Source organism: Arthrobacter sp. K4-10C, assembly GCF_059090085.1.
Window position 1 is genome coordinate 57089 of record NZ_JBNHFI010000003.1, and the last position, 227202, is coordinate 284290.

The window sequence follows — 227202 nt, forward strand, 5'->3', positions numbered from 1 at the left end:
TCTCGGTTGAGCTGCCGGAACCCGAACTCCCTGACGGGCTGCCACAGGCCGTGGTTGTCAACAGCGTGCATGCCATCGCAGCGCCGATAAGGCTGGCCATCTTCGGCCGACGGGATAGGGTGCGGAACATGGACTCTACTCGTTTTCTTAGATAGGAATCTGAACCTCAGAAGATGGACGGGCGGGTGCCCGCCCATCTTCTGTTTACTCACCGAGGACCGGGGTCCTCCACGGAGCAAGTTTGCGCTCCAGTACCTTGATGAGTGCCATGATGACCACGGATACAACCACCATGATCAGAACACCGGCAAGGTACCGGGGCGTGTTGAAGACTTCCGCGTCAGCCCTGATCCGGTAGCCGATGCCTTCTGTGGCGGCGATGTACTCACCGACGACAACGGCGATCATGCCCTTACCGATGGCAAGGCGGAGCCCGGTGACGAAGAACGGAACCACGGATGGGAAGATAACGTCCTTTTGGATGGCCCATCCGTTCGCGCCGAAGGACCTTGCAGCTCTCATCAGGGAGCTATCGGTGTTGCGGACGCCTTCCATCATGTTGATCAGCACAGGGAAGACCGCCAGGATAGCGACGTTTGCGATCTTGGAACCGATACCGAGTCCGAACCAGATGACCATCAGTGGGGTGAGGACGAGGATGGGCGTGGAGTACAGTGCGGTCACCACCGGGTCGAAGGCCCAGTAGAGGCGCTTGGACGTTCCCAGCAGGATTCCGAGGGGTACGCCGATGCCGAGGGCAATCATCATGCCCAAGAGGAATTCGAGCCCGGTTACCCTCAGGTCCGAAAGTAACGGACCTGTGGTCAGCGAAAGGAACCCGTCCCAAATCACCGAGGGGTGACTGAAGAACAGCGGATCCCAGAGATTCATGTTGCCGGCGATTTCCCAGACCGTGAAGATTCCAATCACGGTGACGACGGGTAACCAGCGCTTTTCGTTTTTCTTCAGCCAGCTCGGTTCGGGCCGACGGGTGGGACCGCCCGGAGAAACCGGAGCAGGTTTGGTCATGATGCTCATGGCTTCTGCCCTTCTTCACGTGCCTGAACTGTCAGGACTTCGCTCTTGAGGTGATCCCAGAGGAGGTCTCGTTGAGAGTCGTAGCGTTCCCGGTACTCGGCGGACGACTTGGGGCCAAAGTCCGGGCGGACTTCGTCGCGGATGGTGCCCGGTCGGGCGGTCATCAGCAGGACGCGGTCCGACATCTGGAGTGCTTCATCCAGGTTGTGGGTGACAAACACGACTGTGCGGCGTTCTTCAGCGACGAGTTTGAGGAGATCTTCACGGAGGAGCTCGGCGTTTTGGGCATCAAGTGCACCGAACGGCTCGTCCATCAGCAGCAGCCGTGGCTGGACCGCGAAAGCGCGGGCAATGCCGACCCTTTGCTGCATACCGCCCGAGATCTGATGAGGGTAAAGGTCCAATGCGTGGGTCAGGCCTACGCGATTGATGTACTCCTTGGCCAGATCCAGACGTTCCTTCTTGGATATATCAGTGCGGCGGTAGTTCAATCCCAAGAGCACATTTTCCCGGACGGTTTTCCAGGGCATCAGCGCAAAGTTTTGAAAAACCATCGCACGTTGCTTGAGCGTGTCTTGGACCGTGGATCCGAAGATCCGCACGTTGCCGACGTCGGGGCGGACGACGCCGTCGAACATCGAGAGCAGGGTGCTCTTTCCGCAGCCGCTCGGTCCGATAAGGGAGACAAATTCCCCTTCCGTGACGTCGATGCTGATGTCTTTAAGGATGATCTCCTTGCCGTACCCGAACGTAACGTTCCGTACGGAGATCGCGATGTTCTCGGTGCCTGGCATCGCTGCTGCTGGCTCCAGTGCTTGGTGGGATGATGTGGTCATGATCATCTCACTTCCCGGGGAGGTACTGGGCGTCATAGATGTCACTGATCGCCGGAATTTTCGGCAGCGAGGCGTACTTCTCTGAGAGTTCCAGCCACTTGGCCAGGCCCTCATCGCTGATGGCGCCGTTCACGGAGTAAGCATCCTTGGCCCGGTCGAAGGACGCCTTAGCCTCTTCGGGGCTGATTTGGGCGTCCGTGGCCAGGATGGTGGCCGCGTCTTCCGGGTGGTCAACCACCCACTGGGCTGACTCCGTGGCGGCAGTCATGAATTTCTTCACGATCTCTGCATTGGCGCTCAAGGCACGGTCGCTGGATGCGAAGACCTGGGCCGGAATGTCCGGGAAGTCTTCGCGGAGGATGCTCAGCGCGTGCATGCCGGCGTTCTCGGCTTTGAGGTCGTATGGAGGCACGAGCATCGCGCCTTCGATTTGTCCTGTGGTTAGGGCGGCCAGCTGGGCAGGCTGAGGGCCCGTTGCCACAAACGTAACCTGCGAGGGGTCCACGCCGTTCTCAGCCAAATAGGCTTTGGCGAGGATTTCGGAACCGTTGCCGGGCCCGACGACGCCGACCTTTTTACCTGCGAGGTCCTGCGCGGATTTGATGGATTCAGGCACTTCCAGACGGTGCTGGACCTGGTCCAGGAGGTTTCCGACCATCTTCATCTTGCTTCCCGCGGCCACGACTGCGACGACCCCTTCGGGCACCATGGCTGCGATATCGGCCTGCCCGCTGGCGATAGCTGCGGCAGCCTCGGCACTGGACTTTACCTTGATGAGCTCAATCTCCACGCCGTGCTTTTCGAAGATTTTCTGGTCCAGGCCAGCTGTCACCGCCAGGAAGGAACTGCCGGTGATCGAGGATACCAACGTGATTTTAGTGCTTCCTTCGGTGGACCCCGGCTGTGCGGCCGGCGCAGTGCCGCCGCAGCCAGTGGCGGCAAGGGCAAGCGCGGCCATGGCGCCGATAAGGCCCGCCGTGCGGCGGGTCATAACGACCGATTTCAGGTGATTTTTCATACCAAGTGCTCCTTTGCGCATGGTGAAGGTCTGCATGATGAGTTATTTCGCCGCTGCTGGGGAGGTTTCCATGTCACTGAACAACACGCCTCCACGGGCAAGGTCGGTCCGCTCAATTTCAAAGAAAGTGATCCGGACACCTTCAGGCTTGATCCCCAGTGCCGAGACAGCTGCTTCGGTGATTCCGCTAACGAGCTCGCGGCGCTGGTCGAGGGTACGGCCTTTGAAGATTTCAATCGAGATGTTAGGCATGTCAGTTCTTTCTGTTCTTAGGTGTTCGTGTTCGGCCGGCTGGTCGTTTACACGTTGGCCGGTGTCCGGCCGGCTAGTTTTGATGATTCGCTGAAGAGGCTTCGGATCCGTGGCGTCTGATCAAGCGACCACAAGTGGCGGCTGAGGGCCTCGGGATCCCAGGGTGTTGCCGAGTAGCCAAGGCAGTCGTTGAACTTTTCCTGGATTTCCTGATCGGTGAGAGGGTCCAGAGTGAAGCCGTGAGGCATATCGGCCCTGGTGCTGGTGCGGTGACCGTCGCTGAATTCGACGTCGACCGTGGCGTACCAACGCGTGAACCCCGGGGGCCCGATCGGCGGGACTGCATTCTCATGGGTTTTGACCTTTCGCAACAGTTTCTGCAGGTCAGGGCGCTGAACAGTGGCATCCGTGAACGTATTAAGAGACGGAGCGCCATCGCTCAGGGCCGCAGCCACTGTGTACTCCAGGCTGAACTTCGCCTGCAGCCCCGTCTCGGGCAGGTGGTGAATAGGTCCGACGAGACCCGTGGGCTGAACGGTGACATCCACCGAAACGATGGATTCCGGGACGAGTCCTTTACCCCGCAGTTCGGAAGCGGCCTGTGCCGCCGGGTGAACTGCGTAGCAGGCGGGAAACGTCTTGACGTTCAGTCCCCTGGTGAGCACGGTCCAGCGTTCTTTCAGTACCGGCTCGACCTTAGTCAGGTCCGGGTTGACGCCAAAGACGTGGAAGAACCCGAGCGGTGCCTCCAGCTGGTCCGGGTCGGCGTCATAGCCCCGTACTGCGAGGTCGACGGCCAGCACGGCGTTCGAGGCTGCCAGGCCGGCGTGCAGCGGCTTGGTGATAAAGCCACAGTTCTGGCGGCTTCCCCCAGCCATGGACGCTGCGATACCGAGGGCGTGGCGGGTCTGCAGGAGCGTGAGCTGGCGAAGACGTGCCACCGCTGCTGTCGCCCCGATAACTCCGACGGTGCTGGTCGCGTGCCAGCCGTTTGCCCAGTGGGCGCGGACGGGCAAACCGGCAGAGATGGCACACATGACCTGGTGGCCGACGACGTAGGCGTCTAGAATGTCGCGGCCTGACGCGTCCGCTGCCTCACCGGCTGCCAGGAGAGCGGGGATTAGAACGACGCTGGGGTGGCCGTTGGTGTCCACCAAATGGTCATCGTAATCGTCGGCATGACCCGCCGTGGCATTGAGCAAAGCGGCGGTGTGTGCCGGCGCCATTTCTCCGGTCGCCAGGACGGTGGCGCCGTGGCCACCGCTTACAGGAGTCATGACGGCTTCCATTAAGGCCGTGGAGGCGATGTCATGGGTTCCGAGTACGGCGACGGCCACAGTATCGACTAGTGCACGGGTTGCCATGTGGCGTGCTGCGTCTGTGATGTCGGCTGATTCGGTGCAGATCGCGAACTCGGCGATGGACCTGGTGATCTTCGGTGTTTCGCTCATCGTCAGCTCACTGCTCCTGTCGTTGTGCGTACCGAGCGAAGCCCGCTCACCGCGGTGGACATGAGCCGTGACTGGGCCGAGAGGAGAAGGCTGGCACCGCGTTCGATTGCAGCGGCGGTTTGTTCCGGGCTGCTGGCCGACATGCCAACGACTTTTCCGGCTGCCAGGGAACGGGCCAGGATGTCCTTGATGACATCCTGGACGCGGTCATCGAGGACTTCACCGGGAATGCCGAGACTCGCTGACAGGTCAAACGCGCCGACGAAGACGGCGTCGACAGCCTCGGCTGCGAGGATGTCATCGAGCACGGCGACCGCCTCGATACTTTCGATGTGGACGATCAGGGCCACGCTTTCCCGGGTGTCCTTGGTGAGCTGCTGGTAGCCGCCCGGATAGTGGCCGAAGTTGCTGTTGCGGCAGCGGCCCAGCCCCCGTAGCCCCTCCGGCGCAAAACCGCAGGCCTTCACGACGTTGTCGACGTCCTGACGGGAACGGACGTGGGCTATCTGCAAGACTGCCACTCCGGCGTCGAGGTATCGGCCGATGCTTTCGGGGTCCACTGATGTCTTGACGACAAGGGCACCGCCGCCGGCCTTGCAGGCCCGGGCAAGGTCGACGATTTGCGGGCCGGTCACGGACACGTGTTCGGTGTCCACGGCGACTCCATCGACGCCAAGCTCCGAAAGGAACTCTGCCGCCGAGGGCTCAGGAAAGTCCAGCGTGGTAACGAAGACGGGAGTGCCCGACAGGAGTCGGGACCGGAATGCGTTGGGGCTCATGACTGGGCGGAGTCACGGAAAGGGTGCAGCGGAAGGCCGGCGGCGGGCCAGTCTGCTTCGAGGACCTGGCCGTTGTCGGAATCAGTCACAGCCAGCTTTCCGGAGGACGAGATGGCGACGTTGGTGTACTTCTGGCCGTTTGCGATTTTGATGACCTCCAGGAGGGTGCCTTCAGGACTGTAGACCTGCAGGTCGCCGGGAGCCGTTCCGGTGATGGCCCCGATCACAAGGTTTCCGTCGACGTCCCAGGCAAATCCATCTGGGCGTCCGTGATCAAGCTGGACATGCACTTCGGGCTCGCCGAGACGCTCGCCGGGAGCGAACGGGAAGCGCAGGATGCGTCCCTCCCCGCCCTGGGCGACAAAGATGCTGTCGTTGTCGGCGCTGAAGCCAATCCCGTTGGGGAACCAGTCGACGCTGAGCAGCAGTTGCGCTTCGCCGGTCGTTATGTCGACGCGCCACAGCCGTCCGTCGTCGCGGCGGGGGCCGCGGGTGGGGTCGGTTACGTAGAGGTAGCCGTCAGGGCCGAAGCAAAGGTCGTTGGGGTAGATCGGGTCAGTGGTGAGCGTAACGACGGTACCGTCGGGGTGGATGGCCTGGACGCCTCCGGACACGCCTTCGGTCCGGTGGGCCGGCCACTGTCCGCCATTCTGGGCCACGTAGATGATGCCGTCCGGACCCTCGGCGGCACCGTTCGGTCCTGCTCCGGTTCGTCCCAGCACGTTCGTTGTGCCGTTCGAAGTTTCGTAGACGACGCCCTGGTCGATTGAGACGAAGGCCAAAGTTCCGCGCTGAGTGTAGACGGGGCCTTCGGTAAATCCGACGCCTGTGGCAACGGTCTGAAAATCCATGAGTAATCCTCGGGGGTAATTTTGGGGGCTGGCCAGGAGGGGTATTCCCTGTGACGAAGCTGACAAAACAACCGTAAGTCCGAGTGATACATCGAAACAACCGATTGGAACCGATCAATCGATCGACTGATTCGAATGATCTATTTTGAGATTTGCCCGCTTTTAAACTGCCGGGCCACAGCAATGGCAGCCTTCACGGCTGGCGAATCACTTTCCGGCGACCAGGCCATGTGGAGGGCGATTTTCGGTAAAGGACCCCTCAGAGGAACAAATACCACGTCCCGACGAGGGGCATAGCGGAAGGAGTCTGGCTGGACAGAGACGCCAAGTCCCGAGGCGATGAGTGCGAGCTGGGTAGCCATATCGTGGCTCTCGATGATGCGGCGTGGGCTGCACCCGTGCCGGTAGCAGGTGGCGATGAGAACGTCATAGAGGTCGGGATTGGAGATACGCGGCCAGTAGACGAAGTCCTCCCCGTCAAGATCCTGGATCTCCAGAAATTCCGCAGCTGCATGCCTGTGCGTAGTCGGCAACAGAGCCGTCAGTGGCTCCTCAAGCACCTTCTCCAATCGGACCCCACGTACGTGCTGAACGCTGCGCACAAAGCCCAAATCGATCTGGCCCTGCGATAGCTGGCGCAACTGGACTGCGGTGCTAAGTGAGGCAATAGTGATCTCAAGGTCCGGGCTCTGACGCCGAAGCTCCTTCAGGAGGTGCGGCACCAAGTAGTTCATCGCAGGACCTACAGCACCGATCCGTAAAGTCCCCTGTCGGCCAGCAGCTACGGCAGAAACCTGGCTCTGAACCCTATCCAGTTCATCCAGAAGCCGCTTAGAGCCTTCAAGGAGGGCTTCTCCCGCGGCCGTAAGCTGCACGGATCTGCTGGTCCTGGATAGCAGTTCGGTCCCGAAGTGAGTTTCAAGGGCACGGACCTGATCACTCACCGTTGACTGGGAAACCCCCAAATGCCGCGCGGCCTTACCAAAATGCAGATCCTCGGCCACAGCCGAAAAGACCCGTAACTGCTTGAATTCCATAGTCTTGAGCCTAACCAACCTCTACCGTAATGAGGCCGCGATGTATGGCTAGGCATTTGCAGCTCGGTCACGCCCGCACTGGGAAGCTATTCAAACTTTCCCCTACGTGTACGCAGTGCACGTCCCTATTTCGAACCCGTCGAGGCTGCAGAGCAACGTGCGCGGTCAAGGCCTGTTGAAGTCGGCTACGGTGCGGCCGTTCATAGGCCCTCCACTCCGTGAGCCCGTCTCGTTGGGGCACACCCCAACCTGACGTCCGGCAGCGCGGAAAAGACCGTCAGAGTAGGGCCTGATCTCTACCATGCTGACAGTCGCTCAGGGAACTCATTGAGCTCAACCTGACAACTTCACCCTCGAGGCAGGAACCCTCGGGCCTTCCTTGAGCGACAGGGGGTTTGTCCACATCAGGGCACGCAAATGCCACGCCTCGAGAATGTCCCACCCCGCACCTAAACTTCTTCCCATGGACAACAACGGAGAAGAAACCATCGGCAGCCCCACTCCTGAGCCGGATGCAGGCCTCAACCGCGATCCCGAAGACTGGGTGACCGGGGATGAGCCCATGACGGCGGCACAGCGCAGCTACCTGGATACGCTGGCGCGGGAAGCGGGAGAAGAACTGCCCGCGGACCTCAGCAAGGCGGAAGCGTCCAAGCACATTGACCGGCTGCAGCAGCGCAGCGGGCGGGTGTCAGGCGAAGGGAACGGCTCCGGCAGCTAGTGCAACCGGAGAAAAGGCCTACCAGGCCTGTTGTTCCCGCGTGAGGCCGAAGGGAACGGCCTCGCTCAGGGAAACCGTGAACTTGTTGGCCGCGTGCCGCGTGACCAGGATGCCATGGCGCCTCTCTGCAAGTGCGTGGGTCCTGGCCGCGGAAACGGCTGCGTCCAGTTCGCTGTCCATGCTTTGGCGGTCGGCGACGGTCAGGGTCAGTGGGAAGTTCATCGGTAGAGCCTTTGTTGGATAGGGGGATAGGGGTGGGGCAACCGGCTGCGCTCCCCCAGGCTGCAGACGACAAGTAGGCACCTTAGTGCCTCGAACATGGTGCACCAGCAACGCCGCGCCAGCAACTTTAGAAAAATAACCGCAGGTCAGGCGGAGCACCGCTATTCGGCGCGGCGGCAATTACGGTGCCAACGCGCGGTCATTTAGAGTTGAACGCGGGGCGGAGGCTGTTTTTCAGCCGGCTCCGAAGCCACCGAACACCGCCACGGGGCAGAACCAAGCACCCGCGCAGCACGATATATGTGCCACAACTGACAAGGATCCCGCCATTTCCACGGAAGCTATCTTCGGCAATCTCACCAGGATCCGCAATGTGATCCTCCCCGTGCCGGCGAGGGCCAGGCTGAATACGGGGCGCGGTCTGCTGGGCGGCTTCATCGTGGTCCACCTTGTCTTCCTCATCTTCGCCGCCTCGCTGTCCCTGCGCGGCGAAGCGTTCAGCGACACCTTCATCTATCGCGACTGGGCCATGGCAGGGTTCGACGACGCCAACCTCTCCGGCGGCCCCAGCCCCTGGGTCTACCCCATCCTGGCGCTGATCCCCATGGCCATGGCAGGCATCGCGGGACCGGGACCGTTCTTCTTCCTCTGGGTCCTGATGACCACCCTCCTCAACGGCTGGGCACTCCTCAAACTCACCGGACGCGGCCGCCACACGGAAGCCATCCCCGCAGGCTGGTGGTGGCTGGTGTTCACCTTCCTCATGGGCTGGCTCGGGTTCGCCCGCGTGGACGGCCTTACCGCACCCCTGGTCCTGGTGGCCCTCGCCTATGGCGTCAACCGCCCTTTCATTGCCTCCGTCCTCCTCGCCGTCGGCACCTGGGTGAAAGTCTGGCCGGCCGCCGTCATGCTGGCGCTCTTCGCCGTCGTCCGGAACCGGATCCTGGTGGTCCTGGCAGGAATTACGACGACGGCGGCCGTCGTCGCACTGGCAGCGGCAGTGGGCAGCGTCCCCAAGCTGCTGAACTTCCTCACCCAGCAAGGCGACCGCGGCATGCAGCTCGAGGCCACCTTCACCACACCCTGGCTGTGGCTGTCCGTCCTGAACATCGGCGATTCCCGCATGTACATGAACACTGACATCAACTCCATGCAGGTGGACGGGCCCGGCACCGCCGTCATGTCCGTGCTCATGCAGCCCCTCCTGATCCTGGCCGCGCTGCTCGTCGCGGGCATGACCTTCTGGGCCCTGCATAACGGCAAGCTCAGTGGCGGTGCGGACCGCACCGAACTGCTCCTGGCCGGCGCCCTCACCCTTGCCACCGCGTTCGTCGTCTTCAACAAGGTGGGCTCGCCGCAGTTCATGGTCTGGCTCGCCCCCGCCGTCGCCGTCGGCCTGGCCCATAGCTGGCGGGACTGGCGCGTCCCGGCCGCCATGCTGATCGTCATCGCCGTGGCCACGTACTTCATCTACCCGCTGTTCTACGATGCCCTCAGCCACAACAACCCGTGGATGGCCCTGGTGCTCACCATCCGCAACGTCCTCCTGGTGGTCCTGTTCCTGTGGAGCGTCCGGCGCCTGTACCTGCTGGGCAAGAAGGCCCCGGCCGCCGCCCCCGCGTTCAAGGAGTCCTGAGATTTCCACGAGGTTCTTTGACCGTCTGGTGACCGTCCGCAGCAAAGTCCTGCCCGCCAAGGTTGTGGACTGGTTCGCCCGCCCGTCCAGCGTGTGGTGGGGCTTCGCCGTCGTCCACCTCTACTTCCTGGGCTGGATGGCGTCCTTCTTCCTGCACGGCGACACCTTCAGCGACACCGAGCAGTACCGCCAGTGGGCGCTGGACGGGTACAACCCCGCGGACCTCGACGGCAAAATCAGCCCCTGGGTCTATCCGGTACTGGCGCAGATCCCCATCTTCCTGGCGAACATCGCCGGGCCAAGCCTCTACCTGCTGGCGTGGTTCCTGATCATCACGGCGCTCAACGCCGTCGGGCTCCTCTACCTCACCCGTGGCCCCCGGAAGGTGACGGGCATTGCGCCCGCCTGGTGGTGGCTCTTCTTCACCGTGTTCATGGGCTACCTCAGTTTCGCCCGAGTGGAGGGCATCACCGCCCCCATCGTGCTGATCGCGCTGCTCTATGCAGCGGAGCGGCCCGTGGTGGCGGGCGTCCTGCTCAGCATCGCCACCTGGATCAAGGTGTGGCCGGCGGCCGTACTGGCGCCCATCGTGATCGCCAGCCGGAAGCGGATCCAGGTTGTCCTGTCGGGCGTCGCCGTGACTGCCGTCGTCACCGCGGGCACATGGCTGTCCGGCGGTCTGCCGCACATCCTGGATTTCCTCCTGAACCAGGGCGAGCGCGGCATGCAGCTTGAGGCCACCTTCTCCACGCCGTGGGTTTGGCTAAGCGTCTTCAACATCGCCGGCTCGAAAATGGCGGACAACACAGCCATAAACTCCACCGAGGTTTACGGCCCCGGGGCCAGCACCGCCGCGTTCCTGATGCAGCCGCTGCTCATTCTCGCGGCCGTGGGGGCCGCCGTCCTGCTCATCCGCGCCCTGAAGCGCGGCGCCGAGCGCGAGGAGCTGTTCCTCGAAGGCTCACTCATGATGGTCACCGCGTTCATCGTGTTCAACAAGGTGGGCTCCCCGCAGTTCATCATCTGGCTGGCGCCGGTGATCATCGCCGGCCTGGCCCACGACTGGGAACGCTGGAAAGTCCCGGCCGCCCTGCTGATGGGCATCGCCATGACCACCTTCGTGATCTACCCGCTGTTCTACACCCCGCTGATCCACGCCCACCCCGTGATGGCGGCGATCCTCACCACGCGCAACGTACTGCTCGTGGTGCTCCTCTGGTGGTCCGTGAAGCGGACGGCGGAGCTGGGCCGGAAAACGACGGCGCCGGTTCCCGCCGGCAACGCGTAGGGGTCAGCTGCTGACGGCCCTTTCCCGCCGGGCCAGCAGCCACTTCCAGCCCCGCCGTGCAAGGTCCCACGGCCTGCCCTGGATGAGCAGCTTGCGGGTGTGCACATCCAGGAACAGCAGGTAGAACGTGAACGCGAGCGCGGTGAAGAACGCCAGCGTGGACGCATCAATGGGAAGCTCCACGAAGGACCACACGGAGAGCTGGTCCTGCGCGCCGAACACCACAAAGAACGTGACGCCCACGTACAGGGACCGGATCTGCCAGTCGTCGCGGATCCCGGTGACGGCCAGGAAAGGCAGGAACCACAGGATGTACCAGGGCTGGATGATGGGTGAGAGCATCACGACGGCGGTGAACGCCAGCGCCATCCGGCGCACCGCCCGCGGGTAGTCACCACGGAACATCAGCAGCAGGACGACCGCGATGGCGGCCCATTTCATGCCGGTCCGCAGCCACGTGGCGAGCGTCCCGCCCGGGAGCCCCAGCACATTGGCAAGGAATTCAACCTGCTGCCCCAGGAAGCCTGACGGCGAATAACCCGTGTAGCCGGGAGTAGGATCCATGATGGCCCAGGTCCAGCCGATGCCCAGGTTGTAGGGGATGCCGCTCAAGAGCAGCACGCCGAAGCTGATGCCCGCCGTCGCGCCCCACATCAGGAACCTGCGCGGCCACGACGCGGAGGGGCCCGCCCACATCACACCGAGGAACGGGAGCAGGAGGACGGTGATCGGCTTGATCCCGATCGACGCAGTGACGAGGAAGATCCCCAGGATGTAGCGTCGGGTGGCCGCAAAGTAGACGCCGGCCACGGCCAGGCCCACCATCAGGGCATCGTTGTGGGCGCTGGCAATGAAGCTGATGAGGAACAGCGGATTGGCCACGGCGATCCAGAGTGCCCGCGCGCCATTGATGCCGTGCAGCTCCGCCAGCTTGGGCACGTAGATGACGCAGAGCAGGACCCCGACGCCGGCCAGCAGGCGGAAGAGGAGGACGGAGACGTCCGGCTGCGCCCCGGTCAGTCCCACCACCCCGCGCGCCAGCCACAGGAAATACGGCCCGTAGGGGGTCCGGTTTTCCGCCCAGGCGGGGTCGGCGCCGAGGGCAAACCAGTTGCTGAGCGTGGAGATTCCCACTTCGTAGGGGTTCTGGCCCTCCTGCACCAGCCGCCCCTGGCCTGTGTAGGCATAGACGTCCCGGGAGAAGACCGGCACGCAGAACAGCAGGGGCAGGGACCAGGCGGAAATGGCGATCACCACCGAACGCAGGGAAGACTTCCCCCATTCCGCCAGGCGCTGGCCCAGCCGCAGCCACGACCGCATCAGCACCATGGCGCCCACGGTCAGCAGGACGGTGGACACGGTGACGCCCCAGCCTTCGGTGCGGAGCGCGATGACCACGGGCTGGCGGATCATGGGCGAACCGTTGGCGATCCAGCCGGTTCCGATGGAACCCACGAACATCATGAGGGCGCCCACAAATCCTTCAATGATGGCCAGGTAGGCGCGGCCTGTCGCCGGCGCGGAGGACTCAACCGGCGCGGCCGGCTGGCTCTCCGAAGTCCCGACGTGTGACCCGCCTGCCGTCATGATTTGTCTGGTCCCCTACTTCGTTACGGCGCTGGTTGGACCAGCTGGAAGGCCGCCCTGCAACCCGGCTATTTTATCAGCCGCCTTTCCCGGCTCCCCCGGCAGCGGACCGCCGGCAAAGCACAGTTTGGCAACAGCGCAGGCGCTGGCCGGCCGCACCTTCCGCGTAAAGTTGAAGTGGCTTGTCCTGCAGCGCCCCTGCGCCGGCCAGCCCCACCAGCTTCGGCGCACTGCAGCGCCCCATTCTCCACCACGCGAAGGCGTCCGCCTGCCTTCCCGACCTGAACGGAGCCATTCCATGGCCGTATCCACCGCTTCTTCGGTTGCAGCGCCGTCGCCCCAGCACCTGCAGTCGGTCCGGGCCACGCTCCGTTCCCCGCGCAGGCTGAAGACTGAAGCCCTGGCCGGCCTGGTGGTTGCCCTTGCGCTGATCCCGGAGGCCATCGCCTTCTCCGTGATTGCCGGCGTGGACCCGCGGATCGGCCTGTTCGCTTCCTTCACCATGGCCGTGACCATCGCATTCGTAGGCGGACGGCCGGCCATGATTTCCGCCGCCACCGGTGCTGTTGCGCTGGTTATCGCGCCCCTGATGCGCAGCCACGGGCTGGACTACCTCATTGCCGGGGTGATCCTGGCCGGGGTCTTCCAGATCCTCCTTGCCGTCGCCGGGGTCACCCGCCTGATGCGCTTCATTCCCCGGTCCGTCATGGTCGGGTTCGTCAACGCGCTGGCCATCCTGGTGTTCATGGCCCAGCTCCCCGAACTGATTGGCGTCCCCTGGATGGTCTACCCCCTCGTCGCCGCGGGCCTGGTGATCGTGGTGGGCCTGGCAAGGATTACGACGGCGGTGCCCTCGCCTTTGGTGGCGATCGTCCTGCTCACCGTGTTTGCCGTGCTGGCCGGCGTGGACGTGCCCACCGTCTCGGACAAGGGCCAGCTTCCGGAGAGCATGCCGTCATTTTTCCTGCCGAACGTCCCGATGACATTGGAGACGTTCCAAATCCTGGCGCCGTTCTCGCTGTCCATGGCACTGGTGGGGCTGCTGGAATCCCTGATGACAGCCAAGCTGGTGGACGACATCACGGACACCCGTTCCAACAAGACCCGGGAGTCGTGGGGCCAGGGGGTGGCAAACATTGTCACCGGTTTCCTCGGCGGCATGGGCGGCTGCGCGGTGATCGGCCAAACCATGATCAACGTCAAGGGCTCTGGCGCGCGCAGCCGGGTGTCCACCTTCCTGGCCGGTGTCTTCCTGCTGGTGCTCGTGGTGGTGCTGGGCGACGTTGTGGGCCTCATCCCCATGGCCGCACTGGTGGCTGTGATGATCTTCGTCTCGGCCATCACCTTCGAGTGGCACTCCATCGCCCCGCGCACCCTGCGCCGGATGCCCAAGTCTGAAACCGCCGTCATGCTCATCACCGTGGGCGTGGTGGTGGCGACGCACAACCTGGCCATCGGCGTCGGCGTCGGCGTTCTTGCCGCCATGGCCATGTTCGCCCGGCGCGTGGCCCACTTCGTCACCGTGGAGCGCACCGTACTAAAGGTTAACGGCGAGAACGTGGCCACCTATACCGTTGACGGAGAGCTCTTCTTCGCGTCCTCCAACGACCTCTACACCCAGTTCGAGTACGCCCTGGATGCCGCGCCGGACATCGCCCGCGTGGTGGTGGACCTGCACGCCTCGCACCTCTGGGACGCCTCCACCATCGCTGTGCTGGACGCCGTCACCGAGAAGTACAAGCGCCACGGCCGCGAGGTGGAACTGGTTGGCCTGAACGCCGCCAGCGTCTCCATGCGCGAGCGGCTAGCAGGGAAACTGAACTAGGAAAGACCGGACTCGCATAGATTGATAGAAATGCAGTCCACGTCACAGCGGCCGTCAACAGCCCCATCGAAAGGTGAAGATGAACGGTGAAGGAGCACGGCGGCGGGATGTAACCGTTGCCGACGTCGCGAAAGCAGCCCAGGTGTCCAAGGCACAGGCCGCTCGGGCGCTGGGAAATTACGGCGCCGTCAGCGACGATGTGCGCGAACGCGTCCTCGCCGCAGCGGAGGCACTTTCCTACCGTCCCAATGAACTGGCCCGCAGCATGAACACGGGAAAATCGAACACCATCGGCGTGGTGGTGGGCGACATCGAAAACCCGCACTTCGGACTCGCCACCCGGGGCATCACTGACATCGCCAAAAAAGCCGGCTTCAACGTCATCCTGGTCAACACCGACGAGGACAAGGCGGCGGAGGTGGATGCCGTCCGGGTGCTGCTGGACAAGCGCGTGGACGGCCTCATCGTCGCTCCCGCGTCATCAGCAGACACCAGCCACCTTCAGCAGGTTCAGCAGGCGGGGCGCCCGCTGGTGTTCATCGACCGGACCGCCGAGGGCCTGGACGTCCACACCGTAGCGGTGGACATGGAGAAGATTTCGCTGGAAGCAACGCAGTACTTGATCCAGGCCGGCCACCGGAGGATCGCCTTTGTGTCAACGCTGAAGACCGACACCCCGTACCGGCCTGGAATGACGTTGAATTCGTCGCAGATCGCAGACCGCCTCGAAGGCATGCGGCAGGCCTTCCTGGAGTCCGGACTGCCCTTCCCGGAAGACCTCGTCCGGTTGAACGCCGGCGACGCCGAATCCATCCGCGGTGTTACCCGCGAGGTTCTCCGCGGGCCGGACCGGGCCACGGCGGTGGTCGCCTCGGATGGCCTGATTGCACTGGGAGTTGTGGAGGCCATCCAGGAACTGGGCCTGGCCATTCCAGCAGACGTGTCATTCCTGATGTACGACGATTTCGCCTGGACCAGGCTGACCACCCCGCCCCTGACCGTGATTGCCCAACCGGTGTACAACATGGGCGTGGCTGCCGCGAAGGCACTGATCAGGCAAATCCACGGACTGCCCCCCGCCGCTCCGGAGGAGTTCACCGCAACACTGGTGCGGCGCGGATCGGTGGGGCCGTGCCCCGCCGGGCTACAGAATCCCGTCGCTGCGGGCCGTGCGGTTCCTGCCCTTTGACTTGGCCACGTACAAAGCCGCGTCCGCGGCGGCGATGACGTCGTCCACCCCGGAAGTCCCGCCGTCGTACATGGAAATGCCGTAGCTGACGGTAGGCATCTCCATCCCGTCCATTGTTGGCCCTGCGGCGAGGCGGCGGCTGATCTCCTCGGCAATCAGTTCCGCGCGCTCTGCACTGGCGCCGGGCATAAGCAGGACGAACTCTTCGCCGCCGTACCGGCCCACCAGGTCCGTTGACCGCACGGTCTCCGTGCAGGTTTCCGCGAAACGCTGCAGGACGGTGTCCCCTGCGGCGTGGCCGTATGTGTCATTCACCGCCTTGAAGTGGTCAAGGTCGGCCAGGATCAGCGCGCCGGAGCCGCGGGTGACGGTGCGGTCCGACAGCAGTTCGGCGGCGAGGTCAACGAAGGCCTTGCGGTTGAGCAATCCGGTCAGGTCGTCCCGGGAGGCCACCACCCGGAGGGCACGGGTCTGCTGTTCGCTGCTCAACGCGGCCATGCTGAAGGAAACCACCACCAGCAGCACCATGGTCACCAAGGTCGTCACCGCCGAGCCGAAAACGGTGGTAAAGGTGGGCCCGTGCTGCCCCTCCAGCAGGAACGCCACCCAGCGGAGGAAGTAGAAGACGGCCAGGCCGCCGGCGGACACTGCCATGGGGATCCGGACCCGTGAATAGCCCGGCTCCAGGCGCCACAACTCCCGCGACGCCAATCCAATACTGACGCTCATCGCGGGAAGGAACACGGCCCCGCCGGACCAGGTGTTCGTGGCGGGGTTGTCCAGCACGGAGGCGATCAGGGTGGCCAGCGGGATCCCGGTGAAGGCCCACCTCGGCGGCGGCACCGTCCGGAGGGACCGCGCACCTGCCCAGACCGCCACCCCGCCATGCACCAGCAGCACGTTCCCCAGCGGGTTGGCCCATACCTGGTGGACGGTCCCATCCAGCAGGAAGCAGGCGGACCCCGCAAGGAAGAACACCAGGGCAAGGCACCACCAGCCGCTGTACGGCGAGCGCGTGATCCGGTAGGCGGAGAAGTAAAAAAGAACCACCAGCACCAGCGCCATCAGGCCGAAGGCGATCCGGAGCGTCGCGGTGTCCAGAACCATGTCCCCCCAGTCCCCCCAACGCTGTGCTGACCCTTAGTATGTCACCGCCCCGGCCGGCACCGCAGCAGCACCGGCCGTGAGCGCGGAACAGGAAAAGCGCCTATGGTTGTCCGATAACACCGGACAACCGGAACAGGACCACCGAAAGGCCCGCCATGCTCCTTCTCTTCGGTTTCAAGACGGTACTCAAGGCGCTTCCCGGCAAGCCAGCAACCTGCCAGTACTGCCGCTCCTTCGTCCATCACCACCTGGAAGAGCGCGCCACCAAATTCACTCTGTTCTTCATTCCGGTGTTCACCACATCCCGGAAATACAACATCACGTGCTCCAACTGCGGCTACGTCTCGTCCATCTCCGCCAGGCAGAAACGCGCTCTGGAACTGCAGCGATAACCGGTCTAAAGTGGGACACGGTCCGTCCTGCCGTCCCCGGCAGGACGGAGACGACCCGGAGGGAATGGAGGTGGTTTTGATGACTGCTGTTGCCGCGCGCCCAGAGCGCCCCGCACCCATCAACCAGACCACTTCCCTCTGCGGCACCGTTCGAGCCTGACTGTCCCGGGTCCCCCGGGCTGGAACGCAACGGTGGCCGGGGACTGACCCGAGGCAACCGACGTGAACAATCCTTCAGGTATTCCCCTGACCGGCACTACAACAAACCATTCGAACAGCCCTGACGGGCCCGTCGCCTATGGCTACACGCCCGCGGTGGCCCGGCACTTCGAATCCAACCCGCTACCGGCAGCAACTGGCCGCGGCCGGGTGGTCCGCGTGGACCGCAACCGGCTGCTCGTGGCGGTGGACAACGTACTCCTGCACCTGCCGTATCCCCTTGCCGGTGACGTTCCCGTGACCGGCGACTGGGTCTGGACCGGACCAAACCGTGCCGGCGGACGCCAGATCCTGGGCGTCCTCCCGCGCCTGTCCGAACTCAGCCGCAAGCGCGCGTTTGAGGATTCGTCCGCGGCACAGGTCCTGGCCGCGAACATGGACATGGTGGGTGTGGTGGTGCCGGTGGACCGGCCCCTGACGCACAACCGGCTGGAGCGGACCCTTGTGGCCGCGTGGGACTCCGGGGCCACTCCCCTGGTGATCATCACGAAAGCCGACCTCGCCGCGGTGGCGGACGACGTCGTCGGGAAGGTCATCCTGCAGGCCGCCGGCGTGGACGTGGTGACCACGTCCGCGGAAACCGGTGACGGCATCGACGGACTGCTGCAGCACATCCCGCCGGGCGGCACGATTGTGCTTCTGGGGCCCTCCGGCGCGGGCAAGTCGACGCTCATCAACGCGCTGGCAGGACGCGACGTCCAGCACACCGGCGAGGTGCGCTCCGGCGACTTCAAGGGCAGGCACACCACCACGTCCCGGGAACTGGTGCCGCTTCCCAACGGGGCGGTGCTCATGGACACTCCCGGGGTGCGGGGCTTCGGGCTGTTCGACGCCGAGGACGGCATGGGTGAGATGTTCGGCGATGTGGAGGAGCTGGCCGCGGAGTGCCGGTTCTCTGACTGCTCCCACCAGCGCGAACCCGGTTGTGCGGTGCAACTGGCCCTCGCCGACGGCACCCTCGCGGAGCGGCGCTGGCACAGCTACCTTAAGCTGCAGCGCGAGCTGGCTGCGCTGGCCCGGCGGAGCGATGTGGCCGCGCAGCGCGCCTACCAGCGGGAGTGGCACCAGAAGGTGGTGTCGGCAGGCAAGTCCCAGCGCTGGGCGGAGCGGGACGTGGCCGAACGGCAGGACCGCGCCGGAGGAAAGGACCGGAAGCGGAGAAGGTAGCGGGCTGGCCGTCGAATGGCCCGAAGGACGCGTTCAACGTTGTAAAATCAGCGTGACCGGCCTGCGGGCTTGAGACGATTCCACGGGGGAACCACCATGGCGGCTACGCTCCACGACGTTGCCCGGGTGGCAGGCGTGTCCTTCAAAACGGTGTCGAACGTCATCAACAACCACCCGCATGTCCGGGACTCCACGCGTGCCAAGGTGGAGCAGGCAATCCATGAGCTGGGCTACCGTCCCAACCTCACCGCCCGCAGCCTGCGCTCCGGACACACCGGGGCGATCACCCTGGCACTGCCCCAGCTGAGCCTTCCCTACTTCGCCGAGCTGGCCGATGCCGTGATTGAAGCTGCGGCGAAGCGCGGGCTGGTGGTGCTGGTTGAGCAGACCGGCGCGGACCGTGGCCGGGAACTTGAGGTGATGGCGAGCCCGCGGTTGAAGATGTCCGACGGCCTGATTTTCAGCCCGCTGGCGCTTGGGCAGGAGGATGCGGACCTGATCAAGGCCGACGTGCCGATCGTGCTCCTTGGCGAGCGCATCTTCGACAGTACGTCAGACCACGTCACCATGCAGAACGTGCCGGCTGCGCGCGCAGCCACCGAGCATCTGCTGGACCTGGGCCGGAAGCGGATCGCCGTGGTGGGGGCCCACGAGGGTGAGATCATCGGCTCCGCAGGCCTGCGCCTCCGCGGCTACCGCGAGGCACTTGAGGCCAGGGGCATCCCGTACGACGACGGCCTCGTGGCCTACGTGGTGGACTGGCACCGTTCCAACGGTGCGGCCGCCATGCATGACCTGCTTGATCGCGGCGCCATGTTCGACGCCGTCTTTGGGCTGAACGACACGCTGGCCCAGGGTGCAGTGCGCGTGCTCCAGGAGGCCGGCTTCCGTGTACCGGACGACGTGGCCGTCATCGGTTTCGACGACCTGGACGAAACCCGGTACACCCTTCCCACGCTCAGCACCGTGGACCCCGGCCGCATCGAGATCGCCGAAACCGCCATCCGGATGCTGATGGAACGGATCAAGGATCCGGACGGAATGCCGCCCCGCGAAGTCGAGACGGCATTCCAGGTGGTGGCCCGGGAGTCCACGGCGGGCACTGCCCCCGCATAGGCCCGGCACCGCAGGCCTGGCCGGATCAGCCCAGGGCGACGGCGGACCAGGACACCGGGGGAAGCGTCACTGTCAGGATTCCCTCCTCGAGGACGGCGCCCTCAAGTTGCTTGAGGCCCACCCGGTCCTGGTCCTGCAGGGTGTTCTTGGCGTAGACGTCCGCATCGTGCAGGGTCACGGCCTCGGTGATGACGGTGGCATTGAGTTCCGCCACGTTGACGGTCACGTCGATGGCCTCCGTCTGGCTGCGGTTGACCAGGAAGATGGCGGATTCTCCGGTAGCGGCCTCGGTGGTTGCAACCGAGTCCACCAGCGGGGCTTCGCCGTACACCGCCGTCGTGTATGTGCCGGCCTCGATCCGGGGCTTGAGGACCTCGCCCTTCGCCAGGCGGGACGTGACGGAGAACGGGAAGAACGTGGTCTGCCGCCAGGTGGCACCGCCTGGTTCGGTCATGATCGGCGCGATCACGTTGACCAGCTGGGCGAGGGATGCGGCGGCGACCCGGTCGTGGTTCTTGAGGAGCGTCATCAGCAGGTTGCCGAACACCACGGCGTCGGCCACGGAGTAGGTGTCCTCGAGCTGGCGCGGGGCGTGCGTCCATTCCTCGTTGACCTCGTCGGAAGCCTGGTGCTCGTCCAGGTACCAGATGTTCCACTCGTCAAAGGAGAGCTGGATGGTCTTCTTGCTCTTGAGCTTGTGCTTGACGTGGTCGGCAGTGGCCACCACGGTCTCGATGAAGTACTGCATGTCGAGGGAAGACGCGAGGTAGGAACCCAGGTCCCCGTTGCGTTCCTGGTAGTAGGCGTGGCAGGAGATGTAGTCCACGTAGTTGTAGCTGTGCTCGAGGACCACGCGCTCCCATTCGCCAAATGTGGGCATGGAGGATCCGGACGAGCCGCAGACGACGAGTTCCAGGTTCTTGTCCGCCGTCTTCATCGCGGACGCGGTGCGGGCCGCGAGCTTTCCGTAGTCTTCGGCGGACATGTGGCCGATCTGCCACGGTCCGTCCATCTCGTTGCCCAGGCACCACATACGGATGTTGTACGGATCCTTCGCCCCGTTGGCGATGCGCTGCTCGCTGAGCGCCGTGCCGGACGGGTGGTTCGTGTACTCCAGCAGGTCAAGGGCGGCCTCGATCCCGCGCGTTCCCAGATTGACGGCCATCATGAGCTCCGAGCCGGTGAGCTTGCACCAGCGGGCAAATTCATCCAGGCCAACCTGGTTGGACTCCAGCGAGTGCCAGGCCAGGTCACGGCGGACCGGGCGCTGGTCCCGGGGGCCAACGCCGTCCTCCCAGCGGTAGCCGGAGACGAAGTTGCCGCCGGGGTAGCGGATGGTGCTGGAGCCGAGCTCCTTGACGAGTTCGATGACGTCCAGGCGGAAGCCGTCCTCGTTGGCGGTGGGGTGGCCGGGCTCGTAGATGCCGTCATAGACGCAGCGGCCCAGGTGCTCTACGAAGGAACCGAAGATGCGGCGGTTGACCGGGGCTACCACAGCCGAACGGTCGACGGTGATGACAGTAGGTGCCTCGATGGCGATTGTGGCGTCTTCTGCGGACGGAGAGGTGATGGTCACGGGTGTTCTTCCTGTTCTTGTATAACGTTGTAGAAGTAGGGTTGGGTTTGAGGGATCTACAGGACTGGTCATGGGATCTAGGCGGAGAGGTGCCCCGCGTCCCCGGCGGCCGCAGAGCGCGGACCAGTAGTCTGCAGCGCGTCCAGCCCGCGCCCGACGACGGCCCCGCAGAGCAGCAGCGGGACGGAAGCGCCAGCCAGCGGGACAAGCACCGGCACGGCGATGAAAATTACTGCGAGGGCAGCCATGCCTCCCAGCAATGGCAGACCCGTGCCGGGCGAGGCCAGCGGGAGGATGAAGGCCGCTTTCCAGGTGTTCCGGACGGTGTCCCGGAACCGGCTGCAGAGTGTCACGGCCGTTGCCGCCGCGGCGAGGGTGACTGCTCCAGCCCCGCAGGACAGAATCAGCAGCACGGCGTGGACAGAGGAGACCCCGGCCGGCACGGCGGCAAGGTTGAGGAACAGCACCAGGGCCGCCGCCCAAAAAAGGCTGCCCACCCGGTTGGCGTGCAGGAACCGGGCGCGGTAGGCGGTGGCAAAGTCCCGGACCAAGTGGTTGCTCTCACCTGCGCGCAGCCTCGCCAGGACGGTGGTGGCAGCAACAGCTGCCGGAAACACGCCCAGGAGCACCAGGCCGGCAAGTGATCCGGCCACAAAGAGCACATTGACCAGGACCAGCCGGGTGGCGAAATCCAGCCACTCCATGAGCCGTCCCGACCATCCCACCGGAGCGTCGTTCACGGCCACTCCTCCCGGGTGCCGCTCCACACCACGCCGTCCGAGTCGATGCCACTGAACGACAGGGCTGTCCTGTTGCGGACCCAGTCCCACGATCCAAAGACAACGGCGTCCAGCTCCACGGCGGTTCCGCCCGGATGGTGTCCGGTAAGGGTGTGCACCGTCAGGCGGAACCGCCCGGCTGGTCCTGCAGCCACCGGAACAGACGGGCCCTCATCCGCACAGGCGATCCGGACGGTTACGCCCTGCACAGTTTCGGTGGATTGCGGATCGAACCTGAGCACCTGCCAGCAGCCGCCGACGGGAACCGGCGCGGGCAGGATTTCAAGCCTGTGCCCGGCGTAGGGCTGCGGGGACACCACCGGCCATCCGGCAGCGTTGAAAAACAGGCGCCGCACCTGGACCAGGTGCTGGGTGGGATCATCGGCAAATCGCACATGGTGCGCCAGAAAGTGCTCGGGGGTGCCGTCAGCCCCGTCCTGCGTCAGGACAGAGTTGTGCCCCGGGGCCAGCCAGCCTGTGCCGCCGCTGAACCGGTAGCTGCCCAGCACCTTGGTGCCGGCCAGCGCCGGTGGAGCGCCTGCATCCATCAAGGACAGTCCTTGATGATCAACGTAGGGGCCGGTGATGTGGTCCGCCACCGCCACACGGATGTTGTAGGAGCTGAAAAGGGAATCGTAGGAGCAGAACAGGACGTAGCGGTCCTCCTCGGGGCGGTAGAGGATAAAGGCGCCTTCTATGGCCCGCTCCACCGAGGCGCCCCGGCGCGCAATGCACGTTCCCAGGTCACCGGCAAGCAGGGGCGTTCCGGACGCGGGATCGAGCGGAAGCGTGTAGATGCCCGAAAAGAAGGAGCCGTACGTCAGCCAGGGCTGGCCGTCCCGGTCGAACGTGACAGCCGCATCGATGGCATTTTGGGTCTGTTCACCGGCCCGGGTTGCCACCACGAGGCCGCGGTCCTCCCAGGGACCGGCAGGGGAAGGTGCCACTGCGAGCCCGATGGCTGAGGTGTTGGAGCCGAACGTGGAGGCGGAGTAGTACATGTGCCAGCCGCCTCCCGGCCAGCGGACCACTTCCGGGGCCCACAGTCCTTGCGCCCCGGACCACGCGGCGGCGGCGGGTGGAACGCCGTCGTCGAACGCTGTTCCCGTGTAGGCCCACTGCACCAGGTCGGTGGACGTCCGAATATGTACCCCTGCAGGAATATTTTCCGAGTTGGCCACCGCGTCTGTGGAGAACAGGTAATAGGTGCCGTCGTCGTCGCGCACTATTGTGGGGTCGTGGGCGTGGCGGGCACCCCACGCTGCGGGATCGGAAGTGGTCTCCGCCGGGGCCAGTTCGGGCAATACAGCGGACGTTAGATTGGTGTGGTGCATGGGTCAGCCCTTGGATCCGGAGAGAGCAATGGATTCGATGATCTGGCGCTGGAAGACGATGAAGACGACCAGGACCGGCAGCAGTGCGATGAACGATGCCGCCATGATCAACGGGTAATCGGTCTGGATGGCGTACTGGGCGTTGAAGTTGGCGATCACCAGCTGGAGCGTCTGGGTACCCGGTGAGTTCAGGTAGATGATCGGTGCCAGGTAGTCGTTCCACACCGCCATGAACCAGAGGATGAACTGGGCTGCGAGCGCCGGGCGGATGGCGGGCATGATGAGCGTCCAGAAGATCTGGAGGTACGACGCGCCATCAATCCGCGCCGCCTCCACGATCGAATCCGGGACGCTGTTCAGGAACTGGCGCAGGAAGAAGATCATGATGATATTCCCAAACAGTCCCGGCACGATCAGCGGAAGCAGGGTATCCACCCAGCCGACCCCGGCGAACATGGTGAACTGCGGAATCATCAGGGTGGGGAATGGAATCATGAGCCCGGACAGCAGCCCCAGGAACAGTACGTTCTTGAACGGCATGCGCATCTTGGCGAAGGCGAAGGCCGCGAGGGCTGAGGTCAGGGAGCCAACGACAGTCACGGAGCAGGCCACGATCAGGCTGTTCTGGATGCCGCTGAGCAGCGGACCGGCAGTCCATATCCGGGCGTAGTTCTCCCAGACAAACGGGTCCGGAATCCACTGCGGCGGCAGCTCGAAAACTCCGTCCTTGGTTTTTAGCGAAGTGGAGAAGGTCCAAGCCAACGGGGCAATCATGATCACGGCACCCAGGGAGAGGATAAGCGTGGTGATGATGTTGCCCAGCCGGGCCCGTTCCTTGACGGTCCGCTCCGCCGGAAGCCTGCCGGTGCTGGCACCTCTGCGGGCGCTTCCGTCAGCGATGGTGTCCTGCGGCTCCAACGGAGGGGTGGTGATCACGTTCTGTGCGGACATGGCTGCCTGCCTCAATCGATCGAGAACTGGTTGCGGCGGTTAAGCCGGAACTGGATGAAGGTAATGATGAACACCAGCAGCCCCAGCACAACGGACATGGCGGAGGCGTAGCCCATTTGCAGGTTGTCGAACGCTTTTTGCCAGATGTACCAAACAATGGTGGCCGACTCGAATTCCGGGCCGCCGGTGGGGGTCATGATGTTGATCTCCACGAAGATCTGCGAACCACCGATGATGCTGGTGACGATCAGGAAGAAGGTAACCGGCCGGACCATCGGGATGGTGATGTGACGGAACTGCTGCCACGCTGTGGCGCCGTCGAGCGCTGCTGCCTCGTAGAGGTAGCGGGGCACCGACTGCAGTGCCGCAAGGTAGAGCAGCATGGAGTAGCCCAGGCCCTTCCAGATAGCCATGATGATCAGTGCCGGCTTGACGGTGGCGGTGTCCTGCAGCCAGTTGGGGCCGTCGATCCCCACCAGAGCCAGGCCCTGGTTGATGAGTCCGAAGTCTCCGTTGAAGGCCCACTGCCACAAGATGGCGACGGCGGCAATGGAGGAGATGACGGGGACGTAGTACACGGTGCGGAAGAAGGTTGTCCCGCGCATCTTGCGGTTCATGGCCAGTGCCAGTGCCAGGGAGATGACCAGCCCGATCGGAATGCCGATCATCATGTACAGCGTGTTCCACAGGGATTGCAGGAAGTAGCGGTCACCGAACATTTTCGTGTAGTTGTCCAGCCCCTTCCACACCGGCGCGGCGATGCCGTTCCAGTTGGTGAAGGACGCATACACGGAGAACAGCAGCGGGAACAGGGTGAAGAGGATGAACCCCAGCACCGGAATGGCTACGAACGCCAGCGCGGCCTGATGTTCCTTCCGGTGCAGCCGTGAGCGGCGCTGCCGCGTGAGGGTTGACGACATGGTCAGTTGCCGGCCTGCTGGTTGGCGGAGTCCAGGAACTCTTGCATCCTGGGCTGGGCTTCCTTGAGGTAATCCGCCGCGGTCTGCTTGCCGTCCAGGACAGGCTGGATGTTGGTGAACAGCTCGTCGTACCACTCGGCGTTATAGGTGTTGCCGCCCGGAAGTGCGCGCCCGTAGTCCTTGACGATTTCAAGGAACTCCGCCTTGTTGGCCGGCTTGGTGCTGGTGTCCGCAGCCCAGGCCTCGGCCATGTCCTTGAGGTTCGGAATCTGGATGCCCGCGTCTACCAGGCTCTGCTGGGCCTCCTTGTTGGCTGTCAGGTACTCAACAAGCTTGACGGCATCCTCCGGGTACTTGGTGCTTTCGGAGACGGCGATGCCCAGCGTGCCGATCCAGCTGGCCGTTTCCCCGCTGTCACCGGCCGGATAGGGGATGACGTCCCACTCGAAGCCAAGCTTCTGGTAGGTGGACAGGTCCCACGGCGCGACGGGGAAGAACCCGATTTCGCCCTTCATCCAGCGCTGGTAGGTATCCAGGGTCTGCGCTTCCGCCACCGAGGGCGTGACTCCGTGGACATTCTGGAGATCCGCGAACCACTGCAGGGATTCCGCGAACTCGGGCGTATCCACAGTTACCTTCGTCCGGTCCTCATTGAGCCAGTCGCCGCCGTTGGACCAAACGAAGGGCTGCAGGTTCCACTGGACGTTCAGACCGGTGCCCCACTGGTCAAGGGTGCCGTCTCCATTGGTGTCCTGGGTGAGCTTCTTCGCGGCCGCCACGAACTCGTCGAAGGTGTACGGCTTGTCCTTGTCTGGAAGAGGAATGCCGGCCTTCTCGAGCATGGTCTTGTTGTAGCCGAAAGAGAACGGGCCAACGTCCTTGGGCAGGGCATAGATGGCGCCTTCGCCCACGCGCTTGCCGTCGTACCGGTAGCTGTCCACGCCGTATTCCCAGATGTTGTCCAGGTCGATCGTGTCCGAGCCCTCAACGTACTCGGTGATGTCCTTGACGATGCCGTTCTGCACATAGGCCTGGACGTCACCGGGGCCAATGTAGAAGACGTCCGGAACCTGCTTACCGGCGATGGCCGCCTTCAGCTTTGTTGCATACTGGTCCGCGGTGGTGACGATGATTTCCACGTCCACCCCGTTGTCCGCTTCGAACTGGGAGACCGCCTTTTCGTAGGCCTTTTTCTCGTCTTCACCTCCGCGGAACATGAAGGTGAGCTTCTTTTCACCGCTGTCGGAGTTGGGGGCGGAACATCCGCCGAGCATCAGGCCGGCGGCGGTAAAAAGTGCCAGTGCAGCGGCCATGCGACGTGACTTCATCATCACGCAGTCCTTCCGGTTTGGACAAAAACTTGTCACTTGAATGGGTGCCGGGCGCCCCACGTGTCCGCGGTCGCGGACCTGCATCCAGGGCGTCTCGTTTGCAACGTTGTAAGAACCATCACATGACGATTGAGGTGGCGTCAAGGCCCATTGGGAAGATAGTTCAAGTCGCCAACCGGTCCTTGACCCCCGCCCCGCTCCATGCCATATTTTGCGTTACAACGTTGCAACAAACGACCGGCCGGACGCATCCCCGGGCTGCCGACACCATTTCCGCATCCACTTTCTGGAAGGACCACGTGATGACGACGTCACGTTCCTGGGCGCTTCGCGCCGCAGGATTGGCAGCAGCGCTTGGCGTTGCCCTGACCGCGATAGCCCTCCCGACGACCGCCAGCCCGCAAAGCAACACCGGCACCTCAGCCGCCATCCGCGGCAAGGCCCCGGCGGCTGAACAGAAGTTCCAAGCCGACCTTACCGGCGGCAAGACGGTGGTGGGACAGACCTCCCCCATCCACGACCCGGCCCTGATCGTGGCCGAGGACGGCACCTGGTACGTGTATTCAACCGGCCTCGTGAACAGGGAGAACGGCGGCACAATCCAGGTCTGGTCCTCGCGCGACCAAGGCACCACCTGGGCCTACACCGGAACCGTCTGGGACCGGATTCCCTCCTGGATAGACGAGCATTTCTCCGACGGCGAGCTGCCCGGCAACCTCTGGGCGCCGGAAATCACCGAACACAACGGCACGTACTACCTCTATTACTCGGCCTCCCGCTTCGGCGGCAACAAGTCCCTGACGGCAGTGGCCACCAACACCACGCTGGACCCCGCCGACCCAGACTATGAATGGGTGGACCAGGGCATGGTGGTTTCCTCCCCCGCCACCGGCCTTGACCCAAACAATCCTGCCAAGACCTTCAACGCCATCGACGCCGGCATCATCGAAGACGCTGACGGCACCCCCTACATGGCCATCGGTTCATTCTGGTACGGAATCTTCCTGGTCCCCCTCGAATGGCCCAGCGGAAAGCCTGTGGCGGACTGGCAGTCCAAGACCGTGAACATTGCGGACCGGTTCATCCCCGGGAACCCGGTCGAGGCGCCGTACATTACAAAACACGGGGACTACTACTACTTGTTCGTCTCGTTTGATTTCTGCTGCCGCGGCGGAGACTCAACGTACAAGGTCGCCGTGGGCCGGTCCACCTCCGTGAAAGGCCCGTACCTGGACAAGGAAGGGCGCGACATGTTCGGCGGCGGCGGCTCGGTGGTCCTGGATTCCCACGGCGCCATCAGAGGCCCCGGCGGGCAGTCCGTCTTCGGCGACTACCTGGCCTTCCACTACTACGACGGTTCCAACCAAAACATCCCGTACTTCCCCACCCTCGGAATCCAGAAAATCGACTGGGCGGACGGCTGGCCGGCGTTCAACCAGACGGTGGAACCGCCGTCGGTCCTGAAGCAACCCAAGGCCACCACGGCCGGCAGCACCGCCACGTTCGCAGCCACCGCCGGCGGCACGCCGGGTCCGGTGGCAGTCTGGGAAACCTCGAACGACGGCGGCGCAAGCTGGCAGCCAGCGGAACATCAGCCGGTGACGAAGCGGACGGACGAAGGCACCTACCGCTCGACGCTGGACCTGCCCGCCGGCGGAGGTGGTGATGGCGGCCTGCTGGTACGGGCAGTGTTCCAGAACGCCCATGGCAAGGCTGCGACGGACGCGGTCCCTTTCCCGGCTTCTCGCGGCAGCAGGTAAGCCTGGAGTGCAGCGCCCTCTCCGGCGCTGCACGCACTCCCGTCAATGTGGCGGCGATCAGAGTTCCGGGGCGCGCTCCTCAGGCAGCGCGCCTTCGTCCTCCGGATGCCGTTTCAGGTTGACCAGCGCCAGGGCCAGACCTCCCCAGACAGTGACAATGGCGATGATCATCATGGTGATGGCGATGGGTGTCACTGTGCCTTCTCCTTAGCCTCGTCGGCAACCACGGCGTCGTATTCGGGATCGTGGTGGGCCTTGGATCCGCTGCTCCATGGAATGAAAGTCAGCACCAGCGCCACGACTACCAGTGCCGCTGCCATGCCCCAGCCAAAGATGCCGACAAACCACTCCGGGTAGCCCTCATATGTGGTGGATATCTTGCTGATGAACTCATTCGACACCATGTAGATCAGTGCCAGCGGGACGACGCCGGCCACCAGTACCATCCATGCGCGCCGCATCTTGATGGTGGAGATCCGGTTCAAGTGGGCGGACAGCAGCGGCAGGCTGCGCAGGAACCATGCGAGCACCACGACGGTGACCAGGGCCCCGAGCGTAATGCCGAAGCTGTTGACGAAAGCGTCGGACGTGTCGAGCAGGTAGAGGCCCGTGGCCGTGGGGAAGAGTCCCAGCGAGACGGCCGCCACCAGCACGCTGACCACCAGCGACGCCTGGATCCGGCCCCAGCCGAGCTTATCCTGCACTGCGGCCACGATGACTTCCAGCACCGAGATCAATGACGTGATGCCTGCGAAGACCAATGACCCGAAGAACAGCACGCCCATGAGGGCACCAAACGGGGCCTGGGACACGATGGTGGGGAACGCGACGAACGCCAGGCCGATGCCCTGCGTCACCACCTCGTTCACGCCGGCCCCCGCTGCCTGTGCCATGAATCCGAGGGCGGCGAATACACCGATGCCGGCCAAAATTTCGAAGCCGGAGTTGGAGAAGGCAACAACCATTCCGGAGCCTGTGAGGTCTGTCTTGCGCTTCAGGTAGGAGGCATAGGTGACCATGATGCCGTAGCCCACGGAGAGGGAAAAGAAGATGTGTCCGTACGCTGCCGCCCAGACGGCCGGATCCGCGAGCGCCGCCCAATCTGGTGTGAAGAAGGCGTTGAGGCCTTCCGCCGCGCCGGGGAGGAAGAGTGATTGGAGCACCAGGAGGACGAACATTGCCACCAGGAGTGGCAGGAGGATGGCGTTGGCACGGGAGATGCCTTTCCGGATCCCGGCCACCATGATGAGGATGACGGCGGCCCAAACCAGGAGCAGCGGGAAGAACACGGACGGCACGTAGTCGAACCCCAGGCCTGGGGCTTCGGCGATGCTGAGGAAGCTTCCGAAAAAGAAGCCCTCGGCGTCGTCACCCCATGCCTCGGTGAAGGAAAAGACGGTGTACATGAGGGACCAGGCGATAATGACCGCGTAGTACGCCGCGATGACGAAGCAGACCAGCACCTGCCACCAACCGAGCGGTTCGGCGGCGCGGTGGAGGCGCCGGTAGGCCAGCGGCGCGGAGCCACGGAATTTATGCCCGACGGCGTAGTCCAGGAACAGCAGCGGAATGCCGGCCGTCAGCAAGGCAACGAGGTAGGGGATGAGGAAGGCCCCGCCGCCGTTGTCGTAGGCGATGTAGGGGAAACGCCAGATGTTGCCCAGCCCTACGGCGGAGCCGATGGCCGAGAGGATGAACAGCCGGCGGGACGAGAATGTTTCGCGCTTTGCATGTGCCGCGGGGTGTGCAGGGGAGGAAGCGCCCATTACGCCGGCCTCCCTCGCAGAGCCGGGGCGGAGGTCCTGCCGGGCTGTTGACGGTGGTGCTGGGGTCGGTCCATCTGGTGCTCTCTCTCAGCTGGGGTGGACGTGGCGTGCGGGCTACTTCCGGACTCTACTGCTGCCCTTCCCGCCGCAAAAGCCCCCACGCTCCGGGCATCCTTCTGATGGCATAGCCGCCGCTCTTTTGTCCTTCCCCGGGAGTAGGGTTCCCTCATGGACATCATCCTCGTTCCCGGTTTTTGGTTGGACGCTTCTTCGTGGGACGAGGTGACGCCGGCGCTGGAGGCAGCGGGACACCGCACGCTTCCCCTCACCCTGCCGGGCCTTGAGTCGGTGGACGCCGACCGCGCCGGAATTGGCCTGCGCCAGCACATCGACGCCGTCGTGGCGGAAGTGGACGCCGCCGGCGGCAAGGTGGTGCTCGTGGGCCACTCCGGTGGCGGGGCCATCATCCACGGGGTGGTGGACATGCGCCCGGACAGGATTGAACGGGCCATCTACGTGGACAGCGGCCCCCTCGGGGAAGGCGGGGTAATCAACGATGAACTGCCGGCCGACGGCGATGATGTTCCGCTGCCGCCCTGGGAAGGGTTTGAAGACGCCGACCTGGTGGACCTCGACGACGGCCTCCGCCAAAGGTTCCGCGCGCGGGCCATCCCCCAGCCCAGGGGCGTGGCTTACGACCAGCAACACCTGCACGACGAGCACCGCTATGACGTCCCAGCGACCGTTATCGCCTGCGAGTTCCCTTCCGCCATGCTGCTCGAGTGGATTGAGGCAGGCCACCCCTTCGTGGCCGAGCTAGCCCGAATCCGCGATGTGGAATACGTGGACCTGCCCACCGGCCACTGGCCGCAGTTCACCCGCCCGGCAGATCTGGCCCGGGCCATCCTGGCCGCCGTGGACCGGAAGGTCCAGCTACATTGAACGGACCGTCCCGTGCCAAGGAGTCCCATGCCGCGCCCGCGATCACCGCTGCTGTCCGTAGATGCCATCATCCGCGCCGCCCTGTCCCTGGTGGATGCCACCGGAGACTTCAGTTTTCCCAAGGTGGCAAAGAAACTGGGCGTCAGCCAGGCCTCCCTGTACAACCACATAGATAACCGCGAACACATCATCGAGCTGATGCGCGGGCTCGTCTTTGCCGAGCGGAAGCACCTCGATCCGGCCAGCCTGCCGTGGGACGAGGCACTCCGGACCCTGGCCCACGAATACCGCGACTGCCTGGTGGACCACCCCCGGCTGGTCCCGCTCCTGGTGACCCAAACCGTGCAGGACCTCGGAGTGATGCGGATCTATGAGGACATGGCCATCGTCCTGAACAAGGCAGGCCTGGACCCGTCGGCCATTGTTCCGGCCATCACCGCCGTGGACTACCTGGTCCTCGGTTCTGCACTGGAACTGACCGCACCCGACGTGGTCTGGTCTCCCCCGCCCGGCAACTTCCCGGCACTGACGGCGGCCATCACGGGGCTGGGATCCCCGGCAGAACGTTCGGATGCCGCCTTCGCATTCGGCTTGGAGGCGCTTTTGGCCGGGATCAGGCAGGTAACAAACATAAGTTTCTGAAAGCCTTTCACTAAAACCCTTGTGCTGGCAGGGGAGCATCCCCTTTAATAAATGAAGGTCATTCATTTTGTGATGGCATTCACTCCATTCCAGCAAGGAGAAGTCCATGTCCCAGGACGATCACTACCCAGGGCGTGTCCGGCTGACCCCCAAGCGGGCCGTCTCGGTTTTCGGCATCAGCGTTGTGGGCTTCATGACCGCCAACCTGGTTCCAGTCATGATCGTCGCCTTGACCGGGGAACTGGGATTCTCAGACACCGCAGCAGGCACACTGATGACCGGGTCGCTCCTCGCCTGTGCCATCGCCTGCCTGTTGACATCTAAGGTGGCAGCTGGGAGCGGAAGGTACCTGGTGGCACGGGCAGGCCTTGTGCTTGCTTCGGCAGGATTCGGAGCCGCTGCGTTCATCCCGGCCGCACCCGTCGTCGTCACCGGGGTCCTGCTCGGCGGGCTTGGCGCCGGCGGGGCTGTTTCAGCGGGCGGTGCCGCACTTGGAGCCCTCCGCAATCCGGACCGCGCCTCCGGCATCAGCGGCTTCGCCAACCGCGTCATCGTTTCCGTGGTTCTCTTCGTCATTCCGGCACTGGGCGCGGGCATGGGCAGTGCATTCGGCCTCCTGGCCGGCCTTGCCCTGGCAGCCCTTTTCACTACCGCCTGGCTGCCGGGAAGCCCCACGGGCACTGAAAACGCACCACTGGCAACCGCCGGGGCAGGCAAGAGCCCAAAGACCATAACCATGGCGGGCTTCGGCCTGCTGGGCTGCTTCGCCCTGTGGGCCCTCAGCGAAGATGCCCTGTGGGCCGTGGCCGCCACCATGGGAGCGGACCAGGCACAGCTTGACGAGACCGGAATGGGCCTGGTCCTCAGCCTCTCCACCCTTGGCGGACTCCTTGCCTCGGGCCTCATCGGAATCGCCGGGCGCCGGCTCGGCCGGACAGCACCGCTGGCCTTGGCGCTCGTGGCCGGAGCCGCACTCAAAATGCTGTCCGGAAATGTCACCGACCCCGGCTGGTACATGGCGGTGATCATCGCCTGGAACACCATCTACATGCTGTCGTTCATTTACATCGTTTCCACGGCAGCGGCATTGGATGCATCAGGCCGTTGGTCCGCCCCGGTCCTTGGCGTCTATCTGATCGGCTCGTCGTTCGCCCCGTTCTTTGGGACCTTCGTCTCCGCTGCGGCGGGGTACGACGTCCTCGGCTACGTCCTGGCAGGCATGACCCTCGTCCTGACCATCCCCCTGCTCCTCATCTCCCGGATGTCCGTCCGGATGGAACAGGCCGGAACCAGCACACCTCCGCACGACATCAACAAGGCGGCGATCGTCTGATGCCCCGCCCCGACCTGACAGAAGGCAATCCCTTGCCTGTACGCACCCTCTACACCAACGCCACGGTCTTCACCACGGAGGGGTCCCCTGCGGACGCCTTCGCGGTGGAAGGATCCCACTTCATCCACGTAGGCGACGAAGCCGGCGCCCGGAAGGCTGCGGGCAAAGGTGCCGCCGAGGTGGACCTGGGCGGCGGCTTTGTCCTGCCCGGCTTCATCGATGCCCACACGCACCTGCTGATGATGGGCCAGGCCCTGCAGAAGATCCAGCTGCGGGACGCCGAAAACCTCGCCGACCTGCAGCAGCGGCTGAGGAACGCTGCCACAGCAAGTGATGCACCCCGAATTCTTGGCGCCGGCTGGCTCTACAGTGCCCTGGACGGCCACGCTCCCACCCGGCAGCTGCTGGATGAAGCGGTACCGGACCGGCCCGTGTACCTGGATGCCAATGACCTCCACTCCGTCTGGGTCAACAGCGCCGCGCTGGCAGAAATGGCTATCGATGACCGTACGCCCGATCCCATCGGTGGACGCATCGGCCGTGATCCCCGGACGGGCAAGGCTGACGGCATGCTCTATGAGACCGCGGCCCAGCAGATAGCCTGGCCGGCTCTCGCTGCATTCGCCACGGATGAGGACCGTGATGCCCAGCTGGAAGAGGCCTTCGCCAACTATCTCGCCGTGGGCGTGACCGGAGCCGTGGACATGGCGGTGCAGGATGACGACCTTGCCGCCTTCCGCCGTGCGATGGAACTGCGGAACGGCACCCTGCCCATCAGGGTTAAAGGGCACATGTTGGTGGCCCGCCACGAATCGGAGGCCGACAACCTGGCCCAGGTGGCAAGGACGGCCCGGCTGGCGGCGGAGCTGGACGGCGAGTGGCTGCAGATCTGCGGCATCAAGCTGGTGGTGGACGGCGTCATCGACAGCTGCACGGCGGCCATGAAGGAACCCTACACGGACGGCAGCAGCGCCGAGCCCATCTGGGACCGGCAGTCCCTGACCCCGGTAGTGGCCGCGGCCGACGCCGCCGGCCTGCAGATCGCCCTCCACGCCATCGGGGACGAGGCTTCAGACATAGCACTGGACGCGCTGGAAGAGGCGTACCGCCGCAACGGACCCCGGGAGCGCCGGCACCGCATCGAGCACCTGGAAACGGTCACGGAGGCGAACGTCTTGCGCCTGGCCGCACTCGGCGTCGTGGCATCCATGCAGCCAGTCCACGCGGACCCGGCCATCCAGGACAACTGGCGCAGCGTCCTGGGCGACCACCGCTGCGAACGGGCATTCCCCTGGACCGAGTTCACCGAAGCGGGAGCAATCCTTGCACTGAGCACGGACGCGCCAACGGCTCCGCACCAGCCGTTGCCCAACATGTACATCGCGACGACCCGCCGCTCGGCTCTGGACCCCACGCTGGAAGCGAACCTTCCGCACTACGCCCTGGAGCTTGCCGATGCGTTCTGCCACGCCACCCGCGATGCCGCCTTCTCCTGCCGGGCCGAGGACCGCCTGGGCAGGATCGCGGCCGGCTACCTGGCTGACTTCTCCGTCCTGGAGTCCAACCCCCTCCAGGCGGACGCCGCCGAACTGCTCACCAACTCCGCCCGGCTCACGGTGGTGGGCGGCAGGGTGGCGTACGACACCGGAGCCTCCACAGCTGCCCACGGCACCGCCAGCACGGTCCCCGCTTAGGCCACCCCGCCTCAATAACCAAGCACGCCAAACAGAAAGACCCAGGAATACAGATGAAACCCGTTCCCGCCCCGACCGTACCTGCCGCCCAGCCGGCGCCGGCAACGTACATGCCCGCTGAATGGGAGGCCCACCAGGGCACCTGGATGGCATTTCCGCCTCCTAACGACACGTTCGGCCCGGTGGGAAGTCCCACCCTGGACCGCGCCCGCGCGGCCTGGACCACAGTGGCCCGGACCATCGCCCGCTACGAGCCCGTCACAGTGGTGGCCGATCCCCGTGACGCCACTGCGGCGCGGGAATGGCTTGGCGGCGGCATTGCCGTGATTGAGGTCCCGCTTGACGACGCCTGGCTGCGGGACAGCGGACCCACGTTCGTGCACCGGCCGGACGGCTCGCTGGCCGCCGTCGACTGGGTCTTCAACGGCTGGGGCGCGCAGGACTGGGCGGCCTGGGGCAAGGACCAGAATGTGGCCCGGAGGGTGGCCGCGGAAGGTTCTGTTCCCGTCCGGTCCAGTGCCCTGGTTAACGAGGGTGGTGGATTCCATGTGGATGGTGCAGGAACGGTGTTGTTGACGGAGACTGTCCAACTCGACCCGGGGCGCAACCCGGGAGCCACCAAGGAGTCGGTCGAAGCCGAAATCCATGCTGCGCTGGGCACCAGCAAAGCACTCTGGCTGCCCCGTGGACTCACCCGGGACTACGACGAATTCGGCACCCGCGGGCACGTGGACATCGTGGCCGCGTTCGCTGGCCCGGGCACCATCCTGCTGCACCGCCAGGACGACCCAGCCCACCCGGACTACGAGGTCTACCGGGAGCTCCGGGCGGTCCTGTCGGGCGAGCTGGATGCCCACGGCCGCCCCCTGAGGATTATCGACGTTCCCGCCCCCACAGTGCTGAAGGATGATGAAGGGTTCGTGGACTGGTCCTACATCAACCACTACGTGGCAAACAACGTGGTGGTGCTTTGCTCCTTCGCGGATCCAAACGACGCCATCGCCGCCGGCATCCTCGAGCGCGCCTACCCGGGCCGGACGGTGGAACTGGTGGACGCCCGCGACATTTTCGCTTTCGGCGGCGGCATCCACTGCATCACCCAGCAACAGCCCGCCGCCGTAAAAGGAGACGCAGTAAAGGGAGACGCAGTACAGGAAGGTGTGTCATGAAACTCGCGGAAACCTCGAGCAAGCCGGGCACCGCGGGCGGTTTCAACGTCGTCGAAGCCGGCATAGGCCGGCTTCGTGCCGCCCTGGAAGCGGGACAGGTCACCAGCGAGCAGCTGGTGCGCCTGTACCTGGAGCGGATCGAGAAGTATGACTCATCCGGCATACGCCTGAATTCGCTTGTGGTGATGAACCCGGACGCCCTGGCCGACGCAAAAGCTTCAGACGAACGCCGGGCCCGGCGCGCCACGCTCGGGCCCCTCGACGGCATCCCGTACACGGCGAAGGACAGCTACCAGGCGCGGGGCCTCACGGTGGCCGCTGGGTCGCCCGCCTTCAAGGACCTCGTGGCCCGGAAGGACGCCTTCACCATTGAGCGGCTCCGCGCCGGAGGTGCCGTCCTGATCGGCCTGACCAACATGCCGCCGATGGCCAACGGAGGTATGCAGCGCGGCGTATACGGCCGCGCCGAGAGCCCTTACAACGCCGACTACCTCACCGCGGCCTTCGCCTCAGGATCCTCCAACGGTTCCGGCACGGCCACAGCTGCCAGCTTCGCCGCCTTCGGTCTCGCGGAGGAGACCTGGTCTTCAGGCCGGGCGCCGGCGTCGAACAACGCGTTGTGCGCCTACACGCCCTCGCGCGGGGTCATCTCGGTGCGGGGCAACTGGCCGCTGGTTCCCACCATGGACGTGGTGGTTCCCCACACCCGGACCATGGCTGACCTGCTTGAGGTCCTGGAGGTCGTGGTGGCGGACGACGCGGAAACCCGCGGCGACTTTTGGCGCGTCCAGCCCTGGGTGCCGATTCCCAGGGCATCCGACATCCGGCCAGCCTCCTACCGGGAGCTTGCGGTCGCAACTGCGGCTGCTGCCGCGGGTGTGCTGGCCGGCAAGCGGTTGGGGATCCCGCGCATGTACATTAACGCGGATCCTCGTGCGGGAACGGCACCAGAGCCCGGGATCGGCGGGCCCACGGGGCAGCGCATCCATACCCGCGAATCCATCATCGAGTTGTGGAACGCCGCGAGGAGGGACCTGGAGGCCGCCGGTGCCGAGGTCGTAGAGGTGGACTTCCCGGTAGTCTCCAACTACGAAGCCGACCGGCCCGGTGCACCCACCATCGCCACACGCGGCCTTGTCTCCCCGGACTACCTGCGCCGCGAGATCGTGGACCTTTCAGCCTGGTCGTGGAACGACTTCCTCGACGCCAACGGCGACCCGCGGCTCAACCGGCTGGCGGACGTGGACGGCGCCGCCATCTTTCCCGCGCCCGACGGTTCCCTGCCGGACCGGTATGACGGGTTCGACGACGACATCAGCGATTACCCCGCGTGGATCCGCAAGCACGGGGTCCCGTCCCTGACCGGCATCCCGCATCTTGAGGAGGGGCTCAAAGGGCTGGAGGAAACCCGGCGGATCGACCTGGAAGAGTGGATGGACGGCCTGGGACTGGACGCTGTTGTCTTCCCGGCGGTTGCGGACATCGGTCCCGCCGATGCCGACACCAACGAGGCCTCGGCTGACGTTGCCTGGCGCAACGGGGTGTGGGTGGCCAACGGGAACCTGGTCCCCCGGCACCTGGGCATCCCCACGGTCACGGTTCCGATGGGCTTGGCCGCGGACATTGGCATGCCGGTAGGCCTGACCATCGCCGGAAGGGCCTACACCGACACGGAACTGCTGCACCTGGCGGCGGCGTTCGAAGCCACTGGCAACCGTCGCGTGCCACCGCCCCGCACCACTGCGGCGGAGGCGTGAGCGGCACCTGACACAGGTCTCCAAGGCGGATACCCTGAAGGCAGTGATTTCCATTTCTTGTCTGTGACCCGCAGCTTCCGCAGTCTCCTCCCGTCTCCCCACACTGGAGCGGTGATTCAGCGTGCCCGGGAGGGGAACTCACCCACGAGTTCCCCTCCTCCCCGCGCCGCCATCCGCACTATCCTCGGGAGACCCCATGAATACCTTGCCCCCGGGCCCAACTGCGCCCGTTCAGCTGGACAGTCTGCGCCCCGACTGCTCAAGCTGCTTCGCGCTTTGCTGCACAGCATTCGGTTTTTCCCGCTCGGCCGACTTTGCCATCGACAAGCCGCCGGCCTCGCCGTGCCCCAACCTAGCGATGGACTTCTCCTGCACCATCCATGACCGGCTCCGGTCCCGCGGCTTCCGCGGCTGCACAGTCTTTGACTGCTTCGGCGCCGGCCAGGCAGTCAGCCAGGACCTGTTCCAGGGGATCAGCTGGCGCCAGAACCCGGATTCCAAACCGGCCATGTTCGCGGCTTTCAGGATCATGAAGCAGTTGCATGAAATGATCTGGCTCCTGACTGAAGCCGAGGCACGGGTGTTCAGCCCGGACACCGCCGCCGAAGTGCAGGTATTGCGGGGTGAGCTTGAATCCGCGGCGAAAAGCGGACTGCAGCACCTTTTGGACCTTGACCTGGAATCCTTGCACGGCCGCGCCGGTGAGTTGCTGCGCGAGGTAAGCACGGAGGTCCGGACGGGCTATTTCTCTGTGGACGAATGCCCGGACGAATGCCCCGGCAGCGGCAGCCTGCAGCCGGGCGCCGACCTGGCAGGCGCGAACCTGAAGAGCCGGCAGTTATGCGGCGCAGACCTTCGCGCTGCTTGCCTCATCGGGGCCGATCTTCGCGGCGCCGACCTCACCGGGGTGGATTTGCTGGGCGCGGACCTGCGCGATGCGAGGTTCGACGGCGCCAACCTCGCCGGCGCACTGTTCCTCACCCAGGCACAGGTGAACGCAGCCCGCGGGACCCCTGCCACACAGCTGCCGCGGATGCTGTCCCACCCGGACCACTGGAACAAGGAAGCAGATTCCTGACCTGGGAGCACGGCCGTTTTGGACGAGTGCCAACCGACAAATCTACAACGATAGAGAAGAGGGCACCAATGTGCCCTGCAACCGCGTGGCGCCACGGCCGCTTCTCACGCCGAGCTGCCTTGACACACGGATTGTTAGCGCTGACAGTTGAGGAAGTCATCCCCCGCCGACCGACCGGAAAGCCAACTGCATGAAGAACTGGGCAGGAAACCTCGAATACGCCTCAACGGACGTCCATCGGCCGGAGTCCGTGGCCGAGCTGGCCGAGGTGGTTGCCCGTTCACCCCGCGTGAAGGCGCTGGGATCCCGGCACTCCTTCAACAGGGTGGGCGACACCGACGGGATCCACGTTGTGCTGGACGCCCTGCCGCAGCAGGTTGACCTTGACTCCACCAAAGGCAATGTGCGCGTCAGCGGCGGAGTCAGCTATGGAGAACTGTGCCGCACGCTGGAACGATCCGGCATGGCCATCCACAACCTTGCCTCACTGCCGCACATCTCGGTGGCGGGGGCAGTGCAAACGGGCACACACGGGTCCGGCGTTGACAACCAGTCCCTGGCCGGAGCTGTGCAGGCCATCGAGCTGGTCCGGCCCTCCGGTGACCTGGTCCGACTGTCCCGCGCCGACGGCGACGAGTTCCTGGCAACCGTGGTGGGCCTGGGTGCCTTTGGCGTTGTCACCGGACTCGAACTATCCGTCCGCCCCAGCTTCCGGATGCGCCAGCGGGTCCTGGAGAACGTGCCGTGGGAACGTGCACTGGAGAACTTTACCGGCCTGGTCTCCAGCGCCTACAGCGTGAGCCTCTTTACCAACTATGCCGGCGATGCCATCAGCCAGGTCTGGCTCAAGGCACTGGATGACGAACCACCCCTGACCGATCTGTTCGGCGCAGCGGCCGCCACCCTGCCCCGGCACCCGCTGCCGGACATGTCTGCGGAGAATTGCACGCCCCAGATGGACGAGCCCGGGCTGTGGCTGGACCGGCTGCCGCATTTCCGCCACGAGTTCACGCCAAGCAAGGGCGAGGAGCTGCAAAGCGAATTCATCCTGCCGCTCGAGCACGCGCCCGCCGCCATCGAGGCGGTGCGCGGCCTCGCGGACAGGCTGGCACCCCTGCTGTTCGTCTCCGAAATCCGAACTGGGGCCGCCGATGACTTCTGGCTCAGTCCTTTCTATCGTCAGCAAAGCGCCGCCCTGCATTTCACCTGGAAGCCTATGCAGCCCGAAGTGGAGGCCATTCTTCCGGAGCTGGAGGACCTGCTGCGTCCCTTTGGCTCCCGGCCGCACTGGGGCAAGCTGTTCTCGCCATCACGCCACGACTGGGAGCGGCTTTACCCCCGGTTCGCAGGCTTCCGTACGCTGGCATCAGCGCACGATCCTGACGGCAAGTTCCGGAACGCGCTGCTGGACAGCATTATGGGCGTGCCCGCAGCCAGCTCCCGCTGATTTTCGCCGGCTGGGCACGGACTTCCGGCCAAAGGCTAGGCTGGAACAATGAAACGCCGCCTTGCCGCCCTGTCCGCCGTCCCCTTAATGCTGCTGCTCGCCGGCTGCAGTGCCGTGGAGGAGGCTGCCGGCAATGCGGCCAGCGACGCCGCGTCCAAGGTTGCCACAGCGGCCGCGGACGAAGTCAAGCGGCAGATTTGCGTCGTCATCCAGGACGGACTGGTGAGCGTCGAGGACAAGCAGGTGCTCGCCGGGCTGGTGTCCGCCGCCCGCACGGCAGGTGTCCCAACAGACATCACGACACCGTTGGGTGAGATTGCGGAGGCCGGTGACCAGGTGCCGGCAGAGTCGGTCCAGGCCCTGAAGGACGCCTGCTCGGCTTAGCCCGCCTATTCGGGGCCGGGGGTCTTCCCCGGCTCCTGCTCCGGCTCCTGCTGCGGGCCCACGTCTGGATGCGGGTCTATTCCACGCCGTCCGCCCGGTCTTGCCGCATGCGCCCTTCGTGCGGCCCGGTGGTCGGGCGCCACGAAGGGGACCACCTCCGGATGCCGGCTTGCAGGCAAGGCGCTTACGAACTTGGTCAGCTCGTCCTGCAGCACCTTCCAGCCAATGCTGGGATCGTCGGGGTAGGCATTGACTTCGGCATGGCGGGCCGCTTCCAGCGCGGCGGCGCCAGCCTCGGTAAGTTCGACTTTCAGCTGCCGGCGGTCCGTCGCCTGCCGGGTCCTGGTGATATGCCCCGTAGCTTCGAGCCGGGTAAGGATCCGGCCCAGCGTCTGGCTTTGCACGCGAATAGCGTCAGCTAACTGCTCCTGGTTTAGCGGGCCTGACGCCAGTCCCTCAAGCGCTATGACAGCAGCCCGGGTCAAGCCCAGATGAGCGAGCGCGTCATCCTGGCGCCGCTGGACCAGGCGTGCCGCCAACGTGATGAGGCGGTAGCTGTTCCGGGCATCGGGATCGAGGTTGCTCGTCATCGGCCGTGGCCTTCCTGTAGGTGGCAATCTGCGGGTGCGCCTGCGTCTCTACGCTCCTACAATAAGCATGCTTAGCATCATATTCGCAAGTAAGCTTACTATCCTCCCTCGGCAGCGATTCGAGAAATCCGGCGAAGGAGCCCGGCCCCCCTTGCGCAACAAAAGCAAAGTGTGCTTAGTATCTAGTTAGTAACCATGCTTACTAATTGCCAGCACTGCTGGTTCTTGATCGCCAGCCAACCCTTGAGGAAGAGAGCCCGATGACAGAGAACCAATGGCCCCAGACCCCCAGCACCGCAGCAACCGACCCGTTTGCCGCGCCGGCAACAGGAGCTGACGGCAGCTTCACTACTACTGCCGCGGACACCTCCAGCACCTCCAAGACCCAAGCGGCCAAGGACGAGGCTTCGAATGTTGCCGGTGAAGCAGCATCCGCCGCCCAGGGAGTGGCACAGACGGCCAAGAGTGAGGCGGCACACGTAGCGGCCGAGGCGAAGTCCAGTGCCAAGGATTTGCTCGGCCAGGCGAAGTCGGGCCTGAGCAGCCAGGCCGGCACGCAGCAGCAGAAGGCGGCCGAGGGCATCCGGACCATTTCCAGCCAGTTGCAGAGCATGGCGGACGCCCCGGACCAGCAGGGCGTGGCCAGCGACCTGATCCGCCAGGCCGCAGAGCGAACGTCGTCAATGGCTACCTGGCTTGAGAACAAGGAGCCGGGTGACCTGCTCGGCGAGGTCCAGCGGTTCGCCCGGAACCGTCCGGGAACCTTCCTGCTGCTGGCCGCCGGTGCCGGTGTCCTGGCCGGCCGCCTCACCCGCGGTCTCACCGCAGGCGCTCCGGAGACCCGAAGCTCCGGACAGGCATCACCGTCGCAGCGCTCCGTCCCCGCCCAGCCGGTAGCCCCGTTGCACCAGGAGACGGTATACGCCGCCGGCACTGACGATCTCTTCGGGGAACCCACGGTGGGCGCCGGGGCGCCGGTGTCCACCTCCACCTTGCCGTCCGGAACCGCAGACGACTCCCCGCTCCGGTTCGAGGATGACCCGTACCGGGATGAGGACGGCAGCTACCGTGGCCCGGACGGCACCTACCGGTCAACGGAAGGACGGCAGCTGTGAGTAGCCAGATTCCTGAGATGCCGCCCAGTGAGGCGCATCAGAAGGCTGATAACGCTTCGCTGGGTGAGTTGCTGGGTGATGTGACCCGGGACCTGTCCACCCTGATGCGCCAGGAACTGGAGCTGGCCAAAGCCGAAGCGAAACAGTCAGCCACCAAGGCCGGGAAGGGCGGCGGCATGCTCGCCGGCGCCGGCGTGGCCGGACACTTCGTCCTGCTCTTCCTGTCGCTGGCGCTGATGTTCGCCCTGGGCGCCCTGATGCCCCTGGGCTGGGCCGCCGTGATCGTCGCCGTGATCTGGGCCATCATCGCCGCCATCCTGGCCAGCATCGGCCGCAAGGAACTCAAACAAATCAAGGGCATGCCCCAAACCGGGGAAACACTTTCCGAAATCCCCCCAACCCTAAAACCAGGTGAGGTCAACCGATGAGCGATAACCCGGACGCAATCCGCCAAGACATAGAAGCCACCCGCGCCCGCCTGGGCACCAACGTGGACGCCGTCGCGGACAAAGTCACCCCGTCCAACATCGTCCACCGCCAAACCGACAAAGTAAAAGACGCTGTCACCGGGGTGAAGGAGAAAATCATGGGAGCAGCAGACACCGCCACCACCCGCATGCAGGACACAGTCTCCTCCGGCACCAGCCACACCGGAGACGCCCTGCACTCCACCGGCGACACCCTGCACGGCGCCAAGGACAACGTCGCCGCCAGGCTCTCCGACGCCGGGACCGCGATCTCCCACGCACCGGACCAGGTCAAGGCCCAGGCCCAGGGCAACCCGCTGGCCGCCGGGCTCATCGCCTTCGGCGCCGGCATGCTCCTCTCCGCCCTGATCCCGGCCAGCCAGAAAGAACGCGAAGCCGCGGACCAGCTCAAAACCGCAGCCCAGCCCCTGGCCACCCAGGTCACCGACGCCGCCAAAGACATGGTCCAGGACCTCAAGGAACCCGCCCAGGAAGCCATGGAAAACGTCAAAGCCACCGCAACCGACGCAGCCCAAAACATCAAAACCGAAGGCCAACACGCCGCCACCGACGTCAAAGACCGCGCCACCGACGCCAAAACCAACGTCCAAAACACCTAGGACAGTTCGCCGAGGGCCGCTCTTCCACCTGGGAAGGGCGGCCCTGCGGTTCTCCGTCGACACCGATCCAAGGAACCGAATCCATGAAGAAGTTGCTTTTCGCCCTGCTTCCCACAATCATCAGCCGCGTCCTGCGGGCTCGGAAGGCCCGGCAAAGCCGCCCGGGCCGGGTTCCCCCTCGGAACCGTTACTGAGCCCGCGCGTCCCGGGGTTGACCCTGGCCTAGCGCTTGCCTTTCTTGCGGGAGCCCTTGCCGCGGCCTTTGTCCGGGTTGGGGGCGTACCGCTGGGCCACCTTGGGCGCCTTTTTGGTTCCGCTGCCGCGGCGGTCCGGCTTGGGGTCCTTTTTCACCTTCACCGGCTGGGCGGAGGGCTGCCGGGAGCTTTGGGCCGTGCGTCCCCGGACAATTCCGATGAACTCCTCAAGGACGTCATCAGTGGCGTCCGCTGGCCAGACCAAGGCAATTTCAGTTCCGGCGGCGCCCGTGAGCCGCCGCGCCACGGTGTCCTTGACGTTGAAGTGGCGGGCTACTGACATTGGCAGGACGGCCAGGCCGGCCCCGGCGGCAACCACCTGAAGCGCTGCTTCAGGTCCGCCCAGGCCGGCAACGTCAAGGAACTGCTCCTGCTCCAGGTCTGCGAGTGCCACTTCCTCGAACACGGAAATCTCGTGGCCCTTGGGCGCCACCACTACCGGCTGCTCCTCGTAGAGCGAAATCACGCTCAGGCCGTCGCGCTCGACGGGGAGCCGGACAAAGGCCATGTCCGCCCTGCCCCCGCGGACCACCTCGACATGCGCGCCGCCGTCGTGCATGAACGCGTTCAAGGGAATGTCCGGCATCCGTTCTTCCCACCGCCGGATCCATTTTCCGGGAGTCACCCCCGCCACGTAGGCGATGCGGAGGGTCCGCGGCGCTGCCTGCTCCCCCGAAGCGTCGGGCGCGGCGGAAGCGTCAAGCGGGGTGGTGTTGTCGGTGGGCACGTCTTCACAGTACCGTCCGCCCGGATACCCTTGAAGCATGACCTCTGCAAACTCCCAGTCCATGAAGCCGGCCACCGTTGCCAAGAAACTTGGCATCTACCTGCCCGCAACACCGCAGGAGTTCCAGGAATCAACCATTACCCGGGCGGAATTCGCCGAGCTCCAGGCCAACCCGCCGGAATGGCTCGCAGAGCTCCGCCGGAACGGCCCGCACCCCCGCCCCGTAGTGGCGCAGAAGCTGAACATTTCCATCAGCGGCCTGGCGCGTGGCGGCGTTGAAGAAGCGCTGACGACGGCGGAAATCACCGCACTGCTGCAGGCTCCCCCGCAGTGGCTGGTCACCGAGCGCGCGACGCATGCTGCAGTTCGGGCCGAAGCCCAGCGGGTGAAGGAAGATACGGCGAAGAAGGCTGAAAAGAAGGCCCGGGCCCAGGCCAACTAGGCAACGCCGACGCCTTCTCTCCCAGGCGTCAGTCCTGGTGCAGCTGGACGAAGTTGCCGCATCCGTCGTCGAACACGGCGCTGATCCCGGATGGATCCTCGGCCGGTTCGCCCCGGAACACCACCCCGGCGTTGATCAGCCGGTCATACTCCGCACGGACGTCCGGTACGCCGAAGACGATAGCGGGGAGTCCGGCGTCATGCAGGGCATTCATGTAGTTGGCGCCGATCGGGTTGTCGCTGGGCTCCAGGAGCAGGCCCACCGAACCGGCATCCGCGCCGGGGTCCTTGATAATGAACAGGTTGTACTCCGGCATGGCCATCAGGGTCTCGAAGCCGAGGGTGCCTGTGTAGAAGGCGTGGGCGGTGGCGGGGTCCTTGACATGGATGCTGCACATTTTGAGTCTCATGATGCAAAGATACGCGGCCAGCAGCTCGCCCCGGACCTGGGTGCAGGACTGCGTGGGCTTGTGCGGCGGAGCGCAGGCAGACCATTGACCCTGGTTCCCGAACACGGTGCAATTAAGTGACCAGCCCGGGATTCCGTGGCCCGGGCGCTTCAAAGGGGTCAGGTGTCAGCCATGGGGGAATCCTTGTTTGAGGGACTGGTCCAGGGGGTCTGGGCGCTGTTGCTTTCAGGGCCCGTGCTGGTGGCCAGCGTCGCGGCGACCGTCTTCGTGGTCCGGCGCCGCGCCCTTGCCGGCGGGGACGCGCAGGCGGAACGTTCAGACCAGTTGTTCTGGGATCTGTTCCTGGGCGCCTGCGTCGCTGTCCCTGTACTCCTGATCCCCACGCTGATCTCCCCTTGGACCGGCCTGTTCCTGGGCGGCGCCGGGGTGGCGGCGGGTGTGGCCGCCTACCGGGCAACCCCCCGCTTCCTCACCCGCCGCGCTGAGCGGCGGAACAGCCGGGAACAGGAGTCCGCAAACCTCGCGGCCCGGGCCCGGCACGACGAACTTCTCGCCCGGTGGCGGCGCTATGAGCTGGATCCGGCCTGCAGCATCGACTATCCAGCCCTGACGGACGTGCGCCTGCCGGAGACGTCGGCTTTCATCAAGGCGATGCGGACGGCGGACCAGCTGCGCCTTCGTTCCCACCAGGGCTATCCCGACGCCGTCACGCGCCTGGCTGCCTCACTCGCCGCAGCCGAACGGGCAGCGGGCTATCCCGTCGAACAGGCGTAGGACCGGACGTTAAGCGGTGTGTCGCCGGCGGTGGAAGGGTCCACCGTACCGGCGATAGCATCCGAAGATGAAGCCAGAGGAATTGCCGGAACGCGACCAGTTCGGCCGGCTGCTCGAGGACCGCGGGGTGTGGCGCCAGGCCACCACCCTTGAGGCTGCCGGTGAGCTCACCGCGCGCTGGCTCGAGGGCGGCAGCTCGTACCAGCCCGGACACTTTGCCGCCGGCTTTGACGAGGAGACCCGCCCCATCGCCGCAGTCCTGGCCGAGCTGAACCGGAACGGGCTGTTCACCAAGGAATCCCAGCCCGGCCTTCAGTCGGAGTCCGCGGCACAGCGGGAGTACGTCACGGGCTTTTGCAGCGCTGCCGTTGCCGGGGACCTGCTGGGGCTCTCCACCCGGACCGAGCTGGTCACCGTGGCCCACGCCCCGGGCGAGGCCAGCAACGCGGCCATCCCGGTCACGCTCGCCGGAACCGAGGTCACCACGGTGCTGGGCTCCAGCGAGAACCCGGTGGATGACGACCAGATCCGGGACTGGGCGAACGAGACCAACGACTCCCTGGCGCTGCTGCTTGCCGACTCCTGGTACGTGGAAGTCCTGGATCCGGTGTGGGGGCGGAACGGACTGCTGCTTCCCGCCGTGCTCGGGGCCCTGACCGGGCGGGGTTAGCCGGGTTCGGGGTTATCCGACCGGGACGGCCACCTTCGCAACTTCGGCGATGCGGGCCGCGGTCTGGCGGCCCATCCGAATGGCGCCGTCCACGTGCTGGTAGCCTTCGGCGGCGAGGTCGGAGGATGACCAGTAGATGGGACCGACGGGTGCGTGCTGGTCCTTGCCGTACCGGTGGAGGCCACCGAGGTCATAGCTGGAGGCGTAGGCGCCGCGGGTCCATTCCTCCGAACCCCAGTCGGACTCGTAGTAGACCTCGGGCTCGAGGGCTTCGGCGCCGAGGAACCCGGCGATGGATGCCAGGATCGCGGCCTTGCGTTCCTCGGCACTGAGCTCGAAGACGGCGTCGGCCTTTTCATCCGAGACGAAGCCCACCAGGGTGCCCCTGGTGTCGCCGTGGTTGGTGTTGTCGTAGACCTCCTGGACCAGGGACCCGGCGCCGAAGCAGGTGCCGGACAGTCCGGAGTTCCGCCAGAATGGCCGGCTGTAGACAGCGTGAACCTTGATGACCAGGCCCAGGGACTGGTGCTGGTGCATCTGGTGTTGCCGGCGGGGCAGCGGCGGGTTGAAGGAGACACGGGAGTACAGGTTGGGCGGGACGGCCATGATCACGAAGCGGGCGTTGACAGTGGCCTGGTCCGACACGGCGGTGACGCGGTGTCCGCCGTCGGTGTCCGCTTCCCAGGTGATGGTGCGCACCGGGGAGTTGAGGACGACGTCGTCGCCCAGCTCCTGCGCGAGCAGCAGCGAAACCTGCTGCATGCCGCCCACCACCCGCTTGTCCAGGATGAAGTCCTCATCGGTGAGGTGGGTGAAAGACCCGGCTGATGCCGCCATCAGCACTGCCTGCAGTGCCGAGAACGCATGGGCCGGCTTGGTGAGCATGCCGCCGGCGATGAACAGGCCGATGTTGTTGCAGGCCTCCTCGCTGGCAGAGTGCTGCCGCAACCAGTGGTGGAAGGAGATGGTGTCCAATTCACGTGCTTTCGGATGTGCCCACGGTTCGGTGGCGCCGATCTCGGCGGCCAGCCCGTCCAGCAGCCCGATCAGTTTGTCCATCTCGGCTTCAATGTCCGGATGCACGGGGAATGAGTCCCCCGTGTAGCGGACCGGCACACCGTCCGCGCCAATGTACATTGAGTCGCCTTCGCGGTACCGGGGGTAGGTCTGCAGGCCCAGTTCGTCCAGCAGTTCCAGGAGCACGGTCTGGTCCGGGGAAACCCACTGCCCGCCGATTTCCAGCATGGCGCCGTCCACGGTGTCGGTCCAGGTACGGCCGCCGACGCGGTCGCGGGCCTCGAGCACCGCGACGGTGAGTCCGGCCTTCTTCAGTTCACGGGCTGCGGTGAGTCCGGACGGACCGGCTCCCACGACTACGACGTCGCGGTTCAGGTTCAGCATGATGTCCTCTCTAAGGTCCGTCAGGTGACGGGAACCACTAAATGAATGTCGTTCATTTATTAGAACTATAGCTGTTTGTGTCCGCGACCGGAAGTGCCCGGTGGAATAATGCTGGGGACCACCTAAGAAAGGGCAGGAATGCCGGCAGTACCAGCCGAACAGGGACGAACCGCGGAGATCGCCGCGGACACACGGCGACGTCGGGCGGGCAGGCCGTCGTCGGCAGTACTGGACAAGGCGGGAATTACGACGGCGGCACTGGAGTTGATCAGCCGGAAGGGCTACGACGGGCTCACCATGGCGGCACTGGCCAAACTGCTGGACGTGGCGCCGTCGGCCCTGTACAACCACGTGGCGGCAAAGCGGGACGTCCTGCTGCTGGTGGAGGACCACCTGACGTCGCTGGTGGATGTCTCGGCCTTCGGGGCGAAGTCCTGGGAGGACGCCGTGCGCATCTGGGCGTGGAGCTACCGGGACGTCTTTGCGGAGCACACCCCGCTGATTCCGGTCATCGCCGTACTGCCGGTGACGGACGCCCCGCAGACCCTGTCGATGTACGAGACAGTGAGCAAGGGATTCCTCGACGCCGGCTTCCCGGAGGAGCGGATTGTTTCCGCGATCGTGGCCCTGGAGTCCTTTATCTTCGGGTCCGCGTACGACGTTACCGCGCCGGGGGACATCTTTGAGCCCGGATCCATGGCGGACGCGAATCCGCATTTCACGGCGGCAGTGCGGAGTTCCGCTGGGCAGGGCGGCCTGGCCGGGCAGGAGCGCGGGAAGCCTGCCGATACCGCGTTCAGCCTGGGCCTGGAGGCCCTGATTGCCGGGTTGGGAGCCCTCCGGAGGGCCGCCGGCTGAACTGCCCTTCTGCACGAGGAAAGCGGGGACCGGCACATGGCGTGCCGGTCCCCGCTTTGTATCTTTCGGCGCCCTGCCTACTGCTTTACAAGCTCGTTGCCGTAGCCGGCATCGCACCGGCCGTCGTGGATGACGCCTGCACCCGCAGCCACCGCGTAGTTGCCGGAAGGGTTGAAAACGGCGGTCTGCACACCGGTCACCTTGGAGGCGCAGCTGTCGGCGCCGTCTGCACTGGTGCTCTGGCCTCCGATCCACATGTCGATCCAGATGGTGGAGTTGGTGCCGTGAACGTTGGTGCCCTGATGGCACCCGCCGTCCTGGGGACGGCCGCCGTCACCGCAGGTGTCCTCGACGATGAAGTAGCGGCGGACGTTCGGAAGGTAGATCCTGGTACCCGCCGGGAAATCGAGGACGTCCTGGCCGGTGGCGAGGGAGTGCCCAACAGCGATCGTGATGGGATCCTCGTACGTGCCGGTGCCCCCGGCAGTCTTGTGCAGTACAGGGTGGCTGATCGCGGCAGAGCCGGCCGGCGTGTTGTCATACCAGGTGTACGCCGTCGTGTAGGCGGTGGTGACGATTCGCTCCGGGGACGACGCCGGCTGGACGGGCGCAGGTGCCGGTGCTTTTGCGGGTGTTGCGGGTGCCGGGGCAGGAGGAACAAGGGCGTTTCCGCCTCCAGTCACGGCAAGGGCAGCGTCCGTCTTCGCCTTTGCTGCTGCCTTTGCCCTCTCGGCAGCAGCGGCTTCCTCCGCCTTCTTCGCGGCTTCCGCTTCCGCTTCTGCTGTGGCGGCAGCGTCTGCCTTGGCCTTCCCGGCAGCTGCTTCCTCTGCCTTCTTCGCGGCGGCCACCTTGGCTTTTTCCGCCGCGGCCAGCTGGCTGGCGCCAACCTCGGCGGCGGACCTGTCGCTGGCGCCGGAGCCAACTGCCGCGCCGGTCTCCGCGGAGCCGGACGTGTCCGTCGGTGAATGTGGATCGGCTGCGCTGCACGCCGAGGTGGCGAGCAGCGCCAAGAGCATGCCAGTAGCCAGCAGATTAGTTCTGCGCATGGAAAACAAAGCCTCTTCATGGGAGTGCGGAAGGGACAGGCCCCTAAGGAGTTCCCGCCCGGAAAGGGTCACGGCCTGGGAAGCGCACGGCGCTCCGCCTGGAGCCCTACCACACCCGGAAACATTCACGATGTTCCGCCGGGCGTGTGTGCCGGCCGGTGACCTAAACGTTACATTGCGCCTCGGTCACTGGCCAATCGATGACAAGTGAATCGGGCGTCGCAACTTGTACTATAAGTAATGGACTTGTACTATAAGAGGGCGGGCGATGGAGCCCCGGAACCCCCTAAGGAGAACCCATGACCACCGTCGACTTGATCCGGCATGTCAAGCTGTCCACCGCCCGCCTCCCGCTTTCCGTGGCCATCAGCGACGCGAAGGTGTTCACGGGCCGCCAGAAGCCCATGACCGAGGTGGTCTTCCTCTTCGCCGAGATCTCCACGGAACAGGGCCACACCGGCCTCGGCTTCAGCTACTCCAAGCGCGCCGGCGGTCCCGCCCAGTACGCGCACGCCAAGGAAGTAGCCGAGGGCATCATCGGCGAGGACCCCAACGACATCGGCAAGCTCTACACCAAACTCCTCTGGGCCGGCGCGTCGGTTGGCAGGTCCGGCGTCGCCACCCAGGCCCTCGCCGCCATCGACATCGCCCTCTACGACCTCAAGGCCAAGCGTGCGGGGCTCCCCCTTGCCAAGCTCCTGGGTTCCTACCGCGACTCCGTCCGGGCCTACAACACCTCCGGTGGCTTCCTGAACGCCACGCTCGACGAGGTGAAAGCCCGTGCCACGCAGTCAATTGAGGAGGGCATCGGCGGTGTCAAGATCAAGGTAGGCCTGCCGGACACGGCAGAGGACCTGCGCCGTGTTGCCGGCCTCCGCGATCACATCGGCTGGGACGTGCCCCTGATGGTGGACGCCAACCAGCAGTGGGACCGCGCCACCGCATTGCGCATGGGCCGGCAGCTTGAGGAATTCAACCTCATCTGGATCGAGGAACCCCTGGACGCCTACGATTTCGAGGGCCACGCGCACCTCGCCCAGGTGCTGGACACCCCCATTGCCACGGGCGAAATGCTCGCTTCCGTTGCCGAGCACAAGGGCCTGATCGCAGCGAATGGCTGCGATATCATCCAGCCGGACGCCCCGAGGGTCGGCGGCATCACGCAGTTCCTGCGCCTCGCCGCCCTAGCCGATGAACGCGGACTGGGCCTGGCACCGCACTTCGCCATGGAGATCCACCTCCACCTGGCAGCGGCCTACCCGCGGGAGCCCTGGGTGGAACACTTCGACTGGCTGGACCCGCTATTCAACGAGCGCCTTGAAACCAAGGACGGCCGGATGATCGTTCCGGACCGCCCGGGCCTCGGCGTCAGCCTCAGCGACCAGGCCCGCGCCTGGACCACCGAGTCCGTGGAGTTCGGCGCGTAACCTTGATGCCATGAGCCGGAACCTCACCGCGGACCTTGCCGCCGACCTTCGAAACCGCATCGTGGACGGCGTCATCCAGCCCGGTGAGAAGCTTCCCAGCGAAAACGCGCTGATCAGCGATTTCGGTGTCAGCCGCACGGTAGTGCGCGCCGCCCTCACCCGGCTGCAGGCCGAAGGGCTGGTGGAAACCGAACGTGGCCGCGGCAGTTTCGCGCTCACACCGCCCATGGACGGGCCCTTGGCAGCGCCGGGAGCCCGTTCGGTGGCCACCACCGAGGACCGACTGCACCTGCTGGCTTTCCGTATGGGCGTGGAAACCGAGGCCGCAGCGCTGGCGGCTCGGAACCACACGGAAAGGCAGTTGCGTGCCGTTAAATCGGCGCTTGAGGACTTCACTGCCAGCGCTGACCATCCCGCCCACGCCATGAAGTCCGACTTCGAATTCCACAAGGCGGTGGCGGTGGCCTCCGGCAACCCGTACTACTCCGACTGCCTCGCCGCTTTGGGGCAGACCATGATCGCCATGCCGCGCACCCGCCTGATGACCGGCGTCGAGCATTATGCCCGCGACCACTTTGACCAAGTGGTGCAGGAGCACCGTTCCATCGCGGAGGCGATCGCAGACGGTGACGAGACGGCGGCGGCGGCCGCCATGCGCAGCCACCTGGCCAACTCCCGACGCCGGTTCAGGGCTTCCGCGCGGCCAGCCAGCTAAGTTTTCCCCTTGTTATGGCCAATTCCCCTCCGCCTTTCGGGGGGAATTGGCCATCCCAGGGGGAAACGTGGCAAGCGGCGGGCCAGGGGAACGCAAAAGAGCCCCGATCCTAAGACCGGGGCTCTATCATTTGCGTGCGCGAGGGGGGATTTGAACCCCCACGCCCTTTCGGACACTGGCACCTGAAGCCAGCGCGTCTGCCGTTCCGCCACTCGCGCGCAACTTCTTTCACCGGGCCGCATCCGGTTTCCCGGATCCGCAGCCTTGTAAAAGCAGCGAGATCAAGCATAACGGACAGATGCCGCAAAACACCAATTGGCCTCCGACGGCCGGTAGGACACCCCGTGCGGCGAGGCAGGAATCCAGGTCCTGACACCGCCGGAACCCACGCCACGCATGGTTCCGTTACCCCCGGGAACTGAACTTTTCCGGAGGGCGGGCCGTTGTGGATTAAGGTCATTCACAGGGCAGCCCAGTAGTATCGGATGTAGAGGCGGCTGCGCCATGCAGGCGCACTGTTGGCTTGTGAACCACACGCGCAGTGAAGTTCCGGAACGAAAACTGCCCCGCATCCGGGGAGAAAGGAGAAGAACCATGGGCCTGCTGGACAAAGTTGAACGCGGCATTGAAAAGGCTGTCCGGGGCGTCTTCTCCACCGGATCCAAAGCCCAGGTTGAACCTGTGGAAATAGCCAGCAGGCTGCGCCGCGAAGTTGACCACAAATCCCTCACGGTAACCGCCGGGCGCACCCTGGCGCCGAACGTCTTTGACGTGCAGCTCAGCGACGACGACTTCCGCCGCGCCCAGGAATGGGGCACCCCGCTGGCTGAGGAACTCTGCGACGTGGTCATCAACCACGTCCGCAGCCAGGGCTACACCCTGCAGGGTTCGGTGCGCATCTCCTTCCGCCGCGACGCAGAACTGCGGGCCGGCGACTTCGAAATTGTCTCCTCGTCGGAAAAATCCTCCGGCGCACCCGCCAATCCACCTGCCCGGCCCAACGTTCCGGCAGCACCCAGCCGCCAGCCGGTCCGGCTCCAGCCCGTGCTGGACATCGACGGCCAGCGCTACTCCCTCAACGCCCCGTCCATCGTGCTTGGCAGGTCTTCGGAAGCCGACATCCACGTCGAGGACACGGGTGTTTCCCGCCGCCACCTGGAAATCCGCACCGCGAACGGCGTCTCCAGTGCTGTGGACATGGGTTCCACCAACGGAAGCTACGTCAACGGCCAAAAGGTCTCCGGAAGCACCGAACTTACTGACGGCTCCACCATCACGATGGGACGGACAAAGATCATCTTCCGCCTGCTTCCAGCCAGCCCGGGTGGCCGCGCATGAGCGACCTGACCATCACCGCGCTGCGGTTCGGCTTCCTGCTGCTCCTGTGGGTTCTCATCTTCAGCATCGTCTCCGCCATGCGGCGCGACCTCATGGTGGGGCGAAAAGCGGCATCGGGGGCACCCACCGCGCGGCAGGTCCGCAAGAATCCGGACCTGGCGGAAACCCCGCCGGCGCCCGCCAGGCAGCAGGCCAGGCAACTGGTGGTGGTCGAGGGCCCGCTGAAGGGGACCTCGCTGCCGCTTGCCGCCAGCCCCATCCTGTTAGGACGCGCCCAGGAGGCAACACTCGTGCTTGAGGATGACTATGCCTCTGGCCGCCACGCCAGGCTGTTCCCCCAGGGCAGCCGCTGGTTCATTGAGGATCTGGGCTCCACCAACGGAACTTACCTTGCGGACCAGCAACTGACCCGTGCCCTCCCCGTTGAGCCAGGCGTACCTGTGAGAATCGGCAAGACGGTCATCGAATTGAGGCCATAGCCGTGGCCGTCCCTAAGAACACCGCAGACGGGCAACAGCCCGCGGAGCGGCCCCTCATCATGCGCTACGCAGCGCGCTCCGATGTCGGCCGGATCCGGTCGAAAAACGATGACTCGGCGTACGCGGGACGCCACCTGGCCGTGGTTGCCGACGGCATGGGCGGCCACGCCGGCGGAGACGTCGCCTCTGCCGCGACCGTCCTGGACATGATCCACCTGGACCGGGCGGACTACGACGGCGACGCCGGCACCATCCTCGCCGATGAAATACAAACTGCCAATTCCCTGCTCTCCGAGCTCGTGCACATCAACCCCAGGTTGGCCGGGATGGGGACCACGGTTACGGCGCTGCTGCTGGCCGAGGGCAGGCTCCACTTCGCCCACATTGGGGACTCCCGCGCCTACCGGCTGCGCGACGGCGAATTCGAACAGGTCAGCGTGGACCACACATTCGTCCAACGGCTGATCGACGAAGGCAGGCTCAAGCCCGAAGAAGCGGAAAGCCACCCCCACAAGAACGTACTCATGCGCGTCCTTGGCGACGTTGACGCGAGCCCCGAACTGGACCTCGACACCCTGGACGTGAAGCCGGGCGACCGCTGGCTGCTCTGCTCCGACGGCCTCAATTACGTCGCCGGGCACGCGGTCGAGCGCACAGTCAAGGAAACGAAGGACCTCCGCGAGTGCGTTGAAACCCTCGTGGAACTGACCCTCGAAGCGGGCTCCCCGGACAACGTCACGGTTGTCATGGTGGAGATCGTTGAAGAAACGCCCGACGACGTCAGCACGGCCGCCGTCGAAATTATCCCTCCCGTTGTGGGCACCAAGCCCGCTGCCGCGGCAGGCACCCCGGGCGCATCTGCCGGCGAAAGGCCTAAACCGGAGGAGTCGGGGGCCACCCCTGCAGGCTCCGCTGCACCGGCTGCCGATGATTCCGGGCAGGGTGCTCCTGGCAAGGGCGACCGCTCGGAAGAGTCCGCCCCCGATCAATCCGGGTCCAGCGTGGCCGAGCCTGCTTCCACTGATCCCCATCTGGGCGAGCACCTGACGGCAGAAGTGCTCCGGGAAGAACTTTCCACCAGGCCGCATGAACTCGTGGGCGCCGCCGCGGCAGCCGCCGAGTCAGGTTCCATCCCCACCATCGCCGGACGAACTGTGGCACGCCGGGCTGCCACCCTCCTCACCCACAAGGCAGAACCGCCCTCCGGCGACGAGGACGAAACCCTTGTGCCGCTGAAGCCCCGGCGGTGGGTCACCTGGTCTATCGCCGCCGCCGTCCTGGTCGTCCTGACCGTCGGGTTGTGGGTGGGTTATGCCTGGACGCAGACCCGCTACTACATTGGTGAATTCGATTCCCACGTCGCCATCTTCAACGGGGTTTCCCAGCGGCTGGGACCCATCCAACTGTCCAGCCTCGAAACGGTCACGGAAATCCGGATGGACTCGCTGCCGCCCTTCTCCCAGCAGCGGGTCCGCCAGACGGTACCTGCGAATGACCTCTATGACGCGCAACGGATCGTGAAGAACCTCGAACTGACGGGAACCACATCGCCCGAGGAGGAGTGCCCCTCCCCTTCAGCTACAGCCGCACCCTCGACGCCCGCCACGCCCTCACCGCCTGCCTCGGCGCCTGAATCGGCCGCGCCGGTGCCGACAGAGTCTGCCGCGCCCGTTCCGGCCAGCCCGTCCCCCTCACCGTCTCCCACTGTTACCTGCGAGGTGGGCCAATGAGCCAGCTCAGCACGACTCCCAAACCACGCCGCAACGTTGAGCTCGCGCTGCTCCTGCTTGCCCTGGCAGTGGGCATCGGGGCGAACATGCTGGTGGGCGTTGACCAGGACAAGGCCTTCGATTCCGATTTCTGGTTCCAGTCCAGCCTCCTGGCGGTGGCCGCGCTGGTATTCCACGGTGTCCTTCGCTTCCGCGCCAAATATGCAGATCCCGTAATACTTCCCCTGGTGGTGGCGCTGAACGGGATCGGCCTGGCCATGATCCACCGCCTTGACGCACCGGGTGACGACACCGGGAACAATCAGCTGCGCTGGACCCTGATCGCAATGGCTGTCGCAATCGCCGTGATCTGGTTCCTCAAGGACCACCGGATCCTTCGCAGGTTTACCTTCATCTCACTTGCTGCCAGTGCCCTCCTCCTCATCCTGCCGCTGGTTCCGGGCATCAGCGCCGGCGAGATCCTCGGCGCCCGGGTGTGGATCCGCCTCGGCCCCATGACGTTCCAGCCGGGCGAAGTCGCCAAGATCACCCTGGCCATATTCTTCGCCGGGTATTTGTCCTCCAACCGCGACCTCATCCTGCTTGCAGGCCGGAAAGTCGGTCCCCTTCAGTTCCCCCGCTTCAAGGACATGGGACCCATGATCACCGCCTGGCTGGTGAGCATCGGCGTGCTCATCTTCCAGCGTGACCTCGGTTCCTCCATCCTGTTCTTCGGCCTGTTCATCGTGATGATCTACGTGGCCACCAGCCGAATCAGCTGGGTGGTCATCGGCCTTGCGCTCATCGCAGGCGGCGGCTTCGTGGCAGCCCAGGTCTTCTCCCACGTGCAGCTTCGGATCGACGGCTGGCTCAACGCGTTCACGCCCGAGGTTTACGAACGGTTCCCCGGCGGCAGCCGGCAGATCATCCAGGGACTCTTTGGCATGGCTAACGGCGGGCTGGTGGGTACGGGACTTGGCCAGGGGCGGCCAGACCTCGTTCCGTTCGCCAACAGTGACATGATCATTGCCTCGCTGGGCGAGGAGCTGGGGCTGATCGGCCTGTTCGCCGTCGTCCTGATGTACCTCCTGCTGTTCACGCGCGGTTTCCGCGCTGCACTGGGCACCCGGGACGCTTTCGGAAAGCTCCTGGCCTGCGGCCTGTCCTTCGCGGTGGCGCTCCAGTGCTTCGTGGTGATCGGCGGAGTGACGCGGCTGATTCCCCTGACGGGCCTGACCACGCCGTTCCTTGCGGCGGGCGGGTCGTCCCTGCTGGCCAACTGGATCATTGTTGGCCTGCTCCTGATGATTTCGCACACGGCCCGCGGCCCCGTGGACACAACACCGTTGCCGCCGGCCAAGGGAACAGAAGCAACAGGCATTGATATTCCAACCGAGGCGGTGAAGCACCCGTGAACCAGGCAATACGACACTCGTGGGTGGCGGCCATCGCCATGTTCGCCCTCATCTTCGGTGCCATCAGCTATGTCCAGGTGATAGGGGCCGACGAGCTCAAGGCAAACCCCTGGAACCAGCGCGCTGTCCTGCAGAGCTTCTGCAATGACCGCGGTGCCATCATCGTTGGCGGGTCTCCCGTGGCAGAGTCCGTGGAAACCGGTTCGGAGACCTGCGCCTTCCAGCGCACCTATCCGCAACCGGAATTGTACGCCGGGATCACGGGCTATTTCTCGCAAAATTTCGGCGCCACCGGCCTGGAACAGTCGATGGGGGGCGAGCTGGCCGGCAACTCGGACCAGCTGTTCCTGGACCGGGTTGGACAGCTGTTCCTCGGCAACCAGCCCAAGGGCGCATCGGTGGAACTCACCATCGACCCCGAACTCCAGCAACTGGCCTACAGCCTGATCCCGGACGGGCAACGCGGATCGATTGTGGTCACCAACCCCAAGACCGGTGCCATCCTGGCCATGGTGTCCAAGCCTTCCTATAACCCGAACCTTGTAGCCACCCAGGACCTCGCGGCAGCTGATGCCAGCATGAATGAACTGGTCAAGGTGCCGGGAATCAACCTCAACCAGAACGTCAGCGGGCCTACCGGAGAGCAGTTGGCACCCGGTTCCGTGTTCAAGCTGGTGGATACCGCCGCGGCCCTTGCATCCGGGAAGTACAACAAGGACAGCGAACTTCCGAACCCGGCCGAAATGCCGTTCGAGGGCATCCAGTACCGGCTTCCCAACTACGCGGGCGGCAACTGCTACACCCGGGACACTGCCGGCTTCGCCTTCGCACTGCAGCAGTCCTGCAATACCCCGTTCGCCAGCATCGCCCTGGACCTTGGCCGGGACGCCATCGCAGAACAGGCGAAAAAATTCGGGTTCGGTGAAGAAGTGGGCGACCAGCTGAAGCTCGGCCACGCCGTCGGGAACACCTTCCCGGATGACCTGGACGCGCCGGGCCTGGCACAGTCCGCCATCGGCCAGAAGGACGTACGCGCCACGCCGCTGCAGATAGCCATGATGACGGCCGCCATAGCAAACGATGGCGCACAGATGCAGCCCAACCTCATCAAGACCCTGCGATCCCCGGATCTCCGCGTCATCGACGAACCACAGCCGAAGCAGCTGCGCACCTCCACCACTCCGGAGATCGCCAACCAGATCACCGAGTGGATGGTCAGCGCAGTCAGCCAGGGCATCGCGAACCGCGCAGCCGTACCGGGCGTCCAGGTAGCAGGCAAGACCGGAACGGCGGAGCTCGGCAACGGAACCAACAACTCGTGGTTCACCGGGTTTGCCCCCGCAAACAACCCGCAGGTGGGTGTCACCATCGTCATGGAGGGCGTAGACATCACTACCGGCGCACAGCTGACCAGTCCGAACGCGAAGAGAATTTTTGAGGCGGTGTTGAATAAGTGAGGCCTACAACCGGAATCACCCTCGGCGGCAGATTCCAGCTGACCACGCGGATCGCGATCGGCGGCATGGGGGAAGTCTGGAAGGCGAAAGACCTCGTCCTGGGCCGCATCGTCGCAATCAAGGTGCTCAAGGAGGAATACACGGGTGATCCCGGCTTCCTGCAGCGCTTCCGTGCGGAGGCCCGCCACACGGCACTCCTGAACCATGTGGGCATCGCCAATGTCTTCGACTACGGCGAGGAGGAGGGCTCTGCCTACCTGGTCATGGAACTCGTTCCCGGGCAGCCGCTGAGCAGCATCATCGAGCACGAGCAGGTGCTGTCCCCGGACCGTACACTGTCCATCATCTCGCAGACCGCCCGCGCCCTTGCCGTAGCCCATGCGCAGGGCCTGGTGCACCGCGACGTCAAACCGGGAAACCTCCTGATCACCCCTGACGGTCGCGTCAAGGTCACGGACTTCGGCATTGCCCGCCTCGCAGACCAGGTTCCGCTCACGCAGACAGGCCAGGTCATGGGCACCGCCCAGTACCTGGCGCCCGAGCAGGCCACCGGCCAGACTGCCACCGGTTCGTCCGATATCTACTCCCTGGGCGTGATCGGATACGAGTGCCTTAGCGGACACCGGCCCTTCTCCGGGGAGTCCCAGATTGCCATCGCCCTGGCCCAGGTCAACGATGCTCCGCCGCCGCTCCCGGAGAGCCTCCCAGCACCCGTCCGCGCGCTGCTGATGTCCATGCTGGCCAAAGATCCGAAGGACCGGCCGGCCAACGCCATCAAGCTGGCGGAAGCGGCTGAGGCCATCCGCAACGGTGACATCAACGCAGCGCGCGCTGCGGTGCCCGGCATGCTTCTTTTCGATGCATCAACGGGACCCATTACGGCCCCCGTTGATACCGCCACCGCTCCCACGGGCGTCATCGGCGCCTCGCGTGATTCCTCGCCGACGCCCACGTCAGCCCTGCCGGTGCTTGGAGCCGGAGCGGCAGGTGCAGCCGCGGGGGTAGCTGCCGGCGCTGCCGGCGCATCGGCCGGCGAACCGGACGGCCCCCAAGGCCCGCTGGCACGCGCCAACGCGCTGGCCGCCGAGCGCAATTGGGTTCCGGAAGAAACCACGTACGACGACGAGCCCGCCGATGAGCCGGAGCGCAAACGCCGCAGCCCCTGGACGTGGCCGTTGATCGCCCTGATCCTGCTGGTGCTGTTCGCCCTGGTGGGATTCTTCCTGAACCAGCAGGGAATCCTTTTTCCTTCCAATAACCCCACTTCCAGTCCGCCGTCGAGCAGCCCGCAGACCAGCAGCGCCAGCCCCACCAGGACCGCTTCTTCGCCGACGCCCACAGCCACACGGAATACACCAACTCCTACCCAGGAGCCTACGCAGGAGACCGTGAACGTCATCCCTGCCGCGTACCTGGGCAAGGACTACCGCCAGGTTCAGTCGCAGCTTTCGAACCTGGGGCTTGCAGTGACTGTGGTACCGCTTCAAACAAACACCGCCGCGCCGGGAACGGTGGTGGAATTGAACCCCACCGGTCCTTTGCCCGTTGGATCTCCCATCACAGTGACGTACGCGGTGGCACCGCCGGCCCCCACTACAACGCCCCCATCCACGCCTGCGCCCACCACGTCCTCGGTAGCCGCACCCACCGCCGAGTCACCCTTGCCCGATTGCGCCGACGGCCAGTTGCCGGGAGTGCCCGCAACCTGCGCGCCATAGCCAGCCAGGACTGACAGTGAACGAGTCACCGCGCACACCGATGCACCGGGAGGACAGCCTGCCGGTGGACAACCAGCGTGTCCTGAGCGGCCGCTATGAACTTGGCAGCCTGATCGGCCGCGGGGGCATGGCGGACGTTTACCGGGGCACCGACACCCGGCTGGGGCGGACGGTCGCCATTAAGCTGCTGCGTCCGGACCTGGCACGGGATCCGCAGTTCCAGGCGCGCTTTAAGCGCGAGGCCCAGGCCGTTGCAGCGCTGAACCACTCGTCCATTGTTGCCATCTACGACACCGGGGAACACCTGGTTCCGGACGGTTCCGCCGAAGACATCCGGGTGCCCTACATCGTGATGGAGTTCGTTGAGGGCAACACCCTCCGCGAGCTCATCCGCGGCAACAAGGTCACCATCGACCACGCCATCGACTACTGCCTTGGCGTCCTCGCCGCCCTGGAATACAGCCACAAGGCCGGCATTGTGCACCGGGACATCAAACCCGCCAACGTCATGTACTGCGAAGGTACGGATTCCGTTAAGGTGATGGACTTCGGCATCGCCCGTGCCATCGCTGACTCGTCGGCCACCATGACCCAGACGCAGGCAGTGGTGGGCACTGCGCAGTACCTATCACCGGAGCAGGCCAGGGGCGAGACGGTTGATGCCCGGAGCGACCTGTACTCCGCAGCCTGCCTGCTCTATGAAATGCTGACGTCCCGGCCGCCCTTCATCGGTGACAGCCCGGTTTCCGTGGCCTACCAGCACGTCCGTGAGATTCCGGAACCAGCCAGCAGCCTGAATCCTGACGTGTCCCCGGCACTGGACTCCGTACTGGCCAAAGCCTTGCAAAAGAACCGTGAGGACAGGTTCCAGGATGCCGCAGCATTCCGGCGCGCGCTCCGCGCCGCGAGGTCCGGCATACCGGTTCCTGCGGTGCCCGCGTCCGAGGCCCATACCGACCCGAACGACCATGTGCCGGCAGCGGCTCCGGCAACACAGGCTTTCGCCGTGACCGGTGCGAGTTTCCTGGACGACGCCCCGACCGGCCGGCTGGCCGCCACCCGCGGATACTCCGACGGCGGCACCACAGCCGTGCCCGCCCTGCAGGCAGAAGAGACCCCCGCGCCGGAGCCGTTGCCCCTGGGGCTCGCGCCGGAACGCGAGCGGACCGCCCGGCAGAAGTCCCGCCGTCGTGCGTGGATAACCACCCTCGTGGTCGTCACCCTGCTGGTCCTGGCCGGTGGCGGCCTGTGGCTGTACAACACGGTCAACCGCCCTGCACCTGTGGTGCAGGTGCAAATTCCGGCAGTGGCCGGAATGACGGAATCGGCCGCCTTGCAGGAACTGTACAACGCCGACCTTCCGCCCAGGATTGTCCGGTTGCAGCACGACACCGTCCCCAAAGGCACGGCTATCGGCACCGATCCGGCGTCCGGCTCCCTCGACCCCGGCACGGAGGTGGTCCTGAACATCTCGGAGGGACCCAGCGCCGTCAAGATACCGGAGAGCCTCCCGGGCAAGACCGAAGCGGCCGCCCGGGACATCCTGCGCCAAAGCGGGCTGGTGGGCGCCCCGTCCACCACCACCGCCAACAGTGCCACCGTCCCCGCGGGGATCGTGATTACCACCAGCCCTGCCCCGGGTCAGATGGTAGGCGTGGGAACCACTGTTGAACTGGTGGTTTCCACAGGCAAGGTGGCGGTCCCAGAACTCCGCGGGCGTACCCGCGAGGAGGCGGAGACCGCGCTCAAGGAGCTGGGCCTGGTACCAAATGTCATCGAGGTGGAGAACGGCCAGGTGGAGGCCGGGCGGGTGACGGACCAAAGCGACGCCGTCAATGCCACCGTGGAGCAGGGCAAGACGATCAGCATTGTGGTGGCCAAGGCGCCGCCTCCACCGCCGTCACCAACGGCCACGCCCACGCCAACGCCAACGCCGACGTCCACCCGGGAAGGCAGGGACCGGGACTAGCCAGCCCTGAGCCGGCCCCTAGTGCTGGATGAGCGGGCTTAGCTTCGCTGCCCGTGCGGCTGCGCCTGCCATGCCCAGCGATTCCAGCCAGTTGCCGAGCATCTGGTAGCCGCCCTCGGTCAGGACGGACTCGGGGTGGAACTGGACGCCGCACAGGGGAGCGGTCCGGTGCTGAAGGCCCATCACCACGCCCGAGGCAGTTTGGGCGGTGACTTCCAGGACGTCGGGAATCGATTCCCGAACGGCGGCCAGGGAATGGTAGCGAGTGGCGGTGACGGGGGAGGGGAGTCCCGCGAAGACGCTGGTGCCAATGTGTTCCACCAGTGACGTCTTGCCGTGCATGAGCTCCGGCGCATGTGTCACCTTGCCGCCGAACGCCTCCGCAAGGGCCTGGTGTCCCAGGCATACGCCGAACATCGGCACGCTGTTTTCCCCGCACCACCGGATCAGCTCGATGCAGACACCTGCCTCAGCAGGGTTACCCGGGCCAGGCGAGATCAGGACGCCGTCGCGTGTGCCGGCCAGCTCAATGGCCTCGGCCAGTGTGACGTCGTCATTGCGGACCACGGTGGTCTCGGCGCCCAGCTCCTGGAGGTAGCCCACCAGGGTGTAGACGAAGCTGTCGTAGTTATCCACCACGAGGATCTTGGTTGTGGTCATGGCTGGCTTGCTGCACCAATCGTTGAGTCAGTGAACTGGGTGTACTCGGACATCCACGGAAAAAGGAACTGGACCATCAATACCAGTGCAACGGCGATGAGTACCAGTGCGGTGACGATCCTTAGCCATAGGGGGCCGGGAAGATGGCGGAAAATCCAGCCGTACATGCTTAGCCCTTGCCGATCGCGGCCGCCACCTGCGCGGCGATCTCGGCGGGCGGACCGGCGGAGGCAGGACGCCAGCTGTCCAGCAGGGCGTAGGCGATGATGCGCTCTTCCGCTCCGAAGCGCGGGTTGCAGCTGGTCATGGTGAGGTAGCTTTCCGTTGGGGTGACACCGGGCAGGGTTGGAACCGGTTCCAGGACGTCCGTGCGGCTGGGCATCACGATCTGGTTGTTACGGAAGACGTACACGTAGTAGCCGTCCTTGGTCTGCACATAGATCTTGTCACCGGGGACCAGGGTATGGATGTTGTCCAGCACGGCGCCGTGGGTCTGCCGGTGGCCCGCGACGGCGAAGTTTCCTACTGCTCCGGGCATGCCGGTGTTGGCGTAATGGCCCAGGCCCAGGGTGTCCAAAACATCACTGGTGGTTCCCTGCACGATCGGCCGGGTGTAGTTGGCGCCGAACCTGGGGATGTACATGATGCCGATGGTTCCGGCATGGCCGGGCGCCGTTCCCACTACTGGTGCCCCGAAATCATCGACGGGGCCAGCCGGCGACGCTTCCCCCGGGGCGGCTGGCGGCGGGGTGCCAAGGTCCTGCGCAAATTCCTTGATCACTTCGCTCTGCCTGGCGTCCGATTCCACGTTGGTCCACCACAACTGCCAGGCAACGAACAACAGGAGGATGATCCCTGCGGTGATGAGGAGTTCGCCGATTACCTGAATGGTTCCGCGTACTATTCCGGCGCCGGGAGCCGGCGCAGCGGCGGGCCTCGCCTTCTCCTGCAATACCACGCGTTCTCCTCGGGGCGGTTCCGCTGGGCACCGGCGGCCCAGGAAGTCCGGCTAGAATTGGCTGCTAGTAAGAATCCAGATTTGACCAAGATCGCGCAGACCGCTGGCAATTTCCTTCTTGCAGGATATCAAGCCCGGGACGCCGAGCTTACCCAGCCCGCCAAGGAGAGCCAGTGCCCGAGTCAAAGCCGCGCAAGAAGACTGCCAGCACCGCCCAGCCTGCTTCCCCCCAGGCGTACAAGCCTAACCCGGTGTGGTTCAAGCCCGTCATGTTCGGCCTGATGATAATCGGCCTGTTCTGGATCATTACGTTCTACATCAGCGAAGGCCTCTTCCCCGTCCAGGCCTGGGGATCCTGGAACATCGTGGCCGGGTTCGGTATTGCCATCGTCGGCTTCCTGATGACCACGCGCTGGCGCTCCTGAACGTCTTCCCGCGCACCGCACGGACCGTTGGAGGAACCGGATGGCTGCTGACACTGCCGGCTCCGTCATAGTCGGCGATGACGGCCTTGCCCGGCCAGCCTGGGCATCGACCGATCCGCTGCTTCGGGAGTACTACGACCATGAGTGGGGCCTTCCCGTCACCGACGAGCAGGGCCTCTACGAAAGAATCTGCCTGGAGGGCTTCCAGGCAGGGCTCTCCTGGGCCACCATCCTCCGCAAGCGTCCGGCCTTCCGCGCCGCCTTTGCAGGCTTCAACCCGGACGCCGTCGCACTGTTTACTCCGTCCGACGTGGAGCGGCTTCTGCAGGACCCCGGGATCGTCAGGAACAGGTTGAAAATCCTCGCCGCCATCAAGAACGCCCAGGCCACTGTTGCGCTGAGGCAAGAGGGCGGCCTGGTGGACTTTGTTTGGCAGTTCCGTCCCGCATCCACCCCCCGGCCGGTGGTCCACACTGATATTCCCACCCAGTCCGAGGAGTCGGTGGCGCTCTCAAAAGCGCTTCGCAAGAAGGGTTTCTCCTTCGTCGGACCCACCACCATGTTCGCCCTGATGGAAGCCATCGGGATGGTGGACACCCATCTGTTGGACAGCCACCGGAGGGGTTCCGCAGGGATCTGGCAGGAGTCAGGCCGGTAGGACGTTCTCCCCAGCTGTTGGGAAAGTTATCCACAATGTTGAAAACCTGCGGATAACGTCACCGGCACCGTCTCGGGCGCCAGAGCTGGGGCGCCCAGACGAAACCCGTCCCCGCAATGCGGTTATTAACAGTGTGGAATAGCCTGTGGATAAGCGTCGCCGGGGCCAAGCTCTGTGCATGCCTAGCGATCGCGGCGGACCGGATGGTGGCTCGCGATGGAGATGCGGTTGAAGGCGTTCATGCTGACCGCCACCCAGCTCACCACCGAAAATTCCTCCTCCGTCAGGTTCTTTCGGGCGCAGCCTTCCTCCAGGTCGCGGACCTGCTGGCCTGGGAGTTCCGTAATGCTTTCCACGAGCGCCAGGGCAGCGCGTTCCTTTTCCGTGAACAGCGCCGTGTCCCGCCAGGCAGGGAGCACGGCCAGCCGCTGGGCTGTTTCCCCTGCCTTCTCTGCTTCCTTGACGTGAAGGTCCAGGCAGTAGGCGCAGCCGTTGATTTGGGATATCCGCACGCTAAGGAGTTCCAGGGTCTTTGCTGCAATCCCTGCTTCCGCGGCAGCTTCCTTGATTTTCAGAGCCAGGCCGTTGATGGCGCGCCACATGGCGGGGTGCTGCTTGTCGAGGAAGATGTGTTGGGTGGCAGGCAAGGAAGTCCTCCTGAGGCATGTGGAGCGGCGGGAAACAAACGGCATCAGAAGCTTATCCACTTACCAACACTCCAATACCCACAACTTATCCACAGCTGTGGAAAAAATCTGGGGATTCGCGAGCCTTAAAGGCCCGTACGCTGGCATCCGGGCCCCTTGCCGGCCGCGAACTACACGGAAGTGACTTATTAACAGTGTGCATAAGCCTGTTGAAAGGCATCGCCGGATAGTCCCGCAGAGGCCCGGCAGCCCTGGTTACACGCGGCTTTTCCACAAACCCGCCCGCGGAGGGCAGTTTGTCCACTTAAGCACATGTCTATCCCCAAGACTTATCCACAGGTGTGGAGAAAAGGCGGCGCGCACGCGCTGGGACCTTGGAAGCCGGGCGCCCGCGCCGGATCCAGCATCGAATGACAGGCATGTAAGTTATTAACACTGTGGATAAGCGCTGTGGAAAACAAAAAACCCGGCACCATGACGGTGCCGGGGTGTGCGACCCACGCCGTGGAGCCGGGTCGCGTGCAGTTACATAGAGACGCGGACCCAAGCCGCCAGAGCGAGAAGAGCCAGCACGGCAGCCAGTCCCGCCGCCTGAAGCAGTCCCTGGCGCGGGCCGCGAGGGGTATAGGCGAGCACTGCTGCGCAGAGCCCGCCCGCAATCAGGCCCCCAAGGTGCGCCTGCCAGGCAATCTGGGGTATCAGGAACCCAATCACGCCGTTAATGGCAATCAACACCCACAGCTGCCGGGTGTCACCGCCGCGGTGGCGCTGGACCAGCAGCATCGCTCCGAAGAGCCCGAAGATGGCCCCGGAAGCACCCACCACTCCGTACAGCGGCTGGCCCGGCTGATAGAGGGGGGTCAGCAGGAGGTAGCCGACGGAACCCCCGAAGGCCGAAATGATGTAAAGCGCCAGGAACCGCGCGCGGCCCAGCAGCGGCTCAAGGGCCTGCCCGAAAGCCCACAGCATGTACATGTTCAGCACGATGTGGAGAATGAACCCCTGCGAGTGGAGGAATGCCGCGGTGAGCATCCGCCACGGCTCGAACTGTCCATACCGCGGTTCCGCATAGATGTTCGCGAAACCGAGGGCCCGGTAGATAACGTCATTGGGAATCAGCCACTGCAGGACGTACAGAACAGCACAGACGGCGATGATCCCGAACGTCACCATGGGTTTGCCGGTCGCGACGGCGCCGCCATAGACGGTCCGTACTTCCGGCGTCGTACGTTTTGCCTCGTTGACGCAGTCAACACATTGGAATCCGACGGCGGCCGCCCGCTGGCAGTCGGGACACGCGGGGCGCCCGCACCGCTGGCAGCGTACATAGGAGGGCCGGTCAGGGTGCCGGGGGCATACCGGGACCTGGGCGGACGGCTCAGCCGCCGGAATTCCGTAACTCATGGTGCGCGGTATTACAGCTGTTCGATATCGATGCTGTTGATGGTGACGTCCTCCACCGGGCGATCACCCATGCCGGTGCGGACACCCTCGATGGCATCCACGACCTTCCTGGATTCCTCGTCCGCCACTTCACCGAAGATGCTGTGCTTGCCCTGGAGCCAGTCAGTGGGGATGGTGGTGATGAAGAACTGCGAGCCGTTGGTGCCCTTGCCCATCTGGATGCCGGCGTTGGCCATGGCCAGCTTGTAGGGCTGGTTGAAGCTCAGTTCCGGATGGATTTCATCGTCGAACCGGTAGCCGGGTCCACCGGTGCCGCGGCCCAGCGGGTCTCCGGCCTGGATCATGAAATCCTTGATGATCCGGTGGAAGATGGTTCCGTTGTACAGCGGAGTGCCGGTCTTGTCCTCGCCGGTTTCGGGGTGGGTCCACGCCTGCTCGCCCGTGGCGAGGCCGATGAAGTTCTTGACGGTCTTGGGCGCGTGGTTGCCGAAGAGGTTAACCACGATGTCGCCGAGGCTTGTGTGGATGGTTGCTTTTGCGGTTGCGATGGCAGTCATAGGGCCCATTCTTCCACGACGCTCCCTGACGGGTGCGGCCCCTGCTGCAGTTCCGCGCTGGGTGAAATCGCCCTTAAATCCGCGGTGAGAATAGCCGGTGAAGACCAAGCCACGTAGGCTAACCACAGACCGTCACATTAATCGGGAGGTAGTTGTGAAGAAATCGGATCGTATTGCCCGTGACCTTGAGCTGTCAGTCATCGGCGCCGTAGAGAATGCCAAGGATTGGGCTGCCCCCCGCGTGGAAGCCGCCGTGGACTGGGCGGTTCCGCGCCTCCAGCACGGCCTGGATACCGCCTCTCCCAAGATCCAGGAAGGCCTGAAGACGGCAGCACACAACCTGGCGGACGGGGTGGCTACTGTGACCCCCCGGATCCAGGACGGCCTGGCGCAGCTCGCCCCGAAGATCAACGACGCTGTGGAAGGCGCCTCCCCGCGCCTGCACGAAGCCCTTGACAAGGCCACTCCAGTAGTCCTGAATGCGCGTGACCGCGTTGTGGTGGAGTACCTTCCCCGGCTGTCGGACCAGATCGGCCATGCTTCCGAGGCTGTGCACCGCACCCTGGAAAGCACTCCGGCCCGCGTGGATGCTGTTGCGCAGAAGCTCGGTGACGTCGGAATTGTCCATGCCCTCCAGGAGCAGGCCCAGGCCACCGGTACCCAGCTGAAGGCGGCCGCAACGGAAGCCGGCCGTACTGTCGGCATCCAGCTGGCCCAGCCGGAACCGCCAAAGAAGCAGCGCGGCTGGCTGGTCTTCGGAGTCATCGCCGCGGCGGTGGCCGCAGGTGTTGCCGCATGGAAGGCTTCCAAGCCGGTGGAGGACCCCTGGAAGACGCCGTCCCCGGTCACCCCCACGCCCGCCCCGGTTCCGGCCACTACTGTCAACGAAGTCAAGGAATCCACGACGGACGCGGCGGACAAGGCCGGCGACGCCACGGGTTCGTTCGCCGCTGCAGGCTCTGACAAGACCTCCGACGTTGCGGACACTGCCAAGGAGAAAGCGGAGGAAGCAGCAGACAAGGCCAAGCATGTGGCCGAGGATGCTTCCGAAAGCGCGGCCAAGGCTGCCACCGATGCCAAGACGGCCACCAGGAACATCGCCGCCAGCATTAACAACGGGAACAAGGGCGCCAGCCAGGCCTAGTCACCCGCAGTTGCCGTGAAGGGGCCCCGTTGCATAACGGGGCCCCTTCGGCCGTCTCTTCCCCTATTCCCGCCAGGAACGCCGCTTTCCTCCCGGGCAGGCAGCCCGGCGGTGCTAGATTTGAAGTGATGTCAGCTGATCAACCCCTTGGGGATGCCTTGAACGACGCAGCCGAGCTGCCCCGTGTGTCCATCGTCATCCCGGCGTACAACGAGGAAAGCGTCATCCGGCAGTGCCTCATCGCCGCCATCTACCAGTCCGTTCCAGCCCACGAGATCATCGTGGTGGACAACCTTTCCAAGGACCGGACAGCTGACATCGTCCGGCAGATGCAGCTCGAGTACCCCGAGAGCCCTGTCATCCTGCTGAGCCAGGACCGGGAACAGGGACTGATTCCCACCCGCAACTTCGGCCTGGACCACGCCACCGGCGATGTCCTGGGCCGCATCGATGCCGACTCCGTCCTGGAACCGGACTGGGTGGAGCAGGTGCAGAAAGCCTTCCTTGACCCGTCGGTGCAGGCAGCCACGGGTCCGGTGGTCTACTACGACATGCCGATGCGCCGCTTCGGGCTGAAGGCGGACGACAAGATGCGGCAGCTGATGCTCAAGCTCGCAAAGCACCAGTACCACTTCCTGTTCGGGTCCAACATGGCCCTGCGTGCCTCCGCGTGGGAAACCATCCGGGCGGAAACGTGCCGTGACGAGAAGGACGAGATGCATGAGGACATCGATCTGTCCCTGCACCTGGCCGACCACGAGCTGAAGGTGCAGTACTGCGCGCAAATGGTGTCGGGCATGTCCGCCCGCAGGCTTGAGGACTCTCCGCGCGACTACCGCTACTACGTCACCCGGTTCGACCGCACCTACAAGGCGCACAACGTCAAGAAGATGGCGTTGAAGGCCCCCATGGTGGTCTTCTTCTCGGTGTACTTTCCGGCCAAGCTCCTGCGCGCCATCCACACCGTTAACACCGCGCAGCCGGTCCGCCGCGGCGGCCAGTAGCTAGTCGGTCCCCAGTTCGGCGAGGCGTTCCGACGGCGGTTCCTCCCCGGGTGGCTGGGTGCGCCTCACGGCCCGTCCGGGCTTCTGGCCCAGAACGACGACGGCGAGACCCGCCAGGATCATGCCCAACCCGGCGTAGGTGCCGGCGGGCAACGTTTCCCCGAGGAACACGGCCGCGAGCAGCGCCGCGCCCGGTATCTCCAGAAGGATGATCATCGACACCAGGAGCGGGCTCATGGTGGCCAGCAGGTGGTTGAAGGCAGTGTGCCCCACCAGCTGGGCGCACACGGTGATGGCGGCAATGCCGAGCCAGCCTGTGGCGTCGAAGCCGGTCAGGGGCTGGCCGGCCATCAATGCCATAAGTGCCACCAGGGCCGCGCAGATTCCGTAGCAGAGCGTGGTGTACGTGCTGGTGGTCATGTTTTGCCGCGCCTTGCCACCGGCCAGGGTGTAGAGCCCGGCCAGCGCACCACCCGCCACGGCCAGCAGGTCTCCCAGCAGGGCCTCCGGCGAGGAGCCCATGTCGAAGCCCGTAATGGCCACGACACCGGCGAAGGCAGTGCCGAGCCCGGCCAGCACCTGCCAGCGGTGGCGGATGCCGCGGAAAAGCTGGAAGACGGCAATCCATGCCGACTGCAGGCAGACCAGCGCGGTGGCGGCGGCAACAGAGGTCAGTTGAAGAGACGTAATAAAGCAGGCGAAGTGCAGGGCCAGTGCTGCAGCGGCCACCATCGACCAGGCGAAGTCCCGGCGGGTTATCCTGCGGAACTGCCGGGGCTCGCGGATGAGCGTGGGGGTGGCCATCACGGCGGCGGCGATGGCATTCCGCCAGAAGGCTATGGCAAGGGCGCTGACGCTGGTGGCGCCCAGGGTGGCGGCGATCAGCGGTCCGGATGAGGCCACGCCCAGGACACCCATGGCCGCAAGGAAGAAGGTCACTGCTCAACCCTAAGGTGCTTGGTGGTGGCCGGCGGGGAAAGCAAAAGCCCCGGCCCGCGTTTCCGCGGACCGGGACTTTCTTATGGTGGAGGCACGGGGACTCGAACCCCGAACCCCCTGCTTGCAAAGCAGGTGCGCTACCAATTGCGCCATGCCCCCATAAGAAGCAACCCGTCAATCATACCCTAGAACCGAAGACCTATTTACCAGCCTCCGTCCCGGGCGTCCGTACTAGTCGACCGTATCGGTCGACTTGCTCCAGACAGTTTTCCGGGCTTCGGATTCCTGTGCCTTGCGGTAGACCAGGACGCCTGCGATGGCAGCTGCAAGTACCAGCAACTTCTTCACATGCCCCCCGTTCCGATCCGGCTGCGGGTTATCCCCGAACCAAACCTCCACTTGAACCTGCACAGGTTCCGTGGGCGTACCAGGACTTGAACCTGGGACCTCTTCGTTATCAGCGAAGCGCTCTAACCGCCTGAGCTATACGCCCCGATGCCTCATCGGGCCGAGACATGACTTTACAGCACATCCCGGCCCGATCTCAAATCGGGCCTTTCCGCCGGTCCGGGCCGGCGGAAACGGGTCCTAATCGTCGGTGAGGGTGACGCCTACGCCGCCCACCAGGGTGGCAGAAATGTTGTAAAGCACTGCGGAAAGCATGGAGAGCGCGGTCAGCAGGACCACGTTCACCACGGCGATGATGGTCGCGAAGGAAGCCACCTGGCCCAGCGAAGCCACCTTCTTCAACTCGAAGCCGCCGCCTTCGGAACCGGCCAGCGTACCGAGCAGGCTGTCCACCTGGTCAAAAATGCCGGTGAGGTCAAGGACGGTCCAGAGCACAATGGCAGCCACCACGGTGACGATTCCCAGGGCAACGGACAGCAGGAAGGCCATCTTCAGGACAGACCACGGGTCCACCTTGCTGATCAGCAGGCGGGCACGCCGGACCTTAGCCTTCGGCGCGGGCTTGACCAGCCCGGGAGTTCCCTGCGCCGGAGCCCCTGCCGCAGCGCGCTGCCCCGCGGCTGGAGGGCGCGGACCCTGCACCGGCCGCTGGCCTGGCTGGCCTGGTTGACCCTGGACGGGCCTCTGGCCGGGAGCAGCCGGGCGCTGGCCCGGGGCGGCGGCAGGCGCTGCCGGCCGCTGCTGCGGACGAACCGGGGCGTTCACGCGGGGTGCCGGTGAGGGCCGGTTTCCGTCGGGAACAGTGCTGCTCGGCTTGGGAAATGAGTCGGGATTACTCACTCGTTACCTCCGTGGTGTCTTCGTTCGGCTCAGCGTCGCCCGAGGCGTCCTCTGACTCAACGGCCGGTGATTCGTCTGCCATTCCTGGCGCGGCGGACTCCCCAGTGGCCCCGCCATCTTCAGCCAACGTTACGTCATCCTCCGGCGATTCCTCGCCCTCAAGACCCCGTTCGCTGTTGCGCGCCACTTCAATGATGCGGTCGTTCTTGTCCGGCTTGGCAAAGATGACGCCCATGGTGTCGCGTCCCTTGGCGGGCACGCCGGCAACAGAAGACCGGACAACCTTGCCGCCCTCCATGACCACCAGCACTTCATCTTCTTCCTGCACGATGAGTGCCCCCACCAGGTCGCCGCGTTCCTCGGCAAGCTTGGCCACCTTGATGCCCAGGCCGCCGCGGCCCTGGAGGCGGTATTCCTCCACGGCAGTGCGCTTGGCGTAGCCACCCTCGGTCACGATGAACACGTAGGAGCCGTCAGTGACCACGTTGGCTGCCAGCAATTCGTCGTCCTCACGGAACTTCATACCGGTCACGCCGGACGTTGCCCTGCCCATCGGCCTGAGGGCATCCTCGGTGGCGGTGAACCGGATGGACTGGCCTTTGCGGGACACGAGCAGCAGGTCATCCGTTTCAGAGACCAGCTGTGCGGACACCAGTTCGTCGCCGTCGCGGAGGTTGATGGCGATCACCCCGGCGGACCGGTTGGTGTCGTAGTCCTCCAGGCGGGTCTTCTTCACCAAACCGCGCTTGGTGGCGAGCACCAGGTACGGGGCCTGCTGGTAGTCCTTCAGATCCAGCACCTGGGCGATGTGTTCGTCAGGCTGGAACGCCATCAGGTTGGCCACGTGCTGGCCCTTGGCGTCGCGTCCGGCTTCAATCAGCTCGTAGGCCTTCGCCCGGTACACCCGGCCGAGGTTGGTGAAGAACAGCAGCCAGTGGTGCGTGGTGGTGACGAAGAAGTGCTCCACCACGTCGTCGCCGCGCAACTGTGCGCCCTTGATGCCCTTGCCGCCCCGCTGCTGGGAGCGGTAGTTGTCGCTGCGGGTCCGCTTGACGTAGCCGCCGCGGGTAATGGTGACCACCATCTCCTCTTCGGGGATGAGGTCCTCCATGGACATATCGCCGTCGTACCCCATGAGGATCTTGGTGCGCCGGTCGTCGCCGTGCTTGTCCACGATCTCACCGAGTTCGGTGCTGATGATCTCGCGCTGGCGCTGCTCGGAGCCAAGGATCGCGTTGTATTCCTCGATCAGCGCTTCGAGTTCCGCGTGCCGGTCCTGGATCTTCTGGCGTTCCAGGGCGGCAAGGCGGCGCAACTGCATGTCCAGGATGGCCCTGGCTTGCAGTTCGTCGATATCCAGCAGTTCCATCAGGCCGTCCCGTGCGGCTTCAGTGGTGCTGGAGGCCCGGATGAGTGCGATAACTTCGTCCAGCATGTCCAGTGCCTTGAGCAGGGCGCGGAGGATGTGTGCTTCCTCCTCGGCCTTCCGCAGCCTGTAGCGCGTACGCCGGGCGATGACGTCCAGCTGGTGGGTCACCCAGTGCCGGATGAACGCATCCAGGCTCAGGGTGCGCGGAACGCCGTCGACGATCGCCAGCATGTTGGCGGAGAAGTTGCTCTGCAGCTCGGTGTGCTTGTAGAGGTTGTTCAGCACAACCTTGGGCACAGCATCCCGCTTGAGGACGATGACCAGCCGCTGGCCGGTGCGGCCTGACGTTTCGTCGCGCAGGTCGGCGATACCCTGGATCTTGCCGTCCTTGACCAGTTCAGCGATCTTGATGGCCAGGTTGTCCGGGTTCGCCTGGTAAGGCAGTTCGGTGACCACCAGGCAGGTGCGGCCCTGCAGTTCCTCAACGTTCACCACGGCACGCATCGTGACGGAACCGCGGCCCGTCCGGTAGGCATCCTCGATGCCCTTGTGGCCAAGGATGGTGGCGCCGGTGGGGAAATCGGGGCCCTTGACGCGCAGGAGGAGTTGTTCCAGCAAGTCCTCGCGGCTGGCGCCGGGGTTGGCAAGGTACCACTGGACACCGTCGGCCACTTCGCGAAGATTATGCGGCGGAATGTTGGTGGCCATGCCGACGGCGATGCCGGACGAGCCGTTGACCAGCAGGTTGGGGAACCGTGCCGGCAGGATGGTGGGTTCCTGGTTCTTGCCGTCGTAGTTGTCCTGGAAGTCGACGGTTTCCTCGTCGATGTCACGGACCATTTCCATGGCCAGCGGCGCCATCTTCGTTTCGGTGTAACGCGGCGCGGCCGCACCGTCGTTGCCCGGCGAGCCGAAGTTTCCCTGCCCAAGCGCCAGTGGGTAGCGCATGGTCCAGTCCTGGATCAGGCGCACCAGGGCGTCGTAAATGGCAGTGTCACCGTGGGGGTGGTACTGGCCCATGACCTCGCCCACCACACGGGCGCACTTGTTGAAGGAACGGTCCGGGCGGTAGCCGCCGTCGAACATCGCATAGAGCACACGGCGGTGGACGGGCTTAAGCCCGTCCCGGACGTCGGGAAGGGCACGGCCCACGATGACGGCCATCGCGTAGTCCAGGTAGGACCGCTGCATTTCCGTCTGCAGGTCAACCTGTTCCACGCGGTCAATCAGCACGTCGCCTTCAAGAACGGTGTCCGGATTACCGGCGTCAGCAGCCGGGTTCTCGGGTGTTTCGTCGCTCATTTATTTGTTTCCGTTTCAGGTATATGTCAGAGTCCGAATATTGGGAGCGAGGCTCTAGATATCCAGGAACCTGACGTCCTTGGCGTTCTGCTGAATGAAGTTGCGGCGGGACTCCACGTCTTCGCCCATCAGGACGGAGAAGATCTGGTCGGCGGCGAGGGCGTCATCCATTGTGACCTGCAGCAGTGTCCGGTTGTCCGGGTCCATGGTGGTGTCCCACAGTTCGGTGTAGTCCATCTCGCCCAGGCCCTTGTAGCGCTGGATGCCGTTGTCCTTGGGGATCCTGCGCCCGGCGGCCTGGCCGGCAACAAGCTTGGCGTCGCGTTCACGGTCGCTGTACACGTAGTCGTGCGCCGCGTTGGACCACTTGATCCGGTAAAGCGGCGGCTGTGCGAGGTACACGTAGCCGTTCTCGATCAGGGGCCGCATGTAGCGGAACAGCAGGGTCATCAGCAGGGTGGTGATGTGCTGGCCGTCAACGTCGGCGTCGGCCATCAGGACAATCTTGTGGTAGCGGAGCTTGGAAAGGTCGAAGTCCTCGCCAATGCCCGTGCCGAAGGCCGTGATCATGGACTGCACTTCGGCATTGCCCAGCGCCTTATCCAGCCGGGCACGCTCCACGTTAAGGATCTTGCCGCGCAGCGGCAGGATGGCCTGGGTCTCGGGGTTGCGGCCACGCTTGGCGGAACCGCCTGCCGAGTCACCCTCCACGATGTAGACCTCGCACTTTTCCGGATCCTTCGAAGAGCAGTCCGAAAGCTTGCCGGGCATGCCAAACGACTCCAGGGGGCTCTTCCGGCGTGCGTTGTCGCGTGCCTTCCGTGCCGCCATGCGCGCCTGGGCGGCCGAGATGGCCTTGCGGATCACGTCACGGGCGGGGCCGGGGTTGCGTTCCAGCCAGTCACCAAGACCGTCGGTGACTACGCGCTGGACGAAGCCCTTGACCTCGGAGTTGCCAAGCTTGGTCTTCGTCTGGCCTTCGAACTGGGGCTCGGACAGCTTGACGGAGATGACAGCCGTAAGGCCCTCGCGGATGTCGTCGCCAGTGAGGTTGTCCTCCTTTTCCTTGATAATGCCCTTCTCCCGCGCGTAGCGGTTGATCAGGGAGGTCAAGGCTGCACGGAAACCCTCTTCGTGGGTTCCGCCCTCATGGGTGTTGATGGTGTTGGCGTAGGTATGGACGCTCTCGGAGTACGCGCTGGTCCACTGCATTGCCATCTCCAGGGCAATCCGGCGGTCGGTGTCCTCGGTTTCGAAGGCGATGACGTCCTCGTGGACCACGTCCACCTTCTTGCCGGAGTTCAGGTGCTTGACGTAGTCCAGCAGCCCGTCGTCGTACTGGTACACCACAGTGCGGTGTTCGGCACTGACCTCACCCTCGGTGGCGATTCCGTCCAGGTCCAGGTCGGCGTCGGCGTCGTCATCGGCAGGTGTGCGCTCGTCCGTCAGCGTGATGCGCAAGCCTTTGTTGAGGAAGGCCATCTGCTGGAAGCGGGCGCGGAGCGTCTCGAAATCGAATTCGGTGGACTCGAAGATTGCCGGGTCCGGATAGAACGTCTGGCTGGTGCCGGTGCGGTCCGTCTCTTCGCCCATAACCAGGCTGCCCTGCGGCTTGCCACCGTCGGCGAAGGACATCCGCCAGACGTGGCCCTGGCGGCGGACCTCGGTATCCACCCGGCTGGACAGGGCGTTCACCACGGAGATGCCCACGCCGTGGAGGCCGCCAGACACGGCATAGCCGCCGCCGCCGAACTTGCCGCCGGCGTGCAGGATGGTCATGACCACTTCGACCGTGGGCTTGTGCTCGGTGGGGTGCATGTCGACGGGAATGCCGCGGCCGTCATCCACGACCTTCACGCCGCCGTCGGCCTGCAGGACCACCTCAATGTGCGTACAGTAGCCGGCAAGTGCTTCGTCGACGGAGTTATCCACCACTTCATAGACCAAGTGGTGGAGCCCGCGCGGGCCGGTGGAACCGATGTACATGCCCGGGCGTTTCCGGACGGCTTCCAAACCCTCAAGGACAGTGATGTCGCTGGCGCCGTATTCACGGGGTTTGGCGGATTCCCCCGGAGTGTCAGGTGTACGGGCATCCTCGACTGCGGGTTCAACTGCCAGATCTGTATTGTCGTTAGCCACAGGCGCTGTCGACTCCTCTGTTCTCGATGATGGCCGGCTGATTCCTTCCCCTGGTTCCATCAGGAAAAGTCACCCGCCAACAGGCACAAACTTATGGCGCGAGTGGCTTGCTGACGGTGGGGATCCGTTCCCCGCGTGCTGGATGCGCACGGAGGACGGACTCAGTCAACGTTTCACCCGCGCCCAGTTATCTACAACGATTCTACCGTGAAACGGCCCATTTCCCCGCATTCCGGAGGCGTGGACGGGAAGCTGCATGGCTGTGCCCGGCCGCTGACCGCGCCTAGGGCGCTCCAGAGGGACGGTGCCCGGGTTCCTATACACCCACGGGCCCTTCCAGCGCTCTACACGGCGTTGGGAGCATTTTCAAGAGTCCGCCGGAGGGCTATCCGTAGGTATCGCGTGGTCCGCGGCCGTTGACGGTGCGGGCGCCCTTGCGCCAACTGGGCGCCGAGGGTCCAAGGACCTGGAGGCTGGTGACAACCCCGTCGCCGAGCTCAACCCGGAATTTCTCGAGCAGGCTGGCGCTGAGGAGCCGGAGCTGGGTGGCCCAGGCTGTTGAGTCACACCGGACGTGGAGGGTAGTGTCAGTGAAGCTCTCCGGGGTGCAGTGCGCGGAAATTTCCGGCCCCACCAGGGCAGGCCATTCCGCCATGACGGAGCCCACCGCCACCGGTGACGTCCAGCCCCGCTCCGCCACCAGTCGTCCCACAACCTTGCCGAGGCCCAAAGGATCCCTGCCGGTGGAGTGGAACTGGCTGAAGCCACGGGTATCCCGGATTCCGCCCTTGGCTTTCCGGGAGCCCGGCTTCACTGCCTTCCTGCGGATTTCGCCACGGGCGGCGGCCGCCTCGCGCATCCGGTTCAGTGCCGCCTGTGGCGCATCGATGTTGTCGGGATCGCGGCCGGGCTGCAGCCCGCCTCCTTTGTCACTATCCCTGCTCATCAATACCTCCCGGGATGACTTTCACCCGCCGTCCGGACAGCTCTTCCGGGATATCGGCGTCGACGGCGGCGGTCACCAGGACCTGTTCCGCGCCGGAGACTATTGCCGCCAGTTTACGCCGGCGTTCCACATCCAGTTCGGCGAACACGTCGTCAAGGATCAGGATGGGCGCCGACCCTCCGGTGCGCGCGTCGTCGAGCATCACGTAGTAGGAGGCAAGACGCAGGGACAGGCACATGGACCAGGTTTCGCCGTGCGAGGCGTAGCCCTTGGCGGGCGCCTGTCCCAGGACGAGTTCCAGGTCATCACGGTGTGGTCCCACCAGCGAGATGCCCCGCTCCAGCTCCTTTTTCCGCGACTCCGCGAAGGCCCGGACGTAGCGTTCCGTGAGCTGTTCCACGGAAAGCCCGCGCAGGTCCTCCGTTTCGCCGGCTGTCCCAGGCACGGAGCCGCGCGGCGCACCTGCCAAGGGGGCGCCGTCGTCGTCCATCTGGTTCTGCAGGGTGGAGCGGTACGTGGCGTCAGCGGGCTTTGACGCGTCAGTGAGTTCCGCGTAGGCGCGGGAGAGGTGTGGCCGGAGGCGTTCCACCAGCTCCAGCCGGGCGTGCAGGAGTTCGGCACCGGCCTTCGCCATGTGCTGGTCCCACACGTCCAAGGTTGCCTCGTGTCCGGAAGTAAATTTCCCCGATCGCGCCGACTTGAGCAGGGCGTTGCGCTGTTTCAGTACCCTGTCGAAGTCGCTCCGTGTAGCCGCCTGGTGCGGAATAAGGCTGGCCAGCAGTTCGTCCAGGAACCGCCGGCGGTTGGAGGGGTCGCCCTTGACCAAGGCAAGGTCCTCCGGTGCGAACAATACCGTCTGGCAAATGCCCAGCAGGTCCCGGGCCCGTACCGGATTGCTGCGGTTGATGCGCCCGCGGTTGGCCCGGCCGGCGTTGATCTCAAGTTCCAGGATGGTGGTTTGTCCGCCGCGCACCAACCTTGCACGGACCAGTGCGCGCTCCGCGCCGAAACGCAGGAGGGGGCCATCAGAACTGACCCGGTGGGAACTGAGCGTCGCAAGGTAACCGATGGCCTCCATCAAGTTGGTCTTGCCGATGCCGTTGTATCCCACCAGGACGGTGACGCCCGGCTCCAGGGCAAGGTCAACCTGGGCGTAACTGCGGAAATCGGTCAGGGAAAGGTGTTCCAGATACACGCGGGTTTCGACAATTCTGGGGACAACGGCAATCCCCGATGGGTGCTACTTGGCAGGGCGGGTTGCGTGCCCGCCGAACTGGTGACGGAGGGCGGAAACCATCTTCATCGCGGGGGAACTGTCCTCCCGGGACTCGAAGCGGGCGAACAGTGCGGCCGTGATGGCAGGGGCGGGAATCGCGTTGGCGATGGCTTCTTCAACTGTCCAGCGCCCTTCGCCGGAATCCTCGACGTAGTCATCGATGTTCTGCAAGCCAGGGTCTTCCTCCAGGGCCTTGACCAGCAGGTCCAGCAACCAGGACCGGACCACTGTGCCTTTCTGCCAGGCGCGGAAAGTACCGGGCAGGTCGCTGATGATGTCCTTGGATGCGAGCAGCTGATACCCCTCGGCGTAGGCCTGCATCAGGCCGTACTCGATTCCGTTGTGGACCATTTTTGCGTAGTGGCCGGCACCGATCCCGCCCACGTGGACAAAACTGTCAGCCCGTTCACCTTCCGGCCGCAGGGCATCGAACACCGGCAGCGCGCGTTCGATGTCAGCGGCGTCTCCGCCGGCCATCAGGCCGTATCCGTTTTGAAGGCCCCAAACGCCGCCGGATACTCCGCAGTCCACGAAGCGGATGCCCTTGCCAGCCAGGAGTTCGCCGTGCTTCTGGTCCTCGGTGAAGCGGGAGTTTCCGCCGTCGATCACTAGATCGCCCTGGTTTAGTTTGTCCGCGAGCTCTGTGATGACCGCGTCCGTGACCGCGCCAGCGGGAACCATCACCCAGATCAGCCGCGGGGCCGGAACCGCCGCGAGCAGCTCGTCCACTGAGGCCACGTCCGTAACGTCCGGGTTGCGGTCGTAGCCCGTTACGTCAACGCCGCCCTTGCGGAGGCGCTCACGCATATTGAATCCCATTTTGCCAAGGCCAATCAGTCCAATGTGCATCCGGAACTCTTTTCTGCGCGAGGGATGGGTGGGGTTGCCCAACTGGGTGGCAGTTACTGTCGTTTGGGGTGCCCAAAACGACAGTTACTGCGACCTAGTTGGGGAGGCGGACCGGCATCACCAGGTAGCGGTAGTCATCCTGGTCCTCGCCGTCGGCGTCCGCCTGGGCGGTGATCATTGCCGGCTTGGGCGCCGATGTGAAGGAGAAGCGGACGAACTTGGTTTCGATCACGCTGAGGCCTTCCACCAGGTAGTGGGGATTGAAGGCCACGGTGATGTCGTCCCCGGAAAGCTGTGCTTCGAGCTCTTCGGATGCCTGTGCGTCCTCGCCCGTGCCGGCGTCGAGATTCAACTGGCCTTCGGTGAAGGCGAGCCGCACAGGGGTGTTGCGCTCGGCCACGAGTGATACGCGGCGGACCGCTTCAACCAGTTCCTGCGTTTGCACGGTGGCGTGTATGGGGGTGGATTCCGGGAACAGCGAACGGATCTTTGGGTAGTCCCCGTCCACCAGCAGGGATGTGGTGGTGCGTCCGCCGCTTTCGAAACCGATCAGCCGGCTGTCGTCGTCCGATAGGGCAAGGTTGATGTCACCGCTGTTGCCGAGTGTCTTGGCTACCTCATTGAGGGTTTTTGCTTTGACCAGCGCGCTGGTGGAGATACCGGGCGTCACCGGCTTCCATGGGACTTCCCGCATTGCCAGCCGGTAGCGGTCCGTTGCCAGGAGGGTGATCAGGTCGTCTTCGATCTCCATCCGGACGCCAGTGAGGATGGGCAGGGTGTCGTCTTTGCTGGCAGCGATGATGACCTGGGAAACCGCCTGGGCGAAGGCATCGCCGGGCACCGTGCCGCTGATCGCCGGCAGGGCGGGCAGCGGCGGGTATTCGGCTTCAGGCATGGTGGCGAGGTGGAAGCTGCTTCGGCGGCAGGTGAGAGTCACCTTGTTTCCGTCGGTTTCGACGTCGACAGGAGCCGAGGGAAGGCTGCGGCAGATATCCGCGAGCAGGCGGCCGGAGACCAGGATGGTGCCCTCGTCACGGATATCGGCGGCAATTTCCAGCCGGGCGGACGTCTCGTAGTCAAAACTCGACAGGCTGACGGTGCCTGCCTCGGCCTTCAGGAGGAGGCCTGACAGAACAGGTACGGGCGGCCGCGGAGACAAGGACCGGGCTGTCCAGGTGACGGCTTCTGCCAGGACGTCCCGATCGACTCTGAACTTCACGGAAGGGTGCCGCCTTTCATTGCTTCTGCGTTTGGTTGCCGGCACTCCGCTGAGGAGTCCCTGACGAATGTTGTCCCGCTCCTGCTACGTGCATGGTCCGCGTTGGGCTGAACCACGCACGAACCCAGGGATGGGAGCGCTGCTGACAGCTTAGCCGGAAGATCAGGGATTAACCCATCCCCCAGTCCCGCCCCAAAGGGCCCGGGGCCGCCCGGCCCGTCCATGGAAAGGGGTCAGATCGATCTTGTTGTTTGAGGGACTTCAATTTTTTGGGATTAGTAGTGTTAATAACTGCTGTGGAAACTGTGGATAACCTCGCTGCGGCGCGGGTTCCAGCGGTTAAGCCCTGTTCATGGACTGTGGGTGGAGCAGGTTTTAAACAGGGTGTGGATGGGGACAAAGATTTTCCCGATTTTGGCGATCCACAGGCGGCTTAAGGGTTTTAAGCCCATTAACCGCGGTTGTCCCCTTAACTGTCCACAGGCTTATCCACATGCACCTGTTAATAAGGTATCGGTGGACGCTCAGGAGTCCCGCTGCTGCTGCTTGATCCGGTTGGTCAGCTCGGTCACCTGGTTGTAGATCACGCGGCGTTCAGCCATGAGCTCACGGATCTTGCGGTCAGCGTGGATGACGGTGGTGTGGTCACGGCCGCCCAGCTCCTGGCCGATCTTGGGCAGAGACATGTCGGTGAGCTCCCGGCACAGGTACATGGCGATCTGGCGGGCCGTCACCAGGGTGCGGGTGCGCGACTTGCTGCAGAGCTCTTCCATGCTGAGCTTGAAGTAGTCAGCTGTCTGCTGGAGGATCTGGCTGGAAGTGATCTCCTGGGCGCCGTCGTCTGTGATGAGGTCCTTGAGGACCATCTCGGCAAGGGCCACATCCACGGGCTGCCGGTTCAGGCTTGCGAAGGCGGTAACGCGGATGAGGGCGCCCTCAAGTTCGCGGATGTTGCTGGAAATCTTGGAAGCGATGTACTCGAGGGCATCATCCGGTGCGGAAAGTCCTTCGCTGAGGGCCTTCTTGCGGAGGATGGCGATACGGGTTTCCAGTTCCGGCGGCTGGATATCAGTCAGAAGGCCCCACTCGAAGCGCGACTTCATCCGGTCTTCGAATCCTGCGAGCAGCTTGGGCGGCTGGTCCGAGGTAATGACCACCTGCTTGTTGTTGTTATGCAGGGAGTTGAAGGTGTGGAAGAACTCCTCGAGCGTCCGGTCCTTGCCGGCCAGGAACTGGATGTCGTCGATGAGCAGCACGTCCACGTTGCGGTACGTGGTCTTGAAGCTTGCGCCTTCGTCGTCCCGGATGGAGTTGATGAAGTCGTTGGTGAATTCTTCGGAGTTGACGTAGCGGACCCGGATGCCACTGTAGAGGCGTCGGGCATAGTGACCGATCGCGTGCAGGAGGTGCGTCTTGCCCAGACCGGAATCGCCGTAGATGAACAGCGGGTTGTATGCCTTGGCGGGAGCTTCAGCCACTGCGACGGCGGCAGCGTGGGCGAACCGGTTGGACGATCCGATCACGAACGTGTCAAAAACGTACTTGGGGTTCAGCCTTCCGAACTCGTGGGAAGTGCTGGGCAGCATGGGTTGCGGCTTCTGCTCCACCAGCTGGTCTGAGACGAAGGACGGTTCGACGACGGGTTCGGGCTCTTCGTGGACTGGCACCAAATCGGTGTCGACGTCGATGGCGCACCGGATGTCTTCCGAGAAGACATTGTGCAGGGCATCGTCGAGTGCATCCTTCACCTGGGTCTGGAGCACTTCACGGGTGAGTTCGTTGGGAACGGCCACCAGGAGGGTGGAACCAATCAGTCCTTGGGCCTGAGCGAGAATGACAAAGCCGCGCTGCCGCGGGGAAACGCGGTGGTCCTGCTCCAGCAGGCTGACAACGCGGCGCCAGGAACTTCCGACAGTATTGGCGTGGTTGGCTTCTTCTACTGTCATCAATGGGTTCCCTCAAAACTTGCTTCGCCTGCAATGCCTGCAGCCCCAAGTCCGGAACCAGGTACTGGCCCAGCTTAATCCACAGGGTTATGCACAGCCCGTGGATAATCGGCTACTGAGCCACTCTAGGGGATGAAAAGCCTAGAAGATAGCTGGCCAGTTGCTTGTGGATAATTACACGGCTGTGGTTCCCAAAACGGGCTGTGAGCCACTTCATCCACAGGCTAAATGGGGAAGTTAGGAACAGCTGGGGATAGCTTGCGCACGCCGCTTGGGTTTGACGCAGGGACTGGAGTTGCCCTAACGTTGTGAAGTCCTTTGTGTCCGCTTTTTGGCCCCATCTGAATCTCCAGGCGCTCCGCGCTTGGGCAGCCGGGGGAAGCGTACATATACAAAACTTAGCGTCGGCCAGTTCTTCCCCATACTGATCGGGTGGGCGCACCTTTGATCCACTGGAGTAACTAACGTGAGCAAGCGGACTTTTCAGCCGAATAACCGCCGTCGAGCCAAGAAGCACGGCTTCCGCCTTCGTATGCGTACCCGTGCCGGCCGCGCCATCCTGGCGGCCCGTCGTGGCAAGGGCCGCACTGAGCTGTCGGCTTAAATACCTGACTTGTCGGTAGACATTCCTTCGCGAGTTTTAAGGTGCTGGCCGCCCGCAACCGCTTGAGGACTGCAACCGATTTTTCAACAACTGTACGTTCCGGTGTCCGCAATGGGCGCCGGAACGTAGTGTTATATGCGGCAGCCATTGCTGCCGACGAACCCAGCCGGATCGGGTTCATCGTTTCCAAGAGTGTAGGGAACGCTGTGGTCAGGAACCTCGTTAAGCGGAGACTGAGGGAAGCGGGTGCGGCCTCGCTGCGCGAGCATGGCACCGGTTTCACCATAGTGGTCCGGGCGCTTCCCGCGTCCGCTTCTGCCAGCTGGGACCAGCTGCTGAAGGACTACAACGCTGCACTGGAATCGACGCTGACCCGGCTGGCCGGCCGCCACACACAGGCTGCCGCCAACGGTTCGGCTGGTACAACACAGGAGGGGACATCGCGTGCGTAACGCCACCGCCGTCGTCGCCCGTCTCGGTCCTGTAGCCGCCGTCGTCGTGATGTTCCTGTGGAATCTGCCCCGGAACCTTCTCATCGTGTTGCTCCAGACCTACCGCAAGGTGATTTCTCCCTTGTACGGGCAGGTCTGCCGTTTTTTCCCTTCATGCTCGGCTTACGCCCTTGAAGCGGTCACTGTCCATGGCGCCATCAAGGGAAGCTGGCTCGCGGTCAGGCGCCTGGGCCGCTGCCATCCATGGAATGCCGGCGGTGTGGACCATGTCCCCGCCGGAAAGCGGGACTGGCCGGAGAGCCAGGCCCCCACAATTGTTGTGCTGAACAACCCGGACAAGTACCTGGCTGCTCGGACTGATGGAGAAGGCCGCAGTGCGGCCTGACGAATAGGGATAAGTATGGACTTCTTTGAAACAATCATGTTTCCGTTCAAATGGCTCGTGTCCATCATCATGGTGGGATTCCATGAGGGACTGACGGCCATTGGGCTGCCGGAAGCTTCCGGCTGGACATGGACGCTGTCCATCATCGGGCTGGTGCTGGTGATTCGTGCCGCCCTGATTCCCGTGTTCGTCAAGCAGATCAAGGCGCAGCGCGGCATGCAGCTGCTGCAGCCTGACCTGAAGAAGCTCCAGGACAAGTACAAGGGCAAGACTGACCAGCTGTCCCGCCAGGCAATGGCGCAGGAACAGATGGCCATGTACAAGAAGCACGGCACCAACCCGTTTTCTGCCTGCCTCCCGATGCTGATCCAGATGCCGTTCTTCTTCGCGCTGTTCACCGTGCTCTCCGGAATTTCGACGGCGAGTCGTGAAGGTGAGGGCATCGGCGCGATGAGCCACGAGCAGGTGGTGCAATTCGACCAGTCCACGATCTTCGGTGCTCCGCTCTCGGCGACGCTGCTCCATGGCACGCCCCCGGGCGGCAACGTCGTAGCCGTGTGGATCCTCTCCATCCTCATGATCCTGGCCATGACGGCCTCGCAGTTCATTACGCAGAAGCAGATCATGGCCAAGAACATGTCCGAAGAGGCCATGGCCAGCCCCTTCATGCGCCAGCAGAAGATGATGCTGTACATCCTGCCCATCGTCTTCGGCGTCGGCGGCATCAACTTCCCCATCGGCGTCCTGATCTACTGGACCACTACCAACCTGTGGACCATGGGCCAGCAGTTCTTTGTCATCCGCCGGATGCCGACGCCGGGATCCCCCGCCGCCAAGGCCCTCGCCGAACGCCGTGCGGCCAAGGGCCTTCCGGCCCTGTCCATCCTGAGCGGCAAGAAGGATGAGGCGGCTGACGCCGCCGCAGCAGCAGCCGTCGCCGAACCCAAGGGCCAGCGTGTCCAGCCCCAGCGCAAGAACAGGAAGAAGAAGTAATGTCAGCCGAGAGCACCGAGCACGCCCTTTCTGAAGACATGATCGAAGAACAGGACGCGTCTGTGGACAACGAGACTTCCGCCCCCAAGATGTCCGCTGTCAGCCGTCTTGAAGAGGAAGGCGACATCGCGGCCGACTACCTCGAGGAACTGCTGGACATTGCAGACATCGACGGCGACATCGACATCGAGGTCCGAAACGGCCGTACTTACATCTCAATCGTCGCTGAGGAAGAAACTGACGGTCTGGACAGCCTTGTGGGTGAGGACGGCGAAGTCCTTGAAGCCCTGCAGGAACTGACCCGGCTCGCGGTGCTGTCCGCCACTGAGAACCGGTCGCGGCTTGTCCTCGACATCAACGGGTACCGGCAGGAGCGCACCGGCCACCTTCAGAAGATCGCAGAGGACGCCGCTGCCACCGTGAAGGAAACCGGAAAGTCCGTGGCACTGGAGCCGATGAGCGCCTACGAACGGAAGATTGTCCACGACGCCGTTGCGGACCTGGGCCTCGTCAGCGAGTCCGAGGGTGAAGGCAGCGGACGCCATATCGTTGTATCCGCAGACTAGAGAATTGCTGGCCCGCTAATAATGGTTGACATCACGGCAGCTGAACTTCTTGCCGCTGAGAAAATTTTCGGCGACCGTCTTGATCTGGCAAAGCGCTACGTTGAGCACCTTGCCACGTCCGGTACTGAACGGGGCCTTATCGGCCCGCGGGAAGTCCCCCGGTTGTGGAGTCGGCATGTCCTGAACTGTGCCGTCATTGAAAGCGAGATCCCGAAAGGCAGCCACGTGGCCGACGTCGGCAGCGGTGCGGGCCTGCCTGGACTCTGCCTCGCGATAGCGCGGCCCGACCTGGAATTGACCTTGATCGAGCCCCTGGAGCGCAGGGTGATCTGGTTGCAGGAAGTAGTGGACGACCTTGGGCTGGACAATGTCACGGTAATGCGGACACGCGCCGAACTCGCTGTAGGGCAGGTGGAGGCCGATGTGGTGACGGCACGCGCGGTGTCCGCCCTGAGTAATTTGGCAGGGCTGACCATCCCGCTTCTCGCGGGACACGGGGAAGTCGTCGCCATCAAGGGCCGCAGCGCGGGCGAGGAAATCGAGAAGGCTGCGAAGGTTATCCGCAAATTGGGCGGCGTTGCGACGTCGGTCCTCACCGTAGGTGACAACCTGCTTGAGGAGCCCACCACGGTAGTACGCATCGTTGTAAACAAGTCCCAAAAGAAGCCCTAGTCCTGGCCCGGTATCCGTAGTCTGCCGGGTCCAGCAGTTAGGCTAGTCAACGGCAGCAAAAATTGGCTGAACGAGAGTGAGTGTGCCCCAGTGACCAGTAGTGAAGCCTCCGCACAACGGATACCGCCGTTTGTGTCATTGGGGTCGGCACGTTCTGTCGCTGGTCCGGGTATGGCCCCCGGCCGTGGCGGGAATCATCCCCAATCGGTTGTGAACAGCAGTTCTGCCTCCCTTGTTTCACGTGAAACAACCACTGCTGGTCGATCAAACATCATTGATGCGATGGATGATTCCAGCCCCATCGCCCGGGAACTGGCGCACGAAACGAAGCGCCGCGAACGCCTCATGGGCCGCCAACTGCCCCGCCCGGAGAAGACCAGGATCTTCACCGTGTCCAACCAGAAGGGCGGCGTGGGCAAAACCACCACGACCGTGAACATCGCGGCGGCCTTGGCAGCGGCGGGGCTGAACGTCCTGGTGATCGACATCGACCCGCAGGGCAACGCGTCCACAGCTTTGGGCATCGAACATCACGCAGACGTCGACAGCATCTACGACGTCCTGATCAATGACGTGCCCATGGCAGACGTGGTAGCTCCGTGCCCGGACATCGAGAAACTGATCTGTGCACCGGCCACCATACATTTGGCAGGCGCCGAGATCGAGCTGGTATCGCTGGTTGCCCGCGAGCAACGGCTCCGCCGGGCCATCGACGTTTATGCCAAGACGCGTGCCAAGAACGGCGAGGAGCGGCTCGACTACATCTTCATCGATTGCCCGCCAAGCCTGGGACTCTTGACAGTCAATGCTTTCTGCGCTGCCAGCGAGGTCCTCATTCCCATTCAGTGTGAGTACTATGCGCTTGAGGGGCTCAGCCAGCTCCTCAAGAATATCGAAATGATCCAAAAGCACCTCAATGACGAGCTGGTTGTATCCACCATTCTGCTCACCATGTATGACGGCCGTACCAACCTCGCGGCGCAGGTGGCTGCCGAGGTGCGTACGCACTTCCCGGAGCAGGTGCTGTCTGCCGTGGTGCCGCGTTCGGTGCGCATATCCGAGGCACCGAGTTATCAACAGACTGTCATGACGTATGACCCATCCTCCAGTGGTGCCCTGTCCTACCTGGAAGCCGCTGCCGAAATAGCAGAACGCTAGAATCTTCAAACTGCAACGACCGGAACCGGCTCTGCCTGGTTCTACCACTGGAGGGATTTACCCATGAGCGAGAAGCGACGGGGCCTAGGCCGCGGTCTTGGCGCGCTGATTCCAAGTTCCGCCGCGTCCAACGGCCAGGGAAACGGTGCAGCCGTGTCCCGTCCGGTCGATCTCTTTTTTCCTGAGGGTCGAAAGAAAACCGATGCCTCGGATACTGCGCCTGCAGGCAGTGCTCAATCCGTTGCGGAAAAGTTGATCTCTTCGCCTGTTTCCCGGACCTCCGGTGATCCCGGGGCGAAGAAGCCCGCCAGCTCCTCAGCTTCCGGGGCTTCAAAGGGCACGGCGCGGAAGAGTGCGACCAACATGCCTTCTGACGGTGCGCAGCCCCAGCCGGGAGCTGCCGCCGACGGCGCTTCAAATCAGCCAGCACCGGAGCCTGTTGAAGTGCAGGCCAAGTTCGACGACGGCGTTGAGCTGGTTGAGGTGCCGGGCGTCCGTTTCGCGGAGATTCCGGTCTCTGACATCCATCCCAACCGCAAGCAGCCACGAACTGTCTTCGACGAGGACGACATGGCCGAGCTCGTGCACTCGGTACGTGAAATCGGAGTCCTCCAGCCAATTGTTGTCCGCAAATCAACAGAAGAGGGTAGCGAAACCTATGAACTCGTCATGGGTGAGCGCCGCTGGCGTGCTGTGCAGGCTGCGGGACTGGAAACCATACCCGCAATCGTCAGGGATACCACCGATGACGACCTCCTTCGCGATGCATTGCTGGAGAACCTGCACCGCAGCCAGCTGAACCCCTTGGAAGAGGCGGCGGCCTACCAGCAGCTTCTGGAAGACTTTGGTACCACCCACGAGCAGCTCGCGGACCGCATTGGACGCTCACGTCCGCAGGTTTCGAACACACTGCGTTTGCTGAAGCTTCCGCCGTTGGTGCAGCGTCGGGTTGCAGCCGGTGTGCTCTCCGCCGGTCACGCCCGGGCATTGCTGTCCCTTCCGGATGCGGCGGCCATGGAACGCCTTGCGCAGAAGATCGTTGCGGAGGGCATGTCGGTGCGCGCTACTGAAGAGGCTGTAACGCTGTACCAAGACCCCGCTAAGCCGGCGAAGAACAACATCCCCCGTCCTGGCGCGCGACATGAGCGGCTCGACTACCTTGCTTCATCGTTGTCTGATCGTTTGGACACAAACGTGAAAATCTCCCTCGGGGTGCGAAAAGGCAAGGTCAGCATCGAGTTTGCGAGCGTAGAGGACCTGAACCGCATTATGGATGTGCTGGCACCTGGATCGACGAACTAGGATCCATCATAAAAGGCCCCGATTGTCAGATCGGGGCCTTTTGCGTGCTGTAACGTGCTACTGCCCCAGATGCTGACTTGGACTTGCATGTTGTCAAAGGCCACTGCGGTGCATCCGGAAAGTCGCCACGGGTTCTCAACACCCACCAGCGCTTGCTCAATTCCAGTAGCGTTGGCGGCGTTCTATTGCCGTGCTGTTTCACGTGAAACGGCCACGGCGTCATCTAGGATAGGTGCCGAACATCGGCTATAAGCAGGTTGGGTACTGGGCTGTACTAGTCACTGCTACTGAAGCACCACTATGAAAGGTGTCTATGTCCCCCGGGCCCAGTCGCAAGTAGTCTCCGCAGCGGCGGCAGCCGGCTACGAGCCAACCGCGGACGCCGCGCCCCATTGGGCTGTGGGGTGGCGCAAATGTGGTCGCCGGGACGCGGGGGCGAGCAATATGCCGCGCCGGTGTACCATTGCGCCAGCGGTGTGCGTGCCGTGCTACTACGCAATTGATTGCACGTAGGCTACCCGCGTCCTACCTGGTACTGGCGAATCAGTGCTTTCCCATGCGCGAGACAGGCGCCGGGCGTTTTGAAGGCACCGCCTTCTGCTGGTCCTCGTGGATACGCGGAGAATCACATTCTCCTTATCAGCTGAGTTTCCGGGAAGAAGGCGGTCGCTGCGCCTGAATGCGCCTCCGCGTAGGCGTGTTTCACGTGAAACACCCGCCCCCGCCCCGTGGGAGCAGAGGCCGGGTGTACAGGACCGATCGCAATCTAGCGCCTTGGGTAGGGCACGAGGGCGACACGCTGCGATGTTGGAACCATCCGCTTGTGCATTCGACGTCCAGGGGAGCCGCCTGCTCGAATTCGTGACCGTGATAGTTCCGTGCTTTGGAAGGCGCACGGGGTACCCTCCGCCGGACGAACGTCGTCGCAGCAGGTTCAATGAATGGGAAGCCAGAAGCCAGCGCCGCACTTGAGCGCAGCTCCTAGCGCCAGAGCCTGCCAGCAAGCCGCAAACCAACGTTTCACGTGAAACACATGGTGACCATCCGACGCGTAGTAAGGATTGACCATCGCGATCCGCCGGTGTCGGCGGTAAGACTTATCATCAGGCACACCCCGGCGGGTCCGGCGCACTGTACCCCCAATACGCCGCTGACACTACCGGGCTGAAGCCAAGCGGGTGCTGAGAAACTGGTCATTGAACTAACGCGCAGTGCATGTACCGGACCGGACAACTGATATGAACCGGTGCGTGTTCCCTGCTTGTCTTGCCGGCGTCAGTAGACGCCTAAACCATTCTGACGATGTACGGAGCGCTACGGGGCTAGCGGCGGAGGACATGGACGGGCAGGTGGACCAATGCCCCATCGTGCACTGTACCTCGTAGTTGATCCGGGAAGTAAACCCAGCCGATTAGGGGCAGTAGCGGCGGCCGATCTGTCGGTACCTTCCTGATCCATGATGGCCAGCGCGATGACAGACGTACCGGAACCACCGTCAGCGACATACTTCTACCCGCTCCTACGATTGGTGCAGCTCCCCCTGCCGACGACGGTCTACTAGGACACGCCCACACCGTACCCATTTCCAGTACCGCCTTTCTAAGATGCGAGCGACCACCTGACCGAGCAACGGAGCCACCGCCCAGCTGGATATCAAGGCCGCTGTTCCATGCGTCGGGTAGGGAGGCATGGCAACGGAGGATCATATGGTTGGGGCAATTCGGATCCAAGCTGGTCACAGCTGTGACGGATTCAGTCCACGACGCAGGTAGCAGACCGTGGATACACCTGTGGATATCGTGGTGGATAACTTTGTGGATAACCCCGGGTAGGAGCCGATCAGATAGGGAGAGCTGGGGACAATTTTGCTCCCTGTGATGGGAGCATCCCCATCGCACACGTTCATCATGCGACCGGCCGTGAGAACCTTCCGTTTCACGTGAAACGATGCAGGCCCTTTTGATGGCAAAAGAGCGCGCTTCATGGGGCGCTTACACCCTAATAGAGTTGATACCGGGCGTGTTGCCAGGCGTGGAACGGGCAACGGACAGCATAAAGCGAAAGGTCCGATGGCAGTGTTGTGTCCCGGAGGGCACCCAACTTCGCGCCGGTAAGCGCGTCTCCCCCTGGCCGGGCCTAGGCAGCGGATCCTTTGCTTGGAACCGACTGTGGATAACCTTGTGCATAGCGGCGAACCGGGCTGTGGATAAGCTTGTGGATTACTCAAAGGTGATCGGCCTTACTCGACGTGATTACCCCCGCTCTAGTGCTTGCGGCAGCTGCAACGAGCGTCGACGCGGGGCTTTCTGCCGGCGACTTCCGCTCTTGGTGCGTTGCTGGAAGTGGCTGCCGACTGGCAGGTGTAGCTGTACATCCATCTGGTTGGCTGTGCCTTCCTACCTCCGCTCTTCCTGCATGCCAAGATGAAGGGGGCCTTGCGGAGGGTGCGAGCAGAAGAGCCCGATCGTATAAGAACATTCGTGGGAGGTGGACGGCTTGTTGGGGTGCGACGCCTTTTCCGGGGCACTGCCTAGGTTCTATGGTCGTGGGTTGCTAGATCCGCATCTTCATGCGGACCCTTGGAGCGGATACTTTTAACGACAGTGAGGCTAGCATTCTCAGAGCGAGCTATTAGTTCCCTGTTCTGTGATTGAGTGTGCTCCAGCGTGTAAGGGTACGACGCATTCGACCCCCCAATCCGCGGTGCCCGACCTGGACTTCGAGCGGTTGCTGGCTCTCACGGACAAACTCAACTGCAGCTACCAGCTATGTTTCACGTGAAACGGGATTCGGAAGTCACTCATCCTGCCTGTCGCTAATGGTGCCGACGGACAGGACCCCGGTACTTGATGATGAGGGCATAAGCTCGCCCGATTGGTGCCACCGTATGCTTGAGCTGTTCGCAAGCTGCTCGCCCGAACTAGCGGCCGTGTGGGGAGGACTGTCATGCGGTCTGCGTAGCTCTACAGCCACCCGACGCCGATGCGCCAAACCTTGAAGCCAGCGCAAGCGTCCGTGCCCAATCAGTAGTTCAAAAGTGCCGCCTATAGGCTCGGTTTTGCAGACCCAGGCGAGCACTCCTGGGCTGCGCATATTGCCAAATGCAAGATCCGTAACCGGTGCGGGACCTTCGTAGGCCTTTGTCGTTCCCCTAAGACACCAACTCCGCGATGTGCCGCCGTGGGCGAGTTGTTAGGCATCCGACATATCTGGTCAGCCAGGCTGTGCAGAGTCGCCGGAGCACTGGCAGCAAAAGCCAGTCGGATCTATAACCGTCGGGGGTCAAGCTGAGATAGTGACTTGAGGGGTGGGTATTGCTTCCGTGGCAGGGACGGGCCGGGAGTGTTGCAGGAGCCCTTGGGCTGACCAAAGCGCATAACCAGCAAAATTGCCGACCCGAGCGTCGCCGCCCTGCACGGTGCATCTGCACGTGCAGTGACGAGTGTCACCGCGTGCGGTTCGGCGGGACCTCTGCGCGTTTCACGTGAAACGTGGTGGTCGAACAGGAAGTGGGCAGCTTCTGGTGGCCATATCCTCTGGTGTAATGACCAGGGCCAATCATGGCGTTGCCCGGAGTACGCAAGGTGCCTAGTGCCCATAACATCGGACCGACTCCGCAGCCTCCGCAGGCATGTCAGGCGGTATTCCCCGCTAGAAGTCCCGTGCAATCTGAATTGAGTTTGTCGAGTGGTAATGGCGCGGATAGTTCCAGCGCGCAGGTGCAACAGGGCCTTTTCAACCGCCGGTTCGCTACTCCTTTTGTACTCACCGGGCCTTAATGGGGAGGCGTACGGGGATGGGCCTGCCAAATGGGCAGGGCGCGCGTAATCGACAACCTACCGTTCCGCAGTGGCAATTGGTTCTGCGGTATCGGTATAGGCGGCTGCTTCTGCTGTCGCGACCATGCCAGGGACCAACAGCAGTGGCCGGCTAAATGTAGGAGCCGGGTGCAAAGGACGACCGGGTTTCGTGTCTCGCGCGGGTGCCATCATTCCTTCGCTCATTCCGTTTCACGTGAAACAGGACGACAGAACCTCGTGATCCGCGACGACTGGCAAGGCCGATCGCAAAAATGCCCAGCCCTTCTTGACATATGCGGCCCAAACAAAAGTGGCCACCACCTAAAGGTGGTGACCACTTGTTCCTCCAACGGACGAACCAGGAGTAGCTTCCTAGGACAGTACGTCCGAGAATTCCTTTTCGAAGAATTGCTTTGGCTTGGCACCGATGACAGTGCTCTTCACCTCACCACCCTGGAAGAGGTAAACGGCGGGGATGGAAGTAATGCCGTATTCGGCTGCTATGGAGGGGTTGTCGTCGACGTTGACCTTGACGACATCAACCTTCTCGCTGTACTCCACGGAAATTTCGTCCAGAATCGGACCGAGCTTCCGGCACGGTCCGCACCACTCTGCCCAGAAATCCACGATTACCGGCTTTTCAGAGGACAGGACGTCTGTCCCAAAGCTTGCGTCAGTTACGTCTTTTGCATTGCTCATAACGTTCTCTTTCTCCTCGGTTCCTAAGTTGCTGATTATGCGGGCAGGTCTGCCAGGTAGTGCTCAACGTCGATAGCAGCCACACACCCTGAGCCCGATGCCGTGATGGCCTGTCGGTAGGTGGGGTCAATAACGTCGCCGGCAGCGAAGACACCCGGAATGCTTGTCTTGGAGCTCCGTCCCTCTACAGCGATGGTTCCCTCTGGAGTCAATGCCAGGATATCCTTCACGAGGTCCGTCCTGGGATCGTTGCCGATGGCGACGAACACACCAGTGACTGCAAGGTCCGACTCACTTCCGTCGAGGAGATTCTTCAACCTGAGGCCGGTGACTTTGTCCTCACCTAGGACGTCCTCCACCGTGCTGTTCCAGATGAAGTTGATCTTCTCGTGGGCCAGGGCCCGGTCCGCCATGATTTTCGACGCCTTCAGTGAATCGCGGCGGTGGACCACCGAGACCGACTTTGCGAACTTGGTCAGGAACAGGGCCTCCTCCATTGCAGAGTCGCCGCCACCGATTACGGCGATGTCCTGGTCCTTGAAAAAGAAACCGTCACAGGTTGCACACCAGCTCACGCCGTGGCCGGAGAGCCGCTTCTCGTTTGGCAGACCCAGCTCGCGGTAGGCGGAGCCAGTGGACAGGATGACAGCCTTCGCCTGGAAGGTCTCCCCCGTCCCGATGGTCACGGTTTTGACGGGTCCCTCGAGATCCAACGCCGTGACATCCTCAAACTGGATCTCCGTGCCAAAACGCGCGGCCTGCTTTTCGAAGTTCTCCATCAAGTCCGGTCCCATGATGCCGTCGGGGAAGCCCGGGTAGTTCTCAACGTCGGTGGTGTTCATTAGTTCACCACCGGCAGTTACTGAGCCGGCAAGCAGCAAGGGCTTGAGGTTGGCGCGGGCCGTGTAGACGGCTGCCGTGTAACCAGCCGGACCGGAGCCGACAATGATCACATCACGCACTTGGGACGCGGTGTTTTCTGCGATGGTCACTGAACGGTGAACCTCTTCCTTACTTGACGCGCCTCCTTGTGGAGGCCGGCCACATGGCACAACTGCTACTGAATGCTGAATATTCCGGCGCTGGATGTGGGAGGACCGACGGTACGGCAACGCGGTCCCGCCCGGGCGCTCTTCCCAGATTACCGTCCTCCCGCGGGCTGCCTTAACCCGGTGCGGCGTCAGGTGTCACATTCTCCCGTCCTGGACCCACAAAGCAGCGGCCCTTTCCCCCGTTGTGGGAAAGGGCCGCATGTCGTGAAGATTGCCCGAGGTTATTGGACCTTGATCTCCGCAAGGCGGATGCCATAGCCATAACGGGTCTTCGGCGCCGCGAGCCTGGGGAGGGAATTGACGGAAACGATGACGTACTGGGCCTTGACGGGCTCGGCCAACGGCATGTTGAGGTCCGTCGAGGTGAAGCTGTTGGTCCCTACCGCCTTGGCTCCGTCCAGGGAGGGCCGGTCGTTGGTGTAGACGGTGATGTTGCCCCCAGATCCACCGAGCTGGGAGAGGGTGATGGAGGATACCGTTGCCGGGCTCTCCAACTTCACCACCAGCGGGACACCCTGTGGAGCCAGGCCGCCCCAGTTCTCGGTGGCAAATTCCATGTCGGACCAGTAGCTGGCGGCGTTTCCGTCGTAGGCCTTCACCAGGTCGCGGTCGAACGCCCCGGCAAAGTCGAAGTCCCCCTGGCGGGAAACGCTTTCGATGGCCGGAGGGGCAGTTGGCGGAGCCGAGCTGGGCGCCTGGGTGGGGGCGGAAGAACCTTCGGGTGCACTGGTCGTCGCCGGGGCAGGATTGTTAGCCTGCGGCTGGGAAAAGAGGCTGCCCAGGTTTGTCACCGCGAAGATGAGGCCCGCGATGAGCACTACGGCCAGGAGGCCGCCCACCAGCCATCGCATGGAACGGGGCTCACGGTCAGGCTGGTTCCGGTCGCCGTCGTAGTCCCCGGGGTCGGCAAAGGCTACACCTGCGGCTGCGGGCGCTCCCGCCCGGGCGAACATGCCTGACTTCTTGTTGACCGGCTGGGGCTCATCCTCAGGCTCCGGATCGTGGTCGTATGGACCCTGCCGGTCTGCCTGGGCGTAGTCGTCCTCCGACCACAACGAAACTTTGGGCTTGCCGGCGCCGGCGTCCCTGGCTGCAGTGCCCGAAGCGGCGCTGCCGGCAGCTGGAGCGGAACCGTCGGCGGCACCCTGCACCGGGTGGGCAGCGGTAGCCTCCGGATCAGCACTGCTTGCAACGGCTTTGCCGGCTGCAGCACCCGCTCCGGTGGCGGCACCCATGGCGGCGGCCCCACCGGCGGCGGCAGCACCGCCTACGGCAGGAGCCCCGCTGCGGCCGGCCCCGGGTGCCGCCGCGGGACGGACAGCAGGCTTAGGCGGCACAACAGGTGCGGTCCGGTAGGGGTTCACCTGGCTCGCGTGGGTTTCCCCGTAGTTGATGTAGCCGGCGTCGACGTGGTCTTCCTCGTCATACGGCTCCGGCTCGTGGGACCGGGGCTGGCCAAAGATCTCGCTCCCCAGCGTATCCGTGAAAAACGGCTCCACGTACGGCGGATTCGAAGCCACCACAAGATCCAGCAGATCTGCAGCGGATGTGTGGTTGGTAATAAGGTAGGTCGCGGCGTCACTGACGCCGAGGTCCAGTACCTGGACGCTGCCCGGCCGTTCACCGGTGGCTACTTCGCGGGCGCTCTGGGCAACCTGCTCCGTGTTCTGCGGACCTGCAACAAGGATGCTGACCGGCCGGTTGAGGACCTGGTCCACACCGTCCAGCACCAGATCGTGGTCGTGCGAGGCCAATACAGTGGCTGTGACCTTGTAGCGGCCGCCCAGTACTGATCCGACATCGATCGGGTTGGACACGTGTTCCTCCTAGACTGTCCGGGGTTGCCGGCATGGATGATGCAACCCCCGTTCAGGGACCTGCCGCGCGGCTTGCCCCTGAATGCAACTCCCCCTGTACCTTTCCGATCCTAGCGGATTGCGTCCGGCGCGCCGCTGACTCAGGGGCTGGGGAACGGCAGGGCAATCACTTTTTACGCCGGCGCCGCTGCTTGAAGTGCGGGTTCTCGCCGGCCTTCCCCTGGAAGGTGCGGCGGCCGGGCAGCGGGATCTCTTCTCGGAGCAGACCTCCCCGCGCAGTGCCGGGCTGGTCCTCGCCGGGCAGGTAACCGCCGTCGGATGTTCCCTTGCCGCCGTCGTAAGGCCCGCCGTCGTAAGTACCCGCCCGGCGCGCCGTACGGTCCGGCTCGGGACCTGCGCGGAAGGAGACCGCGTCAAACTCACCGGAAATCCGGGGAATGAGGCCGGTGTCAACGGACGTGGTGGCGCGTGCCGGACGGTGCATGCCGGCGTCAGCAGAGCCACCTTCCACAGTCGGTGTCCCCTCCGGAGAGGACGACGGCGGTGTCCCGCCCGCCGCCGCAGGTGCAGCGGGGCCGCCGCGTCCCAGGCGGCCAAGCAGCGGACGGAGCAGGTCGCGCAGTTCCGCCACGCGGAACAGCTTGAGCAGGAAGAAGTAGGCCACCAGCATGACCGGGCCCACCACCACGACCGTTATCAGGGCGGTCAGGCGGTCCTGCCAGGCGAAGCCGTCCGGGCTGTAACTTCCCATCAGCCACAGGGCACCCGCGCCGGCAATCGCTGAACCCAGGGCCGCGTAACCCATGCGGATATAGGAGTTGGCGATCCGCGGTCCGTCCAGATGACCCAGCAGCCGGCGCAGGAAGTAGGCGCTGATCACCACGGAGAGGATGTTTCCCACCATGTACAGGACCGCGATGGCGTAGATGATCTGGTTGACCGGCAGGAACTGGATGGCGAACGCGCCGGCCACGTAGACCACCGCCAGCAGCAGCTGGACATAGAACGGCGTGCGCGCGTCCTCGTTGGCGTAGAACACCCGTGACATCATGAAGTTCGCGCTCATGAACGGCGTGCTGAGGGCAAGGATGGTGAGCGTCTGCGCCAGCATCACGCCATCCTGGCGTGAGCCGCCGGAGAAGAACATGCCCAGCGGTCCGGCCAGCGCGAACAGGGCCAGCGCGCCAAAGACGGTGGCCACCGCCATGGTGCGAAGCCCGTGCGAAAGCGCGTCCCGCAGCTCATCCCGGTTACCGTCCTGCGATGCCCGGGTCATCCGGTTGAACAGCACTGTGGCGAGTGAGAGCGCAATGATGGAGTGCGGCAGCAGGTACAGCTGGCTGGCAACCTCAAGGACCGCGTTGCCCGGCAGCATATCCGCGGCGGGATCCCCCGCCTCCTCCAGACGGATGCGCTCGGCTCCGGGAATGGTGGCAATACGCATGACATAAAGGAACGCGAGCTGCCCGACGGCGGCCGTCAGGAGCGTCCACACGCTCAGCTTGGCCGCCTTGCCCAGGCCGACGCCCCGCCAGCCGAACCGCGGGCGGAGTCCGAGCCGCAGCCGGAAAACCGGGATCAGGAGGATCGCCGTCTGGGATACGACCCCGATCGTGGAGAAGCCGGCCACGAACAGCGTCTGTGTGTCACCCCAGTTGGCCAGGCTGTGCGGATTCACCTCGTTGCTGCCAAAGATCCAGATAAACATCCCCAGGCCCGCGATGGCCACCAGGTTGTTGAGGATGGGTGCCCACATGGCCGGGCCGAACGCTCCGTTGGCATTGAGGACCTGGGTAAGGAGGGCATAGAGGCCGTAGAAGAAGATCTGTGGCAGGCACCAGAAGGCGAACGTGACTGCCAGCGCCTTTTGCTGCGGGGAATAGCCCTGGGTGGTCAGGTCGATGACCCACGGGGCCGCCAGCGTGACCATGGCCGTGAGGCCCAGCAGGAGCAGGACAGCAAGCGTCAGCAGCCTGCTGATGTAATCCGCTCCCCTGTCCGGCGCCTTGCTGGCTTTGATGATTTGCGGCACGAGCACGGCGTTGAACACGCCGCCGGCCACCAGAAGGAAGATCAGGTTGGGGAGGTTGTTTGCGTTGATGAACGTGTCGTTGACCGTGGAGCCAAGCCCCAGGGCCGTGCCGAGCATCCAGGTCTTGCCGAATCCCAAGAAGCGCGAAACCAGCGTCCCCGCGGCCATGATGGCGCTGGAACGGGTTTCACTGGCGCCCGTGGCGGCCTGCGAAGTGTCCGCCGCGGCCAGTTCCGGGCCGCCCGCTTCCGGGGGCACGCCTTTGGGAACCGTATCGCCGGGGCGGCCGGCATTATCGGAAGGAGAGTTGGTAGCTGACATCGAGTTCATCGTCTCACCCGCGGGGGCTTATCGCCGCAACGCCGGGACGGTAAGTGCGTTGAGCACTGCCAGGGAGGGGTGCAGTGCACGGCCCTACAGGTGCCCGGGCAGGACCTCACGGGCAAGGTCGGCAATGCGCCGTTCATTGGGAAAGGAAAGTTTCCGTGCCAGTTCCTGGATGGGCACCCACGCAACATCCACGGCTTCCTGGTCGGGATCGTTCTCGATGGTCAGTTCGCCGCCCGTGGCCCGCAGGAGATAGTGGTGCACGGTCTTGTGGACCCGGTGGCCGCTCACCGTGAACCAGTAGTCGATGCTGCCCAGTGGAGCCAGGATGCTTCCCTCGATGCCGGTTTCTTCGGCGATTTCCCGGACTGCTGCCTCTTCGTTGTTTTCCTTGCCCTCCGGATGGCCCTTGGGCAGGCACCATTCGAGACGTCCGCCGCGGTTAAGGCGGGCGATAATCGCTACCCTCAACTCGGCGTCGGAAGTGTCCACCACCACGCCGCCGGCCGAAACTTCCTCAACCGTGGGCAGCGAAGCCGGTGCCGAATGCGGGGCAGGGGCAACGTGCGCACCGATCGCCGACGGCAATGGTGCGTTTGTCCTCCTGCCTGGAGCGCTCGGTACTGGATGGGCCATGGAGTCCACTCTAACGACTGTTGCCCGTTCGTGATGACCGGAACATGACACCAACATGGACGGCATATGACGCAGATTCCCGGCGGTAGACGGAATCCTCGGGATCTTGACTCTTTTTTGGCCTGCCGGGCCGCCGGTTTCTGCCAAGCTTAAGTAACTATGGCGCACGCACATCACAAGACTGAATCCCACACCGTCGACTTCAAGGTGGACCCGGTGGTCCTGGAGCTGGGCCAGCGCTTTGTGGACGCCGGGCATGAATTGTCGCTGGTGGGAGGGCCCGTGCGTGACCTGTTCCTGGGGCGGACCTCCCCCGACCTTGACTTCACCACGGATGCCACCCCTGAGCAGACGGTGGCCCTCATCAAGAAGTGGGCCGACAATTATTGGGACATCGGCCGCGCCTTCGGAACCATCGGCTTGCGCAAGGACGGGTTCCAGATTGAAATCACCACGTACCGGGCTGAGGCCTACGACCCCGAGTCGCGCAAGCCCATGGTGGCGTTCGGATCGTCGCTGACCGATGACCTGCTCCGCAGGGATTTCACCATCAACGCCATGGCACTGAAACTGCCGTCCATGGAGCTGGTGGACCCGTTCGGCGGCGTCCGGGACCTGCACGCGTCTGTGCTGGCCACCCCGGGAGCGCCTGAGCTGTCCTTCTCCGATGACCCGCTGAGGATGATGCGGGCCGCCAGGTTCGCCGCGCAGCTGGGCGTGGCAGTGCATGACGACGTCCGCGAGGCCATGGCCAGGATGGCCGAGCGCATCACCATCATCTCGGCAGAGCGGGTGCGTGACGAGCTCACCAAGCTCATCTGTGGAGCGCAGCCCCGCGCTGGCGTGGACCTCCTGGTGGACTCGGGCCTTGCCGAGTATGTGCTCCCCGAAGTTTCCGCGCTGCGTCTCGAGTCCGACGAGCACCACCGGCACAAGGACGTCTACCAGCACTCCCTCCAGGTGCTGGAACAGGCAGCGGAGCTGGAAACGGATGCGGACGGGCCCGTGCCCGGCCCCGACTTTGTGCTGCGCTTCGCAGCATTGATGCACGACGTCGGCAAGCCGGCTACGCGGCGCTTCGAACCAGGGGGCGCGGTCAGCTTCCGCCATCACGACATGGTGGGAGCCAAGCTCACCACCAAGCGGATGAAGGCCCTCAGGTTCGACAACGACACCATCAAGGCCGTTGCCCGCCTGGTGGAGCTTCACATGCGCTTCTACGGGTACGGCGACGCCGGCTGGTCCGACTCCGCCGTCCGCCGCTACGTCACCGACGCCGGGCCGCTGCTGGAGCGCCTGCACCGCCTTACGCGGTCCGACGTCACTACCCGGAACCAGCGCAAGGCCGAGCGGCTGGCCTTCGCCTATGACGACCTCGAAGCCCGCATCGTCGCCCTGAAGGAACAGGAATCCCTGGATGCCGTGAGGCCGGACCTGGACGGCGCCCGGATCATGGCGATACTTGGGCTCAAGCCCGGGCCAGTGGTGGGCAGGGCCTACAAATTCCTGCTCAACGAGCGGATGGAACACGGGCCCCTTGCAACAGAGGAAGCGGAAGCCCGGTTGATTCGCTGGTGGAAAGAACAGCCCGAATCGTCACCTGCTTCAGCAGAGCCCGCAGAGTCTCCTGCCGCCGTCGAACCTTCCCCTTCTGAGGAGACCAAATGACATATCCCGCCCTCGCCCCGCGCCCCCAGCTTTGGATCCTGCGCCACGGCGAGACCGAATGGTCCAAGAGCGGCCAGTACACGGGACTTACCGACCTCCCCCTCACGGTCGAAGGTGAGCAGCAGGCCGTGGAAGCCCGGAAGGTGCTCGACGCCGTCGACTTCGACCTGGTGCTCACCTCGCCCCTGCGGCGTGCTCGGCGCACGGCGGAGCTTGCCGGTTTTCCGGACGCACAGCACGAACCACTGGCCGTGGAATGGAACTATGGCGATTACGAGGGCATCAGCTCGGACCTGATCCGCAAGGACAACCCCGACTACCTCATCTGGACGCATGGCGTTCCGAATGGCGAGACGCTGGACGAAGTGGCTGCCAGGGCTGACAAGATCATCGGCAAAGTCCTGGAATCGGGGATGGACAATGTGCTCATCGTGGCGCACGGCCATTTTTCCCGGATCCTGACGGCGCGCTGGCTGGAACTGCCGCCCACTGAGGGCCGTCACTTCATCCTTGGAACGGCGAAGGTCTGCACCTTGGGCTGGGACAAGAAGACGCCTGCAATTGTGCGCTGGGGCCTCTGAATATCCGCTTTTTCGAATTTCTTCTGCCTGTTTTCTTGAATAGGTAGCCAGCGGTCAATTCCTGGTGTACTTTTATTCCTGTCCCCAGAGCAATATGCCGGGGACGGCGCCCCGGCTGCACGCTTTGATTGCGGCAAACAGGAGAAAAGGAGGTTGGGAGAAATGATGACTTTGACTGGCGGACGGAAGACCACCATCAATGCCGGCCCGGCCTCGGCGCATAATGCGCACCTGTTCCGGGGCTATCCGGGCTGCTAGCAGGCGCCTGTTCCGCCGTCTACTGGTTCGACGGCAGGGAAGCCCCGCGTGATATGCAGTGCCCCGCGTGACATGCAGGAGCACCGGTAGGCCCGGCTGTCCGCGGCCGGCTTTGGCTCCGCCGTTCCGCACCTAGTGCCCTGACCTGTCTGCACCCAGCAAGGAAAATCTGTTTCCAGTTGGTTTGTCCGCAGCCTGCCGGGAATTTGTTTGTTCCTGGCTGCCTTCGTCATTGCCGGTGCTTTCTATCGCAGATTGTTGCGGCAATTTCTTTCTAATTACTGCCAGTCGATTTGTTGTGCCCTTTTCAGGGCTCCAGTTGGCACATCGTGCAATGGGAGGTGAGAACTATGATCCGAAAGATCCGGAAACTCCTGTTTCCTGTACAGCGGGCCCGCCGAAAGCAATTCAACAGGAACCTGCTGGAACAGCAGCGGGACGACGTCTTCGTCCTGATGCACCAGCAGATGGGCGGGCTCCGCTGACGGCTCCGTCATGGCACTTCGGCAGCCGGGGCCTCAGGAACAGGCGAAGGAGATGAGGACCATGCGCTGGAAGGCTTGGTTGCGGGTTTCCCGGCATTCTGCCGCGGCAAAGGCTGAAAGGTCGTTGGGGGCACCATTACCGAGCCCGACGAAAAGCACCTCACCACGGCCCGCCAGCTCGCCGGCCGTGACGGGAGCATCCACACCCCACAGGGTTCCTGACTCTGCCGGGGTTTCCTCCAGGGATAGGTCTTCCACGCCGGTAAAGTGCTCCGGATAGGCGAGCACCATATCCCGCAGATACGGCTCGTCGAAGACCACCGCGGCGGGTTGCGGTTCCTGCTGGTCCAGCAGGGCCGCGATCCGCCGTTCGGTATCCGCCGGTTCATTGACCAGGCTCTTGAGCGTTGCTTGCGGGACCAGGCTGCAGCCAATCACGGCGGCCACCACCATGGGCCGCAGCCACCTGTTGCCGGACGGAAGCCTGGTGATGCCCAGGCCCACCAGCAGGGCAAACGCCGGTGCCGTGAAGGTCAGGTACCGGGCCACGTAGACAGGCTGGGCTACGACGCTGACCAGCAGCAGTCCGGCAATTGGCACTGCCACTCCGGCCAGCCCCAGCCCGAGCAATGGACGAAGGCCGGCGTCTCCGCGTGCGGCCCAAAGACCCCAAGCCACCAGGGCGACCTGCACAACACCCAGGAACACCACGAACGCCAGGACCCAGGTGGGAGGCATATTCCCCGTGGGCCGGTCATCGCCGTAGAAATACTGTTTCACGGCGGCGGTCATCAGGTTCTGGGCCAGGGACCGGTTCTGGATCCAGTCCACTTGTGCTTTCTGCCCCAGGGAGTAGACAAGGAACGGCAGCACGCCGGCTCCGGCCACCGCACACGCCGCCAAGGTAGCCACCACGCGGCGCCGCAGGATGGCAGCCGCCGCCGCGTGGGCAGCGACAGCCAAGGCAAAGAACATGAACATCCAGACACCCAGCACCGCGGTGAGGGCGTACAGGACCCAGTCCAGGACGCGGTTGGACTCCCAGGCCCGAAGCAGCAGGAGGGTGAGGGCAACGGCGATCAGTGCGGTGAACGCAGATTGCCGCGCTTCCGTTCCTGCCCACACCATGCGCGGAAGGACCGCCAGCACAAGGCCGGCAGCGAGGCCAAGTGCATCGGACCCCAGCTTTCGCCCGATGACCGCCGTCCCGGCGCAGGCAAAGCCCACTGCCAGAGCTGAGGGCAGCCTCATGGAGACTTCGGAGAAGCCGAAGACGGACGTCCAGAAGTGCATGGTCAGGTAGTAGAGCCCATGGACGGCGTCGACGGACTGTAGAAGCACCATCAGGTCGGCGGGGGACCGGCCGGCGGCGGAGATGGTGGCGATCTCGTCATCCCAGAATGAGGGGAGCCACGAGCCGATGAACGCAGCGCAGAAGCCAAGCAGCCCAATGAGGCCGGGCATGCGCCACCGTTCGGCGGCACCAGCCGGTGCGGGGGCAAGCCCGGTCTCCATCGCGGATGACTGGCCGCGGACCCTCTGGCTTTCCACCTGTAACCTCCTGAAGACCGGCGGATTGAACCGCTGTCTTTCATGTGCGTATGTAAGGACAAATGACGGGCCAACCTTGGCGGCATACCTGCTGCGGTTCCCGGCACACCTTGCGACGATACAGGCCCGCCCGAAATCGGACATCATCCTCCAAGCACCCCGGTAAGCTCGACTGCATGGAGGAGACCCAGCCCCCGGGGCGCCGGGAACGGCCCCGACTGGTGGTTCCCAGCCGCAGCGATGTGCTGCTGCGGAACTTCACCGAGGTGGCCGGCGGTCCGCTGGGACGAAGGTGTGAACCCGGCGTCGTTACACCCGGAATTTTCACCGTGGAGCGGGTCCTGATCCTCCTGACCATCCTGGCGGCGTTAGTTGGAGTCCTGTTCAAGGGCTATTGCCGCGCAAACGGCTGGGAGTCCCCCACCCAGTTCTATGCCACCTGCTATTCGGACTTTCCCGAACTCTTCCGGAACCGCGGCCTGGCGGATGGTGCATTCCCGATAGTTGGCAGCCAGTTCGAATATCCGGTAGTGACAGCCCTGGTTGCGGGGCTGGCAGCCTGGCTGGTTCCGGGAACCGGCGCCTCCGAGGAACGGGTCCTGGCGTATTTCGACATCAATGCAATCCTGCTGGCCGCAGTGGCCATGCTCACGGTCATCGCAACGGCAAGGACGTCAGCCCGCCGGCCTTGGGATGCTGCGATGGTGGCGCTGGCACCCGGCATCATCCTCGCGGGAACCGTGAACTGGGACCTCTTGACCGTGTGCCTGGTAGCGGTGGGTATGTACTTTTTCGCGCGGCAGCGGCTGGCGCCGGCAGGCATCCTGCTCGGACTCGCCACCGCTACCAACCTGTATCCGCTGCTGGTTGTGGCTGCAATCCTGCTGCTCAGCCTGCGCACGGGCCGGTTCCGCCCTCTGCTGGTCACCGGTGGCGCCGCTGCGGCGACCTGGACGGCCGTCAACCTGCCTTTCGCAGCAGCCAATTTCAGCGGATGGGCCTACTATTTCCGGTTCACCGCGGACCGCGACGCCGGTTACAGCTCTCCGTGGTTCGCCTACAACCTGGTGGCGGGGAGGCTGCGCTGGCCGGGTTTGAGTCAGGGGGCAGTGGACCTGCTCTCCCCGGCACTCTTTGTGATGTGTTGTGCTGCGGTGGCCGTCGTCGCGCTGAATGCTCCCCGCCGTCCCCGGCTGGCCCAGCTGGCTTTCCTCCTGGTGGCGGCCGTCATCCTCACCAACAAGGCCTACTCTCCGCAGTTCGTGGTGTGGCTTATCCCGCTCCTTGCGCTGGCGCGGCCGCGGTGGCGGGACTTCCTGGTGTGGCAGGGCGTCGAGGGCCTGCACTGGGCCGCGGTGTGGATGTACCTTGGTCAGGTGACCAGCGCAGGCTCCTCCCAGCACAACCTGGACATGCCGTATTACGTCCTGGCAGTGGCTGCCCATATGCTCGCCGTCGCATACCTGATGGCGCGGGTCACCTGGGATATCTACGACCCCAACTACGATCCCATCCGGCGGCATCACCTTGATGACCCCCATGGCGGTCCCTTCTCCGGTGCACCGGACCGGCTGCGGGTGAGCTTGCGCCGCCCGGCATATCTGCTTCTTCCAGGGAAGGACTCCTCGCATGCCTGATGTAGCGGTGGTAGGTGCTGGTCCCAACGGCCTGGCCGCAGCGGCGGTCATGGCCCGCGCCGGGCTGACCGTGGAGGTTTTCGAGGCCGCTCATTATATCGGCGGCGGGACGCGGACCTCCGAACTGATGCAGCCCGGACACTTCCACGATGTGTGTTCAGCGGTCCACCCCATGGCCCTGGCCTCCCCTTTCTTCCGGGCGTTCGAGCTGGCGCGCCGGGTGAAGCTTGTCAGTCCGGACATCTCCTACGGCTCGCCGCTGGATGGCGGACGGGCGGCCCTGGCGTACCGTTCCCTGGACAGGACCGCAGCGGAGCTGGGCGGGGACGGTGCCGCCTACCGGCGGCTCATGACGCCTTTGGTCAGGAATATCGACGGCGTCATGGACTTCACCCAGAACCAGCTGTACCGAATGCCAAGGGACCCGCTTGCCGCCGTGGTCTTTGGGCTGCGGACCCTGGAACAGGGAACACCGGTGTGGAACACAAGGTTCCATGAAGAGTTCGCTCCCGCCCTGCTCAGCGGCGTTGCCTCCCACGCGATTGCGCATCAGCCATCCCTTGCCGCGTCCGGAGCCGGCCTGATGCTCAGTGCCCTCGGGCATGCGCAGGGGTGGCCCATCCCGATGGGCGGTTCCGCCGCCATCTCGGCAGCCCTTGCTGAAGACCTCCGCGCGCACGGGGGGCTTATCCACACCGATGCACCCGTGGACAGGCTGGAGGACCTCCCGAAGGCGCGCGCTGTCCTGCTGAACGTGTCACCGCGTGGCCTGGTCGGCATGGCGGGTGGGGCGCTGCCGGCCCGGTACCGCTCTTCCCTGGAGTCTTTCCGCTACGGTAACGGCTCCTGCAAAGTGGATTTCATCCTGTCCGGACCCGTTCCCTGGCAGGCTCCCGGCCTTTCGGACGCCGGAACAGTGCACCTGGGCGGCACACGGGAGGAGCTTGCCAGGTCCGAGAACGATGTCAACGCAGGCAGGCATCCGGAAAGGCCGTACGTCCTGGCGGCCCAGCCGTCCCGGTTCGATCCCGGCCGGGCGCCTGAGGGGCGCCATACGCTGTGGACCTACTGCCACGTCCCTGCCAATTCCACGCAGGATATGACGGAGGCTGTCACCGCCCAGCTGGAACGCTTTGCGCCGGGATTCCGCGACCTTGTGGTGCAGTCGAACACGGTCACGGCTGCCGGACTGGCCGACTACAACCGCAACTACATTGGCGGCGACTTCAGCGTGGGCACCATGGACCTGCGCGGCCTGCTGCAGCGACCGGTGGTTTCAAGGGTTCCTTGGCGTACTCCCCTGCCCGGCGTCTATCTGTGTTCCTCCGCTACGCCGCCAGGCCCCGGCGTCACGGGCATGCCGGGCCTGCACGCCGCGACTCATGCCTTGAAAGACATATTCCGGCTGCCGGTCCCCGCCCTGGGGCTGGATGCCGGCGGTGGCAGCTGACCCGGCATTGAGATGGCTGTCACGCGGGAAAACCGGGTGGCAAAACCGGGGCATAATGGCGCGATGGGGAAAAACACAAAAGTGTCGGTTGCGGCCGCATTGCTCATTCTCGGAACGTCACTCGTGGCATGCGACGACGGCCGCAGCGGTGCTGAAGCCGCAGCCTCGCAGCTCGCCACGGCCGTCTCTGGCCTGGACATCAGTACGGTGGCTTTCGAGGGCAAGGATGCCGCTGCCGCCAACGACCAGCTCAAGGCGGTTTTCGCCGCCCTTGATCCCCAAAAACCCGCTGTTCAGGCTGGCGAGCTCACACTCGACGGGGACAACGCGTCGGCACCGCTGAATTACACCTGGGCGTTCGGCGAGGCGCAATGGAAGTACACCGTCTCGGCGAAGTTCAAAAAGTCCGGCGATAAGTGGCTGACGGTCTGGGACCCGGCAACGCTGGTGCCCGGCCTTGCGGATTCCGAGATCCTGAGCAAGGGCGCGCAGTCACCGCAGCGTGCCGACATCCTCGGGGCCGGCGATGTCCCCCTGGTCACTTACCGGGCTGTGGTCAACGTGGGCATCGACAAGCCCCAGCTGGGTCCTGCCGATCCGTCGGATTCTGCCAGCAAGCTCGCCGCCCTGGTGGGAGTCGATCCCGCCGGATACGTGGAACAGGTGAAGGCCGCGGGGGCGGCAGCGTTCGTTCCGGCGATCACGCTGCGTGACGAGGGCCGCACCATCACCAACGAGCAAATCGCCGCCATTCCCGGCGCTCGTGCCATTCCCGCCACCATGCCCCTGGCACCCAGCCGGACCTTTGCCCGGGCCGTCCTCGGCACAGTCGGCGAAGCAACAGCGGAGCAGATCGAGGCATCAGATGGTGCACTGGCTCCCGGTGACGTCACCGGCATCGGCGGCCTGCAGCAGCAGTACGATAAACAGCTCCGGGGAACTGACGCCGTCGTTATCCGCGCCCAGCGGGCAGACCTGACGCGGGAACAGATCCAATCCTCGGCAACGGACCCGCGGCGGGTGCTGTTTGAGGTGGCGCCGACGCCCGGCACACCGCTGAAGACCACCTTGGACCCGGGCCTCCAGACGCTCGCCGAAGATACACTGGCAGACGTGGGTCCCGCGTCTGCCATCGTGGCCCTTCGCCCCTCGACGGGTGCAGTACTGGCTGTCGCTTCCGGGCCCGGCAGCAACGGCTACAACACGGCCATGCTGGGCCAATATGCCCCCGGGTCAATCTTCAAGATGGTTGATTCCCTGGCGATGTTCCGCAACGGCCTCACTCCGGAATCGAAGGTCGAGTGCACGCCGACGCTTACGGTTGATGGCCGGACCTTCAAGAATGCGGAGGGATATCCGGAAGGTTCCCTGGGCTCGGTCACCCTCAGGGACGCGTTCGCCCACTCCTGCAACACCGCGTTCATTGCCGCGCGGGACAAAGTCTCGCAGGGCCAGCTCGAATCCGCTGCCATGGCCATGGGCCTGGCCGTTGAGGCACCCACTCTGGGAGCGGAAGCCTTCCTGGGCTCCGTCCCTGCTGAGGCTGCGGGGACAGAGCATGCCGCATCGATGATCGGCCAGGGCAAGGTACTGCTGTCGCCCCTTGCGGCAGCCATGATGGCGGGATCAGTTGCCAAGGGCGCGCCCGTTTCGCCACAGCTTGTCCTGAATCCCGACGGCGGCGAAACGGCGGCCGGGACCACCAGCGGCTCCACCGCTCCCGCTGCGCAGCCCTCCGCCACGGCTACGGCTGAAGCTCCATCAACTGCCTCTGACCAGCCAATCACCGCCGAAGAAGCCGCGTCGCTCGCGGACATGATGCGCGCCGTCGTCACCAGCGGACACGCAGGGTTCCTGTCCTCGGTTCCCGGGGCCCCCGTGGGCGCTAAAACCGGCACGGCAGAGTTCGGCAATGAGAACCCGCCCAAGACCCATGCCTGGATCGTCGCGGTGCACGGCGACCTTGCCGTGGCCGTCTTCGTGGAGGACGGCGGACTCGGGGCAACCACCTCGGGGCCGCTGCTTAAGGAATTCCTGACTGCCGCCGGCTAGGTTTTGGCCAGGTGTGCGGGCTTCCACCCTGTTGTGGCCTGCATCCCCGGACCAAAACTGCGTGGGGTGGCGTGGGAAGATGGACTGCGTGGCCCATATTGACATTTCCGGTATCGATTATTTCCTCTCCGACGGCACGCAGCTGCTGAATGGGGTCACTTTCAAGGTTCCCGATGGCACGAAAACCGCGCTGATCGGGCCCAACGGGACAGGCAAAACCACGCTGTTCCGGATCATCGCCGGCGACCTCACCCCCGACGAGGGCGTCATTGGACGGTCCGGAAACATGGGAATCATGCGCCAGTTCGTGGGTCAGGTAAGGGACGGCTCCAGTGTGCGTGACCTCCTGGTTTCCGCTGCACCACCAGCCCTGGCTGCGGCGGCCCGCGAGGTGGACGAGGCGGAGCGGGCCATGATGGAGCACGACGACGAACCCACCCAGATGCGGTACGCCCAGGCCATCGTCGATTGGGGTGACGCCGGAGGGTACGACGTCGAAACCGTCTGGGACGAGGTCTGCATGGCCGCGCTGGGACTCCCCTATGACCGCGCGCAGCACCGGCCGGCGTCGAGCCTTTCCGGCGGCGAGCAGAAACGCCTGGTCCTCGAAGCGCTTTTCGCCGGCCCGGACGAGCTGCTGCTGCTGGACGAACCGGACAACTACCTGGACGTGCCCGGCAAACGCTGGCTTGAGGAGAAGCTCAATGAGTCCAGGAAAACCGTGTTCTTCATCAGTCACGACCGTGAACTGCTGAACAACGCAGCGGGACGTATCGTGACGCTGGAGCCGGGCATCAACGGGGCCGGGGCCTGGGTCCACGGCGGCGGATTCGCGTCGTACGTGGAAGCGCGTGCGGACCGCAACGCCCGGTTTGAGGAACTGCGCAAACGCTGGGACGAGGAGCACATCAAGCTCAAGGAACTCGTCAACATGTACAAGAACAAGGCCGCCTTCCGCTCGGACATGGCCAACCGGTACCACGCGGCCCAGACCCGCCTGGCTAAGTTCCTCGAGTCGGGGCCGCCGGAGGCACTGCCCATCGAGCAGAACGTGCAGATGCGGCTCAAGGGCGGCCGGACGGCCAAGCGGGCCATCGTGGCGGAGCGGTTGGAACTGACCGGGCTGATGAAGCCGTTCTCCACGGAAGTGTGGTTCGGCGACCGGGTAGGAGTCCTGGGGTCCAACGGGTCAGGCAAGTCTCACTTCCTTCGGCTGCTGGCCACCGGTGGAACCGATCCGGAGCGGGAGCACCTGCCGGTGTCGGACGTGGAGATCGCGGAGGTGCCGCACGAAGGAACGGTGAAACTCGGGGCCCGCATCCGTCCCGGCTTCTTCGCGCAAACCCACGTGCGGCCCGACCTTATGGGCAAGACGCTGCTGGACATCCTGCACCGGGGAGACGAGCACCGCTCGGGGCTGGGCCGCGAGGCCGCTGCCGGCGCGCTGGACGGTTATGGTCTGGCCGGACAGTCAGAGCAGAAGTACGAGTCCCTCTCCGGCGGGCAGCAGGCGCGGTTCCAGATCCTGCTGCTCCAGCTCAGCGGCGCCACGCTGCTGCTGCTGGACGAGCCCACGGACAACCTGGACCTGCACTCCGCGGAAGCCTTGGAACGGGCCATAGACCACTTCGAGGGGACCGTCCTGGCCGTCACGCATGACCGCTGGTTCGCGCGCACCTTCGACCGGTTCCTCGTGTTCGGCTCGGACGGCAAGGTGTACGAATCGGCCGAGCCGGTCTGGGACGAAAAACGCGTTGAACGTGCCCGCTGACCTGAAATGCCCGCCCCTCCCGTGGTTGGAGCTAGCGCCGCGGAGCGCGCGCAACTCGATAAATACTCAGTGGAAGTAGTGAACGTATGAGCATAAACACCGGAACTGTCCGGGAATCCGGACTGAAGGCAGCCGCCGTGGCCACGTTCGTGGTCTTCGGAATCAACGGCCTGGTCTTTGCCAGTTGGGCGGCCCGGATTCCAGCCGTCACCGAGACCTTGAACATCACGTCGGGGCAAATGGGCACGCTGCTGCTCTGCACCGCCGTCGGTTCGCTGCTGGCGCTGCCTACCGCCGGGCTGGTGGTTGGCCGCATCGGGACGGCCAACACCGTCCGTTTCGGCGGGTTGCTGGCGGCCGCGGCAGGGGCCGGTATTGCCCTGTCCCTCTCCCTTGAATCGATTCCGGGAACGGCCATCTCCCTGTTCTTCTTCGGGATTGCCATTGGCCTGTGGGATGTGGCCCAGAACATCGAAGGCGCCGACGTGGAACACCGGCTCCGGCGCACCATCATGCCGCAGTTCCATGCGGCATTCAGTGGCGGTGCCTTCGTGGGTGCGCTCATCGGCGCAGGCCTCTCGAACCTGGGTGTGGAGCTGCCCCTGCACCTTCTGGTGATCGTGGGCATCGTGGTTCTGGTCACGATGATCGCGCCCCGCTACTTCCTGCCGCACATCCTTGCCGCCACCGCGGAAGGCGAGGCAAAGCAGGCAAAGGGCCCTTCAGCCTGGCGGGACAGCAGGACACTGCTCATTGGCGTGGTGGTGCTCGGCGCGACCCTCACCGAAGGAGCCGGCAACGACTGGATCGCCAAAGCTTCAGTAGACGGGCTTGGCACTTCCGAGTCCACCGGGGCCCTGATGTTTGCCCTCTTCGTCCTTGCCATGACGGCAATGCGCTTCCTTGGCGGCCGCGTGATCGACAAGTATGGCCAGGTGGCCGTCCTGCGGGCCAGCATGGCAGCCGCAGCAGCGGGTCTCGGACTGTTCGTCCTTGCAGGAAATGTCTGGCTCGCCGCGGTTGGTGCCGCACTTTGGGGCGTGGGGGCCGCGCTGGCCTTCCCGATGGGCATGTCCGCAGCTGCCGATGACCCGCAGCACGCCGCGGCCAGGGTGTCGGTCGTCTCCACTCTTGGCTATATCTCATTCCTTGCAGGGCCGCCCCTGCTCGGATACCTCGGTGACCTCACCGGCATCCATCTGGCTCTGCTGGCCATCATGGCGCCCATCGTGGTGGCTCTCCTGCTCGCAGGGGCCGCGAAACCCCTGCCGGTTAAGCAGGAGGACAAGTAGCCGCAGCAGGCGGCTGCGGGCCCTGCTGGCGGTAGGGTGGGGGCATGCGGAGCTCATGGCGGCGAAGCCACCGGTGGATCGGACGGCTTGATAAATACCTTGTTCGGCATGTATCAAGCCTGCCGGGTGGTAACCACGACGATTTCTTTCGCCGCCTCTCCGCCTCGGCCAACCACGGGAAGCTCTGGATGGCAGTCGCAGCAGTCATGGCAGCAGTTCCTGGCAGGACCCGGAGGGCGGCTCTCCACGGGCTGCTAGCCCAGGCTGTCGCGTCCGCAGTGACAAATGGTGTCTTCAAGACCCTGCTCCCCCGGACCCGCCCGCTGCCCGAGCACCTTCCCGTCTTCCGGTTCGTGCATCCGCAACCCACCAGTTCATCGATGCCATCGGGCCATTCCGCATCAGCTGTGGCCTTTGCTGTCGGAGTGGGTCTGGTGCGCCCTGCATTGGGCGCTGCCTTGGCGCCGGCAGCACTGGGGGTTGCTTATTCCCGGGTGCATACGGGTGCCCACTGGCCGTCGGACGTTCTGTTCGGCTCTGCGTTGGGTGCCGGCGCGGCGCTGGTCACCCGTCACTGGTGGCCGGTGCGTCCGGCTTTCCCGCGGACCGCGAGAACCTGGACTTCGGCACCCCAGCTACCAGATGGGGAAGGCCTCAGCATCGTCGTGAACACGCTGGGAGGTTCCTTCCGCGAAGAGACGGCGGCGGCGCTCCAATCCGTATTCCCGAAGGCGCATATAAGAACCGTGCAGCCGGAGGATGACCTCGTGGCGGCAATCCAAGCCGCGGCCGAGAGGCCGGGGACCCGTGCCCTCGGTGCGTGGGGCGGCGACGGAACGATCGGGGCAGCTGCCGCGGCCGCCGTCGAGCGTTCCATCCCCCTGTTGGTCCTGCCCGGCGGGACGCTTAACCACTTTGCCCGTGATGCCGGAATAGGCAGCCTCAAGGAGGCCGTTGCCGCCGCGTCGAAGGGGGAGGCTGCGCTGGCGGACATCGGCCTTGTCCGTGTCGAGCGGGGGCTGGCCGGAAAACCTGCGGTGGCGGAGCTGATCATGCTGAACACGTCCAGCGTCGGCCTGTACCCGGACCTGGTGCGGCGGCGGGAGCAGTTGCAGCAGGCATTGGGGAAGCCACTGGCCGGGGTGTTTGCCATGTTCCGGACCTTCGCCACGGGGACCCCCGTCACGCTTACCGTTGACGGCGTGCCGCACCGGGTCTGGATCGCGTACGTGGGCCGCGGCCGGTACTACCCCCGCGATCACGCACCCCTGCTCCGCCCTGTCATGGATGACGGGTTGTTGGACATCCGGTTGATTACGGCGGACGAGTCCTTCGCAAGGTTGCGGCTTCTGTGGTCCGTGCTCACAGGGACGGTGGCGAGTTCCCGGATCACGCACCTGAGGGAGGCCACGGAGGTGCGCATTGACGCGGGCGGAGCACCGATGGCGCTGGCCGTCGACGGCGAGGCGCTGGCCGGGGTACGCAGCGTCGAATACAGGGTGGTTCCCAGGGCCCTGGCCTACTACTCCCCCCGCGCCTGAACGCCGGCCCGGGCCAAGCCAACGGTCATCCAAGGGGACTACCCTGGTTCGCCCCTGAATCATCCCTGAGAGAGGCGAAAAGGGGCTGCAGCGTCGGTAGCGTAAGGGTGACACCACTGAGCTGAACCCATCCGCAGCCCCGCGCTGCCGTCCGAAGGAATATTTCATGATTGAGGCACACGACCTGGCCAAGGTCTATGGCGGAAAAACCGCCGTGGCCGGGGTCAGTTTCACCGTCAGGGCAGGGCAGGTCACCGGATTCCTGGGACCGAACGGCGCCGGCAAGTCGACCACCATGCGCATGATCATGGGACTTGACCGCCCGACCTCGGGATCCGTCACGGTGAACGGCCTGCCGTACGCGGACCATAAGGCGCCGCTGCACGAGGTGGGCGCTCTGCTGGACGCCAAGGCCGTGCACACGGGCCGCAGCGCCTACAACCACCTGCTGGCCATGGCCACCACGCACAGCATCCCCAAAAAGCGGGTGCACGAGGTCATCGAGATGACGGGCCTGGAAGCTGTGGCGCGCAAGAAGGCCGGCGGCTTCTCCCTTGGGATGGGCCAGCGCCTGGGCATCGCAGCCGCCCTGCTGGGCGATCCGCAGACACTCATCCTGGACGAACCGGTCAACGGCCTGGACCCGGAAGGTGTCCTCTGGGTTCGCAACCTGGTCCGGTACCTTGCCAACCAGGGCAAGACCATCTTTCTCTCCTCCCACCTCATGAGCGAAATGGCCCAGACCGCGGACCACCTGATTGTTATTGGCCGCGGCCGCATCATCGCCGACGCACCGGTCAAGGAGATCATCGCCGGCACACGCCAGGCCAGGACGCTGGTCCGCACTGACTCCGCCCCGCAACTGTCCTCCCTGCTGGCGGGCGATGGCGTCACCGTGGACCAAAGCGAACCGGAAACCCTGACTGTGACGGGACTCGACCCCCGTGAAATAGCCCGGGTTGCACTGAGCAACGGTGTCTTGGTCTACGAGCTAACGCCGCAAATGTCTTCCCTGGAGGACGCGTACTTCGACCTCACCAAGGACGAAGTTGAATACCACTCGCACCTGACCGGCGGACCTGCAGTGGCAGCCCCGGCGACGGCAGGAAAGTAAGGACGATGAGCACCCAGACAGCAACCCCTGCCAAGCCTGCCCCTTCCTCCGCAGGCACCCGCGGCGTCACCTTCGGCGGCGTGCTGCGGTCCGAATGGATCAAACTCTGGTCCCTGATGTCTACCCGCGTCCTGCTGCTTCTCACCCTGGCGGCGATCGTGGGTGTGGGCGCACTGGCCGTCCTGATCCGCTACACCTACCTGGATGAGATGATCCGCAATGCCGGGGAGCAGGGGCAGACCCTGACCCCTGAAATGATGGAACAGAGCTTCCCGCCGGGCTCCGGGTTCGAGCTTTACAACCTGCCCAACGCGGGCCTGCAGATCGGTATCCTGGTCCTCGGCTCGCTGGCGGTCCTGTTCATGGCGTCCGAATACGCCACCGGAATGATCCGGTCCACCATGAACGCGGTTCCGCGCCGGACGCCGGCGTTCGTGGCAAAGGCGATCATCCTGGCCGTGATCTCCTACGTCATCACCACCATCGCCGGGGTGGCCACCTTCCTGATCGCCATGCCGGTCTTCCAGGGCATCGGCTTCGATCTGGACTGGTCCACGGACGGCGTGCTCTACAGCATCTTCACTGGCGGCCTCTATGTTGCCGGGGTGGCCCTGATCGGCCTGTCGCTGGGAACGCTGCTGCGCAATTCGGCGGGCGGGATCACGGTCCTGGTGGGCATCTTCTTCGTGCTGTCCATCGCGGCGAGCTTCCTGACGCTCATCCCGGGCGAGTTCTGGAAGTATGTCCCGCAGTACATTCCCAGTGACGCCGGCGGACGGTTCCTCTCGATTGGCCACACGGACGGTGTCATTGATCCGTGGCAGGGCGGCCTGATCTTCCTGGGCTATGTGCTGCTGTTCCTGGTGCCGGCCCTGATCGTGCTAAAGAAACGCGACGTCTGACCTGCCTGCAAACATGAGCCAAGCGGGACCAGCGAAGGACGCGGCATCCGGGGCTGACGCGTCCTTCGCCGAGCTCACGGCCCGGCGCCGGGGGCTCATCCGGCGTTACCTGCACCAGCACCCGCGCGTCATGGACGCCGTGGTGGCGTTGAGTTACGCGCTGCTGGTGGCACCGACAGTGGTTGACGCCGTACTATCCGGCACCTGGCTCGCGGCAGCACTGCTGGTGGCGGTGGCGGTGGCAATGTTCCTGCGGCGATCCCACCCCGTGGGGCTGGTGGCGTTCGTGGCCGTGGTGGAAGTGGCCGTCACCCTGCTGCACCCGTGGGGCTCCAACGCGTCCGCCGGGCTGTGGTTTTCGTTGTATGCCGTGGCTGTGGTGCACACCCGCCGCTTTGCATTGATCACCATGGCCGTGGCCACTGCTCCGCTCGCCCTCCTGTACCTGCTGGCTGCCGTGGGGCCCATGGAGAACTCGTTCGTCCATGACCCGGGGGCCAACCCCGGGGATTTCCACCTGCTGACCAGCATCGCCACTGGCGCTACCATTGCGCTTTCAAACGTCATTGCCACCGGCATCGGCATAGGCGTCAAACAGCGGCGGGAACACGAACAGGAGGTCGCGGCGTGGGCCGCGCGCACCGCGCGCCTTGCCTCCGTTAACGAACGCAACCGGATCGCGCGGGAAATGCACGACGTAGTTGCCCACTCGCTCACCGTCATGGTCAGCCTCTCTGACGGTGCCGCCGTCGTCGTCCGGAAAAGCCCCGAGCGGGCCGGCGAGGTGCTGGGCGAACTGTCCCGGACGGGCCGGACCGCCCTTGCCGACATGCGGCGGGTCCTGGGCGTCCTCCGGGATGAGGCGGAGGCCGCCGCACCCCGGCTGCCGCTTGCCACCGGTGACAGCCTGGCGAAACTGCTGGAAGGATTCAGGACGGCCGGGCTGCCGCTGCACTATTCGCACAGCGGCCCCGCACTGCCGGACGATCCCGCCTTCCAGCTCACCGTGTACCGGATCGTGCAGGAATCGCTCACCAACGTGCTCCGTTACGGGCGGTCGCTGGGACGCGTGGACGTCAGCATTGTCCGGTCCGGCGATACGGTCACCATAGAAGTGCTCGACGACGGCGCGGGACTTCCGGGGCAGCCGGCGGATGACGGAGGTGGCGCCCACAGCGGCTCCTACGGCACAGGCCAGGGGCTGGCGGGGATGGCGGAACGTGCCCGTATCTACGCCGGTACGGTGGAGGCCGGCCGGAGTGGAAGGGGCTGGCGGGTTCACGCAGTGCTGTCCTGGCCAGGAGACGAGAGTACCGAAGCAAGTCCCTATCCGTACGAACTGCAAGGCAAGCCATGACTGACAACGCGCCCATCACCGTCCTGCTGGTGGATGACCAGCCCCTGTTGCGCATGGGGTTCCGGCTGATCCTGGAGGGTGAGGATGACCTGCAGATCGCAGGCGAAGCGTCAGACGGCGCGGAGGCCGTGAAGCTGGTCAAGGAACTGCAGCCCGACGTCGTACTTATGGACGTGCGGATGCCGGTCCTGGACGGCATTGAGGCAACCCGGGCCATCACCGCGTCCGGTTCCTGCGCCCGGATCATCATCCTCACCACGTTTGACGTGGACGAGTACGCCTTCGCCGGGCTGCAGGCGGGTGCGTCCGCCTTCCTGCTTAAGGACGCTGCGCCGTCGGACCTGATCCACGCTGTCAGGGTAGTGGCCAGCGGCGACGCCGTGGTGGCTCCCCGGATCACGCAGCGGCTGCTCGAAACCTATGTCCGGGGCGCCGTCCGCCCGGCGCCCGCCGCTCCGGCACCCGATCCCCTGCTGGCCGAGCTGACGCCGCGCGAAACGGAAATGCTTGAGGCGATGGCCGAGGGGCTGTCCAACGCGGAGATCGCCCACCGCTATTTCCTCTCCGAGGCCACCGTGAAGACGCACGTGCGCCGGATCCTGACCAAGCTGCATCTTCGTGACAGGGTCCAGGCTGTGGTGTACGCCTACGAGACGGGACTGGTGGTTCCCAGCAACCCGGACTACTGAGGCGCGGAGCGCACCGGTCCACTCACAGTTTGCACACAGGAACGCCCTCGCTGAACCGTGCGTGACCGACGCAGCCTGCAGGGAGGTCTATGCCACTGCCTGCTATGTGTCCAGCGGGCGGACCCCGGACCACGTTGCAGTCGGACAGCGTTTTCGGCGACGACGGCGGCATTTCCCAGCTCGCCAGGATGACCGGATCGGTGGGGCAGGGGTACACGGCGGGGCTTAACGTGACCATCTAGACTCGAGACCATGCCTTTCGATTCCTCCGCCGCAGACCACATCCAGGACCTTGGCGCCTATGTCAGCGCATCGCCGTCGAGCTTCCACGCGGCACACGAAGCGGGCAGGCGGCTGGAGGACGCCGGGTTCACGCGGCTGGACGAGCAGGAGCCGTGGGAGGGCGGAACCGGCTCGTTCTTCATCATTCGGGACGGCGCGCTGATCGCGTGGGTTGTTCCCGGGGGCGCCGGACCCACCACTGGGTTCAACATCCTGGGTGCACACACGGATTCACCGTCCTTCAAGCTCAAGCCGAAGCCCACAACCGGTGCGCACGGCTGGCTCCAGGCCGGCGTGGAGGTGTACGGCGGGCCGCTCCTGAACTCCTGGCTGGACCGGGAGCTGCAGCTGGCCGGCCGGCTGGTGATGCTGGACGGCACCGAGCACCTCACAGCCACGGGTCCCCTGCTCCGGTTCCCGCAGCTGGCGATCCACCTGGACCGTGCTGTCAATGACGGGCTCACCCTGGACAAGCAGCGGCACATGAACCCGGTATGGGGGCTGGGAAATCCTGCGGATTTTGACCTGCTGGAGGTTTTGGCCTCGTCTGTGCCTGACTCTTCCGTGGATCCTGCGCGGATTGGCGGGTACGACGTCATCATTGCAGACACGCAGGCCCCTGCGGTTTTCGGGGGCAAAAAGGAGTTCTTCGCGTCCGGGCGGCTGGACAACCTTTCGTCCACGCACGCGGGGCTTGCGGCGCTGATCGCGCACACCTCCGGTGGGGCTGCTTCGGATGCGCCGATTGCCGTCCTTGCCGCGTTCGATCACGAGGAGATCGGCTCCAACTCCCGCTCCGGTGCCTGCGGACCCATCCTTGAAGACGTCCTGGTACGTGTCTCGGACGGCCTCGGTGCCTCGGCGAGCCAGCGGCGGCAGGCGATGTCGGCGTCGTTCTGTGTTTCTGCTGATGCCGGCCACGCAGTCCACCCCAACTATGCCGAGCGGCACGACCCCGCCAACCATCCGGTGCTTAACGGCGGCCCACTGCTGAAGATCAACGCGAACCAGCGCTACGCCACTGACGCGCAGGGTGCCGCGTTGTGGGCACGGCTCTGCGCTGAAGCGGGCGTGCCCTACCAGGAGTTCGTGTCCAACAACGCGATTCCGTGTGGCTCCACCATCGGCCCCCTGACCGCTACCCGGCTGGGAATCCGTACCGTGGACGTGGGCGTGCCGCTGCTCTCCATGCACTCGGCACGTGAACTGTGCGGCGTGGAGGACCCGCTGCGGCTGGCGGCAGTGACGGAGCTGTTTTTCCGGACTGCTTCGTAGCTTGCTGCTCCGCACCACAGTCTTGGTGCGGATACCCGCAAATTCCCTTGCTGCTTCTGGCAGGCCCTCATTGGGGGCCCTACGGTTGTGAAACACGGATGCCTTTGGGGCATGCGGTCCATGGTTCCGGTCCGCATGCGTTGGAGAGGCCTGACAGCCTTGCCGCCCGGAGCGCCGCTGACAACTGACTGACGCTTCAGGCAGGGTGCCGCCTCCGGCATCTGGCAGGAACGGGGAGTGCAGACCCCGGCTCCGGCCAACGTCTGCAGCGCCGCGACCATGGAGCCAAAATGTCGTCTGCACCTGGAGTTCTTCCCCGCCGGACTACCAAGCTGCGCGGCGTTGGGCTTCCACGCTACGTCAGGCCGCGTTCGAGTCCCGCGCCGGATACCAACGTGTTGTCACCGACATCCGGGAAGGAGCAGGCATCCGCAATCCTGGGCGGCAGCACTGTGGACCTTCTGACCCAGGACGACGCCCTGGCCCTGATCATGCAAAGAGCCATGTCGGCTGGGAGCACTCCACTGGCGGTTGCTTCAGCAAATCTCGACCATATTAAGCATTTCGGCCACGGCGGCCGGTGGGCAGGACGTTTGGAAGCAAGCGAGAACATTGAATGGCTGACCCTGTTGGATGGCGCTCCGCTGGTTGCCCGGGCGCAGAAGATCACCCATCGCCCGTGGCCCAGGCTTGCAGGAAGCGATTTGACGTGGCCGCTGTTGGAAGCAGCTGCGGACGCGGGGCTGCGCGTGGGTTTCCTGGGTGGCCGACCAGAGACCCATCTTAGAGCCGGGCAGCGGCTGGCAAAGGACTTTCCACAACTCCATGTGGGAGGTTGCTGGGCGCCGGAGAGGTCGGATCTCACAAGCCCAGACATATCGCGCCGCCTGGCCGCGGAGGTAGCGGCGGCCGGTGTGGATGTCCTTTTCGTTTGCCTTGGAAAACCCCGCCAGGAGCTGTGGATCAAAGAGTTCGGGCAGCTAACGGGAGCCAAGGTTCTATTGGCTTTCGGAGCGACGGTGGACTTTCTGGCTGGCGTGATCCAGCGGGCACCTGAGGCCGTCCGGAATGCCGGAATGGAGTGGGCCTGGCGGCTGGCCCTCGAGCCTCGTAGGTTGGCCTCACGCTACCTTGTGGACGGTCCCAGGGCGTACCTGCAGTTGCAGCGCCATAGCGGAACGGGACCGGCTTCCAGTGCGGGACAGTCCGTCACCGCTTCCCCACCCCACAGTTGCGACGAGGACGCCGTTATGGTGCAGCCCCCAGGAAATGTGGCCACATCTTTTACTCCGGTTCATGAGCCGGCAGATGTTGCCGTCCTGATCGTGACTTACGAAAGCGAAGAAACGATCCCCCGTCTCCTCGACGGGCTGCAGGCGGAGACTGCCGAGCAGAGTATCAAGGTTGTTGTCGCCGACAATTCTCCAACTACGGCCACGGTGGACGCGCTTGCCCGGCATGGCAACATCGATGTGTTTCGTACAGGCGGCAATCTGGGCTACGCGGCGGGCATTAACCTGGCCATGAAGCGAGCTGGATCGGCTGGTGCTTACCTGGTCCTCAACCCCGATATAAGGGTCATCCGCGGTTCCATTTCGAAACTTCTGGAACGAATGCGGGTGTCTTCTGCCGGCGTCGTTGTTCCCCTCCTTTTGGACGACGATGGCAGCGTCTACCCGTCCCTTCGACGCGAGCCCAGCTTCTCCCGGGCTGTTGGAGATGCTCTGCTGGGCAGCAGGTTGGCCGAACGGCCGGCGTGGCTGTCCGAAATCGACTTTTCGGCGGAAAGCTACAGACAACCCCACCCTGTCGACTGGGCCACCGGCGCTGCCCTCCTGATCCACCCGGCTGTGGCAGCGGCTGTGGGCGACTGGGATGAACGCTACTTCCTCTACTCGGAGGAAACGGATTTCCTAAGGCGGGTAAGGAGTACCGGTGCCACCGTTTGGTTCGAGCCTTTGGCGCGGATGCACCACACCGGCGGCGCTTCCGGCAGGTCCTCGTCCCTTGACGCACTGATGGCAGCCAATCGGGTCCGCTATGTCCGCAAATTCCGGCCCGCGACGTATGCGGCGATGTTTCACGGTGCGGTCGTCCTCAGCGCGCTGCTCCGGGCACCGCTTTCAAACGGTGGGGGGCTGCTGTCCACTGTTGCACGTGAGTCATCCTGGGGTGACCTCCCGCATCCGGATGCCTCATTGGATCCTTCACTCATGCCCTCAGGAGCGGTCCTCATCCCCGCGCATAATGAAGAAGCCGTGCTGGGCCGGACGCTGGCCCCGCTGGCCCCTTACGCGGCGGCAGGCCGGGTGGAGATTGTGGTGGTATGCAACGCCTGTACTGACAACACAGCAGGGGTGGCGCGCAGCTTTCCAGGCGTACGGGTGGTGGAAATTTCCGTAGCATCCAAGACCGCCGCTTTGAATGAGGCCGACAGGGTGGCACGCTTGTGGCCGCGGCTTTACCTGGACGCGGACATTGAGCTTCATCCGGGCTCTTTGAGCACTGTGTTCTCCGTTCTGGCCAAAGGTGATGTCCTGGCAGCACGGCCCGATTTCACCTACGACAGCCGGTCCGCGGACTGGATTGTGCGGGCCTACTTCCGCGCGCGTTTCCGCATGCCCTCACAGCGTGCGCACTTGTGGGGGGCCGGCGTCTATGGGTTGAGCCAGAAAGGTCATGCCCGTTTCCCCGCATTTCCACGGCTCACCGCGGATGACCTTTTCGTGGATTCCCTGTTCGAAGTGGACGAAAAGGCCATCGTCCACACTACCCCTGTGCTTGTCAGGACACCTCGTTCAGTTAAAGATCTGGCGGCCATTCTCAGGCGCACGTACCGCGGCAACGCGGAGCAGCACACGCCGGAGCGCAGGGCTGTTCGTCTCGCCGAGCTACTGCACACGGTCAGGGGGCCGGTGTCTGCGCTGGATGCAGCCGTCTACGCCTTCTTCGCCCTTCGAGGCCGCGCGGCCGCTTCAGGACAGGCATCCATGGCCGGCTGGGAGCGGGATAACAGCAGCCGGCAGGGCCCGGCTTGCTAGTCCAACCTCGGGTGACTATTTTCGTGCAACAGACTATTTCCGGCGGATGGCAACCATCAGCATGTCTGCAAGGAACGCCCCCGCCGCCGCCAGTCCCAAGACCAGCACTGACAGTGCCGCCACCGCATGGGCAGGCCTTGCCGGGTGATAGCTGACATCCGGCACGGACGGTGAGAGCTCCGTCGTGATGTGGGCAGTGCGGACAACACCCATTGCGTCCTGTTGTTTTTGCGTCGCAAGGTCAAGCGATGCTGCCAGTTCCTCTGCTACCCGGCTAACCGAGGCAGGATCCTCGGCGACAACCTCGATGGTCACGACGGCACGGGCAAATGATGGCTCCCACTGGGTTCCAGAGTTGGGCAGATACGCAGAATAGCCGTTGCGGATTCCCGTCGCGTACAGACTTGCACCGTTCGTTTCCAGGGGAGGAACACTGCTCTCCTTGAAGGCGAGGCGCTGAATCACCGCTGCAAACTGGACAATATCCTGCGAGTCCGAGCGCAATGGGTTTCCAGCTGCTGCCCCCGGAGGCGGAAGGAATACGACGTTTACCCGGGTCCAATAAACCCCTTTCGCCTGGGCAACGTTCAGGATCACAGGCATCATCAGGGCGAGTACAGCGAGCACCACCGGCCAACGGCGCAACAGGACCCAGCCGCTACGCTGACGCACAGCCGGCCTATGCATGCTTTCGTCTTCTCGCTACGTCGCGCAGGCGCCAATAGGCGCCGCAAACACCCATCAGGAGGAAAAGCGTGCCAGCTGCCTGGGGAAAGGAGAACGCATCGAAGAAGCCAGTCAGGGAGGCGCCGGCAGCAACACTGGCAGCGAGTCCGGGACCAAGATGCTTGAAGAGCGGCTCCTGGTAACCTCTGCGGCCTGCCAGGGCGGCGCCAAAACTGGCGGCGAGGAGTGCGATGAAGGCCAGCAGGCCGAGTGTTCCCGTGTCCAGAAGGGTTACCAGATACTGGTTGTCGAGGATGCGGTACTCAGGGAGGAAGGTGCCCAGGCCACGTCCCAGAACAGGGCTCATGTTCCAAAAGGCAGGAACAATGTCGTAGCTTTCTGTGCGCGATTTCAAGCTGGCGTCTTCTCCGCCAAACAACCCCATCAGGGTTCCCACCATTCCAGGTACGAGGGCCCACACCAGGATCAGCAGCCCCATGGCGGCCACACCTGCCCTCCGCCGGACACCCCGGCTCCAGAACGGGAACAGGACCATTACGCCTACCACAAGGCCGATGATGGCTGACCGTGACACCGAAAGGGAACTGGCGATCGCTATCGCACAAACCGGAAACCACCGTTGCAATGCAGTCCGGGAGAGGTCATGCAGGGCGAGGCAGATGGAAATGGGGAACACCATGGACAGCACGAAGGCGTACTCCAGCGGATTCCGTGCTGTTGCGGAAGGCCTGCTGAAGCCGCCCCGGTCCTGCAATGCACCAAAATCGCTCACTGAGAGACCCGGAATCGCCACGTTCGCCACGAAGGAATGGCCGGTCATAAACTGGAGAATCCCCAAGCCCGCGTAGAGGCCGCCCAGCAGACAACACAGGCGCATGAGGCTGATCAGCCGTTCCTTGCCGGGGATGCCGTCAACTGCCAGGAAGAGAACGCTTGCGAACGCGGCCATGCGCATCAGCCCGAGATTCAGGGCGTTGGCTTCCGACTCCGTAAGGGCCCGAGATGCTCCCACTGCATAGCTCGCCAGGATGCAGCCCAACAGAACAAACATTGCGACCCGCACCGGCTGCAGAGTACTGACAAACCGCGTGTTCCGCTGTACGTGGTACCAACCCCACCACGGGAGGAAAAGCAGGGCAAAGAGGGCTGCAGGGGCGCCCGCACCGCCCAGCGCCGCGAACGTCCGATTGGAAGGAATGATCAGCAGGACCAGAAAGTAGACCATAAGCACGTTCACGGCGTCCCAACCGGTCCGCTCAACATCACCGCATGCTGGTGCCGGCCGGCCCAGCGCCGGGATGGCAATGAGGCCACTCCCCCGATCAGCGCCGTTGCGCATGGAGGGTCTCCCGATTGCGGTCGTGTGCTGTGGCGGGTGCCTTCAATTCGTCCACCGCATCCCAGAAGCGATCATCGGAACCATTGGCGGGTTTCCCCGTAGCCCTTCTTGCCTGTACCTTCCCGTTTGCCCTCGTACCCCGCCGGCGAATAAGGACCTTGTCCAGCTGGCCAGTTGCCAGCAGGGAACCGGCCCCTCCGAGCGCAGCCAGGGCAAGCAGCAGCCTGGTCCTGGTGCCGTCGTTGATTTCTACCTCGTCATCAATAGCCAACGGCATCGAGGTCATCCTGGCCTCAGGCTTCAGTTCAAGCGCATCCTGCAGGCTGGTCAGGTTCTCAGGAACGGAACCGATCACGTCCCTCAGAGTGCCAAGGGTGGCTTCCGCGGTGGAACCAGTGACGGTGATGAGGACGATGGGCCCATTGGTGGAGGAGTCCCGCGCGGTGCTGAACTCAACCCCCTGGTACTTTGCCAAAATGGGACGCTGAACTTCCGGGGAGTTCAGTTTGACTGTTAGAACCCCCAGGGCTTGCTCCAGTCCGCCCATGTATAGGAACGGATTGTCACCTGAAATAACCGCGGTGGCAGGCGGGATCAGCGCAACGCTGCCCGTGGCTTCGTATTTCACCGGGACCTCACGATAGGCAAGGACAATGGCGACGGCCGTCACCAGCATCCCGGCGACTACCAGATACCAACGCCGCCTGATGCTTGCATACAGGTCCCGTAGAAACATTGCTCGCTCCTTCGCTATTGAACCAGGGTTGTGGTCCGTGCTTTCCGGGCCGCGTTCAGGCGATCAAGTCCCTCTTTGCCAAGGGTTTTCATGACCGCTTTCTTGACGATGTACCTTCCGCCTTCCCGCGTTAGCCTGTAGGGCTTTTGGAGGAGCCGCTCCCGGAGGAGGGCCTTGTACCCAGGGTCTTCCACACCGTCCAGCAGGGAGCCATAGGTTCCGAGGTAGGGGCCCGCGGACACGAGCCTGCCGCGTATCCGGTTGCTGACATTGGTGCCATGCACCACCTGAAGCCATGTGGGACTTCCGCCAATCTCGAAAACCGGCATGCTCAGCCCTAACCGGTTGTGCCAGTCAGCCCAGCAAGTGAGCGGGGATTGCCAGTCTTCCCGGACTGAGCAGAATGCATTGGAAGGATCATGATGTGCGTACAGGGTGGATCCTTGGCGGATGAGGCCATTGATGAAGTAGAGCGCGGCGCGCCCCCCAAGGATCTGCACGGATTGCAGACGCTCCACGAAATCAGTTGCCAGCCCGTCGTCGTTATCCAGGTTCGTGGTGATGAGTACGTTCCCGGTTGCCCCGCTGACCGCTTTCAGGTCCTGGAACCGTTGGCTGCTTGTGACCTGCGGCCGGTAGATGGGGGTGAAAATGGCCGGCCGGTTCAGCTGCAGCATTCGCTCCTTGAGCCACTCGGGGCTTTGCGGATCGAGGTAGATAATCCAGTGGAAATTTCGGTTGGACTGAGCACGTACTGAAGGAAGGCAATATGTTTCGAACAGCTGCACACGGTTCCTCAGCCAGCCCTCTTTGGCGCGAATGATGCTTTCGGCTCCACCCGACGGAAGGTTGAACCGCGTAAGGAAAATGTGGTTGATGGAGTCGTTCATAGCTTCACCTTGTAGATGTGATAGGTAAATTCGGCCGCGAATGAGTCGGAAAAGCGCCCATCAGCGGTTACAGGCAGCGAGCGGTCTTCAAATAAAACCTCCACCGAATTTGCGCGGACACCGGGAGGCAGCGTGAAAGTCCTGTCAGTGGGCCCTGCAGAGTCCTCAGCCATGGCAAAAATGTAGGCGTCGCCAGCGTGTGTCTTGAGCATGGTTTCAAGTCCGGTACCGAAGGAGTATCTATACGACTGGGTGTTCACTACCGGAGCCAATTCCCGGATCTGCCGGTTGACTTCCTTCATTGCCGCCATCTGTTCCGACCCGCAATAGTCCGGGGTTACCTGCGAGAGCCTGAGGACGCTTCCGCCGCCACACGGCCCGGAAAGGCTTTGGTTGAAGTACACGATTCCGCGGGCCTCATTGATGATTGAATTCATCACGGCTCCCTTGAGTTGGGCCGGTGAGATGTGGTCTACGAAGGGCCCTTCACCCGGCCCGCCATTCAGGTTTTCAACGAACTGCCACAACGGCTGCAACTCACCGTCGGCAGCGTCCTGGATGCGGAGGGCCTCCATAATCTTTCCGTAACTTGAAGCCGTGCGGCAGGTCTCCTCCTTGACCGGGGCGAGGTGCGCGTTCACGTACGGCTTCAGGCTGCAGTACGGGATTGTGTACCAATACATGTCCACGGAGACGGCATCCGCATAGTTATTGACGAACGCTTGGGCATCGGGGCTCTTCATGTAGTGGCTTACAACCATTTGGGTGAAATTTGCGTACTTGAAATACTCTCGTGGTACGTCCTCGGCCAACTCTTGGAGGTGTTTTCGTCCCGCTTCCGGCGTGAACCGGCCATCCACTTCATCGTCCAGGAATGCGCCTACCCAGTTCCTGCGATCAGGAGTGAAAGTTTCGTTGAGTTTTCCGCCTACCCAATACACATCATTTTTTTCAAAAAGTGAGTACGGGGTAGTTTCGGCCATTCCCATGTAGGTGTTGATTCCATGGTCTTTATCGAAGCGGACTTCATCGTCATTACTGACGCCGTTGTACCAGATGGCGATTGGAAAAAATGATGGATCGTCCCAGCCGGCGGCATCGGCCTTGGCGAACGACTTCCAATAGTCGGATCCGCCCTCCCACGGAATCCGCTCCAGGTCCAACGCCGGCCCTGCAGGTGAGGCCCCTGCGGTGCAACCGCTGAGGGCGAGGATGACTACGGCCATCGCCGCGATGAGCCGGTCAGGCGGAAATTTGCGCACGTTGGTCCATCCGTTCCGTGATGATGTTGAGCAGTTGGTCAGCCCGTTCCTGCCAGGAATGACGCTGGGCGAACTCCCGTCGGCGTTGTTCGGCCGTTGTGTCCGGCTCCATTTCCAGGGCCCGCTGCACTTCGCGGACGAATTGCTTCCGCCCGTGGCCTACTGTCACCAGGTCAGTGCCGAGCCAGTGAACAGCTGGCAAGTCTGTAGCAACCACGGGAAGCCCGACTGCAAGATAATCCAAAGTCTTGAGTGGAAAGCTGGCCCTGTTGAATGGGTCGTCCTTGTAAGGCGTCAGGCCTACGGAAGCTGTGGCAAGGTGGCCCTGCACTTCTGCAAAGGGAAGCCTTCCAAGCCAGGTGACCCGTTCATCCTCAAGGAGCAGGTCCAGCCGTTTCCGGGTTTCCGGGTCCCGCTCCGTCCGTGGACCTATCACTAGAAGGCGTACCCCCGCATCCCTGACGGCCTCCAGAAGATCCAGGTCAAGGCGTTCATTCAGTTGGCCAACGAGTGCGGCGGCGGATGTCCTGCCAGTTGAGCTCACCTGGGAAAGCGCTGGCACGCAGCCGTTTGGAAGCACAATTGACTGTGGCAGCGCAGTTTGCTTCCGTCTGTCTATTTCCGCTGCCAGTGACGGGGACACGGCCGCGGCAATGTCGGCAGCAATGATATTTCCGGTCAGTTGTTTCTCCACCATCGTGGCGTTCAGTCCCATCAGGGATGCTCCAGAAAGCCAGTCGTCGGTCACGTATAGGACCCGCAGGCCCGTCAACCCGACCGGGAAACTGGCCGTTGGCGATGAAACGATGGTGGCCAAAGGTTCCGATTCCAACTTCTGCATGGCACCCCTGATCGCCCTGCCCAGCAGCCGATTGGCCAGAGATGCCACCAGCGGACGGGTGAAGCCGGGCACTGACAGGGAACGAAGCCGGGTGATGCCGGCGGCAACGGCGGAGAGTTCATTCAGCCCCTCCAGGCGTCCATTTCTGAATCCATGCTGGAGTGGCAGAGGTGGATCAACCCACAGGACAGGGATGCGCCTGGCGAGTGCCGTCGCCATGTGGTGATCCGTGCCATTGATGTTTTCCCACCGGGTTCCGGGCACGACTATCAGGATGCTTCGAGTCGGTTTCATCGCGGTTCCTTCCGATGACTGCTGCCCCAGCCGGATGTCCTAACGGCGGGGGCAGCCGGGCGGGAGTTGAAGTCATCCACAGCGACCGCACCGAACAACCGGCGGCTGCGGCGGGCCAGGTGGTAGGCAAAAAACCTGCCACCCGCGGCCAGATCATCCTTCATTGTCGATGTCTGCGGATGCTCCAGGGCGTCGTAATAGAGGTCCTCCTGCAAGAGTGCTGCCCGGGAAAGGGAAAACCGTTGGGACACTGTTTGCAGGCCGAAGGCACCCAGCGTGCACCTGCGTACAGGATCTCCATAAAGCTCGCGCAGCATGCCCGCCAGTTTTTCTGCCCCGGCCGTGGAACCGCTGCCCATCCCGAACCATCCCTGCTGAAGGAACAGGGGAAGGGTTTCGGGGGTCAGTAGCTTCCAAAAGCCCTGTTCGCCCTGGACGATGAGTGGTTTTGCGAAAGCGAGTGCGCGCAGTGCGGAACTGCCCATCCCCAACACGAGATCTGCGGCCCCGTACGCGGGACGGGGGTCACCGAGTTGGCCCGTAAGGACCACCGACCTGCGCCCCAACGCGGCGTTGGTTGCCGCTGCTGCGGAAGCCACGCTTTCACGGGCGGCACCGTCACCAACTATGACAAGTTGGACGGGCACTTCGGCGCCAATGTTCCGCGTGGCCGCGATGGCGGACATCAGCCCTTCCAGCTTCAGCTCCATTGCGAGGCGGGTGACAACAACCACTACGAAAGACCTGGGCTCCAGTCCCCACTGCTGACGGAAATGGGCTGCTCCGACGTCGATCCTTGGATTGTTTTCCTCGAGGTCCACGGGCGGCTCCAGAAGCGTTGCCCTGGTCCTGCCAAAGTGGCGCTCGGCGGCGAGGATGTTTGCCGTTCCCACCATTAACGGCAACTGCTTGGGTATGAATGGCGCAACCGCCATGGACATGACGGTGGACACCGCCACAGCCGACGATTGCCGTGCTGCCATTGCGCACTCGAGGGTCGGCGGCCACTCGTAACCGTGCAATACGTCGACTTTTCGCTCCGCAACGATCTGCCGGAGTGCTCGGACAATCCCCGGCGTGGGTCGATGGGAAGGGCGAGGGGCCTCGATGAACTCAAGCCCCAACTCATGGATTCGATCAAGTAGTGCCCCCTGCCGGCCAAAGAGCATAACTTCATGTCCGAGGCGCTGCACGGCCGCGGCCAGCTCAATGGCGTTGATCTGGCTGCCACCGATGCCCAACTCGTGAGGGAATACGAGAATCTTCATGGGATTTCATCCCCAACCGGTGTGTGGCCAACCGTCCGCAGAAGCCGGAGTGCACTGCGGTGGTGGTACAGGAGACCCAGTATGACGGCCCCGGCAACTAATCCTCCGGATACTGTCGAGACCAATCCTTCCGGGTGATTGACTGCGATGAACCAGGAAAGCACTCCTGTTGCCAACCCCAGGCACAACGGCAGCCCACAGCGGGAGGTAAGGTGATGGATCTCCACCCCGGCCCTCTGCAGTTGCCACGCATAGCAGGGCAGGATCAGCCCAAAGGACACCAAAGCCTGCGCGGCGGCCAGTCCGGGGAGGCCGAACAACAAGGCACCGCCGGTGAGGGCGGGGATGAGTACTGCAATGCTGCACGCCTGGATGGAGAACACGGTCCCGGACTTACCGAGCACGACGAGGAAGTCGTAGGCGAGGTCGCAGAACATCTTGGACACAGCGGCAATCATCAACCAGGAGAGTGCGGCTGCCGCGGGCAGCCAGTCAGAACCGTATACCAGCGCGATCAGGGGTAGAGCATTGCCCGCAAGGAACAGCATGAGTGGCAGGGCGGCACAACAAAGTACCAGAACCATGGCTGCTAAAGCGCCATGCATTCGGGTTTGGTCGGTTTGGAGCGATGAGAATGCGGCAGGTGCGACGCGGCGCAGCGGCTGCGCAAGAATGCTGGCAGGCCAGTTCGACAAATTGAAAGCCAACACATAGAACCCCAAGGCCGTACTTCCCAGGAGTGCGCCTCCGAGCATTTGGTCGCTGTAGCCAAGCGCGAAGAAGATGATGCTCGTCCCTGCCAGCGGCAGCCCGAAACGAAGCAGGGGGCCAACCAGCGCGGGATCCAACCGGAATCGGTACGGCAGCGGCGAAGCCTTGAGGAACATGGCCGCGGAGATCAGGCTGCCGGCCACCCTTCCCAAGGCCAATGCCATGGCTCCCATGCCGGTGAGCGCCAGAACGAGCGACAGAACCGCGCCCACCCAGACGTTGACCTGATCGATGCCCAGCCTCTTCTTTTCCTGGAAATCACGCTGCAGCAGGGCCGCCGGCGAGGCCACTACTCCGTTGATGAATACGCTGATGATCAGCACTCGGATGACGTCTGTGGCTTCCGGATCCCCCATCGCGCCGGTGAATACCGGTGCCGCCAGGACAGCGAGGCCGCAGAACAGGGCGCTCCCCGCCACCGAGATGGTATTGACTGTGGGAACGATCCTGGCCGGATCGCCGGGCCATCTGACGATCGCCAGCGAAACACCAAGTTCGTTAAAGCTCAGCACTGCCATCAGTGCCACGAGCGCCACCGCAAAGGTGCCGAATGATTCTGGCCCCAGCAGCCGTGCCAGGAGGATTCCAATCCCTAATGTCCCCAGGCGGGAAAGGACTGTATTGAGGACACTCCAGCCGAAGGCGCTGGAAGCGCCCGGACGCGTAGCGGTACTCGTCACGGTGCCTCCAGCGCGGCGCGCAACGCCTCAACTACACGCTCCTGCTGGCCGGCGGTGATATGAGGGAAGATCGGCAGTGAGAGGATTTGTTCCGCGGCTTGTTCGGCAACAGGGAATGAGCCCGGGGCCCAGCCGTCGGACGCGTAAGCCCTGCTCAGGTGCACTGGCACCGGGTAGTGAACTCCGGCCTGGACCCCCGCCTCGTGAAGGGCACCGAGCACCGCATCACGTTCCGGCACGCGCACCACATACAGGTGCCACACATCAGAGTTCCCCGGCGCCTCGCGCGGCACTACGACATCCGGTAAGTCTTCAAGCAGGGCAGAGTAGCGCTCGGCAGCCGCGCGGCGTCGAAGATTCCATCCCTGCAACCGCGCCAGCTTTGCTTTGAGAACCACGGCTTGGACAGTGTCGAGCCGCGAATTCATTCCGACGGCGTCGTGCCGGTACTTCTCGAGACTTCCATGGGCGCCCAACATCCGCACCCGGGCGGCAACGGCGGGATCGTCCGTCAAAACCCCGCCCGCGTCGCCGGCGGCACCCAAATTTTTCCCTGGATAGAAACTCGTCCCGGCAGCCCGCCCCCAGGTCCCGGCAGAGCGGCCCAAGCGCGTGGCGCCCTGCGCCTGGGCGGCGTCCTCGATGATGACAGCGCCGCAGGACTCGGCGATCGGAATCAGTTGCTCAACAAAGGCTGTCTGTCCAAAAAGGTGCACGGGAACTATGGCTTGGGTGCGGGACGTGACGGCGGCGGAAACACGTTCCGGAGAAATCAGCAGATAGGTCGGATCCACGTCAACGGGCACCGGTACAGCCCCGATTCGGCTCACGGCCTCCGCCGTAGCGATGAACGTGTTTGCCGGAAGTATGACCTCCCCGCCAGGCCGAACGCCGCCGGCCCGCAGGGCCAGTTCCACAGCGTCTGTCCCGTTCGCCACCCCCACACAGTGCCGGACCCCCACAAAGGCCGCATAGGCTGCCTCAAACCCCGCCACGGCAGGGCCACCTATGAATGAAGCCGAGGCAAGGACCGGGGCCAGTTCCGCCATGACTTCCTCATGCACCTCCGCCTGCTGTGCCGCCAAATCAACCAATGGCACTGGCCCAACGGCAGCCTGGACATCTGTTTCCGCACTCACAACGCACCCCCAAACTGGAAAGCTTCCCGGTCTATCTCGCGCGCCGGCACCCCAACCCAGGTTTCGCCGTCGGGCACGTTGCTCAGCACGGCGGCACCCATGCCGACTGTCGCGTACGCGCCCACGGAGGTCCGCTCGCGGACGCCCGCGTTCATGCCCAGGTACGCCGCCCGGCCAATCCGGACTCCGCCGCCCAGCGATACTCCCGCAGCGAACGTGGCAAAGTCCGCCACGTCGTCGTCGTGCGTGAAGGTCACCGAGGGCATGGCCACCACGTGCGAGCCGATGGTGACGGATGCGGTCAGGGTGACGTTCCGCAGCAGGATGCTGCCCCTGCCGATCCGGCAGCCCTCCGGGTACTGGACGGAGGGGTCGATCGCCGTGGCATACCGCGCTTCGTTCAGGCCGAGTGCCGTGAGCCGCTCCACCACGGCTTCGCGCGCCTTCCCTGAGCCGATGCACACCAGGACGAACGCGTGCTTGTACTTTGCAGCGTCGTCGATCGTCCCAAGGACGGGTGCGCCGTCCACGGTCACCCCCGCCATCTCCTTGTCGTCGTCCAGGAGGCCGACGACGTCGTACTGGCCGCTGCTGCGGACCATCGCCAGGACTTCGCGGGCCAAGCCGCTGGCGGCTACGAGGATCAGCTCGCTCATGTGCCGGCCCCAACGGCTGCAGCACGAATGGTGCTGATGATCCTTCCCAGTCCCTCGTCATCGAGCTCGTGGAACACAGGGAGGATCAGCGTCCTGTCATTGAGCCGTTCCGTGTGCTGCAGGCCGGCGTTGCCTGCGTCCCTCCAGCGGTACGCCGGCTGGCGGTGCGCCGCCATGATTCCCCGCCGTGCCGAAATCCCCGCATCGGCCAGCAGCTCCATCAGGCCCTCCCGCGTGGTCCTGAACGACGGCAGGACCTCCATCCAGAAAGACTGGAAATTGGTGGTCCCATAGGGCGGATCGGACACCATCCTCAAGCCCCTCAGCCCGGCCAGCCCGGCCACGTACCGCGCCGCGATGTCCCGCCGCCTTTGCACCACCTCCGGGAGGCGCCCCAGCTGGACAATTCCGACGGCGGCCTGCAGGTCGGTCATGCGGTAGTTGAACCCCACCTCGAGGTACACCTCCGCCGGCGCCAGCGTTGACCCGTGCCGGTCCGCGGCGGAGACGCTCATGGAGTGTTCGCGAAGAGCCCGTGCCCTGGCTGCCCAGTCGGCCCGGTTGGTGGTGAGCATCCCGCCTTCACCCGTAGTGAGGATCTTGCGGGGGTGGAAGGACCACACCGCCACGTCGGCGCCGGTGCCCACGGGCCGGCCCTTGTACGTAGATCCCACACCGCAGGCAGCATCCTCAATGAGGGTGATCTCGTGGCGGTCGCAGAGTTCCCGGATCGGGTCCAGGTCCAGCGGGACGCCGCCCTGGTCCACCACAATGACGGCCCGGGTATCCAGCGTGAGGGCCGCGTGGAGGGTTTCCGCAGTCACGTTCCCGGTGGCCGGGTCCACGTCGCAGAATACCGGTCGGGCCCCTACGTAGGTCACGGCGTTCGCCGTGGCGATGAAGGACAGCGAAGGCACCACCACGTCGTCGCCTGGTCCGATCCCCGCCACTTTCAGCGCCAGGTGCAGGGCAGTGGTGCAGTTGGAGACAGCGACGGCGTGCCGCACCTCCTGTGCGGCGGCGAACTTCTCCTCGAACTCCTTGACCTTGGGTCCCTGGGCAACCCACCCGGACGCCACCACCTCGGCCAGCGCGAGGGCCTCTTCCTCCCCGAGCCACGGTTTCATGACGTTGATCCTGGCAAGCACTGCTTCCGCACTCATCGCGCACCGGCCTTCCTTGTCGCGGCGATCTCGTCGCGCAGCGGCATCCACCAGCTGACGAGCTCGCGGAGTCCTTCCTCCAGTTCCACCTCGGCCTTGAACCCCAGGTCCCGGGCGGCCGCCGACGTGTCCGCCAGCCGCCGGACAACGCCGTTGACCTGCCGCGCCGGACCGTGCTCCACGTCCAGGTCCGAACCCATGACCCGGAGCAGCGCCTGCGCCATCTCCAGCAGGCTGGTCTCGGTTCCGCTGGCCACGTTGTAGACCCCTTCGCTGACGCCGCTGCCAGCCGCCAGCATGTTGGCGCGCGCCACGTCCGCGGTGTAAATGAAATCCATGGTCTGGAGCCCGTCGCCGAAGATCAGCGGCGCCTGGCCGTCCATGATCCGCTCCATCCAGCGCACCAGGACCTCGGTGTACAGCCCGTGGACGTCCATCCGCGGCCCGTAGACATTGAAGTAGCGGAGCATCACGTAGTCCAGGCCGGTCATGGCCCGGAAGCTGCGCGCCATGCCTTCGTTGAAGGACTTGGCTGCGCCGTAGAACGTGTCATTGTTGGCGTGGTGGTGCCGTTCAGGAGTCGGAAACTCCTCGGCCATGCCGTACACCGAGGCGCTGGATGCGGCCACCAGCTTGTCAACCTTGTGCCCGGCGGCGGCCTCCAGCACATTGAAGGTTCCGTCCACCAGCACCTCCAGGGCCAGCCGCGGCTCCTCCGCGCACTGGGTGATCCGGATGGCGGCCTGGTGGAACACGAGGTCCTTGCCCTTCGTCAGGTCGTGCACCAGGTCCCTGTCCTGGATGGTGCCCTGCACCAGTTCAACCTGGCCCGTCCGCAGCGCGCCGGCGAGGTTTGCGTGGCGGCCGCGGACCAGGTTGTCCAGCACGTCAATGCGTCCTGCCCCTGCCTCCAGCAGGGCATCCACGAGCGTTGACCCGATGGTTCCCGCCCCGCCCGTCACCAGGATGGCGGCCCCTTCCAGGCCGCTCACAGCACGCCCTCCATTTCGGCGACGGAGTCCGCCATCGCGCCCTCCACCCGTGACGGCTGCCCGTCGAGGGTGAGGCTGCGGCTCACCGCCTCCAGGACGGAGAGCACACGCAGCCCGGACGCCCCGCCGGTCCGGGCTTCCCGGCCGTTGCGGATGCAGAATGCCAGCTCCTCCACCACCTGGCTAAGGGCCTCGCGTTCGGGCAGGGCCGGAGACCAGGTATCGCCCAGGCGGTAGGAGACGGCGTTCGATGCCCGTTCCCCCGCCGATTTTGGTTGCCGGTCCAGGCTGACGCCGCGGTCATAGACGCTGAGCCGCTGCTGGGGGTTAAGGTCGTCCCACACCAGCGTCCTCAAGGATCCGCCGATCACCATCTGCCGGATCTTGGTCGGACTGAGCCAGTTGACGTGGACGTGGGCTGTGGCGTCGTTGGGGAGCCGGAAGTTCAGGTGGCCCACGCAGTCCCGCCCGGTGCCCAACGGGTCCGCCCCGAAAGCGGACACTTCTGCAGGGTTGAGGCCGCCCGGAAGGATGAAGTCCAGGATGGCCAGGTCGTGCGGTGCGAGGTCCCAGAACACATCAACGTCAGGCTGCACAAGCCCCAGGTTGATCCGGGTGGAATCCACGAAGAGGATTTCGCCAAGCGACCCCGCCTGCACCAATTCCTGCATCTTCAGTACCGCCGGGGTGTAGCAGTAGGTGTGGTCCGCCATCAGCACCAGCCCGTTCGCCTCGGCCTCCGCCACCATCTCCACGCCGTGCGCCCGGCTGTCCGCCAGCGGCTTCTCCACCAGGACATGCTTTCCGGCGCGCAGCGCAGTCATCACTGTTCCGTGGTGGGTGCGGGCCGGGGTTGCGATGGCCACGGCGTCCACGTCAAGCGTGTCCAGCAGTTCGTCGAGGGACTCGACGACGGGAATCCCGCCCAGCGACTCGGCCAGTTTCCGTGCCCGTTCAAGGTCGAGGTCGCAGATGGCCACCAGGTCCCACTCGGGGCTGGCCTGCAGGTTCCGGGCCAGGTTTGGCCCCCAGTACCCGGCGCCCACGACGGCGATCCGGAGTTTCCGCACGGGTTGCTTGTGCGTGGGGGCGTGGAACGGATTGGGGAATGCTCTCATGTCACTTTCTTTCCCGAGTGCGGTTTTTGTTAGTAAGCGCCGGACGGCCGGAGCACAGCCCGGAATGTCCGCCAAAGAATCAGCAGGTCCCCTGCGATGGACCAGTTCTCGACGTAGTAAAGGTCCAGGCGGACGGCTTCGTCCCAGGGGAGGTCGGAGCGGCCATTGATCTGCCATAGCCCGGTGATGCCCGGCTTGATGAGCAGCCGCCGGTGGGTGTGGCGTTCGTATTTGCTGACCTCCCGGTCCAGCGGAGGCCGCGGACCCACCATGCTCATGTGGCCCAGGACTACGTTCCACAGCTGCGGCAACTCGTCCAGCGAGTACTTGCGCATCCAACGTCCGCAGCGGGTAACCCGGGGGTCGTCCCGCATCTTGAACAGGACGCCGGCTGCCTGGTTCTGCTGGCCCAGCGCGGCAAGCCGGGCCTCGGCATCCACCACCATGGACCTGAACTTGAACATCTGGAACACCTGGCCGTCCTTCCCAATGCGGTCCTGCCGGAAGAACACCGGGCCGGGGCTGTCCAGCCTGACGATGACGGCGAGGACCAGGAGAAGCGGCGACAGCACCAGGAGGGCTGCCAGTGCCGTAGCCATATCCATGACCCGCTTCAGTGCGTGCTTGGCCCCGCTGTACTGCGGGATGTCAACGTGCATGAGGGGCAGGCCTTCCACCGGCCGCCAGTGGATGCGGGGTCCGGCAACGTTGGTGAGGGTTGCCGCCAGGATCAGCTCTGCGGAAGACTCCTCCAGCCGCCATCCCAGCTCCCGGATGAACCTGTTGCCGCCCGGCAACGGCCCGGCGACGATCACCGAGTCCGCTTCCGTCAGGCGTACAGTCCGTGCAATGTCATCGGTGGACGACAGCACCGGCACTTGCTTGCCGTCCACCCGCAGGTTGTACCCGCGGCGCGCTCCGGGAAGGCATACCCCCAGGATGTCGTAGACGGGTCCCGACTTCCTGGACACCTGCTGCACCACATAGCGGACGTCTTCCGGGTCACCGACTACAAGGGCCCGGGAAAGGTGCCGTCCCCTGCCCTTTTCAGCAGTGAGCCGGCGCCGGAACACCCAGCGGTTGGCGGTGAGGGCAAGCAGTCCGAGTGGCAGGGAGACGGTGACGAAGGCTCCGGCGCCGTGCAGGGAGAACACGACGGCGGCGATGGCCATCAGCCCGAAGATCCGGAGGGTGGCCGAGGCCACGCGCTTGTATTCGTCGGCGCCGATGCCCAGGACCTTCGCGTCCCGGGTGCGGTAGATCTCGAGGGCGGCCAGCCAGGTGAGTGCGACGGCGGCGGCAGTGGCGGCGGTTCCCTTGTCCGCCGCGCCGCCGGGGGCGAAGCCCACGTCGGACAGCAGGTAGCCGGCATACACGGCCGCCGCCACCAGGGCTGCGTCCGTGCTCCGGAGAAGTTTGGTGTGCGTTGCGAGCCACGATGCTGATGCTTTTCGGCCGGGCGCTTTGGACTCCGTGCCTGCAGGGTGGGCAGTTGGCGGCTGCAGAAGCCGGGTTCCTGCGGCCTCCGCCGCCGCCAACTGCTGTGTTGGGATCCGCTGTGCAGCAACGGATTCAACGGGCCAGCCGAAGGCGGCACGCCGGGCCCGGGCTACTGGTATCTCTGCCATGGTGACCCCTTCCGGCGTGTCCGTTGCTGTCTGACCGTGAAGCAAAACTAGCTTCGGAAAACCTGCTGCGGCGGGGTCCGGAAGGGGCCTTGTGGGTGGGGCCCGGGAACAGTGCGGAAACTGCGGGTACCTGCAATTGCAGGCGTTTTGCGCCTAAAGCGCGGGCAGGACGTAGGGCTCGGGAGCCGGGTTTTCCTTGCCGGCGGCCAGCGCAGTGAGCTGGGCCCGGGACTCCACCCCGAGCTTCCGGTAAATCGCGGTCAGGCGCACTTCCACCGTGCGTACGGACACATAGAGGGTGGCCGCGATTTCCTTGTTCCGCATTCCACGGGCCACCATCTTGGCCAGCGCACGTTCGTGGTCCGCCAGCAGCATCAATGCCGGGTTGCCCTGCGGACGAACCGGTTCCACCCGCTCATCCAGCAGCAGGGCGTCCACATGCTGCGTCCAGGCGGCGGCGCCTGACTCGTCGAACATCACCTTTGCGTGCATCAGGGCGTCACGGGCAGCCCTGACGCGGCCGAAGGCGTTAAGCCGTTCTGCGTAGCACAGCAGCGTCCTGGCCCGTTCCAGCACGGAATCATGTCCGCCCCTGCTTTCCAGAGCGTGGCTGAACAGCTGCAATGACTGTTCGCCGTCCGCCAGCATGGCCCGGCTCCTGGCCACGGCCATCAGAAGCCACGGCGACCTCAGCCCCACGGAGCGGCTCTCCAGGCGCAACAGTGCCTGCGTGGCCTCGCGGTGCCGACCCAGCCGGATGAGGACCTCTACAAGGTCCGCCTCGCACCGCAGCAGGGTGGGGTTTCCAAGGCCCATTCCGATTTCAGCCGCCCGGGACAGCTGGGCGAAAGACTCGGCCAAGTCACCGCGGAGCAGAGCGAAATGGCCCTGGCAGGCGGCCAGCTGGGCAGTAATTGCGGGGTGGCTCCCGGCTCCCGCATGGCGCTGCGCCTCCAAGGCAGCAACCTGGGCAAGTGACTCATCCCCCAGTGCATGGGCACGCCACACCCGGAAGATGTGCCGCATCCCGCGGTGGTACTTGTTCTCGGGTTCATGGCGTTCCAGATCATCGATGAGCGTGACGGCGGCGCGGACGTTTCCAGCCCGGATCTCGTTGTCCACCGCCAGGAACACTGCGGTTTCCCGCCAATTGACGTTATTGGCTCCGCCGGCGCTGCGCACCATCGCGAATGCCTCCTGCGCATGGTCGTAGCGTTCGGCATAGCTCAGCGCGCGCCCCTGCACCAGCAGGCAGAGCATCCGGACGTGTCCTGCAGGCTCGTGCTTCCGGCTGAGGGTGCCGGTGTCCCCGCTGATGGAGGCAACCAGCATCCTTGCCCGCTCGATGATCGCGAGGCATTCCGCGGATGCCGACCCCTGGAACTCCGTGCCATAACGGAGAAGTTCCACGGCATCCTTCAGCTCCCACCGCTCGGCGAAGTAGAGGGCGGCCAGCGCCAGCAGGTTGGCGGCATACCCCGGGTCATGCCGGCCAAACTCCTTCACCAGCCGCAGCACCATGCTTGAGCGGACGGTTCCGCCCTGGATGAACTCGATTTCGAATGACAGGCCTGTCAGCCGGAGGATCAGTGCAGGGTTCCGCGTCACCCGCTGCGCCCACTCCAGGTAGCGCCTGGCGTAGACGAACTCTCCGCGGTTGAACAGAAGCTCGGCCACGGAGGTAAGGCGGGCAGCGGTTTCCGCTTCCCACGGATTGATGGTGAGGGCCCGCTCAATGTACTCCACCGCGAAGGAGACCTCCCCCTCGCGGATGAGGTCCACCGCGCTGCGGAGCAACCCGAAAGGGGTCTGCCGTTCCAGCGCGGTGAAGCTCAGGTGCCAGCGGCGTGCGTACGGGTCGGTGGCTTCGGAAGCCTGCGCCAGGGCGCGGTGGCTTGCTGTGCGGACCGCCGGGGTCATGGCCGAGAACACATAGCCGCGTAGCAGCTGGTCCCGGATCCCCAGGTGTGGCCCGGTACGGGTCACCATGCCGCCGGCCAGAAGTTCGTCCACGCCTGCCCACATGTCCGGGTTGACTGTTTCCAGGGCAGTGATGTCGGTGCGGCAGGACAGCGACAGCAGGTCCAGGACCTGGCGCGCGGCGGGAGTCAATGCGCCCAGGACCGATGCGAACTCTGCCTCAAAGCTGCCCTTGCAGGGCAGTGGAACGGGCAGGGCATACTTGCCTTCCGCCTGCCGATCCAGGAGGCGGTGGTAAAGCTCGACGGCGGCGAGCGGGTTTCCCTGGGTAGCTGCGGCAACCGCGTGGGCTGCCGCCGTCGTGGTCTGGCGCGCGGGAAGGGCCTCCAGCATCCGTACCGTGTCGCTGTAGCTCAAGGTGCCAAGGTGCAGGGCGGACAGTCCGCCGAAGGGGCTGTCCGGCGCGTCCCCGCGGACACTCAGGAACAACGCGATATCCGTTCCGGCGAGGCGCCGGGCAAGGAACCCGATGACGGCCTGGCTGCTGGGATCCAGTTGGTCCGCGTCATCGATCACGATGATTGTCCGGGACGAAGACCGCTGGTGCAGCCCATTGAGGAGCATCGTGGACACGGTCGGCACGTTCATGGCTCCGGCCGTGTCGCGCAGGAGTTCGTCGGCAATCCTGTTGAGGACGGGATCGTCCATGCCGTTCAGGAGTGCCGTGAGGCCGGACAGCGGCCAGTCGGATTCGGCGGCGCTGGCGCCCAGGAAAACCGTGCGGTAGTCGGAAAGGGTGGGGATCTCCAACAGCAGGGCAGTCTTTCCCACCCCGCGTTTGCCGATGATGGCGAGGGCTGACTCCTTGGGCCCCCGGACCACCGACAAGATCCGGTCCAACTCCTTGCCGCGGCCAATTAATGACATGGGTCCCCATCCCTGAAGAAGGAGACCGCACTTTTGCACTTCAAATAGTTCCAATAATGACCGCCGCACTACCGGTTGCCTGGTGCAACCGGAGGTCCGGCAAGCTGTCGGCTCACACCTCCAGCACGGTACCCAGCCGTAAAAGTGAATATAGCGCCGCTTTATTGAAGGCCACCATCCAAATTTGCGCTGGATTGGCTCAAGATTGGCGCTGTGATTTCCATTGCGTTTCCTCGTTTCTCCCAGGACACAATTTGATTACTGCTGGTGCGTTGACCTGTGAGAAGATCTGATTTAGCTCCGGGCCGTCTGTGCGGATGCACATGACGCCCCTTCCTGCCACGCCCTTAGGGTGGGAAAAACCCTGTGACCCACCCCACTGGATGCAGCGTTGACCGCAACCGGCCGGTATCCGCCCCTGGCGCCCGGCTCCCATCCATTCCGCAATGACCCAAAGGACGGCGCACCCATGCCCGCTGACCAGCAGTTAGCCAAGTCGCTCAAGCCGCGGCACCTCTCCATGATCGCGATTGCCGGAGTCATCGGCGCCGGTCTCTTCGTTGGCTCCGGTGCCGCCATCCAGCAGGCTGGTCCTGGCATCCTCGTGGCATACATGGCTGCGGGTATCGTGGTGATCCTGGTGATGCGCATGCTGGGCGAGATGGCCGCTGCCAACCCGGAGACCGGATCCTTCTCCACGTACGCTGACAAGGCGCTGGGCCGCTGGGCAGGCTTTAGCATCGGCTGGCTCTACGCCTGGTTCTGGATCATCGTGCTCGGCATCGAGGCCACCGCCGGCGCCGCCATCATGCATCGCTGGGTGCCGGGCATCGACCAATGGGTCTGGGCGCTGATCCTGATGGTCCTCCTGACGCTCACCAACCTCGGTTCGGTGAAGTCCTACGGCGAGTTCGAGTTCTGGTTCGCCTCGATCAAGGTTGCCGCAATCGTGCTGTTCCTGCTCTTCGGCGCCGCAGCCATCCTCGGCCTGGTACCCGGCGTCCCGGCTCCGGGCCTGAGCAATCTGCTGGATAACGGCGGTTTCATGCCGAACGGTGCAGGCGCGGTCCTGGCCGGGATCCTCGTTGTGGTCTTCTCCTTCTTTGGTGCCGAGATAGCCACGATCGCAGCCGGTGAATCCGAAAACCCGGTGGACGCCGTCAAGAAGGCCGTGAAGTCCACCGTCTGGCGCATCCTGGTCTTCTACATCGGTTCCATTGCCATCGTTGTCACCCTGCTGCCGTGGAATGATGCCAGCGTCGCCAAGAGCCCCTACGTTGCCGTGATCGAACTCTTCGGCATCCCAGGCGCCGGCACCATCATGGACGTTGTGGTTCTGACGTCGGTGCTGTCCTGCCTGAACTCCGGCCTCTACACAGCCAGCCGCATGCTCTTTTCCCTCTCCAAGCGCGGCGACGCACCTGCGTCCTGGACCAAAATTTCGCGGCGCGGCGTGCCCGCTGCCGCCGTGCTGGCCTCCACGGTGGTGGGGTTCGTGACGGTGGGGCTGAACTACATCGCCCCGGACACGGTCTTCCTGTTCCTGGTCAACACTTCCGGCGCCATCGCCCTGTTCGTCTGGCTGGTCATCGCTTCCTCGCAGCTGGTCCTCCGGAAGCGCATGGGCGCTGCCGGCAAGGAGCTCGCGCTGAAAATGTGGCTCTTCCCGTACCTGACCTGGCTGGCCATCGCCAGCATCGTGGCCTTGCTGGTGGGCATGGTCATCCTGGATTCCACCCGCGAATCGCTGCTCTTGTCCGTGGCGCTGGCCGCTGTCGTGGTTGCCCTGGGTGTGTGGCGCTACCGCAAGTACGCCCCGCCTGCCGCCCCAGCCGGGGATGCCGGCGAAGACCGGGACGTACCTGTCAAGACGGGGCAGGCGTCGTAAATCCCGGCCCGCCCTGCTCCAACACCGCCCGCCTGGAAGCCGCCTCGGCTCCCGGGCGGGCGGTTTTCCACATACGGACACCTGGGATGCGGCCCGGCCTTGACGAAGGCTAGGCTCGAAGTCAAGCGCGAATCGCCTATCCGCTCCATATGCACTAAGATATTGAAGTCTGTGCTGCGTCCCGCCCCCGTTCCGGTGGTTGGCTGCGGCACGGTATCGCAAATGAACCTCCTGTTACGGAAATGCCGTAACCGCTTAGCCCAAAGGAGGTGGGTTCACATATGCGTCCTTACGAATTGATGGTAATCATCGACCCCGAGGTCGAAGAGCGTACCGTTGAGCCGTCGCTTCAGAAATTCCTGAACGTCATCACCAACGATGGTGGAACCATCGAGAAGGTTGACATCTGGGGCCGTCGCCGGCTGGCTTACGACATCAAGAAGAAGTCCGAAGGTATCTACGCCGTGGTGAACTTCACCGCCAAGCCGGAAACCGCCAAGGAACTTGACCGCCAGCTGTCTCTTAACGAGACCATCATGCGCACCAAGATCACCCGCCCCGAAGAGCAGAAGGTTGTTGCTGAGTAATTTCAGCACCGATTTTCAATCTTTACCCCGCAGGAAACGCACTCTTCACCCAGGATCGAACAAGGAGGCAGTAGATGGCAGGCGAAACCACCATTACGGTCATCGGTAATCTCACCAATGACCCGGAATTGCGGTTCACACCGTCCGGTTCGGCAGTAGCGAACTTCACCATCGCTTCCACCCCGCGCACCTTTGATCGCCAGTCCAACGAGTGGAAGGACGGGGAAACCCTGTTCCTCCGCGCCGCCGTCTGGCGTGAAGCAGCCGAGAACGTAGCCGAGTCCCTGACCAAGGGCATGCGCGTGATCGTTACCGGCCGTTTGAAGAGCCGTTCCTACGAAACCAAAGAAGGCGAAAAGCGCACCGTTATCGAGCTTGAGGTCGACGAAATCGGCCCCAGCCTGCGCTATGCCAATGCCAAGGTCAACCGCACCCAGCGCTCCGGCGGTCAGGGTGGCGGCTTCGGCGGCGGCAACAGCGGCGGTGGCTTCGGAGGCGGCAATCCTGGTGGTGGAAACCAGGGCGGCAACTCCGGTGGAGGCTGGGGCGGCGGCAACCAGCAGGCTGCACAGGACGACCCCTGGGCAACGCCCGGTGTCTCCAATGCGGGCGGCTGGGGCAACGGCCCGGATTCCGAACCTCCCTTCTAACAACCAATAAAGGCCCGACGACGGGACCGCAGTGCGTGCCATCCGGCACCTCCGCGGCTGCCGCCGCCGGACCACCACCATCCCGTGGATCACGATCCACGGGCTCCCTAGAATAGGAGCTCCACGATGGCTAAGGCTGAACTCCGTAAGCCCAAACCAAAGTCCAACCCCTTGAAGGCCGCTGACATCACTGTCATCGACTACAAGGACGTAGCATTGCTGCGCAAGTTCATCTCCGACCGCGGAAAGATCCGCGCCCGTCGCGTCACCGGCGTCACGGTCCAGGAACAGCGCAAGATCGCACAGGCAATCAAGAACGCCCGCGAAGTTGCTCTGCTGCCTTACTCCGGCGCTGGCCGCGGCTAAGGAAGGGATTAACTAACATGGCAAAGCTCATTCTGACCCACGAAGTAACCGGTCTCGGTGCTGCTGGCGACGTTGTCGAGGTCAAGGACGGTTACGCACGTAACTACCTGCTGCCCCGCAACTTCGCCCTGACCTGGTCGAAGGGTGGCGAAAAGCAGGTTCAGTCCATCAAGGCTGCCCGCGCTGCCCGCGAGCACGCTTCCCTGGAAGACGCTCAGAAGCAGGCCGCCGCACTGTCGGCCAAGCCGGTCAAGCTGGTCGTCAAGGCTGGCGAAACCGGACGCCTGTTCGGCACTGTCAAGCAGGCCGACGTCGCCGACGCTGTTGAGGCCGCTGGCCTTGGCAAGATCGACAAGCGCAAGGTTGAACTGCCGGCCCACATCAAGTCGGTTGGTTCCTACCAGGCCAACGTTCGTCTGCACGACGACGTTGCTGCTGTGATCGAACTCGACGTGGTCGCGGGCAAGTAGTCCCTGACTGCATCACAAGACCCCCGCCGCCGGATCCCGGCGGCGGGGGTCTTTTGTGCGCTCCCGGTGCGCCAAAATGGCACCTGGCGGCAAAGATGGTGCCTGGGACGGTCGTCACGTGCCATCCCGCGGACCCGCAGCTGCCCTGCCCGCGGTGGTGATAGCCTGCAGCGGTGACCCTCGAAGCTATGCGACTTCGCCCCTTCCACCAGGTCGACGTCTTCTCGGACCGGGCTTACCGGGGCAACCCGCTGGCCGTGGTCCTGGACGGGGAAGGCCTCGCCGGCACCCGGATGCAGCATTTCGCCAACTGGACCAACCTTTCCGAGACCACCTTCCTGCTGCCGCCGACCGATCCCCGCGCGGACTACCGGGTCCGAATCTTCACCGGCAGCGAGGAGTTTCCGTTTGCCGGCCATCCCACGCTGGGCTCCTGCCACGCCTGGCTGGAGTCCGGCGGGGTGCCACAAACAGCCGGTAGCGTGGTGCAGGAGTGCGCGGCGGGCCTGGTGCGGATTAAGCACGACGACGGGCGGCTGGCCTTCGCCGCGCCGCCACTGACGCGCTTTGGACCGGTGGATGAACCCGTCAGGAGGCAAGTTGCCGCGGCGCTGCGCTTGCCGCTGGGGGACATCCTTGACGCTTCCTGGCTGGTGAACGGCCCGGAATGGATAGCTGTGCTGCTGGCATCGGCAGAGCAGGTGCTTGCCATTGAACCCGACCTGGCCGCTGTGGGTACCTTGAATGTGGGGGTTATCGGCGCGCACGGGCCTGGTGCCGACGCTGACTTCGAGGTCCGCACCTTCATTCCTGGGGACGCCATGGTGGAGGATCCCGTCACCGGCAGCTTCCACGCAGGCGCGGCGCAGTGGCTGATCAGCAGCGGCAGGGCCCCGCAGGAGTACGTGGCCGCGCAGGGAACCGTTTTGGGCCGCGCCGGCCGCGTCCACGTCAAAGCCGAAGGTGGCGAAATCTGGGTGGGCGGGAACTCCACCACCTGCATCCGCGGGACAGTGCTCGTGTAACTCCGGACCCCGCCAGCGCCACGGGAATACTCCGGGATGGCCCGCCGTTCCCCATGTAGATGCAAATGCATGTATGGTGAATGAACGAGCAACAGGAGAATCTCATGGAAACCCGCCGTATCACTGTCCTATCCGCCGGTCTTGGCGTGCCGTCGTCGAGCCGCCTGCTGGCCGACCAGCTGGCTGCCGCCGCCGAGCACGAATTGGCGGCAGCGGGCTACGGCGTGACTGTGGACATCGTCGAGCTCCGGGACCTGGCCGTTGATATCGCCAACAACTTTGTGACGGGTTACGCTGCTCCCCGCCTCGCCGAGGTGATATCCGGGGTGGAAGCATCCGATGGGATTATCGCCGTAAGCCCGGTATTCAGCGCCTCCTACAGCGGCCTGTTCAAGTCATTCATCGATGTCCTGGATCCCAAGTCGCTGGACGGAAAGGCGGTCCTGCTGGGTGCCACCGGCGGCACGGACCGTCACCAGATGGTCCTGGACTACGCTATGCGTCCGCTCTTCAGCTACCTGCGTACGCGGATGGCACCCACGGGGGTCTTCGCTGGTCCCCAGGACTGGGGCACGGCGGAGGCTGGAGCTTCCTCCCTTTCGGATCGGATCGAACGGGCCGCCGGCGAGTTTTCCCGGCTGCTGGAAGGGTCCCAGCCGGGCCGGAAGCCAGCGCCGATGGAGTCTCTGCCCTTCGAGCAGCTGCTGGCCGGTATCTCCGGCAACCGCTGAGAAAGGGCCACGGCGAACTTTCCAGGGCGGCCGGTCGTTGTGCGGAACATGAAATGCCCTGTGGATTCCGTAGACCTGTTGATGACCGAGCGCAGCGGGGTGGAAATTGACTACTGTCCGCAGTGCCGCGGCGTCTGGCTGGACCGCGGCGAGCTGGACAAGATCCTGGACCGGGCGGCAGACCTGATGCCCGGCGCGGTGCCGGACCGGCCGGCACCGCCCGCTCCCGGCCCCACCCCTCCGCCGATCTACCCCAACTTCCAGCAGGGGCGGGAGCAGCCGCGCTACGATGACCGCAATTACGGCAAGCAAGGGTATGACCGGGAGTACAACCGCCGTGGCCACAAGAAGAAGGAAGGGTGGCTGGGGGATATGTTCGACTTCTAGGCGTTCTGCCGGGGCAGGCCCTAGTCGTCCAGCAGTTCGATGAATTCGCGCGCCTGCTTCATGGAAATATCTGAATGCCGGGTGAGCGCCGTGGCGGCTGCCTCGGTGTCTCCGTTGCGGGCGAGAGTGCGGATCCGGCCGTAGATTTCGTCGTTGAGCATGTTGCTGCTGACCTCGCGGGTCACGTCCCCTTTGCTGGCAATGGCGCGGTAGCGATAGGGGAACCGCTGGGGCTCGTCGTCCTCGTCCTCGTCCGGTTCCTGGCTGGCAGCCTCGGGACCCCGGTAGGGCTGCGGGTGGGCGGCCAATGCTCCCACAGCATCCCGCGAGGCCCGCAACCCGTCGCCGGTGGCCTCGTAGTACAGCTTGATCGCAGCCATGGCCTGCCCCTGCGCGATCAGGGCATAAAGCCGCCGGTGCTCGTCCTCTGACAGCTTGCCTGCTGCCGTGCGGGCCAGATCCGCTGAAGTCGGCGCGGGTTGGGCAGGCTCGGCCTCCCGTGTTGTCTTGCGTTTTCCGAAGGCGCGGACAGCGAACGTAACGCCGGCAACCACGGCGAGGAGGATGAGGACAGGGACCACAAGCGATTCCATCGTTCTAAAGCCTTCTATGTTTTTCCTGGCCTGGGCCAGATCTGATTGCTTGCACCGTTCTGCCCGGCGTTGTGGCCGTGGCGGGTCTTTGCCTCTAACCGGGCACGCGCCGCCGTGGCGGCTTCGACCTGCGCCGCATAGTGGCGGGCCGAGCGCTCGGCGAGGTCGCGCTGATACTTTTCCGCGTCGGAGATGCCACTGTCCCGAGGGCTGAGGGCGGTGAAAAGGCCCCAGATGAGCGCCACCAAGACAATTGCAGGCAACAGCACCAGCAGTAGTTCGCCCATACCTAGAGCTTATGCCAGATCCACGTTATCCACAGCAAATATTCACGCTTCCACATACATGACGGGGACGATTCCGAACGAAGGCCGCAGGCGGAATATGAGAAGCGCCACTGCCTGCACATGGCATGTGTCACGGGCGGGGTTTGCCCGTGGCGGGGCGGATGGGCGAGCGGGAGGCCTGTGGATGAAATTCCACAGAAGAAATATTAACTCCACAGTCTAGAGCCAGCGTTTTCGCAGGTCAGCGCCGTGTGAGACGACAAAGTTTTTTATTGTCCACAGGCTTTCACACAGGCTGTGCACAAGCTATGCCTAGTACTGCACAGGTTATCCACAGCCTGGGCGGCCTGCCGGCTTTGCTGCCGGGGCACGGGGGGCTAGCGTAGCGGAGTACCTGTTTTGAGGGCAGGAAAATGGCTCCGGAGGATGTGTGGAAAAACCACCCGCCCGCAGCCAACCAGCCTTCAGGAGAGGCCTCTGTGGAAAACCTGTGGACAGTGGGGATAACTCCCAAACATCTGCTTTCAGGGTTGCCGGCAGCATTGTCGGAGCCCGCGGGTAGAACTGGACAGGTGGCGGCGCGCGGACTTCCCGCGTGAGGCCCCAAACAGGACGGTAACCACCGGGCAATCCACGTCCCGGTACAAATGGAGGACGGCAGCTTTGTCAATCGCGCAACTGGACCCGGTGGAAACTACCCGCGGATCAGACACGAGCCGAAAGCCTCCACAGGACATCCCCGCTGAGCAGTCAGTCCTGGGCGGCATGATGCTGTCCAAGGACGCCATCGCCGATGTCGTCGAAATCCTCCGGGGCCAGGACTTCTACCGTCCGGCCCACGAAACCATTTACGAAGCCATCATCGACCTGTACGGCCGTGGTGAGCCCGCTGATGCCGTCACTGTGTCGGACGAGTTGACCAAGCGTGGAGAGATCAACAGGATCGGCGGCCCTGCCTACCTGCATGAGCTTATCCAGACCGTTCCCACCGCCGCGAATGCCGGGTACTACGCCGAGATCGTGGCCGAACGCGCCGTCCTGCGGCGCCTGGTGAACGCCGGCACCAAGATCGTCCAGCTGGGTTACGGCTCCGACGGCGAGGTGGAAGAGCTGGTCAACCAGGCGCAGGCTGAGGTCTACGCGGTGGCTGAGCGCCGGACAGCCGAGGACTACGTGGTGCTCAAGGACGTCATGGAATCTACCGTGGACGAGATCGAGGCGTCCGGCCACCGCGGTGAGGGCATGACCGGTGTCCCCACCGGATTCTATGAGCTTGATGAACTAACCCATGGCCTCCACCCTGGGCAGATGATCGTGATCGCGGCCCGTCCCGCCGTCGGTAAGTCCACCTTCGCCCTGGACTTTGCCCGTTCCGCTGCCATCAAGAACAACCTGGCCACAGTCATGTTCTCCCTCGAAATGGGCCGGAACGAGATCGCCATGCGCCTCCTCTCAGCGGAAGCCACCATCGGGCTGCAGGACCTCCGCAAGGGAACCATCAAGGACGAGCAGTGGTCGAAGATCGCCACCACGATGGGCCGGATGAATGACGCCCCGCTGTTCATCGATGACAGTCCAAACATGTCCCTGATGGAAATCCGGGCCAAGTGCCGCCGCCTCAAGCAGCAGCACAATCTCAAGCTCGTCATCCTCGACTACCTGCAGCTCATGAGCTCCGGCAAGAAAGTGGAATCCCGCCAGCAGGAAGTCTCCGAATTCTCGCGTGCACTCAAGTTGCTTGCCAAGGAACTTGAGGTCCCCGTGATTGCCCTGTCCCAGCTCAACCGTGGGTCGGAACAGCGGCAGGACAAACGGCCCATGGTCTCGGACCTCCGTGAATCCGGCTCCATCGAGCAGGACGCCGACATGGTGATCCTGCTCCACCGCGAGGACGTCTACGATAAGGAGTCGCCGCGCGCCGGCGAGGCCGACATCCTGGTGGCAAAGCACCGTAACGGCCCCACCAAGGACATCGTGGTCGCCTTCCAGGGCCACTACTCCCGCTTTGCGAACATGGCTGCCGACGCCGGCGGTGGCGGCTTCTAGGAGCGCGCCTTATGGCCGGACCGGGTGCCCCGCGTCCCGTCCTGCCGGTTTCCCTCCTTGGGCCTGCTGGAGCAGATGGTTCGGCAGCCGGTTGCCGGGTGCGGTGCCCCTGATTTCCAGCAGCTCGCGCGCATGTGCGTGCAGCCTCTTGTCCTCCTCGCTGACCGGCACCCAGGCCGGGATCGGAACGGAGTTGCCCTCGTCGTCGCGCGCCACCATGACGGTGAGGCAGTAGGTGGTGAGGTTCAGTTCACCGCCTTTGGGGTCGCCGGACCGGACGTGCACGGCGATGTGCATGCCCTTGGTGCCGGTGTACACCAGCCGGGCCTCCACCTCCACCACATGCCCGATCAGCAGGGGCCTGTAGAAACGGACGCCGCCGGAAAACACCGCCACGGTGTCCATGCCGCAATATCGTGAAGCGCAGACGTAGGCGGCCTCGTCGATCCACTTCATGACGATGCCGCCGTGGACCTTGCCGCCCCAATTGACGTCCGTGGGCGCCGCCATGAACCGGAGCGTCACCCGCTCCGCTGTTCCGGCGTCGGTATATTCCTGGCGGTTCATGGCTTCTACGATCTGTTCCCGGACCTTGATCCGGGCAAGGGCGTGGTCGCGCTGCTCGATCTCGGCAGGCGTGGCTGGCTCGAACTGCTGTACCGGGATGGGTTTGCCGTCCTCGCCCACGGCCACGAAAATGACCATGCACTGGCTGCGCATGGTGGCCGGCCCGCCCTTCGGGTCTCCGGAGGAAACCACGGTACGGATGTGCATGGAGGACCTGCCGGTGTACACGATGGTGGCTTCCACCTCCACCATGTCACCGCTGTTGACGGGGTCGGCGAAGTGGATGTTCCCTACGTAGGCCGTGACACAGTAGGACTTTGCCCAGCCAACCGCGGCCGCATAGGCCGCCTTATCCACCCACTCCAGGACGGTCCCGGCGTCCACCGAGCCGCTGTGGCCCACATCCATCGGGGCGGCCAGGAAGCGGAGGGTCACGGAGTTCGGGGTGCCGGTCTGGGTCATGCTGCGATCATACTGACGCGGGCGGTTACCGGCCGGTTCTGCACCGGGCAGGCTGCCCCGCCCGCCGGACTGGCGGACGGGGCAGCGTACGGGATGCCGGGATCAGCCGGCCCTGGTGTAGACGATATCCGGCTGGCCAGGCAGTACCATGCCTTCGCCGATGAAGAAGCCCGGGTGCGGCGGCTGGTTGTAGGAGATGTTCTCCCTTGCCACGGACAGGCGGTACACCGGATCGTGCATCAGGGTCCGGAGCCGGACGTCCGTGCCGGCTGCGGTGGTGTAGATCCGCAGTTCCGTGCTGTCAGCCGAAGGCCAGGCAATTTCTTCACGCCAGTCACCCAGGAGGTCTGCCTGGACGGCAGGGTTGCCCTTGGTGCTGTTGTTCGACTTTGCGCCTGCTGCGGTCAGCAGCCTGTCACTTGATGCTGCCTGCCAGTTCCACTTGGCGATGCTGGGCGTGCCGGTGCTTGTGGTGGCATCCCAGTCGTGGTCAACGATCTCGCGGAGCAGGTCACCGTCCCACCAGGCCAGGAAATTTGCGGCGGGAATCTTCTCGGCGATCAGCTCGCCCTTCGCGGAGCGGAGCTGGCCCATGGTGGAGTTCCACGCGGAGTCGCCGCCGATGGCCCAGCCCTCGGCACCGGCGTATCGGGGATCGATGTCGCTCATCGCCGCGCGGCCGGTATCCTTCACCGCCGGGATACTCCACAGCACTTCACCGTTTTTGGCGTCCCGGAATGTGGCGCCGCGGTTGCCGCTGGCTCCCATGTCCTCGTGGGCTGCAAAGGTTTCCAGCCCAGGCCGGGACGGGTCGAAGTCGCTGGTGTGGATGGCGTCCCCGTGGCCCAGGCCGGTGGTGTAGAGCGGCTTGCCGTTGTCGTCGATGGTCATGGATCCGAAGATGAACTCGTCCTTGCCGTCGGCGTCCACGTCGGCCACGGACAGGTTGTGGTTGCCCTGGCCACGGTACTGCGCTCCGGTGGCATCGGAGTCGAAGATCCAGCGCTTGATGATCTTGCCGCCCACCAGGTCGTATGCGGCCAGCACGGCCCGGGTGTAGTAGCCGCGGCTGAACATCATGGACGGGCGTTCCCCGTCCAGATAGGCCACGGCGCCCAGGAAGCGGTCCACCCGGTTGCCGTAGGTGTCGCCCCACGCACCCACGTCCCCCCGCGGCGGGTCATAGGCCACGGTGTCCATCACGGTGCCGGTGGCGCCATGGAAAACGGTGAGGAACTCGGGGCCGGAGAGTACATAGCCGCTGCTGTTGCGGTAGTCGGCGCCGGCGTTTCCGATCGCAGTTCCGGCACCGTCACGTGTGCCGTCCGCCGTTTTCATGGCAACTTCAGCCTTGCCGTCGCCGTCGAAGTCGTAGGCCAGGAGCTGGGTGTAGTGGGCGCCGGCCCGGATGTTCGGTCCCATGTTGATCCGCCAGAGCCTGGTGCCGTCCATCCGGTACGCGTCCACGTAGACAGTGCCGGTGTAACCCGCCTGGGAGTTGTCCTTCGCATTGGACGGGGACCACATCTGGAGGATTTCGTACTTCCCGTCGCCGTCAAGGTCGGCGACGCTCGCGTCACCGGCGGAATAGGTGTAGGGCTGTCCGTCCTTGGTGTAATCGTCCGCCGGCTTGTCCAGCCTGACCGCCAGGTAGTCCTGCCCCAGCGGCGTGAACTCCGGCGTCAGCTGGTCACCGCCGGCGCCGATGGCCTTGATGGCGTAGCGGGAAGCGGCCGTCCCTGCCGGGTCCAGGAAAGTGGTGCTGTTGCGGATGGGCTCTTCGGTGAGCTGGACGCCGTCCCGGATCACATGGAAGCCGATCTGCTCCGGATCCAGGCCCAGCATGCGCCAGCCCACCCGCACTCCGCCTTCCGTCAGGAGTGCCACGGGGGCGCGGTCGAGCTGTTCCATCTGCCGGTTGACCACCGTGACCTTTTCAGTCCCCACCACGGGCGAAGGCGCGGACTCGCCGCCGTTGTTCACTGTGGTGACCCGGTAGTAGTACTTGATGGTGGTCAGCACCGTGTAGTCGGTGTAGTTCACCTCGGTGGCGCGGCCAACGTATTCGAACGGGCCGTCCGGCGAGGTGGATCGGTAGACCTGGTAGGCGGCGGCGTTAGCCACCTTCTGCCATTTCAAGGTGACGCTGGTCTTCTCAACGGCCTTGACGTCCACCTTGCCGGTGGCCGCGGGAACCGGGGTGTTGGGGTCCACGAGGGCGCCCTCCACCGTATTGGAGGGGACTGATTCGAGGCCGGTGCTGTCTACGGCGGTCACGAAGTACTTGTAGGTCAGTCCGGGGAACGCGGTGGTGTCCTGGAAGGAGGAAGCCGATACGTTTTCGGCCACCAACTGGGGTTCGGTCTCGAAGGAGGCCTTGCGGAATACCTTGTAGCTGGCGGCGTCCGCAACAGAGTCCCAGGCGAGATCCACGGTGGCCGGATCGGCGGCTGCGTTCACGGCCGTGGTGCGCAGGTTGGTGGGGCCAACCAGCAGCGGGGTGACCTCCAGGCCGTTGAGCCGCTGGCCCGAACCGCTGATGGAGAGGTTCAGCTGCCCGTCCGAGACCAGGACCTGGTTAATGATCTTGGTGGCGGAGGAGGCCCTGCCAGAGGAAACCTGGCCAAACGGGATACCTTCGGCCGCAACGTCGGTCCTGGTGGAGCCGATCCAGTCGCTGTGGTAAGTCTTCAAGGCGTAGGTGCCGTTGGGCACGTCCAGCTGGAACTCGAAGCTGGTGGCACTGAGGACGAAGTCCCGGAGGAGGTTGCTGGTCACAGCCCCGCGGTCGCGGTCGCTGAGGACGGAAGTGTCCTTGAACCCGAACGTCCGCTCCGGTGTGTAGGCCATTGTCCGGTTCACCTCGGTGTAGCCCGGTTCGACTGGCGCCCCCACCGGGCCGAAGTCGAACTTGTACTTGGCCTTTTTGGTGGTCACGGCCAGTGCGTCGCTGGGCTCGGACATGCCCTTGCCGTTCATCGCTGCCACCCGGACGCTGTACGCCGTCCCTTCGGCAAGTCCGGTCAGGCTGACGGTGGGAACCGTTGACGAGGTGGTGAGTTTGTACGCGCTGTCAGGCTCTTCGGCGGGCTTCCGGTACACCTTGTAGATGTCCGCACCTTCCACTGGCTGCCATTTGAGCAAGGCACCGGCGTTGGAGATACTGCCGGCCACCAGGCCCTGCGGCCTGGCAGGAACGGACGACGGCGGTGCGACCTCCCGCACGCGTGCCGCCAGCGGCACGTTCAGCCCTTTCACGCCACCCGCAACCAGGCGTGCAATCTGGATGGCGCCGTATTCCTGGAAGTGGGTGTTGTCCACTGTGCCGGTAGGCCGGTTGGGGTACACGCCGGCGTCGACGTGGAGGAAGACCGACTTGGTGTCCTCGGGGCCGATCTCGTCGTAGTAGGCACGGCTTGAGGCCGAGAGGTCCACGAGGGCCACGTTCTCCTCGGCCGCCAGCTCCTGCATCTTGGCCACGTACTCCGGGAAGCTGACACGGAACTTCCCCGTGGCCTCGTCATAGTCGCGGCGGCCCACGGGCGTCACCAGGATGGGGGTGGCGCCCCGCTGGCGGGCGCCGTGGACGTAGGTCCGGAGGTATTCCTTGTAGTCGGCGGGGGAGGCGTAGCGGTCGTCAACGCCGATGGTGGCGTCGTTATGGCCGAACTGGACCACCAGGTAGTCACCGGGGTTTATGACGCGGAGGATCTCGTCGAGCCGTCCCTGGCTGATGAAGTTCTTGGAGCTTCGGCCGCCAATGGCGTGATTGCGGAACGTGACAGCGCTGTCGAAGTAGCGCTCGATCATCTGGCCCCAGCCAGCCTGCGGAACATATCCGGCGTCGTAGGTCTGGACAGTGGAGTCCCCGGCCAGGTAGACACCTGGATCGGCGGTGGCTGTGCGCGGGGCCCGGGCAACGATGACGAGCGAGTTGATCTTGGCTGCCGTGCCGCTGAAATCAAGGTTCAGCTGGCCGTCCACCAGCGAAATTGGAAACTCCATTTCCAGGTACTGGCCCGCAGGCTTGTCCGTGGTCTGGACCTTGGCCATCTTTTCGGCCGTGATGGCGATGTTGGTAGCTTCCGTGGCGTCCCCGGCTATCAGCTTGACCGTGTAATCACCGTTGGGCAGGTCCACCAGGAAGGTGCTGCCCTGGGCCTGGACGAAGTCCGAACGGAGGGCGTCGCCCGTGCCGCGGTCAGCGCCGGAGGTAACGGCGGTGTCCGTAAAGCCGAACTTCCCCCCGGCGGAGTATTGCGTGCCCGCATCAACGCGGGTGTACCCGTCGGACGTTGTGCCGGGGCCGAAATCGAACTTGAACCCGCTGCCCACGGGCGGCAGGGCGGTATCGGCGTGGACCGCGGGAAGGCCGGTAAAGGCAATCGCGGCGGAGGCAGCAGCTGCGGTGGCAGCCTTTGCGCCGGAGGTGAAGATCCTCCTGCCCAGCGGTGGGCTTTCCTGGGGACCGGGACTGGCTTGCGGGGGTTGGTTCACGGACATCTCCTTCGATGAGCGGTTGCAACACAGCCCGGGGCACAGCTTGGAACGATTCAAAAACCGGGCGGGCAAACGAAAGCGTGCCTGGCGTTTGGGGTTGTTCCCCTAAAAGAGACGTTGATGGAGAAGCTGAGACCTGGGTGCGGGTGATGCAGCTCGCACGCTGCACTACATATGGTCTATCAGCGCGCACTGGCTCAGGGCAAGCGTTTTCCCGGAATTTCCTGTGTTCTTGTGGTTCTATTTGTTCACCCGTGTTAGTCCGAAGGTCCCGTGGGTTGACCGGTGTTGTGATTAACGCACGACGGCGGCCGTGCACACAGGTGCGAAGCCGCCGTCGTGCGTTCTTCTTCGGTCCGGTCTAAGCCAGGGCCGCCAGCCTGGAATTTTCGCGGCCGAAAAGGGCGCGGTCCACGGAGAGGCGGCCAGCGCCGGTGAGTGCCAGCGCGAAGGCGGCTGCTGCCAGCAGCAGGACCAATTCATAGCCGCCGTTTGCGGCGAAGACGCCCGCGGACGCATGCACAAGGAGTAGGGCGCCCAGCATGTCGAGTGCCAGGAGGGCTGCAATAACCCGGGTCAGGATGCCCAGGATCAGTGCGATGCCGCCGGCGAGCTCGAGTGTGGCGACCACCGGGGCGGCAATCTCCGCCGCGGGCACGCCCATCTTGGCGAACGAGGCCTGGGTTCCGGCGATGGTCCATTCGGAGAACTTCTGCCAGCCGTGGGCTGCAAAGAGGAAGCCCAAAACGATGCGCAGGGCCGTGAGGGCGGTTGTGGTAAGTCGGGACTGGTTCATGCGTTCCAGTCTCTCCGAGAATGGTTGAAGAGTCAACTATTGGGCTGAAGGTGTGGGCTTTGTCATGCGTGCCCGTCCGGAGGCGAGGCCTGGGGCCCGCCGGTTAGGCTGGCAGAGTGCCCCAACCTTCCACTCCGCTACCCGTCTTGGCCCGCAAAGGCCACGCGCGGGAAATCCTTCGCCTTGCCGTACCCGCGTTCGGCGCGCTCGTCGCCGAACCGTTGTTCCTGCTTGCGGATTCCGCCATCGTGGGGCACCTCGGGGTTGCCCAGCTGGCGGGCGTCGGACTGGCATCGGCTGTGCTGCACACCGTCGTCGGGCTCATGGTGTTCCTGGCATACTCCACAACACCGGCGGTAGCGCGCGCCATCGGCGAAGGGCAGTTGGGCAAGGCCCTTGCAGCCGGGCGCGACGGCGTGTGGCTGGCGCTGCTCCTGGGTGTGGTGCTGGCGGTGGCGGGCTTCATGGCGGCCGAGCCGCTGATTGGCCTGATGGGTGCGCAGGGCGAGGTGCGCAGCTTCGCGGTGGATTACCTCCGCTGGTCCATGCCCGGACTGGTGGCGATGCTGCTGGTCTTCGCAGGCACCGGCGTTCTCCGCGGCCTGCAGGATACGCGCACGCCGCTGGTGGTGGCCACCGCCGGCTTCGGGCTCAACATCGTCCTTAACCTGTGGCTGGTCTATGGCCTCGGCTGGTCGGTTACCGGCTCGGCAGTCGGAACCAGCGTGGCGCAGTGGGCCATGGCCGCTGTCTATGTGGTCATGGTACGGCGCAACGCGGTGCGGCATGGCGTCAGCCTCATGCCCAGCTGGCGGGGGATCCGCAGCATGACCAAAGTGGGCTCCTGGCTGATGCTGCGCACGCTGAGCCTGCGCGCAGCCATCCTGGCGACCGTGCTGGTGGTGACCGCACAGGGTGCCGCCAACCTCGCCGCCCACCAGCTGGCGATGACCATCTTTTCGTTCCTGGCTTTTGCCCTGGACGCCCTGGCCATTGCCGCGCAGGCCCTGATCGGCAAGGAGCTCGGCGCCTCCAACGGGGCGAAAGCACGTGTGCTCACGCGGACGATGACGCGCTGGGGAACCGGCTTCGGCGTGCTGACCGGTCTGTTGCTGGCCGCGGTGGCGCCCTGGGTGGGAGCCCTATTCACACCGGACCAGCAGGTGCAGTCCTTCCTGGCAGTTGCGCTGTGGGTCCTCGCCGCCGGCCAGCCCGTTGCCGGATACGTCTTTGTCTTGGATGGGGTGCTCATTGGCGCCGGGGATGCCCGGTACCTCGCCCTGGCCGGGCTGGTCAATCTCGCCGTGTATGTCCCCCTGCTCGCGGCTGTTGCCTGGTCTGGTGCCGCAGGAGCAGCGGGCCTGGGCTGGCTGTGGGCAGCCTTCGCGCTGGGGTACATGGCCGCCCGTGCAGTCACCCTGGGGCTCCGCGCCAGATCGGACCGCTGGATGGTTTTGGGTTCGGCCTGATTCGCAGTCATGCGCAGCTGTTGATATGCGCGGCGCGGCTCCCCACTAAACTGGACCGGTGACGCAACCACTTACACCCGCAGGCGCTGCGCCGGGAACCACTGCCGGGACCGATCTTTGGAGGCCGGTCCTGCTCCGCTCCGCGGCTGCGCTCGTGTTCGGTGCCGTGACCATCTTCTGGCCGTCGCCTTCCATCGAAGTCATGGGCTGGGCGGGCGGGCTCTACCTGCTGGCCACCGGCGTGATCACCCTGTGGGGCGCCCCCGCCTCCGGCTTCCCGCGTGACTCCGCGCCGGGCAAGCTGCTCTCCGCCGGCGGCTCCGTACTGACAGGCGCGGGTTTCGCACTGTTGGTGCTCCACGGGGACCTGCTGTTCGCTGTCATCGCCGCGCTCGGCCTGGCTGTTGCGGGTGCCTTGGAATTGTGGTGCGGCGTTCGCCACCGGGGCCGGCATGTCCTGGCGCGGGACTGGATCGCATCCGGCGTCGTTGGCCTCGGAACCGCCGCTGTCCTGCCCTTCTTCATCGGCTTGGGTGCCCATGCCCTGCTTGGCGTGGCCGGCGGAGGCGCGATTATTTCCGGGGTTTTGTGGGTGCTTTCCGGACTGACGCTTCGGCATGATGCCCGGACCGGCGCCGGAAAGCCGTAAACTAGGAAAGCACGGTTCTACTTACTGTAGAAAAAGGGCCGGGCAGACCACCAACGTAAACCAGGACGGCCGGCATGCCGCCTGCAGGGAGGATTTACCGTGGCAGACCAGCATCCAGGAAAACCGCGCAAACTGCGGACCTCGGTGAAGGGGCCGCTGATGTTTTCCGCGTTCTGGGCCGTTGTCACCTTCGTTGCCGTGTTGATCTTTGCCTCGGGCGGCAGCGCCAAGGTGCCCCGCTTCGACCTGGCCTTCACCGGCGCCGGCATCGCGTTTATCGTCACCCTGGTGATCGCGGCCATGCTGTCCATGAGTTACAAGGAAAACGCCGAGCACCTGGGCAAGGGCTCCGGGATCAATCTCAGCTCCGCCAAGAAACCGTCCCACGGCTTCGGTACACCCGGCGCAGAAAACCCGCCCGCTTCCGACGCCGGCCCCGAGGGCCCAGCGGGCCGCTGACCCGGAGTGCCGCCAAAGGGTGGGCGCGCTAGCCCGCCGCCGCCTGCCGTGCCCGATAGGCGGCCACGTGGGCCCGGTTGGCACAGTTCCCGGTATCGCAGTACCGCTTTGACCTGTTCCGCGTGAGGTCCAGTACAACGGCGTCGCAGTCATCGGCCTCGCACGTGCGCAGCCGGTCCAACTCCTTGCCGCGGATCACGTCCGCCAGGGCCATCGCTGCCTCCGTGCTCATCCGGTCCGCAAGGGGGGCTTCGGGCGCGGTGGCGTGCAGGTGCCAGTCCCACGCGTCGTGCTTGACCAGCTGGGGCAGCGCGTTTGCCTCGCGCAGCAAGCGGTTCACCGTGTCCACGATCGTGTCCTCATCGGCGGTCCAGAGGTCGGCAAGCTGGCGGCGCAGCGCCCGGACGCTGGCCAGTTCCGCCGCGTCCCTGGTCCGGGAGCCGGTAAATCCCTCGGCTGCCAGGAAGGCGTCGAGATCCGACTGGGAGGCCAGCCCTTCCCTTCCGTTTGCCGCGGAATTGATGAGGTCCACCACGGAGCGCAGCGCCACCTCAGTGTCAGGGGCAAAAACCATCTTGACTCCTTACAGTGCAGACGAGTACTGTCATGACCAATACCCCACTTTACCCCTGACAGGAGGCGACGGTGCCTGCCGCCAATAACCACCCCCAAAGCCGCCCGGCACCTGCGCGGGGATTCCTGGCATCCGGACTCGGCATTGCGCTGTTCTCCTCCGCCGTCTTCGGCACCTCTGGCTCGTTCGCCAAAGCCTTGCTGGAAACCGGCTGGTCAACCGGTGCGGCTGTGACGCTTCGACTCACTGGCGCCGCCCTGATACTCGCCATCCCTGCCCTGTTCGCGCTGCGGGGGCGCTGGCACCAGCTGCGGGACAACTGGCTGACCATCCTGCTGTTTGGCCTGATCGGTGTGGCGGCGTGCCAGCTGTTCTACTTCAATGCCGTGGCCCGGCTGTCCGTGGGCGTTGCACTGCTCATGGAATACCTGGCGCCTGTCCTGATCGTGCTGTGGCTATGGGCCGCCAGCCGGAAGCGGCCGCGGGCACTGACGCTGGGTGGAACCCTGCTCTCCCTGGGCGGCCTAGTGCTGGTCCTGGACCTTACCGGGGCGGTGAGGGTCGATCCCATCGGTGTCCTCTGGGGCATTGCCGCAGCTGTCTGCCTGGCCATGTACTTCTTCATCACCGCCAGGGAGAACGACACCCTGCCGCCCATCGTGCTGGCCTCCGGCGGCCTTATGGTGGGTGCTGCCGTGATGTGGCTTGCCGGTGGCACGGGCCTGCTGCCCATGACCTTCAGCACCGCTGACACAAAACTCGGAGCGTGGGTGGCTCCCTGGTGGATATCCCTGGCCGGCCTGGTGGTCCTGGCAACGGTGCTGGCTTACGTCTCCGGCATCGTGGCCGCGCGGGCCCTGGGCTCCAAGGTGGCGTCCTTCGTGTCGCTGACAGAGGTCCTTTTCGCAGTGGTGTGGGCCTGGCTGCTGCTGGGGGAACTGCCCGGTGCCATCCAGCTGCTGGGCGGCGTCCTGATCGTGGGCGGGGTCATCCTGGTCCGGCTGGATGAACTCCGTGCTTCTGCGGCGGAAACAGTAGGGGTGGCTGGCCAGGAGGCGGCACCAAAGGTGCCGTCACCGCTGGCGCACGCGAACGACGTCGAACCCGTCCCCTAAGTGCCGCACCGAACCCTGCCGGCGATGCTTGCGCAGCCGGAAGCTTAGCGGGAGGCCTGGCTCTGCTCCTCGGCGTTCCGCTTTGCCTGGCTGCCGGCATCCTTCAGCGCTTCAGCAACCTTGGTCAGCATGGCGGTGTGGGTTCCGGACCACTCGTTACGGAACTTGTCCGCGTCCGGGCCTTCCCAGTTGGTGCTGCTCAAAACCTTGGTGAGAGTGGACTTCTGCGTCTCGATCTCGGACGCGCCTGCCTGAAGCTTGCTGCCGAGCTGGCGAAGCTGCTCAACGTCTGCACCCCAAATAGCCATCAGTTTCTCCTCTTGGTTAGTGGATCCGAATACGGTCGGCATCCCCAGCGGCCTCCCGGCTCATCCGGAAGATCCATCGCCTAAAACCTATCCCGGCCCTTCAAACAGTGTCGATGGGCACCCCTGCCCATGCCGGGCTCCCCATGGACGGGTGCCCGCGGACGCGTACAGGAGGGGTCGATCCCAGGCGCTCCAGAGCCTAGCATGGGCTTTATGTGCCGGAATATCCGAACCCTCCACAACTTCGAGCCGCACGCCACCTCCGAGGAGGTGCACGCCGCCGCACTGCAGTATGTGCGCAAGATCAGCGGCAGCACCAAACCCTCCAAGGCCAACCAGGAAGCGTTCGATGAGGCGGTCCACGAGATCGCCCACATCACCCAGCACCTCCTGGACTCGCTTGTCACGCAGGCTCCGCCCAAGGACCGGGATGCAGAGGCCGCCAAGGCCAGGGCACGCGCCGCCGTGCGTTACGGCGCTGCCTGAAACGCCCTGTCTCCGTTTTCTCCCGAATACGGGCAGCTACTTGCCGAAGCCCCGCAGACGCAGCGAGTTGGCCACCACCAGGACCGAGCTTGCAGCCATGGCTGCACCGGCAATCATGGGATTGAGCAGTCCCAGCGCGGCTACCGGGATGCCCACGGCGTTGTAGAAGAAAGCCCAGAACAGGTTGGTCTTGATGGTGGCCAGCGTCTTCCGGGACAGCTCGATCGCCTGGGCAACCTGGGCGAGGTCGTTGCCCATGACGGTCAGGTCCGCGGCTTCGATGGCAACGTCCGTGCCGGACCCCATTGCGATCCCGAGATCCGCCTGCGCCAGCGCGGCGGCATCGTTGACGCCGTCACCGGCCATGGCGACGGTGGCGCCGCCGGCCTGCAGCCTTCGGACCGCCTCCACCTTTCCTTCCGGCAGGACGCCGGCGTAGACGTCCCCGGTGTCGATGCCGACGGCGGCGGCTACCTGGGCAGCCACGGCGGCATTGTCGCCAGTCAGCAGGATGGGGCGCAGGCCCAGGTGCCTCAGCCTGGCGACTGCCGCTGCCGACCCCTCCTTGACAGTGTCCCGCAGGCTGATGATGCCGGCCGGGACGCCGTCCACCGCGACCCAGATTGCTGTGGCGCCGCCCGCTTCCGCCGCCGCCAGCGCCGCATGCTGCTCTTTGGTGAAGCACACGTTGTTGTGCTCCAGCCACCCGGTCCGCCCGGCCACCACCTGCCGGCCCTCGACGGTCCCTGCCACTCCGCCGCCGGGCGCGGAACGGAAGGCCTGCACGGTAGGCAGGGGGCCGCCGTCGTCCGTTGGCTGTGGCTCCTTGGCGGCCACGGCGATGGCGCGCGCCACCGGATGCTCGGACGCTGCCTCCACCGCCCCGGCCAGCCGGAGTACGTCGCTTCCCTCAAAGCTGCCGAATGCCGTGACGGCGTCCACGGCAAGGACGCCGGTAGTCACGGTACCGGTCTTGTCGAGCAGGATGGTGTCCACGGTGCGGGTGTCCTCCAGGACCTGCGGCCCCTTGATGAGGATGCCCAGCTGCGCTCCGCGGCCGGTGCCGGTGAGCAGGCCCACCGGTGTGGCCAGTCCCAGGGCGCAGGGGCAGGCGATGACCAGGACGGCGACGGCGGCCGTGAAGGCCGAGCGGATCTCGGCGCCTGTTACGTCCGGGCCTGGGAGGAGGAGCCACACCGCGAAAGTGGCCACGGCGATGGCCAGGACCACCGGCACGAAGACTGCGCTGATGCGGTCCGCCAGCCGGGCGATGGGTGCTTTACCGGTCTGCGCCTGGGACACGAGGCGTGCCATTTGGGCAAGGGTGGTTTCGGAACCTACCCTTGTTGCCTTGACCAGCAGCCTGCCGGAGGTGTTGATGGTTGCGCCGGTGACAGTTGTTCCCGGTCCCACTTCCACCGGGACGGACTCGCCGGTGACCAGGGACGCGTCCACTGCTGAGCTGCCGTCCACCACCACACCGTCGGTGGCGATCTTTTCGCCGGGCCGGACCACCAGGACGTCGCCAACCTGCAGCCGGTCCGCAGGGATCCGGTGTTCCACGCCGTCCCGGACAATGGCTGCGTCCTTGGCGCCGAGGTTGATGAGGGCCTGCAGGGCATCGCCGGCCTTGCGTTTTGCGGTGGCCTCCAGGTACCTGCCCAGCAGCAGGAAGGTGGTGACAACCGCGGCCACCTCAAAGTAGAGGCCGCCGGTTTCCATCCCCTCCATGCCGGGGTGTTCGGTCATGCGGGGGTCGAGGGCGAGTTGCCAGGCGGAGAACAGGTACGCCGCGGCCACGCCGAGGGACACCAGGGTGTCCATGGTGGACGCGAAGTGCCGGGCATTGATGGCTGCGGCGCGGTGGAATGGCCAGGCGGCCCAGGACACGACCGGCAGTGCCAGTGCAGCAACAATCCAGCCCCAGTTCGGGAACTGGAATACCGGGACCATGGAGATCAGGAACACGGGAACGGTCAGGATGGCGGCAACAAGAAGGCGGGGCCTGAGCTGGGTCGCCGTGCCGCCGTGGGCCACGGGGTCGCCAGACGCGTCGCCATGGGCAACTTGCTCGGCATGCCCGCCCGTTCCTCCCAGGCCGCTCCCTCTGCCCACCTCAGATGCATGCTGACGCAAGTCCCCGGTGTCGCCGCCCATGGGCAAGGTACCTGTTGTTCCGGCAGTGGGGCCAGCTGCTGCCGCCCCCGCTGCATGGCGAAGCCGGGCCTTGTAGCCGGCCGCGTTGACGGTGTCCACCAGTTGCTGGTCCGTAATGCCGGCCGGGACGGTGACGTGGGCTGATTCGAGCGGAAGGTTGACGGACGCTTCCACGCCTTCGAGCTTGCCGAGCTTTTTCTCCACCCGGTTGACGCATGAGGCGCAGGTCATGCCCTCGATATCGAGTTCCACCTCGCGTGTGCCGGGCGGCCGGAGCAGCTCCTGATGACTCATGTCCGTTGTCCCTGCTTGTCTTTCTAGGCTTCGTTGGCGACGACCAGGTATCCGGCCTCCGCCACGGCCTCGCCGATTTCGGACGGTGAGAGCTTCTGCATGGACGTGATGGTCACAGTGGAGATGCCGCCGGCGTTGAGTTCAACGTCCACGGCTTCCACGCCCGCCAGGGCTTCGAGTTCTTCACTGACCGCGGAGACGCAGTGTCCGCAGGTCATGCCGGAAACGTTGACGGTTGTGGTGGTGGGGGAGGTGGTGCTCATGGCTGTCTCCTGTTGGTTTGGCCGGCGGTGGCCGGCAATGGGGGCGGCGGGGTTTCAGCGAAGCAGCCGGCCGATGGCGTCGGCCGCTTCCTTGACCTTGGCATCGATGGCTTCGGCGCGGGCTGCCGGGTCAGGCTCGGCGGCGGCGCCCACCACGCAGTGGCCAATATGCTCCTCGACGAGTCCGAGGCTGACGGCGTGCAGGGCCTTGGTGACGGCGGAAACCTGGGTGAGGATGTCGATGCAGTACTTGTCCTCGTCCACCATCCGGGCAATGCCGCGCACCTGGCCTTCGATGCGCTTCAACCGGCGAAGGTAGGCGTCCTTGTTGCCCGTGTACCCGTGCTCGGGCCGTTGGTCTCCTGAGGGCAGGGCGAGTGCTTCTTCTATGGGCCTCATGGACCCACCATATACCCCCATGGGGTATATGTCCAAGTACCCGACGGGGGTATCCCAAGCCCGCGGGGAATGCGGCACAAAAAAGCTCCGGAGTGCGTTATTGGGGGATACGCACTCCGGAGCAGCTTTTGGGCAAACCCGGCATCCACCTGCGTGGACCGGCCTGCTTGAATCAGCTTACTGGGTGGTAGTGCACTCCGCCAGCACCACGAATAACTACTTTCGCTTTATTATTCAAGCCCCTTTTTTCGTGCCATCAGCAGCACCGGCACAGGTTCAGGGCTTGTCCTGGTGCGCCGGCATCCGGTAGGGAACCACCAGCACGGGCCTGCTTTGATGATGGGTCAGCCAGGCACCCACCGAGCCGTTCAAAGCCTCGGCCAGCCGGTGCGAGAAGCCGCGCTCCGATGTTCCCACGATGATGATTGGTGCGTTGGCTTCGGCGGCGAGGCGGCCCAGGGCGCGTGCCGGGTCCCCGGCAAGGGTGCGGAGCGTCCAATCCACCGTGCCGCTGCCCGGTGGCACCTTGTCCACTGCGGACCGGATGTCCGTTTCCAGTTCCGTTGACAGCGCCCGGATCTCCCCGTCATCGGCGTCCGGATGAAGGGAAAGGCGGTGTGCCGAGCGGGCAGGGTCCCACTCCACCAGGTAACTTGCCTCGTCCACGTATGCGCACACCAGGGGCGTGCCGAGCCGCGCGGCCAGGGCGGCAGCGGTCTGCAGGACCTCGGGATGCTGTTTGGGCATGATCCCCACCAGCAGCGGGCCGGTGCCGCTGAACCGTTCCGATGTCATAGCTCATTCTCCGTCCGGGCAGGGGCAATGAACAGGTCTTGCAGGGCTGCGGATCATGAAACCGCAGGTGAGGCGGTCACCACCACGTTCTTGCCCCACGGGTCCTGGGTAAAGCAGCTAATGAGGACCAGCCGGTTGGGCACGATGTCCCAGATGGGGCTGTCCTTCAAACTGGACTTCACGTAGGTGGTCACGCTATCCACCTGGTAGGACATGACGCCCGACGCAGTGTCCACCTCGAAGCGGTCCCCCACCCGCGATGCCGAGCTCAGCTGGTTGAACGGTGCCTCGGCTCCGTCCCAGCTGTGGCCGATGACGTACGTCGTGTTGGCCGAACCCTCCCCGGGTGTACCGAACGGTGCCAGCCAGTATCCGTCCTTGGTCTCCGGCGGAACGATGGTCTGGCTGGCCTGCGCAGCACTGTCCAGCTCCAGTGGATGTACCGGGACATCAAAGCCTGCCGACGCATACCGGATCCGCACCGGTGCTGCTGCCGCCGGCAGTGGAGACTGGGATGCCGGTTGTACAGCCGGGGTGGTGGGTGCGGGCGCGGCGGGTGCCGGCGCAGCGGAGGAGGCGTCCAGAGGTGCCGGGCTCGCCGTTATACCGCTTCCGACGGCGGCCGGCTGCGGCAAATGGAGCAGCGGTCCGCCGAAGGTGATGGCCAGGAAGGCAAGGCCGCCGGACAGGAGGATGGCGAGGTCACCGCGGTTCCAGCCCCGCCGCGGACGACGGCTTCGGGCCGCATGCCGGCTGCGTTCCTGGGACATTGCGCTCCTCCGCGCTCGAAGTGGATGAAAGGAAGGAAGGCGCCCCGCCGGGCACTGGCGGGACGCCTTCCTTGTCAGAGGCCGCCGGCGGCGGCTCGATGGCGGGTTTAGCCTGCTGCGGAGGCGCCGGACCTGCGCCGCACAGCCACTGCCGCTCCTGCCGCCACCAGTGCCCCCAGGCCACCGAGCCAGGCGGGGGAACCTTCAGTTCCGCCCACCGCGGTCTGGGCGTTGTAGCCCTGGTTGGTACCCAGGCTGGTCGAAGCCGTGGCGGCCGCACCGGTGCGTACCGGTGCCTGGGCCGCGGCGGCGGGCTGCGCGGGAACCACCACGGCACCGGCTGCCGGCGGGGCCACGGCCGGCGGAACAACAACCGGAGCGGCCGCCGGCGGCTCGACGACGTCCGCGGGTACTTCGGCGGGTGTCTCACCAGGCGTGACAACGGGCGGGTCAACGACGACCGGGGGGACCACGACGACAGGGGGGTCAACGACGACGGGCGGGTCAACGACGACCGGGGGGACCACGACGACAGGGGGGTCAACGACGACAGGGGGGACCACGACGACGGGCGGGTCAACGACGACAGGGGGGACCACGACGACGGGCGGGTCAACGACGACGGGCGGGTAGATCGGCGGAACTTCGCCCGGCGGCAACGCGGCGCAGTTGGCGATGTAGAGGATCTTCCCCGCATTGGTCCAGTTCTGGCCGCCAGGCAGTTTCGAAGTGGGTGGGATGATGTCTGCGGAATGCTCGTCGTGGCCGCCGAGGCCGTTGACATTGAATTCCAGCGGTGCCCAGGATCCGCCGTCGCCGGAATGGCAGACGATGACTCGCTCGGAGGCAGCCATGGCGGGCGCCGTCAGGCCGATCAACCCCAGCCCTACCACCCCCAGAGTGGCAAAAGTACGTTTCATTGTTTTCTCCCCAGTATGTGTGAAACGGACCATGGCGAGGGGGAGTAGCGGTGACTCTGAGTGCCCCAGCAGCACGGTCAGCTTGCTTGTTGTTTCAGGCTAGGGCGGCAGCAAGAGGCAGTCGCGAGTAGCAGGTACTCGACTTTGCAAGCCCCTGATCTGCGGCGATACCTGCTCCTACGCGGAAATCGGGTGAAACTACTTGTTCCTCGGTGGGCAGCGGGGTCCGCCAAAGCAGCACCCTTGAACGTGGCCATGCCCGCGCCTAACGTTGAGTCAGACGAAAGGGTGTGACGGCATGGAAATCTACATGTGGTGGCTGGACCTGGACCTCGACACCAAGGAGTGGCTGCGGGAAAATCTCCGTGCCGGGGAGCTGCCGCTTCCTGTGATGCAGGGCATCGCGGAGGCAGGCGGACCGCACCCGGACAATCCCGCTGCAGTGCTCACTGATGCGGACTGGGACTTCATCGAGACGCAGTCCGAGTTTGTGGACTAGGCGAGCAACCCAGGACTAAAGGGTCGGGCCCTGCCCGCCAGAAAACCGTTGCGGGCTGCCCACCGCGATGGTTGCATGGTGGGCATGGCATCCACAGAGAGTTTTGTCTTGGCAATCGGGACCAAAAAGGGGCTGTGGCTGGCCACCAGCCGGGACAGGCGCGATTGGTCCTTCACTGGCCCGCATTTCCTGATGAGCGAGATTCCCAGCATCGGGATCGACACCCGGGACGGGCGCACCCGGGTCATGGTGGGCGTCCGCAATGAACACTGGGGACCCACCGTCGCGCATTCCGACGACTTGGGCGCCACCTGGTCCGAACCCGAGCAGGGGGCCATCAAGTTCCCGGAGGACACCGGCGCGGCTGTCGAGCGTGTCTGGCAGATCTATCCCGATGCCGAATCCCGGCCAGGCGTGGTCTGGGCCGGCGCCGAACCAATTTCAGTGTGGAAGTCCAACGACGGCGGTGAGCATTTCGAACTGAACCGGGGCCTGTGGGACCACCCGCACCGGAGCGAGTGGGGCGCAGGGTACGGTGGCGCGGCGGCGCACTCCATTGTGGTCCACCCGTCCGGGGAGACGGTGCACGTCGCCATGAGCACCGGCGGTGTTTACCGGTCGCTCGACGGCGGCACCTCCTGGGAGCCCCGCAACAAGGGGATCTCCGCTTACTTCATGCCGGATCCCAACCCGGAGTTCGGGCAGTGCGTGCACAAGATCGCGGCGGATCCCGCCGTGGACGGCCGCCTGTATGCGCAGAACCACCACGGCGTGTACCGCACGGATGACAATGCCGATACCTGGACTTCCATCGCCGAGGGCTTGCCGGCCGATTTCGGGTTCGTGATGCTCACGCATCCGCGCCGCGAGGGGACGGCCTGGGTTGTCCCGCTGAAAGCAGACGGTGAACGCATCCCGCCCAACGGGGAACTGGCTGTCCACCGCACTGACGACGCCGGCTCCACCTGGAAGCGGCTCGCGTCCGGCCTGCCCACGGGCGAGTACAACAGTGTTCTGCGCGATGCCGCCTCGGTGGACACGGCGGAACCGGCCGGAGTGTATTTCGGCACGCGCGGCGGCACCGTTTATGCAAGCGCGGACGAGGGTGAAACGTTCACGGAAGTGGCGGCCCACCTGCCTGACGTCCTGTGCGTCCGGGCGGCAGTGGTGGCCGGTGCCTGACATCACTGTTGTGCTTCCCAGCGTCCTCCAGCCTTTAGCCGGCGGGCAGCCTGTACTGACTGCGCCCGCCGACGGGCCGGTAACGGTGGGAAAGCTGCTGGATGCGGTGACGTCTGACTTTGCGGTGCTGGCCAGGCGGCTCCGCGATGAGACGGGCGCCCTGCGCCGCTTCGTGAACATCTATGTTGACGGCGACGAGGTGCGGCGCCTCGAGGGCCTTGGGACCCAAGTCTCGCCCGGCCAGGAAGTCCTCATCATCCAATCGGTGGCCGGCGGCTAGGTTGTGCTGCCGTTCCAAACCATCCCGGGAAGGGCATCACCATGACCAAGCAGAGCCTGCAGTCCGCCATCGACGAGAAGGGCGGCAGCGCCGTCGAGGTTTTGCGCAATGCGAAATCCCGGCCGTTCACGTTCCCGGTGACACCTGAGTTTACGAACTGGCGGAGTGAGCAGGCGTCCTGGCGGGACTCGTGCGCCCTCCTTGACCAGTCGCACCACATGGCCGATCTCTTCGTGAAAGGTCCTGACGCAACCAAGTTCTTCACGTGGATCGGCACAAACTCGGCCGCCGCGTATAAGGTGGGCCGGGCAAAGCAATTGGTGGCCGTTAACCATGACGGATTCGTCATTGGGGACGGCATCCTGTTCCACCTGGACAGGAACTCGTTCGACTTGGTGGCCCTGCCCATGCTTAGCGACTGGGTTGAATACAACATCTCCTCCGGCGACTGGGACGTAAGCCTGGAGCGTGACGACCACTCGCTGATCCGGAAGGGCGATCCCAAGCTCTTCCGTTACGAACTTCAGGGCCCCAACGCCCTCGCGATTATCGAAAAGGTGACTGGCCAGCCTGCTCCGGAGCTCAAGTTCTTCCACATGGGTGAGGTCGAGATTGGCGGGCGCAAGGTAGGCGTGCTGCGGCACGGCATGGCGGGGCAGCCGGGCTTCGAGCTGTGGGGTCCTTGGGCTGATGCAGCACTCGTGCATGCGAAACTGCTGGCTGACGGCGAGGAATTTGGCATCACGCAGGTAGGGGCGAAAGGCTATTCGTCGGCGAACCTCGGGTCCGGCTGGGTGCCTTCCCCGCCACCCGCCATTTTCCAACCAGAGCTCAAGCCGTACCGCGAATGGCTGGACCTCTCGAAAGCGGGCTCGTTCGGAGGCAGTTTCTACTCCCCGGAGGCAGCCGACTACTATGTCACCCCCTACGACATCGGGCTGGGCCGATCGGTGTCATTCGACCACGATTTCCTCGGCAAGGAAGCCCTGCAGCGGCACTCTGAAAATCAGCGCCGCACCAAAGTCACGCTCGTGTGGAATGACGACGACGTGACGAAAGCGCTTGGATCGGTTCTCAGGGAAGGTCTTCCGGCCAAGTACATTGAGCTACCCAAATCACGCTATGCGCTTTACCAGACCGATCGGATCCTGAAGGACGGCGCGACGGTGGGAATGTCGATGGACGTCGGATACCTCGCCAATGAGCGGGTCTTCCTGTCCCTCGCCACGATCGACGTCGGGCACGCCGGGACTGGAACCGAGGTAACGGTGGTGTGGGGTGAAGAACCCAACTCCCGAAAGGGCCAGGTGGAGCCTCACCGCCAGGTCGAGATCCGTGCCACCGTTGCTCCCGCACCGTTCAGCGAGTACGCCAGGAGCGGGTACCGCATCTCATAAAGGTGCCCGGCTGAGTGCCCTCCCGGATCGTTGACAATTTCGTTTCCGATCCGTACCGTCGGTCTCAAAGCGATCGTCGGGATCGCCTCGTCCCGAGCAATGTTGCGACAGGGAGGTACAGGGTGGCAGCAAGCCTGAGCCTCAACGGCGTGAACCTGCACTTCGGCGGCGTCAAGGTGCTGCAGGAGGTGACCTTTGACGTGGAGCCGGGCGCGATATTCGGCCTCGTAGGACCCAACGGCGCCGGCAAGACCTCCTTGTTCAACTGCATCAGCGGCCATTACAAGCCGAGCTCCGGTTCGATCACGATCGACGGCAATGAGGTGTCAGGGAGTGCTCCGTCCCGCCTTGCCCGCCTTGGGCTGGCGCGCACGTTCCAGCATCCCGCCCTGCAATTACACGCCACAGTCCTGGAGAACGTACTCCTCGGGGGACACATCCGGCTCCCGGGCGGACCTCTTTCGTGGGCCTTGCGGCTGCCCCGGACCACCCGCGCCGAGCGCGAAATGCGTGAAGAAGCGCTCCGGCTCCTCGAGCGTGCCGGTCTGGGCTGGGCGGTTAACCTGCCAGCCGACGAACTCTCGCATGGACTGCACAAGGGCGTGGAGCTGTGGCGCGCCCTGCTGTCCAAACCCTCCCTGTTGCTGCTTGACGAGCCTGCAGCCGGGTTGTCACACGGCGAGGTCGACCAACTCATCGAGACCGTGAAGCGCGTACGAGCTGAGCAGGACATCACGATTGTGATCGTGGAGCACCATATGGGCGTCATTTCAGCTCTCACCGAGCAGGTGGTTGTACTCGACCACGGCCGCAAGCTCATGCAGGGCACCGCGACCCAGGCACAATCTGATCCCCGCGTTATCGAGGCCTACATCGGGAGGGAGGACGCGGATGACGCTGCTTGAACTCGCCGACGTCACCGCGTCCTATGGGCCCGTGCAAGTGCTCGATGGGGTCTCGCTTGCTGTTCCGGAGAGCGGTTCTGTGGGAATCCTGGGTGCGAACGGGGCTGGCAAGACCACTACTCTGCGTGCAATCAGCGGAACTGTCCGCACGGGCGGACGGATCAGATTCGAAGGACGCGACATCCGGGGTTTCCGTCCCGACCAGGTGGCCGCCCTGGGGATTGCCCACGTCCCGGAGGGCCGCGGCACCCTAAGCCAGCTGAGCGTGCGGGAGAATCTCCTGGTGGGCGCCTACCTCCGCAAGCGCCGGCAGGAGATCTCCGCCGACGTCGACTATTGCCTGGACCTGTTTCCACAGCTGAGGGACCGCATCGGTTCGCGGGCGGCGGCACTGTCCGGCGGCGAGCAGCAGATGCTGGCCGTGGCCCGCGCGTTCATGGCCAAGCCCAAGCTGTTGCTGCTTGATGAAGCCTCCCTTGGACTTGCGCCGAGCACGTCCAAGGCGGTGTACGCCGCAATCCGGCGGCTGCGGCTCGAGTCCGGTATTGCCATGCTGGTGGTCGAACAGAACGCGAATCTCGCATTTTCGCTGGTAGATACAGCCACCGTGCTCGAAACCGGGCGCAACGTCCTGACCGGCTCCTCGGCGGAACTCAAGGGCATGGACGAAATCCGCCGTGCCTATCTGGGGGGCTGAACAGGTATGGAAACTTTCATCCAGCTCGTTGTGGACGGCCTCGCAACCGGCTCCATTTATGCTGCCCTCGCCCTGGCTATAGTGCTGGTGCATCAGGCGACCGGACTGATCAACTTCGCCCAGGGCGGCATGGCGGTGTTCTCCGGCTACATCGCCTATGCCTTTGTGCAGCTGGGCGTGCCGCTCATCGTCGCCATCGCCATCTCCGTAGTGGTCTCGTTTTTTGTCGGGGCGCTGGTGGAACGGTTTCTCCTCCGCCGGTTTGAGCGGGGCGACCCGGATACGGCCGTTGTGGTGACGATCGGGCTGTTGACCCTGATCACTGGCGTCGTTGCCGTCCTCTGGAGCTATAACAACCTCAGTTTCCCCTCGCTGTTCCCGCTGACAAGCGTGGACATCCTTGGCGCGGTAGTCAGCGTCAGGTCGCTCGCGACGACCCTGAGCATACTGGTGATCATGGTGGTTCTGCAGGTGCTCTTCCTGCGTACAAAGCTCGGGCTGGCGCTCCGCGCCGTGGCAGACAACCCTGCCTCCGCTGCCCTCTCGGGCCTCCCCGTGGGGAGGCTTTTGATGGTCGGCTGGGGACTGGCCGCCACCCTCGGAGCAATTGCAGGCGTCCTTGTGGCTCCGCAGCTGACCCTGACCCCGGGCATGCTCGACACAGCGCTTGTCTACGCGCTCGCCGCCGTCATCCTGGGAGGCCTGAGCAGCCCGGTCGGCTGTGTGGTCGCCGCTTCGGCGATCGGCGTGCTCGAGAACCTTGCAGCCGTGTATGTGCCGCTGATCGGGCACGACCTTAAGATCGCCGTACCCTTTGTCCTGATCTTCGTCATCCTCATACTCCGTCCCCAAGGCCTGTTCGGCCGGAAGGTTGTGGTGAGAGTCTGATGGGTGCCACGACGTCCCTTTTCCGCGGCAGATCAACCCGGATCATCGTCATCGTGGTTGTTGCGATCGTGCTGCTGGTTGCCCCGCTCGTCCTCCCGGCATTTGCCAACCAGACGCTGGTGCGCGTCGGCGTCTACGCCGTCGCCATACTCGGGCTTAACATCATCATGGGCTACACGGGGCAGGTCAACCTCGGGCAGATCTTCTTTGTCGGGCTTGGCGCCTATGTCACCGCCTACGGCGTCAACCGCGGCTGGAACATCATCATAGTGTTCGTCGCGGCCTGCCTCATCGCCGGCATCGTTGGACTGCTCGTGGCGCTGGCAGCAGCCCGGCTCGGCGGCCTCGCCATTGCGATGGTCACAATTGCCCTGCCGATCGTGGGCGTCCCGCTGGCAAAGCGCCTCGATGAGCTTACCGGCGGCTCGCAGGGCATCTCCGCCCGCTTCTCCGCAGCCCCCGACTGGTCCGGCCTCTACAACGACCAGTGGCAGTTCTACATCGTATTGCTGGTGACGGCCGCTGCATTCCTGCTGGCCCGCAACCTCGTCCGCGGCAAGTACGGCAGGGCATTCACCGTGGTGCGGGAGAACGAAGCCGTCGCCGCATCCATGGGTGTCTCGCCATACCGCACAAAGGTTCTCGCGTTCACCGTGGCATCCATATTCGGCGGGGCAAGCGGCTTCCTGTATATGGCGGCCGTGCAATACACCTCGCCGGAGACGCTTAGCTTCGGCCACTCCATCGGCCTCCTCGCCGCCATGGTCATTGGCGGAGCCGGAAGCATTGCCGGTTCACTGATCGGAGGCGCGTACTACGTCTTCGTGCCGCAGCTGACAAACGCGATCGATCCGAGCTTCACAACCCTCAGTCAGGGTGCCATTCTCCTCGTGGTGCTCTTCCTGTTGCCCCAGGGACTGGTCAGCCTTCCACGGGTGGTCCGCCGGCTCAGCCGCCGTCGGGCTGCCCGGCCCACGCTACCCGGGAATCCCCCACATACCTCTCCTGCGCCTCATCCCGTGACGGAGGCCGCGCGGAAGGGAGTCGAAAAAACAGAGAGGCAAGATCAATCATGATGATGAGAAAAATGCCGGGCGTCCTAGGCGCCGTCGCCATGGCGTCGGTTATCGCGCTCTCCACTTCAGGTTGCACCCGCGGCGGTCCCGGGCAGGGGGACGGCGCCGCCGCGAGCCCGGGCATCACCGACACGGAAATTTCGCTGGGCATCACCACCCCGCTCAGCGGTCCGACCGCCGGCCCGGGAACGTGCACGGTCGCAGGCGTCTCCGCCTACTTCGGCGCCGTGAACGCCGCGGGAGGCGTGGAATTCGGTGATGGCAAGACGCGGAAGGTCACCATCAAGTCCTACGACGACGCCTACGATCCGCAGAAATCGCTGTCGAACTTCCAGCAGATGGTTTCCGACAACATGTTCGCCGCCACCGCAGGCCTTGGCACCCCCACCAACCGCGCATTCCGCGACGCGGCCATCAGCCAGGAAGTCCCGCAGGTGCTCGTCATGACGGGCGACCCCCTGTTCAGCAACCGGGAGGAGAGTCCGTGGCAGCTCGGGTTTGTCCCGATCTACCAGAACGAGGGAGCGGCCTTCGGCAAGCTGCTGGCGGAATCAGGCGCCCAGCACAAGGTTGCGATCCTGTCGCAAAACGACGATTACGGCAAGGGATATGTTGAGGGCTTCAAGGAGGCCATCAAGGATGCTTCCAACATCTCTGTCGTCGGGGAACAAACGTACGAGGCCACCGACACGTCGGTAGATGCCCAGCTCACTCAGCTGGCGTCGTCGGGAGCTGACGTATTCTTCAACGCGATGTCCATCACTCCGCTGGTGATCGCGTCGCTGCAGAAGGCGCAGCAAATCGGCTGGAAACCGAGCTGGTTCCTCCCGTCGAATACGTCCAGCCCCACCGCGATCCTTGAGCCGGGTGGCGGGGCTGCCTACCCCGGAATCTACACAGTGTCCTTTGCGAAGGCTCCGCAGAGCCCTGAGTTCGCGCAGGATCCCGACGTCGTCAAGTTCCTTTCCGAACTGAAGCAGTACGGCAACTACCCTGACATGCCCGCTTTCCCGCACTGCATGTGGAGCTACATGGTGGGAGCCACTCTTGAAGCGGCGTTCAAGAACATGACTGAGCCGACACGCGAGAATTTCATGGCGGCGCTGCTGGACATCAAGGGCCTGGAGGCGCCTCTGATGCTTGAGGGCACTGCGGTGGACACGACGGCCGATGGACAGCCGGCCGTGTCTTCTGTCCTCGTGCAGAAGTACAACGGCAGGGGATATGCCACCGCGGAGAACTTCGGGTAACCCCCTGGCAGCAAGGCGGTAACGGCGCCGTTGCCATCCCCCGGGGTGACGACGGCGCTACACGCGCGTGGCGTTCTGCCCAGGTGGCACGCCGTGGGGGCTTTCGAGCTGGTCGATGAGCCGGAGTCCGCGCTGCGCCCACGCGATTTCGGCCCGCGCCCGTTCAACCAGGCCCTCGTAGGTAAACCGTTTGAAAGCGATGGTGCGGTCCCGGTCCTCCGGCCGGGTGACGGCGAGCCGCCGCACCAGCATTGGGTTGCTCAAATTGGCTATCCTCGCGAGTTCACCCTCCCACTGCGCCAGCTCGCGCTCCCACTGCAGGGTGTGCGAATGGAAGAACTCCCTGGCCACTTCGGGGGTGGCTGCCTCCAGGTACGCGGCGCGCAGGTGGGCAGGGTCGCGGACCCGGGCATACTCCAACGGGGAGTGCATCCACTCAAGGAAGGCCTTGTTCCCGGCGTCGGTCACGTGATAGACGCGCCTGGTGGCGCGTTGGCCCCTTGGCTGCTCTTCGCCTTCGATGAGGTTCTCCGCCTCCATCTTGCGCAGCTCCGGGTAGATCTGCGAGTCGGGCGCGTGCCACACGTGACCAACCGACAAGGAGAACTGCTTCTGCAGCTCGTAGCCTGACAGCGGCCCCACGCGCAGCAACGCGAGCAGCGCATATCGCAGGCTCATGACGAAGACACTCCTTTAGGGACCGTGCATGGGTTTCAGGGGGCGCCACCGCCCCCTGAAACCCCGGCTTCCCAGCCTAGGCCGACTGGTAGTTCGTGCGCCACCCGCCGTGGTAGGTTGCGCGGGCGACGGAGGAGTAGGGCACGGGGCTGACAACTGCGCGCACTTGGGCCTGTACGTGCGGTTCGACGGCGGCCTTGGAAGTACCGCCGTCGGGTTCCCCCCAGATGACCTTCAGTTCGGTGCCTTCGGGAACGTTCGGGTCGATCGTCGCAAGCGAGAGGGCCCGCCGCTCATTGGCGCTGTATCCGGTGAACATCGAGTATCCGACGACCGTGCCGTCCGCGTCGACGACCGAGTCGTAATTCGCTGACCCGTAATTCGCCAGCGGCAGGTCAAAGAACTTGTAGCTCGGTCCTTCGAGGCTGAACAGCGACGCGTAGATCGACGTAACGTCGTCGCCATCCCAGGCCAGCGTCACCTTCTTGCGTTGCGAGGCAGGGTCGATCCGTTCCAGGGCGTCGCGGCCGATGAAGTCATGATCGAACTTTACGAAGGAGCCGTAGCCGAGCTCCCACGGAGTCAGGTAGTAGTCCTCGATGTTCCCGGACACGAATGAGCCGGCGAGGGTTCCGGTCGCCTCATACCCGTCTGCAGGAAGCCATTCGCGATAGCCGCGCTCGGCTTCCCCGCTGTAAATGGCCGGCAACGGCGAGGGAATCCAGCCAGACTCAAGGGTGTTGGACGGATAGGCGCGCGAGCCGACAGGGACCAGTCCGAACTCCGCACCGGCCTCGACGATGGCATCCCGTACCCGCCCGTGGTCAGCATAAGGTCCCCACACCTCAAGTCCGGGTGCACCCGCCATGCCGTGGCGAAGGGTGCGGACGGATGCTCCCTGGATGGACATGGTGGACATGTTGAAGAACTTGAGCTGCTCGAGCGGCCCCTCATTAAGCTTCTCGATCACCTGCCAGGCGTTCGGGCCCTGGATCTGGAACCGGTAATACTGCCGGGTGACCTGCTGGCCGTAGGGACGGGACGGTGAACGGCGGTCCACCGTGATATCGAGATTCGCGTAGCCGCCGGTTTCACCGTGGTAAAGCAACCAGTTGGCGGCAGGGGAACGCCCGACGTAAACGTACTCGTCCTCGGCCTCGTGGAAAAGGATGCCGTCGCCGATGACGTGTCCGGACTCCGTTGTAGGCACATATTGCTTGGCCTTGTTGACTGGGAACACGGCGGTCGAGTTGATGGCGGTCGATGAAATCAGCTTGATCGCGTCCGAGCCTTTCATGAACAGGTTGTCCATGTGGTGGGACTGGTCGTAAAGCACCGCGGTCTGGCGCCAGGCAGTCTGTTCCTTGATCCAGTTCTGGAAGTCGGCCGGAACCACGGGATAGATATAGGAGCCGATTTGTGAGTTGCGGAGCAGGTCCACTGCGCCGCGGGACGAGTCGAGGACTTCCTGCAGATTCTTGGGTGCCACGATGAACCTCTTGTTCTGTATCGGTTGTTTTCTACCATTGGGTCAAAAGACGATGGTTTGGTTGCCGTGCCGGATGATCCGGTCCTCGGCGTGCCACTCGACCGCACGCGAAAGGACGGCCCGCTCCACGTACGCGCCGCGGGCCTGGAGATCGATGGCCGAGTGTGCGTGCGTCACCCGCGCCACGTCCTGCTCGATGATGGGGCCTTCATCAAGGTCCTTGGTCACATAGTGCGATGTGGCTCCGATCAGCTTGACCCCGCGTTCCTTGGCCTTCCGATAGGGGGCAGCGCCGATGAAAGCGGGCAGGAATGAGTGGTGGATGTTGATCAGCGGCACCCCCACCTGGTCCAGGAAGTCCGGAGACAGGATCTGCATGTAACGCGCCAGAACAACGAAGTCGACATTCCCCACCAGCAGTTTCAGGATCTGGGCTTCCGCTTGTGACTTGTCCGGGCCGGGCGACGGAACGTGGAAGAAGGGCACTCCGAAGGAGCGGACATCCTCAGCAGTGTTGGTGTGGTTGGAAATCACCATTGGGATGGTCACGGACAACTCACCGCGCCGGTGCCGCCACAGCAGTTCAAGCAGGCAATGGTCCGAGGTGGAGACAAGGACGGCCATCCGCTTGGGAACAGACTGGTCAGTGAGGGTCCAGGCGAGCCCCAGCGACGACAGAGTCTCCCCAAGGTCAGCCTCTATGTCCGGCATCGCGAGTGACAGGTCGGCCCGGTTGAAGACGACGCGCTGGAAAAAGTCACCGCCCGTAGGATCACTGGAGTACTGGTCCAGCGAGACGATGTTTCCGTGGTTTCGGGTGACCAGCGCCGCGACCGCCGAGACGATTCCCGGCCGGTCCGGGCCATGGACGATGAGGCAGGCCTGGTCCCTCAAGGCCTGGGTGTGCACTGTCATCGTTGCCCCTCACTCCTGCCCGCCCGTGAACCGGCGGGCCCAGGCAGCGGTCTCCGAGAGGCCGCCGAAGGTGTAGAAGTGCAACCCCACCTGCCCTCCGGGGCCGCGGCCGGGAGAATTGTTGGCCAACACGGCGGCAAGGTCATTAACGAAGTTGTCCGGACCGGCAACGCCCACAAGGTTGGTCAGGGAGAAGCCGTACTTTTTTACGATCATGGCGTTTGCGCCGACGCCGAAACGGCGCGCAAAACCCAGCAGGCGCTTTATCCCCGCAGGCCCAGGGGTGCCGACACGGATGGGCGCGGTAATGCCCTTGGCCCGCACCGCGTCGATCCATTGCGCGACAGGATTGGTGTCGAAGGCGAACTGGGTCAGGATCACTGCCTCAAAGCCCTGTTCCCGGAGCACGGAGGACTTGTCCTGCAGCGCCCGCCACAGAACCTCCTGGGGGATATCCGGATGCCCCTCGGGGTATCCGCCGATTCCCACTTCGCGGACTCCGAACTGCTGGAGGACGCCACTTTCTATGATTGCCAGCGAGTCGTTGAAAGGCCCCTCGGGCTGGGCGGGATCACCGGCGACAGCGAAGATGCGCTCTGCGGCGCCGGCCTCCTGCAGGCGTCCGAGGAACTCCTCAAACTGTTGCCTGGACTTCAACCGCCGGGCCGAGATGTGAGGTACGGGGACGAAGCCCAGTTCCCGTGCTGCCTTCGCGGCGGCCACGCGCATCTCAAGGTCCTCGTTGCCCAGGAACGTCACGTTGATCCTGGTGCCTTGGGGGATGAGGTGCCTGGCCTCGAGGAGTGCAGGGACATCTTTGCCTGTCATCTCCAGGGAGAAATCGTTCATGAGTTCGAGAGATGCTGCGCGGTTGGTGGTTTGTGTACTTTTGGCCACGGCCCCATGTCCTTTCAGCGGGCCCCCCGTTGCGCCCTATGGCAATTTTACCTATGCATATAGGGACTGTCCATAGGTATAGGCGGAAGGGCGGGTCAGGGGCGGAAACCACGCGCCGCCCCCGCCCGCCCCGGTGGGTGCCCCCATTGGGCTTACTGCGTCCTCCCGTCAGCCTGCGGACAGCGCGTCCGGGTCGAGATGGGCGATCGCGCGCGTGTCCTGGAACGCACGTACGCCCTCGATCCCCTGCTCACGTCCCATGCCGGATTGCTTCATGCCCCCGAAGGGAGCACGCAGGTCCAGCCGGGTAGCACCGTGGTCATTGACCCAGACATAACCGCAGGCCAACTTACCGCCAACGCGGTTTGCCACGTCGGGGTCGGCGGTCCACACCGACCCGCAGAGACCTGACCACGTATCGTTCGCTGCCCGCACGGCCTCGTCCTCAGTGTCGAATGGAATGAGCGGAGTTACCGGGCCGAACTGTTCCTGGGTGACGACGCGCAGCGACGGGTCAGGATCGATAACCAGCGCCGGGCGCAGGAAGTTCCCGCCCTGCAGGTCCGGAACCGACGGGATCGTCCCGAACTCCCTGACGTCGGCGCCCGCTGCCTTCGCCTCCTCGATGATCTCCGCGACGAATGCCTTCTGCGCCGGCGAGTGCAGCGGACCCATGGTTGTTCCCTCGTCGAGTCCGTAGCCAAGGACTGCCTTTTCCAGCCGACCCGCCAGTCCTGCGACGACCTCATCCATGCGGGAGCGGTGGACGTAGATCCGCTTCGCATTCATGCAGATCTGGCCGGTGGTGTCGAAGATTGCGGCGTACAGCCGGTCGAGGTGGGCGTCATCGAGGACCGCATCCTCGAGGATGATGGCGGCATCGTTTCCACCGAGCTCCAGCGTCACCCGCGTCAGGGATTTCGAGGCCATCTCCATGATGCGCTTGCCGCCCGCCACACTGCCGGTAAAGCAGACCTTGGCCACGTCGGGGCTGGTGATCAGGGCCGACATGTCAGCGTCCTTCCCGGTTACGACGTTCAGCACGCCGGCGGGCAGCTTCTCCGCGATCCGCTGAACCACCCGGGTGGTGGCAAGCGGGGTGGTGGGCGGTGGCTTCACGATGGCGGTGTTCCCGGCGAGAAGCGCATGCGGCAGGGAAGCCGCAAGGATCGCGATCGGCCAGTTAAACGGCACGATGACCGTCACTACTCCGAGCGGCTGGTAAGCGACCGTGGTGGATACAGGGATCCCCGGTGCCGGTGGGAGCACGCTGGATGTGTCCACTTCATCGGCCAAAGCCAGGGCAAGGTTCCACCGGATTTCGAACACGAGCGAGTCCACCCATGACTCCATCCGGATCTTACCGTTCTCCTGGGAGAGGATGGCTGCGTCCTCATCCCGGAACTCGGCGATGCCTTCGAGCGCGGCCCCCATCTGGCTGGCCCGTTCCCGGGCGCTCAGCGAGGACCACTCGGGGTAAGCGGCCTTTGCCGCGGCGATCGCATCTTCGACGTCGCCAGGGCTGGCTGCCGCCGCATACCCGACGATGACGCCGGGCTTTCCCGGGTCGACAACCTCCAGGGTGTCGGCGGCCTGGCGCTCGGCGCCTCTGATGTACAGGCCGGTGGTCACCGGCGTGGACGTGTTCACTGTATTTGTCATGACTTCGCACCTCTCCGTGCAGTACCTGCGCGTTCTTTGGTTTCGTCACTGTCGGACGACGGGAGTTCCATGGGTGTGGAACGTTTCGATGGTCTTCATTCCCCAGGCCTGCCCCTTCCTGCGCTCCTCCTGTGTCCACTCCACGACCGGTGAGTCAGGGTCGAGCAGCAGGCGGGCGCCGGCGTTGGCAAGTTCGATCCGGTTGCCGCCCGGCTCCCAGACGTAGAGGAAAAAGGTCTGGTTGATGGCATGTTTATGGGGGCCGGATTCGATATGGACGCCGTTCTCGAGGAAAATATCTGCTGCCTTGAGGATGTCCTCGCGTGTATCGGGGGCGAATGCGACATGGTGCAGCCGGTTGCCGTGTTTGAGCCAATCGTCCGAATAGACGACGTCATAGGACTTGTTGTTGAAGTGGAACCACCATGCGGCGTACCCGCCTTCATCGAGCTTGATCCGCTCGCTCTCGCGCCCTTGCAAAGCGCTGGCCACAAAGCTGCCGTTCGCCACCACATCCTTGGCAAGGAAGTTGATATGGTCAAGCCGCCTGGCGTTGACGCCGCGGCCGGGAAAGGCGGAAGCCTGGTTCTTCAGTGCAGGCTTATCGTCGGTGGCCACATACCGTTCGGTTTCGTAGTAGATCGCCAGATCATGTCCGTCGGGGTCACGAAAGGCATAGGCGGGACCTGTCCCCACCTCGCCGTCCACCCAGCCGATACCGAGGCCGGTGGCCTCGATTGCAGCCACCCGCCGCTCGAGCGCCTCCTGGCTCGTTGTGCGGAACGTCGTCCGCCCCACGCCGGCGTCCGCAGACTCAGTCAATTTCACCGTGTAGAGCTGGTATTCATCCCACGTGCGCAGGTACACCGATTTCTTCCCCGCTTTGCCCGACTCCGCGACGACACGCATGGCGAGCAGGTCGCGGAAGAACCACAGGCTCTTGTCAAAGGCAGGGGTCAACAGCTCCACATTCCCCACGTGGGCTACGTCGAACGAGGTGTACTGGGTCATGGGCTTGTCCTCTCCGGGGTCCCGGTTAGAGACGGGGTCGCGGAAAGACGCGCCCGTCGAAGATCTTCCGCGCCGTGCGGAGGGCTGCCGAACGCGTGACAGCGTAACCTTCCGTTGTTGAGCCGATCTCCACGTCGACATCGAAGTGGCCTGTCGGATGCTCGATCCGGAGGGGTGCCCCGGGCGGCGGCAGGACGGCGAGATCATGGCCTACGGACCCATCAGCGAGCACTCCCGCACCGACTGTGAGGGCCCCAAGCACGCCGATGGAGGTGTGCACGCGGACGGGCAGGAAACTCCGGGTGGCAATAGCACCGCCGGCGCGGGGCGCGGCCAGGAGTACCACCTTGGGCACGGTGGCGGCGGTGACGTCTCCCATGCCCATCACCTTCGCAGCTGACAGGCGCAGCGCGGCAATGCGTTCGGCGAGATTCCCGTCGGCCTCAAGGTCGGAGGGAGATTCAAACCCGTTGACGCCCAGGTCGACGGCCCGCACCAGAACAGCCGGCATTCCGTTGTCAACGCACGTCACGTCCACGTTTTCAACCCGGTCGCGCACGTTGCCGGACGGGAAGAGCGCCCCTGTTGAGGAACCTGCCGTGCTTTCGAAGTCGAGCATTATCGCTCCGGCCGTACCGGGAACGCCGTCGATCTCAAGGTCACCGTCGTAATCCATGCTCCTCCCGGGCGTGGCGAACGTCGCCGTGGCAATACTGCCGGTATTGACCATGCGGATGCGCACCTGGGTCCGCCCGTCGCCAGCCGCCACGAGGCCGCGCTCCACTGCGAACGGGCCAACGCCCGCCAGGATGTTGCCGCAGTTCTGGCGGTCGGTAACGAAGGCGTTGTCGACGCCCACCTGGAGGAAGAGGTAGTCGACGTCGGCGCCCCCATCAGGAGACGGCGAGATGACGGCGACCTTGCTGGTGAGGGGATGTGCACCGCCAAGTCCGTCGATCTGCCGGGGATCGGGCGTACCCATGATCCGCAGGAGCAGGCTGTCACGCTCCCCGGGTTCCTTGGGGAGGTCGGCCGCGAGGAAGAACGCACCCTTCGAGGTGCCCCCGCGCAGGTAGAGGCAGGCGATACCTTCAACGGCGGCCATGGTCCGCCTTGTGCTCTGCCTCGTACTCTGCCGCCTCGTACTCCGCAGCGCTCACGTAGCGTACGCCCACTCCATCCAGCACGCCGCGAAGCCTGTTGCGGTCCAGGCTCAACTCACCTTCAAGATAGGCAGCGCGTGACGCCGCCTCTTTCACCACCCGTGCATCGGCCGCCTCGCGCGCTGCCTGCACCTCGCCGCGCGGCACGCGGAGGACGCCGTCGTCGTCGGCGACGATCACGTCGCCGGGGCACACGACAGTGCCGCCGACAGTGATTGGGACATTCACCGAGCCGGCCGTCGCCTTGACCGTGCCCTGTGCATTGACCGCGGCTGACCAGACGGGAAAGCCCATGGCCCGCAGATCCGCCACATCCCTGACCCCTCCGGTTGTCACCAGCCCGCGCACGCCGCGGTACTGGAGTGCCGTCGCGAACAGTTCACCGAATGATCCGTCCAGCGAGGGAGAGGCGGTGGTCACAACAAGGACATCACCCTTGCGGCATTGTTCAACCGCGGCGTGGATCATGAGGTTGTCCCCGGGCCAGCAGAGAACCGTGACTGCCGATCCGGCAATGCGCACCCCGTCCTGGATGGGTCGGAGGAAGGCGCCCACGAGGCCTGTGCGTCCCATCGCCTCGTGCACCGTCGCCACACCGTGCGATGCGAGTGCATCAATGGTGGAAGCGTCAGCCCGCAGAACACCGGTCACCACGACGTTTTTCATTCCAGGACCTCGGTGACCTGGGGGTAGTAGCGCATGTACGCCTCTCCCCTGGTGTCAACCGGCAGGCCGAGGTTGGGACCCGCGTTGCGCTTCACCTGGACACCGCGGCGGACGGCCAGCGAGGAGTAGTAATCCCACATGTGCTGCTGGGCAGGCAGGCACTTCATGGCCTGCTCCTTGGCCGGGAAGGCTGAAGTGATGTCGAGCAGCACGTCGGGCTTGAAGCCGCACTGTTCCGGCTGGTGCGGCTCAAAGAAGAACACCGGCGGTGCGCCGAGCACCTCGCCGGGGGCGTCGTAACCAATGGCCTGGGCCAGGATCCTCGCCTCAATCGCCAGTTTGGCAGCAGCGGGATGATCGCCGTTGTACGGGTCCAGCAGCGGGTGGGTCAGCACAACGGTGGGCTGCACCCGGCGGTAGATACGCACAAGCTCGTCGAGCAGTTCCCGGGTAGGCATGAGCGGGTAATCACCGGCGTCGAGGAATTCGATGTCGGCGCCCAGTGCTGCGGCGGCAGCCTCGGCCTCCTGGCGCCTGAGGGCCTTAATCTCGTCCAGTGATTTTCCGGCCAGCCACTGGCTGGCGGATTCTCCCCGCTCGCCATAGGAGAGGCAGACGACGACGGCGCGCTCGCCGCGGGCGGTCGCGGCGGCAATTGCGCCGCCGGCGCGCCAGACGAAGTCGCCGGCGTGTGCGCTCACCACCAGCACAGTGCCTTCCTTGGCCATGATGGGGTCCTCCCCGGATCGCTTTCGCATCCTCGACGTAGCGCGGCACCTGCGGACAGTGCCAGACAACCACGCTCTGGCAGCGGGGTCAAGGCATCGGCTACAATTTTGTCACCAATCGTGGGCGGATGCATGTTGCCTTGCCGGAGCGGGATGCCAGCGCAGCGCCAGCAAGCCGAACGAAGGAGTTCAGCGTGACGGAAACATTGCAGGAAGCGATTGACCGCCTGGGTTCTCCGGTCGAGTTGCTGCGAAACTCGACCGCCCGGCCCCACGTGTTCCCGGTGGCTCCCGAATTCAGCAACTGGCGATCGGAACAGCATTCGTGGCGCACCAGTTGCGCCCTGCTTGACCAGTCCCACCACATGACTGACCTGTTCCTGAGCGGGCCCGGCGCGGAAGGCCTCCTGCGCGGGCTCGCGGTGAACTCCTTCGCGAAGTTCCCGCCCGACCGGGCGAAACAATTCATTGCGGTGAACCACCAGGGCCACCTCATCGGCGACGCCATTCTGGCCCACCTCGATGCGGACTCCTACAACCTCGTGGGGCATCCGATGGTGATCGATTGGGTGCAGTTCCACGCTGAGACGGGGGATTCCGACGTCGAGGCGGAACGCGACGGCAATTCCATCGTGCGGCAAGGCGACCCAAAGCTCTTCCGGTATGAGCTGCAGGGGCCCGCCGCACCCGCCATCGTGGAGAAGCTCCTGGCAGCCCCTGTCCCTCCGATCGGCTTCTTCCACATGGCGCGCTTCCCGATCGCCGGGCTGGAGGTCCGCGGCATCCGCCATGGGATGGCCGGCCAGCCCGGATTCGAGCTATTCGGGCCCTGGGCGGACGGGGCCAGGGTCAGGGACGCCTTGCTGGAGGCCGGGGCAGAGTTCGGACTGACCCAGGTGGGAGCCAAGGGCTATTCAACAGCCAACCTCGAGTCGGGCTGGGTACCTTCGCCCCTGCCCGCCATCTTCTCGGGCGAGGCTATGCGGGCCTACCGCGAATGGCTTCCCGCGTCCGGTGCGGGCTCGCTGGGCGGCAGCTACAATTCCCCGGACATTGAGGACTACTACGTGACCCCGTACGACCTGGATTACGGGCGCTCCGTGGCGTTCGACCACGAATTCATCGGGCGTGACGCCCTGAAGGGTTTGTCCGAAGGCTTGCGTCGCCGGAAAGTGACCCTCGTCTGGAACCCCGACGACGTCCAGGAAGCCATCGGCTCGCTCCTGCGCCCCGGCCTTCCGGCGAAATTCATCGACCTGCCCAAGGCACGGTACGCCCTGTACCAGGTGGACCGGGTCCTCCAGGACGGCATCATCATCGGCCAGTCGTTCGACTGCGGCTACATTGCCAACGAGCAAGCGTTCGTTTCGCTCGCGAGCCTCGACCCCGACGCCGCCGAGGTCGGCGCTGAAGTCACGGTGGTTTGGGGCGAGGAACCAAACTCGGGCAAGCTCCAGGTCGAGCCGCACCGGCAGGTTGCCCTGCGCGCCACGGTCGCGCCTGCGCCCCTGGTGCAGTTTGCGCGCGAAAGCTACCGCGTCGCCTAGTGGCGCGGCGACAGAACATGTTCGATACCGAAGGAGAAAACCCGATGGCCCAGAAGTCACTGCAGGATGTGCTTGACGAGGCAGGCAACACCGTCGACCTCCTGCGCAACTCCCAACTCGGCACCTACATCTACCCGGTGGTGCCGGCCGAGTTCACCAACTGGCGGCGCGAGCAACGTGCCTGGCGCGAGACTGCGGTGCTCTACGACCAGTCCCACCACATGGTGAACTTCTTCATGAAGGGCCCCGACGCCCTGAAGCTCCTTTCCGACACCGGGATCAACAGCTTTGCGAACTTTCCCGTGAACACCGCCAAACAATTTGTGCCGACGGCGTCCAACGGCGGAGTGATCGGCGACGGCATCCTCTTCCACCTGGCCGAGCACGACTTCGTCTACGTCGGTCGCGCTCCTGCGGCAAACTGGCTCCAGTTCCACGCCGAAACCGGTGGCTACGATGTTGAGTGCACCTATGACGACCGCTCGCCCTCGCGGCCGTACGGCCAGGCGGTCCAGCGGCAGTACTACCGCTTCCAGATCCAAGGCCCTAACGCCTGGCAGATTATCGAAAAGCTCAACAACGGACGGCTTGAGCAGGTCAGGTTCTTTCACATGGGCCACTTGGCAATAGCCGGGGAGCAGGCGCGCACACTGCGTCACGGAATGGCAGGGGCGCCAGGGCTGGAAATCTGGGGGCCGTATGAGCAGCACGGGAAAATCCGGGACGCAGTGCTTGAAGCCGGAGCCGAGTTCGGCATCGAACCCTGCGGCTCGCGCGCGTACTCCTCCAACACCCTTGAGTCTGGGTGGATCCCTTCCCCACTGCCGGCGGTGTACAGCTCTGAGGCCGAGCGCCGCTACCGGGAGTGGCTCCCGGCCACGAGTTACGAGGCAATCAACGCGCTCGCCGGCTCCTTTGTCTCGCCGGACATCGAGGACTACTATCTGACGCCGTGGGAGCTCGGGTATGGCTCGTTCGTGAAGTTTGACCATGACTTCATTGGGCGCGACGCCTTGGAGCGCATCGATTCCGCCGGGCAGCGCAAGAAGGTCACGCTCGCTTGGAACGACGAGGATCTTGCAAAGATCTGGGCGTCCTTCCTGGACCGCGACGGCCTCGGTTACCAGTTCTTCGACCTGCCGAACGCCAACTACGGATCGTCCAACTACGACTCCGTAGTGGATGCTGACGGCACGGTTGTCGGGCTTTCACTGTTCACCGGTGTTACCGCCAACGAGCGGCGCGGGCTCTCGCTGGCAACGGTAGATGCCAACGTGGAGATCGGCACGGAGGTCCGTGTCGTCTGGGGCGAGCCAGACGGCGGTTCCCGCAAGACCACGGTGGAGCCTCACGAGCAGTTCAGCGTACGCGCCGTCGTAAGTCCGGCGCCATACGCCGTCACCGCGCGCACCGAATACCACGGCGGGTGGCGGACGGCGGGAGCAGCAGCCAAGTGACTGCCGGCTCGCGTGCGGCGGCGCCTCCGGCAAGGACGGCTCAGGTTGCCGCCGCCGGCCCTGGATTAGGGGACGCGATATCGCGAAGCGCATCGATGACGCTCAGCAGGTGGCTGCGGACGGCTTGCTCGGCAGCTTCGGGATCGCGGGCGACAACCGCGTCGATGATGGCGACGTGCTCCAGCACCGATACCTTGGCCCGCTGGGGCCGCGCCGACAGCTTGAACTGGTGCCGGACGCTTTGCGCGTGCAACCGCGCCAACACCTCCGAGGCAGTCGCATGATTGCTCAGCTCGCGTACCCGGATATCGAGGTACCGGTTCAGGCGCGCATATTCGACAAGGTCGCCCTCGGCCACAGATTCGATCATCTGCGCCCGCAGACGGGTGAAGGCGGCAACCTCTTCATCGGTAATGCCCGCTGCTGTCTTCGCGGCGCAGAGGCCTTCGACACCGATCCGCACTTCAAGGATCTCGATGGCTTCCTCGACGGAGATTGCCCGAACCCTGGATCCGCGATGCGGAAGGCGTTCCACCAGGCCTTCGCCGGCGAGCTGCAGAAGCGCGGTCCGCACTGTTGCGCGGCTTGCATCAAATGCTGCACTGAGGTCTGCCTCGACGAGCCGTTGGTTCGGCACGAACTCCCCGTGAATGATTGCATCGCGGATGAGGTCAGTCACCCGCTGATCAATAATGGCTCCGGCTTCGGCCGCCGGTGAAGCACTCTCAAGCGCTGACGCCATGTATACCCGCACTCCCAGAATCACCCGATGACAAGGGGCCCGGATATGGGCCGCCATTTTGTTTACAATCTTAGGAGCAACGGAGGAAAGAAATCCCATGCACGTCGCTGTTTTGGGTCTGGGGGAGGCCGGGAGCATTTATGCGGCAGACCTCGCCCAGCGCGGGCTGCGCGTCTCGGCAGCGGATCCGTTCGCCCCTTCCGCACCCGCGGGAGTCCGGTCCGCCGATGATATCCACGGAGCAGTCCGCGGGGCCGACCTGGTCCTGAGCCTCGTGGGCGGCGTGGCGGCGGAAGCAGTCCTGGAGGAGGCCTTGCCCGCCATGGAACCGACGGGCATCTTCGCCGACATGAACACGGCAGGCCCCGTGGAAAAGCAGCGGCTTGCAGAACGGGCAGCAGCACACGGCATCGCGTTCGTCGACGTCGCCATCCTAGCGCCGGTTCCCCGTGCCCGGATCGAGACGCCCCTGGCGCTGAGTGGTTCCGGTGCCGACGAGCTGCTCGCCGTATTCAACGGGTTACGGATCCCGGCGACCAGTATGGGCAGCGAAGCGGGCGTGGCGGCCGGGCTGAAGTTGCTCCGCAGCGTTTTCATGAAGGGCCTCGCCGCGACAGTCCTGGAGTCCGTCACTGCCGCCCGGGCAGCAGGCGCCGAGGCTTGGTTGCTGGACCAGATCGCCTCGGAACTCGGCGCCTCCGGTCCTGCGCTGGTGAAGCGGATACTCGAAAGTACCCCTGCTCATGCGGTGCGGCGGGAGGCGGAGATGTACGAGGCGCGCTCGTTCCTCGAGACCCTCGGCGCCCCGCATCCAATGACGGACGGCGCCATCGAGTGGCTGAATTCACTTGCACGCCAGCATACGGAGTGATGGTTGAATGCGGGGCCAGCCGGCAGCGGGCAGTCCATACTGACTACGCCCCGCCGCCGGCTGCCGCCTTTGATGGATACACCCCACGGCACGTGATGGGTCAGGCCACCCGCCACACGCTGCACTCGTCCGTATTGATGGCTTTCCGCAGGCCTGTGATCCGGTCCAGGATCCAGACGACGCCGATGCCCGGCGCTGATTCCTGGACGCTGCCGCGGCGGATCACCACGTCGTCGTAGGAGGGGCCTACGGAAAGGCGGGCTTCGATTTCGTCACCGCGGTGCAGCTGGTCCAGGGCACGGACTCTGGTTACATGCGTGGTCGCTTTCTTCAACATTGCGGGGCCTCCTGGCTGGAGCTGGTGCGGGCTCTTGCCTGCACTAACAGTGTGGCCGTGCATTGTTGCGCGTCGGTTTCCCCGGGGTTAGGTACCGGTTAGTTCTTCGAGCCGGCTCTGTTTCTCCGGCATACAAGCAGCCGCAGGCCCTCAGGCTGCCCCGCGGCTGCGGTAGCCGGCCAGGAATGTGGAAATCCTGTCCACCGCCTCCTCGATATCGAGGACGGACGGCAGGATCACGAACCGGAAGTGGTCCGGCGCTGGCCAGTTGAACGCCGTGCCGTGCGAGACAAGGATCTTCTGTTCCTGCAGGAGGTCCAGGACAAACTGTTCGTCGTTGGCGATCGGGTACAGTTCCGGATCCAGGCGCGGGAACAAATACATGGCTCCCGACGCCGGCACACAGGTTACACCCGGAATGCCGGTGAGCAGTTTATGGGCGAGGTCCCGCTGCTCCCGCAGCCGGCCGCCCGGCTTCACGAGGGCCTCGATGCTTTGGTAGCCGCCCAGGCAGGTCTGGATGGCGTGCTGGGCGGGAACATTGGCGCAGAGGCGCAGCGAGGCAAGCAGTTCCAGGGCTTCACGGTAGCCGGCGGTGGCGGCGAGGGGTCCGGTGATGGCCACCCAGCCGGCCCGGTAGCCGGGCATCCGGTAGGCCTTGGACAAGCCGCTGAAGGTCAGGCAGCACACGTCCTCCGCCACGGAGGCGGTGTGGATGTGGCGGGCGCCGTCGTACAGCACCTTCTCGTAGATCTCGTCCGAAAACAGCACCAGGTTGTGCTTACGCGCCAGGGCCGCGAACTGCTCCAGGATGTGGCGGGGGTAGACCGCCCCGGTGGGGTTGTTCGGGTTGATGACCACAATGCCCTTGGTGCGGCTGGTGATCTTCGCCTCCACGTCGGCCATGTCCGGCCACCAGTTTTCCGCCTCGTCGCAGAGGTAATGCACCGGCTTGCCGCCCGTAAGGGTCACGGCCGCGGTCCACAACGGATAGTCCGGCGCCGGGACCAGGATCTCGTCGCCGTTTTCCATGAACGCCTGCAGGCACATGGAGATCAGCTCGCTGACGCCGTTGCCGATCACGATGTCCTCCACGCCGATGTTCATCAGGCCGCGTGTCTGGTAGTACTGCGAGATGGCGGTCCGTGCCGTGAAGATGCCCTTCGAATCGCTGTAGCCCTGGGCGCCGCGAAGGTGGTGGATCATGTCCACCACAACGGACTCGGGCGCCTCCAGCCCGAACGGTGCGGTATCCCCGAGGTTCATCTTCAGGATCCGGTGTCCTTCGGCCTCCATGTTCTTGGCGGCCTGGAGGATGGGCCCGCGGAGTTCGTACCGGACGTTCTGGAGTTTGCTGGAGTGTTGCATGGCGCGCATGGTTGATCTTTGCACAAAGCCCGGCGCCGGGCGTCCCGTTAAGGAGCCAGCCGGTCGCCTTTCCGCTGCACCCGGAACCAGCGGTACCCGTAGCGCCCCAGCTCCACGGTGAAGCCGCCGTCGCCGGCCAACTCCACGTTGCCGCCGTCGAACAGGTCCAGGAGCAAAGCATCCTTGTACGCCTGCGGCGGAGCGTCCCCGGCCGCCACTGTGCCGCTGACCTTCACTGTGTCCTCGCCGAAGTTGTGCAACAGGACCAGCATGCCGCCGTCCGAACTGCAAGTGTGGGCGAAGACGGCGGGCTCGGGCTGGTCGATGACATCGAACCGGCCCCAGCCCAGTTCGGGAGACTCCCGGTACCGGCGGATCAGGGTGGCCATGAAGTTGAACAGCGAATCCGGATCGCGCTTTGCGGCGGCAGCGTTGACCTGTCCGGGACCGTAGTCGCCCCGGGCCACGGGAACCACAAGGTCCGCCGCCTTGGCGCTGGAGAACCCGCCGTTCTTTTCGCTGGTCCACTGCATGGGTGTGCGCACGGCGGCGCGGCTCTTCTGCCGGAGATCCTCACCCATGCCGATCTCCTCGCCGTAGAACAGCACCGGGGTGCCCGGCAGGGAGAACATCAGGGAGTACACCATGCGGATCCGGTCCTGGTCGCCGCCAAGCATCGGCGGCAGCCGGCGGCGCAGTCCCCGGCCGTAAATCTGCATGTTCTTCTCCGGGCCGAAAGCCGCAAAGACTTCCTGGCGCTCGCCGTCGCTGAGCTTGTCCAGCGTGAGTTCGTCGTGGTTGCGCACGAACATGGCCCACTGGTTGTCCGGGTGGATGGGTGGGCGGCTCTTGAGCGTCTCCGCCAGGGGCCGGGCATCCTGCCGGGCCAACGACAGGTAAAGGTGCTGCATGGACATGAAGTCGAACTGCATGTTCAGCTCGTTGCCCTCGGGCCCGCCGAAGTACTCGAGCTGCTCCTTGTAGGGCAGGTTGACCTCGCCCAGAAGCACCGCGCTGCCGTTGCGCCGGCTCACGAAACTGCGGAGCGCGGTGAGGTATCCGTGCGGGTCCAGGTTGGCGGCTTCGTCCTTGGGCTGGCCCCGGGTCTCCAGGAAGAACGGCACGGCATCGAGCCGGAAACCGTCCAGCCCCAGTTCCAGCCAGAGTCCCATGGCCTTGGCAATCTGGTCCCGCACGGCGGGGTGCGTGACGTTGAGGTCCGGCTGGTGCTTGGCAAACATGTGCAGGTACCACTCACCGGTGGCCTCGTCCAGAGTCCAGAGCGAGTTCTCCTCCCCGGGGAAAACCACCTCGGAGGACGTGTCCGGGGGAGTGTCCTGGCGCCACACATAGAAGTCCCGGAAGGGGTTGTCCGTTGATTTCCGTGCTTCCACGAACCATCGATGCCGGTCCGAGGTGTGATTGACCACGAAGTCCGCGATCACCCGCATGCCCCTGTCCCTGGCGGCGCGGATGAACTCCACCAGGTCACCGAGCGTGCCCAGCCGGGGGTCCACGCCGAAGAAATCGGTCACGTCGTAGCCGTCGTCCCGGTCGGGGGACGGGTAGAAGGGCATGAGCCAGATGCACGTCACGCCCAGGGCTGCCAGGTAGTCCACCCGTTGGGTGAGGCCGGCGAAGTCACCGGTCCCGTCGCCGTCGTCGTCGAAGAAAGTTTCGACGTCCAGGCAGTAGATGACCGCATTCTTCCACCACAGGTCGGAGGTCTCGGCGATCCTCATGCGCGGGTCTCCGACGCCGGTTCGGCAGCGGCCGCGACAAGTTGCGGTTCAGCGGGAGTACCGGCAGGGACGGGGCCGGGGTCGCGCAACTGCGGGAGGACCTCCGCGGCGAACGCGTCGATGAAGTGCGCCTGATCCTGGCCCACGAAGTGCAGGTAGAGCTCGTCGAAGCCCAGCTCCGCGTACCCGCCCAGCCAGTCCACGTGCCGCGCCAGGCTGGCGGAGATGTTGACTGATTTGCGGACCTGCTCCTCTCCCGCGTGTTCACCCACGAGGTCGAAATGCCCGGCGGTCGGCAGGTCCCAGGGTATGGGCGGGTCGTAGGTGTTGGTCCGCCACTGGTCCAGCGCAACAGCAACTGCTTCGTCCTCGTTTCGGCCCCATGACAGGTGGACCTGCAGCACGGCTTTGCCCCGCCCGCCGTTGTCCCGGTAGGCGCCCAGCATGTCCTGAAGCTTTCCGGCGGGCTGGTTGACGGTGACCAGGCCGTCCGCCCAGGCTGCCGCCCGGCGGGCAGTGTCAACACTGACGGCCGGAGCTATCAGCGGCGGCGGGGAGTCCGGGACATCCCAGATCCGTGCCTGCTCCACGGTCACCAGTCCACGGTGGGTGACCTCCTCACCGCGGTGCAGCCGGCGGATCACGTCCACACACTCCTCCAGCCGCCGCTGCCGGATGTCCTTGGCCGGCCATCCATCACCGGTAATGTGCTCGTTCATGTTTTCGCCGCTGCCCGGAGCCAACCAGAAGCGGTTCGGGAACATGCTGGCAAGGGTGGCCGAAGCGTGCGCAATGATGGCCGGGTGGTAGCGCTGGCCCGGGGCTGTCACCACACCGAACCGGAGGCCGGTGGTGGCCAGGGCAGCCCCCAGCCAGGACCACGCGAACCCGGAATGGCCCTGGCGGGCGGACCACGGCTCGATGTGGTCCGAGCACATGGCCGCCTCAAAACCTGCGCGTTCCGCGTGCTGGACATCCTTGAGCAGCTGGCCGGGACTGATCTGTTCGTGTGATGCATGAAAGCCGACGGTAACCATCGTTAACCTCTACCGTCCGGTGTGGTGCCGTGTCGAGAGCCGACCGGACCGGCGTGCCTGCAAAAGGCCGCTTGTCCGATAAGTTTGGAACTTGTAGTACTGCGCTCCCGGCAAAAATTGCGGGAACCGGAAAGACTGGAAGGAAGTACCTCAATGGGCGGCGTGCTGATCGGGCTGGCGGTGATCGGCGTCGTCATTGCCGTGGGGTATATTGCCGCGCGCTGCGGCCTGGGCGGCGAGGCCACCGTCTCGGCGCTGACCCGGACCGCCTTCTTCATCACCAACCCCGTGCTGCTGTTCACGGTGGTGCTGGAATCGGACATGGCGGTGGTGTTCTCCGCCTACGTTCCTCTGGCCCTGATCACGGCTGCCGCCACCGCCCTGCTCTACATCGCCATCAGCCGGCTCTGGTTCCGCCGGCCACTCGCGGAAACGGCTATCGGGGCCATGGCAAGCTCCTACGTCAACGCCAACAACATCGGCATCCCCATCACCCTGTACGCGCTGGGTGACGCCACCCCCGTCGCGCCCGTGCTGCTGGTCCAGCTGCTCCTGCTGGCACCGCTGGTCCTCACCCTGCTGGACCTTTCGGAGGCCGGCCGGTTCTCGCCGCGGCGGATGCTCACGCAGCCGTTCCGGAACCCCATGATTATCGCGTCCCTGCTGGGGGTGGTCCTGGCTGCGTTCAACGTGGACCTGCCGCAGCCCGTGATGGCCCCGCTGGCCCTGCTGGGCGGCGCCGCGGTACCGGTGGTGCTGCTGGCCTTCGGCATGTCGCTGCACGGCAGCCGCATGTTGGGCAGTCGCGGGCACACCGCCGAAATCCTTACCGCCACCACGCTTAAATCCGCGGGAATGCCGCTGGTGGCGTACGTCGTCGGCCATTTCATGTTCAACCTGGACCAGCAGATGCTCCTGGGCGTGGTGTTGATGGCTGCGCTCCCGTCGGCCCAGAACGTCTTCCTGTTCGCCAGCAAGTACGGGCGGGGAGTGGCAGTTGCCCGCGAAACCAGCCTGCTGTCGACGGCGGCAGCGGGCCCCGTGCTGATCCTCATCGTCTGGCTGCTGGCCGCCTGAGCCGCCTGCTGTCAGCCCGGCGGTAACCCGGCCCCACCCGCGGCGGCGCGCCGTGCACGGGGGTTCCGCCCCGGGCGCCCGGCGGGCAAGAATGGGCACATGGAACTTCCCGTGATGCCGCCCGTCCCGCCCATGCTCGCCAAGTCCGTCAGTGGCATCGACGGCATTCCAGGAGGCGGGGACCTCAGCTACGAACCCAAGTGGGACGGTTTCCGGTCCATCATTTTCCGGGACGGGGACGACCTCGAAATCGGCAGCCGCAACGAAAAACCCATGACCCGCTACTTCCCCGAGCTTGTGGCTGCGCTGAAGGAGAACCTCCCGCCGCGGTGCGTGGTGGACGGTGAGATTGTCCTGGTGGGTGCCTCCGGCGACCGGCTGGACTTCGACGCCCTCCAGCAGCGCATCCATCCCGCGGCCAGCCGCGTGAAGCTGCTGGCGGAGCAGACGCCGGCGTCTTTCGTGGCGTTCGACCTGCTGGCGCTGGGCGACGAAAACTACACCGGCAGGCCGTTCTCGGAACGCCGTGCGGCGCTGGAGAAGGCGCTCGCCACCAGCAAATCCCCGGTCCACCTCACTGCCGCCACCACGGACAAGGACACGGCCGGACGATGGTTCAGCCAGTTCGAGGGCGCGGGCCTGGACGGGCTGGTGGCCAAGCGCCTGGACGGCAGGTATGAGCCGGACAAGCGCGTGATGTTCAAGGTCAAGCATGAGCGCACCGCCGACTGCGTGGTGGCCGGCTACCGGGTGCACAAGAGCGGGCCGGACACCATCGGCTCGCTGCTGCTGGGCCTGTACAAGGACGACGGCGGCCTGGCGAGCGTGGGCGTGATCGGCGCCTTTCCGATGAAGCGCCGGAAGGAGCTCTTCCAGGAACTGCAGCCCCTCGTAACGGATTTCGACAACCATCCGTGGGCGTGGGCCAAGCAGGAGGAGGGGGAACGGACGCCGCGGAACGCTGAGGGCAGCCGCTGGAGCGCCGGCAAGGACCTGTCCTTCGTGCCGCTGAGCCCGGAACTGGTGGTGGAGGTCCGCTACGACCACATGGAGGGGGACAGGTTCCGGCACACCGCGCAGTTCTCCCGCTGGCGCCCGGACCGGGACCCGGAGTCCTGCACCTACGCGCAGCTGGAGGAACCGGTTAATTTCGACCTGGCCTCCGTCCTGGAGACCGGCCGGGCCTAGCTGCTTCCCCGGACGGCCGGGTTCCTCGCGTCCAACATGGTCCACAGGCCGTCCGCGCGGCACGGGATGGACGCGTCCACCAGCGCACGGCTGTGCGGGTGCCGCGGCGCCGCGAAGAAGTCGCGGGTCTCGGCCACCTCTACCACCCGGCCCTCGAGCAGGACCGCAACCCTGTCGCACATGTACCGCACCACGTCCATGTCATGGGAGATGACGATCAGGGACAGGTCATGCTCCCGCTGCAGCCGCAGCAGCAGGTTCAGGATGGTCCGTTGCGTGAGCGCGTCCAGCGCCGAGGTGGCCTCGTCGCAGATCAGGACCTGCGGTTCCAGCAGGAGGGCCCGTGCGATGGTGGCCCGCTGCAGCTGGCCGCCGGAGCACTGGCCGGGGCGTTTGTCCAGCAGTCCGGCGTCCAGTTCCACCTCCACCATGGCGGCCGCGATCCGTTCGTCCCGCTGGGCCGGAGTCAGCTCCCGGCGCGGCAGCAGGGGTGCCTGCAGGCTGGCCCGCAATGTCATCCGGGGGTCGAAGGCGCCGTGCGGTTCCTGGAATACCAACTGCACGGCGGTGGGCCGCTGGTCTGCGGCGCCGTCCAGCCGCCGGCTGATGGTCCCGGCGCTGGCTGCGTCCAGTCCGACGATGGCCTTGGCCAGTGTGCTCTTGCCGGAACCGGACTGGCCAAGCACGCCGAGTATTTCGCCGCGGCGAAGGGAGAGCGAGACGTCTTCCAGCACACTGTTGCCGCGCCTGCGCCCGAAGCGCTTGCCCACCTTGTCCAGGACAAGGACCTCGCGCTCCGTGGAGGACGGCCGACGCCGGGACCCGGGTGCCAGCTGCGCCGCCGCCAGAAGTTCGCGGGCATAGTCCGTCCTGGGCCGGGTGAGCAACTCCCCGGCGGGCCCCGCTTCCACGATGCTGCCAGAGTTCATGACCAGCACGCGGTCCGCGTACGCGGCAACCGACGCCAGGTTGTGCGTGATGTACAGGATGCCGAGCCCACGCTCGCGGCGTTCGCGGTCCAGCAGCTGCAGCACCTGCCGTTCCAGCATCTTGTCCAAGGCGGAGGTGGGCTCGTCTGCCAGGAGCATGTCCGGCTGCCCGGCCAGGGCCAGCGCAGTCATGGCGCGCTGGGCCATGCCGCCCGAGAGCTGGTGCGGGTAGGCGCGGATGCCTTTGGCGGGATCGGCGAAGCCAACCTCGTCCAGGAGTTCCACGGCCTTCGCCCGGGCCTTCCCCCCGCGAAGGCCGGCGTGCAGGCGCAGGGGCTCCCTTAGGTGGCTGCCGATGGTCCGATTGGGGTTGAACATTCGCTTGGGCTGCTGGAACAGCATGCCCAGCCCGCCGCCGCGGATGCCGTTGAGTTCAGGTTCGCTGGCGCGGGTGAGGTCCGTGTCTCCCAGCCTGATGGACCCGCCGGTGATTTCCAGCTGCGGGGGCAGCAGCCGCAGGCAGGACATGGCGGTCAGGGTCTTTCCCGATCCCGAACTGCCTACCAGCGCCACAAACTCGCCGGGATCGACGGTGAGCGAGACGTTGGAGAGCAACCGGCGGCGGCCGTGCCCGCCGTCGTCCTCTTTGTGCCGGACCTCCAGGCCGTCCAGGACGAGGCGCTTGCTCATGACCCGGCCGCCGTGGGGAGCAGCAGGGGTGCGGCGGCCATCCGTGCGGCGCGCTGGCCCAGCAGCGTGACGCAGAGCGCAACCGTGAAGATGACCAGGCCCGGGGCCAGGATGCCCAGCGGTGCACGGTCGGCAAAAGGCTGGGCGGCCGCCAGCATGGAGCCCCAGTCGGACTGCGGCGGCTGGACGCCCAGGCCAAGGTAGGACAGGGCCCCCACACTGATCAGCAGGTGGCCGAACCGCAGCGTCGCCTGTCCCAGGATCGGTGCAGCAAGGTGCGGCAGGACGTGCCGGAAGATGATGAAGCCCGGACTGCAGCCCACCACCCGGGCGGCGTCAACGAAGCCGCGTGCGGAGATGTCGTACGCAAGTGTCCGCGCCAGCCGCGCAAAGGGCGTCCAGCCGGTCACGGTGAGTGCAAGCAGCAGGGGCCAGAACCCGGTGCCGAGCGCCGCCACGATGAACAGCGCCACCACCATCTCCGGCAACGCGAGCAGGACATCATTGGTGCGGGTAAGGAACTCATCCACCCAGCCGCGGCGCCGGGCACTGAGGATACCGACGCCGACGCCAAGGAGGCAGGTGAGCACTGTTGCCAGCGCGGCCACCGACATGGAGAACCTGCCGCCCTCCAGGAGCCGGCTCAGGGTGTCCCGGCCCAGGTTGTCCGTGCCCAGCCAGTGCGCTGCGGACGGCGGCGCCAGTCGCTGCGCCAGGTTCTGTTCCGCGGGCGGGTACGGCGAGATCCATGGGGCCAGCAGCACCGCCAGGATGATCAGGGCAAGGACCGATGCGGCAAGGGTGGTCACGGTGATCCGGCTACGCAAGGGAGCCTCCCACTGTCGGGTTCAGGAAGCGGTGGACAAAGTCGGCCAGGGTGGTGACTCCCACGGCAAGTGCCACCACAACCACCACCCCGCCCTGGGCAAGCGGGATATCGCTGTTGACCACCGAATCGAAGAGCAGCCTTCCCATGCCGGGCACCGCGAAGATCACTTCGACGATCACTGAACCGCCCAGCAGCCCCGCAAACCAGACCGCGAAGAGGGTGGACAGGGGCACCAGGCCGTTGGGAATGACATGCCGCACGATGGACTGCGTATTGCTCAGGCCCCGCGCCCGGGCTGCCGGCACGTGGTCCGCTGCAGCGGCGTCGATTATGCCGGCCCGTACGGCGGAAGTGAAAAAGCTGATGGGCCGCAAAGCCAGGGTCAGGGCGGGAAGCACTGCGGACGACAGGTCGTTCCACCCGGCCGTGGGCAGCACCGAGAGCTTGAGGGCGAAGACCAGGACCAGCATGGGCGCCACCCAGTACTCCGGCATGGCGATGAACGCCTGGGTGACGGCAGTGATGGCCTTGTCCGGCAGGCTGCCTGGCCGCAGCCCGGAGATGATTCCGAGCGGAAGGGCGACGGCGGCGGCCAGTCCCAGCGACATGGCCACCAGGCTGAGGGTGACGGCAAGTGCGGGCAGGACCTGCTCAGCGACGGGCGTGCGGCTGACGTAGGACAGGCCCATGTCCCCGCTGAAGAAGTTGCCCAGCCACCTGAAGTACTGGACGGCCAGGGGATCGTTCAGCCCCAGGCTCTGGGTGAGGGCCTGGACGGAGGAGTCGTCAATGGCATCACCGGCGACCCGGGACCGGATGATCTTCCGGACCGGGTCACCGGGGGTGACGTACGGGATGAGGAACACCGCGAAGGAGGACACGGCGACGGCGGCCACCAGGGTGGCCGTCCGTTTGGTGATGAACTGCAGCATGCGGTGTTCCGGCGGACTAGGAAGCGGACTTGGCCGTCTTTGCCGTCAGGACGTAGCGGGACAGCGGGTCCTGGACGTAGGACAGGACGTTGGTGCGGACGGCATCGGTGGCCTGTTCGTTGACCAGCCAGGCGTTCACGGCCTTGTCCTGCAGGATCCGGCCGGCCTCCGCGTAGAGTTTGTACCGTTCGGCGGCGTCCACGGTCTTGGCCGCCTCGCCGATGATCTTGTCGTACTCGGCGTCGCAGAAGTGGCTCAAATTGTAGGTGCCCTTGCAGGTGTAGTCGGCGGTGAGGAAGCCGATGGGGTCGGCGATGTCGATCAGGCGGTTGCGCTGGCTGAGCAGCATGTCGTAGTTGCCGGACAGCACGTCCGGTTCCGCCGAGGCGTATTCCTTGGCCTGGATGGACAGGGGGATGCCGATGTTTTTCAGGTTCTCCTGGATGACGGCGGCGACGTCGGCGAATTCGGCACGCTCCACGATCGCGATGATCTCAAGCGGGCGGTCAGCGGTGTAGCCGGCGCTTTCCAGCAGTTTGCGGGCTCCTTCAAGATCCTGCTTTTGCTTTTCCTGCGCCTCTCCGGCCCAGGGCTCGGAGGGTGCGAACGGTCCGGTGGCGGGGAGGGCCGCGCCTTCGTAGACACTGGCGGCGAGGGCGTCCAGGTCCAGGGAGTCGCGGACGGCCTTGCGGACGTCAACGTTGTCCAGCGGTGCCCGGCCGTTGTTCATGTAAAGGGTGGCGGTGCGCGGCGAATCCGCGCCCAGCACGGTGACTCCGGCCGTGCCCTTCAGGGCGGCAAGGCTGGCGACGGGAATGGACAGGGAGATATCGGCTTCGCCGGTCTGCACCTGGGCGGCGCGGGTGGCGCCGTTGGTGATGAAACGGACCTCGGCTCCGGCAAGCTGCACCTCGCCGTCCCAGTAGTTCTCATTGCGGTCCAGGGTCAGGGACTGCTTGGGCTTTTCGGACACCGGAGTGAACGGTCCGGTGCAGTGGCCGAACGGGTTCACCTCCCCGTTCTTGTAGGCGGCAGGCGCCAGGATACCGGTGTTGACGCTTGCCAGGCGGTAGGGGACCAACGGGTTCTCGGCCGGCGTGCTCACACGGAGCGTCTTTTCGTCCACGGCGCTGACGCTGCTGATCATGGTCCGGTTGAAGGCCCGGGCAGGGACCTTGGCGTCCAGGACGTGGTTCAGGGCTGCCGCCACCGACTCCGCGGTGAGTTCAGTGCCGTCCTGGAACGAAACGCCCTGGCGGATGGTGAAGTCCCAGTCCAGCGGGGAGGTCTGCTTCCACTCGGTGGCGAGGAAGGGCACTACCTTGCCCTCTGCCTGGTCGTATTTGGTCAGCGTCTCGAGGCAGCCGGACAGGGAGAGGATGTAGGCGGCGTCTGATTCCAGGGCCCAGTTGGCCACCGGTGTGCGGAAGTTGTTCACCACGATGCGCTGGCTGGTATCCGCCGCGGCGGTGCTCTGCACGGCCTGGCTCTGGGTGCCGCTGAAACCGCAGCCGGTCAGGGTGAGGGTGGCCAGAGCTGCCACGAGGACACGGGGCCGGAGGAACGAGCGCACGTAAGAACCGCCTTGCAGGGCTGCCAGGGAAGCAGGAATAAAAGTGGGGACTACTTAGGGTAGCCTCACCTTCCGCAAAAACGGCAATTCATGTCGTTCCCCACTTCCGCCGGGTGACCGGCCGGCTGGGTGGTCCGGACCGGCCCGCCTTTAAGGGGGAAAGCCCGCCATTGGGGGCGTGACGGGCTCTCCGGTCTAAAAACCGGGCTGGTGCGGACGTGCGACCCGACGGACTGCTGCTACAGGCAGAGCTGGATCGACGGCGTACTGTTCGTATGTCGAACAGTGGTGCGCAAAATGAACAATTGCTGTACTGTACTTTCCATCACCGAGACTGCGCGCGCTGCGTCCAGGTGCCGTTACCAAAGGAGCTGCACGGATGACTCATCGAACTGAGTCCTACCTGGTGGGACACACCCACCGTGGGCAGGGTGTTCCTCAAAACGGTGGAACGCTGCGGCACCTACGTCGGCTACGGGGCGCCCAATGCCCCGGTCCGGCATGCAGTCCAACGACCCCCTGCACCGCCCCTCACTTGCCGCCACCAGCAAACGATCACGAATTATCAGAAAGGAGTTAGCCGTGCCGCAAGAAATGGACGCCCCCACGGACGAAATTGTCCCGGCTGCCGAGCCCAAGGCAGGACACGTGCCCCGGGACGCAGCCGTCGAAACACAGCAGGACCTCAGCGCAGAGATCAACGGCCTGGCCGACGCCTACGCCCGTGCCCTGAAGGACGGTGCTCCGGCGGAGACACAGCCCCGGCTGGACTACCCGCCGTACCGCAGCAGCATCCTCCGGCACCCCACCAAGAGCCTGCACCACGCGGATCCGGAAACCATCGAACTGTACTCGCCTGCCTTCGGGCACCAGGACGTGCACGCCTTGGAATCAGACCTGACCATCCAGCACAATGGCGAACCCCAGGGCGAGCGGATCATCGTGGCCGGCAAGGTCCTTGACGGCGACGGCCGCCCCGTGGCCGGCCAGCTCGTGGAAATCTGGCAGGCCAATGCTTCCGGCCGATACATCCACAAGCGCGACCAGCACCCGGCACCGATCGATCCCAACTTCACGGGCATCGGCCGCTGCATCACAGGCCCGGACGGCTCCTACCGGTTCACCACCATCAAGCCCGGCGCGTACCCCTGGAAGAACCACCTGAACGCCTGGCGTCCCGCGCACATCCACTTCTCGCTGTTCGGCACCGAATTCACCCAGCGCATCATCACGCAGATGTACTTCCCGGGCGACCAGCTCTTTCCGCTGGACCCCATCTACCAGACCATCGTGGACCAGGACGCGCGCGACCGGCTGGTGGCCACCTACGACCACAACCTCACCGAACCGGAGTGGGCGCTGGGCTACACCTGGGACATTGTCCTGACGGGTCCCAACCGGACCTGGACCGAAAACGAGGCACTCGGTACTGCAGGCGACGAAAGCGAATAGGTACATGCACATGAGCAACCAGACCAAACAGCTCGTCCCCACCCCCGGGCAGACAGTCGGCCCGTTCTACGGCTATGCGCTGCCGTTCGAAAAGGACAACGAACTCCTCGCCCCCGGCTCGCCCGGCTCCATCCGGCTCCAGGGCACCGTTTACGACGGCGCCGGCGAGCAGGTGCCGGACGCCATCCTGGAGATCTGGCAGCCTGACGCCGAGGGCAACGTCGTGCAGAAGACCGGGTCCCTCCGGCGCGACGGCTACACGTTCACCGGCTGGGGCCGCAGCGCCGTCGGCTACACCGGCGTGTACACCTTCACCACCGTCAACCCCGGGCCCACCGCGCCTTCTGCGGGAAAACCCGGCGCAGCCCCGTTCATCTCCGTGGCCATCTTCGCCCGCGGCCTGACCAACCGGCTCTTCACCCGCATCTACCTGCCGGAAAACGAGGAGGCCTTGGCCAACGATCCCCTGCTGTCTTCCCTGGACCCGGAACGCCGCAAAACCCTCATCGCCCGGCGTGATCCAGACGGCGGCCTGACTTTCGACATCCGCCTCCAGGGTGAGGGCGAGACCGTCTTTCTGGACTTCCAGTGACGGACGCCACCGCCCCCGGAACGGCTTCCGGCGCCGGAGCCGGCCTGCTGCGTCCCGTCTCGGCGTCACCCCTGGTGGCGGCGCTGACCGGGGACGGGGCCGTGCTGTCGGCGATCCTCGCCGTCGAGGCCGGCTGGGCCGCGGCGCTGGAAAAGGCGGGCCTGGCACCCGCCGGTTCCGCCGCCGTCGTAGCTTCCGCCGCCGAACCGGGCCGGTACGACGCCGCCGACATTGCGGCGCGCGCCCAGGGCGGCGGCAATCCGGTGATCCCTTTGCTGGCGGACCTCAACAGGCACGTGGCCGCACTTGATACCTCGAACGTTGGCGCCACCAGGGCGGTGCACACCTCGCTCACCAGCCAGGATGTGCTGGACACGGCGCTGATGCTGCTGGCCCGCAACACCGTGGCGGCACTCCTCGCCGACGTTAAAGGTACGACGGCGGCGCTCGCCGGCCTGGCGGAGCGGCATGCGGACACGCTGTGCGTGGGCAGGAGCCTGACGCAGCACTCCCTGCCCTACACCTTCGGACTCCGCGCCGCGCAGTGGTTCCACGGCCTGGCAGGCGCGGGACGGCAGCTTGCGGCCCTGGAATTTCCCGTGCAGTTCGGCGGTGCTGCAGGCACCCTCGCCGCCGGAACAGCGCTGACGGCAGGCTCCCCGGCCACTCCGTTCGGCCTCGCTGATGCACTGGCGGCCCAGCTGGGCCTCGCCCCCGCTCCCGCACCCTGGCACACCAACCGGCTGGCCATCACGTCCACTGGCAATGCCCTCGCAGCACTGCTGGATGCACTCGGCAAGATCGCCGCGGACGTCCTGTTCCTCAGCCGCCCCGAGGTGGCCGAGGTGGCGGAACCCCGTGCCCCCGGCCGGGGCGTCTCTTCCGCCATGCCGCAGAAACAGAACCCCGTCCTCTCGGTACTGGTCCGCAGCGCCGCCCTCCAGGCACCCAACCTGGCATCCCAGCTGCATCTGGCGGCCGCGAACTTCAACGATGAGCGCCCGGACGGAGCCTGGCATATTGAGTGGCCCGCGCTCCAACAACTGCTTGCCCTGGCACTGGGCGCCGCCGGTCACGTGCGGGAGCTCGCCGAAGGCCTGCAGGTGTTCCCGGACGCCATGCGCCGCAACCTTGACCTGGCCGGCCCGCTGCTCCTGGCAGAGGGCGTCAGCGCTGCCGTCGCTCCGCTGCTTCCCGGGAAGGACGGACGCAACGGGAAACAGCAGCTGCAACATGTGGTTGACCAGACCCTGCAAGCACAACCGTCCGAGCAGGCAGCCACCTACCGGAAGCTGCTCCGGGACGCCGTTCCGTCCGGCCTGGTTACAGACCTGCGGCTCGATGAGCTGCTGGACCCCGCCAGCTACCTGGGCCAGTCCCCGGAGATCTCCCGGCGGATCCTTGCTGCCTTCCCGGATTTCGCATCCTCGGATCGTCCCACTTCAGCTACCGACGCTAACGGAGGCCGCCGTGGCTAAACCTGCCCTGAAAGCCGCACTGCTTTCGCCGCAGCGACCCCTCGGCGAACACCCCCTTTTGGTGGTTGGTTCCTCCTTGGGCACCTCCTCCATCCTCTGGAACCGTGCCGCGTCCCTGCTGGGCAACGGCTACGACGTCGTGGCCTGGGACCTGCCAGGCCACGGCGTCTCACCCGCCGCAACCGAACCTTTCGACGTCGCGGCGCTGGCCGATGCAGTGGTGGACCTCGTCGACTCCATCGCCCCCGGCGAGGCCTTCCACTACGCGGGTGTCTCACTGGGCGGCGCCACCGGCCTGCAGCTGGGCATCAAGCACGGCGAACGCCTCAAGAGCCTGTCCGTGCAGTGCAGCGGCGCCAAGCTCGGAACCCCCGAGGGATGGCTGGAGCGCGCCGATACCGTCCGCAGCCAGGGCACCCCCGTGATGATCCAGGGCTCCGCGCAGCGCTGGTTTGCGCCGGGCTTCATGGACAGGGAACCCGAAGTCAGCAGCCGGCTCCTGCACGCCCTGCGCGACGCCGACAGGTTCAGCTACGCCTACTGCTGCGAGGCACTGGCCGCCTTCGACATCCGCGAGGAACTCGGCAGTATCCGCGTGCCCACCCAGGTGGTCGCCGGAGCACTGGACGGCGTGGCCCCGCCGTCGATGGCCGAGGAAGTGGCGGCCGGCATCACCGCCGGCGGCGGCACCGCAACCGCCGTGACGCTTGAGGGCGTCGCCCACCTTGCCCCCGCCGAGGCACCCGCCCACACGGCCGAGCTGATGCGGAACCTGCTGGACTGGGCTGAAACCAGTGGAGGAAGCAAATGAGCGGGACTGAGCGGCACGGCCCGGAGCGCCATGGGGTGGTCCAGCCGGATGCCACCAGCCAGGAGATTTACGACGGCGGCATGGCGGTCCGGCGCGAAGTCCTGGGCGACGCCCACGTGGACCGTGCCAATGCCAACAAGGACAGCTTCACCGAGGACTTCCAGGACATGATCACCCGGATCGCGTGGGGTGGAATCTGGACCAGGCCCGGCCTGTCCCGGCAGATGCGCTCCGCCGTGACCCTGACCGCCATGGTGGCGCACGGGCACTGGGAAGAACTGGCCATGCACATCCGGGCAGCCCTCACCAACGGGCTGAGCAGGGATGAGATAAAGGAAATCCTGCTGCAGACCGCCATCTACTGCGGGGTCCCCTCCGCGAACACCGCCTTCAAGACCGCCCAGCAGGTCTTCCGCGAACTGGACACCACGCACACCCCCGCCGACGAAACCCCCACCCCACCCAACTAGGTCGCAATAGATGTCGTTTTGGACCCTCAAAACGACATCAACTGCTACGTAGTTGGGTCCCAGAGAACCAGAGGAACCATGAACCAGGCTTTTGTGTACGACGCCGTGCGCACCCCGTTCGGTAAGTTCGGCTCCGGCCTTGCTGCGGTGCGCCCTGATGACCTTGCAGCGCATGTCATCAGGGAGTCCGTGAAGCGGGCTCCGGGCCTCGATCCTGAGCGGATCGATGAGGTGGTGTTCGGAAACGCCAACGGCGCCGGCGAGGAGAACCGGAACATCGCCCGGATGGGCACGTTGCTTGCGGGCCTTCCGGTGTCCATCCCGGGCACCACGGTGAACCGGCTGTGCGGGTCGTCTCTGGATGCTGCGATTATCGCGTCCCGGCAGATCAGCGCCGGCGACGCGGACCTGGTGCTGGTGGGCGGTGCCGAGTCGATGTCCCGTGCGCCGTGGGTGCTGCCCAAAACGGAAAAGCCGTACCCTGCCGGGGACCTGACCCTGGCCTCGACCACCCTTGGATGGCGGCTGGTGAACAGGGCGATGCCGAAGGAATGGACCATTTCCCTGGGCGAGGCCACCGAGCGGCTGCGGGAGAAGTACGGGGTGACGCGCCAGGCGCAGGACGAGTTCGCGGCCAACTCGCACAACCTGTCCGCCGCGGCGTGGGATGAGGGCTTCTACGACAACCTGGTGGCACCGGTGCCTGGCACGGACCTGGTCCGCGACGAGGGCATCCGCCCGGGCTCCACCGCGGAGAAGCTCGCGGCGTTGAAGACGGTGTTCCGCAACGAACCCGAGGGCGCCGAGGTGGGCGGCACCGTCACCGCCGGCAACGCTTCCCCGCTGTCCGACGGCGCCTCCGCTGCCTGGGTGGGCTCCGAGACTGCCGCGGGGCTGCTGGGGCTGGACCCGCTGGCGCGCATCGCCGGGCGCGGCGCGCACGCCAATGATCCGCAGTACTTCGGCTACGCGCCCGTGGAGGCGGCGAACAAGGCCCTCGCGAAGGCGGGCATCGGCTGGGACCAGGTGGGCGCCGTCGAACTCAACGAAGCGTTCGCCGCGCAGTCCCTGGCGTGCATCAACGGCTGGGGCATCGACCCCGCCATCGTGAACCGGCACGGCGGCGCCATCGCGATGGGCCACCCGCTCGGTGCTTCCGGCACCCGCATCCTGGGCACCCTCGCCCGGTCCCTGCAGGCCTCCGGTGAACGTTGGGGAGTGGCCGCGATCTGCATCGGCGTCGGGCAGGGCCTGGCCGTCGTGCTCGAAAACGTCACCGCTTCCAAGGGAAAGGACAAGTAATGCTGAACTTCGTAGACACCGTAAGTGAGGCCGTGGCCGGGATCACGGACGGTTCCACGGTGATGATCGGCGGTTTCGGCAACGCCGGGCAGCCGTTCGAACTGATCGACGCGCTGCTGGAGTGCGGTGCCACAGACCTCACGGTGGTGAACAACAACGCCGGCCAGGGCGACCAGGGCCTGGCGCTGCTGATCAAGGAAGGCCGGGTGAAGAAGATGATCTGTTCCTTCCCGCGGCAGTCCGATTCCTGGCATTTTGACGCGAAGTACAAGGCCGGGGAGATCGAGCTTGAACTAGTGCCGCAGGGCAACCTGGCAGAGCGGATCCGGGCTGCCGGGGCCGGGATCGGCGGGTTCTTCACGCCCACCGGGTACGGGACCATGCTGGCCGATGGCAAGGAAACCCGGATCATTGACGGCCGCGGCCAGGTGTTCGAAACCCCCATCCACGCCGACGTCGCCCTGATCAAGGCCCTCAAGGCCGACGGCAAGGGCAACCTCGTCTACCGGAAGACCGCCCGCAACTTCGGCCCCATCATGGCCGCCGCGGCAAAGCACACCATCGTCCAGGTCTCCGAGATTCTCCCCACCGGAAGCCTGGATCCGGAAAACGTGGTCACTCCCGGAATCTACGTCAACAGCATCGTCCGCGTGCCCGGCAACACTTCAGTGAAGGTGGCTTGAGATGAGCACCGCAACATCCATCCAGACCTCCACCACGCCGCTGGGCCGCGAGGACCTGGCCCGCCTGGTGGCCAAAGACATCGCCCCGGGTTCCTTCGTGAACCTCGGAATCGGCCAGCCCACCCTGGTGTCCAACTACCTCACAGCGGACCAGGACATCACCCTCCACACGGAGAACGGGATGCTCGGGATGGGACCGGAAGCCAAGGATGACGAGATCGACGGCGACCTGATCAACGCAGGCAAGATCCCCGTCACCGAACTCCCGGGCGCGTCCTACTTCCACCACGCCGACTCCTTCGCAATGATGCGCGGCGGGCACCTGGACATCTGCGTCCTGGGCGCGTTCCAGGTCTCCGCCACCGGCGACCTGGCCAACTGGCACACCGGCGCACCCGGGGCCATTCCCGCCGTAGGCGGGGCCATGGACCTGGCCACGGGGGCCAAGGACGTCTTCGTGATGATGACCCTGCTCACCCGCGAAGGCGCCTCCAAGATCGTGGAAACCTGCACCTACCCGCTCACCGGCGTCGGCTGCGTCACCCGCGTCTACACCGACAAAGCCGTCTTCCTCACCGGACCCGACGGCGTCACCGTCCGCGAAACCTTCGGCTGCACCCTCGAAGAACTCCAGGAACTCGTCCCCGTCCCGCTCCAGGCGGCCGCTGCCGCGGTCTAGGGACGCCCCTAGGATTGGTAACCATGACAGACGCCGTCCGTACGGACACCCAGCCGGCCCCGCAAGCCAGCGACCAGTACGTACAGTCGCTGGCCCGCGGGCTGGCCGTTATCCGCGCGTTCGACACGGACCACCCGGTCATGACGTTGACGGAAGTCGCGGGCCGGACCGGCCTGACCCGGGCCACCGCACGCCGGTTCCTGCACACCCTGGTGGAGCTGGGCTACGTCCGGACCGACGGCAAGACGTTCGCGCTCACGGCCAAGGTCCTCCAGCTCGGCTATGCGTACCTGTCCGGGCTCTCGCTCCCTCAGCTGGCCCAGCCGCACCTTGAGGAGCTCTCGCTGAAGCTGGGCGAATCCACGTCCGCAGCGGTGCTGGATGGCACGGATATCGCCTACATCGCCCGCGTGACCACCCGCCGCATCATGAATGTTGGCATAACGGTGGGCACCCGCTTCCCGGCGTACGCCACCTCGATGGGCAGGGTCCTGCTGGCCCACCTTCCGCCGGCCGAACTGGAGGCCTACCTGGGCGCGGCGGACATCAAACCCCTGACCCCGCGCGGACTGGGAACCGTACCAGAGTTGCTGGCCGTCCTGGATTCGGTCCGTGCCCAGGGCTGGTGCCTTCTGGACCAGGAACTGGAGCTGGGGTTGATGTCCGTGGCGGCTCCCGTCTATGACGGACCCATCAAGGTGGTGGCCGCCGTCAACGTCTCCCTCCAGGCGCAAACCGTCGCCGCCAAACCGGACCGGGACGCTTACCTCGCCTCCGTGGCGCAGGAGATCGTGGCCACGGCCAAGCTCATCTCGGCAGACCTCGCCGCACGGGGCTAAGCCGCCATGGTCACCGAAGACGACGTCCGTGCAGCAGCCCTGGCTTTCCCGGGCGTTACGGAGCGGCCCAGTTGGGGACAGCCCGCGTGGTTTGCGAAGACCCTGATGGCGCGGATCTGGGAGCCCGGCGTCCTCACGGTCAAGACGGAAGAACGCGAGGCGCTGGCCGGCACCGAGCCGGGAATTTTTTACTGGACCCCGCACCACGAGCGCTCACCACAACTGGTGCTGGTGCGGCTGGCCCGCATCGACAGGACGCTCCTAGGGGAGCTCCTGCAGGATTCCTACCGCCTGGCCGGCGGCCCGAAGTCCGGCGGGCGCCGGGCCACAGCTGAGTAACTGTTTCCACATCAGCCCACCGCCCTACTCCCGCCGCGGCAGCGCGGGCCATAGACTCTAGCCAACTACGTGCAGCAGCGCCGCTCCGCGAAGCCCCGCCCGCAAGGGTAAGGCGCAGGTGCCGGACCGGCCGGGCAGCGCTGCCGCACTCGTCTGTGAGGGGAGTCAGCGGGTGAAACTGGGCATACCGCGGGAACGCCGCGAGGGGGAACGCCGCGTTGCCGCTACGCCGGAATCGGTCAAGCAGCTGGCAGGCATGGGGCTTGGCGTACTCATAGAGGCCGGTGCGGGTGAGGCCGCAGGCCATTCCGATGACGACTACCGGCAGGCCGGCGCCGCCGTTGTGGCCTTGCTGGACATGGGGGAGCTCGATGTCCTGGCCCACGTTCGGCCACTGGACCCGCACACGGCCCTTTCCCTGAAGCCGGGAGCCGTCACCGTGGGGCTCGCCTCGCCGTCGTCCGAACTGGATACCGTGCAGGCACTCGCAGAGCATCACATCACCTGCTTCGCGCTGGAACTGGTCCCGCGCATTTCACGCGCCCAGTCCATGGACGCGCTCAGCTCCCAGGCGCTGGTAGCCGGCTACCGCTGCGTACTGGAAGCGGCCATCCGGCTGCCGCGGTTTTTCCCCCTTTACATGACCGCCGCCGGCACGGTGCCCCCGGCCAGGGTCCTGGTACTCGGCGCGGGCGTCGCCGGCCTGCAGGCCATCGGCACCGCCAAACGGCTGGGCGCCAGGGTCTTCGCGAACGACATCCGTCCCGCGTCAGCCGACGAGGTCGCTTCCATGGGCGGAACCTTCATCCGGCTGGACCTTGAAACAGCTGAAGCGTCCGGCGGCTACGCCCGCCAGCTCAGCACGGACGCCGGCACCCGGCAGCGGCAGCTCCTGGCGCCCCACGTGGCGCAGTCGGACGTGCTTATCACGACGGCGGCCGTCCCCGGCAGGCCCGCCCCTCTCCTGGTGACCCGTGAGATGGTGCAAGGCATGCGCCCAGGTTCTGTCGTCGTCGACCTCGCAGCGGAGTCGGGCGGCAACGTGGAGGGTGTGGTTCCGGGCGCGGACATCGCCGTCCCCACGGCCGACGGCGCCGGGCACGTCAGCCTGATCGGGTTGAAGGACCCGGCCTCGGCGATGGCCTCGGACGCCTCCCGGCTTTACGCCAAGAACGTGTCCAACCTGCTGGCGCTGATGGTGCGTGACGGCACCGTTGCACCCGACTTCGGCGACGAGGTGCTGGCGGGCGCCTGCCTTACCCACGACGGCGGGGTGCGGCACCAGCCCACCGCCGAACTGCTGGCACAGAAAACCCATGCACGGCAGGAAGGGGCGCTCTGATGGATGGAATGAGCCTGCTGACCATCACGGTCCTGGCCGTGTTTGTGGGGTTTGAAGTGGTCTCGAAAGTCTCCAGCACCCTGCATACGCCCCTGATGTCCGGGGCGAATGCCATCCACGGCATCATCCTGGTGGGTGCCATCATTGTTGCCGGCCAGGCAACCGACCCGTGGATCCTCGCCGTCGCACTCCTGGCCGTCGTCCTGGCCACCGCCAACCTGGTGGGCGGATTCGTGGTCACGGACCGGATGCTGCACATGTTCCACGCGAAGAAGGAAGTATCCCGCCCGGCGGCGCCCAAGGCGGGCAACAAATGAGCCTCCTCGATCCCGTTTGGACCTCGCTCCTGTACCTCGTCGCCGCGGTCTTTTTCATCCTGGCACTGCGCGGCCTCAGTTCCCCGCGGACCGCGCGCCGCGGCAACCTCGTCGGGGCACTTGGCGCCCTGATCGCCGTCGTCACTGTCTTCCTGTCCGCCCGCTTGGAGAACGTCCCCTGGATCCTCGGCGCAATAGCCCTGGGATCGGCGGTGGCGGCCCCGGTGGCCCGGCGCGTCAAAATGACCCAGATGCCGCAGCTTGTAGCGCTGTTTAACGGCGTGGGCGGCGGCGCCGCGGCCCTGGTGGCCCTAATTGAACTGGCCCACACGGATGATCCTTGGGTCCGCCTGGCCATCGTCTTCACGCTCCTGGTGGGCGCCATCTCGTTCGCCGGGTCCGGTGTCACCTTCGCCAAGCTCCAGGAGCTGATGACCACCCGCCCGGTGGTTTTCCCGGGACTCCCTGTGGTAATGGCCACGGTGCTTCTCGCCGCGGTGGCGGCCGCCGTCGTCGTCATCCTCTCCGGTTCCCCTGTGCTGGCGGTGCTGCTCCTTCTACTGGGGCTGGCCGCCGGCGTCCTGCTGGTGCTGCCCGTGGGCGGCGCCGACGTCCCCATCGTCATCTCCCTCCTGAATGCCTTTACCGGCCTGGCCGTCGCCGCCAGCGGCGTGGTGCTGGGCAACGTCCTCCTGGTGGTTGCCGGAACGCTCGTGGGCGCCTCGGGAACCATCCTTACCCGCGCCATGGCGGCGGCGATGGGACGCAGCGTTGCCGGCATTCTGTTCGGAGCCTTCCGGGGAGGTTCGACGGCGGGGTCCACCGCCGTGAGCGAGCGTCCCGTCCGGTCTTCCAGCCCCGAGGACGTGGCTGTGCTGCTGGGATATGCGCAGCGGGTGATCATTGTCCCCGGCTACGGCCTGGCGGTGGCGCAGGGCCAGCACACGGCGGCGGAACTGGCCGATGCCCTGGAAGCGCGCGGCATCGATGTCGATTTTGCCATCCATCCAGTCGCCGGCCGGATGCCGGGGCACATGAACGTGCTCCTGGCCGAGGCCAACGTGCCGTACGAATCGCTGAAGGAAATGGGCGAGATCAACCCGGAGTTCAAGACTGCTGACGTGGCACTGGTGGTGGGTGCCAATGACGTGGTGAACCCGGCAGCAAAGACCTCCTCCGGCTCGCCCATCTACGGCATGCCCATCCTGGAGGTGGCGGACGCCCGGCAGGTGGTGTTCCTGAAGCGGTCGATGCGTCCGGGGTTTGCGGGCATCGAGAATGACCTGCTGTACCAGCCGCAGACGTCCCTGCTCTTCGGTGACGCAAAGGACTCGCTGGCGCAGGTGCTCGGGGCAGTGAAGGCCCTGTAAGCGGCCGATGCGCCACAGCCTGCTCCGTAGCCTGCCCGGGGCAGGCTACGCTTCTTTCAGAAGCAGCCTTTCCATTTCCAGCGAAGGACACCATGACTGCCCACAGCTCCACCTCTCTTCAGCGCGCTGCCGTCATCGTCAATCCTGCGAAGCCGGTGGACATTGACGTGCGCGGTCTGGTAGCCAAGCACTGCGTGGAGAACGGCTGGGGCGAGCCATTGTGGTACGAAACCACGAAGGAGGACCCGGGGGTCGGCCAGGCGAAGGACGCCCTGGCCGCGGGGGCGGACATCGTCATCGCTGCCGGTGGCGACGGGACGGTGCGGTGCGTGGCTGAAGTTCTCTCTGGCGGCGACGTGCCGATGGGCCTGCTCCCGCTGGGCACCGGAAACCTGCTGGCCCGCAACCTGGGCATGGACGTCACTGACTACGACGGCGCCATGGCCGGGGCACTGATTGGAACCGAGCGGAAGATCGACGTGGTCCGTGCCCGCCGCAGCGATCCCGACAGGGAGCAGCTGTTCCTGGTGATGGCCGGGGTGGGCTACGACGCCACCATCATGGCCGACACTGACGAGGAGCTTAAGCACAAGGTCGGCTGGCTGGCTTACGTGGACGCCGGCATCCGCAACCTGCCGGGCAAACCCGTCCGGGCCACCATCGTGATTGACGGCCGGCGGGCGGTGCGCCGCGGGGTCCGCAGTGTCATGGTGGGCAACTGCGGCAAGGTCCAGGGCGGCCTGGAGATCTTCCCTGAGGCCAAGATGGACGACGGACTGCTGGACATCGCGGTCCTGGCGCCGCATCACGGCCGGCTCGGCTGGCTCTCGGTGATTGCCGGAATGATTGGCAAAGGCCGGGGCAAGGACACCGCCGTCGAGTACTTCCAGGGCAAGACCGTGGAAATCACGCTCGAACACCCTGACGATTACCAGCTGGACGGTGACCACGAGGGCAAGGGCAAGCACGTCCTGATGACCATGGTCCCCGGCGCCCTGACCCTGCGGATGTAGCCCCGCATGTAGGTAGCACTAGATGTCCTTTTGGGGCCTCAAAACGACATCTAGTGCTACCTGGTTGGGCGGGGCGGGGCCCGGTGCGCCAGGATCTCCGCGAGCTCTGCGAGCCGGTGGGCGCGGGCCGACTCGGCCGGCGTGAACGGTTCGCCGGGACGGACGAAGGTGATGGGACCGTGCCATGCGGTGGGGATCTTGAGTCGGGTGCCGGCGTCGTCCGTGTCTCGGGCCATGCCCTCCTCGGCCGGGGTGAGGATCCTGGCCCGCAGCAGTTCCGCCACGGCAAGCGGCAGTTCATCAGGCGCATCCGCAATCCGGGCTGCAAGGCTGAGCGCCCGGGTCTGGCCGTCCGCCATCGCCAGGCTGGTGGTGGACCACACCTGCGGGGCTGAACCGCCGGCGTCCAGCAGCGCCTCCAGAAGCTCGCGCTCACCGACGCCGCCCGGCGCGGCAAGGACAAACTCGTCCAGGACACCGCCCGGCACCGGATGGACATGGATGCTCAGGATGTTGGTGCCGGTGCGGGCCAGCGCCCTGGTGACCCGTTCCAGCGAACCGGGCTCGTCGCGCAGGATGGTGCGCGCCCGCCAGAGCGCAGGCGCCGCACTGAGCTTCCTGCGGAGCCGCAGCGCCGGGGCGTGCAGCCAGCGCCGCAGGATCCGGGTGGCCGAGGGCTCCGCCACCCAGATCACCAGGACGGTGGCGGTGACGGTCAGGACCAGCACCTTGGCAAAGTAGGGGAGCTGGGTACCCACCACCAGGGCATGCACCAGGAGTTCGATGGGGAGCATCACGGCGACGTTCGCCAGGGTCAGCCGGGTCTTGGTCGGTTCGGGCATCAGGCCGCAGACTTCGCAGCTCAGTTCGGCGGCGGGGAAGTTCGGTGCGCGTGGCGTCATGGCATAAGCATCACGGGGCGCTGTTTCGGCGGCATTGCCTGCTGATTCCATTCAAGGGAACGCGCCGGGCAGGTTTCAGGCCGGGGCCGTAGGATTTAGCAGGACCGTCAGCGCGGCCGCCCGCTGGAAACCTCCACCCGGAAACTGCAGGAAAGGCGCCACAGTCCACGTGAAGATGCTCGCTGAGATGTTCAGCATCGCCCCCGGCAACAAGGACCACCACCCCGCCCTGAGGTGCGCGGTGGGGGTCTTCGTTCCGCTGCTCACCCTGGTGCTGCTGGGACGGCTGGACCTGGCCATCTTCGCCTCGTTCGGCGCTTTCACCGGAATCTACGGGCGCGGGGAACCGCACGGGGTCCGCTTCTCACTGCAGCTGCGGGCCGGCGTGCTCATGCTGGTGGTGATCCTCCTGGCGTCGCTTGCCGCGCGGTTGGAGGCGGCGTGGGGCCTGGACGGTGCCGCCACTACCTGGCTCCTGGTGCTGGCCACCACCCTGGTTGCCGGCGCCTGCTCGGTGGCCATTTCCTGGCTCCGGTTGCGGCCGGCCGGTTCCCTTTTCCACATTTTCGCCTTCGCTGCCATCGCGTCCATCCCCAACCAGCCCGCGCTGTGGCAGGGGATGCTTGTCTCCGTGCTCACCACGGCGTTCTGCCTGCTGATCGGGTTCTCCGCCAGGGTGCTGCCGAGCCAACGGACGCCGTGGACCCGCCCCGCGCCTATCCGCCGCACCCCTTACGAAAGGCGCGCGGCGTGGCTGGAAGGCCTTGGCTACCTCGTGGCGGCCGGGCTGGCCGGGGCCCTGGCCACGTGGGCGGGGGACTGGCTGGGATTCGGCCACAACTACTGGGCCATGGTGGCGGCGGTGGTTCCGCTGGTGGGCCACACCACCCGGCACCGTATCCGCCGCGGCATCCAAAGAATTATCGGCACCGTACTGGGCCTGGTGATCCTTGCGGGCATCGTGCTGCTGGAACTGCAGCCGTGGCAGACGGTGCTGGTGATGGCACTTTGCCAGTTCGGTGCGGAAATGTTCATCATCCGCCAGTACCTGCTGGCCCAGGTTTTCGTGACACCCCTCGCCCTCATCTCCACGCTCCTGGTGGTTCCGTCCTCCCCCGGCATCCTGCTCCGCGACCGCATCATCGAGACGGTGATCGGAGCTGCCGTCGGCATCGCCGTGGTTGTGGCACCCGGCGTGTGGCGCCGTTTCCGTCAACGGACGACGGCGGCCTGACCGCCCTTCCCGGCGCGGTACGCTGGGTACCACAACCATTCAACGGAAGCTGGTGCGGCGTGGCGAACTCGAGGTCCGGTGATTCCGTAGTGGACCGGATCGTCCGGCTCATCTCGGCTTTTCCGCAGGACGTCACTGCCCTTCAACTGTCCGAACTGGCGGTCCGCGCGGACCTGCCGCTGACCACCACGCACCGGCTGGTGCACCAGCTGGCCGATCACGACCTGCTGGAAACCGCGCCGGGTGGACTGGTCCGGCCGGGGGTGCGCCTGTGGGAACTGGTCAACAGGACATCGCCCACCCTGGCCCTGCGGCAGGCGGCCATGCCGTTCATGGAGGACATCCAGCAGGTCCTGAACCAGAACGTGAACCTTGCGGTCCTGGACGGGTGGGAGGCGCTGTTCGTTGAGCGGCTGTCGCGGCGGGGTTCGGTGGCCAACCGGGCCCAGGTGGCCGGGCGCATGCCCGTCCACATCACCTCCGCGGGACTGGCCCTCATGGCGCACCAGGACAAGACGCTGCAGGCCCAATACCTTGCCCAGTTCAACGACCCCGAGGGAAAGGTCACGGCGGACGCCCTGCGCGGGCTGCTCAGCGAAACGGCCCGGCAGGGCTTCGCCCAGTTGAAGGGCGTGGTGGACCCGGACACCTGGGGCATCGCCGTCCCCGTGCTCAACCGCCGGCAGCGCGCTGTGGCCTCGCTCGGCGTCGTGGTTCCCCTGCACGAGATGCGCCTGCAGGCCCTGGTGCCCGCCCTGCAGACCGCGGCCCGGGGCATCGCGCGCGGCCTCGGCGACTCCTAGAATCCCGTTCAACGGAATTGCTGTTACGGCGGTCACCGCAGCTGCCGCACACTGGTGCCGGAACCAAGCACTCCGGCACCGCAGCGCGGGCCCCGCACCGAAGCGAGACGAACCATGGCACGAAACATCATCTCCACCCAGGTGGTCATCATGGGGGCCGGTCCGGCCGGGCTGATGCTGTCCCACCTGCTGGCCAAGGTCGGCATCGATTCCACGGTCATCGAGGTCCGCAGCCACAAGGAAATTTCAGAGACCGTCCGCGCAGGCATTTTGGAGCACGGCACGGTCAACATGCTCGTGGACAGCGGAGTCTCGGACCGGGTGCTGCGCGACGGCGACCGGCACGACGGCATCGAACTGCGCTTCAACGGTGAGAGCCACCGTGTGGACTTCAAGGACCTCGTGGGGGAGTCCGTCTGGCTCTACCCGCAGACCGACGTTTTCACGGACCTCGCCGCGCGCAGGAAGGCCGACGGCGGCGACGTCCGCTACAGCGTCACGGACACTGTAGCGCAGGACCTGGAGGGCAGGCCGAAGGTCTGGTTCACCGACGCCGACGGGGCGGAGTACGAAATCCAGGCAGACTTCCTGGTGGGCGCTGACGGCTCACGCAGCCACTGCCGCTTCCAGATCCCGGAGTCCCACCGCAAGTGGTACTTCCACGAGTACCCGTTCGCCTGGTTCGGCATCCTGGCCGAAGCCCCGCGGAGCTCCGATGAGCTGATCTACGCCAACTCGGCCAACGGGTTCGCCCTGATCAGCCAGCGCACCGACACAGTCCAGCGAATGTACTTCCAGTGCGACCCCAAGGAGAACGTGGCCGAGTGGGACGATGACCGGATCTGGGCCGAGTTCCGCAGCCGGGTCAACGGCAACGGCTTCGAGCTAAAGGAAGGGCCGGTCATTGAGAAGATGGTCCTGCCGTTCCGCAGCTTCGTCCACACGCCCATGCGCCACGGCAACCTGTTCCTGGCCGGAGACGCGGCGCACACCGTACCGCCCACCGGGGCGAAGGGCCTGAACCTGGCCATCCATGACGTCAAGGTCCTCTTCGAAGGGCTGGACAGCCACTACAACTCCGGCTCTGACCGGCTGCTGGAAACCTACAGCGACCGCGCGCTGGAGCGGGTGTGGAAGGCGCAGCAGTTCTCCTACTGGATGACCACCATGCTGCACACCCCCGCCGACGCGGACGATTTCACCCGTGCCCGCCAGCTCGGCGAGCTCAACTCTCTGGTGTCCTCCCGCCACGGAATGGCCTACCTGGCCGAGGCGTACACCGGGTGGCCGGGCGCAAGCTAGGCAAGCAGGCGCCGGATGGCGGCCGCAATGGCAGTTGCTTCCGGCTTCTCATCCCGCCTGACCGTCAAAAGATGAAGCAGGACACCGTCGCCGTAATCCGCCACATCCCGTGCCCGGACCGGCGCGTCCGGAACCCCCAGGGCGGTAAGAGTCTGTTCCAGGCCACCCACCAGCAGGTAGTGGCCGGCAGTCACTGCCTCGGGATGGTCCAGCGAGAGAGCCAGCCGTGCCCGGGTGAGTCCCGTGTGCTGCCCGGCTAGGGCAAGGACCATCGCTGCCAGTTGCCCGGCCAGTTCCGTGGTATTGGACGGCGGGCCCGCCGGCCCGACGTTTCGAAGGAGTTCCGCATCGAGATGCAGCAGGCGGTCCAGCACCGCCTCAACGAGGGCGGCGCGGTTGCGGTAGTAGTTGGACGTGGTCCCCTCCGCCAGTCCTGCCGCCGCATCCACCGCACGATGGGTGAGGCCCTTCATCCCCTTGTCCGCCACAACGGCCAATGCAGCATCTAGCAACTGGGTGCGACGGTCGGGCATGAAGCCAGTCTAGTTATATTCTTTCGATTTACTACAAAAGTAGTAAGATGGCGGGCATGGAAACGATCTCGATCGTGGGAGGCGGCATCGCCGGGCTTGCGCTCGCGGCATGCCTGGACCAAAGCCGCTTCCGGGTTACTGTCTACGAGAAGCGGCCGGACCTGCCCACCGTGGGCACCGCGTTGGGAATGTGGCCGAACGCCCAGCGTGCACTGGCGCGGCTGGGGATCCTCGGTGAGGCTCGGACGGTCAGCCCCGTTATTGGCAGCGGCTCAGTCCGTAACGCTGCCGGTGAACCGTGGGTGACCCTGGATGCCAACGGAATGTTCGCTGTCTCCAGGAAAGACCTGCTGAGGCTCCTGGACTCGGCTGTTCCGGGCTCGGTCCAGCGCGTCACAAGCCATGTCCAGCGTCCTCCGGCTGCTGCCGGCCTGGTGGTGGGCGCTGACGGCGTCCACAGTGTGGTCCGCCGCGAGGTCTGGGGTGCCCGCACCGCTGCCAGGCTCACGCCCTACCTTGCCGTGCGGGGAACTGTGCCTTTCCCTGCCAGTCCGGACGACGTGGGCGAGTACTGGGGCCGCGGCGACCTGTTCGGCATCGCCGCCGCCCCGACCGGCAGCTTCTGGTACGCCAGCTACCGCTCCGGGCTTGGCCCCCACGGGATCGACAAGGTGTCAGTCCTGGGACAGGCACGGGAGCGCTACGCCGGGCATGCGCCGGCCATCCGCCAGGTCCTGGCTGCCGCGACTCCCGGGGACTCGCTGGTGCAGCGCATCTGGACAGCCCCGCCGCTCGGTACCTTCGTCCGCGGCAGGACCGTGCTCATCGGCGACGCCGCGCACGCCATGATCCCCAGTCTTGGCCGTGGCGCCTGTGAATCGTTGGTGGACGCTGTAACACTGGCCGACCTCCTCAAGTCGATGCCGGAAGACCAGGCGCTCCACGCTTACAACAGGCAGCGCCGGCTGCGGACCCGCGCCCTGAGCGTGGCGTCCGCGGCGCTCCTGCGTGTTGCCCTGGCCGACGGCGCCCAGCCACTCCGGGACCGCCTGCTCAACCTGGCCCGACGGCGGAACCAGAGGGCCGTCGTCGGAAGCCGTCCTGCAGGCTGATCAGCGCACGGGCGCGGCGGGAAGCTTGCTGTCCCCACCGGAGGAGGACGCAGCGGCGGGCAGCGGAACTGCCGCCGACGAGGCAGGAGGAACCGCAGGCAGGCGCTTCTTTCCCGCTCCGCGGCGGGCGGAGCGGCCGTACACCAAGTACATGGTGACGCCGGTAATCAGCATCAGGAGCACTGTGTAGACGAAGGTGTTGGCAATCCCTTCCACACCTTCTGCGCCATCGGTGTTGGCCTTGATAACCAGGCCCAGCGGCTGGACCAGCGGGTGGGCCAGGAAGATGGCGGTGTCGTAGTCGTCCAGCAGGCTGTTGAAGTTCAGGGCGGTGATGGCGGCGGCCGCGGGCAGTACCAGCGGCAGGAGGATCCGCCGGAACACATAAAGCGTCTTGGCCCCCATGATGGCCGCTGCTTCCTCCAGCGAGGAGTTCACCGACGCAAAGGACGCTTTGAGCATGCGCAGGGTGAAGGGGATCTTCACTGTGACGAAGGCGATCAGCAGGATCACCGTGGTCCCGGTAAGTACCGCTCCGCCCACAAGCGGATTTGGGTGGTCGTAGCTGATGATCAGGCCGAGGGCAAGCAGCGCCGAGGGCAGGATCCAGGGGATGTGGAGCAGGTACTCGAAGAGCGACGCCACCCAGTTCTTGTACCTCTGGAGCAGCCGCGCCACGAACAACAGGCCGCCGACGGCGATGAGGGCAGCCAGCGCGCTGTACACCACACTGACGATGAAGGGCCGCAGCCCGGACGGCTGGGTCAGGACCCGGGCGTAGTTCTCAATGGTCAGGCTGCCCAGCGAGAGCTGGCCGGTCTGGATGGCGGCGCCGTCCGCGAACGAATAGAGGACGATCAGCACCACCGGAAGCGTGTACACCGCAAAGAGCAGGTACGCCACGGCGTGGACGGCGGCGTTGGCCACGGGGCTGGTGATCTGCTGCTTTTGCAGTTCCGAGGACACCTTGGACACCGAGAAGTACGTGCCGCCCTTCTCCATCCGGGTCATTACGGCGAGCATCAGCACGGTGGCCAGGCCCAGGATCACTGCCAGGAGTGCGGCGAGATCACGGGACGTGGGGCTGTTGGTGAAGGTCAGGATCATCGGCGTGATGGTCTGGAAGTCGCGTCCGCCCAGCACCTGCGGGGCGCTCAGGGCACCCAGGCCGGTGAGGAAGGACAGTATGGTCACTGCGAACAGCGTCGGCTTGAGCATGGGCAGCACGATGCGCCGCAGGATGGTCCACGTGGAGGCGCCCAGGTTCCGCGCTGCCTCAACGGTCTGGTAGTCAATGCCCTTCAGCGCGTTGGCTACGAACAGCATGTGGTTGGTGGTGGTGGCAAAAGTCATCACTACCAGGACCGCGAAGAACCCGGAGAACCACGCCGGGTCCATGCCGGGAAACACTTTCAGCAAGAGCGACGTGACAATTCCCTTGTCCCCGTAGATGAACTTGTAGCCGGCAGCCAGCACGATGCCGCCGTAGATGAAGGTGGATGCGTAGCCCAGGAAAAGGATCCGCGAGCCACGGATCCGGAAGTAGTGCGTCACCAGGACAATGAAGATGCCCACCACGTTGACGGTGATGGAAAGCGCCACCGCCAGCAGGAAGCTGTTGCCCAGCGCCTTCATGGCGCGCTGCGACGAGAACAGCTTCTCCGCGGCCCGCCCGGAGAAGTTGCCGTCCGGAAAGAAGGTGGCAATCAGGACGTTCACGTTGGGCCACACCAGGAAGGCCGCTATAAACCACGTGAGCACCGCGCCCACCACCAGCACGAACGGGGAGCGGGCCATGGTTCGGATGGAAGCGCTGCTCATGGCAGGGCTGCCGCGGGATCCTGCTGCCGCAGGGCAACCCCCGTTTTCGGATGGTACTGCAGGATGTGTGCCGGCTGGAGGTAGACGGTGGTTTCCGTGCCGGCCTCCGGGTGGGCCGCGCCGTCCTCCCTGACCAGCAGGCGGATGTCCGCGCCGTGGCTGCGGACCACGTACCGGCTGTGCAGGCCATGGTAGGTGCGGGAGACAACCTTTCCGGGAAGGCCGACGGCGCCGCGGCCGTTCACGGGCATGTCCAGTGACGCCTTTTCCACGCGCAGGTAGGAGCTGGCACCCGTGCTGAGTCCGGCATCCGAAAGGTTGTTCACCCCGGCGACGAACTCGGGCGTCAGGGCTGAGCTGTCTCCAATGAAGTTGCAGACGAATTCAGTGGCGGCATGGTCGTAGATTTCCTGCGGCGTCCCCACCTGCTCCACCACGCCCTTGTTGAACACGGCCACCCGGTCGCTCATGGCCAGCGCCTCGTCCTGGTCGTGGGTGACGTAGACGGTGGTGATGCCGAACTCGCTTTGCAGGTCCTTGAGCTGCTGCCTGAGCTGGTGCCGGAGCTTGGCGTCCAGGTTGGACAGCGGCTCATCCAGCAGCAGGATCTTGGGCCTCAGCACCAGGGCACGCGCCACCGCAACCCGCTGCTGCTGCCCGCCCGACAGCTCCGCCACATTCTTGGCCAGCTGCTCATCGCTCAGCTCCACGCGCCGGGCGATGTCCCGCACCAGGCGGTCACTGTCCGCTGGTTTCTCCTTCCGTACCTTCAGCCCGAAGGCGATGTTCTCCCAGACGCTCATGCTGGGGAAGAGGGCATAGTTCTGGAACACCATGCCCACCTGGCGCTTGTCGCTGGGAAGCCGGGTGACGTCCTTGCCGTCCACCCGGACGGTCCCCTTGGCCGGCTGGATGAAGCCTGCCAGGGTGCGCAGCGCCGTCGTCTTACCGCAGCCGGAGGGCCCCAGCAGGGTGAAGAATTCACCGGGCCGGACGTGCAGGTCCAGGTTGGGAATGGCGGTGAATTCGCCAAAGGTAACTTCGATGTTGTCCAAGCGGATCATGGCAAAACCTGTCTGGTGGAGCGGCCCAAATCGGAACGGATAGCTGCCGGGAACCCCGGGCTACGTCATGTACTCCAGTTCGATCTTTTCCACCCAGGCGCCCATGTTCTCCTGCACGAAGTCCCAGTCGATGTCCTGCTGCTTGAGGTCCGCGAAGAAGTCCACCACTTCGGGGTTGGCCTGGGCCGCGGCGGCCTTGTTGACCGGCATGGAGTTGAACTGCTTGGCGAACTGCCCCTGCACATCCGCACTGCCGAACCAGTCGATGAACTTCTGCGCCTGTTCCTTCTTTTCGGTGCCCTTGACCAGTGCAATCTGTTCGACGGCGAGGGGGACGCCCGCGGACGGGATGACTGTTTCGACGTTTACTTTGAAGGACTTTTCCCGTTCGGCGATGATCGAGGACGGCATCTGCCCCATGTCCACCTCGCCGGAAGCGATGCGGGCGAAGAGATCAGTCTTGGCGACGGCGGGGCTGCCGTTCTGGAAGTACTGCTCCACCTGTTTCCAGCCCTCGTCCGAGATGCCCAGGTCGCCCGAGTCGTCACGGTAGCGGCTGAGGATGCCGGCGAAGACGAGCTGCGCTGTGGCGGTGCCAAGGCCGGTTACCCGCTCGTAGCGGTCCTTGAACTCATCCTTGGTCCACAGGTCCGTCCAGTCCTGCGGGGCGGCGTCCCTGGAGATCTTGTCCGAGTTGTACCCCAGCATGATGGCCTGCTTGACCAGGGGCCAGTACGTTTCCCCGTCGGCCAGTTCTTTGTCCACCTCGCCTGCCCAGGACGGCTCGTAGGGTTCCAGCACGTCCTCTGCCTTGAGCTGGGAGAAGTACATGTTGTTCAGCCCGAAGGCCACGTCGGCAATGGGGTTGTTCTTCTCTGCGATGAGCTTGTTGGTGGCGTCTGCACCGCCGGCACCGACGATCTCGATCTTGATCCCGGCCTCGGCTGCCTTGGTGGTCACCCATTCACCCCGGCCTTCGCCGTTGGAGTTGGTGTACACCACCAGGGTCTCGCCGGAACCACCGGCAGGGGCTGAGGAGGCTTCGCCGGAGGCGGCGGGCGAAGGGGTGCCCCCGCCACAGCCTGCAAGGAGGGTGGCGGCGACGGCGGCGGCAACCATAGTTTGGAATTTACGCACGATCAGGACTCATTTCTGACTGGAACCGGAGCATGTCCGCACAGCCTATAGCCGGGCATGGGGAATGCGGGGCTGTTATTGCTATCGATTCGATAAACAGCCGGGCTGTTCAATGTGGTCCAGTCCCGAGAACTGATGGAAGCGTCGTGGTAAACGGCGGGTGAAAGGTCAGCCTTGGCTTACAGTTTCCGTGAAGTGGTGGCTGGGCGGCTGCTAGGCCATGGCGGTGTGTGCGGCACTCTGTGCGTTGATGCTCTTGGCGTAGCAGTACGAGTGCTCGACGCCCACGTAGGACCCGAAGTTTGGCACCGGCTCGAACCCGGAGTTCTGGTAGAAGTTCCGCCCGTCAGGCTGGGCCGAACCGGCTTCCGCCTTGATGCGCGTGATTCCCTGCTTGAAGGCCTCCGCCTCCAGCGCTGCGAGGATGGAGCTGGCCACCCCCGAGCCGCGCGTATAGGGAACAACGTACAGCCGCTTGATCTCCGCTGTTGACGGGTCCAGGAGGCGAAGGCCCCCGCACCCCACGGGCTGGCCCGATCCCTTGTCATAGGCCACGAGGAAAACGGCGCAGTCAGCGCCCGACGGCGGCGTGCCGGGTTCGTGGTCCGTGGTGCCAAAGCGGGCATCAAGTTCGGCCTGCTGCGCTCGCCGCAGGTCCGCCCCTACGGGGTGGGACCAGGAAACCTGGCGGATGTTCAGCCTTGGATTGGTCTGCATAGTTGCCTCGATTCGCCGGAGGGTTATGCACTAAAAGGCTAGAAGCCCGCGGTTACGCCGGTGTTTCTTCCGGGTAAGGGACCGGATAACACGCCAGGCTGTGCGGAATAGGGTTACTTGGCCGCCTAGTTATCAGACCGTCTAAAATATTCTCATGGTTTCCACAGGTAACGAAGGCTCCGGCTACTGGTACGGCCCGGATGGGCAGCTGGACTACGGGGCAGCCGTCCTGAAATCCCTGCGTGACTACCGGGCGGCGGAGACCACAATGCGCCGGTCAACCCGGGATTCCATGGGGATGGGTGAAACTGACCTTCTGGCCTTGCGGTACCTACTGCGCGTCCAGGCCTCGGGAAAAACGGTGGTCCCGAAGGACCTGAGCCAGTTCCTGGGTATTACCAGCGCCTCCACTACCTCGCTGATCGACCGGCTGGCGGCAAGCGGCCATGTGCGGCGGGAAGCCCACCCGTCAGACCGGCGGTCCGTCGTCGTCGTTCCCACGGTGGAATCCGATAGGGAGGTGCGGGAAACACTCGGCGCGATGCACAGCCGCATGATGGCAGTTGCCGAAAGCCTGACCGCCGACGAGGCGCGGGTCGTAGTGGCGTTCATGGAGAAGATGGCCGAGGCGGTCAGTGCGCCTGAGGGCCGGCACAGCCATAAGTAGTTAGCAGGACTAGCTAGTTAGCCTAGTAATATGTAGGCTTACGATCAGTCTAAACGAACTGTCCGATGGAGTCGTGAGCACGTTGATCACTTTTACCGAGGTTTCACCTCAGCGAAGCAGCGGGATCCACTGCGGAGTGCCCATGGAGTTGGTGACTCCTGCCATCGGGCGCCCTGCGGCCGGCTACACCTTCGAGCAGGAAGGCGCCCGAGCGGTCGAATTGCCGCCAGTGTGGCGCTGCCGGTGCGGATTCCAGCTTGACGCCTGGCGCCCCTCCGCCCCTGCTGCCGCTTATACGGAGGTTGCCGTCAGGTCGGGCTGCCCCTGCCCGGAAACAGCCGGCTGAGTATGCGGGCCTAGGCCCCGGCCGCGTCCCTGCCCATGGGGTCCTCCGCCGTCGGGTCGGCCAGCGCCAGCCCGCCGACCGGACTTCCGTCCCAGTGGATCAGCTTCCAGCCGGCATCGATATCGCCTTCAAGGGCCACGATTCCCGTGTTTGCCAGCACGTGGCGCGCAGCGAACTCATGGTCCGCGTCCTTGGCGCGGCGCCCGGCCCAGGTGCGGATGGCGGCGCCGTGGCTCACCACTGCAGCGGTGCCGTGCTGCTCCCGGGCCGCCCGTTCGGCTACCTTCGCTATGGCTGCGTCGAAGCGTTCGAAAAAGGCGTGGCCGTCAGGTCCCGCCGGCATGCGCCGGTCCAGGTCTCCGGCCGCCCAGGAGATTACTGTCCCCATGTACCGCTTGTGCGACTCGTGGTCGGTGAGTTTTTCCAGGGAGCCCGCCTCGATCTCGTGCAAGCCGTCCAGCACTTCCACGTCGAGGCTGCGCAGCTTGCCCAGCGGCGCGGCCGTGATCTGGGTCCTGATCAGCGTGGAGGCGTACAGTGCCTCGATGGGCTCGTTGGCCAAAGACCGGGCCATGGCCTCGGCCTGCCGCTCGCCGAGTTCCGTGAGACCGGGTCCCGGGTGGGCCGTATCCAGCTGGCCGAGGACGTTGCCGGGGGTCTGTCCATGGCGGATGAGCAGGAGCTTCATGCACTCCAGTTTCGCACTCCGGGCACCGAACGGCAGGCTCAGCCCTTCCAGCCCGGCAACGCGAAGGCGCCGGGCCTTACCAAGCCCGGCGCCGCCGTCGTAATTCTTCTGCGTCCTGCGGTGCGGCTACTTGAGGTGGTCCACCAGCTGGTCCGCGATCCCCGTGTATTTGCCGGGCGTCAGCGCGAGCAGGCGCGCCTCGGCGTCGGCGGAAAGGCCGAGGCTCTGCACGAACTCCCGCATGCGGGCGGCGTCCACGCGCTGGCCGCGGGTGAGGTCCTTGAGCCGCTCGTAGGGGTTCTCCATACCCTTCACGCCGGCAACAGCCTCTGCCCGCATGACCATCTGGATGGCTTCGCCCAGGACTTCCCAGTTGGTGTCCAGGTCCCCAGCCAGCACGTCCTCGGCAACGTCCAGGCGCTCGAGCCCCTTGGCAACATTGGAGATAGCCAGCAGCGAGTGGCCGAATGCCACGCCTATGTTGCGCTGGCTGGAGGAGTCCGTGAGGTCGCGCTGCCAGCGGGAGGTGACCAGCGTGGCGCCCAGCGTGTCCAGGAGGCCGTTGGAGATCTCCAGGTTCGCTTCCGCGTTTTCGAACCGGATCGGGTTGACCTTGTGCGGCATGGTGGAGGAGCCGGTAGCGCCTGCAACCGGGATCTGGGCGAAGTATCCGATGGAAATGTAGCTCCAGATGTCCGTGCAGACGTTGTGCAGGATGCGGTTAAACCGGGCAACGTCCGCGTACAGCTCGGCCTGCCAGTCGTGGCTTTCAATCTGCGTAGTGAGGGGGTTCCAGGTCAGCCCCAGGCCTTCCACGAATGACCGGGACACCTGCTGCCAGTCGGCACCGGGAACGGAGGCAACATGGGCGGCGTAGGTTCCGGTGGCGCCGTTGATCTTGCCGAGGTACTCGGTCCTTGCGATCCGGTCCAGCTGCCGGTTCAGGCGGTGCGCGATGACCGCCAGCTCCTTGCCGAGCGTGGTGGGGGTGGCCGGCTGCCCGTGCGTCCTGGAGAGCATGGGAACGGAGCGGTTGTCCTCCGCCATCTTGCTGATCTGGGCAACGAGGGCGCGGGCCGCGGGCAGCCACACGTCCTCCACAGCGCCCTTGACCCCGAGGGCGTAGGAGAGGTTGTTTATGTCCTCCGAGGTGCAGCCGAAGTGCACCATTGCCGTCAGGTTTTCGATGCCGATGGCGGGAAGCCGCCGGCCGATGTAGTACTCCACGGCCTTTACGTCGTGGACGGTGACGGCTTCGATGTCGGCCAGTTCGGCCACGGAGGCGGCGTCGAATTCGGTGACGATGGCGCGGAGCTGGTCCTGCTGTTCCTGGGTCAGGGCGGCGGCTCCGGGAAGCACGTTGTTGCTGGTCAAGTGGATGAGCCATTCAACTTCCACAGCCACACGGTCCCGGTTCAGGGCGGCTTCGGACAGGTAGTCGACCAGCGGGGCGACGGCGGACTGGTAGCGGCCGTCAAGGGGGCCGAGTGCGATCTTTTCCTCCGACGCGGCGAGGGCCAGGCGTCCTGAGGGCGTACGTGTATCAGCTGTGGCGGCAGTTTCAGGCATGAGCTGATTCTTTCACGAACTGCAGCGGCCCCCGAAGCGTGCCCATCGAGGTTACTTGTCCACATAGCTGACGGCGGTGCTGAAGTTGGTGCCAGGGTTTCCGTAGCGTGGGCGCATCAGCAAAAGCATCCCGCCGAGGATCGGGAATGGGGGAGCGGCATGGGGAATGACTTGGGCGGCAACGTCTACGGCTTTGCCGCGCAGCGCAGCCTGGAAGTGCAGGAGTTGGCAGCGAGGCTGGCCCTTTGCGACGCGCGGGCCGAGGAGGT

210 protein-coding genes, 3 tRNA genes and 2 pseudogenes (2 of these 215 only partly in view) are annotated in these 227202 nt (G+C 64.9%); 110 read left to right on the plus strand and 105 right to left on the minus strand.

All coding sequences use genetic code 11. The features are described 5' to 3' along the window. The 9 genes from AC5RUU_RS04780 to AC5RUU_RS04820 all read right to left on the minus strand — a co-directional run. Positions 1 to 130, minus strand: partial view of an ABC transporter substrate-binding protein gene (locus AC5RUU_RS04780; protein ID WP_493974072.1) — the start only. 872 nt of this gene lie to the left of the window's left edge; only the first 130 of its 1002 coding nucleotides appear in the window; it begins with the start codon at positions 128 to 130; its stop codon lies off the left edge, out of view. Between the two features lie 74 nt (positions 131 to 204). Continuing rightward, positions 205 to 1038 carry an ABC transporter permease gene (locus AC5RUU_RS04785; protein ID WP_493974073.1) on the minus strand — a complete coding sequence of 278 codons (834 nt, stop codon included), beginning with the start codon at positions 1036 to 1038 and terminating at the stop codon, positions 205 to 207. After that, positions 1035 to 1880 (minus strand): ABC transporter ATP-binding protein, encoded by an 846-nt coding sequence (locus AC5RUU_RS04790; protein WP_493974074.1) that lies wholly within the window; start codon positions 1878 to 1880, stop codon positions 1035 to 1037. Before AC5RUU_RS04790 ends, AC5RUU_RS04785 begins: the two co-directional genes overlap by 4 nt. A gap of 1 nt (position 1881) precedes the next feature. Further along, entirely contained in the window at positions 1882 to 2892 is a 1011-nt protein-coding gene (locus AC5RUU_RS04795) for an ABC transporter substrate-binding protein (RefSeq protein ID WP_493974075.1), read from the minus strand. Between the two features lie 42 nt (positions 2893 to 2934). Then, positions 2935 to 3144, minus strand: a complete 210-nt coding sequence (locus AC5RUU_RS04800; RefSeq protein WP_493974076.1) for a tautomerase family protein — start codon at positions 3142 to 3144, stop codon at positions 2935 to 2937. A 47-nt stretch (positions 3145 to 3191) separates the two neighbouring features. Then, complete coding sequence (locus AC5RUU_RS04805; protein ID WP_493974077.1) at positions 3192 to 4595, minus strand: MmgE/PrpD family protein; 1404 nt, start codon at positions 4593 to 4595, stop codon at positions 3192 to 3194. Between the two features lie 2 nt (positions 4596 to 4597). Beyond that, positions 4598 to 5374 carry an HpcH/HpaI aldolase family protein gene (locus AC5RUU_RS04810; RefSeq protein WP_493974078.1) on the minus strand — a complete coding sequence of 259 codons (777 nt, stop codon included), beginning with the start codon at positions 5372 to 5374 and terminating at the stop codon, positions 4598 to 4600. Next, entirely contained in the window at positions 5371 to 6225 is an 855-nt protein-coding gene (locus AC5RUU_RS04815; RefSeq protein ID WP_493974079.1) for an SMP-30/gluconolactonase/LRE family protein, read from the minus strand. The genes AC5RUU_RS04810 and AC5RUU_RS04815 overlap by 4 nt, the downstream gene beginning before the upstream one ends. 140 nt (positions 6226 to 6365) lie before the next feature. Further along, on the minus strand, positions 6366 to 7262 hold the full coding sequence (locus tag AC5RUU_RS04820; protein ID WP_493974080.1) for a LysR family transcriptional regulator: 897 nt from the start codon (positions 7260 to 7262) through the stop codon (positions 6366 to 6368). A 463-nt stretch (positions 7263 to 7725) separates the two neighbouring features. Here AC5RUU_RS04820 and AC5RUU_RS04825 point away from each other — a divergent pair, with 463 nt between their 5' ends. Further along, a complete protein-coding gene (locus AC5RUU_RS04825) occupies positions 7726 to 7983 on the plus strand; it encodes a DUF3072 domain-containing protein (protein WP_493974081.1) in 258 nt (85 codons plus the stop codon). Positions 7984 to 8001: 18 nt separating this feature from the next. Here the strand turns inward: AC5RUU_RS04825 and AC5RUU_RS04830 are convergent, their stop codons facing one another. Beyond that, positions 8002 to 8205 carry a hypothetical protein gene (locus AC5RUU_RS04830; RefSeq protein WP_493974082.1) on the minus strand — a complete coding sequence of 68 codons (204 nt, stop codon included), beginning with the start codon at positions 8203 to 8205 and terminating at the stop codon, positions 8002 to 8004. A gap of 373 nt (positions 8206 to 8578) precedes the next feature. Here AC5RUU_RS04830 and AC5RUU_RS04835 point away from each other — a divergent pair, with 373 nt between their 5' ends. Both AC5RUU_RS04835 and AC5RUU_RS04840 read left to right on the plus strand, forming a co-directional pair. Beyond that, a complete protein-coding gene (locus AC5RUU_RS04835) occupies positions 8579 to 9841 on the plus strand; it encodes a glycosyltransferase family 87 protein (RefSeq protein ID WP_493974083.1) in 1263 nt (420 codons plus the stop codon). A 28-nt stretch (positions 9842 to 9869) separates the two neighbouring features. Further along, positions 9870 to 11129: a glycosyltransferase 87 family protein gene (locus AC5RUU_RS04840; protein ID WP_493974084.1), complete on the plus strand. Its 1260-nt coding sequence runs from the start codon at positions 9870 to 9872 to the stop codon at positions 11127 to 11129. Between the two features lie 3 nt (positions 11130 to 11132). On the opposite strand, the gene mptB is transcribed toward AC5RUU_RS04840, so the two are convergent. Next, positions 11133 to 12716 carry a polyprenol phosphomannose-dependent alpha 1,6 mannosyltransferase MptB gene (gene mptB, locus AC5RUU_RS04845; RefSeq protein WP_493974085.1) on the minus strand — a complete coding sequence of 528 codons (1584 nt, stop codon included), beginning with the start codon at positions 12714 to 12716 and terminating at the stop codon, positions 11133 to 11135. A gap of 298 nt (positions 12717 to 13014) precedes the next feature. On the opposite strand from mptB, the gene AC5RUU_RS04850 reads away from it, so the two are divergent. Together AC5RUU_RS04850 and AC5RUU_RS04855 are read left to right on the plus strand one after the other, a co-directional pair. Continuing rightward, positions 13015 to 14541 (plus strand): SulP family inorganic anion transporter, encoded by a 1527-nt coding sequence (locus tag AC5RUU_RS04850; RefSeq protein ID WP_493974086.1) that lies wholly within the window; start codon positions 13015 to 13017, stop codon positions 14539 to 14541. Positions 14542 to 14620: 79 nt separating this feature from the next. Next, positions 14621 to 15730: a LacI family DNA-binding transcriptional regulator gene (locus tag AC5RUU_RS04855; protein ID WP_493974087.1), complete on the plus strand. Its 1110-nt coding sequence runs from the start codon at positions 14621 to 14623 to the stop codon at positions 15728 to 15730. Here the strand turns inward: AC5RUU_RS04855 and AC5RUU_RS04860 are convergent. Next, positions 15686 to 16837 (minus strand): GGDEF domain-containing protein, encoded by a 1152-nt coding sequence (locus tag AC5RUU_RS04860; RefSeq protein WP_493974088.1) that lies wholly within the window; start codon positions 16835 to 16837, stop codon positions 15686 to 15688. The two genes, AC5RUU_RS04855 and AC5RUU_RS04860, sit on opposite strands and share 45 nt — an antisense overlap. Positions 16838 to 16992: 155 nt before the next feature. Here AC5RUU_RS04860 and AC5RUU_RS04865 point away from each other — a divergent pair, with 155 nt between their 5' ends. The 3 genes from AC5RUU_RS04865 (at position 16993) to AC5RUU_RS04875 (ending at position 19731) form a co-directional block, all read left to right on the plus strand. Continuing rightward, the gene (locus AC5RUU_RS04865; protein ID WP_009358071.1) at positions 16993 to 17229 is read left to right on the plus strand and encodes a zinc-ribbon domain-containing protein; all 237 of its coding nucleotides are present in this window, start codon (positions 16993 to 16995) and stop codon (positions 17227 to 17229) included. Between the two features lie 222 nt (positions 17230 to 17451). Continuing rightward, positions 17452 to 18615, plus strand: coding sequence for a ribosome small subunit-dependent GTPase A (gene rsgA / locus AC5RUU_RS04870; RefSeq protein ID WP_493974089.1), 1164 nt, complete (start codon positions 17452 to 17454; stop codon positions 18613 to 18615). A gap of 96 nt (positions 18616 to 18711) precedes the next feature. Beyond that, positions 18712 to 19731 (plus strand): LacI family DNA-binding transcriptional regulator, encoded by a 1020-nt coding sequence (locus tag AC5RUU_RS04875; RefSeq protein WP_493974090.1) that lies wholly within the window; start codon positions 18712 to 18714, stop codon positions 19729 to 19731. Between the two features lie 25 nt (positions 19732 to 19756). On the opposite strand, the gene arfA is transcribed toward AC5RUU_RS04875, so the two are convergent. The 6 genes from arfA to AC5RUU_RS04905 form a co-directional block, all read right to left on the minus strand. Further along, positions 19757 to 21307 (minus strand): arabinosylfuranosidase ArfA, encoded by a 1551-nt coding sequence (arfA, locus tag AC5RUU_RS04880; protein WP_493974091.1) that lies wholly within the window; start codon positions 21305 to 21307, stop codon positions 19757 to 19759. A gap of 77 nt (positions 21308 to 21384) precedes the next feature. Continuing rightward, positions 21385 to 22047: a YesL family protein gene (locus tag AC5RUU_RS04885; protein WP_493974092.1), complete on the minus strand. Its 663-nt coding sequence runs from the start codon at positions 22045 to 22047 to the stop codon at positions 21385 to 21387. After that, a complete protein-coding gene (locus AC5RUU_RS04890; protein ID WP_493974093.1) occupies positions 22044 to 23420 on the minus strand; it encodes an arabinan endo-1,5-alpha-L-arabinosidase in 1377 nt (458 codons plus the stop codon). The genes AC5RUU_RS04885 and AC5RUU_RS04890 overlap by 4 nt, the downstream gene beginning before the upstream one ends. A gap of 3 nt (positions 23421 to 23423) precedes the next feature. Further along, positions 23424 to 24371: a carbohydrate ABC transporter permease gene (locus tag AC5RUU_RS04895; protein WP_493974094.1), complete on the minus strand. Its 948-nt coding sequence runs from the start codon at positions 24369 to 24371 to the stop codon at positions 23424 to 23426. 11 nt (positions 24372 to 24382) lie between these two features. Further along, positions 24383 to 25291, minus strand: a complete 909-nt coding sequence (locus AC5RUU_RS04900; RefSeq protein WP_493974095.1) for a carbohydrate ABC transporter permease — start codon at positions 25289 to 25291, stop codon at positions 24383 to 24385. A 2-nt stretch (positions 25292 to 25293) separates the two neighbouring features. Beyond that, positions 25294 to 26622, minus strand: a complete 1329-nt coding sequence (locus tag AC5RUU_RS04905; protein ID WP_493974096.1) for an ABC transporter substrate-binding protein — start codon at positions 26620 to 26622, stop codon at positions 25294 to 25296. Between the two features lie 302 nt (positions 26623 to 26924). Between AC5RUU_RS04905 and AC5RUU_RS04910 the strand changes: the two genes are divergently transcribed. Then, positions 26925 to 28382 (plus strand): arabinan endo-1,5-alpha-L-arabinosidase, encoded by a 1458-nt coding sequence (locus AC5RUU_RS04910; protein ID WP_493974097.1) that lies wholly within the window; start codon positions 26925 to 26927, stop codon positions 28380 to 28382. A gap of 57 nt (positions 28383 to 28439) precedes the next feature. On the opposite strand, the gene AC5RUU_RS04915 is transcribed toward AC5RUU_RS04910, so the two are convergent. After that, positions 28440 to 28577 carry a methionine/alanine import family NSS transporter small subunit gene (locus AC5RUU_RS04915; RefSeq protein ID WP_493974098.1) on the minus strand — a complete coding sequence of 46 codons (138 nt, stop codon included), beginning with the start codon at positions 28575 to 28577 and terminating at the stop codon, positions 28440 to 28442. After that, entirely contained in the window at positions 28574 to 30148 is a 1575-nt protein-coding gene (locus AC5RUU_RS04920) for a sodium-dependent transporter (RefSeq protein ID WP_493974099.1), read from the minus strand. Before AC5RUU_RS04920 ends, AC5RUU_RS04915 begins: the two co-directional genes overlap by 4 nt. 228 nt (positions 30149 to 30376) lie before the next feature. On the opposite strand from AC5RUU_RS04920, the gene AC5RUU_RS04925 reads away from it, so the two are divergent. From AC5RUU_RS04925 to AC5RUU_RS04965, 9 genes are all read left to right on the plus strand, one after another. Beyond that, positions 30377 to 31090 carry an alpha/beta fold hydrolase gene (locus AC5RUU_RS04925; protein WP_493974100.1) on the plus strand — a complete coding sequence of 238 codons (714 nt, stop codon included), beginning with the start codon at positions 30377 to 30379 and terminating at the stop codon, positions 31088 to 31090. Positions 31091 to 31117: 27 nt separating this feature from the next. Continuing rightward, positions 31118 to 31732 carry a TetR/AcrR family transcriptional regulator C-terminal domain-containing protein gene (locus AC5RUU_RS04930; protein ID WP_493974101.1) on the plus strand — a complete coding sequence of 205 codons (615 nt, stop codon included), beginning with the start codon at positions 31118 to 31120 and terminating at the stop codon, positions 31730 to 31732. Between the two features lie 106 nt (positions 31733 to 31838). After that, positions 31839 to 33065: an MFS transporter gene (locus tag AC5RUU_RS04935; RefSeq protein WP_493974102.1), complete on the plus strand. Its 1227-nt coding sequence runs from the start codon at positions 31839 to 31841 to the stop codon at positions 33063 to 33065. A 32-nt stretch (positions 33066 to 33097) separates the two neighbouring features. Further along, complete coding sequence (locus AC5RUU_RS04940; RefSeq protein WP_493974103.1) at positions 33098 to 34759, plus strand: amidohydrolase; 1662 nt, start codon at positions 33098 to 33100, stop codon at positions 34757 to 34759. A gap of 53 nt (positions 34760 to 34812) precedes the next feature. Then, positions 34813 to 35928: an agmatine deiminase family protein gene (locus AC5RUU_RS04945; protein WP_493974104.1), complete on the plus strand. Its 1116-nt coding sequence runs from the start codon at positions 34813 to 34815 to the stop codon at positions 35926 to 35928. Further along, positions 35925 to 37685, plus strand: a complete 1761-nt coding sequence (locus AC5RUU_RS04950; protein WP_493974105.1) for an amidase — start codon at positions 35925 to 35927, stop codon at positions 37683 to 37685. The genes AC5RUU_RS04945 and AC5RUU_RS04950 overlap by 4 nt, the downstream gene beginning before the upstream one ends. Before the next feature lie 196 nt (positions 37686 to 37881). Then, positions 37882 to 38763 (plus strand): pentapeptide repeat-containing protein, encoded by an 882-nt coding sequence (locus AC5RUU_RS04955; RefSeq protein ID WP_493974106.1) that lies wholly within the window; start codon positions 37882 to 37884, stop codon positions 38761 to 38763. 190 nt (positions 38764 to 38953) lie between these two features. Then, positions 38954 to 40210, plus strand: a complete 1257-nt coding sequence (locus tag AC5RUU_RS04960; RefSeq protein ID WP_493974107.1) for a D-arabinono-1,4-lactone oxidase — start codon at positions 38954 to 38956, stop codon at positions 40208 to 40210. Between the two features lie 48 nt (positions 40211 to 40258). Then, positions 40259 to 40594 carry a hypothetical protein gene (locus AC5RUU_RS04965; protein WP_493974108.1) on the plus strand — a complete coding sequence of 112 codons (336 nt, stop codon included), beginning with the start codon at positions 40259 to 40261 and terminating at the stop codon, positions 40592 to 40594. Positions 40595 to 40599: 5 nt separating this feature from the next. Here AC5RUU_RS04965 and AC5RUU_RS04970 read toward each other — a convergent pair whose 3' ends face one another. Continuing rightward, positions 40600 to 41184 carry a MarR family winged helix-turn-helix transcriptional regulator gene (locus tag AC5RUU_RS04970; protein ID WP_493974109.1) on the minus strand — a complete coding sequence of 195 codons (585 nt, stop codon included), beginning with the start codon at positions 41182 to 41184 and terminating at the stop codon, positions 40600 to 40602. A gap of 260 nt (positions 41185 to 41444) precedes the next feature. Here AC5RUU_RS04970 and AC5RUU_RS04975 point away from each other — a divergent pair, with 260 nt between their 5' ends. From AC5RUU_RS04975 to AC5RUU_RS04985, 3 genes are read left to right on the plus strand one after another with little or no spacing between them, the layout of a single operon-like run. Beyond that, positions 41445 to 42299: a hypothetical protein gene (locus AC5RUU_RS04975; protein WP_493974110.1), complete on the plus strand. Its 855-nt coding sequence runs from the start codon at positions 41445 to 41447 to the stop codon at positions 42297 to 42299. A 17-nt stretch (positions 42300 to 42316) separates the two neighbouring features. Further along, positions 42317 to 42727: a phage holin family protein gene (locus tag AC5RUU_RS04980; protein WP_493974326.1), complete on the plus strand. Its 411-nt coding sequence runs from the start codon at positions 42317 to 42319 to the stop codon at positions 42725 to 42727. Beyond that, positions 42724 to 43386: a DUF3618 domain-containing protein gene (locus AC5RUU_RS04985; RefSeq protein ID WP_493974111.1), complete on the plus strand. Its 663-nt coding sequence runs from the start codon at positions 42724 to 42726 to the stop codon at positions 43384 to 43386. The genes AC5RUU_RS04980 and AC5RUU_RS04985 overlap by 4 nt, the downstream gene beginning before the upstream one ends. A 222-nt stretch (positions 43387 to 43608) precedes the next feature. Here the strand turns inward: AC5RUU_RS04985 and AC5RUU_RS04990 are convergent, their stop codons facing one another. Further along, positions 43609 to 44442, minus strand: a complete 834-nt coding sequence (locus tag AC5RUU_RS04990) for a LysR family transcriptional regulator substrate-binding protein (RefSeq protein WP_493974112.1) — start codon at positions 44440 to 44442, stop codon at positions 43609 to 43611. Between AC5RUU_RS04990 and AC5RUU_RS04995 the strand changes: the two genes are divergently transcribed. Beyond that, positions 44405 to 44809 carry a DUF5997 family protein gene (locus tag AC5RUU_RS04995; protein ID WP_493974113.1) on the plus strand — a complete coding sequence of 135 codons (405 nt, stop codon included), beginning with the start codon at positions 44405 to 44407 and terminating at the stop codon, positions 44807 to 44809. The genes AC5RUU_RS04990 and AC5RUU_RS04995 overlap by 38 nt on opposite strands. A gap of 28 nt (positions 44810 to 44837) precedes the next feature. Here the strand turns inward: AC5RUU_RS04995 and AC5RUU_RS05000 are convergent, their stop codons facing one another. Beyond that, positions 44838 to 45218: a VOC family protein gene (locus AC5RUU_RS05000; protein ID WP_493974114.1), complete on the minus strand. Its 381-nt coding sequence runs from the start codon at positions 45216 to 45218 to the stop codon at positions 44838 to 44840. A gap of 171 nt (positions 45219 to 45389) precedes the next feature. Here AC5RUU_RS05000 and AC5RUU_RS05005 point away from each other — a divergent pair, with 171 nt between their 5' ends. Continuing rightward, positions 45390 to 45992, plus strand: a complete 603-nt coding sequence (locus AC5RUU_RS05005) for a hypothetical protein (RefSeq protein ID WP_493974115.1) — start codon at positions 45390 to 45392, stop codon at positions 45990 to 45992. A gap of 67 nt (positions 45993 to 46059) precedes the next feature. Next, positions 46060 to 46662 carry a DUF6919 domain-containing protein gene (locus AC5RUU_RS05010; RefSeq protein ID WP_493974116.1) on the plus strand — a complete coding sequence of 201 codons (603 nt, stop codon included), beginning with the start codon at positions 46060 to 46062 and terminating at the stop codon, positions 46660 to 46662. A gap of 12 nt (positions 46663 to 46674) precedes the next feature. Here the strand turns inward: AC5RUU_RS05010 and AC5RUU_RS05015 are convergent, their stop codons facing one another. Further along, positions 46675 to 48063: a flavin monoamine oxidase family protein gene (locus AC5RUU_RS05015; protein WP_493974117.1), complete on the minus strand. Its 1389-nt coding sequence runs from the start codon at positions 48061 to 48063 to the stop codon at positions 46675 to 46677. Between the two features lie 138 nt (positions 48064 to 48201). On the opposite strand from AC5RUU_RS05015, the gene AC5RUU_RS05020 reads away from it, so the two are divergent. After that, positions 48202 to 48921, plus strand: coding sequence for a TetR/AcrR family transcriptional regulator (locus AC5RUU_RS05020; protein WP_493974118.1), 720 nt, complete (start codon positions 48202 to 48204; stop codon positions 48919 to 48921). Between the two features lie 77 nt (positions 48922 to 48998). On the opposite strand, the gene AC5RUU_RS05025 is transcribed toward AC5RUU_RS05020, so the two are convergent. Next, entirely contained in the window at positions 48999 to 49967 is a 969-nt protein-coding gene (locus AC5RUU_RS05025) for a hypothetical protein (RefSeq protein WP_493974119.1), read from the minus strand. A 299-nt stretch (positions 49968 to 50266) separates the two neighbouring features. Here AC5RUU_RS05025 and AC5RUU_RS05030 point away from each other — a divergent pair, with 299 nt between their 5' ends. Beyond that, entirely contained in the window at positions 50267 to 51394 is a 1128-nt protein-coding gene (locus AC5RUU_RS05030) for an L-talarate/galactarate dehydratase (RefSeq protein ID WP_493974120.1), read from the plus strand. A 10-nt stretch (positions 51395 to 51404) separates the two neighbouring features. Beyond that, the gene (locus AC5RUU_RS05035) at positions 51405 to 52109 is read left to right on the plus strand and encodes a FadR/GntR family transcriptional regulator (protein WP_493974121.1); all 705 of its coding nucleotides are present in this window, start codon (positions 51405 to 51407) and stop codon (positions 52107 to 52109) included. Between the two features lie 135 nt (positions 52110 to 52244). Here the strand turns inward: AC5RUU_RS05035 and AC5RUU_RS05040 are convergent. Next, positions 52245 to 52327 (minus strand) — tRNA-Leu (locus tag AC5RUU_RS05040). A 376-nt stretch (positions 52328 to 52703) separates the two neighbouring features. Between AC5RUU_RS05040 and AC5RUU_RS05045 the strand changes: the two genes are divergently transcribed. Genes AC5RUU_RS05045 through pknB form a run of 7 tightly spaced genes read left to right on the plus strand, consistent with a single transcriptional unit; the run spans position 52704 to position 62194 of the window. Continuing rightward, complete coding sequence (locus tag AC5RUU_RS05045; protein WP_493974122.1) at positions 52704 to 53447, plus strand: FHA domain-containing protein; 744 nt, start codon at positions 52704 to 52706, stop codon at positions 53445 to 53447. Then, positions 53444 to 53926 (plus strand): FHA domain-containing protein FhaB/FipA, encoded by a 483-nt coding sequence (locus AC5RUU_RS05050; protein ID WP_493974123.1) that lies wholly within the window; start codon positions 53444 to 53446, stop codon positions 53924 to 53926. The genes AC5RUU_RS05045 and AC5RUU_RS05050 overlap by 4 nt, the downstream gene beginning before the upstream one ends. A gap of 2 nt (positions 53927 to 53928) precedes the next feature. After that, positions 53929 to 55656, plus strand: a complete 1728-nt coding sequence (locus AC5RUU_RS05055; protein WP_493974124.1) for a PP2C family protein-serine/threonine phosphatase — start codon at positions 53929 to 53931, stop codon at positions 55654 to 55656. Then, entirely contained in the window at positions 55653 to 57050 is a 1398-nt protein-coding gene (locus AC5RUU_RS05060) for an FtsW/RodA/SpoVE family cell cycle protein (protein WP_493974125.1), read from the plus strand. The genes AC5RUU_RS05055 and AC5RUU_RS05060 overlap by 4 nt, the downstream gene beginning before the upstream one ends. Then, complete coding sequence (locus AC5RUU_RS05065) at positions 57047 to 58507, plus strand: peptidoglycan D,D-transpeptidase FtsI family protein (protein WP_493974126.1); 1461 nt, start codon at positions 57047 to 57049, stop codon at positions 58505 to 58507. Before AC5RUU_RS05060 ends, AC5RUU_RS05065 begins: the two co-directional genes overlap by 4 nt. Beyond that, positions 58504 to 60225 (plus strand): protein kinase domain-containing protein, encoded by a 1722-nt coding sequence (locus tag AC5RUU_RS05070; RefSeq protein ID WP_493974127.1) that lies wholly within the window; start codon positions 58504 to 58506, stop codon positions 60223 to 60225. The genes AC5RUU_RS05065 and AC5RUU_RS05070 overlap by 4 nt, the downstream gene beginning before the upstream one ends. 40 nt (positions 60226 to 60265) lie before the next feature. Next, positions 60266 to 62194 (plus strand): Stk1 family PASTA domain-containing Ser/Thr kinase, encoded by a 1929-nt coding sequence (gene pknB / locus AC5RUU_RS05075; RefSeq protein ID WP_493974327.1) that lies wholly within the window; start codon positions 60266 to 60268, stop codon positions 62192 to 62194. Positions 62195 to 62212: 18 nt separating this feature from the next. Here the strand turns inward: pknB and AC5RUU_RS05080 are convergent, their stop codons facing one another. Genes AC5RUU_RS05080 through AC5RUU_RS05090 form a run of 3 tightly spaced genes read right to left on the minus strand, consistent with a single transcriptional unit; the run spans position 62213 to position 63812 of the window. Then, the gene (locus AC5RUU_RS05080) at positions 62213 to 62854 is read right to left on the minus strand and encodes an aminodeoxychorismate/anthranilate synthase component II (protein WP_493974128.1); all 642 of its coding nucleotides are present in this window, start codon (positions 62852 to 62854) and stop codon (positions 62213 to 62215) included. Beyond that, a complete protein-coding gene (locus AC5RUU_RS05085) occupies positions 62851 to 63021 on the minus strand; it encodes a hypothetical protein (protein ID WP_493974129.1) in 171 nt (56 codons plus the stop codon). The genes AC5RUU_RS05080 and AC5RUU_RS05085 overlap by 4 nt, the downstream gene beginning before the upstream one ends. A 2-nt stretch (positions 63022 to 63023) precedes the next feature. Continuing rightward, entirely contained in the window at positions 63024 to 63812 is a 789-nt protein-coding gene (locus tag AC5RUU_RS05090; protein ID WP_493974130.1) for a class E sortase, read from the minus strand. A 173-nt stretch (positions 63813 to 63985) separates the two neighbouring features. Between AC5RUU_RS05090 and AC5RUU_RS05095 the strand changes: the two genes are divergently transcribed. Together AC5RUU_RS05095 and AC5RUU_RS05100 are read left to right on the plus strand one after the other, a co-directional pair. Continuing rightward, positions 63986 to 64237, plus strand: a complete 252-nt coding sequence (locus AC5RUU_RS05095) for a cell division protein CrgA (protein ID WP_493974131.1) — start codon at positions 63986 to 63988, stop codon at positions 64235 to 64237. 40 nt (positions 64238 to 64277) lie between these two features. Next, on the plus strand, positions 64278 to 64895 hold the full coding sequence (locus AC5RUU_RS05100; RefSeq protein WP_493974132.1) for a DNA-3-methyladenine glycosylase I: 618 nt from the start codon (positions 64278 to 64280) through the stop codon (positions 64893 to 64895). A gap of 182 nt (positions 64896 to 65077) precedes the next feature. Here AC5RUU_RS05100 and AC5RUU_RS05105 read toward each other — a convergent pair whose 3' ends face one another. From AC5RUU_RS05105 to AC5RUU_RS05115, 3 genes are all read right to left on the minus strand, one after another. After that, positions 65078 to 65542 (minus strand): carboxymuconolactone decarboxylase family protein, encoded by a 465-nt coding sequence (locus AC5RUU_RS05105; protein WP_493974133.1) that lies wholly within the window; start codon positions 65540 to 65542, stop codon positions 65078 to 65080. A gap of 525 nt (positions 65543 to 66067) precedes the next feature. Beyond that, positions 66068 to 66946: a rhomboid family intramembrane serine protease gene (locus tag AC5RUU_RS05110; RefSeq protein WP_493974134.1), complete on the minus strand. Its 879-nt coding sequence runs from the start codon at positions 66944 to 66946 to the stop codon at positions 66068 to 66070. 11 nt (positions 66947 to 66957) lie between these two features. Continuing rightward, entirely contained in the window at positions 66958 to 67503 is a 546-nt protein-coding gene (locus AC5RUU_RS05115) for a peptidylprolyl isomerase (protein ID WP_493974135.1), read from the minus strand. 154 nt (positions 67504 to 67657) lie between these two features. Between AC5RUU_RS05115 and AC5RUU_RS05120 the strand changes: the two genes are divergently transcribed. Next, positions 67658 to 68647 (plus strand): hypothetical protein, encoded by a 990-nt coding sequence (locus tag AC5RUU_RS05120; protein WP_493974136.1) that lies wholly within the window; start codon positions 67658 to 67660, stop codon positions 68645 to 68647. Between the two features lie 128 nt (positions 68648 to 68775). Then, a complete protein-coding gene (locus tag AC5RUU_RS05125) occupies positions 68776 to 69651 on the plus strand; it encodes a glycosyltransferase family 2 protein (RefSeq protein ID WP_493974137.1) in 876 nt (291 codons plus the stop codon). On the opposite strand, the gene AC5RUU_RS05130 is transcribed toward AC5RUU_RS05125, so the two are convergent. From AC5RUU_RS05130 to dnaA, 12 genes are all read right to left on the minus strand, one after another. After that, complete coding sequence (locus tag AC5RUU_RS05130; RefSeq protein ID WP_493974138.1) at positions 69652 to 70590, minus strand: DMT family transporter; 939 nt, start codon at positions 70588 to 70590, stop codon at positions 69652 to 69654. It lies immediately after the preceding gene. A gap of 83 nt (positions 70591 to 70673) precedes the next feature. Further along, positions 70674 to 70749 (minus strand) — tRNA-Ala (locus tag AC5RUU_RS05135). 72 nt (positions 70750 to 70821) lie between these two features. Then, on the minus strand, positions 70822 to 70938 hold the full coding sequence (locus AC5RUU_RS05140) for a DLW-39 family protein (protein WP_229748488.1): 117 nt from the start codon (positions 70936 to 70938) through the stop codon (positions 70822 to 70824). Positions 70939 to 71009: 71 nt separating this feature from the next. Then, positions 71010 to 71083, minus strand: a tRNA-Ile gene (locus AC5RUU_RS05145). Positions 71084 to 71178: 95 nt separating this feature from the next. Further along, entirely contained in the window at positions 71179 to 71838 is a 660-nt protein-coding gene (locus tag AC5RUU_RS05150) for a DUF3566 domain-containing protein (protein WP_493974139.1), read from the minus strand. After that, complete coding sequence (gyrA, locus tag AC5RUU_RS05155) at positions 71831 to 74509, minus strand: DNA gyrase subunit A (RefSeq protein WP_493974140.1); 2679 nt, start codon at positions 74507 to 74509, stop codon at positions 71831 to 71833. The genes AC5RUU_RS05150 and gyrA overlap by 8 nt, the downstream gene beginning before the upstream one ends. 54 nt (positions 74510 to 74563) lie before the next feature. Next, positions 74564 to 76648 carry a DNA topoisomerase (ATP-hydrolyzing) subunit B gene (gene gyrB, locus AC5RUU_RS05160; RefSeq protein ID WP_493974141.1) on the minus strand — a complete coding sequence of 695 codons (2085 nt, stop codon included), beginning with the start codon at positions 76646 to 76648 and terminating at the stop codon, positions 74564 to 74566. Between the two features lie 385 nt (positions 76649 to 77033). After that, positions 77034 to 77594: a DciA family protein gene (locus AC5RUU_RS05165; RefSeq protein ID WP_493974142.1), complete on the minus strand. Its 561-nt coding sequence runs from the start codon at positions 77592 to 77594 to the stop codon at positions 77034 to 77036. Beyond that, positions 77581 to 78789: a DNA replication/repair protein RecF gene (gene recF, locus AC5RUU_RS05170; protein WP_493974143.1), complete on the minus strand. Its 1209-nt coding sequence runs from the start codon at positions 78787 to 78789 to the stop codon at positions 77581 to 77583. Before recF ends, AC5RUU_RS05165 begins: the two co-directional genes overlap by 14 nt. A 45-nt stretch (positions 78790 to 78834) precedes the next feature. After that, a complete protein-coding gene (gene gnd / locus AC5RUU_RS05175) occupies positions 78835 to 79719 on the minus strand; it encodes a phosphogluconate dehydrogenase (NAD(+)-dependent, decarboxylating) (protein ID WP_493974144.1) in 885 nt (294 codons plus the stop codon). Between the two features lie 94 nt (positions 79720 to 79813). Next, positions 79814 to 80938 (minus strand): DNA polymerase III subunit beta, encoded by a 1125-nt coding sequence (gene dnaN / locus AC5RUU_RS05180; RefSeq protein ID WP_009357111.1) that lies wholly within the window; start codon positions 80936 to 80938, stop codon positions 79814 to 79816. A 524-nt stretch (positions 80939 to 81462) separates the two neighbouring features. Continuing rightward, positions 81463 to 82884, minus strand: a complete 1422-nt coding sequence (dnaA, locus tag AC5RUU_RS05185; RefSeq protein WP_493974145.1) for a chromosomal replication initiator protein DnaA — start codon at positions 82882 to 82884, stop codon at positions 81463 to 81465. A gap of 466 nt (positions 82885 to 83350) precedes the next feature. Between dnaA and rpmH the strand changes: the two genes are divergently transcribed. The 8 genes from rpmH to AC5RUU_RS05225 all read left to right on the plus strand — a co-directional run bounded on the left by rpmH (position 83351) and on the right by AC5RUU_RS05225 (position 89016). Next, on the plus strand, positions 83351 to 83488 hold the full coding sequence (gene rpmH / locus AC5RUU_RS05190; RefSeq protein ID WP_003800212.1) for a 50S ribosomal protein L34: 138 nt from the start codon (positions 83351 to 83353) through the stop codon (positions 83486 to 83488). Positions 83489 to 83529: 41 nt separating this feature from the next. Next, positions 83530 to 83940, plus strand: a complete 411-nt coding sequence (gene rnpA / locus AC5RUU_RS05195) for a ribonuclease P protein component (RefSeq protein WP_493974146.1) — start codon at positions 83530 to 83532, stop codon at positions 83938 to 83940. Beyond that, on the plus strand, positions 83933 to 84325 hold the full coding sequence (yidD, locus tag AC5RUU_RS05200) for a membrane protein insertion efficiency factor YidD (RefSeq protein ID WP_493974147.1): 393 nt from the start codon (positions 83933 to 83935) through the stop codon (positions 84323 to 84325). Before rnpA ends, yidD begins: the two co-directional genes overlap by 8 nt. A gap of 15 nt (positions 84326 to 84340) precedes the next feature. Further along, positions 84341 to 85318 (plus strand): membrane protein insertase YidC, encoded by a 978-nt coding sequence (gene yidC, locus AC5RUU_RS05205; RefSeq protein ID WP_493974148.1) that lies wholly within the window; start codon positions 84341 to 84343, stop codon positions 85316 to 85318. Next, complete coding sequence (locus tag AC5RUU_RS05210) at positions 85318 to 85884, plus strand: Jag family protein (protein ID WP_493974149.1); 567 nt, start codon at positions 85318 to 85320, stop codon at positions 85882 to 85884. Before yidC ends, AC5RUU_RS05210 begins: the two co-directional genes overlap by 1 nt. Before the next feature lie 21 nt (positions 85885 to 85905). Beyond that, on the plus strand, positions 85906 to 86556 hold the full coding sequence (gene rsmG, locus AC5RUU_RS05215; RefSeq protein WP_493974150.1) for a 16S rRNA (guanine(527)-N(7))-methyltransferase RsmG: 651 nt from the start codon (positions 85906 to 85908) through the stop codon (positions 86554 to 86556). Positions 86557 to 86646: 90 nt separating this feature from the next. Then, entirely contained in the window at positions 86647 to 87714 is a 1068-nt protein-coding gene (locus tag AC5RUU_RS05220; protein ID WP_493974151.1) for a ParA family protein, read from the plus strand. A 63-nt stretch (positions 87715 to 87777) separates the two neighbouring features. Further along, the gene (locus AC5RUU_RS05225) at positions 87778 to 89016 is read left to right on the plus strand and encodes a ParB/RepB/Spo0J family partition protein (protein WP_493974152.1); all 1239 of its coding nucleotides are present in this window, start codon (positions 87778 to 87780) and stop codon (positions 89014 to 89016) included. Between the two features lie 4172 nt (positions 89017 to 93188). On the opposite strand, the gene trxA is transcribed toward AC5RUU_RS05225, so the two are convergent. From trxA to AC5RUU_RS05250, 5 genes are all read right to left on the minus strand, one after another. Beyond that, positions 93189 to 93515 (minus strand): thioredoxin, encoded by a 327-nt coding sequence (gene trxA, locus AC5RUU_RS05230; RefSeq protein ID WP_138137210.1) that lies wholly within the window; start codon positions 93513 to 93515, stop codon positions 93189 to 93191. Positions 93516 to 93550: 35 nt separating this feature from the next. Next, positions 93551 to 94507: a thioredoxin-disulfide reductase gene (gene trxB, locus AC5RUU_RS05235; RefSeq protein WP_493974153.1), complete on the minus strand. Its 957-nt coding sequence runs from the start codon at positions 94505 to 94507 to the stop codon at positions 93551 to 93553. Between the two features lie 281 nt (positions 94508 to 94788). Beyond that, positions 94789 to 96384, minus strand: coding sequence for a discoidin domain-containing protein (locus AC5RUU_RS05240; RefSeq protein WP_493974154.1), 1596 nt, complete (start codon positions 96382 to 96384; stop codon positions 94789 to 94791). A 166-nt stretch (positions 96385 to 96550) separates the two neighbouring features. Next, positions 96551 to 98737, minus strand: coding sequence for a murein biosynthesis integral membrane protein MurJ (gene murJ / locus AC5RUU_RS05245; protein WP_493974155.1), 2187 nt, complete (start codon positions 98735 to 98737; stop codon positions 96551 to 96553). A gap of 93 nt (positions 98738 to 98830) precedes the next feature. Then, complete coding sequence (locus AC5RUU_RS05250; RefSeq protein ID WP_009357101.1) at positions 98831 to 99331, minus strand: NUDIX hydrolase; 501 nt, start codon at positions 99329 to 99331, stop codon at positions 98831 to 98833. Positions 99332 to 99538: 207 nt separating this feature from the next. Here AC5RUU_RS05250 and AC5RUU_RS05255 point away from each other — a divergent pair, with 207 nt between their 5' ends. The 3 genes from AC5RUU_RS05255 (at position 99539) to AC5RUU_RS05265 (ending at position 102371) form a co-directional block, all read left to right on the plus strand. Further along, a complete protein-coding gene (locus AC5RUU_RS05255) occupies positions 99539 to 101047 on the plus strand; it encodes a CCA tRNA nucleotidyltransferase (RefSeq protein ID WP_493974156.1) in 1509 nt (502 codons plus the stop codon). Next, complete coding sequence (locus AC5RUU_RS05260) at positions 101044 to 101628, plus strand: histidine phosphatase family protein (protein ID WP_493974157.1); 585 nt, start codon at positions 101044 to 101046, stop codon at positions 101626 to 101628. The genes AC5RUU_RS05255 and AC5RUU_RS05260 overlap by 4 nt, the downstream gene beginning before the upstream one ends. 608 nt (positions 101629 to 102236) lie before the next feature. Then, positions 102237 to 102371, plus strand: a complete 135-nt coding sequence (locus tag AC5RUU_RS05265; protein WP_493974158.1) for a hypothetical protein — start codon at positions 102237 to 102239, stop codon at positions 102369 to 102371. A 33-nt stretch (positions 102372 to 102404) separates the two neighbouring features. Here the strand turns inward: AC5RUU_RS05265 and AC5RUU_RS05270 are convergent, their stop codons facing one another. Then, entirely contained in the window at positions 102405 to 103922 is a 1518-nt protein-coding gene (locus AC5RUU_RS05270) for a glycosyltransferase family 39 protein (protein WP_493974159.1), read from the minus strand. Positions 103923 to 104098: 176 nt separating this feature from the next. Here AC5RUU_RS05270 and AC5RUU_RS05275 point away from each other — a divergent pair, with 176 nt between their 5' ends. The 14 genes and pseudogenes from AC5RUU_RS05275 to AC5RUU_RS05340 all read left to right on the plus strand — a co-directional run bounded on the left by AC5RUU_RS05275 (position 104099) and on the right by AC5RUU_RS05340 (position 122325). Then, positions 104099 to 105559 carry a glycosyltransferase family 87 protein gene (locus AC5RUU_RS05275; RefSeq protein WP_493974160.1) on the plus strand — a complete coding sequence of 487 codons (1461 nt, stop codon included), beginning with the start codon at positions 104099 to 104101 and terminating at the stop codon, positions 105557 to 105559. Then, positions 105552 to 107009 (plus strand): phytoene desaturase family protein, encoded by a 1458-nt coding sequence (locus AC5RUU_RS05280; protein WP_493974161.1) that lies wholly within the window; start codon positions 105552 to 105554, stop codon positions 107007 to 107009. Before AC5RUU_RS05275 ends, AC5RUU_RS05280 begins: the two co-directional genes overlap by 8 nt. A 63-nt stretch (positions 107010 to 107072) precedes the next feature. After that, positions 107073 to 109061 (plus strand): penicillin-binding transpeptidase domain-containing protein, encoded by a 1989-nt coding sequence (locus AC5RUU_RS05285; RefSeq protein WP_493974162.1) that lies wholly within the window; start codon positions 107073 to 107075, stop codon positions 109059 to 109061. Between the two features lie 88 nt (positions 109062 to 109149). Further along, positions 109150 to 110832 (plus strand): ABC-F family ATP-binding cassette domain-containing protein, encoded by a 1683-nt coding sequence (locus tag AC5RUU_RS05290; protein WP_493974163.1) that lies wholly within the window; start codon positions 109150 to 109152, stop codon positions 110830 to 110832. Between the two features lie 86 nt (positions 110833 to 110918). After that, positions 110919 to 112124, plus strand: coding sequence for an MFS transporter (locus AC5RUU_RS05295; RefSeq protein ID WP_493974164.1), 1206 nt, complete (start codon positions 110919 to 110921; stop codon positions 112122 to 112124). 44 nt (positions 112125 to 112168) lie between these two features. Continuing rightward, positions 112169 to 113665: a bifunctional phosphatase PAP2/diacylglycerol kinase family protein gene (locus tag AC5RUU_RS05300; protein WP_493974165.1), complete on the plus strand. Its 1497-nt coding sequence runs from the start codon at positions 112169 to 112171 to the stop codon at positions 113663 to 113665. A gap of 166 nt (positions 113666 to 113831) precedes the next feature. Continuing rightward, positions 113832 to 114779, plus strand: a complete 948-nt coding sequence (locus AC5RUU_RS05305) for an ABC transporter ATP-binding protein (protein WP_493974166.1) — start codon at positions 113832 to 113834, stop codon at positions 114777 to 114779. 5 nt (positions 114780 to 114784) lie between these two features. Beyond that, positions 114785 to 115681 (plus strand): ABC transporter permease, encoded by an 897-nt coding sequence (locus AC5RUU_RS05310; protein ID WP_493974167.1) that lies wholly within the window; start codon positions 114785 to 114787, stop codon positions 115679 to 115681. Positions 115682 to 115694: 13 nt separating this feature from the next. Beyond that, positions 115695 to 117038: a sensor histidine kinase gene (locus AC5RUU_RS05315; RefSeq protein WP_493974168.1), complete on the plus strand. Its 1344-nt coding sequence runs from the start codon at positions 115695 to 115697 to the stop codon at positions 117036 to 117038. Continuing rightward, positions 117035 to 117727: a response regulator gene (locus tag AC5RUU_RS05320; protein WP_493974169.1), complete on the plus strand. Its 693-nt coding sequence runs from the start codon at positions 117035 to 117037 to the stop codon at positions 117725 to 117727. The genes AC5RUU_RS05315 and AC5RUU_RS05320 overlap by 4 nt, the downstream gene beginning before the upstream one ends. Positions 117728 to 117791: 64 nt before the next feature. Then, a pseudogene (locus AC5RUU_RS05325) lies at positions 117792 to 117969 on the plus strand (3,4-dioxygenase subunit beta); the annotation flags it as partial. A 10-nt stretch (positions 117970 to 117979) separates the two neighbouring features. Then, on the plus strand, positions 117980 to 119284 hold the full coding sequence (locus tag AC5RUU_RS05330; protein WP_493974170.1) for a M18 family aminopeptidase: 1305 nt from the start codon (positions 117980 to 117982) through the stop codon (positions 119282 to 119284). A gap of 290 nt (positions 119285 to 119574) precedes the next feature. After that, a pseudogene (locus AC5RUU_RS05335) lies at positions 119575 to 120441 on the plus strand (WecB/TagA/CpsF family glycosyltransferase); the annotation flags it as partial. Between the two features lie 93 nt (positions 120442 to 120534). Beyond that, positions 120535 to 122325 (plus strand): glycosyltransferase family 2 protein, encoded by a 1791-nt coding sequence (locus tag AC5RUU_RS05340; RefSeq protein WP_493974328.1) that lies wholly within the window; start codon positions 120535 to 120537, stop codon positions 122323 to 122325. 33 nt (positions 122326 to 122358) lie between these two features. On the opposite strand, the gene AC5RUU_RS05345 is transcribed toward AC5RUU_RS05340, so the two are convergent. From AC5RUU_RS05345 to AC5RUU_RS05415, 15 genes are all read right to left on the minus strand, one after another. Beyond that, positions 122359 to 122997, minus strand: a complete 639-nt coding sequence (locus tag AC5RUU_RS05345) for a hypothetical protein (RefSeq protein ID WP_493974171.1) — start codon at positions 122995 to 122997, stop codon at positions 122359 to 122361. A 7-nt stretch (positions 122998 to 123004) separates the two neighbouring features. Further along, entirely contained in the window at positions 123005 to 124351 is a 1347-nt protein-coding gene (locus tag AC5RUU_RS05350) for an O-antigen ligase family protein (RefSeq protein WP_493974172.1), read from the minus strand. Beyond that, positions 124335 to 125087, minus strand: coding sequence for a YveK family protein (locus AC5RUU_RS05355; protein ID WP_493974173.1), 753 nt, complete (start codon positions 125085 to 125087; stop codon positions 124335 to 124337). Before AC5RUU_RS05355 ends, AC5RUU_RS05350 begins: the two co-directional genes overlap by 17 nt. Positions 125088 to 125101: 14 nt before the next feature. Beyond that, positions 125102 to 125977 carry a glycosyltransferase gene (locus AC5RUU_RS05360; RefSeq protein WP_493974174.1) on the minus strand — a complete coding sequence of 292 codons (876 nt, stop codon included), beginning with the start codon at positions 125975 to 125977 and terminating at the stop codon, positions 125102 to 125104. After that, positions 125974 to 127239: a hypothetical protein gene (locus AC5RUU_RS05365; RefSeq protein WP_493974175.1), complete on the minus strand. Its 1266-nt coding sequence runs from the start codon at positions 127237 to 127239 to the stop codon at positions 125974 to 125976. The genes AC5RUU_RS05360 and AC5RUU_RS05365 overlap by 4 nt, the downstream gene beginning before the upstream one ends. Then, entirely contained in the window at positions 127220 to 128374 is a 1155-nt protein-coding gene (locus AC5RUU_RS05370; RefSeq protein ID WP_493974176.1) for a glycosyltransferase, read from the minus strand. Before AC5RUU_RS05370 ends, AC5RUU_RS05365 begins: the two co-directional genes overlap by 20 nt. After that, complete coding sequence (locus tag AC5RUU_RS05375) at positions 128371 to 129642, minus strand: glycosyltransferase family 4 protein (protein ID WP_493974177.1); 1272 nt, start codon at positions 129640 to 129642, stop codon at positions 128371 to 128373. The genes AC5RUU_RS05370 and AC5RUU_RS05375 overlap by 4 nt, the downstream gene beginning before the upstream one ends. Then, complete coding sequence (locus AC5RUU_RS05380) at positions 129639 to 131093, minus strand: oligosaccharide flippase family protein (protein WP_493974178.1); 1455 nt, start codon at positions 131091 to 131093, stop codon at positions 129639 to 129641. The genes AC5RUU_RS05375 and AC5RUU_RS05380 overlap by 4 nt, the downstream gene beginning before the upstream one ends. Continuing rightward, positions 131090 to 132142, minus strand: a complete 1053-nt coding sequence (locus AC5RUU_RS05385) for a DegT/DnrJ/EryC1/StrS family aminotransferase (protein WP_493974329.1) — start codon at positions 132140 to 132142, stop codon at positions 131090 to 131092. The genes AC5RUU_RS05380 and AC5RUU_RS05385 overlap by 4 nt, the downstream gene beginning before the upstream one ends. A gap of 86 nt (positions 132143 to 132228) precedes the next feature. Then, positions 132229 to 132888 (minus strand): acetyltransferase, encoded by a 660-nt coding sequence (locus AC5RUU_RS05390; RefSeq protein WP_493974179.1) that lies wholly within the window; start codon positions 132886 to 132888, stop codon positions 132229 to 132231. Beyond that, positions 132885 to 134051, minus strand: coding sequence for a DegT/DnrJ/EryC1/StrS family aminotransferase (locus AC5RUU_RS05395; protein WP_493974180.1), 1167 nt, complete (start codon positions 134049 to 134051; stop codon positions 132885 to 132887). The genes AC5RUU_RS05390 and AC5RUU_RS05395 overlap by 4 nt, the downstream gene beginning before the upstream one ends. Next, positions 134048 to 135043, minus strand: a complete 996-nt coding sequence (locus AC5RUU_RS05400; RefSeq protein ID WP_493974181.1) for an NAD-dependent epimerase/dehydratase family protein — start codon at positions 135041 to 135043, stop codon at positions 134048 to 134050. Before AC5RUU_RS05400 ends, AC5RUU_RS05395 begins: the two co-directional genes overlap by 4 nt. Continuing rightward, entirely contained in the window at positions 135040 to 136161 is a 1122-nt protein-coding gene (locus AC5RUU_RS05405; RefSeq protein ID WP_493974182.1) for a Gfo/Idh/MocA family protein, read from the minus strand. Before AC5RUU_RS05405 ends, AC5RUU_RS05400 begins: the two co-directional genes overlap by 4 nt. Before the next feature lie 29 nt (positions 136162 to 136190). After that, positions 136191 to 137789 (minus strand): sugar transferase, encoded by a 1599-nt coding sequence (locus tag AC5RUU_RS05410; RefSeq protein WP_493974183.1) that lies wholly within the window; start codon positions 137787 to 137789, stop codon positions 136191 to 136193. A 153-nt stretch (positions 137790 to 137942) separates the two neighbouring features. Then, positions 137943 to 140636 carry an AAA family ATPase gene (locus AC5RUU_RS05415; RefSeq protein ID WP_493974184.1) on the minus strand — a complete coding sequence of 898 codons (2694 nt, stop codon included), beginning with the start codon at positions 140634 to 140636 and terminating at the stop codon, positions 137943 to 137945. Positions 140637 to 141105: 469 nt separating this feature from the next. Between AC5RUU_RS05415 and AC5RUU_RS05420 the strand changes: the two genes are divergently transcribed. The 8 genes from AC5RUU_RS05420 to AC5RUU_RS05455 all read left to right on the plus strand — a co-directional run bounded on the left by AC5RUU_RS05420 (position 141106) and on the right by AC5RUU_RS05455 (position 146740). Then, a complete protein-coding gene (locus AC5RUU_RS05420) occupies positions 141106 to 142524 on the plus strand; it encodes an amino acid permease (RefSeq protein ID WP_493974185.1) in 1419 nt (472 codons plus the stop codon). Between the two features lie 281 nt (positions 142525 to 142805). Beyond that, positions 142806 to 143111 carry a 30S ribosomal protein S6 gene (rpsF, locus tag AC5RUU_RS05425; protein WP_015939036.1) on the plus strand — a complete coding sequence of 102 codons (306 nt, stop codon included), beginning with the start codon at positions 142806 to 142808 and terminating at the stop codon, positions 143109 to 143111. Between the two features lie 74 nt (positions 143112 to 143185). Then, the gene (locus AC5RUU_RS05430; RefSeq protein ID WP_493974186.1) at positions 143186 to 143761 is read left to right on the plus strand and encodes a single-stranded DNA-binding protein; all 576 of its coding nucleotides are present in this window, start codon (positions 143186 to 143188) and stop codon (positions 143759 to 143761) included. A gap of 126 nt (positions 143762 to 143887) precedes the next feature. Continuing rightward, positions 143888 to 144127: a 30S ribosomal protein S18 gene (gene rpsR / locus AC5RUU_RS05435; protein WP_003800144.1), complete on the plus strand. Its 240-nt coding sequence runs from the start codon at positions 143888 to 143890 to the stop codon at positions 144125 to 144127. Positions 144128 to 144144: 17 nt separating this feature from the next. Continuing rightward, positions 144145 to 144597 carry a 50S ribosomal protein L9 gene (gene rplI, locus AC5RUU_RS05440; RefSeq protein ID WP_493974187.1) on the plus strand — a complete coding sequence of 151 codons (453 nt, stop codon included), beginning with the start codon at positions 144145 to 144147 and terminating at the stop codon, positions 144595 to 144597. Between the two features lie 173 nt (positions 144598 to 144770). Next, positions 144771 to 145622, plus strand: coding sequence for a PhzF family phenazine biosynthesis protein (locus AC5RUU_RS05445; protein ID WP_493974188.1), 852 nt, complete (start codon positions 144771 to 144773; stop codon positions 145620 to 145622). Between the two features lie 104 nt (positions 145623 to 145726). Further along, the gene (locus AC5RUU_RS05450; protein WP_493974189.1) at positions 145727 to 146353 is read left to right on the plus strand and encodes an FMN reductase; all 627 of its coding nucleotides are present in this window, start codon (positions 145727 to 145729) and stop codon (positions 146351 to 146353) included. A 60-nt stretch (positions 146354 to 146413) separates the two neighbouring features. Then, positions 146414 to 146740: a TFIIB-type zinc ribbon-containing protein gene (locus AC5RUU_RS05455; protein WP_493974190.1), complete on the plus strand. Its 327-nt coding sequence runs from the start codon at positions 146414 to 146416 to the stop codon at positions 146738 to 146740. Positions 146741 to 146760: 20 nt separating this feature from the next. Here AC5RUU_RS05455 and AC5RUU_RS05460 read toward each other — a convergent pair whose 3' ends face one another. Together AC5RUU_RS05460 and AC5RUU_RS05465 are read right to left on the minus strand one after the other, a co-directional pair. After that, positions 146761 to 147333, minus strand: a complete 573-nt coding sequence (locus tag AC5RUU_RS05460) for a hypothetical protein (RefSeq protein WP_493974191.1) — start codon at positions 147331 to 147333, stop codon at positions 146761 to 146763. Positions 147334 to 147347: 14 nt separating this feature from the next. After that, positions 147348 to 147620 carry a hypothetical protein gene (locus tag AC5RUU_RS05465; RefSeq protein WP_493974192.1) on the minus strand — a complete coding sequence of 91 codons (273 nt, stop codon included), beginning with the start codon at positions 147618 to 147620 and terminating at the stop codon, positions 147348 to 147350. A 663-nt stretch (positions 147621 to 148283) separates the two neighbouring features. Between AC5RUU_RS05465 and dnaB the strand changes: the two genes are divergently transcribed. Then, positions 148284 to 149666, plus strand: coding sequence for a replicative DNA helicase (dnaB, locus tag AC5RUU_RS05470; protein WP_493974193.1), 1383 nt, complete (start codon positions 148284 to 148286; stop codon positions 149664 to 149666). 9 nt (positions 149667 to 149675) lie between these two features. Here the strand turns inward: dnaB and AC5RUU_RS05475 are convergent, their stop codons facing one another. The 3 genes from AC5RUU_RS05475 to AC5RUU_RS05485 all read right to left on the minus strand — a co-directional run bounded on the left by AC5RUU_RS05475 (position 149676) and on the right by AC5RUU_RS05485 (position 155991). Further along, entirely contained in the window at positions 149676 to 150695 is a 1020-nt protein-coding gene (locus AC5RUU_RS05475) for an acyl-CoA thioesterase (RefSeq protein WP_493974194.1), read from the minus strand. Positions 150696 to 150797: 102 nt separating this feature from the next. Next, complete coding sequence (locus tag AC5RUU_RS05480) at positions 150798 to 155192, minus strand: rhamnogalacturonan lyase family protein (protein WP_493974195.1); 4395 nt, start codon at positions 155190 to 155192, stop codon at positions 150798 to 150800. 364 nt (positions 155193 to 155556) lie between these two features. Then, positions 155557 to 155991: a DoxX family protein gene (locus AC5RUU_RS05485; protein WP_493974196.1), complete on the minus strand. Its 435-nt coding sequence runs from the start codon at positions 155989 to 155991 to the stop codon at positions 155557 to 155559. Between the two features lie 116 nt (positions 155992 to 156107). Between AC5RUU_RS05485 and AC5RUU_RS05490 the strand changes: the two genes are divergently transcribed. The 3 genes from AC5RUU_RS05490 to AC5RUU_RS05500 all read left to right on the plus strand — a co-directional run bounded on the left by AC5RUU_RS05490 (position 156108) and on the right by AC5RUU_RS05500 (position 158568). Further along, positions 156108 to 157460: an MATE family efflux transporter gene (locus AC5RUU_RS05490; protein ID WP_493974197.1), complete on the plus strand. Its 1353-nt coding sequence runs from the start codon at positions 156108 to 156110 to the stop codon at positions 157458 to 157460. A gap of 58 nt (positions 157461 to 157518) precedes the next feature. Beyond that, positions 157519 to 158109, plus strand: coding sequence for a DUF308 domain-containing protein (locus AC5RUU_RS05495; protein ID WP_493974198.1), 591 nt, complete (start codon positions 157519 to 157521; stop codon positions 158107 to 158109). 99 nt (positions 158110 to 158208) lie between these two features. Next, positions 158209 to 158568, plus strand: a complete 360-nt coding sequence (locus tag AC5RUU_RS05500; RefSeq protein ID WP_493974199.1) for a hypothetical protein — start codon at positions 158209 to 158211, stop codon at positions 158566 to 158568. A 28-nt stretch (positions 158569 to 158596) separates the two neighbouring features. Here the strand turns inward: AC5RUU_RS05500 and AC5RUU_RS05505 are convergent, their stop codons facing one another. Next, entirely contained in the window at positions 158597 to 159142 is a 546-nt protein-coding gene (locus tag AC5RUU_RS05505) for a CGNR zinc finger domain-containing protein (protein WP_493974200.1), read from the minus strand. Positions 159143 to 159213: 71 nt separating this feature from the next. Here AC5RUU_RS05505 and AC5RUU_RS05510 point away from each other — a divergent pair, with 71 nt between their 5' ends. Beyond that, the gene (locus AC5RUU_RS05510; protein ID WP_493974201.1) at positions 159214 to 160257 is read left to right on the plus strand and encodes an EamA family transporter; all 1044 of its coding nucleotides are present in this window, start codon (positions 159214 to 159216) and stop codon (positions 160255 to 160257) included. Positions 160258 to 160301: 44 nt separating this feature from the next. Here AC5RUU_RS05510 and AC5RUU_RS05515 read toward each other — a convergent pair whose 3' ends face one another. Further along, positions 160302 to 160565: a WXG100 family type VII secretion target gene (locus AC5RUU_RS05515; RefSeq protein WP_009357070.1), complete on the minus strand. Its 264-nt coding sequence runs from the start codon at positions 160563 to 160565 to the stop codon at positions 160302 to 160304. A 213-nt stretch (positions 160566 to 160778) separates the two neighbouring features. On the opposite strand from AC5RUU_RS05515, the gene AC5RUU_RS05520 reads away from it, so the two are divergent. After that, positions 160779 to 161051: a DUF2277 domain-containing protein gene (locus AC5RUU_RS05520; protein ID WP_493974202.1), complete on the plus strand. Its 273-nt coding sequence runs from the start codon at positions 160779 to 160781 to the stop codon at positions 161049 to 161051. 36 nt (positions 161052 to 161087) lie between these two features. Here the strand turns inward: AC5RUU_RS05520 and AC5RUU_RS05525 are convergent, their stop codons facing one another. The 6 genes from AC5RUU_RS05525 to AC5RUU_RS05550 form a co-directional block, all read right to left on the minus strand. Further along, the gene (locus AC5RUU_RS05525) at positions 161088 to 163502 is read right to left on the minus strand and encodes a heavy metal translocating P-type ATPase (protein ID WP_493974203.1); all 2415 of its coding nucleotides are present in this window, start codon (positions 163500 to 163502) and stop codon (positions 161088 to 161090) included. Positions 163503 to 163525: 23 nt separating this feature from the next. Further along, positions 163526 to 163765 (minus strand): heavy-metal-associated domain-containing protein, encoded by a 240-nt coding sequence (locus AC5RUU_RS05530; protein WP_493974204.1) that lies wholly within the window; start codon positions 163763 to 163765, stop codon positions 163526 to 163528. A gap of 54 nt (positions 163766 to 163819) precedes the next feature. After that, on the minus strand, positions 163820 to 164164 hold the full coding sequence (locus tag AC5RUU_RS05535) for a metal-sensitive transcriptional regulator (protein ID WP_493974205.1): 345 nt from the start codon (positions 164162 to 164164) through the stop codon (positions 163820 to 163822). Between the two features lie 276 nt (positions 164165 to 164440). After that, a complete protein-coding gene (locus AC5RUU_RS05540) occupies positions 164441 to 164959 on the minus strand; it encodes a universal stress protein (protein ID WP_493974206.1) in 519 nt (172 codons plus the stop codon). Between the two features lie 53 nt (positions 164960 to 165012). Then, a complete protein-coding gene (locus AC5RUU_RS05545) occupies positions 165013 to 165729 on the minus strand; it encodes a class F sortase (protein ID WP_493974207.1) in 717 nt (238 codons plus the stop codon). Between the two features lie 107 nt (positions 165730 to 165836). Continuing rightward, complete coding sequence (locus AC5RUU_RS05550) at positions 165837 to 166649, minus strand: hypothetical protein (RefSeq protein WP_493974208.1); 813 nt, start codon at positions 166647 to 166649, stop codon at positions 165837 to 165839. A 298-nt stretch (positions 166650 to 166947) separates the two neighbouring features. Between AC5RUU_RS05550 and AC5RUU_RS05555 the strand changes: the two genes are divergently transcribed. The 9 genes from AC5RUU_RS05555 to AC5RUU_RS05595 all read left to right on the plus strand — a co-directional run bounded on the left by AC5RUU_RS05555 (position 166948) and on the right by AC5RUU_RS05595 (position 174823). After that, positions 166948 to 167148: a hypothetical protein gene (locus AC5RUU_RS05555; protein WP_493974209.1), complete on the plus strand. Its 201-nt coding sequence runs from the start codon at positions 166948 to 166950 to the stop codon at positions 167146 to 167148. Between the two features lie 75 nt (positions 167149 to 167223). Then, entirely contained in the window at positions 167224 to 168330 is a 1107-nt protein-coding gene (locus AC5RUU_RS05560) for a WD40/YVTN/BNR-like repeat-containing protein (RefSeq protein ID WP_493974210.1), read from the plus strand. Then, the gene (locus AC5RUU_RS05565) at positions 168323 to 168610 is read left to right on the plus strand and encodes a MoaD/ThiS family protein (RefSeq protein ID WP_493974211.1); all 288 of its coding nucleotides are present in this window, start codon (positions 168323 to 168325) and stop codon (positions 168608 to 168610) included. The genes AC5RUU_RS05560 and AC5RUU_RS05565 overlap by 8 nt, the downstream gene beginning before the upstream one ends. Before the next feature lie 41 nt (positions 168611 to 168651). Next, a complete protein-coding gene (locus AC5RUU_RS05570) occupies positions 168652 to 170007 on the plus strand; it encodes an aminomethyl transferase family protein (RefSeq protein ID WP_493974212.1) in 1356 nt (451 codons plus the stop codon). Between the two features lie 122 nt (positions 170008 to 170129). Continuing rightward, positions 170130 to 170912: an ABC transporter ATP-binding protein gene (locus AC5RUU_RS05575; protein WP_493974213.1), complete on the plus strand. Its 783-nt coding sequence runs from the start codon at positions 170130 to 170132 to the stop codon at positions 170910 to 170912. Further along, positions 170899 to 171609, plus strand: coding sequence for an ABC transporter ATP-binding protein (locus AC5RUU_RS05580; RefSeq protein ID WP_493974214.1), 711 nt, complete (start codon positions 170899 to 170901; stop codon positions 171607 to 171609). Before AC5RUU_RS05575 ends, AC5RUU_RS05580 begins: the two co-directional genes overlap by 14 nt. A gap of 6 nt (positions 171610 to 171615) precedes the next feature. After that, the gene (locus AC5RUU_RS05585) at positions 171616 to 172497 is read left to right on the plus strand and encodes a branched-chain amino acid ABC transporter permease (protein WP_493974215.1); all 882 of its coding nucleotides are present in this window, start codon (positions 171616 to 171618) and stop codon (positions 172495 to 172497) included. Further along, entirely contained in the window at positions 172497 to 173573 is a 1077-nt protein-coding gene (locus AC5RUU_RS05590; protein ID WP_493974216.1) for a branched-chain amino acid ABC transporter permease, read from the plus strand. Before AC5RUU_RS05585 ends, AC5RUU_RS05590 begins: the two co-directional genes overlap by 1 nt. Beyond that, positions 173570 to 174823, plus strand: coding sequence for an ABC transporter substrate-binding protein (locus AC5RUU_RS05595; protein ID WP_493974217.1), 1254 nt, complete (start codon positions 173570 to 173572; stop codon positions 174821 to 174823). The genes AC5RUU_RS05590 and AC5RUU_RS05595 overlap by 4 nt, the downstream gene beginning before the upstream one ends. A 57-nt stretch (positions 174824 to 174880) precedes the next feature. On the opposite strand, the gene AC5RUU_RS05600 is transcribed toward AC5RUU_RS05595, so the two are convergent. The 9 genes from AC5RUU_RS05600 to AC5RUU_RS05640 all read right to left on the minus strand — a co-directional run bounded on the left by AC5RUU_RS05600 (position 174881) and on the right by AC5RUU_RS05640 (position 184032). Continuing rightward, entirely contained in the window at positions 174881 to 175501 is a 621-nt protein-coding gene (locus AC5RUU_RS05600) for a PadR family transcriptional regulator (RefSeq protein WP_493974218.1), read from the minus strand. 76 nt (positions 175502 to 175577) lie between these two features. Continuing rightward, on the minus strand, positions 175578 to 176990 hold the full coding sequence (ligM, locus tag AC5RUU_RS05605; protein WP_493974219.1) for a vanillate/3-O-methylgallate O-demethylase: 1413 nt from the start codon (positions 176988 to 176990) through the stop codon (positions 175578 to 175580). A 42-nt stretch (positions 176991 to 177032) separates the two neighbouring features. Next, on the minus strand, positions 177033 to 177905 hold the full coding sequence (gene purU / locus AC5RUU_RS05610; protein WP_493974220.1) for a formyltetrahydrofolate deformylase: 873 nt from the start codon (positions 177903 to 177905) through the stop codon (positions 177033 to 177035). A 9-nt stretch (positions 177906 to 177914) separates the two neighbouring features. Continuing rightward, on the minus strand, positions 177915 to 178802 hold the full coding sequence (locus AC5RUU_RS05615; protein ID WP_493974221.1) for a methylenetetrahydrofolate reductase: 888 nt from the start codon (positions 178800 to 178802) through the stop codon (positions 177915 to 177917). Positions 178803 to 178970: 168 nt separating this feature from the next. Further along, positions 178971 to 180464, minus strand: coding sequence for an aldehyde dehydrogenase family protein (locus AC5RUU_RS05620; protein WP_493974222.1), 1494 nt, complete (start codon positions 180462 to 180464; stop codon positions 178971 to 178973). Positions 180465 to 180509: 45 nt separating this feature from the next. Continuing rightward, positions 180510 to 181475 (minus strand): VOC family protein, encoded by a 966-nt coding sequence (locus tag AC5RUU_RS05625; RefSeq protein ID WP_493974223.1) that lies wholly within the window; start codon positions 181473 to 181475, stop codon positions 180510 to 180512. Between the two features lie 25 nt (positions 181476 to 181500). Further along, positions 181501 to 182580, minus strand: a complete 1080-nt coding sequence (locus tag AC5RUU_RS05630) for a 4-oxalomesaconate tautomerase (RefSeq protein WP_493974224.1) — start codon at positions 182578 to 182580, stop codon at positions 181501 to 181503. Next, positions 182567 to 183304, minus strand: a complete 738-nt coding sequence (locus tag AC5RUU_RS05635; RefSeq protein ID WP_493974225.1) for a 4-carboxy-4-hydroxy-2-oxoadipate aldolase/oxaloacetate decarboxylase — start codon at positions 183302 to 183304, stop codon at positions 182567 to 182569. The genes AC5RUU_RS05630 and AC5RUU_RS05635 overlap by 14 nt, the downstream gene beginning before the upstream one ends. Beyond that, on the minus strand, positions 183301 to 184032 hold the full coding sequence (locus tag AC5RUU_RS05640; RefSeq protein WP_493974226.1) for a PIG-L deacetylase family protein: 732 nt from the start codon (positions 184030 to 184032) through the stop codon (positions 183301 to 183303). Before AC5RUU_RS05640 ends, AC5RUU_RS05635 begins: the two co-directional genes overlap by 4 nt. A 194-nt stretch (positions 184033 to 184226) precedes the next feature. Here AC5RUU_RS05640 and AC5RUU_RS05645 point away from each other — a divergent pair, with 194 nt between their 5' ends. Together AC5RUU_RS05645 and ligM (AC5RUU_RS05650) are read left to right on the plus strand one after the other, a co-directional pair. After that, a complete protein-coding gene (locus AC5RUU_RS05645) occupies positions 184227 to 185579 on the plus strand; it encodes an aminomethyl transferase family protein (protein WP_493974227.1) in 1353 nt (450 codons plus the stop codon). A 44-nt stretch (positions 185580 to 185623) separates the two neighbouring features. Further along, entirely contained in the window at positions 185624 to 187036 is a 1413-nt protein-coding gene (gene ligM / locus AC5RUU_RS05650; protein ID WP_493974228.1) for a vanillate/3-O-methylgallate O-demethylase, read from the plus strand. A 40-nt stretch (positions 187037 to 187076) separates the two neighbouring features. On the opposite strand, the gene AC5RUU_RS05655 is transcribed toward ligM (AC5RUU_RS05650), so the two are convergent. Further along, positions 187077 to 187778 carry a GntR family transcriptional regulator gene (locus AC5RUU_RS05655; RefSeq protein WP_493974229.1) on the minus strand — a complete coding sequence of 234 codons (702 nt, stop codon included), beginning with the start codon at positions 187776 to 187778 and terminating at the stop codon, positions 187077 to 187079. 97 nt (positions 187779 to 187875) lie between these two features. Here AC5RUU_RS05655 and AC5RUU_RS05660 point away from each other — a divergent pair, with 97 nt between their 5' ends. Then, positions 187876 to 188649: an NAD(P)-dependent oxidoreductase gene (locus tag AC5RUU_RS05660; protein WP_493974230.1), complete on the plus strand. Its 774-nt coding sequence runs from the start codon at positions 187876 to 187878 to the stop codon at positions 188647 to 188649. A 100-nt stretch (positions 188650 to 188749) separates the two neighbouring features. On the opposite strand, the gene AC5RUU_RS05665 is transcribed toward AC5RUU_RS05660, so the two are convergent. From AC5RUU_RS05665 to AC5RUU_RS05680, 4 genes are all read right to left on the minus strand, one after another. Further along, a complete protein-coding gene (locus AC5RUU_RS05665) occupies positions 188750 to 188986 on the minus strand; it encodes a hypothetical protein (protein WP_493974231.1) in 237 nt (78 codons plus the stop codon). A gap of 150 nt (positions 188987 to 189136) precedes the next feature. Then, positions 189137 to 190363: a pyridoxal phosphate-dependent aminotransferase gene (locus AC5RUU_RS05670; RefSeq protein ID WP_493974232.1), complete on the minus strand. Its 1227-nt coding sequence runs from the start codon at positions 190361 to 190363 to the stop codon at positions 189137 to 189139. A gap of 38 nt (positions 190364 to 190401) precedes the next feature. Then, a complete protein-coding gene (locus AC5RUU_RS05675; RefSeq protein WP_493974233.1) occupies positions 190402 to 192096 on the minus strand; it encodes an alpha-amylase family protein in 1695 nt (564 codons plus the stop codon). Further along, entirely contained in the window at positions 192093 to 193133 is a 1041-nt protein-coding gene (locus AC5RUU_RS05680; protein ID WP_493974234.1) for a TIGR03885 family FMN-dependent LLM class oxidoreductase, read from the minus strand. The genes AC5RUU_RS05675 and AC5RUU_RS05680 overlap by 4 nt, the downstream gene beginning before the upstream one ends. A 153-nt stretch (positions 193134 to 193286) precedes the next feature. Here AC5RUU_RS05680 and AC5RUU_RS05685 point away from each other — a divergent pair, with 153 nt between their 5' ends. Together AC5RUU_RS05685 and AC5RUU_RS05690 are read left to right on the plus strand one after the other, a co-directional pair. Continuing rightward, positions 193287 to 194210, plus strand: a complete 924-nt coding sequence (locus AC5RUU_RS05685; RefSeq protein ID WP_493974235.1) for an AEC family transporter — start codon at positions 193287 to 193289, stop codon at positions 194208 to 194210. Positions 194211 to 194309: 99 nt separating this feature from the next. Further along, a complete protein-coding gene (locus AC5RUU_RS05690; protein WP_493974236.1) occupies positions 194310 to 195398 on the plus strand; it encodes an ATP-dependent DNA ligase in 1089 nt (362 codons plus the stop codon). Here the strand turns inward: AC5RUU_RS05690 and AC5RUU_RS05695 are convergent. The 4 genes from AC5RUU_RS05695 to AC5RUU_RS05710 are packed head-to-tail and all read right to left on the minus strand — an operon-like array spanning position 195395 to position 200351. Beyond that, a complete protein-coding gene (locus AC5RUU_RS05695) occupies positions 195395 to 197017 on the minus strand; it encodes an ATP-binding cassette domain-containing protein (RefSeq protein WP_493974237.1) in 1623 nt (540 codons plus the stop codon). The genes AC5RUU_RS05690 and AC5RUU_RS05695 overlap by 4 nt on opposite strands. Continuing rightward, the gene (locus tag AC5RUU_RS05700; RefSeq protein WP_493974238.1) at positions 197014 to 197844 is read right to left on the minus strand and encodes an ABC transporter permease; all 831 of its coding nucleotides are present in this window, start codon (positions 197842 to 197844) and stop codon (positions 197014 to 197016) included. The genes AC5RUU_RS05695 and AC5RUU_RS05700 overlap by 4 nt, the downstream gene beginning before the upstream one ends. After that, positions 197837 to 198778 (minus strand): ABC transporter permease, encoded by a 942-nt coding sequence (locus AC5RUU_RS05705; protein WP_493974239.1) that lies wholly within the window; start codon positions 198776 to 198778, stop codon positions 197837 to 197839. The genes AC5RUU_RS05700 and AC5RUU_RS05705 overlap by 8 nt, the downstream gene beginning before the upstream one ends. Before the next feature lie 16 nt (positions 198779 to 198794). Further along, positions 198795 to 200351, minus strand: a complete 1557-nt coding sequence (locus AC5RUU_RS05710; protein ID WP_493974240.1) for an ABC transporter substrate-binding protein — start codon at positions 200349 to 200351, stop codon at positions 198795 to 198797. Between the two features lie 594 nt (positions 200352 to 200945). On the opposite strand from AC5RUU_RS05710, the gene pcaH reads away from it, so the two are divergent. The 14 genes from pcaH (at position 200946) to AC5RUU_RS05780 (ending at position 213038) form a co-directional block, all read left to right on the plus strand. Further along, positions 200946 to 201803 (plus strand): protocatechuate 3,4-dioxygenase subunit beta, encoded by an 858-nt coding sequence (pcaH, locus tag AC5RUU_RS05715; protein ID WP_493974330.1) that lies wholly within the window; start codon positions 200946 to 200948, stop codon positions 201801 to 201803. 10 nt (positions 201804 to 201813) lie between these two features. Continuing rightward, positions 201814 to 202395, plus strand: coding sequence for a protocatechuate 3,4-dioxygenase subunit alpha (pcaG, locus tag AC5RUU_RS05720; protein WP_493974241.1), 582 nt, complete (start codon positions 201814 to 201816; stop codon positions 202393 to 202395). Further along, the gene (locus tag AC5RUU_RS05725; RefSeq protein WP_493974242.1) at positions 202392 to 203873 is read left to right on the plus strand and encodes a lyase family protein; all 1482 of its coding nucleotides are present in this window, start codon (positions 202392 to 202394) and stop codon (positions 203871 to 203873) included. Before pcaG ends, AC5RUU_RS05725 begins: the two co-directional genes overlap by 4 nt. Then, complete coding sequence (locus AC5RUU_RS05730) at positions 203866 to 204684, plus strand: alpha/beta fold hydrolase (RefSeq protein ID WP_493974243.1); 819 nt, start codon at positions 203866 to 203868, stop codon at positions 204682 to 204684. The genes AC5RUU_RS05725 and AC5RUU_RS05730 overlap by 8 nt, the downstream gene beginning before the upstream one ends. Next, complete coding sequence (gene pcaC, locus AC5RUU_RS05735; RefSeq protein WP_493974244.1) at positions 204681 to 205154, plus strand: 4-carboxymuconolactone decarboxylase; 474 nt, start codon at positions 204681 to 204683, stop codon at positions 205152 to 205154. Before AC5RUU_RS05730 ends, pcaC begins: the two co-directional genes overlap by 4 nt. A 78-nt stretch (positions 205155 to 205232) precedes the next feature. Then, complete coding sequence (locus tag AC5RUU_RS05740; RefSeq protein ID WP_493974245.1) at positions 205233 to 206456, plus strand: thiolase family protein; 1224 nt, start codon at positions 205233 to 205235, stop codon at positions 206454 to 206456. Then, the gene (locus tag AC5RUU_RS05745) at positions 206456 to 207139 is read left to right on the plus strand and encodes a 3-oxoacid CoA-transferase subunit A (protein ID WP_493974246.1); all 684 of its coding nucleotides are present in this window, start codon (positions 206456 to 206458) and stop codon (positions 207137 to 207139) included. The genes AC5RUU_RS05740 and AC5RUU_RS05745 overlap by 1 nt, the downstream gene beginning before the upstream one ends. A gap of 1 nt (position 207140) precedes the next feature. Continuing rightward, positions 207141 to 207818: a 3-oxoacid CoA-transferase subunit B gene (locus AC5RUU_RS05750; RefSeq protein ID WP_493974247.1), complete on the plus strand. Its 678-nt coding sequence runs from the start codon at positions 207141 to 207143 to the stop codon at positions 207816 to 207818. A 23-nt stretch (positions 207819 to 207841) separates the two neighbouring features. Continuing rightward, complete coding sequence (locus AC5RUU_RS05755) at positions 207842 to 208657, plus strand: IclR family transcriptional regulator domain-containing protein (RefSeq protein ID WP_493974248.1); 816 nt, start codon at positions 207842 to 207844, stop codon at positions 208655 to 208657. A 6-nt stretch (positions 208658 to 208663) separates the two neighbouring features. Next, positions 208664 to 208996, plus strand: a complete 333-nt coding sequence (locus AC5RUU_RS05760; protein ID WP_493974249.1) for an MmcQ/YjbR family DNA-binding protein — start codon at positions 208664 to 208666, stop codon at positions 208994 to 208996. Between the two features lie 172 nt (positions 208997 to 209168). Then, the gene (locus tag AC5RUU_RS05765) at positions 209169 to 210338 is read left to right on the plus strand and encodes a Re/Si-specific NAD(P)(+) transhydrogenase subunit alpha (protein ID WP_493974250.1); all 1170 of its coding nucleotides are present in this window, start codon (positions 209169 to 209171) and stop codon (positions 210336 to 210338) included. Next, positions 210338 to 210655, plus strand: coding sequence for an NAD(P) transhydrogenase subunit alpha part 2 (locus AC5RUU_RS05770; RefSeq protein WP_493974251.1), 318 nt, complete (start codon positions 210338 to 210340; stop codon positions 210653 to 210655). Before AC5RUU_RS05765 ends, AC5RUU_RS05770 begins: the two co-directional genes overlap by 1 nt. Then, positions 210652 to 212025 (plus strand): NAD(P)(+) transhydrogenase (Re/Si-specific) subunit beta, encoded by a 1374-nt coding sequence (locus AC5RUU_RS05775; protein ID WP_493974252.1) that lies wholly within the window; start codon positions 210652 to 210654, stop codon positions 212023 to 212025. Before AC5RUU_RS05770 ends, AC5RUU_RS05775 begins: the two co-directional genes overlap by 4 nt. A gap of 92 nt (positions 212026 to 212117) precedes the next feature. Then, positions 212118 to 213038, plus strand: coding sequence for a diacylglycerol/lipid kinase family protein (locus AC5RUU_RS05780; RefSeq protein WP_493974253.1), 921 nt, complete (start codon positions 212118 to 212120; stop codon positions 213036 to 213038). A gap of 56 nt (positions 213039 to 213094) precedes the next feature. On the opposite strand, the gene AC5RUU_RS05785 is transcribed toward AC5RUU_RS05780, so the two are convergent. Next, positions 213095 to 213940 carry an ACT domain-containing protein gene (locus AC5RUU_RS05785; RefSeq protein ID WP_493974254.1) on the minus strand — a complete coding sequence of 282 codons (846 nt, stop codon included), beginning with the start codon at positions 213938 to 213940 and terminating at the stop codon, positions 213095 to 213097. 169 nt (positions 213941 to 214109) lie between these two features. Here AC5RUU_RS05785 and AC5RUU_RS05790 point away from each other — a divergent pair, with 169 nt between their 5' ends. The 3 genes from AC5RUU_RS05790 to AC5RUU_RS05800 all read left to right on the plus strand — a co-directional run bounded on the left by AC5RUU_RS05790 (position 214110) and on the right by AC5RUU_RS05800 (position 217279). Then, positions 214110 to 215174: an FUSC family protein gene (locus AC5RUU_RS05790; protein ID WP_493974255.1), complete on the plus strand. Its 1065-nt coding sequence runs from the start codon at positions 214110 to 214112 to the stop codon at positions 215172 to 215174. A 59-nt stretch (positions 215175 to 215233) separates the two neighbouring features. Beyond that, positions 215234 to 215977 carry an IclR family transcriptional regulator gene (locus AC5RUU_RS05795; protein WP_493974256.1) on the plus strand — a complete coding sequence of 248 codons (744 nt, stop codon included), beginning with the start codon at positions 215234 to 215236 and terminating at the stop codon, positions 215975 to 215977. Positions 215978 to 216091: 114 nt separating this feature from the next. Then, entirely contained in the window at positions 216092 to 217279 is a 1188-nt protein-coding gene (locus tag AC5RUU_RS05800) for a 4-hydroxybenzoate 3-monooxygenase (protein ID WP_493974257.1), read from the plus strand. Here AC5RUU_RS05800 and AC5RUU_RS05805 read toward each other — a convergent pair. After that, positions 217276 to 217812 (minus strand): TetR/AcrR family transcriptional regulator, encoded by a 537-nt coding sequence (locus AC5RUU_RS05805; protein WP_493974258.1) that lies wholly within the window; start codon positions 217810 to 217812, stop codon positions 217276 to 217278. The genes AC5RUU_RS05800 and AC5RUU_RS05805 overlap by 4 nt on opposite strands. A 56-nt stretch (positions 217813 to 217868) precedes the next feature. Here AC5RUU_RS05805 and AC5RUU_RS05810 point away from each other — a divergent pair, with 56 nt between their 5' ends. Beyond that, a complete protein-coding gene (locus tag AC5RUU_RS05810; protein WP_493974259.1) occupies positions 217869 to 218924 on the plus strand; it encodes an FAD-dependent monooxygenase in 1056 nt (351 codons plus the stop codon). Here AC5RUU_RS05810 and AC5RUU_RS05815 read toward each other — a convergent pair whose 3' ends face one another. The 4 genes from AC5RUU_RS05815 to AC5RUU_RS05830 all read right to left on the minus strand — a co-directional run bounded on the left by AC5RUU_RS05815 (position 218925) and on the right by AC5RUU_RS05830 (position 223663). Then, positions 218925 to 220745, minus strand: a complete 1821-nt coding sequence (locus AC5RUU_RS05815) for an ABC transporter permease (protein WP_493974260.1) — start codon at positions 220743 to 220745, stop codon at positions 218925 to 218927. It lies immediately after the preceding gene. Then, on the minus strand, positions 220742 to 221809 hold the full coding sequence (locus AC5RUU_RS05820) for an ABC transporter ATP-binding protein (RefSeq protein WP_493974261.1): 1068 nt from the start codon (positions 221807 to 221809) through the stop codon (positions 220742 to 220744). The genes AC5RUU_RS05815 and AC5RUU_RS05820 overlap by 4 nt, the downstream gene beginning before the upstream one ends. A 60-nt stretch (positions 221810 to 221869) precedes the next feature. Continuing rightward, the gene (locus tag AC5RUU_RS05825; protein ID WP_493974262.1) at positions 221870 to 222946 is read right to left on the minus strand and encodes an extracellular solute-binding protein; all 1077 of its coding nucleotides are present in this window, start codon (positions 222944 to 222946) and stop codon (positions 221870 to 221872) included. A gap of 213 nt (positions 222947 to 223159) precedes the next feature. Continuing rightward, complete coding sequence (locus AC5RUU_RS05830) at positions 223160 to 223663, minus strand: GNAT family N-acetyltransferase (protein WP_493974263.1); 504 nt, start codon at positions 223661 to 223663, stop codon at positions 223160 to 223162. 154 nt (positions 223664 to 223817) lie between these two features. Here AC5RUU_RS05830 and AC5RUU_RS05835 point away from each other — a divergent pair, with 154 nt between their 5' ends. Beyond that, the gene (locus tag AC5RUU_RS05835) at positions 223818 to 224330 is read left to right on the plus strand and encodes a MarR family winged helix-turn-helix transcriptional regulator (RefSeq protein ID WP_493974264.1); all 513 of its coding nucleotides are present in this window, start codon (positions 223818 to 223820) and stop codon (positions 224328 to 224330) included. Positions 224331 to 224686: 356 nt separating this feature from the next. On the opposite strand, the gene AC5RUU_RS05840 is transcribed toward AC5RUU_RS05835, so the two are convergent. The 3 genes from AC5RUU_RS05840 to AC5RUU_RS05850 all read right to left on the minus strand — a co-directional run. Further along, positions 224687 to 225364 (minus strand): histidine phosphatase family protein, encoded by a 678-nt coding sequence (locus AC5RUU_RS05840; RefSeq protein ID WP_493974265.1) that lies wholly within the window; start codon positions 225362 to 225364, stop codon positions 224687 to 224689. 126 nt (positions 225365 to 225490) lie between these two features. Then, positions 225491 to 226933, minus strand: a complete 1443-nt coding sequence (purB, locus tag AC5RUU_RS05845) for an adenylosuccinate lyase (RefSeq protein WP_493974266.1) — start codon at positions 226931 to 226933, stop codon at positions 225491 to 225493. 51 nt (positions 226934 to 226984) lie between these two features. Next, a protein-coding gene (locus tag AC5RUU_RS05850; RefSeq protein ID WP_493974267.1) for a hypothetical protein crosses the window boundary here: on the minus strand, positions 226985 to 227202 show its 3' portion. 145 nt of this gene lie beyond the right edge of the window; only the last 218 of its 363 coding nucleotides appear in the window; its start codon lies beyond the right edge, outside the window — the gene reads right to left on this strand; the stop codon is at positions 226985 to 226987.

Excerpts from the sequence above, each read along its gene's own strand:
- AC5RUU_RS04785 (WP_493974073.1), bottom strand. The coding sequence starts at position 1,038 with ATGAGCATCATGACCAAACCTGCTCCGGTTTCTCCGGGCGGTCCCACC.
- AC5RUU_RS04790 (WP_493974074.1), bottom strand. The coding sequence starts at position 1,880 with ATGATCATGACCACATCATCCCACCAAGCACTGGAGCCAGCAGCAGCG.
- AC5RUU_RS04795 (WP_493974075.1), bottom strand. The coding sequence starts at position 2,892 with ATGAAAAATCACCTGAAATCGGTCGTTATGACCCGCCGCACGGCGGGC.
- AC5RUU_RS04800 (WP_493974076.1), bottom strand. The coding sequence starts at position 3,144 with ATGCCTAACATCTCGATTGAAATCTTCAAAGGCCGTACCCTCGACCAG.
- AC5RUU_RS04805 (WP_493974077.1), bottom strand. The coding sequence starts at position 4,595 with ATGAGCGAAACACCGAAGATCACCAGGTCCATCGCCGAGTTCGCGATC.
- AC5RUU_RS04810 (WP_493974078.1), bottom strand. The coding sequence starts at position 5,374 with ATGAGCCCCAACGCATTCCGGTCCCGACTCCTGTCGGGCACTCCCGTC.
- AC5RUU_RS04815 (WP_493974079.1), bottom strand. The coding sequence starts at position 6,225 with ATGGATTTTCAGACCGTTGCCACAGGCGTCGGATTTACCGAAGGCCCC.
- AC5RUU_RS04820 (WP_493974080.1), bottom strand. The coding sequence starts at position 7,262 with ATGGAATTCAAGCAGTTACGGGTCTTTTCGGCTGTGGCCGAGGATCTG.
- AC5RUU_RS04825 (WP_493974081.1), top strand. The coding sequence starts at position 7,726 with ATGGACAACAACGGAGAAGAAACCATCGGCAGCCCCACTCCTGAGCCG.
- AC5RUU_RS04830 (WP_493974082.1), bottom strand. The coding sequence starts at position 8,205 with ATGAACTTCCCACTGACCCTGACCGTCGCCGACCGCCAAAGCATGGAC.
- mptB (WP_493974085.1), bottom strand. The coding sequence starts at position 12,716 with ATGACGGCAGGCGGGTCACACGTCGGGACTTCGGAGAGCCAGCCGGCC.
- AC5RUU_RS04850 (WP_493974086.1), top strand. The coding sequence starts at position 13,015 with ATGGCCGTATCCACCGCTTCTTCGGTTGCAGCGCCGTCGCCCCAGCAC.
- AC5RUU_RS04855 (WP_493974087.1), top strand. The coding sequence starts at position 14,621 with ATGAACGGTGAAGGAGCACGGCGGCGGGATGTAACCGTTGCCGACGTC.
- AC5RUU_RS04860 (WP_493974088.1), bottom strand. The coding sequence starts at position 16,837 with ATGGTTCTGGACACCGCGACGCTCCGGATCGCCTTCGGCCTGATGGCG.
- AC5RUU_RS04865 (WP_009358071.1), top strand. The coding sequence starts at position 16,993 with ATGCTCCTTCTCTTCGGTTTCAAGACGGTACTCAAGGCGCTTCCCGGC.
- AC5RUU_RS04875 (WP_493974090.1), top strand. The coding sequence starts at position 18,712 with ATGGCGGCTACGCTCCACGACGTTGCCCGGGTGGCAGGCGTGTCCTTC.
- AC5RUU_RS04890 (WP_493974093.1), bottom strand. The coding sequence starts at position 23,420 with ATGCACCACACCAATCTAACGTCCGCTGTATTGCCCGAACTGGCCCCG.
- AC5RUU_RS04895 (WP_493974094.1), bottom strand. The coding sequence starts at position 24,371 with ATGTCCGCACAGAACGTGATCACCACCCCTCCGTTGGAGCCGCAGGAC.
- AC5RUU_RS04900 (WP_493974095.1), bottom strand. The coding sequence starts at position 25,291 with ATGTCGTCAACCCTCACGCGGCAGCGCCGCTCACGGCTGCACCGGAAG.
- AC5RUU_RS04905 (WP_493974096.1), bottom strand. The coding sequence starts at position 26,622 with ATGATGAAGTCACGTCGCATGGCCGCTGCACTGGCACTTTTTACCGCC.
- AC5RUU_RS04910 (WP_493974097.1), top strand. The coding sequence starts at position 26,925 with ATGACGACGTCACGTTCCTGGGCGCTTCGCGCCGCAGGATTGGCAGCA.
- AC5RUU_RS04920 (WP_493974099.1), bottom strand. The coding sequence starts at position 30,148 with ATGGGCGCTTCCTCCCCTGCACACCCCGCGGCACATGCAAAGCGCGAA.
- AC5RUU_RS04925 (WP_493974100.1), top strand. The coding sequence starts at position 30,377 with ATGGACATCATCCTCGTTCCCGGTTTTTGGTTGGACGCTTCTTCGTGG.
- AC5RUU_RS04930 (WP_493974101.1), top strand. The coding sequence starts at position 31,118 with ATGCCGCGCCCGCGATCACCGCTGCTGTCCGTAGATGCCATCATCCGC.
- AC5RUU_RS04935 (WP_493974102.1), top strand. The coding sequence starts at position 31,839 with ATGTCCCAGGACGATCACTACCCAGGGCGTGTCCGGCTGACCCCCAAG.
- AC5RUU_RS04945 (WP_493974104.1), top strand. The coding sequence starts at position 34,813 with ATGAAACCCGTTCCCGCCCCGACCGTACCTGCCGCCCAGCCGGCGCCG.
- AC5RUU_RS04950 (WP_493974105.1), top strand. The coding sequence starts at position 35,925 with ATGAAACTCGCGGAAACCTCGAGCAAGCCGGGCACCGCGGGCGGTTTC.
- AC5RUU_RS04955 (WP_493974106.1), top strand. The coding sequence starts at position 37,882 with ATGAATACCTTGCCCCCGGGCCCAACTGCGCCCGTTCAGCTGGACAGT.
- AC5RUU_RS04960 (WP_493974107.1), top strand. The coding sequence starts at position 38,954 with ATGAAGAACTGGGCAGGAAACCTCGAATACGCCTCAACGGACGTCCAT.
- AC5RUU_RS04965 (WP_493974108.1), top strand. The coding sequence starts at position 40,259 with ATGAAACGCCGCCTTGCCGCCCTGTCCGCCGTCCCCTTAATGCTGCTG.
- AC5RUU_RS04970 (WP_493974109.1), bottom strand. The coding sequence starts at position 41,184 with ATGACGAGCAACCTCGATCCCGATGCCCGGAACAGCTACCGCCTCATC.
- AC5RUU_RS04975 (WP_493974110.1), top strand. The coding sequence starts at position 41,445 with ATGACAGAGAACCAATGGCCCCAGACCCCCAGCACCGCAGCAACCGAC.
- AC5RUU_RS04980 (WP_493974326.1), top strand. The coding sequence starts at position 42,317 with ATGCCGCCCAGTGAGGCGCATCAGAAGGCTGATAACGCTTCGCTGGGT.
- AC5RUU_RS04985 (WP_493974111.1), top strand. The coding sequence starts at position 42,724 with ATGAGCGATAACCCGGACGCAATCCGCCAAGACATAGAAGCCACCCGC.
- AC5RUU_RS04995 (WP_493974113.1), top strand. The coding sequence starts at position 44,405 with ATGACCTCTGCAAACTCCCAGTCCATGAAGCCGGCCACCGTTGCCAAG.
- AC5RUU_RS05000 (WP_493974114.1), bottom strand. The coding sequence starts at position 45,218 with ATGAGACTCAAAATGTGCAGCATCCATGTCAAGGACCCCGCCACCGCC.
- AC5RUU_RS05005 (WP_493974115.1), top strand. The coding sequence starts at position 45,390 with ATGGGGGAATCCTTGTTTGAGGGACTGGTCCAGGGGGTCTGGGCGCTG.
- AC5RUU_RS05010 (WP_493974116.1), top strand. The coding sequence starts at position 46,060 with ATGAAGCCAGAGGAATTGCCGGAACGCGACCAGTTCGGCCGGCTGCTC.
- AC5RUU_RS05015 (WP_493974117.1), bottom strand. The coding sequence starts at position 48,063 with ATGCTGAACCTGAACCGCGACGTCGTAGTCGTGGGAGCCGGTCCGTCC.
- AC5RUU_RS05020 (WP_493974118.1), top strand. The coding sequence starts at position 48,202 with ATGCCGGCAGTACCAGCCGAACAGGGACGAACCGCGGAGATCGCCGCG.
- AC5RUU_RS05025 (WP_493974119.1), bottom strand. The coding sequence starts at position 49,967 with ATGCGCAGAACTAATCTGCTGGCTACTGGCATGCTCTTGGCGCTGCTC.
- AC5RUU_RS05030 (WP_493974120.1), top strand. The coding sequence starts at position 50,267 with ATGACCACCGTCGACTTGATCCGGCATGTCAAGCTGTCCACCGCCCGC.
- AC5RUU_RS05035 (WP_493974121.1), top strand. The coding sequence starts at position 51,405 with ATGAGCCGGAACCTCACCGCGGACCTTGCCGCCGACCTTCGAAACCGC.
- AC5RUU_RS05045 (WP_493974122.1), top strand. The coding sequence starts at position 52,704 with ATGGGCCTGCTGGACAAAGTTGAACGCGGCATTGAAAAGGCTGTCCGG.
- AC5RUU_RS05050 (WP_493974123.1), top strand. The coding sequence starts at position 53,444 with ATGAGCGACCTGACCATCACCGCGCTGCGGTTCGGCTTCCTGCTGCTC.
- AC5RUU_RS05060 (WP_493974125.1), top strand. The coding sequence starts at position 55,653 with ATGAGCCAGCTCAGCACGACTCCCAAACCACGCCGCAACGTTGAGCTC.
- pknB (WP_493974327.1), top strand. The coding sequence starts at position 60,266 with ATGCACCGGGAGGACAGCCTGCCGGTGGACAACCAGCGTGTCCTGAGC.
- AC5RUU_RS05080 (WP_493974128.1), bottom strand. The coding sequence starts at position 62,854 with ATGACCACAACCAAGATCCTCGTGGTGGATAACTACGACAGCTTCGTC.
- AC5RUU_RS05085 (WP_493974129.1), bottom strand. The coding sequence starts at position 63,021 with ATGTACGGCTGGATTTTCCGCCATCTTCCCGGCCCCCTATGGCTAAGG.
- AC5RUU_RS05100 (WP_493974132.1), top strand. The coding sequence starts at position 64,278 with ATGGCTGCTGACACTGCCGGCTCCGTCATAGTCGGCGATGACGGCCTT.
- AC5RUU_RS05110 (WP_493974134.1), bottom strand. The coding sequence starts at position 66,946 with ATGAGTTACGGAATTCCGGCGGCTGAGCCGTCCGCCCAGGTCCCGGTA.
- AC5RUU_RS05115 (WP_493974135.1), bottom strand. The coding sequence starts at position 67,503 with ATGACTGCCATCGCAACCGCAAAAGCAACCATCCACACAAGCCTCGGC.
- AC5RUU_RS05125 (WP_493974137.1), top strand. The coding sequence starts at position 68,776 with ATGTCAGCTGATCAACCCCTTGGGGATGCCTTGAACGACGCAGCCGAG.
- gyrA (WP_493974140.1), bottom strand. The coding sequence starts at position 74,509 with ATGAGCGACGAAACACCCGAGAACCCGGCTGCTGACGCCGGTAATCCG.
- AC5RUU_RS05165 (WP_493974142.1), bottom strand. The coding sequence starts at position 77,594 with ATGAGCAGGGATAGTGACAAAGGAGGCGGGCTGCAGCCCGGCCGCGAT.
- gnd (WP_493974144.1), bottom strand. The coding sequence starts at position 79,719 with ATGCACATTGGACTGATTGGCCTTGGCAAAATGGGATTCAATATGCGT.
- dnaA (WP_493974145.1), bottom strand. The coding sequence starts at position 82,884 with ATGACAGTAGAAGAAGCCAACCACGCCAATACTGTCGGAAGTTCCTGG.
- yidC (WP_493974148.1), top strand. The coding sequence starts at position 84,341 with ATGGACTTCTTTGAAACAATCATGTTTCCGTTCAAATGGCTCGTGTCC.
- AC5RUU_RS05210 (WP_493974149.1), top strand. The coding sequence starts at position 85,318 with ATGTCAGCCGAGAGCACCGAGCACGCCCTTTCTGAAGACATGATCGAA.
- rsmG (WP_493974150.1), top strand. The coding sequence starts at position 85,906 with ATGGTTGACATCACGGCAGCTGAACTTCTTGCCGCTGAGAAAATTTTC.
- AC5RUU_RS05225 (WP_493974152.1), top strand. The coding sequence starts at position 87,778 with ATGAGCGAGAAGCGACGGGGCCTAGGCCGCGGTCTTGGCGCGCTGATT.
- trxA (WP_138137210.1), bottom strand. The coding sequence starts at position 93,515 with ATGAGCAATGCAAAAGACGTAACTGACGCAAGCTTTGGGACAGACGTC.
- murJ (WP_493974155.1), bottom strand. The coding sequence starts at position 98,737 with ATGTCAGCTACCAACTCTCCTTCCGATAATGCCGGCCGCCCCGGCGAT.
- AC5RUU_RS05255 (WP_493974156.1), top strand. The coding sequence starts at position 99,539 with ATGGCGCACGCACATCACAAGACTGAATCCCACACCGTCGACTTCAAG.
- AC5RUU_RS05260 (WP_493974157.1), top strand. The coding sequence starts at position 101,044 with ATGACATATCCCGCCCTCGCCCCGCGCCCCCAGCTTTGGATCCTGCGC.
- AC5RUU_RS05265 (WP_493974158.1), top strand. The coding sequence starts at position 102,237 with ATGATCCGAAAGATCCGGAAACTCCTGTTTCCTGTACAGCGGGCCCGC.
- AC5RUU_RS05275 (WP_493974160.1), top strand. The coding sequence starts at position 104,099 with ATGGAGGAGACCCAGCCCCCGGGGCGCCGGGAACGGCCCCGACTGGTG.
- AC5RUU_RS05280 (WP_493974161.1), top strand. The coding sequence starts at position 105,552 with ATGCCTGATGTAGCGGTGGTAGGTGCTGGTCCCAACGGCCTGGCCGCA.
- AC5RUU_RS05285 (WP_493974162.1), top strand. The coding sequence starts at position 107,073 with ATGGGGAAAAACACAAAAGTGTCGGTTGCGGCCGCATTGCTCATTCTC.
- AC5RUU_RS05295 (WP_493974164.1), top strand. The coding sequence starts at position 110,919 with ATGAGCATAAACACCGGAACTGTCCGGGAATCCGGACTGAAGGCAGCC.
- AC5RUU_RS05300 (WP_493974165.1), top strand. The coding sequence starts at position 112,169 with ATGCGGAGCTCATGGCGGCGAAGCCACCGGTGGATCGGACGGCTTGAT.
- AC5RUU_RS05305 (WP_493974166.1), top strand. The coding sequence starts at position 113,832 with ATGATTGAGGCACACGACCTGGCCAAGGTCTATGGCGGAAAAACCGCC.
- AC5RUU_RS05310 (WP_493974167.1), top strand. The coding sequence starts at position 114,785 with ATGAGCACCCAGACAGCAACCCCTGCCAAGCCTGCCCCTTCCTCCGCA.
- AC5RUU_RS05315 (WP_493974168.1), top strand. The coding sequence starts at position 115,695 with ATGAGCCAAGCGGGACCAGCGAAGGACGCGGCATCCGGGGCTGACGCG.
- AC5RUU_RS05320 (WP_493974169.1), top strand. The coding sequence starts at position 117,035 with ATGACTGACAACGCGCCCATCACCGTCCTGCTGGTGGATGACCAGCCC.
- AC5RUU_RS05330 (WP_493974170.1), top strand. The coding sequence starts at position 117,980 with ATGCCTTTCGATTCCTCCGCCGCAGACCACATCCAGGACCTTGGCGCC.
- AC5RUU_RS05340 (WP_493974328.1), top strand. The coding sequence starts at position 120,535 with ATGGTGCAGCCCCCAGGAAATGTGGCCACATCTTTTACTCCGGTTCAT.
- AC5RUU_RS05350 (WP_493974172.1), bottom strand. The coding sequence starts at position 124,351 with ATGCGCAACGGCGCTGATCGGGGGAGTGGCCTCATTGCCATCCCGGCG.
- AC5RUU_RS05355 (WP_493974173.1), bottom strand. The coding sequence starts at position 125,087 with ATGTTTCTACGGGACCTGTATGCAAGCATCAGGCGGCGTTGGTATCTG.
- AC5RUU_RS05360 (WP_493974174.1), bottom strand. The coding sequence starts at position 125,977 with ATGAACGACTCCATCAACCACATTTTCCTTACGCGGTTCAACCTTCCG.
- AC5RUU_RS05370 (WP_493974176.1), bottom strand. The coding sequence starts at position 128,374 with ATGAAACCGACTCGAAGCATCCTGATAGTCGTGCCCGGAACCCGGTGG.
- AC5RUU_RS05375 (WP_493974177.1), bottom strand. The coding sequence starts at position 129,642 with ATGAAGATTCTCGTATTCCCTCACGAGTTGGGCATCGGTGGCAGCCAG.
- AC5RUU_RS05385 (WP_493974329.1), bottom strand. The coding sequence starts at position 132,142 with ATGGCGGAACTGGCCCCGGTCCTTGCCTCGGCTTCATTCATAGGTGGC.
- AC5RUU_RS05390 (WP_493974179.1), bottom strand. The coding sequence starts at position 132,888 with ATGAGCGAGCTGATCCTCGTAGCCGCCAGCGGCTTGGCCCGCGAAGTC.
- AC5RUU_RS05395 (WP_493974180.1), bottom strand. The coding sequence starts at position 134,051 with ATGAGTGCGGAAGCAGTGCTTGCCAGGATCAACGTCATGAAACCGTGG.
- AC5RUU_RS05405 (WP_493974182.1), bottom strand. The coding sequence starts at position 136,161 with ATGAGAGCATTCCCCAATCCGTTCCACGCCCCCACGCACAAGCAACCC.
- AC5RUU_RS05410 (WP_493974183.1), bottom strand. The coding sequence starts at position 137,789 with ATGGCAGAGATACCAGTAGCCCGGGCCCGGCGTGCCGCCTTCGGCTGG.
- AC5RUU_RS05415 (WP_493974184.1), bottom strand. The coding sequence starts at position 140,636 with ATGTCATTAATTGGCCGCGGCAAGGAGTTGGACCGGATCTTGTCGGTG.
- AC5RUU_RS05420 (WP_493974185.1), top strand. The coding sequence starts at position 141,106 with ATGCCCGCTGACCAGCAGTTAGCCAAGTCGCTCAAGCCGCGGCACCTC.
- rpsF (WP_015939036.1), top strand. The coding sequence starts at position 142,806 with ATGCGTCCTTACGAATTGATGGTAATCATCGACCCCGAGGTCGAAGAG.
- AC5RUU_RS05430 (WP_493974186.1), top strand. The coding sequence starts at position 143,186 with ATGGCAGGCGAAACCACCATTACGGTCATCGGTAATCTCACCAATGAC.
- rpsR (WP_003800144.1), top strand. The coding sequence starts at position 143,888 with ATGGCTAAGGCTGAACTCCGTAAGCCCAAACCAAAGTCCAACCCCTTG.
- rplI (WP_493974187.1), top strand. The coding sequence starts at position 144,145 with ATGGCAAAGCTCATTCTGACCCACGAAGTAACCGGTCTCGGTGCTGCT.
- AC5RUU_RS05450 (WP_493974189.1), top strand. The coding sequence starts at position 145,727 with ATGGAAACCCGCCGTATCACTGTCCTATCCGCCGGTCTTGGCGTGCCG.
- AC5RUU_RS05460 (WP_493974191.1), bottom strand. The coding sequence starts at position 147,333 with ATGGAATCGCTTGTGGTCCCTGTCCTCATCCTCCTCGCCGTGGTTGCC.
- AC5RUU_RS05465 (WP_493974192.1), bottom strand. The coding sequence starts at position 147,620 with ATGGGCGAACTACTGCTGGTGCTGTTGCCTGCAATTGTCTTGGTGGCG.
- AC5RUU_RS05475 (WP_493974194.1), bottom strand. The coding sequence starts at position 150,695 with ATGACCCAGACCGGCACCCCGAACTCCGTGACCCTCCGCTTCCTGGCC.
- AC5RUU_RS05485 (WP_493974196.1), bottom strand. The coding sequence starts at position 155,991 with ATGAACCAGTCCCGACTTACCACAACCGCCCTCACGGCCCTGCGCATC.
- AC5RUU_RS05505 (WP_493974200.1), bottom strand. The coding sequence starts at position 159,142 with ATGGTTTTTGCCCCTGACACTGAGGTGGCGCTGCGCTCCGTGGTGGAC.
- AC5RUU_RS05515 (WP_009357070.1), bottom strand. The coding sequence starts at position 160,565 with ATGGCTATTTGGGGTGCAGACGTTGAGCAGCTTCGCCAGCTCGGCAGC.
- AC5RUU_RS05520 (WP_493974202.1), top strand. The coding sequence starts at position 160,779 with ATGTGCCGGAATATCCGAACCCTCCACAACTTCGAGCCGCACGCCACC.
- AC5RUU_RS05525 (WP_493974203.1), bottom strand. The coding sequence starts at position 163,502 with ATGAGTCATCAGGAGCTGCTCCGGCCGCCCGGCACACGCGAGGTGGAA.
- AC5RUU_RS05530 (WP_493974204.1), bottom strand. The coding sequence starts at position 163,765 with ATGAGCACCACCTCCCCCACCACCACAACCGTCAACGTTTCCGGCATG.
- AC5RUU_RS05535 (WP_493974205.1), bottom strand. The coding sequence starts at position 164,164 with ATGAGGCCCATAGAAGAAGCACTCGCCCTGCCCTCAGGAGACCAACGG.
- AC5RUU_RS05540 (WP_493974206.1), bottom strand. The coding sequence starts at position 164,959 with ATGACATCGGAACGGTTCAGCGGCACCGGCCCGCTGCTGGTGGGGATC.
- AC5RUU_RS05545 (WP_493974207.1), bottom strand. The coding sequence starts at position 165,729 with ATGTCCCAGGAACGCAGCCGGCATGCGGCCCGAAGCCGTCGTCCGCGG.
- AC5RUU_RS05550 (WP_493974208.1), bottom strand. The coding sequence starts at position 166,649 with ATGAAACGTACTTTTGCCACTCTGGGGGTGGTAGGGCTGGGGTTGATC.
- AC5RUU_RS05555 (WP_493974209.1), top strand. The coding sequence starts at position 166,948 with ATGGAAATCTACATGTGGTGGCTGGACCTGGACCTCGACACCAAGGAG.
- AC5RUU_RS05560 (WP_493974210.1), top strand. The coding sequence starts at position 167,224 with ATGGTGGGCATGGCATCCACAGAGAGTTTTGTCTTGGCAATCGGGACC.
- AC5RUU_RS05570 (WP_493974212.1), top strand. The coding sequence starts at position 168,652 with ATGACCAAGCAGAGCCTGCAGTCCGCCATCGACGAGAAGGGCGGCAGC.
- AC5RUU_RS05580 (WP_493974214.1), top strand. The coding sequence starts at position 170,899 with ATGACGCTGCTTGAACTCGCCGACGTCACCGCGTCCTATGGGCCCGTG.
- AC5RUU_RS05585 (WP_493974215.1), top strand. The coding sequence starts at position 171,616 with ATGGAAACTTTCATCCAGCTCGTTGTGGACGGCCTCGCAACCGGCTCC.
- AC5RUU_RS05590 (WP_493974216.1), top strand. The coding sequence starts at position 172,497 with ATGGGTGCCACGACGTCCCTTTTCCGCGGCAGATCAACCCGGATCATC.
- AC5RUU_RS05595 (WP_493974217.1), top strand. The coding sequence starts at position 173,570 with ATGATGATGAGAAAAATGCCGGGCGTCCTAGGCGCCGTCGCCATGGCG.
- AC5RUU_RS05600 (WP_493974218.1), bottom strand. The coding sequence starts at position 175,501 with ATGAGCCTGCGATATGCGCTGCTCGCGTTGCTGCGCGTGGGGCCGCTG.
- purU (WP_493974220.1), bottom strand. The coding sequence starts at position 177,905 with ATGACAGTGCACACCCAGGCCTTGAGGGACCAGGCCTGCCTCATCGTC.
- AC5RUU_RS05620 (WP_493974222.1), bottom strand. The coding sequence starts at position 180,464 with ATGACAAATACAGTGAACACGTCCACGCCGGTGACCACCGGCCTGTAC.
- AC5RUU_RS05625 (WP_493974223.1), bottom strand. The coding sequence starts at position 181,475 with ATGACCCAGTACACCTCGTTCGACGTAGCCCACGTGGGGAATGTGGAG.
- AC5RUU_RS05630 (WP_493974224.1), bottom strand. The coding sequence starts at position 182,580 with ATGGCCGCCGTTGAAGGTATCGCCTGCCTCTACCTGCGCGGGGGCACC.
- AC5RUU_RS05635 (WP_493974225.1), bottom strand. The coding sequence starts at position 183,304 with ATGAAAAACGTCGTGGTGACCGGTGTTCTGCGGGCTGACGCTTCCACC.
- AC5RUU_RS05640 (WP_493974226.1), bottom strand. The coding sequence starts at position 184,032 with ATGGCCAAGGAAGGCACTGTGCTGGTGGTGAGCGCACACGCCGGCGAC.
- ligM (WP_493974228.1), top strand. The coding sequence starts at position 185,624 with ATGGCCCAGAAGTCACTGCAGGATGTGCTTGACGAGGCAGGCAACACC.
- AC5RUU_RS05655 (WP_493974229.1), bottom strand. The coding sequence starts at position 187,778 with ATGGCGTCAGCGCTTGAGAGTGCTTCACCGGCGGCCGAAGCCGGAGCC.
- AC5RUU_RS05660 (WP_493974230.1), top strand. The coding sequence starts at position 187,876 with ATGCACGTCGCTGTTTTGGGTCTGGGGGAGGCCGGGAGCATTTATGCG.
- AC5RUU_RS05665 (WP_493974231.1), bottom strand. The coding sequence starts at position 188,986 with ATGTTGAAGAAAGCGACCACGCATGTAACCAGAGTCCGTGCCCTGGAC.
- AC5RUU_RS05670 (WP_493974232.1), bottom strand. The coding sequence starts at position 190,363 with ATGCGCGCCATGCAACACTCCAGCAAACTCCAGAACGTCCGGTACGAA.
- AC5RUU_RS05675 (WP_493974233.1), bottom strand. The coding sequence starts at position 192,096 with ATGAGGATCGCCGAGACCTCCGACCTGTGGTGGAAGAATGCGGTCATC.
- AC5RUU_RS05680 (WP_493974234.1), bottom strand. The coding sequence starts at position 193,133 with ATGGTTACCGTCGGCTTTCATGCATCACACGAACAGATCAGTCCCGGC.
- AC5RUU_RS05685 (WP_493974235.1), top strand. The coding sequence starts at position 193,287 with ATGGGCGGCGTGCTGATCGGGCTGGCGGTGATCGGCGTCGTCATTGCC.
- AC5RUU_RS05690 (WP_493974236.1), top strand. The coding sequence starts at position 194,310 with ATGGAACTTCCCGTGATGCCGCCCGTCCCGCCCATGCTCGCCAAGTCC.
- AC5RUU_RS05695 (WP_493974237.1), bottom strand. The coding sequence starts at position 197,017 with ATGAGCAAGCGCCTCGTCCTGGACGGCCTGGAGGTCCGGCACAAAGAG.
- AC5RUU_RS05705 (WP_493974239.1), bottom strand. The coding sequence starts at position 198,778 with ATGCTGCAGTTCATCACCAAACGGACGGCCACCCTGGTGGCCGCCGTC.
- pcaH (WP_493974330.1), top strand. The coding sequence starts at position 200,946 with ATGGACGCCCCCACGGACGAAATTGTCCCGGCTGCCGAGCCCAAGGCA.
- pcaG (WP_493974241.1), top strand. The coding sequence starts at position 201,814 with ATGAGCAACCAGACCAAACAGCTCGTCCCCACCCCCGGGCAGACAGTC.
- pcaC (WP_493974244.1), top strand. The coding sequence starts at position 204,681 with ATGAGCGGGACTGAGCGGCACGGCCCGGAGCGCCATGGGGTGGTCCAG.
- AC5RUU_RS05740 (WP_493974245.1), top strand. The coding sequence starts at position 205,233 with ATGAACCAGGCTTTTGTGTACGACGCCGTGCGCACCCCGTTCGGTAAG.
- AC5RUU_RS05745 (WP_493974246.1), top strand. The coding sequence starts at position 206,456 with ATGCTGAACTTCGTAGACACCGTAAGTGAGGCCGTGGCCGGGATCACG.
- AC5RUU_RS05750 (WP_493974247.1), top strand. The coding sequence starts at position 207,141 with ATGAGCACCGCAACATCCATCCAGACCTCCACCACGCCGCTGGGCCGC.
- AC5RUU_RS05755 (WP_493974248.1), top strand. The coding sequence starts at position 207,842 with ATGACAGACGCCGTCCGTACGGACACCCAGCCGGCCCCGCAAGCCAGC.
- AC5RUU_RS05760 (WP_493974249.1), top strand. The coding sequence starts at position 208,664 with ATGGTCACCGAAGACGACGTCCGTGCAGCAGCCCTGGCTTTCCCGGGC.
- AC5RUU_RS05770 (WP_493974251.1), top strand. The coding sequence starts at position 210,338 with ATGGATGGAATGAGCCTGCTGACCATCACGGTCCTGGCCGTGTTTGTG.
- AC5RUU_RS05775 (WP_493974252.1), top strand. The coding sequence starts at position 210,652 with ATGAGCCTCCTCGATCCCGTTTGGACCTCGCTCCTGTACCTCGTCGCC.
- AC5RUU_RS05780 (WP_493974253.1), top strand. The coding sequence starts at position 212,118 with ATGACTGCCCACAGCTCCACCTCTCTTCAGCGCGCTGCCGTCATCGTC.
- AC5RUU_RS05785 (WP_493974254.1), bottom strand. The coding sequence starts at position 213,940 with ATGACGCCACGCGCACCGAACTTCCCCGCCGCCGAACTGAGCTGCGAA.
- AC5RUU_RS05800 (WP_493974257.1), top strand. The coding sequence starts at position 216,092 with ATGGCACGAAACATCATCTCCACCCAGGTGGTCATCATGGGGGCCGGT.
- AC5RUU_RS05805 (WP_493974258.1), bottom strand. The coding sequence starts at position 217,812 with ATGCCCGACCGTCGCACCCAGTTGCTAGATGCTGCATTGGCCGTTGTG.
- AC5RUU_RS05810 (WP_493974259.1), top strand. The coding sequence starts at position 217,869 with ATGGAAACGATCTCGATCGTGGGAGGCGGCATCGCCGGGCTTGCGCTC.
- AC5RUU_RS05815 (WP_493974260.1), bottom strand. The coding sequence starts at position 220,745 with ATGAGCAGCGCTTCCATCCGAACCATGGCCCGCTCCCCGTTCGTGCTG.
- AC5RUU_RS05820 (WP_493974261.1), bottom strand. The coding sequence starts at position 221,809 with ATGATCCGCTTGGACAACATCGAAGTTACCTTTGGCGAATTCACCGCC.
- AC5RUU_RS05830 (WP_493974263.1), bottom strand. The coding sequence starts at position 223,663 with ATGCAGACCAATCCAAGGCTGAACATCCGCCAGGTTTCCTGGTCCCAC.
- AC5RUU_RS05835 (WP_493974264.1), top strand. The coding sequence starts at position 223,818 with ATGGTTTCCACAGGTAACGAAGGCTCCGGCTACTGGTACGGCCCGGAT.
- AC5RUU_RS05840 (WP_493974265.1), bottom strand. The coding sequence starts at position 225,364 with ATGAAGCTCCTGCTCATCCGCCATGGACAGACCCCCGGCAACGTCCTC.
- purB (WP_493974266.1), bottom strand. The coding sequence starts at position 226,933 with ATGCCTGAAACTGCCGCCACAGCTGATACACGTACGCCCTCAGGACGC.